A 227188-nucleotide genomic window follows, 5' to 3' on the forward strand; every position below is an offset into this window, starting at 1 on the left:
GCCCCCGTCAGGGCACCTTGAGACCCCTCTCAGAGGCGGGCTACCATGCTCCAGAACCAAGTGGCGACCACTCCAAAAGCAAGTGGCGCGCTACAACCGCCAAGGGGGCGCTGCCCCCTTGGAACCCCCGCCGGGGGGACCAGGGGCCCCCCCGGACCCCCGCCGTGACTTAAAAACCCGCCAGGGGGATAAACCCCCTGGCGGGTTTTTGACTCATGGTGGGGTCTGGGGAGGCCCCCGGCCTCCCCAGCGGGGTTCCAAGGGGCGGCGCCCCTTGGCCGCGCCAGCGGGTCCCCGGTGGTTGGCGGGGTCAGCCCATGTAGGCGCCGGCGGTGCCGATGATGGTGGTGGCGATGCCCAGGGTGAAGTTGATGGTGATCAGGGTTTTCATGCGCTGGTGTTCGTTGGTGGCGGCGGCGGGTTGGCCGTTTTCCAGGGCTTTCATGAAGCGGCGCATGGGGCCGGCCTGGATCAGGGCGAACAGGATGGTCATCAGGCCGGCCAGGGTCATCATCAGGTGGACGTGTCCGGGGGCGGCGTAGAGGCCGCCGTAGAGTTTTTCGATGATGTACCAGCCGGTGCCCCACAGGATGGCGATGGCGCCCCACACCCAGGCGAAGAAGCGGGGCAGGGTGCCGTGCCACAGGAACAGGCGGTCATCGGGGCTGATCTCGGCCAGACCGGGTTTCAGGGCGATCAGGGCGAAGAACATGCCGCCGACCCAGACCAGGGTGGCCAGCACGTGCAGGGAGATGGCGGTGGCGTACATGCTTGGGCTCCGTCTTGGGTCCGGGGGCGACCGGTTCAGTATAGCAGCAGCTTGGCGCGGCGTCGGCTCTTGAGGCGGTGCGCCGCGCGCCCCACCTTGGGCGGACCATGTCCGATCCCGACAACCTGACCATCCGTGTCCTGTCCTCGCTGTCGGCGGTTGCGGCCGCCGACTGGGATGCCTGCGCCGGGGCCGACAATCCGTTTGTCAGCCATGCCTTCCTGAAGGCGTTGGAGGACTCGGGCTCGGTCGGCGCCGAGGCCGGTTGGCGGCCCCAGCATCTGGTGCTCGAGGACCCGGCCGGAGGGATGCTCGGGGCGGCGCCGCTGTACCTGAAAAGCCATTCCTTCGGCGAATACGTCTTCGACTGGGGCTGGGCCGATGCCTGGGAGCGCGCCGGCGGGCGCTATTATCCCAAGCTTCAGGGGGCGGTGCCCTTTTCGCCGGTGACCGGGCCGCGCCTGCTGGTCCGCCCGGGGGCGCGGGCGGCGTTTCACCGCCAGGCCCTGGCCGCCGGCATGGTGGAACTGGCCGGGCGGCTTGAGGTCAGTTCGCTGCACCTCACCTTCTGCACCGGGGAGGAGGCCGAGGAGTTGGCGCCGCTGGGCTTCATCCACCGCCTGGGCCAGCAGTTCCACTGGCGCAACGAGGGCTATGGCAGCTTCGACGATTTCCTGGCCGAGTTGGCCTCGCGCAAGCGCAAGGCGATCCGCAAGGAGCGCCAGACGGCCAACAGCCACGGCCTGACCATCCGCACCCTGAGTGGCGAGGACATCAAGCCGCGCCACTGGGACGCCTTTCACCGCTTCTATCTGGCCACCACCGACAAGAAATGGGGCGAGCCCTACCTCAGTCGCGATTTCTTCCATCGCCTGGGCCAGACCCTGGGCGACCAGGTGGTGCTGGTGATGGGTTTTGACGGCGACGGGCCCGAGGCCCCGGCGGTCTGCGGGGCGCTGAACCTGCGGGGCGGCGACAGCCTGTTCGGGCGCAACTGGGGGACCCTGGCCGAGTTGCCCTGCCTGCACTTCGAGGTCTGCTACTACCGGGCCATCGAGTACGCCATCGACCACGGCCTGACCTGGGTCGAGGCCGGGGCCCAGGGCGGCCACAAGGTGCAGCGCGGCTATCTGCCTCGGGCCACCCATTCGCTGCACTGGATCGCCCACCCCGGGTTCCGCGAAGCGGTGGCCGATTTCGTCGAGCAGGAGCGCCAAGCGGTGCACGCCGAGATCCACATCCGCACCACCGCCGGCCCCTTCCGCCAGGGGCGCTGACGCGCCCCGGTTTTTCCATCAGGCGGCGCTGACGCGCCCCGGTTCCTTCCATCAGGCGGCGCTGATGCGCCCTTAGTGATCCTCTTCCATGACGATGTAGCCGCAGGGGCATTCGGTGGCGCACATGCCGCAGCCCTTGCAGTACTCGTAGTCGAAGACGTAGTGGCTGCCGTCCTGGGCCTGCTCGATGGTCTTGATGACGGCGTTGTCCGGGCAATAGGTCCAGCAGTTGTCGCAGGCCAGGCAACTGCCGCAGGACAGGCAGCGGTTGGCCTCGGCGCGGGCCTCGGCGTCGGGCAGGGGGCCTTCGATCTCGTCGCTGTCGGTGCGCTGCTCGACCGGCAGCACCGGTGGTTCGCGGCGCGGCGCCGGCTCGTAGTAGGCCATGTTGAGGTGGTCGTAGGGCAGGGTGGGGCGGCGCTGGTGCACCGGCTCCTGGCCGGCCAGGAACAGATCGATGGCCTCGGCCGCCTTGCGCCCGTCGCCGATGGCCCCGGCGGCGGTGCCCCGGTCGCCCCGCGCGTCGCCGCCGACGAACAGGTCCGGGTGGCCGGGCAGGCGGCCCCACTCGTCGGCCGGGCGGAAATAGGGCGCCCCGCCGAGCAGGGCTTCGAAGCCGGTGGGGTCGACGTTCTCGCCAATCGCCGGGATCACCATGTCGGCGTGCAGGATGGTTTCGGTGCCCTCGAAGGCAACGCGCGACTTGCGTCCGCTGGCCCCGGGCAGCTTGCGCAGGCTGACCATCTCGATGCCCATCAGCTTGGAGCCACGCATCAGAAGGCGCTGGATGGTGCGATGGGGGTGGAAGATGATGCCTTCCTCGATCGCCTCGTGCAGTTCGCGCGGCACCACGTTGAGGATGTCGCCGGGCTCGGTGTCCGGGCCGGGCAGGCCGGAGGCGGTGACCAGATGGACCTCGGCCACGCCGGCCCGCTTCATCACCCGGGCCAGATCGACCGCGGTGTTGCCGCCGCCGTGGATGATCACCGAGGCCGGGGTGGGCACCTTGCCGTGGGCGATGAACTCCTTCAGCAGTTCCAGGGCCGGGCGGTGGTCGGTGGGTACCTGGCCGCCGACGCTCCAGTTCTTGGCCAGCCCGATGCCCGGCGCCAGGAAGACGGCGCGGTGTTCCTGGCGCAGGCGGGCCAGATCGGCCTCGTCGCCGAGCCGGGTGTGCGGCTTGAAGGTGATGCCGAGGTCGAGAATCCGGCCGATCTCGGCGTCCAGCACATCGCGCGGCAGGCGGGTCATGGGGATCGCCGAGCGCAACAGGCCGCCCGGTTCGGGCAAGGCGTCGATCAGGGTCACCTTGTGGCCGCGCCGGGCCAATTGGTAGGCACACGACAGGCCGCCCGGCCCGGCCCCGACCACGGCCACCGCCGCCGGCTCGGCCACCCCCTGGGCGCCGGGGAAGGACCAGTTGTTGAGGATCGCCTGATCGCCCAGCCAGCGCTCCAGGGCGTGGATGGCGATGGGGCTGTCGTAGTGGGTCCGGTTGCAGGCGGTCTCGCAGGGGTGCGGGCAGATGCGCCCGGTCACCGCCGGCAGGGGGTTGATGTGGGCGATGGTTTCCCAGGCCTCGCGCGGGTGGCCTTCCTGGAAGCGGGCCAACCACTCCTGGGCGTCCTCGCCGGCCGGGCAGGCGCCGTGGCAGGGTGCGGCCCAGTGCTTGTGGACCGGGCGCATGGTGCGCCAGTCGCCGGTCTTGAAGGCGAGCGAGGTTCCCGGCTCGGCATAGGCCCCACGGGTGAGCACCGGCATGATCGGGAGTCTCCTTCAGGTGTGAACGCGAAACGGGGTGGCGGGCGGATCGGGTCGGGGTGGCGGGTGAGCCGGGTCGGGGTGGCGGGTGGGCCGGGTCGGGGTGGCGGGTGAGCCAACTCAGGCGATCAGGCCGCCCCGGCGCACGGTGTCGGCGCCCTCGGTGTCGAGCGGGTCGGGCTCCTCGCCGAGCAGGTGGTAGGTGGCGATGTTGTGGTCGGCCAGGGCCTGCAGGTGTTCGCGCTCCTGGCGGGCCCGGTGGTCGTTCCCGAACAGGTGGCGGAAGCGGTTCTGGAGCTTGAGGTAGTCGCTGACCGGGCGGGGCTGGCGGATGGGCATCACCCCGGCCAGCTCGTTGCGCTCCAGCTCGACCACCGGGAACAGGCCGGTCTGCACGGCGAGGCGGGCGATCTCGATGGTCTTGGCGCCGTCGTGCCCCCAGCCCAGCGGGCAGGGGACGTGGAGCAGAAGGAAGGTCGGCCCCTCGATCTCGATGGCCCGGCGCACCTTGCGCCGAAGGTCGGCCGCGTAGGCCACCGAGGCCGAGGCGGCATAGGGCACATGGTGGGCGGCGATGATCTGCAACAGGTCCTTTTTCAGGTGCCGCTTGCCCATGCGCTGGCTGCCCGCCGGGCTGGTCGTGGTGGCGGCGGCGTGCGGGGTGCTGGAGGACCGCTGGATGCCGGTGTTCATGTAGGCTTCGTTGTCGAAGCACACGTAAAGCACGTTGTGGGTCCGCTCGAGCATGCCCGACAGGGCCTGGAAGCCGATGTCGAAGGTCGAGCCGTCGCCGCCGAAGGCCATCACCTTGGTCCGGTGGCCGCGTGCCTTCAAGGCCGCCTCCATGCCCGAGGCGACGGCGGCGGCGTTCTCGAACAGCGAGTGGATCCACGGCACCCGCCACGCCGACTGGGGCCACGGGGTGGTGAACACCTCCAGGCAGCCGGTGGCGTTGGCCACCATCACGTCGGGCCCGGCGGCTTCCATGACCAGCCGGGCGCCCAGGGCCTCGCCGCAGCCCTGGCAGGCCCGGTGGCCGGCCTCCAGGCCGCGGAAGCGGGGCTGGCGGCGGCGCAGTTCGGCCAGCTCGCCGCCCAGGGCCTGGGCATCGACCCCGGGGGCGGTCCCCACCCCGGCCGCCACCTTGCGCGACGGGGTTTCGGCCGGCGCGGCGGACTTGCCTTTGGCGCCACCAGATTTGGCGTCACCAGCTTTGGCGGTCTTCGCCTTGGCCGGCTTGCTGGCCGCCTTGGAGGGCGCTTTCTTGGCCGTTTCAGGGGTTTTCGCCATGGCGATGCGGTCTCTTTCGACGGACGGAATCAACGATCCTCGGCGGGCAGCTTGTCGAGCTCCACGTCGAAGATGCGGAACGGCTCCGGGGTCGTGCCCCGGGTGGCGGCGATCAGCTCGGGCAGCAACTCCACCGGCACGTCGCGGCCACCCAGGCCGACCGCGAAGTTGTGGATGCGCGGCCGCTTCTTGAGGTGGGCCAGGGCGGCGGTGACCTCGGTGCCGACGATGCCGCCAAGGCCCGGCGAGAAGGCGCGCTCCAGCACGATCAGGTCGTCCACGCCGTCGACCGCCTCGATCAGCGCCTCGGTCGGGAAGGGGCGGAAGCAGCGCAACTGGATGATCTTCACCGGCGTCTTGGCCAGCCCGTCGTTGAGCCCCTGGCGCAGGGTGGAGACCACCGAGCCCAGGGCCAGCACGGCGGTCTTGGCGCCCTTGGGTCCGTGGGTCTTGAGCAGCCCGCCCGCCGCGCGGCCGATGGCCTTCTCGTAGGCCGCGTCGATCTCCTCGATCACCGGCAGGGCCTTCTGCATGGCCCGGTGGTGGCTGTGGCGGACCTCGGTGAACCAGCCCGGGTCGACCAGGGTGCCGAAGCTTTTCGGCGCCTTGGGGTCGAGCCTGCGGGCGAAGTCGAACTCGGGCAGGAAGCGGTCGACCTTGGTCTGGCTGGGCAGGTCGATGGGCTCCAGGGTGTGGGTCAGCACGAACCCGTCGACGCAAACCATCACCGGCAGCTCGGTTGCCTCGGCGATGCGGAAGGCCTGGATGGTGCTGTCGACCCCTTCCTGGTTGTCGGCGCAGTAAAGCTGGATGCAGCCGCTGTCGCGAATGGCCATGCTGTCGGCCTGATCGTTCCAGATGTTGAGCGGCGCCCCGACGCTGCGGTTGGCGCAGGTGATGACCGCCGGAATGCGCAACCCGGCCATGTTGTAGAGCACCTCGCTCATCAGCATGATGCCTTGCGAGCTGGAGGCGGTGTAGGCCCGCGCCCCGGCCGCCGCCGCGCCGAGCACCACCGAGGCGGCCGAGAACTCGCTTTCCACGCTGACCAGCTCGCAGCCCATCTCGCCGTCGGCGACCAGCTTGGAGATGTTCTCCACGATGTGGGTCTGCGGGGTGATGGGGTAGGCGGCAACCACCCCCGGCCGGCACAGGGCGACCGCCCGGGCCAGGGCCTGGCTGCCTTCAAGCGCTTTCAGCACGGCGTGCCTCCTTGGTCGGCTGTTCCAGCACCAGACGGTTGGCCCAGGCCCCTTCGGGCACCGCCTCGGCGGCGCGGGCGACCAGTTTCTCGTTGCGGCGCAGAACTTCGCCCGAGAAACGCTCGCCCAGGGCCTTGGACAGGGCGCTCAACGGGAACAGCCCGGTAACGGTGAGGAAGGCGGCCAAAAGGGCCACGTTGGGGGTCGGGCGGCCGAGGTATTCCAGGGCCAGGGCGGTGGCCGGCAGGCTGAGGATGTCGAGGCCATGGCGGGCCGACAGGGTGGCCGCGTCCTCTGGTGCGTTGACCAGCACCCCGCCGCCCTTCAGCAGTCCGGCGGCGGTGCCCGGGATGTGCAGCAGGCTGTCGTCCTGAACGATCAGGGCGGCCGGATTGCGCACCTGCGAGCGGGCCAGGATGGGCCCCGGGGCGATGCGCACGAAGGCGGTCACCGGGGCGCCCCGACGCTCCGCCCCGAAGCTGGGGAAGGCCTGGCAGTGGGCGCCCTCGGCGAAGGCGGCGCTGGCCAGCAGATAGGCGGCGACCACGTTGCCCTGGCCGCCCCGGCCATGGATGCGGATCTCGATCACGTTACCTCCCCAGGTCTGGCACACAACGGGACCGGTGATGGTTCACACACACCCTGATCGCCTGACGGGAGTCTTGTCGCTCCCTGTGGTCCCACAACAGGGTATGGGGATGGCCCGCCGGCCGGACAAGGGGGCGGCGGTGGCTTACTTCTTCAGAGGGCCGGCCGACCGGGTGTCTCAGCGAATGCCGAGCACGGTGCGCACCTTCTCGTCGGTGATGGCGCGCACCAGCCGGGAAAAGCGCATCAGCACCTTGCGCAACACCGGGTCGGCGGCCGCCAGGCGGGTCTGGAAGTCGTCCTTGGGAATGATGCGGATGCAGGTTTCGGTCAGGCAGCGGGCGGTGGCGCTGCGCGGCATGTTGTCGATCAGCGCCATCTCGCCGATCACCTGGCCGATGGGGACGCTGGCGATGACCACCGTCGAGCCCTTCAGGTTGCGGGTCAGCTCGACCACCCCGGCCTCGACGATGAAAGCCGCATCGCCCGGGTCGCCTTCATGGAACAGGATGGTCCCGGCGGGAACGACCCGCGCCTCCAGTTCCGTTTCCACCGTCGCTTCCTCCACCGTCGCGTCGCTCACGGGGGGGGCCCTCCCTTGCCGTTCCCAGCCCCCTGGTGCTGCTCCGGTAACCAGTTGGCGGTGTTGCGTGTACCGGATTGGGGCCGGTCCATTGTGCGGACCCGGCGGCGACTGCGCAACCCCCGGGGACTCGGCCTCGAATCGCGGCTGGTGGATCGGGTGCCCCGACAGCGACAGCGGATCGTCGCCCCCGGCTCCCGGGCAAGAGAGACTTGACCGGGGTCGTGAAAGGGGAAACCCTGGCCCGGAAAGGGGCATGCCGGGTGACCGGGCCGCCTGCTTGGCGCCGGCGTTGGTGGGGGATCGAGTGATCGAGGTGCATTCCAACCCGGGCGGGGGTGCCCAGGGCGGCGGCAACGACGAACTTGGGCGGATTCCGCTGTTCGCCGGGCTGGCCCCGGCCGAGCGCGCGGCCATTGCCCGCCAGTGCCGCTGGCGCCGCTTCGCCGCCGGCGAGCAGATCATCGACCGCCAAAGCGAAAGCCGCGACGTGTTCTTCGTCGTTTCCGGGCGGGTGCGGGTGATCATCTATTCGGTGGCCGGGCGCGAGGTCACCCTGGACGACCTGCTGGCCGGCGACTTTTTCGGCGAGTTGGCGGCCATCGACGGCAATCCGCGCTCGGCCAGCGTGATGGCGCTGGAGGAAACCCGGCTGGCGGTGGTCGGCGGTTCCACCTTCCTTGATCTGGTGCTCGGCCGGCCAGCCCTGGCCCTGGCGGTGATGGCCCGCATGGTCGGCATCATCCGCAATTCCACCGACCGCATCATGGATCTGTCGACCCTGGGCGCCAACAACCGGGTGCATGGCGAGCTTCTGCGCCTGGCCCGGCTGGGCGATGGCGGCGAGGGGCCGCCGGTGATCCGCCCCATCCCGGTGCACAGCGATCTGGCCAGCCGCGTCTCGACAACCCGCGAGACGGTGGCCCGGGTGCTGAACGACCTGGCCCGGCGCGACATCGTGCGGCGCGAGCGCGATGCCCTGGTGATCGTCGATGCCGCCCGCCTGCACAAGATGGTCGAGGACGTGCGCGGTGATTGATCCTCGTCTGGGGCTTATTCAAGAGGGGGATCAGGATATGTGCCGGGCGTTTGACTTGCCGGCCGCTTTCTCCCATGATGTGGAGCATCGCTGCCGGCCCGTCCGGTAAATTCAGACATCTGTCCGCCAATTCCGGGCTCGGCAAGAGTTCTTTCCCAGGGTGACCGAAAGATGGCCAAGACCATTCTGATCGTTGAAGACAACGAGCTGAATATGAAGCTTTTCAACGATCTGTTGAAAGCCCATGGGTACGAGACCCTGCAAACCCGTGATGGCCGCGAGGTCATGGACATCGCCCGCCAGAATCGTCCCGACCTGATCCTGATGGACATTCAGCTGCCCGAGATTTCCGGCCTGGAGATCACCCGCATGCTGAAGGAGGACGACGACCTGAAGTCGATCCCCATCGTCGCCGTGACCGCCTTCGCCATGAAGGGCGACGAGGAAAAGATTCGCCAGGGCGGCTGCGAGGGCTACATCGCCAAGCCCATCTCGGTGGCCAACTTCCTGCAAACAGTGGCCAGCTTTCTGGAATAGTCCGCCAGTTTCCTGATATCAGTCTCCGCCAGTCGCCTCCTTGGCTTGGCGAGGGCAGACGAAAAAGGCCGCCCTGGAAAGGGCGGCCTTTTTGTCAGGCGGTAGGCGGCGTTGCCGCTACTTCATCTTGGTCTCGCGGAAGACCACGTGCTTGCGGGCCACCGGGTCGTACTTGCGGAACTCCATCTTCTGGGTATGGGTCCGCGGGTTCTTCTTGGCGATGTAGAAGAATCCGGTGCCGGCGGTGCTCTCCAGCTTGATCTGGATGGTGTTGGGCTTGGCCATGGCGGTTTGAACCGTTCGCTCGTCTTTAGGGGATGCGCCGCCCGTTCCCGACCGGCTCGGTCCGGGGAAGGGAGCGCGTGAAAGGCGATAAGGAAGGGCGCACAATACGCGCCCGCCGCCGGCTGTCAAGGGCCGATCACACCGGGACCCATCGCCGGACCCCATCGCCGGGACCCATCGCACCGCCGGGCGGTGGCGGCGCGCCCTTGGCGGTGCTTGGCCTTGTGGTCTGCCGGCCGGGCGGGCATTGTAGGGGGCGCATGCCCGCGTGGTTCGGCTGGCGAGGTACGGCGGAACGGCGCGGACCCCGCGAACGCCGCGCGCCCCGGGCGGTGCGCCACCGATCCCGGGATGGTGCCCCGGCCCCCTGACAGAAAGCGCAACCGCGACCCGCCATGGCCCAGGCTCCCCAGGCCCAAACCCCGCCGCCGCAACAGTCGCCCCCGCAGGCGGCGCAGCAACCGGCTCAGGCTCAGGCACAGGCGCCCTCGGCCCCGCGCGGCCCGGAGGCGGCGACCAAGGGTCCGGTGACCCTGCGCGACCGCTATCTGATCCATCCCGACAAGCCGCTGCCCGGGCTCGACATGCCCCATGCCAAGGCCTACGTCTGCGAGGACAAGCGCGACGCGGCGCGCAAGCTTTATGCCCTGATCTGCCAGCGCAACCTGACGCCCCGCATCAGTCTGATGCGGGCCATGCGCGGGGCTGGCGGCAACGACATCCTGACCCTGCACGAGTGGGGCGGGGTACCCTGGCCGGGCGGTGGCCGGGTCATCGGGCTGGTCTACGACCAGCCGATGGGCGGGCGGGTGATGAACGGCCTTGATGACACCTTCGAGCTGATCAACGACCGCGAATTCACCAAGCGCGTCTTGAAGCCGCTGACCAGCGCCCTGACCGAGATCGCCGTGATGGGCGTGTCGCACCGGGCGATCCGGGTCGACAACCTCTATTTCATGGACAAGGAGCGCCAGCATCTGGTGCTCGGCGACTGCTGCTCGGTGCCCCCGGCCTACGACCAGCCGGCCATCTACGAGCCCATCGCCTCGGCCATGTGCAACCCGGAGGGGCGGGGCCCGGGCTCGGTGCGCGACGACTGCTATGCCCTGGGGGTGACCCTGCTGGTCCTGCTGCTGGGCCGCAGCCCGGTGCGCAACATGTCCCATCAGGAGATGATCCGGGGCAAGGTGCTGCTCGGCAGCTACGCCACCCTGATTGGCGACAACCGCGTGCCGCTGCCGCTGATCGAGGTGTTGCGCGGCCTGCTCAGCGACGACGAGTCGGACCGCTGGGGGGTGGAGAAGCTGGAGCTGTGGTTCAATGGCCGGCGCACCACGCCGCTCATGCCGCGGCCCCAGAAGCGCGCCCAGCGCTCCCTCAAGGTCGGCAAGTACGAGTGCTACTCGCTGCCCGAGGTCGGGCTGGCGCTCAGCGAACTGTGGACGGACGCCTTGCCGATCCTGCTCGAAGGGCGGCTGGAGACCTGGCTCAGGCGCGGCCTGGAGGACATCCATCGGGCCGATCTGGTGGGCAGCGCCATGGCCCAGCACGCCGCCGGCACCAAGACCCAGACCACCGATGCCCTGCTGTCGTACATGTCGGCCCTGCTGCTGCCCGGGGCGCCGCTGCGCCACGGCAAGCTGACCCTGATGCCGGAGGGCTTCGGCACGGCGCTGGCGGTGACCATGTCCAACAAGGGCGACACGGCGCCCTTCATCGACATGATCAAGGGCGAGGTGGTGCGCCGTTTCCTGGCCGCCCAGGAGACCTACGACGCCACCTCGAGCCAGCTTGAGAGCCGTTTCCGCGAGCTTGAGAACTATCTGCGCCAGGCCGGCGCCGGCAACGGCATCGAGCGCTGCCTGTACGAGATGAGCGACGACCAGGCCTGCCTGTCGCCCTTCTTCGAACACGATTTCGTCTACGAGATCCGCGAGCTTCTGCCGGCGCTGGACAACGCGGCGCGGCGCGCCGACAGCAAGACCTGGCCGGTCGACCGCCACGTGGCGGCCTTCGTGGCGGCCCGCTACGGCCGCGACACCCATGCCCAGATCAGCGCCCTCAACGACCCCGACCCGGCGCTGGCCACCCTGTCCATGCTCTCCGTCCTGGCCGTCCTGCAATGGCGCCTGGGGCCGGAGCAGTTGCCCGGCCTGCTCAGTTGGCTGGGCAACCTGATGGGCCCGGTGCTGGAGAGCTACCACAGCCGCGAACGGCGCCGGAAGCTGGAGAAGGACATCCCCCGGGTGGTCCGCAAGGGCAGCCTGACCGAGCTGTTCAACCTGCTCGACAACCGCGAGGAGCGGGCCCGCGACGAGGAGGAGTTCGCCATCGCCCGGGCTGAGTACCAGGGGTTGGCGCGGCGCATCAACGACATCGAGCAGGGCCGCATCGGGCGCGACGAGCGGGCCACCCGCAACGGTCAGCAGGCGGCCGCGTTGATCGGCTTTTCCATCACCCTGATCACGGTTACCCTCAGCCTGTTGGCCCACATGTTCTAGTCACCGTGGTCCCGGGCGCTCCCGGGTCGCTCTCAATTTCCTTGTCCCCCAGTTCCCTTGTCCCCCAGTTCCCTTGTATCCAGGTATGTCGCCCCGATGGCCGCCAAGCCCGCCCCCAAGAAAGCTCCCAAGGCTCCCGCCAAGCCGGCCGCCGGCAAATCCAAGGGCGGCGGGCTGGGCATGCGGCTGGCCTTTGTGCTGATCATCGCGGTGATGTTCCTGTTCTTCATGCCGACCGTGGTGCTGCTGGCCTTCGCCATGCTGCCGACCATGGTGGCGGTGGTCGTCGACCGCTCGCCGGACAAGCTGTCGGCCTTCACCATCGGCGGCTTCAACTTCGCCGGGGTGGCGCCCTACCTGCTCGACCTGTGGTTCGGCGAGCACAACGTCACCGTGGCGCTGGATACGCTGAGCGACCTGGTGGCGCTGATCGTCATCTATGGGGCGTCGGCCCTGGGCTGGGTGCTGCACTTCAGCGCCCCGGCGGTGGTCGGCACCTACATGGCGCTGACCTCGACCCAGCGGCTGGCCCGCTTCAAGGCCGAGCAGAAGCAATTGGTCGAGCTGTGGGGGCCGGAGGTGACCACCTTGCCCAAGCCGCCCAAGAAGAAGGGGCGCCCGGCTGGCTGAGGCGGGGCGGCTTACCGGCAGCCGCCGTGCTTGCCCTGCAGGGTCTGGCCGTAGAAGGCCTGGACCTGGGCCAGGGGCACGTTGTCCTTGGCCGCGATGTCGCGGTAGGTGGCCATGCGCTTGGCGTTGACGTCGGCGATCAGGCCATCCACCCCGGGCCCGCCGGCGGCCTTGTGGATCAACCCGTCGCGCCCCTCGCAGACCATGCCCTGGGCCCGGGCCTGATCGAGGCCGACGGCAAAGGCTGGGTCGCTGGCCAGCAGCAAGGCGGCCAGGGCGGCCCCGGCAAGCAGGGGGAGGCGGCGGCGGGAAAGACGGCGGCTGGGCATGGCGGTGGGCCTCGCTCGGGCGGGGATCAGAAGATTTCGGGGTTCTCTTGGAGAACCTGCTCCACGTCGCGTTCAAGCCGGACGCGCACGTCCTGCTCGATCTTGATGTTCATGTTGATGACGATCGGCTTGTCCGGCGCCTCCACCTTGACCGTCGGCGAGCAGGCCGGGCCGACCAGCAGGGCCGCCATCAGAAGACCGGCCAGCAGGGCCGGGCGGCGGGGCGATGAAGGCGGCCGGGAAGGCAAGGCGGCGGTCATGGTCGGTCAGGCTCCGGACACGGGCGGGACGACGCAGCATAGCGCCGACCCGTTCTCGATGGAACCGATGATGGGCCGCGATCATGGCGAGACTGGGGCGGCACCTGGGGCGGCACCTGGGGCGGCAACCGGCTCGGACTCCGGGGCCACGGGCGGCGTGCCTTCTCCCAGCGCCCGGCGCACCCGTTCGGTGGCGTCGTAGCTGGCGAAGCCGCCGCGCGCGATGTCGATCAACTCGCCCTCCACGCTCAGGTTGTATTCGAAGGGATAGCCGTCATAAAGATCCGGGTTGGCCCCGTTGACGTGCAACGCCACCCGACTGTTCCGGCCCACCCCGCCGGCCACCTCCAGGCCCAGGCTTTGATAGTGGAAGTTGTCCAGGGCGCGGGCCAGCAGAGCCAGGCTTTCGCCGCGCAGGGCCAGCGGGTTGGGGCCGTCGGGGCGGTAGCGCAGGATACCCGGCTCCGTCGCCTTGAGGTGCGAGGGAGCGAGGTAGACATCGCCCCGCTCGAGTCGCAAATGCAACTGGCCGGTCAGCGCACCGCTGGCGATCAACCCGTCGAGCTGGCTCAACCGGCTGAGCTCGCCGAGGTCCACCGAGACGACGTCCAGATCGACCGCCCCGGCCGACAGATCGAGCGGAATGGTGGTCGGCTCGGCCAGGGTCAGGCTGCCCCCGGCCAGCCCCACGGTGGCTCCCTCCAGGGCCAGCCGGGGCGGGCTCCCCGGGCTGTCCGGGGCGGCCAGATGGAAGGTCAGCCGGGCCTCGGGCAGGGGAATGCCGGCCTCGATGACCTGCGCGGTGACCATCTGCCCGGGCGGCGTGGTGGGCGGCAGCAGACCGTCCAGCGAGACCGCGCCATCGACCCCGGAGAGGGCCAGGAAACCGCGCCGCACCTCGACATCGGCCAGGGTGACGATGAGGTCGGGCACCAAGTCAAGACCGTCCTCGCCCAGGCCACCGCGGAGGGTGCCGCTAAGCCCCAGGGTGCCGCTCAGGGCCGAGACATAGCGCGGAATCAGGGTATGCAAATCGGGGGCCGGGAACTGCCCCGGCTGGCGGCCCAGGGGCAGTGGCGGGACCTCCAGATCAAGCTCGAAGGCGCCCCCCAGATCGACCACCGTGCCGGCGACGCGGGCCAACGGCTGGTCGGTGGCATCGGCCAGCGTCAGGTCGATCCGGTCCGCCTGGCCGGCGCGGCGCTCGGCCGACAGGGTGATGTGGTAGGGTCGGCGCGGGCTGCGCTGGTTGGCGCTGTCGGCCAGCCCGGGCGGTTCCAGGGGCAGGCGGGGCAGACGGCCGGCCAGCCGGAGGTCCAGGCCCCGCGCATCGCCGCTGGCTTCCAGGGCCAGCGCCTCGGCGGCCAGCATCGGGTGGGCGACGGCCAGCCCGTCGCCCGAGACCTGCCAGCCCTTTGGTCGCCAGTCCACATCAAGGCCGGCGCCGCCCAGGGTGATGGCGCCGGCCGGGTCGTCGAGCTTGAGGTCGAAGGCGCCCAGCGGCAGGCGGAGCCGATCCGGCGACAGCCGGGCCGGCCCGGCCAGGGCCACGGCGAAGGGGGCCAGACGCCGCGCGCCGGGCAGGGTCAGGGCGCCGCTCTCCAGCCGCGCCCGGGACAGGGTCAGGGCGTCGTCGGTGCCGCGCCCGCGCGCGGTGACGACCAGCGGCCCGCCGGCGATGTCGCCCCGGGTCAGCCCGGCGACCTCGCCGCGCAGGGCCTCCGCGATCATCTCCAGTGGGCCATCGGGATCGGCGCGGCCGACCTCGCCGCGCAGGGACAGGCGGGGGGCGGCGAGGACGATGTCCTCCAGGCGGGCGCTGTCGGCCGCCACCTCCAGGCGCTCCAGGCGCAGCCGGCCGGTGCCGGACGGAGTGACGTCGTTCAGGCCGGCGGCCAGGGTGAGACGGGGTTCGGTGATCCGGCCCCCGGCCAGATCGAGCCGGGTCAGGGCCAGATCGGCCGTGAGGTCGCCGCTCAGCCGGCCCTCGGCCCAGGCCGCCTCGGCCAGGGTCAGGGTGCCCCGGGGAAGGTCCGGGGCGACGGCGCCCGGGCTCAGGGCCACCTCGGCGCGGCCCAGGGCCCAGCGGCCGCCGGCCAGCATTCGGCCCGCCGCCCGGGCGGCGACCAGAGGGGCGCCGGCGCGGTCCACAAGGTCCAGCGACAGAGCCCCCTCGGCCCACGGGCCGTCATCGTCCAGCCCGGCGGCAAGCGGCTCGGTCAACCCCACCTCGACCCGCGCCACGCCATCGAGCAGGGGGCGCGCCGGGGCCGGCACCGGGACCCAGGCCCCGACCAGCCGCCGCCAGGGCAGGCCGCTGAGGGTCAGCCGGCTGTCCGGCGCGAGGTCGAGGCCCGGCTGCCCGGTCAACCGACCCTGGCCGGCCAGCACCGCCTCGGCCGACCAGTCGCCGGCCTTAAGGCGAACGGCGCCGTCTCCCTCGGCCCGCCAGCCGTCGGCGGCCGGGGAGACGGTCAGGCGGATCGGCGCCAGCTCCAGCGAGACGGCGGCCGGCGCTGGCAGTCCGGGCAGCGCCGTGGCCAGCCGGGCGGCCAGGGCGGGAGCCAGCGGCGCCACCGCCAGCCGGCCGGGCGCCATCTCTAGCCGCAGGGCGCCATCGACCATGGCCACCTTGAGGTCGAGCTGGCCGGACAGGGCGTCGCTGAGGCCGGGAACCGGCACCGCCTCGGCGGTCAGGGTCAACGCCGCCTGGGCGGTCAGATCGCCTGGGTCGGCCGGCGGCAGGACACGCCCGGCGAGCCGCGCCGTGGTCGCCACCCGGGCACTCAGGCCGGGGCCCCGGGCAGTGCCGGAAAGCTCAAGGGAAAGCGTCTCGGCGGTCTCCAGGCTGGCCGCAAGGTCGGCGCTGAAGGTGCCCCGGGGGGTGGTCAGGGTGGCGGCCAGGGCTTCCACCGCCCCCCGCGCCAGCGGCAACTCAGGCAGCACCGAATCACCGTCGCCGCCGCCCGGCCGCCACACCTCGCGCCCACCGACCGCCAGCCGGCTGCCATCCCAGTCGGCGGCCACGGTCACCGCCTTCAGATGTAGCGACTCGATGCGGCGCTCTTCCCAGGCCACCCACGGATCGAGCCGGACAATCCCTCCGTCCGCCGTGATCGCGCCGCCGAACAGGCTCAGGCGAGCCAGGCGCACCGTGGCCCGCCAGTCCTCGCCCTGGCGCCTCACCGTCACCGCCAGCCCGTCCAGCCCGGCCGGGCCCAGCCCCCGGGCCTCCAACTGGCGGACCACCGCCGGCGCGACCAGCCGCTCGAGCACGACCGGCCAGGCCGCCCACAGGCCCAACCCGCCCAGCAGGGGCAGGCCAACCACCACGGCGGCCACCAGAAGCATCAGGCGGGAACGGGTCAGGCGCACGGGTTCTCCCCGGATTGTCCGGTCAACGGGCGGACCGTTATACTAGAGCAGATCGCGCCCAATCTGAATCGCCAAGCAATTCAGATTGGGCGCGTGAATCTGCTCTCGATTCAATAATTTAGAGCACGGCCTCGCGTTTATCCGGGGTCACTTCATGACCCCGGATAAACGCGACGTGCTCTAGCCCACCTTGCCCCCAACGCTTAAGGAGACCCGTGCATCATGCTGCCGATACCGGTGGACAGCGGGTTCGATGTCGCCTTCCGCCTGATCGACAAGGCGATGGACGACGCCGAATACCTCCAGCCCCAGAAACTGCACCGCCTGCTGTTCCTGGCCCAGGCCTACTACGCGGTGGCCAACCGAGGGCGCCGCCTGATCCCCGGGGTCTTCGTCGCCGATCCCTCGGGACCGCTGGAACCGACCCTGTTCCGCGCCTTCGAAAACGGCCGCCCGCCCCTGGAACCCAAACCCCTGGCCGAACCGATCAGCCACTTCCTGGACAGCATCTGGCGCAAGTTCGGGGCCCACTCGGCCGACCACCTGACCCGCCTGCTGAAATCCCACCCCCCCTTCCAGGAAGCCGCCGCCCAAGGCCCGCGCAGCGAAATCACCCTGAAAGCCATGGTCCTCTTCTACGGCCGCAAACAAACCCCCGGCGGTACCCGCCCCGCCGGCGCCCCAGCCGTCGAAGACGTGGTCCGACCCCGCGTCATGCGCAGCCATACCGGCAAACCCGTCAACGTCACCCAATGGATGCCCAAATCCCACAAATCCACCAAATGACCCCACAGCGGCGGATGCCGGCGGGCAGGTGCCGCGCACCAAGGGGGCGCTGCCCCCTTGACCCCCGCCGGGGGGACCAGGGGCCCCCCCGGACCCCCGCCGCGACTTAAAGCCGTGAAGAGGGGGGTATCCGAGCGCACGCGCTCGGATACCCCCCTCTTCACGGCTTTGACTCATGGTGGGGTCTGGGGAGGCCTCCCGGCCTCCCCAGCGGGGTTCAAAGGGGCGGAGCCCCTTTGCTGCGCAGCAGCTTGCCTGCAGGCGCCCGCCGCTGTGGGGTCATTCGGTGGATTTGCGTTTCATGTGGGCGCGCAGTTCGGCGCAGTGGTCGGTATCGTCGAGGCGGGGGGTGAACCAGACCACGTCGAAGGGCAGGGTGGGGGTATTGAAGCGTTCGGCGTAGTGTTCGAGGGTGGGTTTGTCGGGGCTGACTTCGAGCAGGCCGATGCTGAAGGTGGCCAGATCGGGTCGGAACCGGCGGGCGTGGTAGGGCACGGCGACGTCGCTGCGCAGGTGGCCGGTGCCGGCGATCAGGACGCCTTGGCGGCTGGGGCTGTGTTCGCGGGCGGCGATGAGGGCCTCGGCCATGACGGCGTCGCGGGCGCGCTGGGTCTGGGCCATGGCGGGGATGGCTTTTTCGGGCATCAGGCCGCAGTGGCCGCGTCGCACGGCTTCGGCCAGATGTGCTGCCAGGTCGGCCGGCATGGGCTCGGTCAGGCCGAGGTTTTGGGCGCGGGCTTCGCCGAGGCCGGCGACGACGCCCTGGCGGGCGGTGGTGCGCAGTTGCTCGGCGGCGAGGTTGGCCGGCAGCAGGGGCAGGCGGGCCTCGAGGGCGGTGGCGAAGAGGGGGCGGTAGAGGGCGAACTCGGGCCAGCCGGTGTTGGCCCAGTCGAGCGCCTGGGCCAGGGCGTCGGGGCTTTCGGGCAGTGGGTCGGGCAGGGTCTGGTCGGGGCGGATCATTTCCACCGCCAGCCCGGGGTGGCGCCCGCGCTCGACCAGTTGGGCCAGCATCCAGGCTTGCAGGCGGTGGTGGTCGGGGTTGTCGTGGACCTCGCCGAGCAGGGCCAGATCGGCCGCCAGCAGGCGGCTGACCAGGGCCTCGGGCGAGATGGCGTGGCCTGCCGCCGGGTCCCAGATGGTGCCGACCAGCGGGTCGTCGGCATCCAGTTCGGTTTGCCAGTCGGTCCACGGGCCGGACAGGCGGCCGTCGAAGGGGTTGGCCTGGGCGGAGGGGGCCATGGATGAAGTCATCAGCCATCCCATGAGCAGGATCAGGGCCAGGGCGGGGCGCGGCAACACTGCGGGCATGGGGCCTCGTTTCAGGTGATTGGGTCGAATGCCCCCAAAGATCGTGTCAGCGATAGTAGATGGCAAGGTAGAGGCAGAGCAGCACCATCACCGCCACCGCCGCGTTGCCGACCCGCCAGGTGCGGGCCAGGGTGCCGGTCGGGCCGTGGCCGCGTTCCAGGGTGGTGAACAGGCGGGCCAGCAGGTGGCGGCCGGCCCCGGTCAGGCTGTCGTAAAGGGCGCCGATCAGGGCCAGGGCACGGCCGGCCAGCCAGGGGCCGGGGCGGCGGTACAGCCAGTCCCAGTCCAGGCTGAGGGTTTCGGTGCGCTTCATCAGCGGCAGCAGCACGAAGAAGGCCAGCCCGGCGAACAGCAGCAACTGCAACTGCTTGACCACATGGGCCGTGGTGTAGGGCACGTAGTCCACGGGGAAGGGCAGGATGGCGTACAGCGGCTGCGGGAACAGGCCCAGGCCCAGGCAGAAGGCCGAGAAGATGACCATCGCCACCTTCATGTTCAGCGGCGGGTCCTTGGGCCTCAGGCCGCGGTCCTTCTGGAAGAAGACGAACCACGGGAACTTGATGCCGGCGTGCAGGAAGACCCCGGCGCTGGCCGCTTCCAGGCCCATCCACACCCAGGCCATGTGCTGGTCGGCGGCGCCCTGGGCGATCATCGATTTGGAGATGAAGCCCGAGGTCAGCGGGAACGAGGAGATGGCCAGCGCCCCGATGATGCCGGCGGTGCAGGTCAGCGGCATGGAGCGGAACAGGCCGCCCAGCTCGGTGCACTTGGTGCGCCCGGTCATGTAGAACACCGAGCCGGCGCTCATCAACAGCAGGGCCTTGTAGATGATGTGGGTGAAGGCGTGGCTGGCCGCGCCATTGAGCGCCATTTCGGTGCCAATGCCCACGCCGCAGACCATGAAGCCGACCTGGTTGATGATCGAGTAGGCCAGGATGCGCCGCATGTCGTTTTCGAGCAGGGCGTAGATGATCCCGTAGAAGACCATGTACATGCCCACCCAGATTAGGATCTGGGTGCCCGGGAAGCCGGCGATCAGCACATAGACGGCGGTCTTGGTGGTGAAGGCCGAGAGGAACACGGTGCCGGAGAAGCTGGCCTCCGGGTAGGCGTCGGGCAGCCAGGCGGTGAGCGGCGGGGCGCCGGCGTTGATCAGCACGCCGATCAGGATCAGCCAGGTGGCGACGGTTTCCGGCTGCATGGCGGTGAAGGCGATGCTGCCGGTGTCCATGATGTGGCCGATGATGCCGGCCATCAGGATCACCCCGCCCAGCAGGTGGACCTGCAGGTAGCGCAGGCCGGCCCGGTAGGCGGCCGGGCGGGCGGCCGACCAGATCACGGTGGCCGAGGCGACGGCCATCACCTCCCAGAAGACGAACAGGCTGATCAGGTCGCCGGCGAAGGTGACGCCGATGGCGCCGCCGGCATAGACGTTGGCGGCGGCCAGCTCCCAGGTGCTTTTCTGCCGCAAGGCGAACAGGTTGCCGACCAGGGCCATGAGCGAAAAGACGGTGGCGAAGACCCGGGTCAGGTCGGTGGCCCGCAAGGGTTCCAGCACGTGCCCCAGGAAGGGCAGGGCGAGGTGGCTGCCCTCGGGGATCAGCCACACCCAGCCGAGGACCAGGGCCGGCCCGCCGACCAGCCACAGCGGGCGGGCCGGGCGCGGGATCAGCGGCAGCAGCAGGCCCAGCGCGATCAGGCCCAGGGCCGGGGGCAGGGGGAGGGCCACCTCAGGCGTCATAGTAGGTGTCCTTGCGCTTCAGGGCGTAGCCCAGGCCCTTGGCGAACAGCACCATGGCGACACAGCTGATGAACCCGTACCAGCCGTAGAAGCCGAAGGTGCCGTCGATGCCGAAATGCGGGTGGCCGTGGACGGTGAGGTCGAGCAGCACCAGCAGGGCGAGGCCGATCCCGCTGCCCCACCACAGGCGGCGGATGGTCGTCGGGCGGACCAGCCAGTGGCGCTCGGCTTCCGGGCGCTCGTGGTCGGGGGTGACGGTGGGCGGCGGCTGGCCGCACTCGGGCAGGGGGGTGGTTGCGGGCGTCTGGCTCATGGGGTGGCTCCGACCAGGGCCAGGGCGAGATCGAGCACCGGGCGCGGGAACAGGAACAGCAGCACCGTCAGGCCGGCGGTGGTGGTCAGCGCGGCGACGATCGGCCACGGGGCCTCGCCATGCGGCGGGTGGTGGGCGTCGTCCGGTGGTGGGGCGCGGAAGAAGGCGGCGTAGACGATGGGCAGGAAGTAGGCCGCGTTGAGCAGGGTGGAGAGCACGATCACCCCCACCGCGACCCACTGTTCGGTCGCCCAGGCGCCGCTCAGCATGAACCACTTGGAGAGGAAGCCGGCGGTTGGCGGCACCCCGACCATGGACAGCGCCCCGATGGCGAAGGCGCCCATGGTCCACGGCATGCGCCGGCCGATGCCGTCAAGCTGGCTGACCTGGGTCTTGTGGGCGGCGGTGTAGATCGAGCCGGCGGCGAAGAACAGGGTGATCTTGCCCACCGCGTGGGCGGCGATGTGCAGGGCCGCGCCAGCGACGCTCAAGGGGGCCAGGATGGCCGCCGCCAGGATCACGTAGGAGAGCTGGCTGATGGTCGAGTAGGCCAGCCGGCGCTTCAGGTTATCCTGTTTGAGGGCGATCAGCGAGGCGATCAGGATGGTCGCCCCGGCGGCATAAAGCAGCCAGTCGGCACTGGGCGAGGCGTTCAGCAGGTCGAGGCCGAAGATGTAGACGATCACCTTGACCACGCTGAACACGCCTGCCTTGACCACCGCCACGGCGTGCAGCAGGGCCGAGACCGGGGTCGGCGCGACCATCGCCGCCGGCAGCCAGCGGTGGATCGGCATCAAGGCGGCCTTGCCGATGCCGTACATGAACAGGAACAGCAAAAGCCCGACCTCGGGCTCGTCCACGTGGCCGGCCAGGATGCCGCCGGGGGTGAAGTCCATGCGCCCGGTGGCCTGCCACGTCCAGACGATGGCCAGCAGCAGAAAGCCGATCGAGGTGGACATCAGGATGCCCAGGTAGACCCGCCCCGCCTCGCGCGCCTCGGCCCCGCCCTTGTGGGTGACCAGGGGGTAGGTGGACAGGGTCAGCGCCTCGTAGAACAGGAACAGGGTGAACAGGTTGTCGGCCAGCGCGATGCCCATGGCGAAGCTGATGGCCAGCCCGAAGCAGACGTAGAAGCGGGTCTGGTGGGCCTCGTTGTTGCCCCGCATGTAGCCGATGGAATAGACGCTGTTGACGATCCACAGGCCACTGGCGACCAGGGCGAAGATCAGCCCCAGGGGCTCCACCGACAGGGCCAGCGGCACTCCGGGCATGACCGCAAGCTCGACCGGCGAGACGGTTCCGCCGCCCAGGCTGTGGGCCAACAGGCGCAAAACCTGCCAGAACAGCAGGCCGGCGGTGACCAAGGTCACCGTCTCGCGCTGGGTGGGCTTGCCGGCGCTGAGCGCGATGAGCAGGGCGCCGGCCAGCGGGGTGGCGACGATCAGCAGCAGCGGATGGATGATCATGCCCCGCCCTCCAGCAGGGTGCGGGTGGCGGTCTCGGCGATCCCCACCGGGCCCGAGGCGTCAAGGCCGAAGTAGATGCAGGCCAGGGCGACCAGCCACAGCGGCAGGCGCAGCGACAGCGGGGCCTCGGCGATTTCCGGGCCGCCCTCGGGGACGGGGCGGAAGTAGGCCGCCTCGATCATCTTCCAGACATAGACCACGGCGAGCAGCGAGGTGAACAGGATGAGGCCGGCGACCAGCCACAATTGCTGGGCCAGGGCGGCCTGGAGCAGCATCCACTTGGAGACGAAGCCGACCGTGCCCGGCACGCCGATCAGGCTCAGGCCGGCGATGACGAAGGCGGCCATGGTCCACGGCATGCGCTTGCCGGCCCCGGCCAGGGCCGCCATGTGGGCGCTGCCGGTGCGCCAGACCACGGCGCCGACGGCCAGGAACAGGGCGAACTTGATCAGCGCGTGGTTGAAGACGTGGATCAGCCCGGCGCTCAAGCCGGCCGGACTGGCCAGCCCGACGCCGAGCAGCATGTAGCCCACCTGGGCCACCGAGGAATAGGCCAGCAGGCGCTTGGCGTCCTCCTGGTAGATCGCCGACAGCGAGGCGACCACCACCCCGGCCAGGGCCAGCACGCAGATCAGGGTGCCGGCGCTCAGGCCCAGCGGCCCTTCGAGAACCAGCAGCCCGGTGCCCCCGAAGACGGTGAACACGAAGCGCACCAGCACATAGATCGACACCTTGGTGGCGGTCGCGGCAAGGAACGCGGTGACCACCGAGGGCGCATAGGCATAGGCGTTGGGCAGCCACAGGTGCAGCGGGAACAGGGCGGCCTTCAGCGACAGCCCGACGGCCAGGAAGGCGATCGCCATCTGCACCGTCGTGGTGTCCATCTGGGCCGGCACCAGGGTCGCCAGATCGGCCATGTTGAGGCTGCCCGTCATCATGTACAGAAGGCCGATGCCGATGACGTAGAAGGTGGCGCCGATGGTGCCCAGGATCAGGTAGTTGAAGGCGGCGGTGAAGGCCCGCCGGGTGCTGCCCAGACCAATCAGCGCGTAGGAGCTGAGCGAGCTGATCTCCAGGAACACGAAGACGTTGAACACGTCCCCGCTGATGCACATGCCAAGCAGGCCGGTCAGGCACAGCAGCATCAGGGAATAGAACAGGCTGGCCCGGGCGGGCGGGATCTCGCGCGCCACGCTGGCCCGGGCATAAAGCAGGCTCACCGCGCCGATGCCGGCGACCAGGACCAGCATGCCGGCGCTCAAAGTGTCGATGCGGTACTCGATGCCCCACGGCCCGGCCCAGCCGCCGACGGCATAGACGATCGGCCCGCTGTCCAGCACCCGGGCCAGCAGGCCGCCGGTGACGGCCAGGGTGGTCAGCCCGGCCAGGGCGGCAAGGCTCCAGGCCAGGGCGGGGCGGATCATCAGGGCGACCAGTGGCGCGGCAAGCAGCGGCACCACGATGGCCAGGGCCGGCAGGTTGTCGCCCAACAGGCTGAGCGAGGGGGTTGCGGCGTGGGCCGCGTGTTGGGCCGTGTGGGTGGCGCTTTCGGTGACGCCGTGGGCGGCGGCTTCGGCAACCTTCAACAACTGGCTCATCGGTCGTCCTCGCCGTGCTCGATGGCCAGGATCTCATCCTCCTCGATGGTCCCGTAGGCTTCCTTGATGCGCACCACCAGGGCCAGCCCGAGCGCCGTGGTCGCCACCCCGACCACGATGGCGGTCAGGATCAGCACGTGCGGCAGCGGGTTGGAGTAGGTCCGGCCCAGCGCCTGATCGAGGATCGGCGCGGTGCCGCCGTCGATCTTGCCCATCGAGATGTAGAGCATGAAGACCGAGGTCTGGAAGATGTTCAGGCCGATGATCTTCTTGACCAGATTGCCGCGGTCGATGACCACGTAAAGCCCGGTCATCATCAGCCCGATGACGATCCAGTAGTTGCCATGGGCCAACAGCGCCCCGCTTAAAGTCTCGATGCTCATCGGGGCCTACCGCTTGCGACCGGCGAAGGAGAGGAAGATCAGGCTCATGATGGCGAACACGGTCATCCCGACGCCCAGCTCGACCAGCAGGATGCCGTAATGCTGGCCGTGGTGCGGGTCGTGGGCCATCACCGAATAGTCGAGGAAGGCGCCGCCCAGCAGCATGTCGACCACGCCGACGCCGGCGTACAGCAGCACCCCGCTGGCGGCCAGGGCGCGCAGCACCGGCAGGGGCAGCACCTTTTCGGTCCGCGCCCGGCCGAACAGCAGGGCGTAGAGGATCACCGCGGCGGCGAAGATCACCCCGGCCTGGAACCCACCGCCCGGTCCGAAGTCGCCATGGAACTGCACATAAAGCGCGAACAACATGATGGGCGGAATGAAGAACTTGGCGGTAACCCGCAGAATCGAATGGCGTTTCATCGCCCGTCCTCCGCCTCCGGCCCGGGGTCCTCAAGGTCGCGCCGACGGTCCCGGCCGACCACCCCCAGCAGGATCAGCACCGCCATGCCGGCGGTGAAGATGACCGTCGTCTCGCCCAGGGTGTCGTAGCCGCGATAGGAGGCCAGCACCGAGGTCACCACGTTGGGCAGCCCCACCTCGCGCCCCGATTCCTCCAGGTAGCGGTTGGCCACATGCTTGTGGATCGGCGCCTGCCCGTCGCCGAAGGCCGGCATGTCGGCGGTGCCATAGAGCAACGCCGCTCCGGTCACCACCACGGCGACCAGGGCAAGCCGCGAGCGTCGCGACGGGGTCTGGCTGGTGCGGCCGATCAGGGCCAGGGTGCCGAGCGCCAGCACGGTGGAGACGCCGGCCCCCACGGCGGCCTCGGTGAAGGCCACGTCGACCGCGTCCAGCACCACGAACAGGGCGGCCGAGGTCAGGCTGTAGATGCCGCTCAGCATGACCACGGCGAACAGGTTGTTCAGCCGCACGATGGCCAGCGCGGTGACCATCAGAAAAACCAGCAGCACAAGGTCGATGAAGGCGGACATGGCGCTCAGTGCTGCTCCGGATCCAGGTGGTGGGTCACGCCCGGACGCGGCCGGCCGTTTTCAAGGTCGCCCTCGCCGAGCGGCTTGAGGCCCTCGGTGAAGGCGGCGTTGGCCAGCGCGTGGGTGGCCACCGGGCTGGTGAACAGCAGGAAGACGGCGATCAGCAGAAGCTTCACCGCGACCAGGGTGGGGCCGGCCTGCACGGCCATGCCGACCAGCATCAGATCGGCCCCCAGGGTGTCGATCATGCCGGCGGCGTGCAGGCGGGTGTAGAAGTCGGGCAGGCGCACGATGCCGATGCCGCCGATCAGGATGAAGGCCCCGCCGCCCAGGATCAGGGTCCAGCTCAGCACGTCCAGGACAAGGTCAAGCATTCGGCTTCCCCCTAGACGTCGCCGATGTCGCCACCGCCGGCGGTGTCGCCGAGGGTGGAGAACTTGAAGAACTTCAGCACCGCGATGGTCCCGATGAAATTGATCAGGGCATAGACCAGGGCGATGTCGAGGAATTCCGGCCGCCCGTCGAGGAACCCCAGCAGGCCGATCAGCAGCACGATCTTGGTGCCGAAGCTGTTGACCGCCAGAATGCGGTCCCACACCGTCGGCCCGACCAGGGCGCGGGCCAGGGTCATGGCCATGGTGACCAATACGGCAAGGGTTCCGGCGGTGAACATCTAGGGCGACCCTTCAGCTTTCCAGGGCAACGATGCGGCGGTCCATCTCGCCGGCCAGCAGGTCCTCGGCGGCGTCGCGGCTCAGGGCGTGGACGACGATCCGGTTGCCCTCCACCACCATCGACACGGTGCCCGGGGTCAGGGTGATGGCGTTGGCATAGATCACCTGACCCAGCTCGCTCTTCTCATGCGCCTCGACCTCGATCACCGACGGCGTGATGGGCATTTTCGGCGACAGGATCAGCCGCGCCACCGCGATGTTGGCCTTGGCGATCTCCCACAGCAGCCAGCTCCAGAAGAAGAGGATGCCGCGCCCGGTCAGGTGGATCGGGTGCCCCTCCTGGTCGAGCACCTCAAGGCGTCGGGCCAGCCACACCACCAAAGCCACCGAGCCCGCGCCGAAGGCCAGGATCAGCCACTCGGTATGTCCGGACAGCAACAGCCACAGGGCGGCCATGGTCAGGGCCAGGCTCAGGGTCTGGACAGGCACGGGCCAGGGCCCTCCATGCACGACACGGGAAAACGGGACAGTGCCGGCAAGGACCGGGCGGTGACCTCGGTCAGTGCCGTGCGGGCGGCCCCGAATGGGAAGAAACATCCGGGCGGTTCTACTGTCCCCGCAACTTTCTGTCCAGAGGGGCGCGTCCGGGCGGGGCACGGCGACCCCCCATTTGCCGTTGTCCGCCCGGGGCGCCTTGGGTAGGCTGCCCCGGCCCATCCCACCAGACATCCAGAGCCCCCCCGACATGACCATCCACCTCCACGTCGGCGACCTGCCCGGCGATCTCGATCTCGGCGACCTGCTGGCCGTCGATACGGAAACCATGGGTCTCAACCCACACCGCGACCGCCTGTGCGTGGTCCAGATCTCGGCCGGCGACGGCGACGCCCACCTGGTCCACTTCCCGACTCCCGACTTCGCCGCCCCCAACCTGCGCCGGGCGCTGAACGGCAAGGGACTGATCTTCCACTACGCCCGCTTCGATCTGATGATGCTGATCCAGAACCTGGACCTCGATCCCGGCCCGGTGTTCTGCACCAAACTCGCCTCGCGCCTGTGCCGCACCAATACCGACCGCCACGGCCTGCGCGACCTGTGCCGCGACCTGATCGGCGTCGAGGTCAGCAAGGAACAGCAAACCTCCGACTGGGGCGCCCCCAGCCTGACCCCGGAACAACAGGCCTACGCGGCAAACGACGTGCTCCACCTGCACGCCCTGAAAGAAAAACTGGAACACCTGCTGAGCCGCGAAAATCGCGCCGAGCTGGCCGACAACTGCTTCAAATTCCTCCCCACCCGAGCCAGACTCGACCTCGCCGGCTGGCTCGACCAGGACATCTTCGCCCACTCGTAACACCCCAACCCCAGGGCGACCCCACCCACCGCCCGGGAGTGTCGGAAACGCAAAGGGGCGCCGCCCCTTTGAACCCCGCTGGGGAGGCCGGGGGCCTCCCCAGACCCCACCATGAGTCAAAGCCGTGAAGAGGGCGGTATCCGAGCGCGCGCGCTCGGATACCCCCCTCTTCACGGCTTTAAGTCGCGGCGGGGGTCCGGGGGGACCCCTGGTCCCCCCGGCGGGGGTTCCAAGGGGGCAGCGCCCCCTTGGCATTGCCGGCACCCCGGGCGGTGGGTGGGTCCGTCCTGGGGTTGGGGGTGTTGCTAGTCGGCGAAGGGGTCGTGGACGAGGATGGTATCGTCGCGTTGGGGGCTGGTGGAGAGCAGGGCGACCGGGGCTTCGATCAGTTCTTCCAGGCGGCGCACGTATTTCACGGCGGCGGCCGGCAGGTCGGCCCAGGAGCGGGCGCCCTGGGTGCTTTCCTGCCATCCGGGGATGGTTTCGTAGATCGGTTCGACCCGCGCCTGGGCGCCCATGCCGGCCGGGAAGTGGTCGAGGGTGTCGCCGTCCAGTCGGTATCCGGTGCAGATTTTCAATTCGTCGAAGCCGTCGAGCACGTCGAGTTTGGTCAGCGCGATGCCGTCGATGCCGCCGACCTTCACCGCCTGGCGGACCATCACGGCGTCGAACCAGCCGCAGCGTCGGGCGCGGCCGGTAACGGTGCCGAATTCGCGGCCCCGCTCACCCAGGCGTTGGCCGATGGCGTCTTCCAGTTCGGTGGGGAAGGGGCCGGAGCCGACGCGGGTGGTGTAGGCCTTGGTGATGCCCAGCACGTACTGGATGGCGCCGGGGCCGATGCCGCTGCCCACGGCGGCCTGTCCGGCCAGGGTGTTGGAGCTGGTGACGAAGGGATAGGTGCCGTGATCGACGTCGAGCATGGTCCCTTGCGCGCCCTCGAACAGGATGCGCTTGCCGGCCCGGCGGGCGGCGTCCAGGTCGCGCCACACCGGGGCGGCGTAGGGCAAAAGGCGCGGGGCCAGTTCCTGCAGGGGGGCCATCACCTCCTCGGCGGTCAGCTCGTCCGAGCCCAGGCCGCGGCGCAGGGGATTGTGGTGGGCAAGCAGGCGTTCGACCTTGGCCGGCAGGGTATCGGGCTCGGCCAGATCGCAGACCCGGATGGCGCGGCGCGCCACCTTGTCCTCGTAGGCCGGGCCGATGCCGCGTCCGGTGGTGCCGATGCGGGCCGGTCCGGCGGCCACTTCGCGGGCCTGATCCAGGTTGCGGTGGATGGGCAGGATCAGGCTGGCGTTGTCGGCCAGACGCAGCACCTCGGGGGTGATGGTCACGCCCTGGGTGGCGATGCGGTCGATCTCGTCGAGCAGGGCCCAGGGATCGACCACCACGCCGTTGCCGATCAGGCTTTTCTTGCCCCGCACCACGCCCGAGGGAAGCAGGGAGAGCTTGTAGGTCTTGTCGCCGACGACCAGGGTATGGCCGGCGTTGTGGCCGCCTTGATAGCGCACCACCATGTCGGCCCGCTCGGACAGCCAGTCGACCACCTTGCCCTTGCCCTCGTCGCCCCACTGGGCGCCCACGACGGCCACGTTGGACATGACAAACCTCGCCTTGATGCAGAAAAGAAAAGGGAGTGCTAAAGGGCGACCGGGTGGTCACCCTCCAGCACATGATCGCAGCCCAGGCGCCGGGCCTCGGCCTTCAGGTCGGCGGCGCCGTCGAGGGCGCCCAGGGTGACGAAGCCCTGGCCGTGCAGGCGCCGGCGCAGGGCCGGGTCGGTGGCCGCCGGGACCAGCACTCGGGGGCGGGCCGGCGGCTCGGGCAGCAGTTCGGTGATGGCGTCCATGGACAGGGTCATGCCGGTCGCCGGCTCGCCCGAGGTGGCCGGGATGCCCAGCGGGGCGGGCGGCTCCAGGGTGGCCCGGTAGCGGCCGCCACGGGCCAGCTCGCCGCGTCCGCCATCGGCGAAGACGGTGAAGGCAACCCCGCTGTGGTACTCGAAGCCCCGGCTTTCCGTGGGATCGACGGTCAGGCGCAGGGTCGGGTCCTGGGCGTTCAGGCAATCGAGCACGGCGAGCAGGCGGTCGCGCAGGGTGGCCGCCTCGGCCGGCAGGTCGAGTCCGGCCAGGGCGGCGACGGCCCGTTCGGCCGGCCCCAGGGCTTCCATCAGGCCGCCGAGCAGGGCGCCGTGCGGCCCGGCCAGGGCGGCCACGGTGCCGGCGTCCTTGTGGTCCAGGGCCAGGATCAGGCTTTCGGTGGTGGCGTCATCGAGCCCCAGGCCCCGGCACACGGCGGGGACCAGGGTGGGCAGCGACAGATCGACCGAGACGCCGCCGATGCCCAGGTGCTCCAGCGCCCCGGCGGCGAGCATGATGACCTCGGCGTCGGCGGCCGGGGTGTCGGTGCCGATCAGCTCGATGCCGGCCTGGGTGAACTGGCGGCGCGGCCGAAGCTGGGTGCCTTTGACGCGCAGCACCTGCCCGGCGTAGGCCAGCCTGAGGGGGCGGGGTTCGCCGTTGAGGCGGGTGGCGGCGATGCGGGCCGCCTGGATGGTCATGTCGGCGCGCAGGCCCATCATGCGCTGCGACAGCGGGTCCATGACCCGGAAGGTGGCCGGCCCGGTGGCGGCGCCCGGGCCGCCGAGCAGGGTTTCCTCGAACTCGATCAGCGGCGGCTTGATGCGCCGATAACCGTTGGCGGCGACGAAGCCGACCGCCGCCTCGACCGCGCGCCCCTCGATCTCGGCGCGGGGCGGCACCAGGTCTTCCAGTCCGGTTGGCAGCAGGGCCTTGTCGGCAAGCGTGGTCATCGGCGGGGCGGGCGCTGACAGGAGAAAGAGGGAAAGGGAGGCGCCAAAAAGGCGCGCCGCTGTTCCTAACCCGTCGCGGCGGGCGGCGCAAAGGGTTTCGGGCTCAGCGGTAGAGGGCCTCGATGCGCGGCCCATGCGCGGCGCGGATGGCGTGGCGGCGGATTTTCATGGTCGGGGTCAGCAATCCGTTGTCGACCGAGAAGGGGTCGCCGATGATCGCGAAGCGGCGCACCTTCTCGATGCTCTGCAGGCGTCCGTTGGCCCGTTTGACGGCCGCCTCGAGGCCGGCCCGCACGGTGGGGTCGGCGGCCACTTCCTCGGGGTCCTCGGGGAGGTCGTCGCCAAACAGCTCGGCCAGCCAGCCGGGATCGGGCACCAGCAGGGCGACCAGATGCGGCCGGCGGTCGCCGTCGACCATCGCCTGGCCGATCTCGCGTTCCAGGGTGAGCGCCGATTCGACCCGCTGCGGGGCGATGTTGTCGCCGCCCGAGTTGACGATGATGTCCTTCTTGCGGTCGGTGATGGCCAGATGGCCGTCGGCCTCCAGGCGGCCGATGTCGCCGGTGTGCACCCAGCCCTCGGCGTCCAGCGCGGCCCGGGTGGCCTCGGGGTTGTTCCAGTAGCCCTGCATGACCAGCTCGCCGGCGACCAGGATTTCCCCGTCCTCGGCAATGCGCACCCGGGTGTCGACCAGCGGCGGGCCGACCGCGTCCAGGCGCACCCGGCCGGGCGGGTTGACGCTGACCACCGGCCCGGTCTCGGTCTGCCCGTAGCCCTGCAACAGGCGCATCCCGAGGGCGGTGAAGAATTCGCCGACTTCCGGGGTGAGCGGGGCGCCGCCGCTGACCAGGGCCTTCAGGCGGCCGCCGAAGCGGGCCGCCACCTTGGCCCGCACCAGCCGGTCGAGCAGTCGGTCAAGGGGGATCAGGTAGGGCGGCAGCGGCCCGGCGAGGCGCCGCCGGCCCAGGGCCAGGGCCAGTTGGAACAGCCAACGTTTCACCCGGCCCTGCTGGGCCATCGCCGACAGGGTGCGCTGGCGCAGCAATTCATACAGCCGGGGCACGGCGGTCATGATGGTGGGGCGCACCTCCAGCATGTTGCCGGCCAGTTTCTCGACGCTTTCGGCGTAATGGATGTGGGCCGCCACCGACATCGGGAAGAACTGGCCGGCGGTGTGCTCGTAGGCGTGCGACAGGGGCAGGAAGGAGAGGAAGATTTCGTCGTCCAGGCCCAGGTCATTGAGCACCTGCTGGGCTCCGTGGCAGTTGTGCAGGATGGCGCCGTGGCTGGTCATCACTCCCTTGGGGGCCCCGCCGGTGCCCGAGGTGTAGATGATGCAGGCGGTGTCGGTGCGTTTCAGCCCGGCCTCGCTGGCCGGCCTGGGCTGCCCTTCGCCGGCCTTGAGCACGGCCTCCCAGGACAGGGCGCGCACCCCCTCTGGAGGCGTGTCGTCGACCGGTTCGATGAGGATCACCGTGCGGCAGGCGGTGGCCCGGGGCAGGGCGGCGAGCAACCGGGCCCCCAGGGCGGCGGTCGAGGCGATGGCGATCTCGGCCCCGCTGTCGCTCAGCAGGTGGACCAGATCGTCCACCGTGTGGGTGACATAGGCCGGGGTGGTGATGCCGCCGGCGCTCATGATGGCGAGATCGGCGATCAGCCATTCCGGGCGGTTTTCCGACAGCAAAAGGACGCGCTGGCCGGGCCGCGCTCCCTGCGCCACCAGCCCGGCGGCCAGATGGTCCACCTGCTCGGCCACCGCGCCCCAGCTCTGGGCCTGCCAGCGGCCCTGGCGGCGTTGGCTGATCAGCGGGCGCTCGGGGTGGCGCGCCACCTGGCGGCGGAACAGGTCGAGCAGGCTGTCGCAGGCGCGGCAGTCGACGGCGTGTTCCGGCAGCGCGGCGGGGGGGGTGGCGGTCATGCGCGGGCTCCTGGATGGATAGGGGACCGGTCGGGGCATCCCGTCCGACCTAATTTATGGTTTATCCCGGCCGCCGGCCATAGGCTGGCGCCGGGACAACGTACGGCCGGCTTGTGAGGCGCCGGCCCGGCCCCCATATCAGCCGCCGACCCGAACCGGAACCACATCAGGACCCGACCCGCAATGCCAGGCTTTTCCCCCGTCCCCCTCCGCGAAACCGCCGAGACCGCCGCCGTGGCCGGTGCGGGCGGGCTGCCCGAATGGGACCTTTCGGACCTCTATCCGGCCCCGGATTCGCCGCAACTGGCGGCCGACTTCCAGCGCGCCGCCGAGGAAGCCGAGGCCTTCGCCGAGGCCTATCAGGGGCGCATCGCGGCGCTCTCCGGGGTCGCCTTCGGGCAGGCCCTGGTTGCCTACGAAACCCTGTCGGAACGCCTGCAACGGATTATGAGCTACGCCCAGTTGGTGCACGCGGCCAGCGTCTCCGACCCGGCGGTGGGGCGCTTCTATCAGGACGCCCAGGAACGGGCGACCGACATTTCCAGCCGCATCCTGTTCTTCACCCTGGAAATCAACCGGCTGGAGGACGTGGACCTGGCGGCCAAGCTGGTCGATTCGGTGGCCGCCCGCTACCGGCCGTGGCTTGAGGACCTGCGCCTGTTCAAGGAGCACCAGCTCTCCGACGATCAGGAGCGGCTGCTGCACGAAAAGGCGGTCAGCGGGCGCAACGCCTGGATCCGCCTGTTCGACGAGACCATGGCCGATTTGCGCATCCCGCTCGATGGCGGCGAGCCGGCCACCCTGACCGAGGCGCTGGACCGCCTGTCCGACCCCGAGCCGGCCCAGCGGCGGGCCGCCGGCAAGGCCATCGGCGAGACCCTGGCCGAGCGCGGCCGGCTGTTCGCCCTGGTCACCAACACCCTGGCCAAGGACAAGGAGATCGAGGACCGCTGGCGCAACTACGCCCACCCGATGGCCTCGCGCAACCTGTCCAATCTGGTCGAGGACGAGGTGGTGGATGCCCTGCTTTCGGCGGTCCAGGACAGCTATGGCCGGCTGTCGCACCGCTATTACGCCATCAAGGCCGGCTGGATGGGCCAGGGCGGCAGGCTCGACTGGTGGGACCGCAACGCCCCGCTGCCCGACGACGATGACCGCCGCTTTTCCTGGGACGAGGCGCGCGACACCGTGCTTTCGGCCTATCACGCCTTCTCGCCCGATCTGGCGGCGATCGGCCGGCGCTTCTTCGACAACGCCTGGATCGATGCCCCGGCGCGGGCCGGCAAGGCGGGCGGGGCCTTCGCCCATCCCACGGTGCCCGGGGCCCATCCCTACCTGCTGCTCAACTACATGGGCCGCACCCGCGACGTGATGACCCTGGCCCACGAGCTGGGCCACGGGGTGCATCAGGTGCTGGCCGCCGGGCAGGGCGCGTTGATGGCCGACACCCCGCTGACCCTGGCCGAGACGGCCAGCGTGTTCGGCGAGATGATGACCTTCCGCGCCATGCTCGATCAGGCCACCGACCCCAGGCAGCGGCGCACCATGCTGGCCGGCAAGGTCGAGGACATGCTGAACACGGTGGTCCGTCAGGTCGCCTTCTGCCAGTTCGAGAAGCGGGTCCACGAGGCGCGTCGCGGCGGCGAGGTCGAGGTGGGCCGGTTGTGCGACATCTGGATGCAGGTGCAGGAGGAAAGCCTCGGCCCGGCCTTGCGTTTCGACAATGACTACCGCTTTTTCTGGGCTTATATCCCGCACTTCATCCACTCGCCGTTCTATGTCTACGCCTATGCCTTCGGCGATTGTCTGGTGAACAGCCTGTACGACGTTTATCAGCGCGGCGAGGTGTCCGGGTTCCAGGACAAGTACATGGACATGCTGCGCGCCGGCGGCACCCTGCGCCATGGCGCGCTGCTCGCCCCCTTCGGCCTGGATGCCGCCGATCCGGACTTCTGGAAGCGCGGCCTGACGGTTCTGGAGGGCTTCATCGACGAACTGGAAGAGGTTGCCTGAGCAAGCGCCATGGCCGATCCCGCGAACACCTCCCGCCCGCCCCGCGACAGCGAGCGCAACAGCCTCGGCGGACGCTTCAAGCGCTATGCCCAGGTGGGCACCAGCATGTCCGGCGTTGCCGCGCGCATGGCCGGCGAGCGCTACCTTGGCCTGAAGGGCGACAAGTCGCGCCAGGCCGGCGAGCTGAAGGCGGCGCTGGGCGGCCTCAAGGGGCCTTTGATGAAGGTGGCCCAGATCCTCTCCACCATCCCCGACGCGGTGCCCGAGGAGTACGCCGCCGAGCTGGGCCAGCTTCAGGCCAACGCGCCGCACATGGGCTGGCCCTTCGTCAAGCGCCGCATGAGCGCCGAGCTGGGCCCCGACTGGGAGCGCCGCTTCGAAAGCTTCGAGCGCGAGGCCGCCGCCGCCGCCTCGCTGGGGCAGGTGCACCGGGCGGTCGCCGTCGATGGGCGCCGGCTGGCCTTGAAGCTCCAGTATCCGGACATGGCCTCGGTGGTCGAGGCGGACCTCAAGCAGCTCAAGCTGATCTTCTCGTTGCAGCGGCGCTACGACCCCAGCATCGACAGCTCCGACCTGCACGGCGAGATCGCCGACCGCCTGCGCGAGGAGTTGGACTACGACCGCGAGGCGCGCAACATGCGCCTGTATCGCTACATGCTGCGCGAGGAAGGCGGCGTGCACCTGCCCGAGCCGGTGCCCGAGCTGTCCACCCGCCGCCTGCTGGCCATGACCTGGCTCGACGGCACGCCGCTGCTCGACCAGAAGGGCGCCCCGCAGGAACAGCGCAACGCCCTGGCCCACAGCATGTTCCGGGCCTGGTACGTGCCCTTCTACAATTACGGGGTGATCCACGGCGATCCGCACCTCGGCAATTATCAGGTGCGGGCCGACGGGACCTCGATCAACCTTCTGGACTTCGGGGCGATCCGCGTCTTCCGGCCCACCTTCGTCCACGGGGTGCTGGAGCTTTACCACGCGCTGAACGATGACGACCGCGACCGGGCCGTGCATGCCTACGAAAGCTGGGGCTTCACCAACCTGACCCACGAGGTGGTCGATGTCCTGAACCTGTGGGCCGGCTTCCTCTACGCGCCGCTGCTCGAGGACCGGCCGCGCCTGATCAACGAGACCCACGGCGGCACCTACGGCCGCGAGGTGGCGCGCCAGGTCCACCAGCGCCTGCGCGAGGTGGGCGGGGTGCGCATCCCGCGCGAGTTCGTGCTGATGGACCGCGCCGCCTTGGGGCTGGGCAGCGTCTTTTTGCACCTGTCGGCCAACATCAACTGGCACCAGATGTTCTGGGAGCTGGTCAAGGACTTCGATGTCGAGGTGCTGGCCCAACGCCAGGCCGAGGCGCTGGCCCAGGCCGGCCTGACCACCGACGCCGACCACCACACCGTACGCCGCGACTAGAGCCGAGAGCGAAAAATCGGAACCACTTGGTGGTTCCCGATTTTTCGCTCAGATCGGCTCTACACCTGAAATCGAGAGCAGATCGCGCCCAATCTGAATCGCTTGGCGATTCAGATTGGGCGCGATCTGCTCTAGGCGACGCCGGCCCGGGCCGGGTAATCGCCCCCGGCCCTGTGCGAAAAACGCTTTGAATCCGCCGAGTCGCGTGATTCAATGGCGGCATGTGGAAGGCATTTTCATGGCTCCTGGTCGGGGGTCTGCTGGCCGGTTGCGCCAGCCCCCCGCCACCCCCCGCCACGTCGACGGCCAAGGCGCCGCCGGCGCCCGTCGCCGTGCCGGGGCCGGTTGCCTCGCCGCTCAGGCCGTTCCATCACGACGGCGGTTTCCTGCAATGCGTCCCCTACGCCCGCGAGGTGTCCGGGGTGCGCATCTTCGGCGATGCCTGGACCTGGTGGGACAAGGCCGAAGGCGCCTACCCCCGGGGCAGCCAGCCCCGGGTCGGCGCGGTGCTGGCCTTCGGCAAGTCGCGGGTGCTCAGGCTGGGCCACGTGGCGGTGGTGTCGCGGCTGGTCGGCGCGCGGGAGCTGACGGTCACCCACGCCAACTGGGGCTCGACCAAGGCGACCCGGGGGGTGATCCACCACGACCAGCCGGTGATCGACGTCAGCCCGGACAACGACTGGACCCGGGTTCGCCTGATGAACACCGCCGGCGGGTTCGGCAAGGTCTATCCGGCGCTGGGCTTCATCTACCCCGACGATATCTACCCCGACGAGGCCCAGCAGGCGGCCCGCTGATTCCTGCCCGCCACCTGCTTCAGCCGCCGCGGATCTGGGCCAGGAAGGCATCCATCCGCGCCTTCAGGGTGGTCGCGTTCTGCGACAGTTCCTTGGCCGCCGAAAGCACCTGGGTGGCGGCGGTGCCGGCCTCGCCGGCGGCCTGGGTGACCCCGTGGATGTTGCCGGTCACCTCGCCGGTACCGGCCGAGGCCTGCTCCACGTTGCGGGCGATTTCCCCGGTGGCGGCGTTCTGCTCCTCGACCGCGCTGGCGATGGACTGGCTGATCTCGCTGACCTGCCGGACCACCTCGCCGATCGACTTGATGGCGGCCACCGCCTCCCGGGTCTGGCCCTGCACGGTGCTGATCTGCTGGCCGATCTCCTCGGTCGCCTTGGCGGTCTGGGTGGCCAGGGTCTTGACCTCGCTGGCGACCACCGCGAAGCCCTTGCCGGCCTCGCCGGCGCGCGCCGCCTCGATCGTGGCGTTGAGGGCCAGAAGGTTGGTCTGGTTGGCGATGTCGGTGATCAGGTCGACCACCTCGCCGATGCGGTTGGCGGACTCGGCCAGCCCGGCCACCTGACGGTCGGTTTCGTGGACCCGCTCCAGGGCGGTGTTTGCCACCTGGCTGGCCTGTGAGACCTGGCGGCTGATCTCGCCGATGGAGGAGGAGAGTTCCTCGGCCGCCGAGGCCACGGTCTGCACGTTGGCCGAGGCTTCCTCGGCGGCGGCGGCGACGGTGGTTGCCTGATGGCTGGTCTGGTCGGCGATGGCGGTCATCGACTGGGCGGTGGCCTCCATCTCGTTGGCGGCCGAGGAGACGGCGCCGACCACGCCCCCCACGTCGCGCTCGAAGTCATCGGCCATTTTCAGCATCAACCGCTTGCGGTCGGCTTCGGCCTTGGTCTTTTCAGCCTCCTGCTGCTGTTTCAGCTCTTCCATCTGCGCGAAGTTGTCGCGGAAGACGAGCATGGCGGCGGCCATGTCGCCGATCTCGTCGCCGCGGTTCTGGGCCGGGATTTCCGTGTTGAGGTCGCCGCCGGCCAGCTTGTGCATGGCCCCGGTCATGCGGGCCAGGGGGCGGGTCAGGCCGCGGGCGAAAATCCAGCCGAGCAGGCCGAGTACCGCCAGCACGGCGCTGGCGGCAAGGATCAGGTAGGTGCGCATGGCGACCACCGGCTCGAGCACCTCGGCCACGTCCACCTCGCCGATGACCGCCCAGGTGACCCCCTGGAACTCCACCGTGCCGAACGCCGAAACCACCTCGACCCCCCGGTAGTCGCGCACCTCGCGCACCCCATTCTCCCCCTTGAGGGCGGCGCGGACGCTCTCGGTGTCCACCTCGCGCTGCAGGATGGTGGTCTCGCCCTGCTTGGCGAAGCGGGAGTCGCTGCGCATCAGTTTGTCCGGGCCGACCAGATACATCTCGCCGCTGTCGCCCAGGCCGGCGGTGATCTGCATGGTGCGGTTGATCTCGCCGATGGGCATCTGGAAGACCAGCGCGCCCTGGGTGCTTCCGTCGGGGCCTTTCAGCGGGGCGGCGATGAAGCTGGCCGGCGCGCCGTTGCTGGGCGCGTAAGGAGAGAAATCGGTGAAGGCGGTGGGCTGGCCATCCTCGACCACGCGGCGCCAGACCCGGGCCAGATCCGTGTCCTGCCATTCCCCTTCGGCCAGGTTGGTGGCGTAGTCCAGCTCCTTGAAGACGCTGTAGACCACGTCGCCGGCGGCATTGATGAGGAACACGTCGTAATAGCCCCGGGCCTGCTGAAGCCTGCGGAACCACGGGTGGAGGCGCCCGTGGAGGCGATCATAGGCCGAGCCGGTGTCGGCCGCGTCGAGCTTGTCCTTCTCCCCGGTCGGGTGGGGATTGTTGCTGATGTAGGCGGCCTGAAGGGCGACCTGGGGATTTTCCAGTTGCTGAAAGGCGGCGTTGAACGAGATCAGGCTGCTGCCCACCTGCGGGCTGGCGGCGATGACCTCCAGATCCTGGACGATGCTGTCCAGATAGGTGTCGATGGCGGCGGTGCGCCCTTCCTTGAGGGCCAGCAGCTTCTGCTCGGCGCTGGCCAGCAACTCGTTGGCGCTTCTCACGTAGGCCAGAGCGCCGGTGATCAGGACGGCGGCCAGGACGGCCCCGACGATCACTGCTGGCAGTTTGACCGATATGCGCAGGCGCATGATCCCCTCCCTTGGCCTTCTCTCGGATGCGAGGCTCCAACAAAAATGCGTCCCTGAATAATAGTCAATCTCCATCCCTATCTCAAGTTTAAGGCGATGGAGGCGATGGGATGTCTTTAAAATACTGATGTTTGTCGAGGTGTGGCAGTAGTAAGGGCAAAAAAGGAGCAATTGATAGGTGTGGTGATTATTTGGGCAGGGTGGCGCCGCCCGAGGCGCCAAACACCCCCTGGAGGGTAGGCCGCAAAGCTGCCATATTGCCGCCCTACCGTGACGGCCATCGGCGCCTTCGAAGGCCAGCCGGCCGCCGGAACGGGATCTCTCGTCACTCAACGGAGCACTGCGAAAAGGGCCATGGCCGGTCATTCAAAATTCAAGAACATCATGTATCGCAAGGGCGCCCAGGATGCCCGTCGGGCCAAGCTGTTCACCAAGCTGGCCAAGGAAATCCAGGTGTCGGCCAAGGAGGGGGGCGACGATCCCTCGTCCAACCCGCGCCTGCGTGCCGCGCTCGCCGAGGCGCGCAAGAACTCCATGCCCAAGGACAACATCGAGCGCGCCCTGAAGCGGGCCACCGGCGGCGACGCCACCGAGTACGAGGCGGTGCGCTACGAGGGCATGGGCCCGGGCAACGTGGCGGTGATCGTCGAGGCGCTGACCGACAACCGCAACCGCACGGCGGCCGAGGTGCGCTCGACCTTCACCAAGTTCGGCGGCGCCCTGAGCACGGTGGCCTTCAACTTCGAGCGGGTCGGCTACATCCATTACCCGGCCGAGGCGGGCGACGCCGAGGCGGTGCTGGAGGCGGCCATCCTGGCCGGGGCCAGCGACGTGGAATCGGGCGACGAGGGGCACGACGTCTATACCGAGCCGGACGACTTCTCGGCCGTGCGCGCCGCCCTGGAGGAAAGCCTGGGCGAGCCCGACACGGCGCGCCTTGACTGGCGCGCCCTGAACACCATCGAGGTGGGCGAGGAGCAGGCGCCGAGCCTGCTGAAGTTCATCGACCTGCTGGAAGACAGCGACGACGTGCAGCGGGTGTGCGCCAACTACGACATTGCCGACGACGTCCTGGAACGCCTTCAGGACTGATCGCCGGGCGACGCCCAACGAAGGGAGACAGCGATCTTGGCGGTGCGCATCCTGGGCCTGGACCCGGGGCTTCGGGTTACCGGCTGGGGCCTGATCGAGGCCGAGGGCAACCGTCTGGCGCATCGCGGCGCCGGGGTGCTGCGCATTGCCGAGGCCGCACCCATGGCGGCCCGGCTGGCCGACCTGTTCGAACAGGTGAGCGACCTGATCGACGGTCAGGCGCCGCACGAGGTGGCCATCGAGGAAGTGTTCGTCAATCGTAACCCCACCTCGACCCTGAAGCTGGGCCAGGCCCGTGGCGTGGTGCTGCTGGCCCCGGCGCGGGCCGGGCTGCCGGTGTTCGAGTACGCCCCCAACCTGATCAAGAAGTCGGTGGTCGGCACCGGCCACGCGGCCAAGGAGCAGGTGGCGATGATGGTCTCGACCCTGCTGCCCGAGGCGCGGCGCGACGTGCCGGCGGATGCCACCGATGCCCTGGCGGTGGCCATCTGCCACGCCCACCATCGCGGCGCCGCCGGGCGCGCGGCGGCGGGAGGCGGCCGATGATCGCCCGTCTGGCCGGCCGGCTGTTCGCCGTCGAGAGCGACGGCGCGGTGATCGACGTCGGCGGCGTCGGCTACCGGGTGTTCGCCTCCGGCCGCACCCTGGCCCGGCTGCCCGACCCGGGCGGCGCCGTCGCCCTGATGACCGAACTGGACGTGGGGCAGGACCATTTGCGCCTCTATGGCTTTGCCGATGCCGCCGAGCGCGACTGGTTCCACCGCCTGACCACCGTGCAGGGGGTGGGCAGCCGGGTGGCGCTGGCCATCCTCTCGGTGCTCGAGCCCGATGCCCTGGCCCAGGCCCTGGCCGCCGGCGACAAGGCGCCGCTGACCCGGGCCAGCGGGGTCGGCCCCAAGCTGGCCGGGCGCATCGTCGCCGAGTTGAAGGACACCGCCGCCGGGTTGCTGGCCGGGCTGGCCGGCGCCGCGCCGGGGGCGGTCGCGCCGCCGGTTGGAGGGGCCGCCGAAAGCGGGGTGGAAGGCGCCATCTCGGCGCTGGCCAACCTGGGCTATGGTCGGGCCGAGGCGGCCGGCGCCGTCGCCCGGGCGGCGGCCGAGCTGGGTGAGCGGGCCGAGGAAGGCCTGCTCATCGCCCGCGCCCTGAAGACCCTGGGCAAGGGGCGCGCCTGATGTCCCGTCCCGTCGCCCCGCCCGACAGTGAACCCCGGCTGGTCGCCCCGGCGCCGCAAACCGGCGACGCCGATGCGGCGCTGAGGCCGCAGACCCTGGCCGAGTTCATCGGCCAGCCGGCGGTGTGCACCAACCTGGAGGTTTTCGTCGGCGCCGCCCGGGGCCGTGGCGAGGCGCTCGACCATGTGCTGCTGCACGGGCCCCCGGGCCTGGGCAAGACGACGCTGGCCCAGATCGTCGCCCGCGAGCTGGGGGTGGGCTTTCGCGCCACCTCCGGGCCGATGATCGCGCGGGCCGGCGATCTGGCCGCCATCCTGACCAACCTGGAGCCGCGCGACGTCCTCTTCATCGACGAGATCCACCGCCTCGCCGCCCCGGTCGAAGAGGTCCTCTACCCGGCCATGGAGGACTTCCAGCTCGACCTGATCATCGGCCAGGGGCCGGCGGCGCGCAGCGTGCGGATCGACCTTGCGCCCTTCACCCTGGTCGGCGCGACCACCCGTTCGGGCCTGCTCACCCGCCCCTTGCGGGACCGCTTCGGCATTCCGCTGCGGCTTGACTTCTATGCTCCGGAAGACCTGGTGACCATCGTCCGCCGGGGGGCCCGGCTGCTCGACCTGGAGCTGACCGAGGACGGCGCAATGGAAATTGCCCGCCGCTCGCGCGGCACCCCCCGGGTGGCCGGCCGGCTGTTGCGCCGGGTGCGCGACTTCGCCACCGTGGCCAAGCGCAGCCCGGTCGACAAGCTGGTCGCCGACGCCGCCCTGGCCCGCCTCGACGTGGACGCCCGGGGGCTCGATGCCATGGACCGGCGCTATCTCGGCTGTCTGGCCGCCAGCTACGCCGGCGGTCCGGCCGGGGTGGAGACCCTGGCCGCCGCCCTGTCGGAAGAACGCGACACCCTGGAGGAAGTCATCGAACCGTTTCTCATCCAACAGGGGTTGCTCCAGCGCACCCCGCGCGGCCGCGTGCTGACCGCGCCCGGCTGGCGCCACCTGGGCCTCGCCCCGCCGGCCGGGGCGCAACCCGAGCTGCCCGGCACGGCGCCGCAAGGGGAGGGGGCATGAGCGCCATGACACCCCCCTCCGGCCGCTTCGAGGGCCCCTTGCATGTGCTGCCGGTGCGTGTCTATTACGAGGACACCGACGCCGCCGGCATCGTCTACTACGCCAACTACCTGCGCTTCATCGAGCGGGCGCGGACCGAGATGATGCGCCGTTTCGGCCTGGACCACACCGCCATGGCCGGCCAGGATGGCATCGCCTTCGCGGTGCGCCGGATCGAGGGCGACTACCTCAGCCCGGCGCGGCTCGACGACGCCCTGGACATCCACTCCGAGGTGCGGGCCATCAAGGGGGCCAGCCTGATCATGGCCCAGGCGGTGGTCCGCCCGGGGCCGGACGGGCCGGCCACCCTGGCCCGCTTTTCGCTGACCCTGGCCTGCATGACCCTGGCCGACGGCCGCCCGGCCCGCCTGCCGGCGGACCTCAGGCGGCGACTGCGGGACTTCGCGGCCGCCGCGCCGCTCACCCAACCGAACACTTGAAAGACAACGGGAAAGACGCACGACGATGGAACAGGCAGCGGTGGAAACAATCGCCATGGGCGCCCAGAGCGCCACCGACCTGTCGATGTGGGCCCTGTTCCTGCAGGCCGACCTGGTGGTCAAGGCGGTGATGATCCTGCTCATCCTCGCCTCCTTCTGGAGCTGGGCGATCATTTTCGACAAGGTGCTGCGCATCAAGCGGCTGTTCCGGCGGGCCGAGCAGTTCGAGGAGAGCTTCTGGTCCGGCGGCTCGCTGGAGGACCTTTACGACCGCCTGAACGGCCGGCCGCTCGACCCGATGACCGCCATCTTCGCCGCCGCCATGCGCGAGTGGCGGCGCTCCTCCAGCCATGGCGGCGATGGCAAGGCGGTGCGGGCCGGGCTGGCGGCGCGTCTCGACCGGGTGATGACCATCACCCTGGGCCGCGAGATGGAAGCCCTGGAACGCTCCATGAGCTTCCTGGCCTCGACCGGCTCGGTGGCCCCCTTCGTTGGCCTGTTCGGCACGGTGTGGGGGATCATGAACAGCTTCCACGCCATTGGGATGTCGAAGGACACCAGCCTCGCCACCGTCGCCCCGGGCATCGCCGAGGCCCTCTTCGCCACCGCCCTGGGGCTGGTCGCCGCCATCCCGGCGGTGGTTGCCTACAACAAGATCAGCAACGATCTGGACCGCTACGCCAAGCGCCTGGAGGCCTTCGCCGGCGAGTTCGGGGCCATCCTGTCGCGCCAGTTGGAAGAGAGAGGCTAACGCCATGGGTGGCTTCGTCACCAAGGGCCGGGTCGGGCACCGCCGGGCCTACCAGCCGATGGCCGAGATCAACGTCACGCCGATGGTCGACGTGATGCTGGTCCTCTTGGTCATCTTCATGGTCACCGCGCCGCTGCTGACCACCGGGGTCGAGGTCAACCGTCCGCAGGCCAGGACCCCGGCCCTGGGCCACGACGACAAGGCGCTGACCGTGTCGATCCGCGCCGACGGCTCGATCTTCGTGCAGGAGCGCGCGGTCGAGCTGGAACAGGTGGGGCCGCTGCTCAACGCCATCCTTCAGGAAAACCCGGAGGCCCGGGTCTACGTCAGCGGCGATCAGGCCAACAGCTATGGTCGGGTGATGGCGGTGATGGGGGCGATCTATCAGGCCGGCATCGCTCAGGTGGCGTTGATCACCGATCCGCCCGGCTCGCGGCCGGAAGGCCAGTAGGGCGGTCAGGGAGGACCATCGATGACCCAGGGTGTGCTCCTGTCGGCGGCGCTCCACCTGTTGGTGGTGCTTTTCGCGCTGGTCGGGATGCCCCATTTCATCGACCCGCTGCCGCCGCGCGACCAGCCGATCGTGGTCGAGATGGTGGAGCTGGCCGAGATCACCCAGGCCCCGCCGCCGGCCCCCGAGCCCAAGCCCGAGGAAAAGCCCGAGCCGCCGGCCCCCGAGCCGCCGCAGCCCCAGCCCACGCCGCCCCCGGAACCCGCGCCCGAACCCGAGCCGGAACCGGTGCCCCCGGAGCCCGAACCCGAACCGGAGCCGCCGCCACCCGAGCCGGAACCGGCGCCCCCGGAGCCGGAACCCGAGCCGCAGCCTGAACCGGAACCTGAGCCGGAGCCCGAACCGGCGCCGCCGCCGCGCCCCAAGAGCAAGCCCGCGCCGCCGCCCAAGCCGGAACCCGAGCCCAAGGCGGAGAAGAAGCCGGCGCCGCCGGAAGACCCGCTGGCCTCGCTGCTCGCCTCGGTGGAGGAACTGGAGGACAAGGTGGAGCGCCGCGCCGACACCGCGCAGCCGCGCCAGCAGGGGGCTGCCGCGCCAAGCCTCAATCGCAGCCCGCTCGCCGCCGACAAGCCGACGATGAGCGAGATTGACGCCATCCGGGCCCACGTGCAGCGCCACTGGAACATCCCGGCCGGGGCGCGCGACGCCACCGAGATGAGCGTCGAGCTGGAGATCAAGGTGCTGCCCAATGGCGAGGTGCTCGATGTCACGGTGGTCGACCGGGCCCGCATGGCTGGCGATCCGTTCTTCCGCTCGGTCGCCGAAAGCGCCGTGCGCGCGGTGCGCCGGGCCAGCCCGCTGCCCATTCCGCGCGACCGCTACGAAAGCTTCCGCCGCGACTTCACCATGACCTTCTCGCCGCGCGACAGACTGCGTTGAAAGGGGGGGGGCGCCTTGACAGCCCGCCCACCCCGGCCGACCTTGCCCCCGTGGCTCCTCTGAACAGGGGCCTGGCAGGCCGAAGCCAACCGATACCGGGAAGCACCAACCCAACCGCCAAGGAGTTTCGACTTCATGCCACGCAAGCCGACCTCTCTCGTCGCCGCCGGGCGACGCCTTGCCCTGGTCGGGCTGGGGCTGCTCGTTGTCTCGGCCTTTGCCCTGCCGGTGGCCCCGGCCCGGGCCCAGGTGCACATCGACATCACCGCCGGCAAGGTGGAGCCGATGCCCATCGCCATCGTCGATTTCGCCGGCGACCCCGGCGGCGCGGGGGCCGACTCCCGGATCGCCCCGGTGGCTGACGTGGTGCGCGCCGACCTGGAACGGTCCGGCCTGTTCCAGGCCATCGACCCGGCGGCCTTCGTCCAGGACCTGCCCAGCCTCGACACCCCGCCGCGCTTCGCCGACTGGCGGGTGCTCAACGCCCAGGCCCTGGTCCAGGGCGCGGTGGAGCGCCAGCCGGATGGCCGGCTGCGCGTCGCCTTCCGGCTGTGGGACGTGTTCGGCGGCCAGCAGATGGTGGGCAAGGTCTACCTGACCCAGCCCGACAACTGGCGCCGCGTCGCCCACATCATCGCCGACGAGATCTATCAGCGGATCACCGGCGAGGACGGCTATTTCGACACCCGCATCGTCTATGTGGCGGAAAGCGGTCCGCTGACCGACCGCACCAAGCGCCTCGCCATCATGGACCAGGACGGGGCCAACCATAAGTTCCTGACCGACGGTCGGGCCATGGTGCTGACCCCGCGCTTCTCGCCCACCGCCCAGGAGATCACCTATCTGTCGTACAACGACGGGGTGCCCCGGGTGTATCTTCTGAACATCGACACCGGGCGGCGCGAGCTTTTGGGCGACTTTCCGGGCATGACCTTCGCCCCCCGGTTCTCGCCCGATGGCGACAAGGTGATCATGTCGATGGCCCGGGCCGGCAACTCCGAGATCTACGAGATGGACCTGAGGACCCGGCGCACGGTGCGCCTGACCGACCATCCGGCGATCGACACCTCGCCCTCCTATGCCCCGGACGGGCGGCGGGTGACCTTCAACTCCGACCGTTCCGGTGGCCAGCAGATCTATGTCATGAACGCCGATGGCTCGGACGTGCGGCGGATCAGCTTCGGCGACGGGCGCTACGCCACCCCGGTGTGGTCGCCGCGCGGTGACCTGATCGCCTTCACCAAGATGCTGGGCGGCACCTTCTACATCGGCGTGATGCGCCCGGATGGCTCCGGCGAGCGCCTGCTCGCCTCGGGCTTCCTGGTCGAGGCGCCGACCTGGGCCCCCAACGGCCGGGTTTTGATGTACTTCGAGCAGACCCCCTCGCGCGGCAACAGCAAGGGTGCCTATTTGTTGCGTTCAGTCGATCTGACCGGCCACAACGACCGCGCCGTGTCCACCCCTCAGGAAGGGTCCGACCCGGCCTGGTCGCCGCTGCTGCCGTAGAGCAAATCCTTGCGTGATCTGGACCGGATCGCGGCGGCGGTTTTCTTCAATATCAGGACTTTAGGGCATGTTGCGTGAGTTGAGAATCACGCAACATGCCCCCGCCGCCCGGTCCTGGCGCAGGGCTGACCGACCCGCCCCCGGGGTGTGCGGTCCGGCGTGACCGGGCCGCAACAGGGCAGGGGAAAGCCGCCCAAACCGTGACCTTCGGCACCAACAAGGACTGTACGCAAAGCCCCTTTTTCGCTAAGTACCTAAGGACCGGAGTCTGGCTCCCGGCTGGAGGACTGCCGAGGCGCGCCACTGGTGTTACCCAGTGCCGCCCTGGTGTTGTCCAAGTGCCGCCCCGGTTCCAACGCCGAGCGGCTCCAACGCCGAATGGCCAGTCCTGTTCTTCTGAACGTGTCGCCCGTGACCTGGGTTCGCCGTTGCCCCCAGGGGCCCGCCAACGCAAGGGAATGAAATTATGAAACTGCGTTTCGTCAGCGTCGTTGCCGCCGCCACCCTGCTCGCCGCCTGCTCCACCGGGCCGGAAGAGGGCACCGAGACCACCACCGGCGGCACCCAGCAGCCGACCCAGACCCAGCAGACCACCACCCAGCAGCCGGCCCAGCCGAGCGGCCCGGTGGCCGGTTCGGTCGAGGAGTTCGTGCAGCGGGTGGGCAGCACCGTCTACTTCGATCTCGACCAGTCGAGCCTGAAGCCCGATGGCATGGCTACCTTGCGCGCCCAGGCCGAGTGGCTGAAGCGCTATCCGGGCTTCACCATCCGCGTCGAAGGCAATTGCGACGAGCGCGGCACCCGCGAGTACAACCTGGCGCTCGGCGAGCGCCGCGCCAACTCGGCCCGCGAGTATCTGATCGCCCAGGGTGTCGATCCCAACCGCGTCGAGACCGTCTCCTACGGCAAGGAGCGTCCGGTCTGCGTGGAAAGCACCGAATCGTGCTGGGCCCGCAATCGCAACGCCACCAGCGCCCTGCGCTGAGCCGGGGGACGTTCCCCTGGCCGGGGAACGGACCAACCGGGAGCGGAACAACCGGGGCGGCCGGCCAAGGTCGGCCGCCCCGATTTTCATGAAAACGCCGCATTTGGCGTCCATTCTACCCGGCCGTCACCCTGCCGGGCGCGGTGAGCCCGGTGTGCGCCCCTGAACGGGGTGGCCAAACCGCGTTGGAGTGTCTTCTGGTGCGCAGTCTGTTGGTCTTCTGTCTGCTCGTCGCCCTGGCTCCGGTCGCCCCGCTGCCGGCGGCGGCGCAGAGCGTCAACGCCCTGGTCGATCGGCTTGATCGGCTGGAGCGTGACCTGACGGTGCTCCAGCGGCAGGTCTACCGGGGCGAGACGCCGTCCAGCACCGCCGGCGCCCCGGCGCCGGCCAGGGACGCGGTCGATGGCGACGCGCTCGGCCGCCTGCAGACCCGGATGGATCAACTCGAACGACTGGTTCGCGAGCTGACCGGGCAGGTGGAGCGTCTGGACCATGAGAACCGCCAACTCGACCAGCGCCTGACCCGCCTCCAGGAAGACCTGGAGTTCCGCCTGAAGGCCCTGGAACAGGGCGCCGTGCCGGGCGCCGCCGCCTCGGCCCCGGGGGAGGGCGGGGAGGGTACCCCCGCCGGCGGTCCGCAGCCGGTGACCGGGCCCGAAGCCCGGGCCGCCGGGCCGGGCACGTTGGGCGCCTTGCCCGCCGAGCCGGGCACGCTGGGCACCCTGCCCGCCGAGCCGGGCACGCCGGGCGCCATGCCGGCCGATCAGGCGACCGCCGCCGGGCTGCCCCAGGGCACGCCGCGCGAGCAGTACGACCACGCCTTTTCGGTCCTCCAGGGCGGGGACTACGCCGCCGCCGAGCAGGCCATGGGCGCCTTCCTCGAGGCCAATCCCGACGACCCCCTGGCCGGCAACGCCCAGTACTGGTTGGGCGAGACCCACTACGTGCGCGGCGATTTCGAAGCCGCCGCGGTGTCCTTCGCCAAGGGCTTCAAGACCTATCCCGATTCGCCCAAGGCGCCGGACAACCTGCTCAAGCTGGGTCTGTCCATGGCCCAGTTGGGGCGCACCGATCAGGCCTGCGCCGCCTTCATCCAGGTGCCGCGCCGCTTCCCCGGGGCCTCGCCGTCGATCCTGCGGCGCGCCGAGGCCGAGCGCCAGCGCCTGGGGTGCTCCTGACCCCGGAACCACCGCCATCGCTTGACCTGCCCGCCGCCTTCGCGGCGGCAATGGGGCGCCTTGGCCCGTTCGAGCCGGCGCCCCGACTGGCCGTCGCCGTCTCCGGCGGGGCCGACAGTCTGGCCCTGACCCTGCTCGCCGAGGCCTGGGCCCGGGCACGGGGCGGGGCCGTGCTGGCCCTGACCGTCGATCATCGCCTGCGTCCCGGCTCGACCGACGAGGCGGCCTGGGTGGCGGCGCGTCTGGCCGAACGCGGGATCGCCCATCGCACCCTGACCTGGGAGGGTGGGACCTGGGAGGGCGGGACTTGGGAGGGCGAGACTTGGGAGGGCGGGCGCGGCGGGCTTCAGGAACGGGCCCGCGCGGCCCGTCTGGGGTTGCTGGAAGAGGCCTGCCGCGAGGCCGGCATCCTGCACCTGCTGCTCGGCCATCAGACCGACGATCAGGCCGAGACGGTGGCCCTGCGCCACGCCGTGGCCGACTCCCCGGGCGACGGCGCGGCCGGCATCAGCGCGCTGCGCGAGCTGGCCGCCTGTCGCCTGTTGCGCCCGCTGCTGGCCGTGCCCCGGGCCGCTTTGGCCGCGTGGCTGGCCGGGCAGGGGCTTCAGGGGTGCGACGATCCCAGCAACCACGACCGCCGCTTCGCCCGGGTGCGGGTGCGCGCGGCCCGGGCCGCCGGGGCGACGCCGCCGGGCACCGATCCCGACGCCATCGCCGCCGCCGGCCGGGCGCGCGTCGCCGCCGAGGCGGCCTTGGCCTCCCTGGCCCCGGCGGTTGCCTTCCATCCAGCCGGCTTTGCCTGCCTCAATCCGGCGCCACTGGACCGGGCCGACCGGGACGGCCGGCGTCGTCTGCTCGGTCGCCTGCTGTGTGCCGTGGGGGGGCGGGAGCATCCGCCCCCCCGGGCCGCCCTGGACGCCCTGGCCGGAGCGTTGGCCGGGCCCGCTTTCCGGGGGCGCTGTCTGGGCCGCTGCCGTCTCGCCCGACTGGGCGACGGCCGGGTGCTGGTCGCCCGCGAGGCCCGCCACCTGCCGCCGCCGCTGGCCCTCGATGGCTTGGCCGGGCCGGCGTCGTGGGACGGCCGCTGGCGGGTCGAGGGGGCCGTTCCGGGCAACCTGACCCTGGGCGCCCTGGGCGAGGATCGCCCGGCCGCCGCGCGGGCCGCCCTGGCCGCCGTGCCCGGTCCGGCCCGGCCGACCCTGGCGGCGCTGCGGGCCGGTGGCACCGTGGTTGCCGTGGTTGGTCTGTGGCGGGCCCTTGACGCGCCCCCCCTGGCGGTGGTGACTCCCTCTCCCATGCGGCGCCTGTTCGACGCGCCGTTTGTACTTGCGGGGCCGTTGGCTCATATTATCTAAGCTTCATCGCTTCGACACCGCCGGCGGGGCGCCGTCCCGCCGGCACAAGGCCGGCCCGGCCTCGGGCCTCGGCCACCATCTGGAAAGGTTCCGACCTTGAATCTCAGCAAGAACCTGCTCCTCTGGTTCGTCATTGCCATCCTGCTCATGGCGCTGTTCCAGGTTTTCGTTTCGCCGCAGCAGGATACGTCGCGCACCCAACTGCCCTTCTCGGAGTTCATGACCCGGGTCGACCAGGGCGAGGTGCGACAGGTGACCATCAAGGGCAACGACGTCACCGGCGAGTTGGCCAGCGGCGAGCCGTTCGCCACCTACGCCCCGGACAACACCGACATGGTGCCCAAGCTGCGCGACCAGGGGGTGACCATCGAGGCCAAGCCGTCCGACGAGGACGTGCCCACCTTCTGGAGCGTGGTGGTCAGCTGGTTCCCCTTCCTGCTGCTGATCGCCGTGTGGATCTTCTTCATGCGCCAGATGCAGGGCGGCGGCCGGGGCGCCATGGGCTTCGGCAAGAGCCGGGCCAAGCTTTTGACCGAGCGCACCGGGCGCGTCACCTTCGACGACGTGGCCGGCATCGACGAGGCCAAGCAGGAGCTGGAGGAGATCGTCGAGTTCCTGCGCGATCCCCAGAAGTTCACCCGTCTGGGCGGCAAGATCCCCAAGGGCGTGCTGCTGGTCGGCCCGCCGGGCACCGGTAAGACGCTGCTCGCCCGGGCCATCGCCGGCGAGGCCAACGTGCCCTTCTTCACCATCTCGGGCTCGGACTTCGTCGAGATGTTCGTCGGCGTCGGCGCCAGCCGGGTGCGCGACATGTTCGAGCAGGGCAAGAAGAACGCCCCCTGCCTGATCTTCATCGACGAGATCGACGCCGTCGGCCGCCATCGCGGGGCCGGCCTGGGCGGCGGCAACGACGAGCGCGAGCAGACCCTGAACCAGCTGCTGGTCGAGATGGACGGCTTCGAGTCCAACGAGGGCGTCATCCTGATCGCCGCCACCAACCGGCCCGACGTGCTCGATCCGGCGCTGCTGCGCCCGGGCCGCTTCGACCGGCAGGTGGTGGTGCCCAACCCGGACATCCTGGGCCGCGAGAAGATCCTCAAGGTGCACATGCGCAAGAGCCCGCTGGGCCCCGACGTGGACCCGCGCACCATCGCCCGGGGCACCCCCGGCTTCTCCGGCGCCGACCTCGCCAATCTGGTCAACGAGGCCGCCCTGCTGGCCGCCCGCAAGGGCAAGCGGGTGGTCACCATGACCGAGTTCGAGGAGGCCAAGGACAAGGTGATGATGGGCTCGGAGCGCCGCTCCATGGTGATGACCGAGGACGAGAAGAAGCTGACCGCCTATCACGAGGCCGGCCACGCCCTGGTCATGCTCCACGCCGAGGGGCACGAGCCGCTGCACAAGGTGACCATCATCCCGCGCGGCCGGGCCCTGGGCGTCACCATGGCGCTGCCCGAGCGCGACCGCCTGAGCATGAACCTGACCGAGCTCAAGGCCCAGTTGGCCAGCCTGTTCGGCGGCCGGGTGGCCGAGGAGATGATCTTCGGCAAGGCCAAGGTGACCACCGGCGCCTCCAACGACATCAAGCAGGCGACCAACATCGCCCGGCGCATGGTGATGGAGTTCGGCTTCTCGGAAGTCCTCGGGCCGCTGCGCTACATGGACAACCAGGAGGAGGTCTTCCTCGGCCACTCGGTGACCCAGCACCAGAACATCTCCGAGGAGACGGCGCGCAAGATCGACGAGGAAATCCGCCGTCTGGTCGAGGAGGGCGAGACGACCGCCCGGCAGGTCCTGGAAGAGCACCGCGAGGGCCTGGAGATCATCGGTCAGGCGCTGCTCGAGTACGAGACGCTGAGCCGCGACGAGGTGGACGCCCTGCTCAGGGGCGAGGAAATCCGCCGCGAGTCCGGTCCCTCGTCACGCAACGACCGGGACAAGGGGCGGCGTGCCTCGGTCCCCAGCGCCGGTGGTCGCCGGCCCGGCATGGGCGGCGGCCTGGGTCCGGAGCCGACCGGCGCCTGATCCGGCCCGGTTCCCCCTCTACCCTGATCGACGGCCGGGCGGGTCTGCCGCCCGGCCGTCGCCTGTTGGGTCCCCAGTTGTGATCGCGTTCCAATAAGGCATGCCCCGATGACCTCCGCCGCCCTCCCGACGACCGCCCCCTTGACTCATGGCCCGCTGCCCCGGGGTCTGGCCGAAACGCTGGGCCAGTCCCTGGGCGATGATCCCGCCGCCCTGGAGGGCCGGCTCTATGTGGCGCCTTCCGGGCTGCTGCGCGGGGCGCCGGCCGCGGCGGCGGTGGCCGCCGGGCGGGCCCGCTGGCTGGTCGGCGGGCCGCTGGCCTTCTCGGGCTGCGACGTTTTCCTGAGGACGGGCGCGGAGGCGGGGAGCGGGATCAAGGTGAGCCACGGCGGGCTGCCCGAACTGGCCGCCTGGGCCCGCGCCGAGGGGCCGGCGGTGGGGCGCTTCCTGGCCGATCGGTTGTCCGCCTTCCAGCAGGTGCCGGCGCCGCTTGACGGGATGGCGCTCGACCGGCCGCTGGTCATGGGCATCCTCAACGTCACCCCGGACAGCTTTTCCGATGGCGGCGACCATGCCACCGCCGAGGCCGCCATCGCCCACGGCCGGGCCATGCTGGCGGCCGGGGCGGATCTCATCGACGTGGGCGGCGAATCGACCCGCCCCGGCGCCGAGACGGTGCCGCCGGAAGCGGAGACGGCGCGCGTCGTGCCGGTGGTGCGCGCCCTGGCCGAGGCCGGCGCGGTGGTCTCCATCGACAGCCGCAACGCCGCCACCATGGGCGCGGCGCTGGAGGCCGGGGCGGCCCTGGTCAACGACGTCACCGCCCTGACCCACGATCCGCTGGCCCTGCCGCTGGTGGCGGAACACCGGGCGCCGGTGGTGCTGATGCACATCCAGGGCCGGCCGCAGACCATGCAGGCCGACCCGCGCTATGCCTGCGCCCCGCTCGATGTGTACGACTGGCTGGCCGGGCGCCTCGCCGCCTGCGCCGAGGCTGGCATTCCGGCCGAGCGGCTGCTGCTCGACCCCGGCATCGGCTTCGGCAAGACGGTGGCCCACAACATGGAACTGCTCTCCCATCTCGGGCTGTTGCTGGGCCTGGGGGCGGGGCTGCTGCTCGGGGTGTCGCGCAAGAGCTTCATCGCCCGTCTCGACCCGGCCGAGCCGCCGCCCAAGGCGCGCCTCGCCGGCTCGCTCACCGCCGCCCTGGCCGGGCTTGACCAGGGGGCGCGGATTCTGCGAGTCCACGACGTGGCCGAGACGGCGCAGGCGGTGGCGGTCTGGCGGGGGCTCAACGAGGCTGCGTGAGGGTCGCCACAACAGGGTCGTCACGGCGCCACATTTTGCGCTACCATACCCGGATATCCACCAAGGATTGGAGCTGGACGAGTTCATGAGCGCGCGCAAGCTGTTCGGCACCGATGGGGTGCGGGGCACCGCCAACCAGGAACCGATGACCGCCGAGACCGCCATGCGGCTGGGCATGGCGGCCGGTCATTACTTCACCCGAGGCGAGCACCGCCACACCGTGGTCATCGCCAAGGATACCCGGCTCTCCGGCTACCTGATCGAGCCCGCGCTGACCGCCGGTTTCATCGCCATGGGCATGGACGTCGCCCTGGTCGGGCCGCTGCCGACCCCGGCGGTGGCCATGCTGACCCGCTCCATGCGGGCCGACCTGGGGGTGATGATCTCGGCCTCGCACAACCCCTATCAGGACAACGGCATCAAGCTGTTCGGGCCGGACGGCTACAAGCTGTCCGACGCCGTGGAGGCGGAGATCGAGCGGCTGTTCCACAACGGGCTGGCCGCCCACCACGCCCCACCCCACAAGCTGGGCCGGGCGCGCCGGCTGGAAGACGCCTCCGGGCGCTACATCGAGCACGCCAAGGCCACCTTCCCGCGCGGCCTGCGTCTGGACGATCTGAAGATTGTCGTTGATTGCGCCAACGGGGCGGCCTATCGCACCGCGCCCCAGGTGCTGTGGGAGTTGGGGGCCGAGGTGGTGCCGGTGGCGGTGGCTCCGGACGGCTTCAACATCAACCGCGACTGCGGCTCGTTGCACCCTGAGCTGATGGCCGAGGAAGTGCTTCGCCACGGCGCCGACCTGGGCCTCGCCCTGGATGGCGACGCCGACCGGGTGGTGCTGTGCGACGAGGCCGGCCGCGTGGTCGATGGCGACCAGGTGCTGGGCCTGATCGCCGCCGCCTGGAAGCGCGACGGGCGCCTCAAGGGGCCGGGCATCGTGGCCACCGTGATGAGCAACCTGGGCCTGGAGCGCTTCCTGCTGAGCCACGGGCTGGAGCTGGTGCGCACCAAGGTGGGCGACCGCTACGTGGTCGAGGAGATGCGCGCCGGCGGCTTCAACGTGGGCGGCGAGCAGTCGGGCCACGTGGTTCTGGGCGACCACGCCACCACCGGCGACGGGCTGGTGGCCGCCCTTCAGGTGCTGGCCGAGGTGGTCCGCGCCGGCGGCCCGGCCAGCGCCGTCATGCGCCAGGTGGAAACCCTGCCCCAGGTGCTGAAGAACGTGCGCCTGGAGGCCGGGGTGGACGCCGCCGGGGTGCTCGCCGGCGCCCCGGTGGGGGCGGCCATCCGCGATGCCGAGGCACGGCTCAACGGCTGCGGCCGGCTGCTGGTCCGCAAGTCGGGCACCGAGCCCTTGATCCGCGTCATGGCCGAGGGCGAGGATGAAGGGCTGCTGGGCAGCGTGGTGGATGATCTGTGCGGCGCCATCCGCGCCGGGGCGGGGGCGCCGTGAAGGGACGTGTGCTGATTGTTGCCGGCTCCGATTCCGGGGGCGGCGCCGGCATCCAGGCCGACATCAAGGCGGTCACCTGCCTGCGCGCCTACGCCATGACCGCCATCACCGCCCTGACCGCGCAGAACACCGAAGGGGTGTTCGGGGTCCACGCCGTGCCGTTGGACTTCGTCCGTCAGCAAATCCATCTGGTGCTGGACGATCTGGGCGCCGACGTGGTGAAGACCGGCATGCTGGCCACCGCCGAGGTCATCACCGCCGTGGCCGAGGCACTGGCCGAGGCCGATCCCGAGGGCCGACTGCCCCTGGTGGTCGATCCGGTGATGGTCGCCAAGGGGGGGCACCGGCTGCTCGCCGAGGAGGCCGTCGAGGCCATGCGCAGCGTGCTTTTGCCCCGGGCCACGGTGATCACCCCCAACCTGCCGGAGGCCGAGGCGCTGCTCGGCGGCGGCACCATCGACACCGTCGAGCGCATGGAAGAGGCGGCCCGTGAACTGAAGGCCCTGGGGCCCGACGCGGTGCTGCTGAAGGGCGGCCATCTGGTTGGCGAGGGGCCGCTGGTCGATCTCCTGATTGATGCCGAGGGTGGGTTGCACCGCTTCGAGGGGCCGCGTCTGGCCACCACCTCGACCCACGGCACGGGGTGCACGCTGGCCTCGGCCCTGGCGGCCAGTCTGGCCCAGGGCCTGGACCTGGCCCGCGCCACCGGCCGCGCCCGCGCCTACGTCGCCCAGGCCATCGCCACCGCCCCCGGCTTCGGCCGCGGCCACGGCCCCCTCAACCACGCCCATACGGTGGGGCGGTTCGGAGGGGTGTAAGCCAGCGGCGTCGGGGAGGGCGACGCTGTCGATGAGGGGCGCCCCGGGGAACAGGGGTGAAGCTGGAACGGAAAGTTGAACGTTCAACCGAAACTGAGTTGAACGGTTTTCAGATGTTCCCTTTCTTCCCCACCAAGGGCGCCCTTCAGTGCCTTGATTTCAAGGGATATCTCTGGTGAGCCCGACAGGATTCGAACCTGTGACCGCCTGATTAAAAGTCAGATGCTCTACCAACTGAGCTACGGGCCCGACGCGGGAGGCGCACCCTATAGCAAAACGGGGCGCGGGAAAACCGCCTTTTTGACCCGCTTCCGCCGCTGCAAAGGGGGGCTACGCGGTTTCCTGACCGCTCCTCAGCCACTCGAACAGCAGGCGCACGCCAAAGCCCGGGGCGCCGCCGTCGTCCAGCCAGGGGACCGGGCGCGGGGAGGGGGCGTCCTCGGCCTCCGGGTCGGTGCCGCAGCCGACGCCGGCGATGTCAAGGTGCGCCCAGGGCACATCCTCGGGCACGAAGCGCGACAGGAAGGCGGCGGCGTGCAGGGCGTCGGGCAGCAGGCCGCCGGCCGGCGCGCATTGGCGAATGTCGGCGATCGGCGACTGAAGCTCCTCCACCTCGTCCTCGGGCAGGGGGAGGCGCCACAGATCCTCGGCGGTGGCCTCGCCGTGGGCCGACAAAGCGGCGGCCAGATCGTCGTGGCGGCTGAACAGGCCGCCCTTGTGGCGGCCCAGCGTCGCCACCACCGAGCCGGTCAGGGTGGCCAGATCGATCACCGCCCGGGGTTTCAGGGTCCGGATGCCCCAGCCCAGGGCATCGGCCAGGACGAGGCGACCCTCGGCGTCGGTGTCGATCACCTCGACGGTGGTGCCACTCACCGAGGTCAGCACGTCGCCGGGACGAAAGGCGCTGCCCGAGGGCATGTTTTCGGCCAGCGCCAGCAGCCCGACCACCGGCACGTCAAGCCTGGCCCCGGCCACCGCGCGCAGGGTGCCGAGCACGGTGGCGGCGCCGGCCATGTCGTCCTTCATGGTCGCCATGCCGCCGGCCGGCTTGATGGACAGGCCGCCGCTGTCGAAGCACAGTCCCTTGCCGACCAGCATCACGGGCGGCCGTGGGTCGTCCGGACGCGGGCGCCAGGAGAGCACCGCCAGGGCCGGCGGCCGAGCGCTGCCCTGGCCGACGGCGGCCAGCAGGCCAAGCCCGGCCGCCGCCACCGCCGGGCCCTCGATCACCTCGAGCCCGACGCCCATTTCGGTCAGCCGGCGGGCCTGATCGACCATCGCCGCCGGGTCCATCAGGTTGGCCGGCAGATCGGTCAGGCGGCGGGCCAGCAGCACTCCGGCGGCGACTTCCTTGAGGCTCTCCCAAAGTTCGGCCGCGACCCGGGGGAAGGGGGTGAGCAGGGTGGCCCGGGTGATCGGCACCGGGGCCATGTCGCCCGCCTCGCGCGGGCGCGAGGCCAGATCGACCCGCCCGGCGGCCCGCAAGGCCAGGCCGAGGGCGAAGCGCGCCGCCCCCTCGGCATCCAGGCCCAGGTCGACCACCACCCGGTTTTCCGGCCGCCCGGCCAGCGCCCCGGCGGCGACGCCGCCCAGGGCCAGGGCCTGACGGGGACCGGGGGTGGGGGCCTGGGTGGCCGGCTGGCCGAGACCGAGCAGGATCACCCGCCCGGCGCCGCTGGCCCCGCCGGCCGGGGCCGGCACCTCCAGGCTTTGGCCGATCTTGCCGCGGAACGCCTTGGTCTTCTTGACGGCCCGCTGCAACTGGCCCCGGGCATCGAAGGCCCGGGCCATGGTGGTCAGCTTGCGGTCGCGGCCCACCCCGAGAATCAGGGCGGCTCCATCGGCGTCGCCCCGGCGGGCGAACTCGACCTCGATCACGGCGCGGCCCCCCTTGCCACCACGGCGCCCCCCCCGGCCCGCCTCAGCTTTCCCAGGTTTCGCTGACCAGCCGGTCGAGCAGGCGCACCCCGAAGCCGGTGCCGCCCTTGGGCACGGTGGGGGAATCCTTCTTCGACCAGGTGACGCCGGCGATGTCCAGGTGGGCCCAGGGGGTGTCGTTCTTGATGAAGCGCTTCAGGAACTGGGCGGCGGTGATGCTGCCGGCCTCGCGACCGCCGACGTTCTTCATGTCGGCGATCTCGGACTTGAGCTGCTTGTCGTAGGCGGCGTCCAGCGGCAGGCGCCACAGTTTTTCGCCGCTGGCCAGCCCGGCCTCGGCAAGCGCCCCGGCCAGGGTGTCGTCGTTGCTGAACAGGCCGGCGTGCTCGCTGCCCAGGCTGATGATGATGGCCCCGGTCAGGGTGGCCAGATCGATGATCGCCTTGGGGTTGAAGGTGTCCTGCACGTAGGTCAGGGCGTCGGCCAGGACGAGGCGGCCCTCGGCGTCGGTGTTGATGACCTCGATGGTCTGCCCGGACAGCGAGGTGACCACGTCGCCCGGCCGCTGGGCGGTGCCCGAAGGCATGTTCTCGACCAGCCCCAGGATGCCCACGGCGTTCAGCTTGGCCTTGCGCAGGGCCAGGGTCTTCATCAGGCCGGTGACCACGGCGGCCCCGCCCATGTCCCACTTCATGTCCTCCATGCCGCCGGCCGGCTTGATGGAGATGCCGCCGGAATCGAAGCACACGCCCTTGCCGACGAAGGCCACCGGATCGGCCTTCTTCTTGCCGCCGGCCCATTCCAGGGTGACCAGCCGGCTGTCCTGGGCGCTGCCCTGGCCGACGCCGAGCAGGGCGCCCATGCCCAGGCGGGCCATCTCCTTCTCGTCGAGCACCTTGACGGTCAGGCCGACCGCTTCCAGTTCCTGGGCCCGCTTGGCGAACTCTTCCGGGCTCAGGATGTTGGCCGGCTCGCTGACCAGATCGCGGGCCAGGATGACGCCCTCGGCCAGTGCCTCGCGGGCGGCCCAGGCGGTCTTGGCCGGGCGGGCGGCGTCGGTCAGGATGGTGATCTTCTTGACCCGGGGCTTGTCCTCCTTCTTCTCGGAGGTCCGGTAGCGGTCGAAGCGGTAGGCCGCCAGCCGCGCCCCGAAGGCCACCTCGGCCGCCGCCTCGGCCGGGGCCACCGGCAGGCCGGCCAGATCATCGACCACGATGGCGACGCTCTCGGCACCCACCGCGGCCAGCCGGCCATAGGCCGTGCCGCCCAGGTTCTGGCAGTGCACGGCGGTCAATTCGGCCGCCGGGCCGAGGCCGAGCAGCAGGACATGGCTCAGCTTGGTTCCGGCCGGCGCCGGCAGGACCAGGGTCTGGTCGCGCTTGCCGGTGAACAGGCCGCCCTTGATGGCGCGGGTCAGGGCGCCTTCGGTCAGCGCGTCCAGCTCCTCGGCCAGCGGGGTCAGGGTGCCGCCGTCCAGCACGCCAACGGCCAGGGCGCCGGTTTCCGGCAGGGCGCGTTTGGAAAAACCAAGCTTCATCGAAAGAACTCCTTGCGCATACAGCAATCGGATGGGGTCGAGCGCTTACCATATTTGGTCGATCGTGGATCGATGCCAGCGTGTTGGGAACCTTATCCCCCAGTTTGTTCCCCAGCTTAGCCCATCGACGCGGGCGATTTTAAGCCCCCATCTGGGGCGGGGGAGGGAGAGGGGGCGCGGGGGCGCTCAGACGGGGGGGGGCTGGTGGCGCTCCGCCGAGAGCAGGAAGACCACGCCGCCGGGCAGGCTGACGGCGGTCATCAGCAGGCCCCACAGGATCGACAGCGCCACCGCCGGCCCGGCGGCCACCCCGACGGTGGCCAGGGCGACCACCATGGCGCCTTCGCGCACCCCCCAGCCGGCGATCGAGATGGGCACGGTCATGGCCAGGATGACCGGCGGGATGAGCACCAGGGCGTCGCCCGCCGCCAGCTCGATGTCCAGCCCCCGGGCCAGGGCCCAGGCCGACAGGCTGAGCAGCAGGTGGCCGAGGGCGGCGATCAGCAGCACCGGCACCGCCCGCCCGGCCTTGAGGAACAACAGCCGGGCGTCGCGGGCCACCGCCTGAAGGCCACGCACCAGCCGCCAGCGGCGCCAGTCGGTGGGCAGGCGGTCGAGCTGGGTCAGCAGGGCGATGCCGAGCAGTCCGGCCACGGCAAGGGCGGGGAAGACATAAAGCACCGGGTCACCGGCCAGACGGTCGAACAGCAGCGGCTCGAGCGCGGTGACCAGCAGCAACAGGGCGAACACCGTGGCCACCCGCTCCAGCAGCACCGAGTTCACCGCCCGGTCCAGCGACAGGCCGGCCTGCCGCACCTTCCACATGCGCACCGCGTCGCCGCCCACGGCGCCGGGCAGGCAGACGTTGAAGAACACGCCGATGACATAGAGGCGCAGGGTGGTCAGGAAATCCAGGCCACCGTCCAGGGCCAGCAGGACCAGCCGCCAGCGCACGGAGCCCAGCACGATCTGCGCCAGCACCAGCCCGGCGGCGGCGGCCAGCCACGCCGGATCGACCCCGGCGATGCGGCTCAACGCGCTCTCAAGGTCGACGCGCGACAGGACCAGGGCGATCAGGCCAAGGGAGAGGCCGCCTTTCAGCAGCCAGGGAAGCCAGCGGGGCACGGGATACGGCCTTTCCAGGCGAGCGGGGAGCGGAATGGGGATGACCGTCTGGGCAAAACCCTTTCCCCGGCCGCCTGTCAAGGAATAAGGCGTCGCCGGGGGCGGTCAGTTTCGTCCCTGGCCCAGCAGATCCTTCAACTCGGCCACCTCGGCGCGCAGGGCGCGGAGCTCGACCAGGGCCGCCTCGGCCGGGTGCAGCTCGCCGCTGCGCGCCGCCGCCGCCTCGTCCTCCTGCTGGTGCACCGTCTGGGTGGCGTCGACGATGATGCCGATGAACAGGTTGAGGATGGCGAAGCTGGTCACCACGATGAACGGCACGAAGAACATCCAGGCCAGCGGGTAGACGTCCATCACCGGGCGCACGATGCCCATCGACCAGCTTTCCAGGGTCATCACCTGGAACAGGGTGTACATGCTGGCCCCGATGGAGCCGAACCAGTCGGGAAAGGTGGCTCCGAACAGCTTGGTCGCCAGCACCGCCCCGACATAGAAGAACAGCAGGATGATGGCGCCGACGCTGAGTAGTCCGGGCACCGCCTGCAACAGCGCCCCGACCACCCGGCGCATCTGCGGCACCACCGACAGCAGGCGCAGCACCCTTAAGATGCGCAGGGCGCGCAGCACGGCCAGCGGCCCGGCCGCCGGCAGCAGGGCGAAGCCGACGATCACGAAATCGAAGACGTTCCAACCGTTGCGGAAGAACCCGAAGCGGCGCCAGGCCAGCTTGGCGGCGATCTCGGCCACGAAGACGGCAAGCACCAGACGGTCGAAGGCGTACAGCCACAGGCCGGCCCGCTCGACCACCCAGGGCACCGTCTCCAGGCCCAGGGAGACGGCGTTGGCGATGATCAGGGCGGTGATCGTGCGCTGCGCCGGGGCGCTCTCGGCAAAGCGGCCGAGGCGGGCGGCCCAGCCGGTATCGGAGGCAGAGGGGCTCATGACGGTGGCGCCTTATCCGTGCCCTGTTCTGTTCATGCTCAAGCTCAGTCCATGCCCAGGGCGGCCTGATAGACCGCCAGCAGCTCTTCTTCCTCGCGCCGCTCGTGGTCTTCCTTTTTCCGCAAGCTGACGATCTTGCGGATGATCTTGGTGTCGAAGCCGTTGCCCTTGGCCTCGGCATAGACGTCCTTGATGTCGGCCATCAGGTTTTTCTTCTCTTCCTCCAGCCGCTCGATGCGCTCGACCAGACTGCGCAACTGGTCGCCCGCCACGCCGCCGACGTTGGTCGGGCGGGCCACCTGCCCATCCACGGGTTCATCGAAGGTGGGGGAGTCGTCGGACATGGGTTCCTCCTGGCGCCGCCGGGGGCGCGGGCAAGACAAAACGGGGGAAAGGCAAAAGCCCGGGGGCAGAGTCTCGCCAGGGCGGACGCGGGAGCCGGGCTGGTGGCCTTGTCGGCCCTCTTGCCCTATGTTGAAAGGCGGGTCAACGCGAAACCGACGAGCCCGAGACCGCCCGTGCCAACCACGCCCCTGCAAAACCTTTCCGTCCTTTTGGTCGAGGACAACCTCTATATCCGCGACATCCTCGAGCAGACGTTGCGCCACCTGGGATTCGAGAAGATCGTCCTGGCCCGCAACGGCGAGGACGCGGTGAAGCTCCTGAAGCTGTTGAACCACTCGGGCAACCCGGGGGCCGGCGTGCTGAACGTGGACCTGATCATGTCCGATCTGGTCATGTCGCCGATCAACGGCGTGCTGCTGTTGAAATGGATCCGCCAGCAGAAGGACAGCCCCAACCGCTTCGTGCCCTTCATCATGGTCTCCGGGGCGGCCGACCGGGAGTACGTCGAGGCGGCCCGCGACCTGGGCACCACCGAGTTCCTGGCCAAGCCGTTCTCGGTCAACTCGGTGTACGAGCGCATCCAGTGGGTGATCGACCATCCGCGCCCGTTCATCGCCTGCCAGAGCTACTTCGGCCCGGATCGCCGGCGGCGTCACCTGCCGACGCCGGAAGGGCTGCCCGACCGTCGCCGCCAGGGCGACGACCACATCACCCAGGTCTACTCGGCCGACAACGTGAAACGGCCCAGGAATCCGTCCGATGTCTGGGTGTTCCGGCTGCCCAACACACTGAAGGAAAAGCTGGGCGGCAACCTTCGGGCCGCCTTCGCCCTGCCCCGGGAACTGCTGGAGGAGGCCGAGCAGCAGCTTGAGCGCTCCGCCCTCGATTTCCACGAGTGGGCGGTCAACTACCTCAGCCGGCTGGCCGATCTGGTCGAGCAGACGCGCCGCTTTCCGGCCCACCGGCGCCAGGATCTGGACGAGATCAATCTGGTCGCCCACGAGTTGCGCGGCCAGGGCGGCACCTTCGGCTATCCCCTGATCACCGTGTTCGCCAAGTCGCTGTACGAGGCGACCCGGTCGGGCTGTTCGGAGCACGACAGCCACCTGGGCGTCGTCGAGGCGCACATCGACGCCATGCGGGCCGTGATCCGCGACCGCATCGCCGGCGACGGCGGCGAGGTCGGCCGCGAGCTGCTGCGTACCCTGACCCAGGCCATCGCCCGCCACGACGAGGCAGGGCGCAAGCCCGGCCGCCCCTGATCCGGCGCCGCCCGGGGGTGGCGCCGGTTCGCAGGTGGAAACCGGCGCCACCCCCCGGGGCGCGGCGTCGGCGTGGGAGAGGGAGATCAGGCTTCCGGCTTGCGGAAGTGCAGGATGCCCCAGGCCAGATGCCCGGCCTCGCCAGCCTTCACCCAGTTGTCGAGGCCGACCAGCATGCGGTCCAGATAGCCGCGGCTGCACACCCGGGCCAGCTCGTTGTACTGCTCGCGCAGCACCTCGGCGACGCGGCCGTAGTGGCGCGGCAGGTGGTGGCCAAGATCGGTCACCGACACCGGCGCGAACCCGACGCGCCTGGCCGCCTCGGTGTAGAAGCCGATGGAACCCAGGTTTTCCAGATGGATGCGGTCATAGACCGGCTTCAGCACCCCGGGTTCCACGTGGTCGATCTCCATCGGGTCGGTGAAGATCAGGTGGCCGCCGGGCTTCAGCACCCGGAACGCCTCTTCCAGCACCAGCTCGCGGTCGCCGGCGTGCAGGATGGCATCCTGCGACCACACCACGTCGAAGCGCCCGGAGGGCTCCGGCACGTCCTCGAAGCTGCCGTGGACCACGGTGATCCTGTCGTCCAGGCCCTGTTCGGCGCTCAGGCGGCGGTTCTTCCCGTTCTGGGTTTCGGAGATGTTGAGGCAGTGCACCCGGCAGCCCCGGGTGGCGGCCAGACGGCGCGCCGCGCCGCCGTAACCGGCCCCGATGTCGAGCACCCGGCTCTCCGGTCCCAACTCGACCTGCTCGGCCATGGTATCGACCGTGCGCCGGCTGGCGTCCTTGATGGTTTCGCCCGGGGTGTTCTCGTACAGGCCGATGTGAATGTCCTCGCCACCCCAGATATGGTAGTAGAAATTGTCCGCATCGCCGCTGTCGTAATAGGTTTCGGCCACCGAGGCGATCTGCTTCAGGTCGCGGGCGCCGCGCTCCGGATCGTAACTCTTGGCGGCGACGTGGATGAAGAAGTCCGGGTCGTCCTCCTGGTAGGTTTCCTGGAAGTCGCCGAAGGTGCGGATGTGCTGGAAGCCGGCCTCGGTGAGCAGGCGGCGCATGTAGTTCTTGCGCAGCGGGAACATGTTGAGCTTGTACTCCGACCCGTCGGGGAAGGAGTAGCGGAAGCGGGCCAGCCCGTCGTCCATGTGCTCGGGCTCGGCCACCACCCGGTCGCCGCAGTAGTAGAACTTGTGGTGGCTGCTGTAACCGTGGTCGAGGATGGCGTCGTAGTTGCGCTGGTCGATGATCAGCACGCCGTCATGCTTCAGCGCGGCATAGAACTCGGCCAGGGCGCGGCGCCGGTCCTGTTCGTCGAACAGGTGGGTGAAGCTGTTGCCCAGGCAGATGATGGCGTCGTACTTGCCGTGCAGGTCCTTGTTCAGGAAGCGCCAGTCGGCCTGACAGGTGCGCAGGATGATGTGGTGGTCCTTGGCGTTCTCGAAGGCCCGCGCAAGCATGGCCGCCGAGCCATCGACCGAGGTGACGTCGAAGCCGGCGCGGATCAGCTGCACCGAGTGGAAGCCGGTGCCGCAGGCGGCGTCCAGGATGCGGGTCTTGCCGCGCGCCTTCAGCACGTCGATGAAGAAGCGGCCCTCGCTTTCGGCCCGGGCCTCCCAGTCGATCAACTCGTCCCACTTCTCGACGAAGGTGTGGACGTACTCGGCGCGGTAGTGGTCGCTGTCGCGCACCGCGGTGGGATCCTCGCCGTAGTCCTGATGCTCGGTGACCAGATCGGTGTTGCGCTCGCGAAAATCGATCTTTTCCATGGTGGTTTTCCCCCTTGTCATTCGGCGGCGCTGCTGGTGCCGGCATCGGCGGCCAGCCCGGCGGCGCGGTCGGTTTCCTCCCACGGCAGGCCGGCCCGCCCGAAGTGGCCGTAGGCGGCGGTCTGGCGGTAGATCGGCCGCAGCAGGTCGAGCATGGCGATGATGCCCTTGGGCCGAAGATCGAAGTGCTCGCGCACCAGCGCCTCGATGCGGGCCTCGGGCAGGGCGGCGGTGCCGAAGGTGTCGACCCGGATCGACACCGGGCGGGCGACGCCGATGGCGTAGGCCAGTTGCAACTCGCAGCGCTCGGCCAGCCCGGCGGCGACGATGTTCTTGGCCACGTAGCGCGCCGCATAGGCCGCCGAACGGTCGACCTTCGAGGGGTCCTTGCCGGAGAAGGCGCCGCCACCATGGCGGCCCATGCCGCCGTAGGTGTCGACGATGATCTTGCGCCCGGTCAGGCCGCAGTCGCCGACCGGCCCGCCGATGACGAAGCGTCCGGTGGGGTTGATGTGATAGGCGGTGTCGGCGGACAGGAAGGAGGTCGGCAGGCAGGGGCGGACGATTTCCTCGATCACCGCCTCGCGCAGGGTTTCATGGCTCACCTCCTCGTCGTGCTGGGTGGACAGCACCACGGCATCGATGCCGGCTGGTCGGCTGCCCTCGTAGCGCACGCTGACCTGGCTTTTCACGTCCGGGCGCAGCCAGGGCAGGGTGCCGGCCTGGCGCACCTCGGCCTGGCGGGCGGTCAGGCGGTGGGCCAACTGGATGGGCAGGGGCATCAGTTCCTCGGTTTCGCGGCAGGCGAAGCCGAACATCAGGCCCTGGTCGCCGGCCCCCTGTTCCAGGTCCAGGCCGTCGCCCTCGTTGACCCCCTGGGCGATGTCCGGCGACTGCTTGTCGAGCGCCACCAGCACGGCGCAGGAGCGGCCATCATAGCCATGGCGCGGATCGTCGTAGCCGATGTCGAGGATGGTCTGGCGGGCCACCTCGGCATGGTCGACCTGGGCCCGGGTGGTGATCTCGCCCGACAGGATGCACATGCCGGTGTTGACCATGGTCTCGCAGGCGACGCGGGCCAGCGGGTCCTGGCTCAGGATGGCGTCGAGAATGGCGTCGGAAATGCTGTCGGCCAGCTTGTCCGGATGACCGGCCCCCACGGATTCGGAAGTGAACAGATAGCTTTCGGTCACGTTTGTCCCTTTCTCCTGGTCGCGCCGGGGCGCGCGCCGGCGGCCGACTGTCGAGGTCGGTCGGGCACGGGGAACCCGGTCCTGTTGATCCGTCGGTCGCGAGCCTTGTGGAACGATCAGGCGCTCAAGGGGTGACCCCCGACGCCCGCGGTGACGATGCGCACCTGCGTTCGCGGCGTGCCGTCAGGGAAGCGGCACGCGAGGATGGATTGAACCCACGCCGAACTTGCCGACCCTCCGCTCCTGGCGGTGCCGGCTGGGGTGGGGAGAGGTTGGTGAAAAATGGCCTGTATGACAGGCGGGCCGATGCGGCCTGTTCCCCCCCTTGACCCGGCAGATGATACATCATGGGTCGCCTGATGTTCAAGGGGACCTGCCGTGATGCGTGTGTGGCAGAGGGCCGCCACCTATTGGCTGCGGTCGCCGCTTCACTTGGGGGCGGGCAAGAAGCGGGAAAAGGCTTGAAATCCAGGCTTCTCGACGGCGGGGCAGGATTCCCCGAAGAGACCCGGAGATGGGGCTCGAAGCCCGCCAATCGCCCCCGCCGTCGCGTTCGGGGCACAGATTGTGGTGATTAAAGATTCATGATTCCGGGCCGCGAAGGGGGCGGCGGCCTTACCCGGCGTGTTTCTTGCGCAGGTGGGTGTGCAGGGCGTCGAGGTGCTGCAAAATGACGCGGGACAACTCGTCCAATTCCTCCAGCCGCGACAGGGCGCCGTCCAGGTCGCCGGCCTCGAAGTCGCGCAGCGTTGCCTTGCCCAGGTCGTGGAAGCGCTGGTGCGGCTGGGCCAGGGCGCGGAAGGCGGGGTCGTTGGTGACCGCCGGATCCTTCTGGCTGTCGTACCAGCGGCCGAGGCGGCAGGAATGGCAGTCGGACAGGCCCTCGGCCGTGGCGTTGGCGCGGCCGACCAGGGTTTCCATAATGTTGCGCTTGTAGGCGGCGTGGTCGGCCTTGGCCACCTGCACCACCTTGGCCTCGATGCCGAGCGCCATGGTGGTGTCCACCTCGCGGTTGATGACCTTCCCGGCCCGGTCCATGGCGTCGCACACCGAGCCCACCGCGGTGACGCTGTTCTCGGCCATGGCGGCCACCTTGTGGACGCTTTCCGAAACCTCGGCCGAGGCCGCCGACTGCTGTTGCAGGATGCCGGCGATGTCCTCCATGCGCTGGGTCACCAGATCGACCTGACCGCCGATGCGGCGCATGGTCTCGCCGGCCTCGCCGATCACCGCGCGGCCCTGGTCGACGGCCTGGGCGCCGGTCTGCATGGACTCGACGATGGCCTCCATTTCCTGGCGCAGGTTGTTGATCCGGGTGCGGATGTCCTCGGTCGCCTTGGCGGTCTGGTTGGCCAGGGTCTTCACCTCGCCGGCGACCACCGCGAAGCCCTTGCCGGCCTCGCCGGCGCGGGCCGCCTCGATGGTGGCGTTCAGCGCCAGAAGGTTGGTCTGCTGGGCGATCGCCTCGATCTGCGCGACGATGGCGCCGATCTGGGCGCTGGCATCGGCCAGGGTGTCGACCCGGGCGGCGGCGGTGGAGACGGCCTTGGCGATCTCCTCCATGCTGGCCTCGGCCCGCCCGGCGGCGCCCATGCCCTCGCGGGCGATGGCGGAGACCTCGCTGGCCTCGCCGGCGGCGGCCTCGGAACTGCTGGCGATCTCGCGCACCCCGACGACCATTTCCTCGGCCGCCGTGGCGATTGCCTGGCTGGCCCGCCCGACCTCGCCCACGTCGCGGTTCAGGCTGGCCAGGGCGCTCATCGCCTCGGTGGTTTCGATGGCCACCTGAACCAGGCCGCGCAGTCCTTCCGAACCCCGCTTCTCCAGCCCGACGGCCAGTTTCTTGAGGGCGCGGCCGACCTCTTCCTGGCCCGCCGGGACGGCCGTGTAGCGGCCCTCAAGCAGCGGATTGACGCTGTCGGAAAGGTCGAGGGTGGGGGGAGGATCAATCTCGACGGGTGACTGGGCGGGGTCGGATTTCCTGAAAAAGCGCATCACCCACCTGTTGAAACATCTAGGTCAAAAGATGTTTCATCGTACATCAGCCAATGAGCGGTGGAAAGACTCCGCCGCTCATTTTTTGGTCAGTGCCCAGAAAAAAAACCTGGCTGGTTGCGTTTTTCCTGAACTGTTCAATCCAGAGCGGATCGTGCCAAATGTGAATCGCGGAGCGCTTCAGGTTTCGCACGATCTGCCCTGGGATCTGGATGCAGGGCCGATCTGAGCGAAAAATCGGGAACCACCAAGTGGTTCCGATTTTTCGCTCTCGGCTCTGGCGCCGATAAGGCGGCGATCAATCAGTTGAACGTCAGGGGCCGCGCCATCAGGACATGCGGCATGGCGTTCAGGCTTTCGATCACCGGCGCCGACACCGGGCCATCCACCTGGACCAGACAGATCGCCTGCCCGCCCACCGTCTGGCGGCCGAGGTGGAACGAGGCGATGTTGATGCCGGCCTCGGCCAGGGCGCTGCCCAGGCGGCCGATGATGCCCGGGGTGTCCTCGTTGACCATGTAGATCATGTTGGGGGCCAACTCGGCCTCGACCGGGATGTCGTTGATGCGCACCAGACGCGGCAAGGTGCCGCCGAACAGCGAGCCTTCGACGCTCCGGGTCTGGCGCTCGGTGATCACCTCCAGGCGGATCAGGCTGTGGTAGTTCTCGCAGCTTTCGCTCTTGGTCTGCTTGACCTCGATGTCGCGGCTCTTGGCGATCACCGGGGCGTTGACCATGTTCACCGAATCGAGCAGCGGCGACAGCAGGCCCTGCAGGATGACGGCGGTCAGCGGCGTGGTGTTGAGGTTGGCCACGTCGCCCTGGTACTCGATGCGCACGCCCTTGAGGCTGGTCTCGGTGATCTGCCCGGCGAAGCTGCCGAGCTGCTCGCACAGCTTCATGTAGGGCCTGAGGCGCGGCGCGTCCTCGGCGCTCAGGGCCGGCATGTTGAGCGCGTTGGTGACGGCGCCGGAGGTCAGGAAGTCGCTGATCTGCTCGGCCACCTGGATGGCCACGTTCTCCTGGGCCTCGCTGGTCGAGGCGCCGAGGTGCGGCGTGCAGACCACGTTGGCCATGCCGAACAGCGGGTTGTCCTTGGCCGGCTCCTCGGCGAACACGTCCAGCGCCGCGCCGGCCACATGGCCGCTTTCCAGGGCCGCCTTCAAGGCCGCCTCGTCGACCAGACCGCCGCGGGCGCAGTTGACGATGCGCACCCCGGGCTTCATGCGCGAGATGGCGTCGGCATCCAGGATGCCCCGGGTCTTGTCGGTCAGCGGGGTGTGCAGGGTGATGATGTCGGCGCGCCCGATCAGCTCGTCCAGCTCCACCTTCTCGACCCCCAGGTCGACGGCGCGTTCGGCCGACAGGAAGGGATCGAAGGCGATCACCCGCATGCGCAGGCCGACGGCGCGCTCGGCGACGATCGAGCCGATGTTGCCGCAGCCGATGACGCCCAGCACCTTGCCGGTCAGCTCGACCCCCATGAAGCGGCTCTTCTCCCACTTGCCGGCGTGGGTCGAGGCGTTGGCCTCGGGGATCTGCCGGGCCAGGGCAAACATCATGGCAATGGCATGCTCGGCGGTGGTGATGGCGTTGCCGTAGGGGGTGTTCATCACCACCACGCCGCGCTGGGTGGCCTCGGGGACATCGACGTTGTCGACCCCGATGCCGGCCCGACCGACCACCTTCAGGCGGTGCGCCTTTTCCAGCACCTGGGCGGTGACCTTGGTCGCCGAACGGATGGCCAGGCCGTCGTAGGCCCCGATCACTTCCAGCAACTCTTCCGGCGTAAGGCCGGTCTTGACGTCCACATCAACGCCGCGCTCCTTGAACACGGCAACGGCGGAGGGGCTGAGCTTGTCGCTCACCAGCACCTTGGGCATGGCGACGGATCCTTGCAGTCAGGCGGAAAAAGGGAAGGGGGCGCCCCCGGGTCGGGAGGCGCCCCCGGATCAGGCGGCGAACTCGGCGCGCACGGTGGCGTGGGCCCAGTCGAGCCAGGCGGTGAGGGCCTGAAGGTCGGCCGCCTCGACGGTGGCACCGCCCCACAGCCTGAGGCCCGGCGGGGCGTCGCGGTAGGCGCCGATGTCGTAGGCCACGCCCTCGGCATCGAGCAGGGCGACCATGCGCTTGGCGGCCTTGGCCTGATCCTCGTCCGAAAGGGCGGTGAACCAGCCCGACACCACCTTGAGGCAGATCGAGGTGGAGGAGCGAACCGCCGGATCGGTGGCCAGGAAGTCGACCCAGTCGGTGGCCGCCACCCAATCGGCGATCACCTTGAGGTTGGCCTGGCTGCGCCCGATCAGGGCGGACAGGCCGCCCAGGCCCTGGGCCCAGTCGAGGGCGTCGCGGATGTCTTCCACGGCCAGCATGGAGGGGGTGTTGATGGTCTCGCCCTTGAACACCCCCTCGATCAGCTTGCCCCCCTTGGTCAGGCGGAAGATCTTGGGCAGCGGGCGGTCGGGGGTGAAGCTCTCCAGGCGGGCGACGGCGCGCGGCGAAAGGATCAGGATGCCGTGCTGGGCCTCGCCACCGAGCACCTTCTGCCAGGAGTAGGTGACCACGTCGAGCTTGTCCCAGGGCAGCTCCATGGCGAAGGCGGCCGAGGTGGCGTCGCAGATGGTCAGGCCTTCGCGGTCGGCGGCGATCCAGTCGCCGTCCGGCACGCAGACGCCCGAGGTGGTGCCATTCCAGGTGAACACCACGTCGCGCGAGAAATCCACCTGGGCGAGGTCGGGCAGGTCGCCGTAGCCGGCTTCCAGCTTGCGCACGTCGGCCAGCTTGAGCTGCTTGACCACGTCGGTGACCCAGCCCGAGCCGAAGCTTTCCCAGGCCAGCATGTCCACCCCGCGCGGCCCAAGCAGGGACCACAGGGCCATTTCCACCGCCCCGGTGTCGGAGGCGGCGACGATGCCGATGCGGTAGTCGTCGGGCAGGCCGAGCAGGGCGCGGCTCTTGTCCAGCACCTCGGCGATGCGCGCCTTGGCCGGCTTGGCGCGGTGCGAGCGGCCGGTGAGGGCCGGCTCGAGCACCGCCGGGGTCCACCCCGGGCGCTTGGCGCAGGGGCCGGAGGAAAAGTTGGGATTGGCCGGCCGGGTGGTCGGCTTGCTGCTTTCTGTCATGGAATATGTCTCCCTTCCTTGCAGAAGGGTCGCGGCCCGTTGGGGGACCGTGGCCCGCTCCGTTCTTAGGGCCCCACCCGGGGCGGGTCAACGGCCAAACCGGAAGATGACCGGCTTTTCATCCGGCGGGCCCACGGGTGGGGAGGGCGCTGGTGGTGGCGGTGGTGTAGGCCTCCACCGGCCGGGTCAGGCCGGGCAGATCCAGGCTGGCCACCGGCCGGGTGGGGATCTCCGGGGGCAGGGCGTCGGCCAACTGGCGGCTCATCAGAAGGCCCGGGCGGGGGGCGCGGGCGGCGTCCTGCAGGCGGGCGGCGACGTTCACCGTCAGGCCGGTGACGGTGAACTCCAGGCGCTCCGGGGCGCCCATGTAGCCGGCCACCACCGGCCCCTTGTGCAGGCCCAGGCCAAGGGTGAGGGCGGGCCGGCCGAGCGCCGCGCCGCGGGCGTTGAAGGCGGCCATGCGGGAGTCGATCTCAAGCGCCGCCTCGACCGCGCAGGTGGCCAGACAGCTCCGCCCGGCCAGCCCGAACACCGCCATCATGCCGTCGCCGATGAACTTGTCGACCATGCCCTCATGGGCCTGCACGGCGGCCACCAGCTCGGCGAAGCAGCCGTTCAGAAGGCCGGTCAGAACCTCCGGCTCCAGGCTTTCCGAAAGGGCGGTGAAGCCCCGGATGTCGGCCATCAGCACGGCCACCTCGCGGCGTTCGCCGCCCTGGCTCAGGGCGCCCTCGGCGGTGCCCTCGCGGGCCAGGAAGGCCGCCGCCACCTCCGGGTTGACGAAGCGGCCGAAGGCCTCGCGGATGCGCTCGCGCTGGGCCAGGCCGGCGGCCATGCGGTTGAGGCCGGCGGCGACCTGCCCCAGCTCGTCGGGCCGGCTGGTGTCGAGGCGCAGATCGAAGCGGCCGGCGCCGACCTCGGACAGGCCGCCGAGCAGGTTGGCGCAGTCGCGTTTCAGGGCGCGCCCGTAAAGCCCGGCCACCAGCAGCGCCGCGACGGCGAAGACCAGGGCCAGGAAAAGCACCTCGAGGGCCACCCGGAGCGAGGTCAGGCCATCGAAATGAAAACGCCAGGCCATCAGCACCATGACCACGCCGGGGACCACGGTGAACAGGGCGTAGCCCTCCATCAGCCGCTGTGCGATGCGCTCCAGTGGGGTTGCCCGGGGGGCGTCGCCGGTGGCGGCGCGGCGCCGGAACAGGGCTTCCAGCACCAGATAATCGGCCTGGGCCAGAATGCCGGCGCCCAGCGCCCAGTAGCCGCTGCCCAGCTTGAAGAAGGTGTGCCAGGGGTAGCCGGGGTAGGCGATGTAGTAGAGCATCATGCCGACCAGCCCGGTGATCCCCCAGCCGATCACCGACAGCCACCAGCCATGGCGGGCGATCCACTGGCCGGGCGCGGGCCGGGCATGGACCCGCCACAGGGTTTCGCGCAGCACCACCTGGAAGGCGAAGGCCAGCAGCAGCCCGGCGAGCAGCCGGGCCGGCGGCAGGCCGCTGATGAAGGGGCAAACCACCTGCCCGTAGAAGGCCAGAAAGGCGACCGCCAGCAGGGGCACCAGATGCAGGGTGATCCGCCAGCCGAGCGGGACGTGGTCAAGGCTGGGCGCCAAGGGGGGCGCCAAGGGGGAAGCCGAGGGGGAAGCCAAGGGGAGCGGGGCGGGTGAGGCCGACATGGGCTGACCCTGGAAGTGGTTTCGGTGAGCGGTCACCATGACCCCGGGTTGTCGGCGGGGCAAGTCACATCGCCGCGCGCGGGCCGGCCCTGGAAACGCCAACGGCCGGCGGAGAGGTCTCCGCCGGCCGTCATCGGGTGCCCGCGATGGGGCGGGGTCAGTTGGTGCCGACGCTCATCGACTGCTGGCCGGCGGCGGTCGGGCCTTCCTCGGCCACCCCGGGATCGTTCCACTCGCCATCGTCGATCAGGGTCATGGCCGGCAGGTTCTGCAGGCTGCTCGCGGTGCCGTTGTCGATCTCCGACTGGCGGCGCTGGCGATACAGGGCGCGGATGGCGGCGTAGTAGTCGACCGAGGACTTGCGCACCTCGTCCAGCTTGGGCTGGGCGTCGGACGCGCTGAGCACGCCGGAGGCCACCGAGCGGCCGGTGCGCACATCGCTGTGGGCGAGATAGGTGAAGGGGTCGAAGTAGCCGTCGACAAAGCGGCCGACCATGTCGCGCGGGTTGGTCGGGCCGATCAGCGGCAGGACCAGATAGATTTCGTCGCCCACCCCGTAGGTGCCCAGGGTCTGGCCGAAGTCTTCCTTGTGGGGCGGCAGGCCGAAGTGGGCATCGGCCATGTCGAACAGGCCCAGGATGCCGAACGAGCTGTTGATCAAAAAGCGCTGGAAGGTGACGAAGGCGCGGTCCCATTCCTGCTGCAGCAGGTCGTTGGCCAGGGTCACCGGGGCGGCGGCGTTGTCGAACACGCTGGACACCCGGTCCTTGACCCAGGGCGGGGTCAGGGCGTCGTAGTTGCGCGTCACCGGCTGCAGGAAGAACAGGGCGAACTCGTTGATGCCGAACATGGTCTTGTTGAACGGCTCAAGCGGGTCGTGGGCGTAGTCCGGGGTGTCCTCCAGCGCCGCCAGCTGCGGCGCGTCGGTGGCCACCGAGGGATCGGCGGCCAGCTGCACGGCGGTGGTCTGGGGCACCGACGGGGCGCTGAGGCGGGCCAGCGTGGCCGGGGCATCGGGGTTGGCGGTCACATCGGCGCAGGCCCCAAGGCCCAGGCCGACCACCAGCACCACGGCAAGCCGGCTCAGACGGCCAGCGGCCGATCCCGTGTCAAGGTGGGTCAAGAAACGCATCGCCCAATCCACTCCCGTCCCTGGACGTCAATCACTTCAGAAGAACCGCCGACGCGGCGGGGCCCATTCTGCCCTCGTGCATCGGCGGCACAATCTTCCCGAGGCGGTGACCAAGGTCAACCCCGGTCAGGTTTCAACCCCGGTTAGCTCTCAACCCCGGTCAAGTTCGGGGAGATCGCCAAGGCTCCAGGCGCTTCCCACGGGGTTCCAGTCGGCTCCTCGAGTGCGCCGGCCATACCCGAGTGAACATCTCGCAAAGCGCGGGCGTTGTCCATATATCGATGCGCCAGGGTGCCCCCGTCCGAGGGCGGCGCCGGGGCCGGCGTGGCGCCATGGAAAGGGCCTGATCGCGCTGCCCAGGCCCCTGACATCCCCGAGGATTCCGCGCCCTTTCCGAAGGCCGGCGCGGTTGGCCATTGACCCCGGCGGGTGGCTCGGCCACAAGGTCGCCCGATTCGGACGATACCGTGGCCAAGGCGGTTTGTCGCCGGGTATGGCAATTTTGACACAGGGGTGCCGCCCTGACGGGGGCCTCCGACACAAAACCGAAAGCGGACTCGTATGTACCTTTTGCGTGTAATGATGGGGGCGGTGCTGGTTTTTGGGTTGGTCAACGCCCCCCTGGCGGCGGCCGATCCGGTTGCTTCCCCAAAGCCGGCTTCTTCGGCGGATGTTGCTTCGCCGGATACCGGGCCGGCCGACGCGGTCTTGACCGGCCAGCGGATGATCGCGGTGGTCGAGAACCTGCATCAGGCGCTGCTGGCGGCCGGTCGGGCCCACCCGACCGACACCGCCGCGCGGGCCGCCGCCCTGGCTCCGGAACTGGCCCGGGCCTACGATTTCGAGGCCATGCTGCGGCTGATCGCCGGGACCCATTGGACCACCGCCACGCCGCGGGCCCGGGCGGCGGCGGCGGCCGCCTTCGCCGACTACAGCGCGGCGCTCTATGCCAGCCGCTTCGAGGGTGGCGAGGGGGTGCGCTTCAAGACCCAGGGCGCCTTCCAGGGGCCGCGCGGCACGGTGGTGGTGCGCACCCATCTGCTGGCCCCGGGGATCGAGCCGGTGTCGCTGGACTACGTCCTGCGCCCTGGCGCCGGGGAGGGTGCCCCGGCGATCCAGGACGTGCTGGTCGATGGCGGTATCAGCGAGGTGGCGACCCGCCGCTCGGAATTCGACAGGAGCCTGAAGGAAGGCGGCCTGGAGACCCTGGCCGAGGCCCTCAAGGCCCAGACCCGGGCCTTGCTGGACGCCGCGCCGCCCGCCCAGGCCGCCACGCCGGCCGAGTAGGGCGCCCGTCAGCGCCGCCCGAGCAGGGCCAGCAGGGCCGGCAGCACGCCCAGGGTGGCGACCAGCAGCATGGCGATGACGAGGCTCAGCAACTGGCCCATGCTGGCCGTGCCGGCGTGCGGCGACAGGGCAATGGCGCCGAAGGAGCCCAGCGTGGTCAGGGCTGAGAAGACCACGGCGCGGGGCGTCGAGCCCTCGGCCAGATGGCCGGCCCCGTCGCGCCGCGCCCGGCTGACCAGATGGATCGCCCCGGCCACCCCGAGCCCGAACAGCAGCGGCAGGACGATCACGTTGGCGAAGTTGAAGGCCAGCCCCAGCGGCGCCATGGCGCCCACCGCGTAAAGCCCGGCCAGCCCCACCGGGACGAAGACCAGCAGGGTGTCCTTCAGGCTGCGCAGGACCACCAGCAGCATCAGGCCGAGGCCGAGGAAGGTGATCAGCCCGGCCTCGAACAGGGCGCCGATCACCGCGCGGCCCGACTCGTGGATCGACACCGGAGCCCCGGTGGCCTCCGGCGCCACTTCGCGCACGGACTCAACAAACTGTGCCAATGCCTTGGGATCGCGGAGATCGTCGCGCGGGCTGACGCTGACCAGGGCGCGCCCGTCAGGGGCCACGAAGCGGGCCTTCAGGTCCGCCGGCAGATCACCCAGGCCGAACGCCTGGGCTTCCAGCGCCGTCTTCAGGCCGTCGATCTGGGCCGGCAGGGTACCCAGCAGACGTTGACGGATGACCTGGAGCGCCGCCGCGTCATCGCCCAGCGCCCGCAGGGCGTCGTGCAGGCGGTGGGCCGGTCCGGCCAGCTCGCCACCGGTGGCGGCCAGCGCCGCCTTCAACTCGGCCAGGGCGGCGCGGCTGGCCTCCGGCGTCGGCGGGGCGGCCTCGCCCGGTGGCAGGCTGAGCGCCGGCAGCAGGATGAAGGCCAGCCGGTCGAGCACCGCCAGCTTGGCGTCCTGGTCGGTTGGCACCTGATCGGCCAGGGTGGTCGCCTCGGCCACCTCGGGCAGGTCGCCGAGCCGGCCGGCCAGGGCCTGGGCGGCGGGCAGGTCCCCGGCCAGCACCGAGATGCGGTACAGATCGCGGCCGTCGGCGGCCAGATCCTTGAGGGTGCGCACCGAGGGGGCGTTCTGGTCCTTCAGGTTCAGGGGATCGAAGTCGAAGCGCACTCCCGGCGCCACGGCGGCGGCGGCGACGGCCAGCCCCAGGGCGCCCCCCAGCACCACATGCGGCCGGGCCATCAGGCGTTTCTGCACGCCCTGGCCCAGGCGGCCGGCCGGGTCGGCGGCGGCCCGGGGGGCGATGGCCGGGGGTAGCAGGCGGCTGATCGCCGGGACCAGGGTCAGGTTGGCGACCAGGGCGATGATCATGCCGCCGCCGGCGATCAGGCCCAACTCGGCGAAACCCAGGTAGTCGGTGGGCAGGAAGGAGAGAAAGCCCAGCGCCGCCGCCAGGGCGCTGAGCAGCAGAGCCGGGCCGACCTCGCGCCCGGCCACCGCCAGCCCCTCGGCGTGGGCGGCGGCCTCGGCCCGGGCCTGCCGGTAGCGCAACGCGAAATGGATGCCGAAATCCACCGACAGGCCAAGGAACAGCACCGCGAAGGCGACCGACATCATGTTCAGCCGGCCCACCGCCAGCAGGCCGTAGGCAGCGGTCCACACCAGCCCCATCAACAGGGCGGCGAGCACCGCCACGAACAGGCGCGGGCTTTTCAGGCCCCACACCAGCAGCCCGACGACCAGGGTCAGGGAGACCACGCCGGCCCACCCCATGCCCTGCTCGACGCTGGCCAACTCCTCGCTCTCCAGGGCCACCGAGCCGGTCAGGCGGACCCGGATGCCGGCGCTGTCGTCCAGGCCCAGATCGGCGGCGGCGGCCAGCACCCCGTCCATCGGCCGGCGGCCCGGCGACAGGGTGTCGAAGTCGAGGCGCGGGTTGAGGACCAGGGTGCGCCGCCCGGGCGTGCCGGGCTCGGCGCCGCGCATCAGGTTCTGCCACGACAGGGCGCCGGGACGGCCGGCGGCGGCGTCCTCAAGGCTGTGGGCCATGGCGTCCAGGGTGGGGGCGAGGTCGAGGCCGCTCTGCGGGCCATGGGCCAGGGCCTGGGTCAGCAACTCCGACAGGCTGACCAGATCGGGCCGGGTCGCCAGCCGGGCCAGGAACGGCTGGGCCCGGATCAGGCTGTCGGCCAACCCTTCGAGGTCCTCACGGTCGGCGTAGAGCAGGCCGTTCCGGCGGAAGAAGGCCATGCCTTGCGGATCGAACACCGGGCCGAACAGGGCCGGGTTCTCGGCCAGCCGCTGGCCCAGCCGGGTGGCGGCGCTCTCGGCCGCCTCCGGGGTGGGGGCGTCGATGACCACCACCAGGGTGTTGTCGAGGACCGGGAAGGCCTCGGCCTTTTCCCGCTGCCGCTGCTGGAAGGGCAGGTCGGGATCGATCATCGCCGAGGTGTCGGTGTCGATGGCGAAGCGCTCGGCCACCGTCCAGCCGGCGGCCAGGGTCAGCAGCACGGCCAGGGTCAGCACCCAGCCGGCCCGCCGCGAGGCAAAGCCCACCCAGCGGGCGATCAGATCGGCGACGGTCATGGATGGCTTTCCGGCCAGGGCAGCGGCGCCGCCCCCGGGGCGGGGCGGCGCCGTTCTGTCGAGGGAAGGGGAGCTACTGGGCCTCGACAACCAGGGCGATGCCCTGCCCGCCGCCGATGCACATGGTGACCAGCCCCCAGCGGCCGCCGCTGCGCTTCAGCTCGTAAAGGCACTTCACGGTGAGGATGGCGCCGGTCGCCCCGATGGGGTGGCCCAGCGCCACCGCGCCGCCGTTGATGTTGGTCTTCTCGGCTGGGAAGTCGAGCGCCCGGGCCACCGCGCAGGCCTGGGCGGCGAAGGCCTCGTTGCTTTCGATGACGTCGAGATCGCCGACCGAGATGCCGGCCCGCTCCAGGGCCTGGGGCACCGCCTCGATGGGGCCGAGGCCCATCACCTCGGGGGCCACGCCACCCAGGCCCCAGCCGGCCAGCCGGCCCATCGGGGCGATGCCGCGCCGCTCGGCCTCGCTGCGCTCCATCAGAACCAGGGCGGCGGCGCCGTCGTTGATGCCCGAGGCGTTGCCGGCAGTCACCGTGCCGTCCTTCTGGAACACCGTCTTCAGCTTGGCCATGCCCTCGGGCGAGGCGTCGGCGCGCACGTGCTCGTCGGTGTCGACGATGGTGGCGCCCTTGCGGGTCTTGATCTCGATGGGCAGGATCTGCTCCTTGAAGCGCCCTTCGGCGATCGCCTTGGCGGCCCGCTTGTGGCTTTCCACGGCCAGGGCGTCCTGATCCTCGCGGCTGATCGAGCGCTCGCGGGCGATGTTCTCGGCGGTCACCCCCATGTGGCCGTGGCCGAAGGGATCGGTCAGCGCGCCGACCATCATGTCGAGCGCCGCGCCGTCGCCCATGCGCTGGCCCCAGCGCAGCCCGGGCAGGGCGTAGAGGCCGCGGCTCATCACCTCGGCGCCGCCGGCCACCGCCACCTGACCGTCGCCCAGCAGCAGCATCTGGGCGGCGCTCAGGATGGCCTGGGCGCCCGAGCCGCACAGCCGGTTCAGGGTCAGCGCCGGGACCCGGCTGGGCAGGCCGGCGTCCAGCGCCGCCACCCGCGACAGGTACATGTCGCGCGGCTCGGTGTGCAGCACGTTGCCCATCACCACCTGATGCACGTCCTCGCCGGCCAGCCCGGCGCGGCGCACCGCCTCGGCGATCACCTGGGCGCCCAGGGCGGTGGGCGGCTGATCCTTCAGGCCGCCGCCGTAGTCGCCAATGGCGGTGCGCACACCGCTGACAAAAAGAACCTCGCGGGTCATGGGCTTGGTCTCCGTCGGAAAGAGGGTGGGCAGGGCCGTTCAGCCCCGGCGATGGACCCAGTGTTCGGGCATCCGCCCGTCAAGGCAACAGGCAATTGTTGGTCAGCGCTTGGGCAGCCAGTCGGTCAGGCGGGCCACCGCCTGTTCCATGTCGGCCGTCTGGCCGGCGAAGGAGAAACGCACGAAGCGATGCCCGCGGGCGCCGTCGAAGTCCAGCCCCGGGGTGGCGGCGACCCCGGTCTCGGCCAGCATGCGCTGGCAGAAGGCAACGCTGTCGTCGGTCAGGTGGGCCACCTCGGTGTAGATGTAGAAGGCCCCGTCGGCCGGCGCCATGGCCCCGAAACCGGCCTTCGGCAGGCCCTCCAGCAGCACCTTTCGGTTGGCCGCGTAGCGTTTGACGTTGGCCTCGAGGTAGTCGGTTTCCTCGAAGATCAGCTCGCCCGCCTTCTGCGACAGGGTGGGCGGCGAGATGAACAGGTTCTGGGCCAGGCATTCCACCGGCCGCACCATGTCCTCGGGCAGGACCAGCCAGCCCAGGCGCCAGCCGGTCATGCAGAAGTACTTGGAGAAGCTGTTGACCACCACCGCGTCGTCGGCCCGCCCGGCGGCGGTCGGGGCCCGCACCCCGTCGTAGGTGATGCCGTGGTAGATCTCGTCGCTGATCAGGCGCACGCCGTTGGCCTCGCACCAGCCGATCAGGGCCTCGAACTCGGCCGGCGGGATGACCGTGCCGGTGGGATTGGCCGGACTGGCGACGATCAGTCCGTCCAGCCGCGCCCCCAGGTTCTCCAACACCTCGACGGTCGGCTGGTAGCGGGTCTCGGGGCCGACCGGGATGGCCACCGGCTCCACCCCCAGGGCGGTCAGGATGTGGCGGTAGGCGGGATAGCCGGGGGCGGCCAGACCGACCTTGTCGCCCGGCTCGAAGGCGGCCAGGAAGGCCAGCACGAAACCGCCCGAGGAGCCGGCGGTGGCGAAGATGCGCTCGGGATCGACCGCCACCCCCTGGGTTTCCTGGTAGTGCCGGGCGATGCGCCGGCGCAGCCCGGGCAGGCCGCGCGCCACCGTGTAGCCCATGGCCTGGCCGGCGCCTTCCTCGGCCAGACGGGCCAGCAGGGGCGCCGGCACGCCGGTCGCCGGCTGGCCGACCTCCAGGTGCAGCACCGATTCGCCGGCCGCCTCGCGCTGGGCGGCGGCCTGCATGACATCCATCACGATGAACGGGGGGATGCGCCCCCGACGGGCGATCTTGAGACTCATGGGTTCCTTTGTTTCCTTGGTGTGTCCGTCCCGTTATGGGTCGACCCCGGGGCCGGCCCGTGTCCGTCCCCTGATGGGCCGACCCCCAGGGGCCGGCCCGTGTCCGTCCCGTGATGGGCCGACCCCCAAGGGCCGGCCCATTGGCTTGGGCGGCCTCAATCGTCGGCCAGCAGCAGCCGGCCCAGGCTGTTGCCCCGGGGGTCGCTGCCGACCCGGCAGCTTTCCGGGTGCGACGAGATGCTTTTCGGGCAGCGGGCCAGATTGACCAAAGCCGGCGCCGATTCCGAGGTCCAGCCCACGGTCTGCGCGCCACTGACCAGCTTGGTGTCACCGCGCAGGGCGGCCAGGGCCAGCGCGCCGACGCCGGCGCTGGGGTCGCTGCCGTGGGCCCCGGCGATGGCCAGCCGGAACTCGTTGCTGTTCTCGTTCACCGCCAGCCCCAGGGCCATCGGCGGGGTTTCGCCGTCGCCCGGCCAGGGGGCGGGCAGGAAGCCGAAGCCGGGCAGGCCGCGGCCGATGCCGAAGGGCGCGTTCAGGGTCAGCGTGCAGGCCACCGCATCGCCCCGGGAATCGACGGCGATCAGCGAGGTGGTGCCGACCAGGGCGGTGCCGCCGCGTTCCTCGGCCAGACGGCGGGCGGTGGCCGCCAGTTGGCTCACCGCGTCGTCGGCGTCGGTGTCGTCGGACAGCCGCGGCCACAGGTCTGCCAGGGCGTGGCCGGCATAGGGCGCCGGCGGCAGGTGCAGGGTGGCATACCCTTCCTCGACCGTCGTGGTGTCGTGCCAGGTGGGGCGGTAGTCGCGCAGGTCGGCGAGGTTCAGCTTCAGGCCGGCCCGCCCGGCGGCGGCGGCCAGATCGCGGGCCAGGGCGCCGTTGTAGAAGTCGCCGACACCGCGCCCGCGCACCCGCCCGAACAGCGAGGCCAGCTCCAGGTTGGCCGCCGAGCCGCCGACCGCGCGCGGCTCGCCCCGGCCCTCGAACAGGTTGGCGGTGGCGGGATCGTCGGCCAGCCCGGCCGGCGCCGCCTTGAGGTCGCTGGCCAGGGCGCGCGAGATGGGGGAGCCGAAGCGGGCCGCCCGCTCCGGGCCGATGAGCAGGCTTTCGAAGCGCAGTCGGCCGTGGCGGGCGTGCAGGGCGAACAGGCCGCGCAACAGACCGGGCACCGCCACCGCCTGACCGGGGCCGCCCTCGGCCAGGGCCTGGGTCGGCGCGCCGGGCAGGAAGTCCAGGGCCTGGACCCGTTCCGCCTCGCCATCGTAGACCAGACACAGCCCGCCACCACCGATGCCGGCCGAGCCGGGATAGCTGACCGCCAGGTTGAGGGCCATGGCGACCGCCGCGTCGGCGGCGCTGCCGCCGGCCGACAGCACGCCTTCCGAGGCGATCACCGCCCCCGGTTCATCGGCCACGATCATGCCGGCGAAGGCGCTTTCATAGTTCAACTGGCCGACCGCCGGTTCCTCCAGGCCACAGGCGGCGGGCAGCAACAGCGCCATCAGCAGCGCGCCGAGCCGGGGCAGGGGACGCCGGGCGGCGCGTTGACGCCCGCCGCCGGGCGCCCTAACTTGCCGGGGTGACGGGCTCCGGGGCGCCACCTGGGCGGCATCCAGCCGGGGTCCGGCGGCAAAGGGGGTCGGCGTGCGGCTCATCCACGGTCTCGGCACCGGTATTCTCCTGATCCTGGGGCGTCGCGGCGGACTGCGCGGTCTGCCCTGCGGCCTGGTTGTGTTGGGCCTGGCCGTGGCCGGCCTGTTGGGCGGGCCTTTGGCCGCCCGGCCGGCCGGGGCGGAAACCACCATCATCCGCGACGCGGAGGTGGAAGGTATCATCCGCGATTGGACCGTGCCACTGTTCCGCGCCGCCGGACTGGCCCCGGAAACCCTGCGCCTGCGCATCATCGCCGACGACCAACTGAACGCCTTCACCACCGGCCAGGGGCGCCTGTTCCTGAACACCGGGACCCTGGCCGCCGCCGAGACACCGGACGAGATCATCGGCGTCATCGCCCACGAGGTGGGCCACATGGCCGGCGGCGACGTGATCAAGCTGAAGGATCAGATCGAGCAGGCCCAGGTGACCTCGCTGATCACGGCGCTGCTGGGCGCGGCGGCCGGCGCCGCCACCGGGCGCGGCGACGTGGCTAGCGGCATCATGCTGGGCGGGCAGGGCGTCGCCATGGGCCAGTTCTTCGGCTTCAGCCGCACCCAGGAGGCGATGGCCGATTCCTTTGCCCTGCGGGTGCTCGACGACACCGGGCAATCGGCGCAGGGCCTTTTGACCTTCTTCGAACGCCTGGGCGACCAGGACCTGCTGCCGACCTCGTCCCAGGCCCTGTGGGCCCGCACCCATCCGCTGACCGGCGACCGCATCGCCGCCGTGCGCCACCATGTGGAGACGACCAGCGCCGAGGTGCGCCCGGCCGGCCCGGACGAACAGGCGCGGCACGCCCGGATGGTCGCCAAGCTGACCTCGTTCCTGAAAAGCTTCGGGCTGACCATGCGTCAGTACCCGCCGGAAGACACCTCGCTGCCGGCGCGCTACGCCCGGGCCATCGCCTACTATCGGCACAACGACCTCAAGGAGGCGTTGGTCGAGATCGACGGCCTGCTGGCCGATCACCCGGACGACCCCTACTTCCACGAGCTGAAGGGCCAGATGCTGTTCGAGAACGGCCGCCTGGAACCGGCCGTGGCCAGCTATCGGCGGGCCGTGGAGCTGGCGCCGGGGCGCACCCTGATCATCCTCGGCCTGGCCCACGCCCTGGTCGAAAGCGGCCGGCCGGAGGATCTGGCCGAGGCCCAGGAGGTGCTTTCCCCGGCGGTCAGCCACGAGACCGACAATCCCTTTGCCTGGTGGCTGGTCGCCAACGCCTATGGCAAGGACGGCAAGATCCCCATGGCCGCCTATGCCGAGGCCGAGCGGGCGATCCTGCTCGGCAAGCCCGAAGAGGCCCTGTACCACGTGCGTAGGGCGATGTCGGAAACCGAGAAGGGCACCCCCTTCTGGTTCCGCCTGGAAGACGCCGAGGCCGAGGCCGAGAACCTCAAGGAAAAGATGGCCCGCCAGCGCTGATGAGCACTCTGCCCCCGATTGGTCTGATCACCGGATTGTCCATGGAACGCCGGGCCCTGAAACGCCTGCGCGGCCAGGGCGTTGTCGTCACCTGCTCGGGCATCGGCCCGCGCCGCGCCCGGGCCGCCGCCGAGCGCCTGCTGGCCGAGGGGGCGACGGCGCTGATCAGTGCCGGCACCGCCGGCGGACTGACCGACACCACCGCCCCCGGGCATCTGATGGTGCCCGCCGCCGTGGTTTCCACCGAGGGGGTGCGCCTGGATGCCGATGCCGAGTGGCACGCCGCCGTGCTGGACGCGCTGGCCCCCCTCGACCCCGACCCGGGGCGCCTGCTGGGTAGTGATCTGCCGATTCTCACCGAGGCCGAGAAGCGCCGTCTGGGGCGGGAGATGGACTGTCTGGCCGTGGACATGGAAAGCCACGCCGTGGGCGCCGTCGCGGCCCAGGCCGGGGTGCCCTTCCTGGCCCTGAGGGTGGTCACCGACACGGTGGATCGCCAGCTTCCCGCCGCCTTGGGCCAGGCCTTCACCCGCCAGGGCGAGTTGCGCCCGGGTGGGCTGTTGCTCGGCCTGGCCCGGCGGCCCTGGGAACTGGGTCAGATGGGGCGGCTGAAAAAGGACGCCGACGCCGCCATGGCCACCCTGCGCCACCTCGCCCGGCTGCCGCTGCCCCGGCCGGCGGCACCGCCTACCGACCCGGGCCGAGCAGGCTGACCTTCAGCGCCTTGAGGGGGTTGCCGACCGTGTCGTCGACGGCGGTCGGCTCGTAGCCACAGTGCATCATGCAGTTGTCGCACTTGGGGTTGTTGCCGGTGCCCCAGGCTTCCCAGTCGGTGTTCTCCATCAGCTCCTGGAAGGTCGGCACGTGGCCTTCGCCGATCAGGTAGCAGGGTTGCTGCCAGCCGAACACGTTGCGCGTCGGGTTGCCCCAGGGGGTGCACTGGTAGGGCTGGTTGCCGGCCAGGAAGTCGAGGAACAGCGAGGACTGGCTGAACCGCCAGCCGCGCCCCTTGCCCATCCGGAACAGCTTGCGGAACAGGGCCTTGGTGCGCTCGCGGCCGAGGAACATGGATTGCTCCGGGGCGTCCTCGTAGGCGAAGCCGGGCGACACGGTCACCCCTTCCACCTTCAGGTCGTGGCAGACGAAGTCGAGGAAGGCGCTCAGGCGTTCCACATCGGCGTTGTCGAACACCGTGCAGTTGACGGTGACCCGGAAGCCCTTGGCCCGGGCGGCGCGGATGGCCGACACGGCGCGGTCGAAGACGCCTTCCTGGTCGACCGCCTGGTCGTGGTGTTCGCGGTCGCCGTCCAGGTGGACCGAGAAGGTCAGGTAGGGGCTGGGCGTGAAGCGCTCCAGCCGCTTCTCCAGCAGCAGGGCGTTGGTGCACAGGTAGACAAAGCGGCGCTGCGCGATCAGCCCGGCCACGATGTCCTCGATGTCCTTGTGCAGCAACGGCTCGCCGCCGGGGATGGAGACGATGGGCGCGCCGCAGGAGCGGGCCGCCTCCAGGCACTCCTCGACCGACAGGCGCTGGTTCAGGATGTGGTCCGGGTGGGCGATCTTGCCGCAGCCCTGACAGGCCAGGTTGCAGCGGAACAGGGGTTCCAGCATCAGCACCAGGGGGTAGCGCCGCTGCCCGCCAAGCTTCTTCCTGAGAATGTAGGCGCCAACGCGGAACTGCTGGATGAGGGGTACGGCCATGGCGGTATCGGGGAAGTCCTAGAGGGGGAGTCGGAAATAGGGCAAGCACATTAGAGCATTTGGCCCCGGAGGGAAACCGGCCGATCCCGGGCTGAGGATGGGGCGGTGATTCGGCGGCGTTCGGGCCCCGGTTGCGGCGCCGACGCCATGCAACGCTTCCTGCCAGTGATCGGCTTTTTAGGAATGATTTGAGGCAATTGAAAATTCTGGGTTTTTTGTTTCCCGGGCAGGGCCCGCCAGGGCGCATAATTGATCTGGACCTGATACGGCGGTAGGTTTTTCGGCAAGGGTCGGTTCGTGCACGGGTCCGTCAATCCGGCCATAGCCTCGGGTGCAAGGTGATGCCTCAGTATGCTGTCCTGGGTGTGGTGCACCAGGGGCCCGTTTTCAGGTATGTGCGGGCGCTGGATCACGAGCGTGGGGCGCGCGTCATCCTCAAGGCGGCCAACACCGACGACCCGAAGGCGGCCAACGACACGGCATGGCCGGCGGTTCTGGAGCAGGAATTCGGGGTTCTGTCGCTGGGTGGCGGGCAACGTATCCTGCGGCCGGTTTCGCTCGACCTGTTCAACGGCGGACGGGCCATCCGCTTCGCCGATGCCCCCGGCGTCGTCCTTTCCGAGGCCCTGAAGGGCGGCCCGGTTCCCTGGCGCCGGGCCCTGGCCTGGGCGGCCGACATCGCCGATGCGCTGCAGGACCTGCACGACGGCTGGATCGTCCATCGCACCATCAACCCGGCAAGTTTCCTCTGGAACCCGGAAACCGATCAGCTGCGCCTGATGGACGCGGCGTGGGCGGTGAAACGCGATCCCGGCATGCCGTACAGTGTCGACTCCGAGGGGCTGGTGGGGGCGCTGGCCTACCTGTCGCCGGAACAGACCGGGCGCACCGGCTCGCCGATCGACCACCGCGGCGATCTGTATTCCCTGGGCGCCTTGCTGTTCGAGGCGCTGACCGGCGAGGTGCCGTTTCCGGCGGCCGAGCCGATGGAGGTGATCCACGCCCATCTGACCCGCCCCGTCCCCGATGCGAGCGCCCGCAACCCCGATGTTCCGCCGCCGGTGGCGGCGGTGGTCGCCCGCCTGCTGGCCAAGGACCCCGGGGAGCGCTACCAGAGCGCCTTCGGCCTGCGGGTCGATGTGGAGAGCCTGCTGGCCCAGGGGCGGGCCGGCGCGCCCCTCGACACGGTGTCCCTGCATGCCGTGGACCCGCCCAGCAACCTCAAGGCGCCGCAGCGGCTGCACGGGCGCAACCGCGAAGTCGCGGCCCTGCGGGCGGCCCATGGCCGGGCCCGGCAGGGCGCCTTCGAGATGGTCATGGTGGGCGGGGAGTCGGGCTGCGGCAAGACCCGGCTGGTGCAGGAGCTGGAACGCGCGGTGGCGGCGGCGGGCGAGCGGTTCGTGGCGGTCAAGCTGGACCCCTCCGCCAGCGCCATGCCCCATCTGCCGCTCAGCGCGGCGCTGGGGCAACTGGTCGCCGACCTGCTGGCCCGGGGCGAGGGGGCGGTCGAGGCCTTCCGCGACGCCCTGCCGGAGCACCTGGAGGAGAACGCCGCCTTGGCGGTGGAGCTGGTTCCCGGGCTTGGCGGCGTGCTGCGGCCGGCCGCTTCGGCGCCGGCCGTTCCCACCCAGGAGGCCCAGAGCCGCGCCCTGCACATCCTGCGGGATCTGATCGACGCCTTCACCGCCCAGGGGCGGGCGCTGGTGCTGTTTTTCGACGACCTGCAATGGGCCGACGCCGCCTCGTTGCAGGCCCTGGCCGCCCTGGGCCGCGACCGGGAGCTGCACGACCTGCTCATCCTCGGGGCCTATCGCGACAACGAGGTGGGGGAGGGGCATCCGCTGCGCGAGACCCTGGCCACCCTGCGCGAGGCCCCGGTGGCGGTGTCCGAGTTCCACCTCTCAAGGCTCGATGGCGGGGCGGTGGCTGCCCTGGTGGCCGACTGCCTGCACCGGCCGGTCGAGGACGTCGCCGACCTGGCCCAGGTCTGCGCCGCCAAGACCCTGGGCAATCCGTTCTTCCTGAGCCAGTTCCTGCACACCCTGGTCCGCGGCGGCTGTCTGGCTTTCGATCACCGGCGGGGCCGCTGGGAGTGGCAGCCCGAGGCCGTCGGCCGGATGGCCGCCGCCGACAACGTGGCCGGCCTGATGGTCGAGCGGCTGCACACCCTGCCGGCGGCGACCCAACGGGTCCTGGTGCTGAACGCCTGCGCCGATGCCGCCGTCGATCTGGCCACCCTGGCCGCCCTGTGCGACCAGCCGCTGGCCCAGACGGCGCGGGCCATGGCCCATGCGGTGGATGCCGGGCTGGTGCAGGTCAGCGGACCGCACGGCGGCGACGGGACGCCGGGTCGCCCCTCGGCGGACCACCCGCAGGCCACCTGCCGCTTCGTCCATGACCGCATCCAGGAAGCGGCGCTGGCCCTGCTGCGTCCCGACGAGCGGCCCGCCGTCCACCTGCGCATCGGGCGCACCCTGCGTGACACCCTGGATGCCGGCGGGCTCGAGGAGCGCCTCTTCCAGGTGATCTATCACTTCCAGTGGGCGCGTGCGCTGCTGGACGATCCGGCGGAGCGTCTGGCGGTGGCCGGGCTGGCCCTGGCCGCCAGCCGCAAGGCCGCCGCCACCGGGGGCTTCGGGCCGATGCTCGACCATGCGCGGCTGGGGCTGGCGCTGCTGCCGCCGCAGCCCTGGGCCGCCGCCTACGAGTTGACCCTGGGCCTGCATGGGCAGTGCGTGGCCGGGGCCTTCATCACCCACCAGCACGATTACCTCGCAGCCATGACCCAGGCGGTGCTGGATCACGCCGCCACGCCCTTGGACAAGACCCTGGTCGTCGAATACCAGGTCCTCAAGGCCAACGCCGACGGCGCCATGGCCGAGTCCATCGACCTCGGTCTGGCCTTTCTGGAAGAGTTGGGGGTGTCCTTCCCGCGCCATCCGACGGGCGAGGACATCGGCGCCGGACTGGCCCAGGTCCAGGCGGTGCTGGCCGGGCGCGGCGCCGAGGATCTGGCCGACCTGCCCGAGATGACCGACCCCGTCGCCCACGCCTTCATGCGTCTGTGCAACGCCATGGCCGGCCCGACCTACAATGCGGAACCGGCCCTGTTCCTGTGCATGGTGTTCAAGCAGGTGGAATGGTTCGTCCGCTACGGCAACTGCGCCGACGCGGTGGCCGGCTATTCCACCTATGCCATGGCCTTGTGCGTGGTGCCCCGCCAATACCGCGAGGGACAGGCCTTCGGCGAGTTGGCCTTCCGGCTGGCCGAACGCTACAAGGCCGGGCATCTCAAGGGGCGGCTGCACCTCAACGTCTATCTGTTCGTCCATCACTGGCGCCACCACCTGGGCGAAACCCTGGCCCCCCTGATGGAGGGCTACCGTCAGGCATACAGCCATGGCGACTTGCTGTACGCCTCCCTGAACTCGGTGGTCTACTGCCACCACACATGGTGGATCGGCACCCGACTGCCCGAGGTCGAGGCCATCATGGCCGAGCGTCACGCGGTGATCCAGGACGCCTACGGCCACCACGAGGTCGCCCGCTGGACCCGCCTGTTCCGGCAGACCGTCCGCAACCTGCGCGCCGACACCCCGGACCCGGTGGCGCTTGAGGGCGACATCTTCGACGAGCGGGTCGGCGCGCCGGCCGCCGACGAGCCCGACCAGACGTTTGTGCTGCTCTATCACCTGTGCAAGCTGATCCTGGCCGTGACCTTCGAGGACCGGGCGCGCATTTCCCGCCATCTGGCGGCGGGCCTCGACTTCCTGCCGGCCTGCAACGGCATCGTCATCGTGCCGGTGTTCCAGTTCTTCGGCTTCCTCGGCCGGGTGCTGCTGCTGCGCCATCCCGAGGCCCCGCCGACCCCGCAGGCGGCCCGGGACATCCGCGCCGCCCTCGAGGTCCAGGCCGAGGAGATGCGCCAGTGGGCCGAGCACGGGCCGATGAATTTCGCCCACAAACATGCCCTCATGGCCGCCCTGCTGGCCTGGCTCGACGGCGACCTTGACGGCGCCCTGGGTCACTTCGAGGCCGCCATCGACGGCGCCCGGCGCCATGGCTACCTGTGGGATCAGGCGATCATCCAGGAATGGCTGGGCCGGGTCTGCCGGGAGCAGGACCGTCCCCAACTGGGGGCCATGACCCTGCGCGAGGCGTTGCGCGGCTACGCGACCTGGGGGGGCGGGGCCAAGGTCGCCCAAATGGTCGCCCGTCACGGCGCCCTGCTGAGCGGCAGTGGGCTTGCCCCGGGGGGCGACGGCGGTGGCGAGGCCGACAGCGCCGAGGCGATTACCCACCAGGAGCTGGATCTGGGGGCGGTGCTGAAGGCCTCCCAGGCGATTGGCGCCGAAATCGTGCTGGGGCGCCTGCTCGACCGCATGATGCAGACCGTGTTGGAAACCGCCGGAGCTGATCGCGGCGTGCTGCTCAGGGTCGGGGCCGGTGGCGGGCTCAGGCTGTGGGCCGAGAAACGGGTGGGCGAGCCGACCCGGGTGCTGCCCGAGGCCAGCGATCCGGCGACCGAGCAATTGCTGCCCCTGGCCCTGGTCAACCGGGTGCTGGCCTCGGGCCAGACGATGATCGTTCCCGGCACCGCGTCGGACGGGCGGGGCGACCTTGATCTGTCCCTGGAGCGCCACGCCATCCGCTCCGCCCTGTGCCTGCCGATCCGCGTGCGGGATCAGGCCATCGTGCTGCTGTACCTGGAAAACCGGGTGACGCCCAACGTCTTCACCCACCAACGGGTCAGGGTGCTCGACCTGCTCGCCGGTCAGATCGCGGTGTCGTTGGAGAATGCTCGGCTGTACGAGGAGCTCGAGGCGCGGGTGGCCGAACGGACCCGGGAGTTGCAGGACAAGATGTCGGAGTTGTCCGAAGCCTACGAATCGGTCAGCAAGATCCAGGTCGAGCTGGAGGCCCAGGCGGTCGAGCTGATGCGGGCCAACGACATCACCGAGGCGGCCAACCGGGAACTGGTGGAGAAGAACGCCCTCATCCAGCGCATGGCCTCCACCGACGCCCTGACCGGCCTGTGCAACCGGCGCCATTTCGATCACACCCTGGCCAAGGAGCTGGAGCGCGCCAGGCGCTATGGCAAGGCCCTCAGCATGGCGATTGTCGATATCGACCATTTCAAGCGGTTCAACGACCGCCATGGCCATGCCTGTGGCGACCGGGTGCTGGAAACGGTGGCCGGGGTGTTGACGGCGCGGGTCCGAACCGCCGACACGGTGGCCAGGTGGGGGGGCGAGGAATTCTGCGTCCTGATGCCGGAAACCGATCTGGAGGGGGCGCTGAGGCTGATGGAGGACATCCGCGCGGCGATTGCCGCGACCAGCCTGCCCGATGTCGCGGACTCCCTGACCGCCAGTGTGGGGGTGGCGACGCTGGACCCGATCGAGGATCAGGACGGCCTGTTTCAGCGGGTCGACGCGGCGCTTTATGTCGCCAAGGAAAAGGGACGCAACCAGGTCCGGTTGCACCGCCAGGACCGCATCGTGTGATCCCGCCCGGTGGGGTGGCCGGGCCGCTTCACCCCCAACGCAAAACCCCGCCAAGTCATTGACTTGACGGGGTTTTGAATGGCGCGCCCGAGAAGATTCGAACTCCTAACCTTCTGATCCGTAGTCAGATGCTCTATCCAGTTGAGCTACGGGCGCCTGGTGCGGCGGGCGGTGCGTCGCCGCCGACCGGAGGGCGGTTACTTAAAGGATGGGCGGCGCCCTGACAAGAGCAAACTGCACTCTTTTTTTCGCGGGCCAACGGCACGCCAGTGGATCGGGGCGGGGCGGCGGGGTGGCGCGGCCACGGGCGCGGGGTGGCGCGGCCACGGGTGGGGGGCGGGGCGGCCACGGGTGGGGGGCGGGGCGACCAAATGCCGCTTGTCGGGTCGCGGGCCTTTGAGTACACTCGGCGGCGCGCCCAAAGGGGGAGCTTTTCGCCTGTTTTGAAGGGGGTCCGCGCCGCATGACGGGGCCATGCCCGGGAACGCACCCACGCACTGCCCTTGAAACGGGCACGGGTGCCGACAAGGTGGGGTGGTCTTTCGATGGTGGGATCGTCACCTGATTGACGTCACCTGATTCACGGCGTGTGATTGACGGCGCGTCGGCTGAGGGGGCTTCGGGTCGGTCGCCACGGGTGGTTCCGCCGGCCATCCTGGTCAAGGCCGGAGGCGGCACCGCGCCGCGCCGGTCACGCTTGGATGCCGGTCGCTCGGATGCCGGTCGCCCGGTCGGGATGACGTGTCGGGATGGTGCGGGCGACGAGGCAGGGCAAAGGGGCTTTCCCGGACAGGCGATGGACTTCGGGCGGCCGGGGCGCCGGCGCCGCCCTTTCCCACGGGTGGGAAAGGACAGGCGTTGCGCCCGGGCGGCCATTCGGCGTATGCCTCGGGGGAACGGGGGCGAGACGGGCGGTTTGTTGGGCGGGTTCACCGGAAACAAGTTCACCGGAAGCAAGTTCACCGGAAATCAAGTTCACTGGGATCAAGTTCACCAGGATCAGGAGCAGGAGGTTCGCCTCTGCCGTGTGCGACGGCTCAAGGGTTGCTCCCGCTCTTACCGGCCGGCGCCCGGCGGTGTCGGCCAGGAACCAAAGAAGGTGTGTTCGATGGCGCTGTCGATGAAACGTAGTCTGGTTGTCAGCCTTGTGGCGGCCCTGTCCGGGTGCTCGTTCGCTTCCGAGGCTCTCTTCCCCTCCACCGTCGAGAGCGAGGGCGGGGCCGAGGGCACCGCCCAACCGGCCGGCCAGTCCGCGTCCCAGGGGGGGACCCAAGGCGCAGCCCAGGCAAGCGCCAGCGGTGGCGCGGGGGCCTATGGCGCCGCCCCGCCGCCGCAGTTGGGCAGCACCACCTTTGATCCGCCGCCCATCTCCACCGGTCCGGCCACCGGCACCTTCGTCGGCCAGAAGGTGGTCACCCTGCGCAACGAGCTGAGCCAGCTTCAGGGCACCATCAGCCAGCGCAACGGGGCCCTGCAGGCCATCCGCGGCCAGACCGAGCAGGACAGCCGCGCCTATCACGAGGCGGTGGCGACCATCAACGCCCGCCTGCAGGTGGGCACCACCCCGGGCAACCCGGTGCTGGTCGAGCGTTGGCGGCAGGCCCAGGACAGCCTGGGCCGGCTGGAGCAGGACACCGCCCGGATGAACGATCTGGCCACCCAGGTGGCCTCGGATTCGGCGATGGCCGCCTACCTGCTGGACAGCGTGCGGGCGGCCCGCAACCTGACCGGCGCGGTGGAGGAAGACCACCGCCAACTGCGGGTGCTGGAGGACGAGACCAACCAGACCGTGGTCCTCATCGAGCGCCTGCTCGGCGAGCTGTCGCGCGATGTCGGCCGCCAGCGCCAGTACATCGCCAGCGAGAAGAGCAACCTCAACACCCTGGCGGTGGCGGTGAAGAACGGCAGCCTGTACGGCAACAGTCTGGCCAATCAGGCGGCCAGCGCCACCCTGCAGCCGACCCGGGCGCCGCAGACCACCTCCGGGCTGGCCGGCCTGCCCATGGCCGGGGTCAGCGGCCAGCGGCCGCTGGTGGTGATCCGCTTCGACCAGCCCAACGTGAACTACGAGGACGCCCTTTATCAGGCGGTCAGTCAGGCCACCCAGCGCTATCCGCAGGCCGACTACGAGCTGGTCGCCGTCAGCCCGGCCCAGGGCACCCCGGGCCAGCAGGCGCTGTCGGCCAATCAGGCCCGGCGCAGCGCCGAGAACGTGCTGCGCTCGCTGAGCAACATGGGGCTGTCGCCGGATCGGGTGCGCCTGACCGCCATGCGCTCGCGTCAGGCGGCGGCCAACGAGGTGCACCTCTACGTGCGCTGATTGCCGCCCGGCACCGTCGCCGGCCCGACCTGCCTTGCGGGCTCGGGAGAGTTCGTGGGTCGCTGCCGGCGGCGGGACGGCCTGCCAACGGGCGACGGACCGCCACGCGACGGTGTTCCTGATCGGGCTTTGTCGTTGCGCCGCGTTTTCGGCCTGAAGCCCGCACGGCGCCCGCATTGGCGGCTGACCGGCGAGACGCGCCGACACCGATCCGCCCCGACCGCCCCGAGCAGGGCCGGCCTGCTCCCCCGCCGGGCCGACCGACCGGATCACCGGGCGGGTGACAGGTCCGCACCGGGGCCCTTTCATCGGATCTTGAGCAGTCGCGACCCGTCGCGGCCAGTCTCCCCGTCGCGGCCAAGCTCCGTGGTGGCCAAGCTCCGTGGTGGCCAAACAGGGGCACGAAGCGCCCTGGATGATTGCCATGCCATGCGCCAGCGCCATCAAACGGGCGCGCTCCGCGAGCCGGGGGCGTGAGGTCCGCCAATCTGTCGGAACGCAATGCGCGCCAAGGCCTTGCGCCCGATGATGGGCTGCCGAGGGCGCCCGGGGCGTGTGATCCGCCCGCAAGCCGTCCTCGCGATCCGCTTGGGATCACTCGGAATTGGCCAAGGCCCAGACCCGCAGTGCGGGGGCGCGGTGCGGCGCCGGGCTGCCTGACACGAACGGCCAAGGCCGGCCCCGGAGCTGCTCCGGGGCCGGCCAGCGCGGTGTGGGAATGTCCCTCCGGCTCAGACCACCGGATAGTCGGCGGCGTGGCTGGCCGCGTGTTCCAGGATGTTGGCTTCCAACTCGAAGGCATCGCCGCTGGGCTGGTGGAAGTGGGCGGCGGTCATGCCCCCCAGCACCACATGGCCGGCGCCGTAGTCCTGTTCGGCCAGCACCAGGCTTTGCTGTTCGCTCAGGCCGACGATCAGCGCGCTCAGGTCGCCGTCCTGATCGAGGATGCCGTCGTGGCTGAAGTAAGTGCCGCTGTAGGTGCTTGCCAGCCCGTCGCCGATCAGGTCCTGGCCGGCCTCGGTCAAACGGACGTCGTATTCGTAGAACTCGTAGGCGAGTTGCGCCCCGAACCCGAGGTCGAGCGGGCTTTCGCCATACCAGCGCCCGGCGTTGAGCAGCAGGGTGCCGCCGGACTCGACGTAGGTTTCCATCTCGTCCCGGAATTGCTCGACAAAGCTGTCGAACCAAGCCGTCTGGCCATTGCCGCCGTCGATCCACAGGAAGTCGTAGCCCATGTTGAAGACGTTCTCGCCGTTCCGGGCCTGATAGACCTGATCCCAGTTGCCCTGTCCGAAGGCGGTGTTCATCGAGGCGTCGTAGCTGTACTGCTGGCTCCACGGGGCGGCGTCGCCGAAAACCAGCGCGGCGTTGAACTCGCCGTCGATGAAGGCGCCGCTGCCGACGATCTCGGGCTCGGCTTCCTCGACCGGCGTGGTGTCGGTGAATTCGTCGGCGGTGGCGGCGGGGCCGGCCAAGCCCAGGTCAAGATCGCCGCCCAGGTCGGACTGGTCCAGCCCGTCGCCCAGGCTGCCCGGATCATAGGCCCCGAAGGCGGCGCCGCCGCCCCCGCCACCGGCACCGCCGCCGGCCGCCGTGGCGATGGCATCGGCATCAAAGCCGGGAATGGCGGCGATGGCGTCCTCGACCGTGACCACGGTTCCGTCGGCCAGGCTGAGGGCCGGCGGCAGGCCGCTGTCGGCGAGCACGAAGAAGTCCTCGAGCACCACCTCGCCCTGATCGCTGGACACCACCAGACTGGGACCTTCCTGGCTGAAGGCGACGTCGGCGGTGGGGAAGGCATAGGTGGTGCCGAGGCTGGCCGGGACGACGCTGCGCAGGCCGGCGCCCGGCAGGGCGACGCCCTGGCTGACGTTGAGCCCGCCGTCGGCGATGGCTTCCAGATTGGCCGGGCTGGCCTGGGCGAGCTGCTGGAGCGGTGAGCTGCTGGCCGGGCTGTCGCCGGTTGGCGAGGGGGAGGTGAGGGAGGTCGCGGTCATGGTCTCGAAGTCCTGTCGCAAATGGCTGCATCGAAGCATCTGGTCCATCCGGCGCGGCCCTGGCTTGACCCGGCTGTCCATGTGTCGATTATGCGATCAGGCTTGTGGGCGCATCATCCCTCATTTGGGGTATAGCCCACAATTTGGATATGGACGAATGGCTGGCTCGGCGCACTGCCGGCTTGGATCGCAAGCCGCCCGAAGGTTGGGCGTGGCTCGCCTCGGGGGCAAAAGGCCAATCTGATTAAGGTGTTTAGAGGCTTTTTTTAGGGCTGCGGGGCCCTGCTTCCCCGGAAGGGATCGCGCCAAGGTGTCGCTGGATGGTGTGTGCGCTTTATAATAAAGGTGGGGCAACCCTGAATTGCCCAAATCCAGACCAGCGTCCCATTTGGCGATCTGGGATAATTCCTGGGGCAGGCTCTCCTGGCCTTCCGACGCCGCCTGTCAGGTCGCGGGCGGGCCTGCCCGGCGCGATCCTTGCGCGCCGTCGGTCAGCCGCCCTCGGTGCCGCTGATCACCACCTTCAGGGTTTCGCGGCGGATCATGCTGCGCAGGGCCTCCTCGGTCTGCTCGATGGGGCGGCGGGCGCTGATCAGCACGTCGGCCGGGAAGGCCGGGTCGGCGAGCATGTCCAGGGCCCGCCGGATGGTCTCCGGGCGGTGGTGATAGACCCCTTTCAGGGTCAGCTCGCTGTAGTGGACGAGGTGGGTGTCCAGCTCGATGCTGGTCCCCTGGGCGCAGCCGCCGAAGAAGTTGACCAGCCCGCCTGGGCGCACGCTGCTCACCGCCTCGACCCAGACCTGGGGCGCGCCGGTGGCGTCCACGGCGACCCAGGCGCCGGCCCCGCCGCTGGTGGCGGCGCGCACCTTCTCGGCCTGACCGGCCTCGCGTCCGATGAGCACGGTGCCCACCGCGCCCATGGCGCGCCCGGCCTCGAGACGCGGCGGGTTGGGGTCGGCCAGGATCGGCCGATGGCCGCCCACCGCCAGGGCGCCGATGAACAGAAGGCCGATCGGCCCGCCGCCGAAGACCACCGCCTCGACCGGGCCGGAGCGGGCATAACGGTCCATCTCGCAGGCATCCAGGCCGTGCAGCACGCAGGCCAGGGGTTCGGTCAGGGCGGCCCGTTCCATGGCCATGCCGTCGGGCACACGGTGGGTGTTGCGTTCGACGAAGCGGGCCGGGACCAGGATGTATTCGGCGAAGGCGCCGTTCAGGTAGTGCAGGTCCTGGCACAGGTTTTCCCGGCCCACCTTGCAATAGCTGCATTCCAGGCAGGGCGCGGAGTTGCCGACCACCACCCGGTCGCCTTCGGTCAAGATGGTGACGCCGCTGCCGGTCATGGCCACGGTGCCGGCCATCTCGTGCCCGAACAGGGTGGGCACCTTCAACATGCGCGGATGCCCGCCGCGCCGGAACACCTTGACGTCGGTGCCGCAGGTGGTCGCCGCGTCGACCCGCAGCACCACCTCGCCGGGGCCGGGGCGGGGGATCGGCAACTCCCGCACCTCGACCTGTTCCGGCCCCAGCAGCAGGGCGCCTTTCATGGTCTCCGCCATCAGTCCCGATCCTTCCCGTTGCTGGGCGTGTAGAGCACCTTCAGCGCCTTGCGCTGGCGCACCAGCTCGACCCCCTCGGCAAAGCGGTCCAGCGGCAGGCGATGGGTGACCAGCGGCGTGGGGTCCAGGGCGCCGCTGCGGAGCAGGTCGAAAACCTCCCGCTGCTCGCCGAGGGCGCCGGAATAGGCGCCGACGATGCGCCGTTCGAACTTGAACAGGTCGTTGATCGGGAAGTCGGCCGGCTCGTCCGGTCCGGCGTGGGCGAACAGCACCACCGTGCCGCCCTGGCGGCTGAGGGTGAGGGCGGCGCGCAGGGGGCCGGCGCCGCCCACCGTGTCGAACACCGCGTCGGCGCCCAGGCCCTCGGAAAGCTCGCCCACCGCCGCCTGCGCCGCCTCGCCGGGCGGCGCGGCCGCCGCCGCTCCCAGGCTGACCGCCAGTTCCATGCGCTCGGCGACCGGATCGACCACCAGCACCTTGGTGCCGGGCAGGGCGGCGCGGATTATCAGAAGGTGCAACAGGCCCATGCTGCCGCCGCCCTGGACCACCGCCAGGCCGCCCTCCCGCGGCAGCTCGCCCTTGTGGACGCTGCGCAGCACGCAGGCCCCGGGTTCCAGGAACACGGCGGCCTCGTCGGAAACATGGTCGGGGAGCTTCTGGGCCGCCTGGGCGGTGGCCCGGGGACGGACCAGGATGCGGTCGGCGAAACCGCCCGGGAACAGCAGGTTCTCGCGGAAGGTGTCGCACATGGTTTCGGCACCACGCCGGCACAGCGCGCATTCCCCGCACGGCACGTGGTGCGGCACGGCGACCCGGTCGCCCGGGGCGAAGCCCTCGACCCCCGGCCCGATGGCCGCGACCTCGCCAACGATCTCGTGGCCGAGCACCGTGCCCGGCGCGGCGGCCCCGGTGACAAGCTTGAACATGTCGGTGCCGCAGAACCCGACCACCCGGAGATCAAGCAGCAGTTCGCCGGGGCCGGGGGCTGGTGTGTCGAACGGCTGGAGCGTCGTTTGCTCGCCGCCGAGGCAGGTCACGGCGTTCGCGTGCGTCATGGGTGTTCTTCCCCGCGTGGACAGGCCGGCGGCTTCCAGGCCGAAGGAGAAAGGCGGCGCCTGGTCGTCGAATGTCCTGGTCGTCGAATGTCCTGGTCGCCGATTTTCCACCCTGGCTGGCGTCAACATCAATCGGCGCCACCACCAGAAAGCAGAGCAATTTCACATGCCAGACCCGAAACGTCTGGCGACCGGATTTTGCAGGACCTGCTCTAGCGCGTCTTCCCCACGGGCTCAAGGAGTTTGCCCGGGGGAGGTCGGCCCGGGGCCCGGCGAAATCAACCGAGTGCGAGCTCCGGCATCCAGGGCTTTTGTGGCGTGGGGCTTGGCTGGGGGTTATCCAGGTTGTCATTCCCTCATGGTTGAAGCACTATGAAATCTGGCACACTGGAGAAGATCCAGAGCGGACCGCGACGAATGATTTGCGGCAATATCAAGAATCTAGGCCATGTTCGGTAATTCAAAATCCACGGAATATGGTCCAATGCTCAGCTGGTAGTCGACAAATGCCAGAAAATCGCTTTATGGACGACGATGGGCCATTCACGTTCGCGGATGACAACGTGGAAGCCTCATCAAAAGAAAGCAAGTCATGGTCTATCCTCGTCGTCGATGATGAGGGCGATGTCCATGACGCCACGCGCATTGCCTTGCGTGGTCTGCTCATCGAAGGGCGGAAGCTTCGGCTCTTTCATGCGTTCTCGGCGGAGGAAGCCTACCAGATTCTGGCCGATGAAGCCGACATCGCGGTCGTTCTGCTCGACGTGGTGATGGAAACCGAGGATGCGGGGCTTCAGCTTGTCCGCCGGATTCGCAACGACCTGGGAAACAGCTCGGTTCGCATCGTCCTGCGGACCGGCCAGCCGGGGTACGCGCCGGAAATCGACACCATCCGCACGTATGACATCAACGATTACAAGACCAAGTCCGAGCTGACCCGCATTCGTCTGTTCACCACCCTGGCGGTGGCGTTGCGCTCCTATCACCAGATCCATCAACTGGAGATGAGCCGCAGGGGGCTTGAACTGATCATTGCCGCCAGCACCGGTCTTGGCAAACTGCGGGCCTTGCGACTGTACGCGGAAGGCGTCGTTACGCAGTTGTGCTCCCTGCTGGGTCTGGCGCCGGAAGGCTTGGTGTGCGCCGCCTCCAGGATCGATGGCGAGCCGGCGCGGGTGATCGCGGCCGCCGGCCGATACCGGGACCTGATCCAATGTCCCCTGGACGACCTGCCCGACGACGACGCGCGCGCCATTCTGCACGCCTGTCTGGACAAGCGGCAGCACGTTCTCGGCGGCGGCATATGCCTTTATTTCGGCGTAAGTGACATGTCCGGGATTGCAGCATTCGTGGATACCCGGGAGGAAATCGACCCGGTCAACAGGAACCTGATCGACGTTTTCTGTGCCAATGCCACCGTTGGATTCGAGAACGTTCTCCTTCAGGAGCGTCTTTATGACTACGCGTACACCGACCAGCTTCTCAATGTCCCGAACCGGAAGGGACTGATTGATATTGTCGACCGGCAGACCGGCGATGGGGAGATGGTCCTTGCGCTGATCGACCTGGACGACTTCGCCGAGATGAATACGGTGCTTGATCATCATTTCGGCGATCAGGTTCTGAGCGTCGTGGCCAGGCGCCTGGCCAGTATTTTTGGTCCGCCCGCCGTCCTGGCGCGGGTCGGCGGCGATACGTTCGGCCTGCTTGGATCGGCGGAGTTGGTCACGCCCAACCGGATCGAGGCCGTCTTCGCCGCTCCCTTTGACCTGAACGGCGAGATGCTGCGGGTGTCGGCCACCAGCAGCCTGATCAAGGTCGACCATCAGGTGAGCGCCAACGTGCTCAAGGATGCCAGCATTGCCTTGAAGCAGGCCAAGATCCTCAAGCGCGGGCGGGCAACGCTGTTTTCAGAGGACCTCAGCGCGAGGGCGCGGGAACGCATCCACATGCTGACCGATTTGCGGGCCGCGTTTTCCGCGGAACGCCTGTTCCTGGCCTACCAGCCGCAGGTCGATCTGCCGAGCGGCAAGGTCCTGGGCGCCGAAGCCCTGCTGCGCTGGAAGACGGAGGATGGCCGCTCCATCCCCCCCGACCAGTTCATCCCGCTGGCCGAGCAGTCCGGCTTGACGGTGCCGATCGGCGAGTGGGTTCTGCGCACGGCCTGCCATCAGTTGAAGCGCCTTACGGAGGGCGGTCACGCCAACTTCCGCATGGCCATCAATGTCTCCCACACCCAGTTCCGCGAGCCGAGCTTTGTCCCCGCCCTTGGCTGGGCGCTGCAGGACTGCCGGGTCGATCCCAGCCAGCTTGAACTGGAGCTGACCGAATCGGTGGCCATCGGCCATATCGAGTCCACCTCGGCCAAGATCCAGGAAATCCGCAACATGGGCATCACGGTGGCGATGGACGACTTTGGCACCGGCTATTCGTCGCTGAGCGTCCTCAAACAGCTCAACGTCGACCGCCTGAAGGTCGACCGCAGCTTCGTCATGGAGATCGGCGAGGATGGCGATGCCACGGGCATCGCCGAACTGGTCATCGCCCTGGGCCGGCAGTTGCGTCTGGTGACCATTGCCGAGGGCGTCGAGAGCGAGGAACAGCGGCGACAACTGCTGAAAATGGGATGTCACGAAGGGCAGGGCTATCTGTTCGGACGCCCCATGCCGGCAAAAGAGTTCGAGGCCTGGATGGCGGCACAGGGATAGCGGCTGCCGGACAATTCGGCATGCCGGCCCGCGCTCCGGCCTTGCCGGGGGCCTGCCGGGCGCCGACGACCGACTGGCAGAGGAGAGAGCAACCGTGAACGCCCGGTTGGGTCCGGACAGCGGCGATGCGTTGGTGTACTGGATCGGCCGGGATGGCCGCATCCTCGACATCAGCGAGCCGGTGTGCGCGTTCCTCGGGTATCCCCGCGACCAGCTTGTCACCTTGTCCATCTGGGATATCAACCGGGCCTTTCCCGCCGAGCGGTGGCTGGATCATTGGGCCTCCTTGCAGGAGGCCCGCCAGTTCCGCTTTCAAGGTGCGCATTGGCGACGGGACGGGTCACGCTGCGAGGTGGAGGTTGTCGCCCATTGGGTCGACCTCGGCGGGCCGCCGCACATCTGCGCCGTCGTCACCCCCCTGACGGAAGGCCGGAAAGACTACGTAACCTTGCGCGATAGCGAGGCGCGTCTGGCGCTGGCCCTTGATGTTTCCGGGCAGGCCCCGTGGGAGCTCGACCTGATCACCGGTCAGGCCATGCTCGGCCAGGCGCATGCCGCCCTGTTGGGGCGCGGTCCCACGGAACGGCTCGCGGACCGCGAGACGTGGCTGGGCTGGGTGCATCCGGCGGATCAAAACCAGATCGTCCGCCTGTTCGAGCAGGCCGTTTCCGGCCAGATCAAGGAGTTGAAGGTCGATTTCCGGATGCGGCACGCGGCCGGCCATTGGGTCTGGCTCCGAACCATCGCGCGCGTGGTGCAGTGGGACGAGATGGGCCGCCCCTCGCGGATGCTGGGCACCCATCTGGACATCACCGCCAGCAAGCGGGCCGAAGAGGCGCTGCAACTGACCCAGGCCTCCATCGACCGGGCGTCCATCGCCATCGCGTGGCACGACCGTGAGGGCCGGATCATCTACATCAATGAGAAAGGGTGCCGCTCGCTCGGCTACCCGCGGGACGAGTTGATCGGCTGCCGCGTCGACAAGTTCGACCCCGAGTTTCCCATCGAGGACCACGACGCCGCGTGGGAGCGCCTGAAAAGAAAAGGCCTTCATGTCTTTGAGTCGCGACACGTCACCAAGGACGGGCGCAGCTTTCCGGTCGAGATAACGGCCACCCACATCGCAACCGATGAGAAGGAATTCAGCCTGTCGTTCGTCCGCGACATCAGCGAGCGGAAAGCGGCGGAGCAGTCCCTTCGCTCCTCGGAGGCGTTCCTCGACAGCATCATCAAGCAAAACCCCATGCCCTTGATCATTTTCGATGGGAAGGGCGATGTGGTGCGCCACAACCAGGCCGCCATCGAGCTGTTCCGGGCGACGGGCGCGCCCGAGCGTCTTGAGGACTACAACCTGTTCGAGGACGACCGGGTCCGTGGGGGCGGCCACCTCGAGGAGCTTCCGAAGGTCCTCTCGGAAGGCCGGACCATCCGCTTCCAGAACCGTTTCGAGTTGCGGCAGGCAAACGGCAACCCGGTGCTGGAGCTGGATACAACCCTCTTCCCGATCCGCAATGCCAACGGCGACATCACGCACTTCGCCCTGACGCATGTCGACATCACGGAGCTCAAGGCGGCCGAGGCCAGGCTGCGCTATCACCTGGATTCGGAACAGGCGCTGGCCGACATTTCCGCCCTGATGATCAAGCCCGGGTGGGACGACCTTGACGCCCGCCTGAACTGGATGCTCGAACGCATCGGCGAGCTGACCCAGGCGGATCGGACGTTCCTGTTCGCGATCACCGCCGATGGGCTGACCGCGACCAACACGCATGAATGGTGCGCGCCCGGCATCACGCCGCAGATTCTGGATCTCCAGGATATCCGGACCGCGGACCATTCACCTTTCTTCGAAAGCCTGCGCGATGGCCAGGCGGTCACGGCCCGGGCCGATGACCCGGACTACCCGCTGCGCTTCAAGCCCAGGCTGCCCGAGCCCGGGCTGCATTCCCTGATCTGCATTCCCGTGGTTGGCGGCAACCGTCTTCTCGGCTTCCTGGGTCTGGAGGCCATCAAGCGGCAACGTGCCTGGTCGCAGATCGATGTCCGGTTCCTGCGTCTGGTGGCGGAGATCGTCGCCCACACCCAGCAGCACCTTCAATCCTACCGGGCCCAGGGCGAGCATACCTGGTTCCTGGAGAGCCTGGATCGCATTTCCCGGATCCTCACCCGCTCCCGGCGCGATGCCAACATCATGACCGACCTCACCCGGGAGATTCGCGACATCTTCCAGGCGGACCGGGCCTACCTGCTGCACCCCTGCGATCCCGACGCCGAAACCGTCGAGGTCACCGTGGAGGCGGCCCGGACCGAGTATTCCGGAACCTTGCCAGAGACCCGGGTCATCGAGCCGAACGCCACGCTGCGGGCCGTCTTTCGGCAGGCGTTGGCCAGCAAGGGCCCGGTGCTGACCGGCTTCGAGCCGGACTCCGAGGACTTCCGGCAGTACGGGACGCGCAGCCGCATGGCCATCGCCCTGCGTCCCGAGGCGCATCAACCCTGGCAACTCGGTCTCCACCAGTGCGATGCACCGCGCGACTGGACCGGCAACGAGCAACGGCTGTTCCAGACCATCGCCGAGCGGATCGGGGACGCGCTTTCGGGCCACCTTCTGCTGCGGCAACTCACGGAAAGCGAAGGGCGCTACCGCGCCGTGTTCGACAACACCCTCGACGCGGTCATCATCCACGACGCCGAGGGTCATATCATGGCCGTCAACAAGTCCATGCTGGACATCTTCGGTCTCGATGCACAGGACATCGCCACCTGCACCGTTGCCGACCTTTGCGGTCCGGGACCCTACCAGGAAAGCCGCCTGCGATTACACCTGTGGAACGGCGTGATGACCGGCGACATGGCGCGCTTCGAGATGGTCTGCCGGCGTCCCAAGGACGGTCAGGTGTTTCCGGTCGAGGTCATCCTGCGGGCCATTCCTTTCGGCGACCGGCAGGCCATCCTGGCCAATGTCCGCGACATCACCGAGCGCACGCGGGCCGAGGAAGCCCTGCGGCAGAGCGAGGAGCGCTTCGCGAAAGCGTTCCGGGCCAACCCGGCGGCCATGCTGATCTCGACCATCGAGGAAGGCCGCATCATCGACGTCAATGATCGCTGGCAGAGCCTGTTCGGCGGCACGCGCCAGGAACTGATCGGCCGAACCACCACCGAGGTCGGCGTCTGGCAGCGTTCCGATGTGCGCGCCGAGGCGATCGAGCAGTTTCGCCGCGATGGCCAGGTCCGTGATGTTCCGATGGTCTTCTTCACCCGCGCCGGCGTGCCCCTGGACATCCTCTGGTCCGCCGAAACCATCACCGTTGGCGATGAGAAGGTGTTCCTGTCCCTGGTCAATGACCTCACGGAGCAGAAGCGCGCGGAACACGCCCTGCGCGAAAGCGAGGCCCGCCTGAGTGCCGCCATCGAAAGTATCCCTTTCGACTTCTTCCTGCTCGACATCAACGGCCAGTACGTTTTGCAGAACACCGCGTCGCGGCGGCGATGGGGCGATGTCGTCGGCCGGGATGCGGCCACCGCGACCGTCCACCAGGGACAGGACGCGTCGTGGGGGGCGAAGCTGGACGCGGTGCGGGGCGGGGAGATCGTTGACGCGGAACTCGAGGTCAACGTGGACGGCGAAGAGCTCTTCTTTCGGAACGTGCTGGCGCCGGTCAAGGATGGAGACGGCGTCCGCGGCATTGTCGAACTGACCATGGACATCACCGCGCGCAAACGCACGGAAAGCGAGCTCGAAAGCTACAGGAGCCATCTCGAGGAACTGGTGTCGGAACGCACCGCCGCCCTGCAACAGGCCATGAGCCAGCTGATGCAGGCCGAGAAGCTCGCCGCGCTGGGCAATCTGGTCGCCGGTCTGGCTCACGAGCTGAACACGCCGCTGGGCAACGCCCGCATGGTGGCCAGCACGCTGGCCGAGCACATCAACGATCTGGCTGGCGCCATCGAGCGTGGGGCGCTCAGTCGGGCACAGCTGATGGCCTTTCTGGAGACCGGTCTTGAGTCCGTCGATCTGCTCGAACGCAACACCGTGCGCGCGGCCGACCTGATCAGCCATGTCAAGGAGGTCGCCATCGACCAGACCAGTGTCCGCCGCCGCGTTTTCAACCTGCTGCACACCACCGAGGAGGTCCTGTCCACGCTGAGTCCGACGCTGAAGCGCACCGAGCACCGGATCGAGATCGACATTCCCCCGAACCTGGAAATGGACAGCTACCCGGGTCCCTTGGAGCAGATCATCACCAACCTCGTCTCGAACTCCCTGACGCACGGTTTCGCCGGCATTCAGTCGGGGCTGATCCGGATCGAGGCGCATGCCCTTGATGACGAATTCATCCGCTTCTCCCATGCCGATGACGGCGTCGGCATTCCGCCCGATGTGCGGACCCGGGTGTTCGACCCCTTCTTCACCACGCGGCTCGGCCAGGGTGGCAGCGGGCTCGGCCTTTACATCGTCTACAGTCTGGTGACCGGTGCGCTCGGCGGCCAGATCACGGTCACCAGCGGCGAGGGGCAGACCGGCACGCTCTTCACCCTGACCCTGCCCCGCCGCGCCCCGGAGCGTCAGTCCTCCCAAGCCAGAACTGCCCAGGACGTGTTTTGATGGGGTGACCCGCCAGGAATGGCCCGTATCCATTTCCTTCAACACGCGGTCCGTTCTCCCCCGGGCGCTCCGCTTTCCGAAGGGGGCCAGGCTATTGTGGCTGCGGCTGGAGGCGTCTCAAACGCTCCCCTGTCAGATCGTCGGGAACGGGCCCGCTGCCAGCGCGACCGTGGTTACGCCGCGAGCTGCTCTCGATTCAAGATGTAGAGCCGAGAGCGAAAACCGGAACGAAGAGTTGAACGTTCAACTGAAATGGAGTTGAACGGCCGGCGAATGTTCTATCTTCACTCCCAACGCAAAACCCCGCCAAGTCACTGACTTGGCGGGGTTTTAATTGGTGGGCGCACAAGGACTCGAACCTTGGACCCGCTGATTAAGAGTCAGCTGCTCTACCAACTGAGCTATGCGCCCCCGATGGGGAGGTTTCCCGGTCGCCCAGGGCCAGAAAAGAGGCCCGTCGCGGCGGGGAGGGCCGGATATAGCAAAGCGTCCGGCGGGTGTCGAGGGCTTTTTGTCGAGGGCTTTTTCATGGGCTGGTGGGGGTAAGTCCGTCGGCAGCCGTTTGGGGCGGTACTCCGGCGGGTGGCCGCCCCATGGGCCGTCCTTCAGGCTCAGTGGCGGGCCAGATAGGCGCGGCACAGCTCGGCGCTGCCGGCGGTGTAGGCAGCGCCCAACTGGCGGGCCAGGGGGGCCTCCTGGTGCGAGCCGATCCAGGCCACCAGCAGCAGGCGGCGCAGCAGCACGAAGCTGGGGATTTCGCCCACTTCGTCGTCGCTCAGCGGGCGCACTTGGCGGTAGCCGCGCACCCAGGCGGCGAGCAGCTCGGGCACCTCCGGGTGGTGCTCGAAAAAGCTCACCGTGGTGGCGGCGTCATAGAGGTGCCAGGTGAAGCCGCAGTCGTCGAAGTCGAGCACGGTCAGCCGGGGCCCGGCGACCAGCAGGTTGGCCAGCCTGAGGTCGGCGTGGCACAGGCTGAAGTGTTCCGCCGCACGCCCCAGGCTGTCGAGGCGGCGGGCCAGGCGTTCGATGGTCCGGCCGAACAGGCGTTCGGTCTCGCCGTCCATGCCGATACCCTGGCGCCAGTCCCCCCACAGCGGGCGATCCCCCAGGGTGGTGTCGAGGTCCCAGGTCTGCCGGGTGAAGTCGGCCGGCGGGGTCCATCCGGCGACCTGACGATGCAGCCGGGCGGCCACGGCGCCCAGTTCGACGAAATGGTGCTTCAGTTCGGGCGAGTCTTCCCGGGGTTCCTCGCCCGGCTCCCAGGCGAACAGCACCGCCTGGCGGGCGCCGTGCCCGGCCGTGCCCGGCCAGCTCTGGATCAGGGCGCCGTCGCGGCCGGCGAGGGGGCGTGGGGGGTGGACATCGCCCTCGGTCTGGATGGCCCGCACCCAGGCCAGCTCGGAGCGGATGGCCGCCGGGTCCTGATACCCCGGGCGGTGCAGGCGCAGCGCCCCGCGCGGCTGCCCCCGGCCATCGTCCAGGCGATAGGTGGCGTTCTCCGACAGGTTGATCAGTGTGGCCCGGGTGTCGGTGGGCAGGTCCCAGGTGGCGATGGCCCAATCGGCGACCGGGGCGGAGGGAGGGGGCGTGGGAGTGTCGTTCATGGCGCGGCAGCATGGCCACTGGCGCGCCGATGTCAATCGGCTTCAGGGGCGGCTTCGGGCGGCGGCTTCAGGCAAGACAAACCCCCGGCCGGAGGTGGATCTCCGACCGGGGGTGTGTGATGCCGGTGGGAACGGCTCAGGCCAGGATGGAGACGCCGCCGCTGCGCGGAGGGGTCTGTTCCTCATCGTTGCCCTCGCCGTCCTCGGGCGTCGGGCCCGGCAGGTAGGGTTCGGGCTCATCGGTGACCAGTGGCGCGGTTTCCCGCTGCTGGCTTTCGACCAACTCCTCGTAGGCGCTGGGGCCGTCCTCCTGGTTCGGCAGGGGCGCCTCGGGCGGCGCTGGCAGCGGTTCTTCCTGGCTCTGCTCGGCCGGATCGCGGATCACCCCGGCGGCGACCAGTTCCTCGTAGGTCTGCCGCTCGCTCACCACCTCGTCATAGAAGCGGCCCTGCTCCTGCTCGCCGCCGGCCTCGCCGGGCAGCGGGAAAGCGGGTTCCTGGTCGGCGGCGCCATCCTCGGCCTGTTCCTCGCCGGGCAGGGGGTAGCTTGCCTCCTTGCCGATCACCACCTCGCCGGTGGTCGGATCGACTTCGGTGGTGCCGCGCTTGTGGTAGGCAAGCCCGCCGTAGGAGTTGCTGTCGTCGCGGGCCCGGATGGCGTGCTTGAGTTCCACCTGATCGACCCGGCCGTCGGTGTTCATGTCAAAGCGCGCCTTGAGATCGGGCGTGCCGATCAACTCGGCGGCGGTCGGGGTCAGGATCACCCGGTCGCGGGCTTCCTGGCGGCGCACCTCTTTCTGCCGTTCGCCGGCGTCGCGTTGCAGGCTGTCCTGGACGGTGGCCGGACCCTTGTTGCTGGTCGCCGCCGGCTTGTTCTGCTGGCGCGCCTGTTCGGCCGCGCGCAGGGTGTCGGCCGGCGTGTCCTGGCGCTGGCTGGATTGCTGCTGGTTCTGGTCGCGGCTGCGCCGGCTTTCCTGACGCGCGCTTTCGTCGGCGCCTTGGACCACGGCGGGGTCGCGCCAGTTGGGGGTGGCTTCGGTCCGGGCGAGGTCGGCCGTCTGCTGGCCCTGGGGGGCCTGCTGGGCATCCCGGTTGTTGACGGTTGCGGCAACGTGGGCCGCGCTGGTGGCGGCGCCGAAGCCAACTTGGTCACTCATCCCTAGGTCTCCTTCTGGACCGGAGGTTGAGACGTTCAGCGAATCGGCGACGCGGGGACGTGATTCCTGTCGCGCTTCCCGCTGGTGCTGGCTGGCTTCCGACCCGGGGCCCAGGGCAAGGCATCCGAGGCCGGGCGGGCCGCGCTTCCAGGAGCAACGCGCCGGAAGAACCGGCAACCACCGCAGTCAACGTGCTTCCGGTGTGAAAAGGGGTGCCAGGTCTGGGTTGATCCCCGGGCACCAGCCCTGAGCAAGCGTCGCTTCAGAGGGGCGGGCGCTGCTCTCCTAAGGGGTCGCCAGACTACAGACACCGGCGGATTTCATGCCGGGTGACGTTGCAGCCTACTTCGACAGTCCGGGCTCGGCCACCAGAGCCGCAGGATCGTCATTCCCGATCCAGTTGGCGCGTGTCACCATGCCCAAGGCGCATTCTACGCCCACCGCCAGTTTACTGGAGGGGTGGGGGGGTCGTCAATCGGCAGCCGAGGCGGAGAATGTCCTGATTGCCCCCTCTATGTGATCGCGCCGCGGTCGGCTGACAACCCTTGGCGCTTGTTCCGATGCGGTGAAACGGTCAAGATCGTGCGAACCTTATGCGCAAGAGTGCTTTACCGGAGCGGATGCTCCCCACCGCAACATCCCGAGATCGACATCCTGAACCTGATTCGACGCAACAGCACACGGCAAGGGGGCCTGATGGGTAGGTGTTGGTTCTTGGCTGGGTATCGGCCGGCGCCCCGCCGTCAGCCGACGGGCGCCCGTCGGAGCCGGTTTGGCCGGCTGTCGGTGTGGTTCCTGATCGCCGGGCTGGTGGGCGGGACGCTCTCCGAGGTGCGTGCGGAGTCGGGATTTCTCGGCATGCAGGTGCAGCCGACCCTGCCGGCCATGCGAACCGCGCTGGGCGTGGACGAGGCGTCGCCACGGAAGGTCCCGGCCGGTGTCCTGGTGATCGATCTGCTGCCCTGGGGCCCCGCCGGCCTGGGCGGCGTGCGGCGTGGCGATCTGGTGCACGCCCTGAATGACCAGCCGGTCGACGGTCTGGAGCGGATCGTTGCCTTGGCGGATGCCACCACGCCCGGCCAGACGGTTGATCTGATGGTGACGCGTCAGGGCGAGGTCCATCGCCTCGGTCTTGCCTTGACCTCCTGGCCACCCGGATGGCGGGGGGTGGCGGAGGCGGTCGCCGAAGATCCGCGCCTCGGTCTTGCCGTCAGTAATCTCGACGATGCCCTGCGGCACCGCCTGACCGTGCGCTGGGGGGCGCGCGGGGTGATGGTCAGCGAGCTTGTGCCGGGGCGTCCGGCGGCCCGGGCCGGGCTGGCCAAGGGCATGATCATCCAGCGCGTGGCGGGCCATCTGATCGTTGACGCGGCCAGTCTGTGGCGGCGTCTGGACAGCCACCAGGGGGATGGCTGGGCCCCCCTGCTGGTTCAGGATGGCGGCGGCTTCCACCTGCTGGCCCTGCCCCTGAGCCGTCAGGCGCCGGCCGGCCCGCGGCCCCTGTTCCAGGCCCTGGGCCTGCGGTTGGGCGAATTGCCGGGGTTGGGCCTGCTGGTGGTCGACGTGACGAGCGGAACGGCGCTGGCCCCGAGCGTGCCACGCGGCGCGATCATCGTCGGCATCGATGGCGTGCCACCGACCGTGGCGGCACTTCAGCAGGCTGACCGGCCGTTGACCCTGACCCTGAAAGTGGACGGAGAGGCGCGCGAGGTGCGCCTCGATCCGGCCGCCGCGCCGTTGCCACCCTCGGCCGAGCGGCGGGATCTGCCCGGGGTCGGTCTGGTGGTCGCCAACCGGAGCGACGCGGTGATAACCAGCCTGGGCTTGCGCTGGGGGGTGGCCGGGGTGGCGGTGCAGGGGGTGGCGGCCCAGGGGCCGGCCTCCGGTCGCCTGCTGCCCGGCGATACGGTGGTCGCCGTCAACCAGCATCCGGTGGTGACGGTGGCGGCGCTGGCCGACCGGCTGGACGCGGCGCGGGCGGCCGGGGGAGCCGAGGTGCTGCTGCTGGTCGAGAACGTCTACGGCTACCGTCACGTGGTGCTGCCCCTGGGGCGCGGCGACGGTCCGCCCCTGGCGCCCCTGCTGCAACTGGAGTAGGGGCCAAGAGGCTTGGCCAGGGAGCCTAAGCGATAGCCTAAAAGAGACCGCGCAGCAGCCACACCGCGCCGACCCCGGCCAGCATGGTCAGCGGCAGGTTGCGGGTCAACATGGCGACCAGCAGGGCAGCCCCGGCGGCCAGCCACTCGGGCGGGCCGCCCTGGGCCAGGCTGGTCGCCACCAGGGCGCTCAGCAGGCAGCCGGGCAGGGCGGTGAAGGCCCGCGCCCAGCGGCCCTCGCGGGGCAGTCGGGCGCCGATCAGGTATCCCCCCAGGCGCAGGGCGAAGGTGCCGCCGGCCAGACCGGCGATGAGCAGCCAGGGGGCGGTGCCCGCCGGGTCAGCCATGGCGCCGCACCCCGGCCAGCGCCGCGCCGCCCAGGCCGCCGGCCAGCAGGGCCCAGGCCGGGGCAAGGCCGGCCCCGCCGATCAGCCCCAGGGTGAGGGCGGCCGAGGCGACCCACGGCAAAAGGTCCGGACGGCCGCGCCACAGGCCGCGCAGGATGGCGATGAAGGCGGCGATGAAGGCGAAGTCCATGCCGATGGCGCGCGGCTCGGGCAGGGCCCGGGCGAAGGTCACCCCGGCCACGGTGCTGAGCAGCCACACCGCCAGCAGGCAGGCTCCGCCGCCGACCAGATACCAGTAGCCGACGGCCCGCCCGCGCGCCTGGGCGCCGTGCATCAGGGCCCAGTTCTCGTCGGCCGCCAGATGCAGGGCGAGCAGCTTCTGGCTCCACGGCCGGCCGGCCAGCTCGTGGCGCAGCGAGGCGGTGATGAGCAGCAGGCGCAGGTTCAGGCCCAGGCCGGCGAGCAGGGCCGCCCCGGCGCCGGCCCCGGCCACCAGCCGCTCGACGGCGACGATCTGCGAGGCCCCGGCGAACACCGTGGCGCCCATCAGGCCGGTTTGAAGCTCCGCCATGCCGGCCTGGGCGGCGAGCAGCCCGAAGGCCAGCCCGTAGGTGGCCACGCCGATGGCCAGCGGGATGATTTCCCGCACGCCGAGCAGGAATTCGCGGCGCGGCGGCAGGGGCGATGGGGCGGTCATGGTGGGTCCTTGGTGGCGGTGACGGTGGCATCATGCCGTGCCCCCGGTGTTCCGTCAAATCGAACGATGGTCTATCATGTCGAACGATCCTGCTCCGCACCCGCCCCGCCGCGATGCCCCCCGTGTTTCCGAAAAAGGACCGGCCCATGACCCCCAACGCCCTGATCGCCCGGGCCCTGCGCCGCGAGCGTCAGCACGCCGGGCTCAGCCTGTCGGCCCTGGCCGCCCGCGCCGGGCTGGCCAAGTCGACCCTGTCGCAACTGGAGGCCGGCCAGGGCAACCCCAGTGTGGAGACCCTGTGGGCCCTGGCCACGGCGCTCGGCGTGCCGTTCAGCCAGTTGTTCCAGTCCCCGAACCCCGAGGCGGCCTTGATCCGGGCCGGCGAGGGAACCCCCCTGAGCGCCCAGGCAACGCCCTTCGCGGCCACCCTGCTGGCCGCCGGCGGGCCGGGCCGGCGGCGCGACCTCTATCGTCTCGATCTGGCCGGCGCGGCGCGGCGCCAGGCCGAGCCGCATCCGGCGGGGACCGTGGAGCACGCCGTGGTCTGCCAGGGGCGGGTGCGTCTGGGGCCGCTGGAGGCGCTGGAGGAGTTGGCGCGCGGCGACTACTACCGCTACGCGGCCGACAGGGTGCATCTTTATCAGGGCCTGAGCGACGACTCGGTGGTCCTGCTGGTCATGGAAAGCCCGGCCTGAGGCGACCCACCGGCGAGACGGCTCAGCGGCCGCGCACCTTGTTGAGCAGCTCTTCCAGGGTCATCGGCACCTCGACCACGCCGTCATCGGCGCGGGCCTGGGCCGAGCGTTCCAGGTCGGCCACCGCGCGCCGCACCTGGGCCTCCGACAGCGCCCACTCATCGCCGGAGAGGAACACCACCACCTCGTCGCGGAAGGCCCGATGGAGGGCCAGGGCGCGGGCATCGTCGCCCAGCGCGTCGGCCAGCAGGGCCAGGGCCAGTTGCCCGGGGCCGTTGCCCTGGTAGCCCCACTCGAAGCCCTCGGCGGCCAGCGACAGAAGGTCGAGGCGTGGCTCCAGCGGCTGACCGTCGACGGTGACCAGGGTGCCTTCCGGGCCACGCCATCCCTGGTAGGTCTTCATGGCGGGTCCTCCTGGCTTGGCGGACTGTCCAGGCTGGCGATCACGGCGTCCGGATCGTCGGCGCTCAGCCGGTGGGAGAAGGCGCCGCCCAGGAGGCGGGCGTTGGGGCCGTGCCGGCAGTGGCCGAAGCAGGGGCTTTCCTCGACCACCACCTCGTCGCGGCCCAGCTCGGCGAGGCGCCGGCGCAGCCGTTTCAACAGCTTCTCACTGCCCCGCCCGGCGCACGAGGGGCGGTCGGCGCCGAAGCGCCGGTTGGTGCAGACCAGCAGGGTGGGCGGCGGGCTCATCGGGCGGTCGCCGCGGCCGGGTGGGCCAGGGCCGCGTTGATCACCCGCAGGATGACCGGATGCAGGGCGTGGTCGGCCAACGCGCCCAGGTCCACCCACCGCGCCTGCCGGGCGTCCGAGCCGGCGACCGGCAGGGCGGCCGGGTCGCGCGGGCGGGCCAAATGGTCGAGGATGGTGAAATGGCAGCCCACCCCGCCATCGGCATGGCGCTCGATCCAGTCGACCACCTCGACCAGTGGACCCACCTCGACCTCAAGGCCGGTTTCCTCGGCCACCTCGCGGGCCACCGCCTGGGCCACCGTTTCGCCCAGCTCCTGCAGGCCGCCGGGCAGGCTCCAGGTGCCCTCGGCCGGCGCCTTGCCGCGCTCGATCAGCAGCACCCGCCCGGCCGACAGGACCACGGCGCCGACGCCGATTTGCGGCAGGCGACGGTCGGGATCGGTGGCTTCGGGCATGGGCGGGAAAATCCCTAGCGTGACAGGGGTCGCTTGGCGGCGGGGGGCATCCGGCGTTATATCATGCCCCGCCGTGATCCGTCCCGTGCCCGGAGATGCCGCCCATGACACCCGCCGAGCCGCCGCATGACCACCATCCCCACGGACCGCCCGGGCTGTCCTTCGGGGGTCGCCTCAGGGCCTATTTCCTGGCCGGCATCCTGATCACCGCGCCGTTGGCCATCACCTTCGGCGCCGCCTGGTTCGTGGTCGACTTCTTCGACCGCACGGTGGCCGAGGCCATCCCGCTCAAATACAACCCCAACACCTACCTGCCGTTCTCCATCCCCGGCCTGGGCCTGATGGTGGTGATGGTCGGGCTGACCCTGACCGGGGCGCTGACCGCCGGTCTGGTCGGCCGCCTGATCGTGCGCACCAGCGAGCGGGTGCTCGACCGCATGCCGGTCATCCGCAACGTCTACAGCGCGGTGAAGCAGATCTTCGAGACGGTGCTGGCCCAGAAGTCCACCGCCTTCCGCCAGGTGGTGCTGATCGAGTATCCGCGGCGCGGTATCTGGGCCATCGGCTTCGTCTCCGGCACCACCGAGGGCGAGGTGCAGAACCTGACCGAGGACCAGACGGTCAATGTCTTCCTGCCGACCACCCCCAACCCGACCTCCGGCTTCCTTCTGTTCGTGCCGCGCAAGGACATGGTGGTGCTGAACATGTCGGTCGAGGAGGGGATCAAGATGGTGGTCTCCGGCGGCATCGTCACCCCGCCCGACCGCCGCCCCGAGCACCTGCGCAACCAGCCGGTGCTGGGCAGCGATCAGCCCTGACGGCGGCGCGCCCGGTCGGCCGGCGCGACCTCGTCGCGGAAGCCGGCCGGGGTGCGTCCGGTGTGCTGGCGGAAGACGCGCGTCAGGTGGCTCTGGCTGGAAAAACCGCAGGCCAGGGCGATTTCGGCGATGGGCTGGTCGCCGCCCAGCAGAAGGCGGGCCCGGGCAATGCGCCGCCGGGCAATCCAGGCGTGGGGCGACAGGCCGCGCGACAGGCGGAACATGCGCTGGAAATGGAACTCCGACAGGTTGGCCACGCCGGCCAGATCGGCCAGCCGGATGGGATCGCCGAGGTGTGCCTCGATCCACCCGTCGAGGCGCCGCAGAAGGTGCCCCGGCAGGCCGCCGCGCAGGGCCACCGGGCGGCTGGCAAGCTGGCCGACCAGCTCGGTCATGGCGCCGTCGGCCAAAAGGAGGTCGCCGCCCTCGGCCGCCCGGGCCAGGGTGGCCAGCGCCGAGGCCAGCCCGGGGTGCTGGACGAAGGTGGCCTCGGCCAGATCGAGCCGGCGGGCATCGCACTCGTGGGTCAGGGCGAAGCTGGCCCTGAGCTCGTCATCCGGCAGGTACAGATGGACGAAGCGGAACGGCGTGGTGATGCGCCAGGATGAGCGGTGCCCCTCCGGCATCACGCAAACGGCGCCCGGCCAGCCCCGAAGGCCGCCGGCGTCCAGCCGCTGGGTGCCGGTACCGTCCTTCAGGTAGAGGCTGAAGGTGTGGCCCCGGGGGGCGTCGTAGCTCACCCGGGCGTCGCGGTTCTCCCAGATGGCCACCGCCCGGCCGGCGCCCAGGTCGAGCCTGGCGGCGACGCGGGCCGCCGGCGCGCGGCCGAGAAAGTCGGGAACGGTTTGGCTCATGACTCCTTGTATCCCGCCGCCGGCGGTCGGGAAAGCGCCGGGCGCCGAATTGCGCAAGATGGTGCAAGGCAGGAGTCGGCGGGTGGGCTAGGGAAGAGGCCCCCTTTGTGGAGGCTCGCCGATGAGCGGTTCCCTGCTGTTTGTCCTCACCGTGCTCATCTGGGGCACCACCTGGATCGCCATCGCGGTGCAGGTGGAGAGCGCCCCGGTGGTGGTTTCCGTGTTCCACCGCTTCGCCCTGGCCGCCCTGCTGATGGTCGCCGGGCTGGCCCTGGCGGGGCGGCTGAAGGTGCCGGCGGTGTGGTCCTTCGTGGTGGTTCAGGGGCTGTGCCTGTTCTGCCTCAACTTCATCGGGCTCTATACCGCGACCACGTTGATCCCGTCGGGTCTGGTCGCGGTCATCTTCTCGCTGGCCTCGATCTTCAACGCGCTCAATGCCCGGCTGTTCTTCGGGGATCGGATCGGCGCCCGCTCGCTGCTCGCCGGTCTGATCGGGTCGGGCGGCCTGGCCCTGCTGTTCTGGCGCGACGTGGTGGTGAGCCTCGATCCGGCAACCCTGCGCGGCGTCGCCTGGGCGGCGCTGGGCACGCTGTTCTTCTCCTGGGGCAACATGGCCTCGCGGCGCAACGGCGCGCTTGGCATCACCCCGCTCACCGCCAACGCCTGGGGCATGGGGATCGGGGCCCTGGCCCTGCTGGGGGTTTGTCTGGCCGGCGGTCAGCCGCTGACAGTGCCGACGGTGCCCGACTACTGGCTGGCGACCGGCTATCTGGCGGCCATCGGCTCGGTGGTCGGGTTCACCACCTATCTTGTCCTGGTGGCGCGGGTCGGCCCGGTCCGGGCGGGCTATGCGACGGTCCTCTTTCCGGTCGTCGCCTTGCTGCTGTCGACTCTGTTCGAGGGCTATGTCTGGACCCCCACCGCCCTGGCCGGGGTGGTGGTGATCAGTCTGGGCAACGCGGTGATGTTCTGGCGCCGGGGCTGAGGGGGCGCTCAGGACCGCCCGGCGAGCACCCCCAGGACCTCGTCGGCCAGGGCGGAGACTTCCTCGGCCGCGCGGTCGCGGGGGGCGCTTTCCAGCACGCCCAGGCCCTCCATCATGCTGTGGGCGAAGGCCACCCGGCTGCCCAGCATGGCCCCAGCCAGCGGCATCTCCTTCTCGGCCAGATCGGCCAGCACGCGGTCGCGCAGGGTGCCCCGGGCCGGCATGCGGTTGGCCACCAGCCGGGCCGCGCGGCGCTCACTGCGCGCTGCCTCAAGGGTGGGGGCGGTGGCCCACAGGTCCATCGGGCTGGGTTGCAGGGGGATCAGCACCAGGTCGGCGGCCCGGATGGCGGCCCGGGCCTCGGTCTCGGCATGGGGCGGGGTGTCGATCAGGATCAGGTCGGCCCCCCGGCGCAGGCGATCAAGCTCGGTGCCGACCCGCCAGCCGGCGACCGCCGACAGGGCCAGACCGCCGGCGGCCTCGCCCAGGCGTTGGCGGCGCACGGCGAACCACGCGGCGAGGCTGCCCTGGGGGTCGATGTCGAGCAGCGCCACCCGGCGCCGGCCATCGGCCGCCAGGGCGACCGCCAACTGGGCGACCAGCGTGGTCTTGCCGGCCCCGCCCTTCTGCTGGGCCACCGTCACCACCGCCATGATTCGCCTCCCCGCCGTTGTTCTGGGCCGTTGTTCTGGGCCTGATCCTATCACGCCGGGTTGGTCAGGCCACTGCCCCGGATTGGCCAGAAGGGACCGGGGAACGGGCTCAGGGCTGGCTGGCCGGATCGCGCGGGTGGGGCGGCAGATCGCGCTCGGCGCGGCGCTGGCGGATGTGGGCCCAGATGGCGGCGCGGGTTTGGGCGTCGCCGTCACGCCAGGCGCCGATCTCCGACCCGCTGCGTTGGCAGCCCTTGCACAGACGATCCGTGGGGTCGAGTTCGCAGACGCCGATGCAGGGCGAGGGCAGGGTGATCAGGGCGGCGCTGTCGGTCATGATGCTCCGAGAGCTTGAAAAGGAGGCGGGTCGGCGGGGTTGCGTGGTCCCCCGGCCGGCCGCTAAGGTGCGCATCCGAAAGGTCCTTTTCAAGGACGCTCGGTTCTTTGGGAGTTCCCGCGGCCCATGGCACAGCGCGCCACCAACCTTTTCAGCCTGGCCCGCCAGGCGTTGTCGCACCACCGCAACTGGCCCCGTCTGTGGGCCGCCGCCGAGCCCAGGCGGCACTATCAGGCGATCATCATCGGGGCCGGCGGGCATGGTCTGGCGACCGCCTACTATCTGGTCCGCGAGCACGGCCTGAGCGACGTGGCGGTGATCGAGCGTGGCTGGGTGGGCGGCGGCAACACCGGCCGCAACACCACCATCGTGCGCTCCAACTATCTGTGGGATGAAAGCGCCCACCTCTACGAGCACTCCCTGAAGCTGTGGGAGGGCCTGACCCGCGAGCTGGACTACAACGTGATGTTCAGCCAGCGCGGGGTGCTCAATCTGGCCCACACCGTGCACGATGTGCGCGAGGCCAAACGCCGGGTCAACGCCAACCGGCTGAACGGCATCGACGCCGAGTTTCTTGATCGCGACGGGGTCAAGGCGGTCTGCCCGGGGCTTGATGTCAGCCCGACGCGGCGGTTTCCCATCCTCGGGGCGACCTGGCAGAAGCGCGGCGGGGTGGCCCGGCACGACGCGGTGGCCTGGGGCTTTGCCCGCGCCGCCAGCCGGCTCGGCGTGGACGTCATCGAGAACTGCCCGGTCGAGGGCTTCCTGATCGACAACGGGGTGTGCAAGGGGGTGCGCACCGGCAAGGGCGAGATCACCGCCGACAAGGTGGGCATCGTGGTTGCCGGGCAGTCCTCGGTGCTGGCCGGGATGGCCGGCTTCCGCCTGCCGGTGACCAGCCACCCCCTGCAGGCCATGGTCAGCGAGCCGATCAAGCCGGTGGTGCCCTGTGTCGTCATGTCGGGGCAGGTGCATGCCTACGTCAGCCAGTCGGACAAGGGTGAGTTGGTCCTTGGGGCCGGCATCGACCGGCGCAACGGCTACGGCCAGCGGGGCAGCTTCCCGGTGCTGGAGCAGGAGGCGGCGGCCCTCCTTGAGTTGTTCCCCGCCTTCAGCCGTCTGCGCCTGATGCGCAGTTGGGGCGGCACGGTGGATACCTGCCCCGATGCCTCGCCGATCATCGGCAGGACCCCCATCGACAACCTGTTCATCAACTGCGGCTGGGGCACCGGCGGCTTCAAGAGCACCCCGGGCTCGGGCTGGGTGTTTGCCCACACCCTGGCCACCGGCCAGCCCCACCCGCTGAACGCCCCGTTCTCGCTGGACCGCTTCACCAGCGGGGCGCTGATCGACGAACACGGCGCCGCCGGAGTCGCCCACTGACGCCGCCGGCGTCTCGCCCACTGACGCCGCCGGCGTCTTGCCCACTGACGCCGCCGGCGTCTCGTCCACTGACCCAGGAACCCCTCCCATGCTGCGTATTTCCTGCCCCTGGTGCGGCCCGCGCGATGAGACCGAGTTCGGCTACGGCGGACAGGCCCACCTGAAGCGGCCCGACAATCCCGAGGCGCTGGATGATGCCGCCTGGGCCGAGTTCCTGTTCCTGCGCGACAACCCGGAAGGCCCGTTCGTTGAGCGCTGGGTGCACAGCCACGGCTGCCGGCGCTGGTTCAACGCCGTGCGCGACACCAAGACCGACCGCGTCATCGCCACCTACCGCCCCGACGAGACGCCGCCCGAGGCGGCCAAAATGGTCCTCAAGGGCCAGGAGGGCGGCCGATGAGCACCGATCTGTTCCGCATCCCCCCCGAGTTGGCCAGCCCGCTGGAGGACATCGACCGCGCCCATCCGGTGGCCTTCCGCTTCGACGGCAAGCGCCTTCGCGGGCGGGCCGGCGACACCCTGGCCTCGGCGCTGCTCGCCAACGGGGTGCATCTGGTCGGCCGGGGCATCAAGTACCACCGTCCCCGGGGCATCGTGGCGGCCGGGGCCGAGGAGCCCAACGCCCTGGTCCAGGTGGGCCAGGGAACGCGCGGCGAGCCCAACCTGAAGGCCACCCAGGTGGCGCTCTTCGACAACCTGAGCGCCGCGCCGGTGAACGTCTGGCCGTCGCTGAAGTTCGACGCCCTGGCCGCCAACGAGCTGCTGTCGCCGCTGATGGTCGCCGGCTTCTACTACAAGACCTTCAAGGAAGGCCCGGCAAGCTGGTGGGACCGCGTCTATGAACCGCTGATCCGCCGCGCCGCCGGCTGGGGCAAGGCGCCGCCGGGGCCCGACCCGGACACCTACGAGCACACCCATGCCCATTGCGACGTGCTCGTCATCGGCGCCGGCCCGGCCGGGCTCAGCGCCGCCAAGGCCGCCGCCGAGAGCGGGGCGCGGGTGATGGTGCTGGAGGATGACGCCCGCCCGGGTGGCCATCTGCTGGCCCGGCCGCGCCGCGTCGACGGCAGGCCCGGCCACCAGTGGGCCGCCGAGACGGCGGCCGCCCTGGCCGCCCATCCCGAGGTGCGGCTGCTCACCCGGACCACCGCGTTGGGAGTCTACGCCACCGCCCATGTCACCGCCGTGGAGCGGCTGACCGACCACCTGGGCCCGGGCGCCCCGGGGCCGCGCCAGCGGCTGTGGCACATCCGGGCCGGGCGCATCGTGCTGGCCAGCGGGGCCCACGAGCGGCCCCTGGTCTTCGCCGACAACGACCGCCCCGGGATCATGCTGGCCGGCGCGGTCGGCACCTATGTCCACCGTTACGGGGTGCTCCCCGGGCGCCGGGCGGTGATCCTGACCAACAACGACAGCGCCTACGAGACGGCGCTGGCCCTGCTCGATGGTGGCGGCTCGGTGGTGGCGGTGCTCGACACCCGGCGCGAGCCCTCGGGGCCCCTGGTCGAGGCGGTGCGGGCGCGCGGCGTGCCGATCCGCGCCGGCTACGGCATCACCGGCACCACCGGACGCGGCCGGGTGAAGCGGGTGTGGATTTCCCCGCTCGCCGAGGACCTCTCGCCGCGCATCGCCGAAACTACCCTGGACTGCGATCTGGTGGCGGTCTCCGGCGGCTTCTCGCCGGTGGTTCATCTGTGGAGCCAGGGCCAGGGCAAGTTGGCCTGGGACGACCGTCAGGCCTGCTTCGTGCCCGACCCGGCCCGCCCGGCGGTGGAGCCGATCAGCGTCGCCGGCGCCGCCAACGGCTGTTTCGAGCTGGCCGAGATCCTGGCCCAGGGCGCCAACGCCGGGGCCGAGGCGGCGCGCGCCGCCGGGTTCACCGCCAAGGCGACCACCCCCCCGGGGGTCGAGGCGCCGCCGGCCACCCCGCCGGCCCCGATCTGGCTGGTGCCCTCCGACAAGCCGCCCGGCGAGGGGGTGGGCAAGCACTTCGTCGATCTCCAGAACGACACCACGGCGGCCGACATCGCCCTGGCGGCGCGCGAGGGCATGACCTCGGTCGAGCTGATGAAGCGCTACACCCTGGCCGGCTTCGGCACCGACCAGGGCAAGACCGGCAACATCAATGCCTTGGCGATTCTGGCTCACGAACTGGGCAAGCCCATTCCCGAGGTCGGCACGACCACCTTCCGGCCGCCCTACACGCCGCTCACCTTCGGCGCCATGGCCGGGCGTCAGGTGGGGGCGCTGTTCGCGCCGGAGCGCGTCACCCCGATGCACGACCGCCACCGGGCCCGGGGCGCGGTGTTCGAGGACGTCGGCCCGTGGAAGCGGGCCCGCTACTATCCCGAAGGCGGCGAGGACATGGACGCCGCCGTGGCCCGCGAATGCCGGGCGGCGCGACAGGCGGTGGCGGTGCTCGATGCCTCGACCCTGGGCAAGATCGAGGTGGAAGGGCCGGATGCCGCCGCCTTCCTCGACCGGGTCTACACCAACACCCTGTCCACCCTGGGCGTGGGACGCATCCGCTATGGCCTGATGCTGAACGACGACGGGCGGCTGATGGACGACGGCACGGTGACCCGTCTGGGCGAGGATCGCTACCTTCTGACCACCACCACCGGCGGCGCGGCCACCGTGATGGACTGGCTGGAGGAGCTGCACCAGACCGAATGGCCGGAGCTTGACCTGCACCTGACCTCGGTCACCGACCGCTGGGCGGTGGCCCAGGTGGCCGGCCCCAAGGCGCGCGATCTGCTGGCCGAGCTGGCCCCCGACATGGACCTGTCGGCCCAGGCGCTGCCCTTCATGCGCTTCGTCGAGGGCACGGTGGCCGGGCTGCCGGCCCGGGTCTTCCGGATCAGCTTCACCGGCGAGCTGAGCTTCGAGGTGGCGGTGCCGTGGTCGGTCGGTGGGGCGCTGTGGGACGCCCTGTTCAAGGCCGGCGGGAAACACGGCCTGACCCCCTTCGGCACCGAGGCGATGCATGTCTTGAGGGCCGAGAAGGGCTTCATCATCGTCGGCCAGGAAACCGACGGCTCGGTGACGCCGCTCGACCTGGGGCTGGACTGGGCCCTGGGCAAAAAGAAGGGTGATTACATCGGGCGCCGCTCGCTGGCCCGGGCCGATCTGGCCCGCGACGACCGCAAGCACCTGGTCGGCCTGCTCACCGAGGACCCGGGCGAGGTGCTGGAGGAGGGGGCGCAACTGGTCGATGACCCCGATCAGGCGCCGCCCATGACCATGGTCGGCCACGTCACCTCGAGCTACATGAGCCCCACCCTGGAGCGCTCCATCGCCCTGGCCCTGGTGGCGCGCGGCCGCCAGCGGATGGGCCAGACGGTGCATGCGCCGCTGGCCGATGGGCGGGTGGTCAAGGCGACCATCGTCGACCCGGTGTTCTACGACAAGGAAGGGAAGCGCCGCGATGGCTGACCAGAAGAAGCCGGCCAGCAAACGCCAAGCCGGTAAATCGCAGGCCGGGGGCGGCGCCAAGGGCACGGGCAGCCGCAAGACCGGCACCGCCAGCAAGCCGGCCGCCAAGGCTCCGGCCAAGCGGGCCGCCGCCGACAGCCCAACGGCCAAGGCGGGGGGCGCCAAGCCGGCCGCGAGTAAACCGGCCGCAAGCAAACCGGCGCCTGCCCAAGCCGGTCCGGCCAAGGCGGCCCCGGCCAAGTCAAGCCCGGCGGAGTCTCCCAAGGTCGCCGCCACGCCGGTCCCGACCCTGCCGGCGGCGCTTCGGGAAAGCCCGCTGTCGGCCCTGGCCGGCGACATCGCCGCCGCCGGCGGTCCGACGGTCAAGCTGGCCGAGGTCCCGTTTCCGGCCCTGGTCGGGGTGCGCGGCAAGCCCACCGACACGGCCTTCCTGTCGGCGGTGAGGAAAGCCCTGGGCGCTGATCTGCCGACCACCCCCAACACCACCGCCGCCTTCAAGGACGGGGTGACGGCGGTCTGGCTGGCGCCCGACGAGTGGCTGCTGATCGGCCCCGACGGCGCCCAGGCGGCGTTGCTCGAAGCCCTCGGGCCGGCCCTGGCCGGGGTCAAGGCGGCGACCCAGGTGCTCGACCTGACCGACGCCCAGGTCTGCCTGGACCTCACCGGGCCGCAGGCGGCCGACGTGCTGGCCAAGGGCTGTGGCCTGGACCTGCATCCCCGGGTCTTCGCCCCGGGCGCCGCCGCCCGGACCCTGCTCGCCCAGGCCCCGGTGCTGCTGATCGCGCTTGACGGTGCGCCCGGCGGCTTCCGCCTGCTGACCCGGGCCAGCCTGGGGCGCTATCTGGCCCACTGGCTGCTCGATGCCATGCAACACCTGCCCGAGGCAGCCTGAGCGGCGGCTCTCCAAGGTCCTGTTCGGCTGCGCAATGAAGCTTATTTTACAATGCGTTGCCGGGGCTATCGTGGGGCATAACTTCAGGTTATAGGTTGACTCTCCGCCCTGTCGACGGAGACCGGCATGACCTTGAGCCAGGCCCAGATACGCGCCTTCAACGCGGTGGTTCACCACGGCGGCTTCACCGCCGCCGCCACCGCCCTGGAAATCAGCCAGCCGGCGGTGACGGCGCAGGTGCGTCAGTTGGAAGAGGCCTATGGGGTCAGCCTGTTTGAGCGCCTGGGGCGCGAGGTGCGCCTGACCGCCGTCGGCGAACAGCTCTACCGTCTGACCGGCCAGGTGGCCGACCTGGAGGAGGCCGCCGACAGCCTGCTGAAAGGCCAGGAGGTGCTGGCCGGGCAGGTTGTGAAGATTTCCACCGCCACCCCCCAGCTCTGCATGCCCCTGGTCGCCGCCTTCGCGGCGCGCCATCCCCGCACCAAGATGGAAGTGACCCTGGGCAACAGTGGCGAGGCGGTGGCCCGTCTGCTGGACAGTGCCGCCGATGTGGCCATCGCCCCGGTGCTGCATCAGGATGAGCGGCTGTCCAGTCTCATCCTCGACCATCAGCACCTGTGCGTGGTCATGCCGATCGAGCACAGGCTGGCCCTGGCCTCGCGGGTGACCCTGGAGATGGTCACCGCCCACCCGCTGATCCAGCGCCTGGGGCCCTCGGCGACCCAGCGGCTGGTCGACAAGGTGCTGAAGGGGCGGGGCTTACGAACCCGCACCTCGCTGTGGCTGAGCACCCGGGAGGCGGTCTACGAGGCGGTTGCCGCCGGCCTGGGGCTGGCCCTGGTGCTGCACCGCGACTGCCCGCCGGACAGCCGCCTGTACCTCAGGCGGCTGGCTGATGTGGAGGAAACGGTCACCGAGCGTCTGGTCTGGGTGACGCGGCGCGCCCGGCTGCCCGGCGTGCGGGCCTTCATCCGTCTGGCCGAGGAAGAAACCGCGCTGGCCGGCGGCCTGTCGCCGGCCGCCGATCCGACCAGGGCGGACCCTCCCTCCCTGGTCAGCCGGACCGGCTGAGGCGGAGGTCTCTCGCCCCGGCTGTCACCACAACGTCGCGGCCGGTCTTACGACACCGCATCCTCTGTCTTACGACACCGCGGCCTGCTTCTGCTGGCGGTCGCGCTGGCGGGTGGTCCAGTCGCGGACCTGGCGTTCCATGGTCTGGAAGGCGTCGCGCAGGGCGATCAGGATGTCCTCGTTGACGTTCACGTCCTTGGGGTCGCGCTTGACCACCAGCTCGTCGCCGGGCACCGAGATGAAAATGCTGATGTGGTAGGGCTCCCCCTTCTTGTGCAGGTGCGAGGTATTCTTGTGGTGCACCTCGATGACCACCCGGCAGCCAGTGATGCGGTCACTGAACTGCTCCAGCTTGGCCACCTTCTCGCGCACGCGCTCTTCGATGGCGTCCGACTTGTCGAGGCCATGAAAGGCGATCTGCAAGGGGATCTGCATAAGTCTCTCCATCGTGCGGGGGGCGGGTCGATGCGGCGTGGCCGGGAGCGGCCGTTTGCCGTGTCGCGATCCGAACGGACAACCCGCCGGTCCTCGGTCAAAAACATCATCGGGCCGGTGCTGCCGCGCCCCGGTGGCCCGATCCTTGGGACGCGAAATATCAGTGTAACCCTCGATTCCGGGTGATGCAAAGGAACTTGGTGGGCCGGCGGGGGCTTGTCATCGGGCCGTTCAGGGGCCATATGTGCCGCCGTTTTTCGCCACCCCCCGACCCACGTCGAGACGAAAGGACCCAGCCCGGCCATGAGCAGCACCACCCCGGAGGCCCCCGAGGATCTGCGCTTCGAAGCCGAAGTGACCCGCATCCTGGATATCGTGGTCAACGCCCTTTATTCGGAGAAGGAGATCTTCCTGCGCGAGCTGATCTCCAACGCCTCCGACGCCTGCGACCGGCTGCGCTACCAGGCCCTGACCGAGCCCCACCTGACCGAGGGCGACGCCGACTTTCGGGTCGAGCTTGAAATCGACAAGGCGGCCCGCACCCTGACCGTGCGCGACAACGGCATTGGCATGAACCGCGATGATTTGATCGCCAACCTGGGCACCATCGCGCGCTCCGGCACCGGCGAGTTCCTGAAGCGGCTGAGCGGCGATTCCAAGGCCGACATCAGCCTGATCGGCCAGTTCGGCGTGGGCTTCTACTCGGCCTTCATGGTCGCCGGCCGGATCGAGGTGCTGACCAGGAAGGCCGGCGAGGATCAGGCCTGGCAGTGGGCCAGCCAGGGCGACGGGCGCTTCACCGTCGGCCCGGCCGGCAAGCCGGCGCGCGGCACCGAGATCACGCTGCACCTGAAAGAGGGCGAGGACGAGTTCCTGGAAGCCCAGCGCCTGCGCCACATCGTCAAGACCTACAGCGACCATATCGCCATTCCGGTGGTCCTGAAAGCCGCCGCCGAACCGCCCAGGGAGGGCGAGGACGCGCCCACCGACGAGACCCTCAACACCGCCTCGGCCCTGTGGACCCGGCCCAAGAGCGAGATCACCGAGGAGCAGTACAAGGAGTTCTATCACCACGTCGCCCACGGCTTCGACGACCCCTGGCACACCCTGCACCTGAAGGCGGAAGGGGCGATCGAGTACACGGCGCTGCTCTTCGTGCCGGGCACCAAGCCGTTCGATCTGTTCCAGCCGGAGCGCAAGCCGCACGTCAAGCTGTACGTCAACCGGGTGTTCATCACCGACGACTGCGAAGGCCTGCTGCCGCCCTACCTGCGCTTCATGCGCGGCGTGGTCGACAGCCCCGACCTGCCGCTGAACATCAGCCGCGAGATGCTGCAGAACAATCCGGTGCTGGCCAAGATCCGCACCGGGTTGGTCGGGCGCATCCTCTCCGACCTCAAGAAGCGGGCCGAGGACAAGGAGGCCTACGCCACCTTCTGGGCCGCCTTCGGCGCGGTGCTCAAGGAGGGCCTCTACGAGGACTTCGCCAAGCGCGACGAGATTCTCGACCTGTGCCGTTTCCGCACCACCAACGGGTCCGGGCTGGCCAGTCTGGCCGAGGTGGCCGGGCGCCTGAAGGAAGGCCAGAAGGCCATCTACTACCTGACCGGCGACGACCCCGAGGCGCTGATGCAGAGCCCGCAGATCGAGGGCTTCAAGGCCAAGGGCATCGAGGTGCTGCTGCTCACCGACCCGATCGACGAGTTCTGGGTCAGCTCGGTCGGGACCTATAAGGAGCATCCCATCAAGTCGGTCGCCCAGGCCGGCAAGGACCTCTCGGAGATCAAGGGCGAGGCGGCCGACGAGGCCGAGGAGAAGGCCGAGGAAGCGCCCGAGGACAAGATCGCCGGTCTCATCGGGGTGATGAAGACGGCCCTCGGCGAGGCGGTGAAGGAGGTCCGCGCCTCCGAGCGGCTGCGCGAAAGCCCGGTCTGCCTGAGCAGCGACATGGACGGCATGAGCCTGCACCTGCAACGCCTGCTCAAGGCCCACAATGCCGACGCCCCGGAGACCCCGCGGGTGCTCGAGATCAACCCCCGCCACCCGATCATCAAGGCCCTGGCCGAGCGCGCCGAGGCCACCGCCAACGACGCCGAGGTGGGCGAGGTGGCCCACCTGCTGCTCGATCAGGCGCGCATCGTCGAGGGGGAGGCGGTGCCCGACCCGGCGGCCTTCGCTCGGCGCCTGTCCAAGGCCCTGGAGCAGGGCCTGCTGGGCTGATCGCCCCACCGCGCGCCGGCGCCGGGCGGCGGAAAACAAGGAAAAGGCCCGGTCGCGCCGACCGGGCCTTTTTTGCGCAAGCCGTCAGGGGGGATGCCCTAAACGTCGTCGAGGTCCAGCGTCAGGCCGCGCTGGCGGGCGCAGGCGATCAGGGTGTTGCGCAACAGCACGGCGATGGTCATCGGGCCGACGCCGCCGGGCACCGGGGTGATGGCGCCGACCACCGGCAGGGCGCTCTCGTAGTCCACGTCGCCGACCAGCCGGGTCTTGCCCGGCTCGGCGTCCGGGCGGTCGTCGGGGATGCGGTTGATGCCGACATCGATCACCGTCGCCCCGGGCTTGAGCCACTCGGCGCCGACCATGCGCGGACGGCCCACGGCGGCGACCAGGATGTCGGCGCGGCGGGCCACCGCCGGCAGGTCGCGGGTCCGCGAATGGGCCACGGTGACGGTGGCGTTGGCCCCCAGCAGCAACTGGGCCATCGGTTTGCCGACGATGTTGGAACGTCCCAGGACCACGGCCTCCAGGCCGTCCAGCTTGCCCAGGCGGTCCTTCAGCAGCATCAGGCAGCCGAGCGGCGTGCACGGCACCAGGGCCTCCATGCCACTGGCCAGCCGGCCGGCGTTGACCGGGTGGAAGCCGTCCACGTCCTTGGCCGGGTCGATGGCCAGCAGGATGCGCTCGGCCCGGATGTGGCCGGGCAGGGGAAGCTGGACCAGGATGCCATGCACCGCCGGGTCCTGGTTCAGACGCTCGACCAGGGCCAGCAGGTCGGCCTCGGTGGTCGCCTCGGGCAGGGTGTGGTGGAACGAGGCCATGCCCGCTTCCTCGGCCTGCTTGCGCTTGTTGCGTACATAGACCTGGCTCGCCGGGTCCTCGCCGACCAGCACCACGGCAAGGCCGGGGCGCACGCCGTGCCGGCGTTCCAGGTCGGCCGTGGCGGCGCCGACCCGGGTTCGCAAGGCGGCGGCGAAGGCCTTGCCATCGATGCGCTTGCCGGTGTCGTCCGGGGTGTCGGCCTGGCTCATCGGCGGTCCTTTCCAAGCAGGGGGGGCAGGCGGCGCATCAACTCCTCTGGCGCGCCGGCCAGATGCAGGGTCTTCAGGCGGTCGCTCTGCCCGGCGGTGATGGTGATCGCCGACTTGGGCAGATCAAGGCTCTTGGCCAGCAGGCGGACCAGGGCGGCGTTGGCGGCGCCATCGGCCGGCGGCGCGGTGACGCTGCATTTCAGCAGGGCCCGGCCGTCGGCGTCGGCGGCGATGGCGCCCAGGGCGTTGCGCGAGGCCCGCGGGGCCAGCTTGACGCGCAGCCGGACGCCGTCCCCGGCCGGGCTGATCGGCAGATCGTCCACCAGAGGTCGTCTTACATCATCGCGTAGTGGATGTTGGCCAGGATGCCGCGCACGAAGACGATGGCCAGCAGCAGCACGATGGGCGACAGGTCCACCCCGCCCATGACCGGCACCACCCGGCGGATCGGCCGGAGCAGCGGCTCGGTGATGCGCCACAGCACGTTGCCCACGCTGGCCACGAACTGGTTGCGCGGGTTGATCACGTTGAAGGCGACCAGCCAGCTCAGGATGGCCGAGATGATCACCGCCCACATCAGAAGGTTCAGGGCGATGTCGAGCACCATGAAAAGCGGGCCGACGACGATGTCCATGGGGAAGCCTCCGCGAAGGGAAAACCGGGTCAGGCGAGAAGCCCCGCAACTTACGGCGCGGTGCCCGGGCTGGCAAGAGCCGGCCGGGGGGCAGAAGGGGGGTGCCGCCGGCCTTGACAGGGGCACGGCCGGTGAGCAATATCCCCCTCCCGCGCCGCCCCGGGGAAGGGGCGGCGTTGCCATGGGGCTGTAGCTCAGTTGGGAGAGCGCATCGTTCGCAATGATGAGGTCAGGGGTTCGATTCCCCTCAGCTCCACCAGATTTCCGGGAAAACCCCTCGCCGCGACCCGGCGAGGGGTTTTGCTTTGAGGGCCACCCCCCTGGCGCCCCCCTGGCGCCCCCCTGGCGCCCCCCTGGCGCCGACGCCCCCAGCGCCCTATCCTTGGCCCCATGAGCGCCGCCCCGACCACCGCCCCGTTGTTGCTGCCCGATGTGGCCCGGCCCCCCGCCGGGCCGCCGGCGCCGTTTCGGCTGGCCAGCGACTACCAGCCGGCCGGCGACCAGCCCGCCGCCATCGCCGAGCTGACCGCCGGGGTGGCCGAGAACACGCGCGATCAGGTGCTGCTCGGCGTCACCGGCTCGGGCAAGACCTTCACCATGGCGCACGTCATCGCCAACAGCGGCCGGCCGACCCTGATCATGGCCCCCAACAAGACGCTGGCGGCCCAGCTTTACGGCGAGATGAAGTCCTTCTTCCCCGACAACGCGGTGGAGTACTTCGTTTCCTTCTACGACTACTACCAGCCCGAGGCCTACATCCCGCGCTCGGACACCTACATCGAGAAGGACTCGGCGATCAACGAGCAGATCGACCGCATGCGCCACGCCGCCACGCGCTCGCTGCTGGAGCGCCGCGACACCATCATCGTCGCCTCGGTCAGCTGCATCTACGGCATCGGCGCCGTGGAGAGCTACGCCCGCATGACCATCGCCTTGGAGGTCGGCCAGGAGATCGACCGCAAGGTCCTGTTGAAGGGGCTGGTGGAACTGCAATACGCCCGCAACGACAACAATTTCGTGCGCGGCGCCTTCCGGGTGCGCGGCGACGTGGTGGAAATCTTCCCGGCCCACCTGGAGGACCGCGCCTGGCGGGTCAGCCTGTTCGGCGACGAGATCGAGCGCATCGACGAGTTCGACCCGCTGACCGGCGAGCGCACCCTGTCCTACCGCCAGATCACCCTTTACCCGAACAGCCACTACGTCACCCCCAAGCCCGCCCTGTCCCAGGCCATCAAGGACATCAAGGTCGAACTTAAGGCAAGGCTTGAAGATCTTCAGGCCAACGGCCGCCTGCTCGAGGCACAGCGCCTGGAGGAGCGCACCCGCTTCGATCTGGAGATGCTGGAGACCACCGGCTTCTGCAAGGGCATCGAGAACTACTCGCGCTACCTGACCGGCCGTCGCCCCGGCGAGGCGCCGCCCACCCTGTTCGAGTACCTGCCCGAGGACGCCCTTTTGATCGTCGACGAGAGCCACGTCGCGGTGCCGCAGATCGGCGGCATGTTCAAGGGCGACTACAACCGCAAGAGCACCCTGGCCGAGTTCGGCTTCCGCCTGCCCTCGTGCGTCGACAACCGCCCCTTGCGGTTCGAGGAATGGGAGGCCATGCGCCCCTTGAGCGTCTTCGTCTCGGCCACCCCCGGCGACTGGGAGATGGAGCGCACCCAGGGCGTGTTCGCCGAGCAGGTGATCCGCCCCACCGGTCTGATCGACCCGGTATGCATCGTGCGCCCGGTCGAGCATCAGGTCGACGACCTGCTGGCCGAGGCCCGCGACTGCGCCGCCAAGGGGCAGCGGGTGCTGGTCACCGTGCTCACCAAGCGGATGGCCGAGGATTTGACCGAGTACCTGGGCGAGCACGGCCTGAAGGTGCGCTACATGCATTCGGACATCGACACCCTGGAGCGCATCGAGATCATCCGCGACCTGAGGACCGGGGTGTTCGACGTGCTGGTCGGCATCAACCTGTTGCGCGAGGGGCTGGATATTCCCGAATGCGCCCTGGTCGCCATCCTCGATGCCGACAAGGAGGGCTTCCTGCGCTCCAAGACCTCGCTGGTCCAGACCATCGGCCGCGCCGCCCGCAACATCGATGGCCGGGTCCTGCTCTACGCCGACCGGATGACCGAAAGCCTGACCTACGCCATCGACGAGACCAACCGCCGGCGCGAGAAACAGCAGGCCTACAACGCCGCCAACGGCATCACCCCGCAAAGCATCAAGGGCCGCATCGCCGACATCCTGGGCGAGGTGGCCGAGCACGACTACGTCACCGTTTCCATCGGTGGCGGCGCGGACGACCCGGCCCATCTGGTCGGGCACAACCTGCGGGCCCACGTGGCCGAGCTGGAAAAGCGCATGAAGGCGGCCGCCGCCGACCTGGAGTTCGAGGAGGCGGCCCGCCTGCGCGACGAGATCCGACGCCTGGAATCGCGCGAACTGGAACTGCCGGCCGGCGAGGCCGGGCGCGCCTGGGGGGCCACCGCCGGGTCGGTGGCGGCCGGCAAGGGGCGGCGCGGCAAGCACGACAAGGGGGCGCGGAAGCGGCGCTGAGGCGGCGGCTGGGGCTGGTGGGTTGCTTTTGTCCTGGTATAATAATGCCCGCACCGTTTGAAGGGTTCGTGCACCTCTCCTGCCGTCAGGTTTTCCGCCTTGCCGCCGTCCGCCCCTTCGCCGACTCCTCGGCAACCCCGCCAGGATCGGCGCCTGATCTGGTTCAGCGCCCTGGTCGTGCTGCTGATGGTGACGGTCACCGCCGCCGGTTCGTTGATCGCCCTGCGCGGGGGGCGGGTGATCGGGCAGGCCGAGCAGGCCTGGTCGACGGTTGCCGAGCACACCGACCGCAAGCTGATCCTTTACGCCGACATCCGGGCCGCCTTCGGCTACGGCGGGTTCATCCATGCCTTCAAGAACCTGATCCTGCGCGGCGACCTGATGTACTACTTCACGGCGGCGCACCACATGCATCGCCTGGACCAGAACATCCACCTTTACCGCGCGCTGCCGCTGACCGAGGCCGAGACGGCCGCGCTGGACACCCTGGAAAGCACCGTCGAGCGCTATCGGGGCATGCTCGACGTGGCCTATGACCAGACCCGCGCCGGAACCCTGGGCACCCTGCTTGACCCCCTGGTCACGGTGGATGACGCGGCGGCGGTGGCGGCGCTCGATGATCTGGCCCGGGTGATCGCCGGCGAGATGGCCGCCACCCGGATCTCGGTCGGCCGCACCCTGACCCTGGGCCAGCGCCTGTTCGGCAGCCTGCCCTGGCTGATCCCCCTGAGCCTGATCGCCGTGGTGTTGACCGGGGCGTTGGTGCTTCGCCTCAACCGGGTGGTCCGTCAGGCTGAACGCCAAAGCGCTGAGTTGGCGGACAGTGAACAGCGCCTGATGACGGTCATCGAGGGCTCGATCCAGGGGCTGCTGATCCACGACGGTGACCTCAGGCCGCTGTTCGTCAATCGCTCGCTGGCCCGCATGTACGGCTATGAGTCGGCCGCCGAACTGCTGGCCGAACCAACGCTTGAACACCTGATCGCGCCGGGTCAACGCGATCAGGCACGACAGGCGCGCCAAAGCCTGCTGAACGGGGAGGTCGACGAGCTTTCCCTGCGTCTGGAAACCAGCAAACGCAGCGGCGACCTGGTCATCATCGATGCCGCCGTGCGCCTGGTGCCTTGGAACGGCGCCTGGGCAGTGCAGGCGACGATGATCGACGTCACCGCCCAGGAGTTGCATCACCAGGAACTTGAGTCGAGCCGCGCCACCATGGAGGCCCACGCCACCGAGCTGGCCGGTCTGGCCGACTCGCTGGAGTTGGCCCGCCTGGAGGCCGAGGCCCAGCGCCAGTTCCAGCACCGCCTGCTTGATACCCTGCCCAGTCCCGTCTTCTATCAGGACCCCGACGGGCGCCTGAAGCTGGTCAACCAGGCCTTCGAGGAGGCTTTCCTCGGCGACGCCATCAATCAGCCCGGTGAGCTGGGTGAACGACGGCTGGTCGATCTCCTGTCGGACGATCTGAAGACGGTGGCCATCAAGACCGACTGCCGGCTGATCGCTGCCGGTGACGACCGGGTGGTCAGCTTTGGCGGGGAAACCCTGTTCGCCGACGGCCAGATGCACCACGTGGTGGTGCGTCAGGCCCTGGTCCGCGATGCCTTCGGCACCCCCTGCGGCATCATCGGGGTGATTTCCGACATCACCGGGCAGAAGCGTCTGGAGAACGAGTTGCGCCGCATGGCCACCACCGATTTCCTGACCGGGGCCTGCAACCGGCGCCGCTTCCTTGAGATCGCCGGCCTTGAGATCGAACGGGCGCGGCGCCATGGCCGCCCCTTGAGCGTGCTGACCATGGACATCGACCACTTCAAGCAGATCAACGACACCCATGGCCACGCCACCGGCGATCTGGCCCTCAAGGCCTTCGTGGCGGCCTGCGAGGAGACCCTGCGCGGCGGCGATGCGCTGGGCCGCATGGGGGGCGAGGAGTTCGCCGCCCTGCTGCCGGAAACCGATGCCGCCGGTGCCCTGGTCCTGGGCGAGCGGCTGCGCGCCGCGGTTTCGAGGATCGACTTGAGGGGCGCCGACCGCCGCCCGGTGCCGATGACCGTCAGCATCGGGCAGGCAACGCTGAACCCGGCCGAGCCGAACCTCGACGCGCTGCTGGCCGAGGCCGACCGCGCGCTCTATCGGGCCAAGCAGGACGGCCGCGACCGGGTGGTCGGGGCCCTGGCCAGCTAGGACCGAGAGCGAAAAATCGGGAACCACTTGGGGGTTCCCGATTTTCTCGTTTAGATCGGCTCTACACCTAAAATCTAGAGCAGATCGTGCGAAATCTGAAGCGCTCCGCGATTCACATTTCGCACGATCTGCTCTAGCCGGCCAGGGCCAGGACCAAACCGGCCACCAGCGGCATGGAGAGCGCCGCCAGCAGGGTCTGGGCCGAGATCAGGCGCGCCGTCAGCGGCCCGTTGCCGCCCATCTGGCGGGCCAGGATGTAGGCCGAGGCGGCGCAGGGCAGGCCGCCATAGATGGCGACGGCGACCAGCGCCTCGCCCCGAAGTCCCAGGATCAGGGCCAGGAGCAGCGCGATCAGCGGGCTGAGGATCAGCTTCAGGGTCGCCGACAGGCCCAGGGCGGGCAGCAGCGCGGAGTCCGGGCGAGGTTCCTCGGGGGCCACCGCCAGCCCGGCGCCGACCGCCATCAGGCCCAGCGGCAGGGCGGCCCGGCCGATCACCTCCAGCGTTGGCCCGATCACCGGCGGCAGGCCCAGCCCGGACACGTTGAGGGCAATGCCGACGATACAGGCCAGGATCAGCGGGTTGGTGACGATGCCGACCAGGGTGCGGCGCAGGGCGGCCCGGCGGTCGCCGCCCGGGCCGGGTCGGGTGAGCGACAGCACGGCGACGCACAGCACGTTGACCATGGGCACCACCACCGCCACGCAGAGGGCGGTCAGGGTAATGCCGGCGGGGCCCAGCAGGCCCCCGGCGGCGGCCAGCCCGACAAAGGTGTTGGGCCGGATGGCAGCCTGGAACAGCGCCCCCCGGGCCGGTCCGTCGAGCCGTCGGCCGGGCAGCGGCGGTTCCCCCCAGCGGCGGCCCAGAATCCAGGCCAGGGCGGCGATGGCCAGGGTGGTCAGGGCGACCGCCAGGCCGACCCGCTGCCACGGCAGGCCGGCCAGATCGGCCCCGGCCAGGTTGGAGATCAGCAGGGCCGGGAAGGTCACGATGTAGGTCAGCCGCTCCATGGGCGACCACAGGGCGGCCTCGACCAGGGCGGCCTTGCGCAACACGAAGCCGAGCAGAATGACCAGGAAGACCGGCGCGATGGCCAGGGTGATGTTCGCCATGGCGGCGATCCTACACCGTGTCGTGGGGATTTGTCGCGGCCTCTGGTGGTTCCGCCGTGGGGCCGGCACAAACTGCCGGGCGGCGCCGGATGGGGCGGCAAGGATGGCCGGGTCGGGCCTTCCGCGCCAGTCCTAACCCATTGATCCGAAAGGGTGGTGGGGGCTGGCATGGGGTTTGCTGCCCGCTCTGGCGGATAACCTTGTCCCGTTCAGTCGGAGCCCACCGCCATGACCATCTGGGGTGCCTTTGCCAACGCCTCCATGGGGATGCAGGCCCAGAGCCACGCCCTGGGGCAGATCAGCACCAACGTGGCCAACATGAACACCACCGGCTACAAGAAGACCGAGACCCACTTCCAGACGGTGCTCTCGGAAAGCACCGGGGGTGGTCGGTTCGACATCTACTCGGCGCAGACCAAGGACTATCGCCGGGTCAGCTACCAGGGGCAGATCCTGGCCACCAACAGCGCCAAGGACGTGGCCCTCAACGGGCGCGGCATGCTGGTCGTCAACGACGCCTTCGACGGCAGCGGACAGACCTACTACACCCGCGACGGGGCCTTCTACGAACAGGAAATCGACGGCGATTCCTACCTGATGCAGGGCAACGGCCTGTACGTCATGGGCTGGAGCGCCGACGCCGACGGGGTGATCGACGCCACCGGCAACCTGGGGGCCATCCGCACCAACACCTTCGATCAGTTGCCCGGCCAGGCGACCTCCAACGTGCGCCTGCAGGCCAACATCGATTCCGGGGCGACCAAGGCCCAGAACTTCAGCTTCGGGGTCTACGACGACCAGGGCAACGAACAGTCGCTCACCCTGACCTGGACCCCAACCCCCGACGTGCCCAACGAATGGACGCTGGAGTTCAGCGCCGCCAACGGCACGGTCAGCGCGCCGACGGCACCGAGCCTGCCGGTGCTCACCTTCGACGGCAACGCCCAGTTGCCCGACACGACCGCCCCGGTGACGGTGTCCATCACCTGGGCCGGGGGCGGGTCCAGTTCCATCGCGGTGGATCTGGACGACATGACCCAGTACTCGGGCAAGACGGTCATCGACGTCATCGAATCGGACGGCTACGCCACCGGTCTGCTGCGCCAGACCCGGTTCGACAACGACGGCGTGCTGTACGGCATCTACAGCAACAACCAGGCCATTCCCATCGCCCAGTTGGCGGCCGCCAACTTCACCAATCCGGACGGCCTGGAAGCGACCAACGGCAACATGTTCCTGGAAAGCGAATGGTCGGGCGAGGCCGAGCTGTTCCAGCCCGGCGGCACCGGCCGGCTGGCCTCCATCGAGCCGGCCTCGCTGGAGCAGTCGAACGTCGATCTGGCCGACGAGTTCAGCCGCATGATCCTGACCCAGAACGCCTATTCGTCGAACGCCACGGTGTTCCGGACGAGCGACGAAATGGTCCAGGAAGCGGCCCAGCTGAAGCGATAGAGCAAATCCCGAGCGATCCGGAGCTGATCGGCCAAACCGGATTGCGACGACGATTTGCTTCAATATCAAGAGTCTGGAGCGTGTTGGGTGATTCACAAATCACGCAACACGCTCTTAAGGATTCGCCGCCGGGACTACGCCGGAATCACCAGGGCGTGGCGCTTCTTGCCGGCCGACAGCTTGATCTGGCCGGCCGCGTCCAGGTCCTCGATGGTGATCGGCCGGTTGGCGTCCTCGATCAGGGCGCCGTTCAGGCGCCCGCCGCCGCCGGCGATCAGCCGCCGGGCCTCCTTGTTCGAGCCGGCCAGTCCGGCGGTGACCATCAGCGCATAGGCCGGGATGCCGGCGCCCAGTTCGGCGCGCGGCACCGGCACGGTGGGCAGGGCCTCGCCGCTGCCCCCCTGCTCGAAGGTGGTTTCGGCGGTGTGGCGCGCCTCGGCGGCCGCCTCGGCGCCGTGGCACAGGGTGGTGGCGTGGTCGGCCAGCAGCTTCTTGGCCTGATTGATCTCGGCCCCGGGCAGGCTTTCCAGGCGGCCGATCTCGTCCTCCGGCAGGTCGGTGAACAGGCGCAGGAAGCGGCCCACGTCGGCGTCCTCGGTGTTGCGCCAGTACTGCCAGTAGTCGTAGGGCGAAAGGCTCTCGGGGTTCAGCCAGACGGCGCCCTGGGCGGTCTTGCCCATCTTGGCGCCCGAGGCGGTGGTGAGCAGCGGCGAGGTGACGCCGAACAGCTCCAACCCCTGGGTGCGGCGCCCCAGCTCGACCCCGTTGACGATGTTCCCCCACTGGTCCGAGCCGCCCATCTGCACCGAGCAGCCATGGCGCCGGGCCAGCTCGACGAAGTCGTAGGCCTGGAGGATCATGTAGTTGAACTCAAGGAAGGTCAGCGGCTGTTCGCGCTCCAGGCGCAGGCGTACCGAGTCGAAGCTGAGCATGCGGTTGATGGTGAAATGGCGGCCGTAATCGCGCAGGAAGGGGATGTAGGCCAGCTCGTCCAGCCAGTCGGCGTTGTTGACCATGATCGCGTCGGTTGGGCCGTCGCCGAAGGTCAGGAAACGCTCGAAGACCCGCCGGATGCCGGCCATGTTGCGCTCGATGGTGGCGTCGTCGAGCAGCGGCCGGCTGTCGTCGCGGAACGACGGGTCGCCGATGCGGGTGGTGCCGCCGCCCATCAGCACGATGGGCTTCTGCCCGCACTGCTGCCAGTGGCGCAGCAGCATGATCTGGATCAGGCTGCCGACGTGCAGGCTTTCGGCCGTGCAATCGAAGCCGATGTAGGCGATCAGCGGTGCCCGCTGGCCCTTTTCCACCTCGACCAGACGGGCGTCCAGGGCGGTCAGGTCGGTCCCCTGATTGAGATAGCCGCGCTCGACCAGGCGTCCGAGGAAGGCGGAGGCGGGGGTGAAGGCGGGCTCGGTCATCGGGGCGGTCCGTTGGGCTGGGGGGATTCGGAGCAGGGGAGGTAGCACAGCCGCCGGGCGGCGGCAACGTTGTGGGCCTTGCGGGGGCTTGACCGGCCGGGGAGGGCGCGCCAAGCAGGAAGGCCGTGCCCGTTCCATCTTCCCTTTCGCGGAGCCCCCGCCATGCCCCCATGCCCGCCGCTGAAAGCCCTCGGCCTGATGAGCGGCACCTCGCTCGACGGGGTCGATGCCGCCATCGTTGAAACCGACGGGACACGGGTGCTGGCCCTCGGCCCCAGCCTGACCCAACCCTATCCGGCCGATCTGGCCGACGACCTGCGGGCCGCCCTGGGCAGCGGCCCGCCCGATGACTCCCTGGCCGATGTGGAGCGCCGGCTGACCCTGTTCCAGGCGGCGGTGGCGAGCGGGCTGATCGATCAGGCCGGGCCGGTCGAGGTGGTCGGTTTCCACGGCCAGACCGTCAACCACCGCCCGCAGGACGGCTGGACCTGGCAGTTGGGCGATGGCGCCCTGATGGCCGCCCGCCTGGGGGTGCCGGTGGTCAGTCGCTTCCGCGACGCCGACGTGGCCGCCGGCGGCGAGGGGGCGCCGCTGGCCCCGGCCTGGCATCGCGCCCTGGCGGCTGACCTGGAACGCCCGCTGGCGGTGCTCAATCTGGGCGGGGTGGGCAACGTCACCTGGATCGGCCCCGGCGACGACGACCTGATCGCCTTCGACACCGGGCCGGGCAACGCGCTGCTCGACGACTGGGTGCGCGCCGCCACCGGGCAGCCGTGCGACCGGGATGGCGCCCTGGCCCGCGCCGGGCGGGTCGAGGGGGCCGTGCTGGGGGCGCTGATGGATCACCCCTATTTCGCCCGCCCGTGGCCCAAGTCGCTGGACCGCAACGCCTTTTCCCTGGCGCCCTTGGCGGGGATGGAGCTTGCCGACGGGGCCGCCACCCTGGCCGCCTTCACCGCCCAGGCGGTGGCCCGGGCGGTGCTCCTGTTGCCTCAGGCGCCACGGCGCTGGCTGATCACTGGCGGCGGGCGGCACAACCCGGCCCTGATGGCCGAGCTGGCGGCGCGGCTGGCCGTGCCGGTCGAGCCGGTGGAGGTGGTGGGCTGGGATGGCGACGCCCTGGAGGCCCAGGCCTTCGCCTATCTGGCGGCGCGCGCGCTGGCCGGGCTGGCGCTGTCCTTTCCCGGCACCACCGGGGTGGCCCGGCCGCTGCCCGGGGGGCGGATCAGCCGGCCGCCGCCGGGCTGAGGTCGTCGGCCAGGGCCTGATCGAGATAGGCGTCGATGCGCCCGGTCAGGATCTCCATGTGCTCGGCGAAGAAGTGGTTGGCGCCCTCGATCACGCTGTAGTCCACGGCGATGTTCTTCTGGCTGGCCAGCTTGGCGGCCAGCTTGGCGACCGCCGCCTCGGGCACCAGGGTGTCGCGGTCGCCGTGGATGATCAGCCCCGAGGACGGGCAGGGGGCGAGGAAGCTGAAGTCGTGCTGGCTGGCCGGCGGGGCGATCGAAATGAAGCCGTTGATCTCCGGGCGGCGCATCAGGAGCTGCATGCCGATCCAGGCCCCGAACGAGAAGCCGGCGATCCAGCAGGCGCTGGCGTTGGGGTTGATGGTCTGCATCCAGTCGAGCGCCGAGGCGGCGTCGGACAACTCGCCCTGGCCCTGGTCGTAGCTGCCCTGGGAGCGTCCCACCCCCCGGAAATTGAAGCGCAGCACCGAGAAACCCCGGCGCACGAACAGGTGGTACAGGTTGTAGGCCACCTTGTTGTTCATGGTGCCGCCGCGGTTGGGATCCGGGTGCAGGATCAGGGCGAGCGGGGCGTTGTCGGTGGGGCCGTGATGATAGCGGCCTTCCAGGCGGCCTTCCGGGCCGTTGAAAATCACTTCGGGCATGATGCGGTGGCGGGCTTTCGTTTTCTGGGTCGAAGCTGGTGCGGGTCGAAACTGGTGCGGGTCGAAACGGGTGTTTTGGGGGTCCGTGGCGAGGTGGCTTCCGAGGGCGGTTTGCTCTTTCAATTCAACCGGTCAATTCAACCGGGAGTGTCCGACCGAATGGGTCAGTTTTATTGACCCCCCGAGGCGGACCCCGTATAGTCGCTTCCGCCCGCGCCCGCCAGTCGGGCCGTGATCGCCTGGGGCGTCCGTAAGGTTTCCGGAAGGGGTTCCGGCAGACCTTGTGGACACGACAGCCCAGGTTGGACACGCCAGTCCAGGGGTGGGCCGTGACCGTTGAAGGGCGGCTCCCGAACCGCCACGGAACCGGACGTCAAGCGCCGGACACGGTGCGGAGCGGGGGACCTCCGGATCAGGGCCCGGCCCATGGTCCGGGGCCCTTCGGACCCGGCCAGACCTTTCCAGGTAGGCGCCGTATCGGCGGCCCTGGCGGGGTGTGGCCGAGAGGTGAAGAAGCCCGGTGACGACGGGGCGCGGCAGTGTAGCACAGGTCGGCCTATCATGTTCAAGCGCCTGAACGAAGACATCCGCACCATCCTCGACCACGACCCGGCGGCCCGGACGTGGCTCGAGGTGCTTTTGTGTTATCCCGGGTTGCACGCCATCATCTATCACCGTCTGGCCCATGGGCTGTGGCGGCGCGGTTTCCGGCTGGCCGCCCGCCTGGTGGCGCACATCGGCAAGATGCTGACCGCGGTCGAGATTCACCCGGCGGCGCGGGTCGGCCGGCGGGTCTTCATCGACCACGCCACCGGCGTGGTGATCGGCGAGACAGCCGTGGTGGGTGACGATGTCACCCTCTATCAGGGGGTCACCCTGGGTGGCACCTCGCTCGACAAGGGCAAGCGCCACCCGACCCTTGAGAACGGGGTGATCGTCGGCTCCGGGGCGCAGATCCTGGGCCCGCACGTGATCGGCGAGGGGGCCCGGGTGGGCGCCAACGCGGTGGTCCTGGCCGATGTGCCGGCGGGCATGACGGTGGTCGGCATCCCGGCCCGGGTGGTCATGCGCAAGAAGGCCAGCGACGAGGACTTCTGCGCCTATGGCACGCCGGTGGAGGGGATCAAGGACCCGGTGGCCCGCACCGTGCGCACCCTGCACCATCAGATGCGCGAGATGCTGGAACGCATCGACCATCTGGAGTCGCGGCTTGCCACCTACGAGGACCCGGCCGCCAGGGCGGGCGACGAGGCCCCCCAGCGGCCCCGCCTGATGGCCACCGGAACCTCGGACGCCCCCCGCCACGCGGCGGGGGAACGATGAGATACGGCGTTCACGCAAACGGGGCCCAAGACCCCGACGTTCAGCAAAACGGGGCGGCAGACCCCGGAGAACACGAAACCACGCGGCTGCTTTCCATGGGCCGGGACGCACTGAAGGGATATCAATCAGCCACCCAACAGCCGGCTAGGGAGGAACTGCCGTGAGGTTGAGCACCAAGGGACGTTACGCGGTGATGGCCATGGCCGATCTGGCCCATGCCTCGGTCAATCGCCCGGTCGCCCTGGCCGACATTGCCCAGCGCCAGGAGATTTCGCTGTCCTACCTGGAACAACTGTTCGGCAAGCTGCGCAAGGGCGGGCTGGTGCGCAGTGTGCGCGGCCCCGGCGGCGGCTACCTGCTGTCGCGCGATGCCGGCGAGATGCGCATTTCCGACATCATCCTGGCGGTCGACGAACCGATCCAGACCACCCGCTGTTCCCCCGGCTCGCCGGCCGGCTGCCACAACAACAAGGGCCGCTGCCTGACCCACGACCTGTGGGAGGAGTTGGGCAATCAGATCTATCTCTATCTCAGCTCGGTCACCCTGGATGACGTGTGCAAGCGCAAGGTGCTGGGCACCAGCGGCATCGTCGATCACGCCCCCGGCGACGTGCCGGAAGGGCTGGGCGGCTGTGGCGGCGGCGTGGATGACGGCGCGGCGGTGAACTGAACCGGCCCGCCGGGGCGGGTTCCCGATGGGGGGCTCAGCCGCCGCGCAGGGTTCGGGTGGCGCTGTCGCGGTCGAACAGATAAAGCAGTACCCGCAAGGCCTTGCCGCGCGGTCCTTCAAGCTGTGGGTCAACTTCCACCAGATAGCTGGCCTCGCGCCGGGCCTGATCGAGCAGGGCGGTGTCCCGGCCCAGGTCGGCCAGCCGGAAGGCCGGCAGGCCGCTCTGGCGGGTGCCCAGCACCTCGCCGCCGCCGCGCAGGGCAAGGTCGGTTTCGGCGATCTCGAAGCCGTCGTCGCTGCGGCGCAGGGTTTCCAGACGCACCCGGCCGCTGTCGGTCAGGCTGTCGCCGTAGACCAGAAGGCAGGTGGCGGCCCGCTTGCCGCGCCCGACCCGGCCGCGCAACTGGTGCAACTGGGCCAGCCCGAAGCGCTCCGCCTGCTCGACCACCATCACCGTGGCGGTGGGCACGTTGACCCCGACCTCGATCACCGTGGTGGCGACCAGCACGTCGAGTCCGTCGCCGGCGAAGTCGGCCATCACCCGGTCCTTGTCCTCGCCCTTCATCTGGCCGTGGACCAGCCCGACCCGAAGCCCGCTGCGCGCCTTGAGGTCGGCCGCCCGCTGCTCGACGGCGGCGGTGCCGGAAAGCCCGTCGCCGTCGATCGCCGGACACACCCAATAGACCTTGTCGCCGCGATTGACCGCCCGGCCGATGGCGGCGACCACCTCGCCCAGGCGGCGGGCGCCGATGATCCGGGTATCCACCTTCTGGCGCCCGGGCGGCTTCTCGTCGAGTCTTGAAACATCCATGTCGCCGTAGGCGGTCAGGGTCAGGGTGCGCGGGATGGGGGTGGCGGTCATCACCAGCACGTCGGGATGATGGCCGCTGGCCGCCGTCCCCTTGGCCGACAACTGAACCCGTTGATGGACCCCGAAGCGGTGCTGCTCGTCGATCACCGCCAACCCCAGGTCGCGGAAGGTGACCCCGGGCTGGAACAGGGCGTGGGTGCCCAGGATGATGTCGATGTCGCCGGCCGCCAGGGCGGCCAGGGTGGCCTCGCGGTCGGCCGCCGTGGCCCGCCCGGTGAGCAGCCCCAGACGCACCCCGGCCGCCTTGGCCAGCGGCTCCAGGGTGGCCAGATGCTGGCGGGCCAGGATCTCGGTCGGCGCCATCAGGGCGCCCTGGGTGCCGCAGGCCACCGCCCGCACCAGGGCCAGGAAGGCGACCACCGTCTTGCCGCTGCCCACGTCGCCCTGAAGCAGGCGCAACATGCGCTCCGGGCTGGCCATGTCGGCGGCGATCTCGGCACCCACCCGCTGCTGGGCCGAGGTCAGCGGGAAGGGCAGGGCGGCCAGCACCTTGTCCACCGCCGCGTCGCCGCCCGCGAGGGCGCGCCCGGCCCGGCGGCGCAGGTTGCGCCGGACCAGCATCAGGGCCAGTTGGTTGGCCAGAAGCTCGTCATAGGCCAGCCGCTGGCGGGCCGGGGTGGTGGGCTCCAGGTCTTCGGGCACGACCGGGGCATGGACCGCCCGCACCGCCGCCTCCCAGGCCGGCCAGCCGAGGCGTTCCCGGCTTGTCGGATCGAGCCACTCGGGCAGCTCCGGGCAGCGTTTCAGGGCCCCGGCCAGGGCCTTGCCCAGCACTTTCGGGGTAATTCCACCGCCCAGGCCATAGATCGGCTCGATGCGGCGCACGCTGTCGGCCTGGTCGGGCGCCACGATGTGGTCGGGGTGGGTCATCTGGGCCCGCCCCTGATAGACATCGACCCGCCCGCTGACCACCACCTGGCGGCCCACCGGCAGGGTCTCGGTGATCCATTTGCGCGACGCCCGGAAGAACACCAGATCGAGGCTCGCGGTGTCGTCGGCCACCTTCACCCGCCACGGGCTGCGCGGGCTGTTGGGGGCCGGCGAATGATGGCTTTCCACCTTCACCTCGACGGTCACCACGGTCCCCGGCACGGCGTCGGTCAGGGCCGGCGACAGGCGCCGGTCGACCACCCCGTGCGGCAGGTGCCACAGAAGGTCGCGCACCGTCTCCCCGGTCAGACGGACAAAGGCCGGCTTCAGGCGTGGCCCCACCCCGGGCAGGGAGTCGATGGGGGCGAACAGGGGGTTGAGGACCTCGGGGCGCATGGATGGGGAACCGGGCGTGTGATCGGGGCTGGCCTGGAGGCGCTCCAGGTTTTATATCTCAGCGCCCCGGGGCCGGCCAGCCGCCCCCGCACCTCTTTATCCAACCGCCACTGCCCGATGCCCGACGCCGATCCCGACACCCGCCGCCGCCGTCTGCGTTACCGCGCCCTGCACCGGGGCAGCCGCGAGGCCGACCTGCTGATCGGCGGCTTCGTCACCGCCCACCTGGACAGCCTCGGCGCGGCCGAACTGGACACGCTGGAAACCCTGCTCGACGAGCTGGACGCCGACATCCTGGACTGGGTGCTCGGCCACCGCTCGCCGCCGGCCCATCTGGACACCCCCCTGTTCGCCCGCCTGAAGGCGCATCGGGTGACCCGGTGAGCGGTCTTGACGCCGCCCATCTGCTGAGCCGCGCCGCCGCCCCCGGGCGGCAGACCCTGGCCGGATTGCCGGTCGGGCATGACGTGGCGGTGCTCGCCGCCCTGGCCCGCGCCGCGAAGGCGGGCCAGGACATCCTGGTGCTGGTGCGCGATGACGTGCGTCTGGCGGCGCTCTCCGACGGGTTGGCGGTGGTCGCCCCGGAGGTCCCGGTGCTGCCCTTCCCGGCCTGGGACTGCCTGCCCTACGACCGCGCCGGGCCGCATCCGGAGATCGTCGCCAGCCGGCTCGACACCCTGGCCCGGCTGGCCCGCCCGGCCGGCGACGGCCCGGCCCGGCTGGTCATCGCCACCGTCAACGCGGCCCTGCAACGGGTGCCGCGCCGCGACCTGATGGCCACCCTGGGGCAGGTGCTGAAGGTGGGCGACACGGTGGCGGTGGACGATCTGCTGGCCCGTCTGACCGATGCCGGCTATCTGCGCACCGATCAGGTCATGGAGCCGGGCGAGGTGGCGGTGCGCGGCGGCCTGATCGACCTTTTCCCGCCCGGTGCGGAAAGCCCGGTGCGGCTCGACCTGTTCGGCGACGAGATCGAAAGCATCCGCCGCTTCGACGCCGTCTCCCAGCGGACCAGCGGCAAGCTCACGGAAATCCACCTCGGCCCGTCCAGCGAGGTGATGCTCGACAAGGCGGCGATATCGCGCTTCCGCTCGGCCTACCGCGAGCTGTTCGGCGGCGCCCTGGCCGGCGATCCGCTCTACGAGGCGCTGAGCGAAGGGGCCCGCCCGCCCGGCCTGGAACACTGGCTGCCGCTGTTTCACGACGGCCTCGACACCCTGTTCGACTATGTGCCACCAGAGCGCCCGGTGATCCTCGACCATCAGGCCGAGGAGGTGCGCGACAGCCGTCTGGAGCAGATCGCCGAGTATCATCAGGCCCGGCTCGACGCCCTGGCCCAGAAGCTGGACCCGGAGCGCCCCTACCGCCCGGTACCGCCGGACCGCCTGTTCCTCGATGCCGCCGAATGGAACCGGGTGCTGGCCACCCGGCCGGTACTGATCGCCTCGCCCTTCGGGGCCACCGACCTGGGCGACGCGGCGCTGGATGCCGGCGGCCGCCCGGGGCGCGACTTCGCCGACATCCGGGCGCGGCCCGACGACAACCTGTTCGAGGCGGTGCTCGACCACCTGAAGCGGCTGGGCCGCGATGGGTATGCGGTGGTCCTGACCGCCGCCAGCAAGCCGGGGCGCCATCGTCTGGCCACCCTGCTGGCCGACCACGGGGCCGAGGCGGCGCCCAAGGTGGACGATTGGCCGGCCGCCCTGGTTGCCGCCGAGGATGGGGCCTGGCCGGTGGTGGTGGCGCCTTTCGCCCGGGGCTTCGTGGCCCACGGGCTGGCCGTCATCACCGAGCAGGACATCCTGGGCGACCGGCTGGCCCGCCAGCCGCGCCGCAAGCGCCAGGCCGAGCGCTTCATCGCCGATGTCTCGACCCTCTCGGAAGGCGATCTGGTGGTCCATGTGGATCATGGCATCGGCTGCTACGAAGGGCTGGAGACGGTGCGCGCCGGCGGCGCGCCGCACGATTGTCTGCGCCTGCGCTACGACGGCGGGGACAAGCTGTTCGTGCCGGTGGAGAACATCGAGACCTTGTCGCGCTACGGCTCCGAACAGGCCGGGGCGCAGCTCGACAAGCTGGGCGGGGTGGCCTGGCAGGCCCGCAAGGCGCGCCTCAAGCAGCGCATCCGCGAGATGGCCGACGAGCTGATCCGCATCGCCGCCGCCCGCCATCTGCGCCCGGGGCAGCGCCTCAGCCCGCCGGAGGGACTGTACGAGGAATTCGCCGCCCGCTTCCCGTTCGAGGAAACCGACGATCAGTTGAAGGCCATTTCCGATACCTTGTCGGACATGGCCTCGGGCCAGCCCATGGACCGCCTGATCTGCGGCGACGTCGGCTTCGGCAAGACCGAGGTCGCCCTGCGCGCCGCCTTCGTGGCCGCCTTCTCGGGGGCCCAGGTGGCGGTGGTGGTGCCGACCACGCTGCTCGCCCGGCAGCATTTCCGCACCTTCCAGGAGCGCTTCGCCGGCCTGCCGGTGAGGGTGGCCCAGGTGTCGCGCATGGTCGGCGCGCGCGAGGTGAAGAAGGTCAAGGAGGGGCTGGCCGAGGGGACCATCGACATCGTCATCGGCACCCACGCCCTGCTCGCCGACAGCGTGCGCTTCAAGCGCCTGGGACTGGTGGTGGTCGACGAGGAGCAGCACTTCGGCGTCGCCCACAAGGAGCGCCTGAAGCGCCTGAAGGCCGACCTGCACGTGCTCACCCTGACCGCCACCCCCATTCCCCGCACCCTGCAAATGGCCCTGACCGGGGTGCGCGAGCTGTCGATCATCGCCACCCCGCCGGTCGATCGGCTGGCGGTGCGCACCTTCATCTCGCCGTTCGATCCGGTGGTGGTGCGCGAGGCCATCCTGCGCGAGCGCAACCGGAGCGGCCAGACTTTCGTCGTCTGCCCGCGGGTCGCCGACATCCCCAAGGTGGCCGAGCGGCTGGAAAAGCTGATCCCCGAGGTGCGCCTTGCCATCGCCCACGGCCAGTTGACGCCAAGCCGTCTGGAAACCGTCATGGCCGCCTTCACCGAGGGCGAGGCCGACGTGTTGCTGGCCACCAACATCATCGAGTCGGGCCTGGACATGCCTGGGGTGAACACCATCCTGGTCTACCGCGCCGATATGTTCGGGCTGGCCCAGCTTTACCAGTTGCGGGGCCGGGTGGGGCGTGGCAAGGCGCGCGGCTACGCCTATCTGACCGTGCCCCCGGACCGCAAGCTGAGCGGCACCGCCGAGCGCCGGCTTCAGGTGATGCAGACCCTGGACAGCCTGGGCGCCGGCTTCTCGCTGGCCAGCCACGATCTGGACATCCGGGGCGCCGGCAACCTTCTGGGCGACGAGCAGTCCGGCCACATCAAGGAGGTCGGCATCGAGCTTTACCAGCACCTGCTGGAAGAGGCGGTGGCCGCCGCCCGCCGGGGCGAGGGCATGGAGGTGGAGGAGGAGACCTTCTCGCCGCAGATCGGCCTGGGGGCGCCGGTGCTGATTCCGGAAACCTACGTGCCCGACCTGTCGCTGCGGCTGTCCCTGTACCGCCGGCTGGCCGACCTCACCGAGGAGGCGGAAATCGAGGACCTTGCCGGCGAGTTGGAAGATCGCTTCGGCCCCCGGCCGCCGGAGGTCGACAACCTGCTGGCCGTGGTTGGCCTGAAGGCCCTGTGCCGCAAGGCCAACGTGGAGAAGGTCGAGGCCGGGCCCAAGGGCGCCGTGCTGACCTTCCGCGAGCGGCGCTTCCCCAACCCGGCCGGGCTGGTCGCCTACATCTCGCAGCAGGCGGGCAGCGTGAAGGTGCGGCCCGACCATTCCCTGGTGGTGATGCGCCTGTGGGAAAGCCCGGCCGACCGCCTGGCCGGCGCCCGCCGGGTGCTGGAAACCCTGGCCCGCGTGGCCGCGGAGGGCTGAGCCAAAGGGGCGCTGCCCCTTTGAACCCCGCTGGGGGACCCAGGGGGTCCCCCAGACCCCCGCCATGAGTCAAAACCACCCGGAGGGGGGCAAGCCCCCCTCCGGGTGGTTTTAAGTCGTGGAGGGGTCCGGGGAAGCCCTGCTTCCCCGGCGGGGGTCAAGGGGGCGGCGCCCCCTTGCCAGCCCTACCGCTGGCCACTGGCCGGGGTGTAGACCGGGGTGCCGACCAGTTGGCGCGAGGACACGTAGGGGTCCGGCCGTTCGAAGCAGGTGACGTCGCCGAGCGATCGGTAGCAGTACATTTCCTGCGGCGGCGGCGGGGTGTAGCGGTCGTGCTCGATGCAGTAGGGCCCGCCGTAGTAGGCGCGCACGGTCGAGCAGTCCTTGCCCCGGTAGAACGACATGGCGTGGTCGCCCATGGTCTTGTCGGTGTTGATCAGCGACACCGTGTCCCAGGCCAGCAGGGTGGGTGTCATGCCACCATCGACGCAACCGGCCAGCGGCGTCATCAGGGCCAGGGCGCAGGCGATCCGGGGCAACAGGGACGGCGGGGACATGGAGGGCATCCGCAAGGCAGGGGAAGGGCCGGCAGTCCGGGTCAGGCTGATCATCGCCGGCGGCGGTAAACAAACGCTTACCAATCCAGGCGGGCCAATCCAGGCGGGTGCACGGCTTGACGGGCCGGTTCGCGGCCCCGACCTATAGTCATCCGCTTGCCGACCGGCGAGCCTTCCGTTGCCTCTTGCGAAGGAGAACCCGAATGGCGGTCGAAACCCCGATCTGCGACTTCGGCTGGCCGGCGCCGGATTTCTCGTTGCCCGGTGTCGATGGCGAAACCCACACCCTTCAGTCGGTGCGCGGCAGCCGTGGCACCCTGATCGTCTTCATCTGCAACCACTGCCCCTACGTGAAGGCGGTGATCGACCGGCTGGTGCGCGACGCCGGGGAGTTGCAGGAGCTGGGCATCGGGGTGGCGGCGATCAGCGCCAACGATGTGGACCAGTACCCGGAAGATTCCTTCGACAACATGAAGGAATTCGCCCGCCAGCGCGGCTTCACCTTCCCCTATCTGTACGACGCGACGCAGCAGGTGGCGCGCGCCTACGGGGCCGTCTGCACGCCCGATTTCTTCGGCTTCGACAAGGACCTGGGGCTCCAGTACCGGGGCCGCCTGGATGCCTCGCGCAAGGAGGCCGGGCCGCCCGACCTCAGGCGCGAGTTGTTCGAGGCCATGCAGCAGGTGGCGGAAACCGGCGAGGGGCCGCCCGATCAGGTGGCTTCCATGGGCTGTTCCATCAAGTGGAAGGCGGCCTGAAGATACGGCCATGGCGGCCGCTGCCGCAAATTACCTTGGGCAGGGCGGCTGCCGCCGCAAATCACCTTGAGCATGGCGGCTGCCGCCGCACATTGCCTTGCCCGGGCGGCGACGATATGGTGAGGCCCGGATTTCCCACGCCCCGCAAGGAGCCCCCGCCCGTGAGCAAAGCGCCGAAAGGCAAGGCCGCGAAAAACGCCCCGCCGGCCCCCGCCGACGATCCCCGTGACGCCGCCCAGGAAGCCCTGTTCCGCGAGGTCGACGAGGACCTGCGGCACGACCAACTGCACCGCCTGTGGCAGCGCTACGGCCGCCATGCCATTGGCGCGGCGGTGCTGCTGGTGGTCGGGGTGGCCGGCTGGCAGGGCTATTCGGCCTACGAGCGCAACCAGGCCATCGCCCAGGCCGAGGCCTACGAGGCCGGGCTCGAGGCGCTGCCCGGCGACCCGGCCCTGGCGGCGACCCGCTTCGCCGAATTGGAGGGGCAGGGCGGTTCGGGCTATCCCGAACTGGCTGACCTGCAACGCGCGGCGGCGCTGATCGAGGCCGGCGACCGGCAGGCCGCCCTCGGCGTCTACCGCGATCTGGCCGACGACGATGCGGCCGATCCGGCGCTGCGCGATCTGGCCCAGGTGCTGCTGGTCCTGCATCAGGTGGACGATGGCCCGCCGGAGGCCCTCTCGGCCCAGCTCGACCCCCTGACCGACCCGGCCGGCGCGTGGCGCCACAGCGCGCTGGAACTTCAGGCCCTGCTCAAGCTGAAAGCCGGAGAGCCCGAGGAAGCGGCCCGCCGCTTCGCCGATCTGACCCGCGACAGCGAAACCCCGAGCGGCGTGCGCGAGCGGGCCCGGGCCCTGCTCGATGCCCTGGGCGGCGACCCCGATGCCGGCGCCACGCCGGCCGGGGACGACGCCCCGGCCGACCAGGGGTAGGGCCGATGGCTGGCTTGCACCTTTCCAACTTGCGCGTGCTGCCGCTGCTCGCCCTGTTGCTGCTCGGTGGCTGCGAGAGTCTGGGCATCGATGATTGGCTGGGCGGCGACGAGGCGCCACCGCTGCCCGGCAAGCGCATCTCGGTGCTGGCCCATGAGCAACAGTTGAATCCCGCCGCCTCGGCCGACGAGCCGATCCTGCTGCCGCCGCCCGAGCCCAACGGGACGTGGCCGCAGGCCGGCGGGCTGGCCCATCACGCCATGCATCACATGGTTTTGCCGGATCAGCTCCACGAAGCATGGTCGCGCGACATCGGCGAGGGCAGCGGCAAGCGCGAGCGCCTGCTCGCCCAACCGGTGGTGGCCGACGGCCGGGTCTTCGCCATCGACGCCGAGGCAGTGGTCAGCGCCTATGACACCGCCTCCGGCGAGCGGCTGTGGGAAGTCGATCTGCCCGACGAGTACGAGGAAGACGGCGCCGTTCTGGGTGGCGGTCTGGCCTACGAGAATGGCCGCCTGTTCGTCACCACCGGCTTTGCGGCGGTGATGGCGCTGGACGCCGCCACCGGCCAGGGGCTGTGGAAGCAGACCGTGGGCGCACCCATGCGCGCCGCGCCAACGGTCAACGGCGGCCGCCTGTTCCTGTTGACGGTGGACAACAAGACCCTGGCCCTGGCGGCCAGCGACGGCCGCCTGTTGTGGACCCACGCCGGGCCGCCGGAAGGCACCGCCTTCCTGGGCGGCGCCGCGCCGGCGGTCGATGCCGGGGTGGTGGTCTCGGCCTACTCGACCGGCGAGTTGGTCGCCCTTCGGGTCGATACCGGGGCCGAGCTGTGGTCCGATCAGGTGGTCGCCCTCAGGCGCACCGACGCCGCGGCCAGTCTGGCCGACATCGCCGCCTGGCCGGTGATCGACCAGGGCAAGGTCTTCGCGGTTGGCCATTCGGGGCTGATGGTGGCCATCGATCTGCGCACCGGGCGCCGCCTGTGGGAGGTCGAGGTGGCTGGCCTGCAGCCCCCCTGGGTGGCCGGCAACTACCTGTTCGTGCTGACCATCGAGGCGGAACTGGTGGCCATCGACGGGCGCGACGGCCGGGTGCTGTGGATCCGCCCCTTGCAGCAGTGGGACGACCCCGAGGACCGCACCGGACGGCTGGTCTGGTCGGGGCCGCTGCTGGGGGGTGATCGCCTGATCGTCGCCGCCTCGCACGGCTGGGCCTATGCGGTTTCACCCTACACCGGGGCCCTTTTGGGGCGCCAGAAGATGCCGGCCGGGGTGACCATTCCCCCGGCAGTGGCCGGCGGCACCTTGTACTTCCTGACCGACGACGCCGACCTCGTCGCCTATCGCTGAGCGTGGCGTCATGACCCTGACCGTGGCCATCATTGGCCGCCCCAATGTGGGCAAATCGACCCTCTTCAACCGGCTGGCCGGGCGCCGGCTGGCCATCGTTCATGACCTGCCCGGGGTCACCCGCGACATCCGCGAGGCGCCGGCCAGTCTGGCCGGGGTGCCCTTCCGGCTGCTCGACACGGCCGGCCTGGAGGATGCCAGCGACGACAGCCTGCCCGGGCGCATGCGCCGCCAGACCGAGGCCGCCCTGGCCGGCTGCGACGTCGCCCTGATGCTGATCGACGCCCGCGCCGGGGTGACGCCGCTCGACGCCCAGTTCGCCGACCTTCTGCGCAAGGGGCCGACGCCGGTCATCCTGGTCGCCAACAAGTGCGAGGGCAACGCCGGGCGGCCGGGCCTTTATGAGTCCTATTCCATGGGCCTCGGCGACCCGGTCCCCGTCTCGGCCGAGCACGGCGAGGGACTGGGCGACCTGTTCGACGCCTTGAGGCCCCACTTCGAGGCCGCCGGGGTGCTCGATGCCGACGGCCGCCTGACCGAGGCCGCCGAGAGCATCACCGCCGAGGCAGCCGGCGATCTCGACCCGGAATGGGACGAGGAGGAACTGGAAAGCCTCGAGGTCGATCTCGAGGAAGACGAAATCGCCCCGGTGATCGACCCCGAACGGCCGATCCAGTTGGCCATCGTCGGGCGCCCCAACACCGGCAAGTCGACCCTGGTCAACAGCCTGCTTGGCCGCGAGCGCATGCTGACCGGGCCCGAGGCCGGGGTGACCCGGGACGCCATCGAGGTCGACTGGAGCTTCGAGGGACGCCGCTTCCGGCTGGTCGACACCGCCGGGCTGCGCCGCAAGGCGCGCATCGAGGACCCGGTCGAGAAGCTCTCCGCCGCCGACACCCTGAACGCCATCCGTCTGGCCGAGGTGGTGGTGCTTCTGCTCGACGGCTCGCAAGGGGTGGGCGGGGTGCTCGACAAGCAGGAGCTGACCATCGCCCGCCGGGTCATCGAGGAAGGCCGGGCCCTGGTCATCGCGGTCAACAAGTGGGACATCGCCGATGATCGGGAAACCGTCCTCCGGCGCCTGTCCGACCGTCTGGAAACCTCGCTGACCCAGGTCAAGGGCATCCCCACGGTCAGTGTCTCGGCGCTCACCGGCAAGGGGCTGGACAAGCTGATGCGCCGGGTGCTGGACATCCATGCCCAGTGGAACCGCCGCCTGCCCACGGGGCGCCTGAACCGCTGGCTGGAGGGCATGTTGTCGCACCATCCGCCGCCCATGGGGCGGCTCGGGCGCCGGGTGCGGCTGCGCTTCATCACCCAGCCCAAGGCGCGCCCGCCCACCTTCGCCCTGTTCACCTCGCGGCCCGAGGACCTACCCGATTCCTACAGCCGCTTCCTGATCAACGGCCTGCGCGAGGATTTCGGGCTGGTCGGCGTGCCCATCCGGCTGTGGCTGCGCCGCCGTCGCAACCCCTACGCGGACGGCGGACGGTGAGGCGACGGCTGCGCGCCCTGGCCCTGGTGGCGCTGCCGGCCCTCATGCTGGCCGCATCGCCGCTGTTGGCCGAGGCGCCGAGCTATCCCCTCTACACCCCCAAGCGCGGCATCAAGGGCAGCGACGACCGCCTGATGCTGGAGGCCGCCGACTACCCGTTCAGCGCCATCGGGCGGGTCAACAACAGCCAGGGGTCCCACTGCACCGGCGCCCTGATCGGCCCGGCCACCGTGCTGACCGCGGCCCACTGCGTCTACAACACGCGCACCCGCGACTGGATGCCGGCCGAGGCCCTGAAGTTCGTCGCCGGCTACCAGCGCGGGGAATGGCTGACCTTCAGCCCGGCCACCAGGGTCACGGTGGCCCCCGACTACCGGCCGCCCGACCCGGCCGGGCCGCCGCGCGGGGTGGACAACAGCGCGCATGACTGGGCGGTGCTGACCCTGGCCGAGCCGATCGGCCAGCAGGTCGGCTGGCTGGGCGTGCTGGCCCTTAAGGCCACCACCAACTTCGCCCAGCCGCCGGTGATGGTCCAGGTGGGCTACAGCGCCGACCGCCGACACGTGCAGACGGCCCATGTCGGCTGCCCGGTGGACGGTTTCATCAAGGAAGGTCTGCTGATCCATCAGTGCGACGCCACCCGGGGCGATTCCGGCTCGCCGATCCTGGTCTGGAACGGCCAGGGGCCGCAGGTGGCGGCAATCCATGTCAGTACCTTGCGCTGGCACGACGACTCGGGCGGTGGGGTGCGCGGCGGGGCCGTCCCTGGCAGCCGCTTCTTCGCCGCCGCCCGTAAGGCCGGGGCCACCGAGCGCGGCGATCAGGCCGGCGGGCGGGCGCCCGAGGCGACCATCCGCCAGTGGCTGACGGAACTGGGCTACGCCCCCGGCCCGATGGGAGACTCGGAAAGTCTGGCGCGGGAGGTCAGCCGCTTCGCCGGCCGGCACCCGGGGGCCACCACCACCCCCTCGGCGACCCTGCTCGGGCCGCTGGCCCGGGCCCTGGCCAAGGCGCGGGACGACGACTGAGCGGGGGCTCAACGAGCCGGCTGACGCACCCCGGCGGCCTTGTTGAGGCGGCGGATGAGCAGCCCCAGGCCGGGCAGACGGCCGTGGAAATGCTGGCTGGCGTCCCAGTGGTCGATGTGGGCGGTGACCTGCCCCTGATCGTTCAGGTGAACCTCGCTCATGCCGGTGATGGCCCAGTGGCCGAGCACCGGAATGCGCCCCTCGAAGGTCCAGCGGATCAGGCCCAGATCGCCATCCAGCGCCTTGTGGGTGACCGTGAAGCGCGGCTCGCGCACGGTCTTCAGGGTGTGCGCGACCAGGGCCCGCAGGGCCGCCTTGCCCCTGAGGTCGTTGAACGGATCGACGAAGCGCACATCGTCGCTGACCAGCGCGTCGGCCCCCTCGGGCGCGACCTCGGGGAAGCGGGTGAAGAAGGCGCACCAGGCCTCGAGGCCGGCGCGGCGGCGCGCCTCGGCGCTGTCGGGTTGGCTCATCTTTTCACGATTCCCTTGCGGACCAGGAACAGGAACCAGCGCCGGGGCAGCACCTGGGCGATGGCGAAGACGGCCAGCATGGGCCACGGGAAGACGATCTCGAAGCGCCCCTTGTCCAAGCCGTCGACGATGTGCCGCGCCGCCGCCTCGGCCTCGATCAGGAAGGGCATGGGGAAGTCGTTGCGGTCGGTCAGCGGCGTCTTCACGAAACCCGGGTTGATCACCGACAGGCCGACCCCATCGGCCGCCAGCTCCGGGGCGAGGCTTTCGGCGAGCGCGATCACGGCGGCCTTGCTGGGGGCGTAGGCGGCCGCCGTGGGCAGGCCGCGATAGCCGGCCACCGAGGCGACCAGCCCGATGCGTCCCCGTCCGCGCTTGCGCATGGCGGCCATCACCGGGGCCAGCGAGTTGGCCGTGCCTTGGTAGTTGAGGCCCATCACCCGGGCCGCCACGGCGGGGTCGTAGTCGGCGGCGCCCATCGGCTGGTGGGTGCCGGCGTTGAGGATGGCCAGCTCGATCGGGCCGTGCGCCTCCTCGATGCCGGCCACTGCCCGGGCGCAGGCCTCGGGGTCGGTGACGTCGAGCCGCCAGGGCACCACGTTCGGGGTCTCGGCGGCCAGTTTTTCGAGCCCCTCGGCGCCGCGTGCCGAGGCGATCACGGTCCAGCCCTGGGCGGCCAGCCGTCGGGCGACGGCGCGGCCGATGCCGGTGCTGGCGCCGGTGATCCAGGCCAGGGAGGGGCGGTGTTGGGTCAAGGTCGGGCCTCCGGGGGTTCGGGGGGCAGGGGGGGATCAGGGGGCAGGGTGGCCAGACTGTCCGGGCGACAGGACTGGCAGACATAGTCGATGCGCGAGCCGTCGCGGGCCGAGAAGCTCATGCCCAGCCAGCGACCGGCCCGGTCGTAGAACACCTTGGCGGCGAAATCGCCCTCGTAGCGCCATGCCTCGGCGGGGCAGGTGGTGCCACCACAGGGGACGCTGGCCTCGCCGAGGCGGGTCAGGGTGATCTCGGCGCGCTTGCCGTTCAGGGTGTTGATCAGCGCCGGCGGGGAGTCGGCGACCACCTGGGGGTTCCAGTGGTTGGTCGGATAGGCCGGGTCGCCGGCCCGCCAGACGCCGTTCGGGCCGCGCACCTCCAGTTGGCCGTCGCTGTCGCGGCGGGCCTCCACCTGGCGGAGGTCGCCGTCGTCGTCGGTGCGGCTCATCATCTCGATCAACTGGCCGTCGCGCCACAGGGCGTTGGACACATACTGGAAGCGGTACAGGGTCAGGCCGAACACCCCGACGTCGATGTCGGTTTCCGCCTTTACCCGAAGGCCGCCATCCTCGACCCGGCTGAAGTGAACCACATGGCGGCCGATGGGGGTTCCTTCGCGCACCACCTGATAGACGGCGCGATCACCATAGGTGCCCAGCGGATCGCGGGCGGCGGCCAGTTGCGGCTCGGCGGCGGCGGGCAAGGCGGGCAGCAGAAGGGCGGCCGCCAGAAGGATCGGGATGGGGCGCATGGTGGTGTCGGCTCCGTTGGAAGACGGGCGAGAGGTGGGGCTTGTGAGCGTATACGCAAGGGGGCGGGCGGTGGATCATCTCCCGAGTCGACCGCCCGGCGGAGCGGCCCGCCGGCGCGCCAGACCACATCGGCGGCATTTTCTGCACATCATATGGGCAATCTGCGCAATCTCATTTCAGATGCCAATTTTCAGGGCAGGTATGTTTCGGTTGGCGTTGCCGGCACCGATCCCCTGTCCTACCTTAGCGGGGTGGCCGCCCGTGAGCGGATCGTGCCAAACCTGGAAATCGCGCCGCGTTTCAGACTTGGCAGGTCAGGCCGTTCCACCCGAAATGGGTGGGTCAAGGGCGGGAAACCGGGACCCATGACGTGGTTCGATTGATCGCCCCCGGCTTTGCGGCCGTGCCGAAATCATCCACTGGCCCTGCTTGAACGGCATTCCGAATATGGATCAGAAGACCCCCGACAGTCGGCCCCAGTTGCCCAGGTCGTCCAATTTGCCCAGGTCGTCCAATTTGCCCAGGTCGTCCAATTTGTCCAGTTCATCCGGTTCACCCAGTGCTCCCATGACGCTGGCCGCCGACAGTCATGAAATGACCTCCGCGCCGCTGATCTGCATCTACGAGATCAGCAAGATCCTGACCTCGTCGCGCAGCCTGGATGCCTCGCTGCACGACGTGCTGAACCTGTTGTCGTCGTACCTCGAGATGCGGCGCGGCACCGTGGTGCTGGCGGCGGAAGGGGGCGACGCGCCCCGGGTGGTGGCGGTCTCCGGCCTGTCCATGGAGGCGGTCGGGCGCGGCGAGTTGCGCTATCCGCTGGAGGCGGCGCGCCAGGTGATCGATCAGGCGTTGCCCATGGTGGTGCCCGACATCGCCCAGGACCCCATGTTCGAGGGCAGCGACCTGGCCCTGGGCGTGCTCGACGAGGAAGAGGCCATGGCCTTCCTGGCCGTGCCCCTGAAGGCGGCCGAGAAGACCCTGGGCTGCCTGTCGGTGGCCCGCACGCGCCGCCCCGGCGGGCGCTACCGCTTTGGCAGCGACCTGCAGTTCCTCAGCATGGTCGGCAACCTGATCAGCCAGGCCCTGCATCTGCACCAGCGCATCGCCGAGGACCGCAAGGCCCTGATGGCCGAAACGGCGCGCCGCGAGAAGACCCTGAAGGCCCGGGCCAGCCGGCCGGTCGATGCGGTTCCGGCGCCCGAGGAGATCATCGGCCAGAGCCCGGCCATGGTCGAGGTGATGGGGCAGGTGGCCGAGGTGGCCGGCACCGCCACCACCGTCCTGATCCGTGGCGAAAGCGGCACCGGCAAGGAGCTGATCGCACGCGCCATCCACAACCAGAGCCCCCGGGTCGGGCGGCCCTTCATCCGCGTCAACTGCGCCGCGCTGCCCGAGACGCTGCTGGAAAGCGAGCTGTTCGGCCACGAGAAGGGCGCCTTCACCGGCGCCACCCAGGAGCGCAAGGGGCGTTTCGAGCAGGCCCACGGCGGCACCCTGTTCCTCGACGAGATCGGCGAGATCACCCCGGCCTTCCAGGCCAAGCTTCTGCGCGTGCTGCAGGAGCGGGAGTTCGAGCGGGTCGGTGGCAACAAGACCCTGAAGGTGGACGTGCGTCTGGTCTGCGCCACCAACCGCAACCTGGAAGAAGCGGTGGCCGAGGGCTCGTTCCGGGCTGACCTCTACTACCGCATCAACGTCATTCCCATCTTCATGCCGGCCCTGCGCGACCGGGGCGGCGACATCCGCCTGATCGCCCGCGCCCTGCTCGAACGCTTCAATGTCGAGAACGGGGAATCCCTGGCTTTCGGCGAGGATGCCCTGAGCACCCTGGAGCGCTGCTACTTCCCGGGCAACGTGCGCGAGCTGGAAAACTGTGTGCACCGGGTGGCCACCCTGGCCAAGGGCGAGACCATCGGGGCCGAGGATCTGGCCTGCACCAGCGGGGCCTGCCTGTCCTCCATGCTGTGGCCCCGTCTGCCCGAGGGGCCGGCCGACCTGCTTCCCCAGCCGACCTGCCCATCACCCTGCCAGTCGGCTGCCCACCCGCCTTCCCATCCGCCCTCCCACCCGACCCCCCACCCGACCCCCCACTCGGGAGCACCGATGGCCCCGCCGGCCATGCCCCGCCAGCCCAAGCAGGTGGGGCCGACAACTCCGGCCGCCGATCCGGCGGTGGAAAGCGGCGCGGCGCTCGATCCGGACAGCCGCGAGGGCCTGATTGCCGCCATGGAGCGGGCCGGCTGGGTGCAGGCCAAGGCAGCCCGCCTGCTTGGCCTGACGCCGCGCCAGATCGGATACGCCCTGCGCAAGCACAACATCGAGATCAAGCGGCTGTAGTCCAGCGACGGCCGGCTGCCTCCTGTCGGACGGCAACTGTCGGACGACAACTGGCGGCCGACAACTGGCGCCCGACAACGGAGGCCCGCGGCTGTGGGAATATGTCGGGAAGCGACCATGGGTGTCGGGGATGCGACATCGCAAATGGGCGACAAGCTGTTGAAATAGAAAGTTTTTAAATCTGGCACGGGGCTTGCTGATTGGTCGGGGACCCTTCCTCGATGGCCCAGGGAGTTGCCCCGTGTCCGACATCTCGCCCCGCCGCCTGTCGCTGGCCAGCCTGACCACGTCGGCCAAGGCGCGTCCCAGCCAGCCCAGCAACCCGGAAACCCGGGATCACCCCTGCTACAGTGCCGAGGCGCACCACCACTTCGCCCGCCTGCATCTGGCCGTGGCGCCGGGGTGCAACATCCAGTGCAACTACTGCAACCGCAAATACGACTGCGCCAACGAAAGCCGCCCCGGCGTGGTCTCCGAACGCCTGACCCCGGAGCAGGGTCTGCGCAAGGCGGTGGCGGTGGCCAACCGGGTGCCGGAACTGTCGGTGCTCGGCATCGCCGGGCCGGGCGACGCCCTGCACGACTGGCGGCGCACCTTCCGCACCCTGGAGCTGATCAGGCAGGAGCTGCCCCATCTCACCCTGTGTCTGGCCACCAACGGCCTCAGCCTGCCGGATCATGTGGACGGGCTGATCGAGCTGGGGGTCAAGCACGTCACCATCACCATCAACGCCATCGACCCCGAGGTGGGCGCCGCCATCCACCCCTGGGTGGCCTTCGGCGGACGCCGCCACAGCGGGCGGGCCGGGGCCGAGATCCTGATCGAGCGCCAGTTGGCCGGGCTTGATGCCCTGGTTGCCCAGGGGGCGCTGGTCAAGGTCAACTCGGTGCTGGTGCCGGGGATCAACGATCAGCACCTGAGCGCCGTCAACGCCGAGGTGCGCGGGCGCGGCGCCTTCCTGCACAACGTCATGCCGCTGATCAGCGACCCGGCCCATGGCACCCACTTCGGGCTGACCGGCCAGCGCGGCCCGACCAACGCCGAGTTGGCCGAGGTGCGCGATCGTCTGGGCGAGGACGCCCGGCTGATGCGCCATTGCCGCCAGTGCCGGGCCGACGCGGTGGGCCGTCTGGGCGAGGACCGGGGGGCCGAGTTCGCCCTCGACAGCCTGCCCGAGACGCCGGAAACCTTCGACCCGTCGCCGGCCGAGGCGTACCGCGCGGTGGTCGCCGAGGAGCGCGCCGAGCAGAGCGCCGCCGCCGCCGATGCCGACCGCCAGGTGGCCAAGGTGGCTGCCCTGGCCGACGGCGTGCCGCGCACGGTGGCCGTCTGCACGCGCGGCGGCGGGCGGGTCAACCAGCACTTCGGTCACGCCCGCGAGTTCCACATCTACCGCGTCGACGGCGACGGGGTGCGCTTCAAGGGCCTGACCCGGGCCGACAACTACTGCCTGGGCGGCTCCGGCGACGGCGACGCCTGGCCGGGGATTCTCGGTGCCCTTCAGGGGGTGGACGTGGTGCTGTGCGGGCGGATCGGTGAGCGGCCGCGCGCCGTGCTGGCCGAAAACGGCATTGCCGCCGACGACAGCCGGGCCTATCACCACATCGAGGCGGCCATCACCGCCTGGTATGTGGAGCAGGCCGAAGCCCTGTCCTCCCAGGCCGTCCGTCCGGCCTGATCCTGTCCCATCCAAGCTAACGGAGAGCGAAGCCCATCATGGCCTATCAGATCCTGGTTGACGAGTGCACCGTCTGCGGTGCCTGCGAGTTCGAATGCCCCAACGGCGCCATCTCGATGAAGGGCGACAGCTACGTCATCGACGCCGCGGCTTGCAACGAGTGCGAGGGCGTCTCCGACGTGCCGCAGTGCGAAACCGCCTGCCCGGTGCCCGGCGTCATCGTCCCCGCCTGAGTGATCGGAAACCCCACCCCATGGACGACATCGAAATCTACCAGCCGCCGGCCTTCGAGTACGGGACCCGGGTGCGGGCCCTGACCCAGATCCGCAACGACGGCACCTTTCCCGGTGCTGATCGCGGGCAGGTGCTGGTCGAGGCCGGCGAGGAAGGGTACGTGCGTTCGCTCGGCACCTTCCTGCAGACGGCCTATGTCTATGGGGTGGACTTCATCGACAGCGGCCGGGTGGTCGGCATGCGGGCCCACGAACTGGCCGCCGTCGACCCCGCCCAACCCGAGGAGACCCCCGCTTCATGAAAGTGACCCTGCGCAAGACTGCCAAGGGCTATGAGATCTACGTCCCCAAGAAGGACCTGGAAGAGCCCGTGGTGGCCATGGAAAACGAGGCGCCGTGGGGCGGTTGGATCGAGATCGGCAACGGCTGGCGCTTCCAGATGCCCGAGATGCCGGCCGACACCCCGCTGCCGCTGACCGTCGAGGCCCGCCGCCTGAGCGCCGACTGAACGCCGACTGGAAACCTCGCGCCAAGGCCGGGAGCCTGGCCCCCTGACCTGTTACGGCCGACGTGATCGCACGTCGGCCGTATGTGCTTTGGCCGCCGCCAAAAAAGGCCGGCCAGATTGGTGGGGGCCAGTTCGTCGAAGCCGGCTCCCCCCAAGGGTCGCCATCACCGCGATCATGGGAAAGCCCATCGTCCTGGCAAACGCACGCGTCAAGGCCGGGCGTGCCTGGATGCCAAGACACGCTTGATCAACACGGATAATCTAGCCTGGAAGACCATCCAGTTTCGGAATGTCTTCCAGGCCCTCGTACCACGCCGCTCTGCTTGCAAAACAGATATGCGCGCTTGGTGGGGTGTCGATCACCCCATCAATACTCCCGGCCGGGACGACCAGCAGGCTGCCTTCTGATTGAACACTCGGAAGAGCGGACCCGCATTTTATGCAAAAGCTTTTCTGGTGTCGGGTCTCCGGAAGCCGATAGGTCTGGATACTGTCAATGCCAGACAGCCAATCAACCGTGGCTGTCGATGAAAACAAATTTGCCGCATGCGCGGACCCCGTGTCTTTTCGACAGCGCTTGCAGTGGCAAAGAAAAAACCCCTCAAAATCACCTGAGATCTGAAATTTAACGGTGCCACATAAACAGGAACCGGATGTGATTGGGGTCATGACGGCATGCTCATGATTTTTTGGATGCGGAATCGTGATGGTGATTGGCGCCTGCCAGAACAATGGGTCCCGAGCTTAATAGTCATAGCTCCAGTTGATGCCCACCTCACCGCTGGCGTCGGCGCCGGCCTTGGTCTCCACCGACAGGGTGTCGGTCAACTCGACCTCCACGGTGGCCTCGCTGCTCGTGGCGTCGGCTCCCTGGGCGACCCCCACATAGACGCTGTCCGACAGGTAGGTGCCGGCCTCCACGGTGGGGCCGTCGGCGCCGCCGCCGACCGACAGGCGGTCCAGGCCCAGCGCTCCCCTCAGGCCGCCGATCACATCCAGGCCGCCGCCGGTGCCGTCGTCGGTCAGCTCCGAAATGGCGGTCGCCACCTGGATCGCCTCGGCCTGCGACAACTGGCTGACTTTCTTGCCGAACAGGATGCGCGCCAGCACCTCGTCCTGGGGCAGGGGCGGGTTGGCGGTCAGCGCCAGATCGAAGTCCGAGGCCGGGCCGGAGACCGCCACGATGCCGGTGAAACTGCCCGCCGGATGCTCGGCCCGCACGTCGAGCAGCGGGTCGATGGGCTGGCCGCCGTGGAACTCGATCAACCCCTTGGCCAGCTCGAAGCGTTTGCCGGCCAGCACGAACTCGCCGCGCACCACGTTGATGGCGCCGGTCACCCGGGGTGCGGCGGCGCTGCCGGTGACGTGCAGGTCGCCGGCCCATTCCGACTCCAGCCCCCGCCCGCGCACCATGATCCGGCGCGGCAGGTGGACCCGCACATCGAGCCCGATGCCCGGGTCCTGGCTGGCGGCGGCCGTCCGCGCCGGGGCGCTGTCGCGGCGGTCCGGGTGGTTGACCTCGATCACGTCCAGCTCTGGCGGGCTGCCGGCCGGCGGGGCGATCAGCCGCACCTCGACCGGGGTGACGGTCAGATCGCCGGTCACCTGACCATCGGTGGGGGCCCCCCCGAAGGCCACATGGCCGGCCACGGTGGCCTCGATCTCGTCGCGGCGGATCAGGGTGGCCTGATCCAGGGTGACCTTGGCATCGATGGCCGGCGCGCCGCCCTCGGGCAGATCGACCCGGCCGGTCAGGGCCAGGCGACCATCGCCGCCATCCTGGGCGTTGCCCTCCAGGGTGAACTGGCGGCCGGCGCGGGCGGCCAGGGTGAAGGCGCCGTTGGTCAGCACGGTGCCGGTCATCAGGTTCTCGTAGGCGAACTCGCTCAGCGTCACCTGCCCCGAGGGGCGCGGTTGGCCGACCGAGCCATCCACCGACAGGTTCACATCAACCGCGCCGGACATCCGGTGCTCGGGCAGCGGGACCAGGGCGGTCAGCGCCTGAAGGGGGCCCTGCCAACGGGCGGTGGCGGCCAGCGGCCCGTCGCCCGGCACCGAAAGGGCCGGGGCGCGGCCGCTCAGCGGCAGGGCAAAGGTGGCGGCCAGCGGTTCCTCGCCCAGGCCGCCGAGATCGGCCCGCCCGGACAGGCGCTGCCCGTTCCAGGTGGCCTCGCCGGTCAGGCCCAGGCTGGGGCTGTTGTCGATCTCGGCCAGGGTGACGCTGTCGGCGGAAATGCTGGCCCGGGCGCTTGTGGGTTCCACGTGGGCCTGGGCGTTGAGGGTGCCGCCGGCCAGCCGGTTGAGGCCGGCCAGCCGGTCGACCCAGGCCAGATCGAGGCCGGACAGGGCCACATCGGCCCGCGTTTCCTGGTCGCCGAGCGCGGCATCCAGGGTCAGGCGGGCCGGGCCCAGGCCCAGGTCGAGGCCGCTGACCGTGGTTTCGCCGCCATCCAGGGTCACCGTCGCCGGGCCGTTCAGGGCCAGCGCCGCCTGGGCCAGATCGCCGGAAAGGTCGGACAGCACGAGGCGGGTCGGCGGGCCGGCCAACTCGGCCCGACCCCCGGCCTTCAGGCTGGCCAGCCGGCGGCCGTCGGCGGCCACGTCGGTCAGCCCCAGGGTCCAGGCCAGATCGGCCAGACTGCCGCTGGCCCCGGCGCGGACCGCCTGCCAGCCCACCCCCGGGCCTTGGCCGGGCCCCAGGGCCAGCTCGGCGTTCAGGCTGGGGGTGGCGAACAGGCTGGCGGCCCGGGCGTCGAGGCGCAGGTCGTTCACGCTCACCCCATCGTCGGGCAGGGCGAGGTCGCCGGCCAGGGTCAGTTCGGCGGTCTGGCCGTTGTCCGGCGACAGGGTGAGGTCGAGATCGAGGCGGCCACCGCCCCGGCGGCCGGCCAGCGGCGCCAGGGCGGCCATGTCGAGGCCCCCGTCGAGGCGGCCGGAAAGGCGCGGCCCGGACAGGTCGGCGGCCACGTTCCCGGCCAGACGACTGCCGGCGCCTTCAAGGATGAAGTCATTCATGTCAAGCTTCTGGCCAGCGAACCTTATGTCGCTCGACAGGTTGACCGCTTGCCCCCGGGGCGCCGCGCGGGCTTCCAGCCGGGCCTCGATGGCGGCGCCGAGGACCGCCGACAGGTCAAGTCGGGGATCGCCCAGCGGCGTCCCGGCCAGGGCCACCCGCTGGCCGCTCAGGTTGGCGGCGATGGCCGGTTCGGCCAGCGGCCCCTGGGCCATCAGGTCGAGGCCAAGGGCGCCGGCCATCTCCATCCCCAGGCCGGGGCCGAGCGGGGCGAGGGCGGGAATCTTGAGCCCGAGCGCCCCATCAACTCGGGAAAAGCCATTGTCCAGGGTCACCGCCCCGTGGCCGGAGAGCCCGGCGGCGGCCAGTTTCAGGCCCTCCAGGCGGGCCGTTCCGGTGGCAAGGTCGGCGCTCACCCGGCTGGTCAGGTGGGGGGTCGGGCCGAGCAGTGCCGGGCCCGGGGCGGGCAGGCCGCGCACCCCCTGGCCCCACAGGGTGAGGTCGGCCGTGGCCCCCTCCAGGCTGGCCTCAAGGTGCGACAGGTCGGCGTCCAGCCGGCCGGCCAGGGGCAGCCCGGTCAGCCCTTTCAGGGCCGCCAGATCGACCACCGCCGCGCCCAGACGGCCGCGCGCCGTCAGGCTGGCGAGGTCCACCTCGAGGTGGCCGCCAGCGGCCACGGCGCCGCTGCCGATCCTGAGATTGTCCACGGTCAGGCCCTGGGCGGCGTCATCGAGGGCGAGGTCGGCGGTCAGGGCGGTTTGCGGGCCGAGCAGGCCGTCCAGCGAGGGCAGGCCGTGCGGTCCCTGGGCCCTCAAGTCCAGGGCGCCGGCCAGCAACGGTCCGCCGCCGCTGTTCAGGGTGCCGTCGAAGGCCAGGTGCAGCGGCCCGGCGCCGATGCCGCCGCCGGCCGCCCGGGCGGCGCCGAGGTTCACGGACAGCGGGGCCCCCTGGGCCGGGTCGCCGGACAACCCGGCCTCCAGCACCACTTGGCGCAGCTCCACGGCATCCCCCAGGCCCAGCGGGGCGGCGTCGGCCAGTCGGGCGCCGAGACGGGCCGACAGGCCGCCGCCCTCGGCCAGCGCGGCATCGGCATCGACCGCCAGTCCGTCGCCGGCCACGGCCAGCGAGGCCAAAAGGTCGCCGCCGGCCAGCCCCGCCGACAGCCCCAGATCGATGGGGTTGGCGAGCAGCGGCGGACCGAGGGCGGCCAGTTCCGGTCCCGGAACGATACGCCCATCAAGGCCGATCTCGGGCCCCTCGGCCCAGGCGGCGGAGAGGTCGGCGGCCAGGGCGGCAAAGCCCTCCGCCGAGGCTTCCAGGCGCCCCCGCCAGTCGGCCGCCGGGCCGCTGCCCTTCAGCGACAGGGCCAGCGCCGGGGCGCCGGGCAGGCCGGACAGCCGCGCCGCCAGACCGCCGGCCGGGCCGCTGAAGGCCAGATCAAGGTCGAGCCGGCTGGCGTCGGCCGGCAGGGCCAGATCGGCGCTCAGCGAATCCCCCGGGGCGTCGGTGCGCCGGACCATCAGATGACCGCGCAGCACGCCGGCGCCGTCCACGCTCAGGTGCCCCTCGGCGCCCAGGACGAGGGCCAGCCCGGCCACCGCCTCGCCCAGTTCCAGACGGTCGATGGCCAGCCTGTCCAGGCGCAGGGTGAGGGGCGGCGGTGACGGCGGGCCGGCCGGCAGGTCGACCGGCTCGGGCTCGGCCGACGGCGGCGCCGGCGCGAAGGCGGGCAGGCGGTGCAGGCGCGGCTGGTCGGCGGCCAGGGTGGCCACATGCAGGCGGCCGCCGAGCAGGGCCAGCGGTCGCCAGGCCAGGGTCAGGCCGTCGGCCTCGAACCACGGGCCGTCGGCATCGGCCAGGGCGATGTCGCGCAGGGTGAAATCGATCGGCAGCAGGCCGTCCACGGCGCCGATGCGAATGGACGACAGGGCCGGATCGTCGACCGCCGCCACCACCTGGTCCATCACCCAGTCGCGCCCGGCCCGGGTGTTGAGGCCGGCCATGACCAGGACGAGGATGAGCACCAGCAGGCCAGCCAGCCCGGCCACGGCGACGCCGCCGGCGAGCAGCAGGCGCCGTCCCCGGCGCTCGGCCTTCAGCGGCGCCAGTTTTTTCAGCCCTTCCAGGCTGCGCAGGAAATTTGGCGGCGAGGCCATGTCAGAATGCCTGACCCAGGCTGATGTAGATCTGATAGGCGTCGTCGATGTCCTTGCGGCGGTCCAGCGGCATCGCCACGTCGAGCCGCAAGGGGCCGATCGGGGTGTAGTAGCGGGCCCCCAGGCCGGCCCCCCAGTACCACGTCTCGTCGAACGGCGGGGTGGCTTCGTCGCTCAGGGCGCCGCCTTCGAGGAAGGGCACGATGCCGATCGATTCGGTGATCTTGATGCGCATTTCCAGGCCCACCTCGGCCAGCCCGCGGCCGCCGGTGGGGTCGTTCTCCCGGTCGAGCGGCCCGATCAGCTGGTGGCCGTAACCGCGCACCGAGCCGCCGCCGCCCGCGTAGAGTCGTTTCGAATGCGGAACACCCCGGGTCGAGGCGCCGACGATGCTGCCCAGCCGGCTGCGCGCCGCGGCGACGAAGCGGCCGTTCTCGTCCAGCCGCTGGTAGATCGAGCCCGACACGCTGCCCACGACAAAGGCGGTGGGGCCATCCAGGAAGCCGGCATAGGGGGTGGCCTCGATTTCCAGCCGCGACCCCTCGGTCGGGTCGAGCAGGCTGTCGGTGGTGTCGCGTTTCAGCCGCGCTGGCAGGCCGGCGAGGTAGGTCATCTCGGAGATGCCGTCCTTGCCGGTGGTGTCGGTAATATCCAGCGACACCCCCAGGGCGCCGCTCCAGGTATCGTTGAAGCGACGCTCGACCCCCAGGGAGCTGCCCAGGCGGGTTTCCCGATAGGCCTCGTAGTCGACCCGCTCCAGGGTGAGGCCGGCCAGCAGGTCCTGGTCCTGGGCCAGCAGCCAGGGTTTGCGCAGGTTGAGGTCGATGCCCTGGCGGGCCAGGGCGGCGGTGCCGGTGATGCGGAAGGTCTCGCCCCAGCCGAACAGGTTGCGGTCCTCCCAGTAGGCCTTCACCCCCGGCCCCTGGCTGGAGGAATAGCTGGCCCCGGTGCCGATGGTGCGCTGCTTGGCCTCCTTGACGGCGCCGGTGATGGCCACCCGGCCGTCCGGCCCGGGCTGGCCGACCGCCACCTGGACCGAATCGAACAGCCCGCTTTCCCGCAGGCGGCGGCGCCAGGTGTCGACCCGGCGCTGGTCATAGGTCATGCCCTCGCGCCAGGGGGCGAGGATGCGCAGGAAGTCGGGCGCGGTGCGTTCGAGGCCGCGCACCCTGAGCTGCCCGAAGCCGGCCTGCCCGGCCGGGTGCAGCACCAGACGGACCATCATCTCGCGCCGGGCGTGATCGACCCGGACCGTGCGCTGGCCGGCCTCGGCGTGGGGGTAGCCGGCGTTCCGGGCCATTTCGACCAGCGCCGCCTCGGCATCGAGCACCGTCTGGGCCAGGGCCGGGCGGCCGCTGACCAGCCCCACCTCGGCGGCGTTGGCGGGCAGGCCCTGGGGCACCCCCAGGGCGCCGCCATCGGGCGTCTCGTAGACCACGTCGGCGCCGGCCAGGAAATAGCGTGGCCCCGGGGTGACGGCGATGCTGACCTGATGTTTGTCCTCGCCCTCGGGCGTGATGTCGAGGGCCAACTCGGCGGCGTAATAGCCCTGGGCGCGCAGCACCTTGTCGAGGGTTTCGAGATCGCCCTCGGCGCGCCGCCGCAGCCCGGCCAGGGTGGCCGGAGGCTTGTCCTGCATGGCCTTCAGGGTGGAACTGCCGACCAGGGCGCTTTCCAGCCCCTCCACCTCGCTTTCACCGCTCAGGGAGATGCGGGTTTCATAGTCGGCGTCGGCCGCCGCCGGAGCGGCGACGGACAACAACAGACCCACCGCGAGGCAGGCCAGCCAGAGGGAAGGGCGAAGGGGGATTGCCACGGGCGCGCCGACTCTGTTGCTCGGGAACTCACACCCCCCGACTGTAGGCAGGCGCACCCCGGGACACAAGCACCCCGGGGTGAAACCGGGCCCGGCGCGCGGGGCCGGCGCTCAGAAGCCGATCAGCGGCTGGGTCAGGCGGCCGACCAGCCCGGAGAAGCGGGTCGGTTGCTCGTTGGCGATCAGGCACAGGCAGGGGTGGTTGCCCTCGGCCACCGGCTGGTGCGGGGTGTCCGGCTCCAACTCGGCCACGTCGCCGGTCTGGTAGAGGGCGCGTTCGTCATGGAAGGCGCCGTCCAGCACGCAGGTCAGCTCCAGGCCGCCGTGGTCGTGGTGGGGCAGGGTGGTGCCGGGGGCGATGCTGAGCAGGCGCGCCGTGCCGCCGCCCCGGGTGCGCCGCATGACCGACAACTGACGCACCCCCGGGGCGAGCCAGCGCCAACCCAGGGAACGCCGCGCCTGGGCCGCCCAGGAGGGGCCATGCAGGGCATTCATCTGACGGGCCAGCGGGGCCGGCATCCAGGCCGGGGCGTTACCGTCGGTGGCCGGCGGCGGGGGCGGTTCCGGCTCGTCGAGGCGGGCCATCATGCGGCTCAGGGCATCATCGGCCAGCGGCGCCGGTTGGCTGGAATCGAGCAGGGCGCCGCCGATCATCTCGCCCTCGGCGACCAGGGCCCGGCAGGCCGGGCAACTGACCAGATGGCAGGAGACGACCAGGGCCAGCCCCTCGTCCAGGGCGCCGGCGGCAAAGGCCATCAGGGTGGCTTCGCTGGGGTGGTGGCGGGTGTCGGTCATGGTGGCGTTTCCGAAAAGTGAGGCAACGACAAGGATCAGGCGCCGGTTGGCGGGGGGTCGGGCAGGGTCTCCTCGGCCAACGTATCCTTGCCAAACGTATCCTTGCCCAACCCTTGGCGGATGCGTTTCATGGCCAGCCTCAGGCGCGACTTGACGGTGCCCAGGGGCACATCCAGGTGGTCGGCGATGGCGCCGTGGGCCATCTCCTGGAAGAACGACAGGTGCACCACCTGGGCCTGTTCCGGCGGCAGGGTGGCGATGGCCCGGCGCACCTGCTCGGCCTGCCGGGTCTGGTCCAGCCGCTCGTCGGGCAGCGGGGTCTCGTCCACCGGGTCGGGCAGGTTGTCCTCCCAGGGCAGCGAGGCCGCCGGGCCGCCCCGGCCGTCGCGCCGCAACAGGTCGATGCGCCGGTTGCGGGCGATGGTGAACAGCCAAGTCGCCGCCTCGGCCCGCTGGGGGTCGAACAGATGGGCCTTGCGCCAGACCATCAGCATGGCTTCCTGCACCACATCCTCCGCCTGGTTGGGCTGGGCTCCCAGCCGCATCAGGTAGCTTTTCAGGCGTGGCCCGAAATGGGCGAACAGCCGGGCGAAGGCGGCGCGGTCACGCCGCTGCCCGACGGCCACCAAAAGGGCCGACCAGTCGCTTCCGGCATCACCGGCCGGGTCAGGCTGGCTCACGTCTCAAGCCTCCCCTACGCTGCGGGTGTGCGGGTGGATCACCCCGCACACTGGGGTTGGACGAATTTTCCTCACCGTTTGGTTCATATCCCCACGCTCGATGTTACCATTGCGCTCCACCAGGGTCCGTTCGCGGCCCATTTAACGCCTTTTGCCCGGGGTGGCGCAATCGGGGGGAGTGATCCAGCCGGCGCCAATGGGCGTAGGGATTGTCAGGGATCGCGGCGACGCGGCGGCTCGACCGCGCGCCGGCCAGACAGAGGGACGAAAGACAAGGGATGAGTCACATCAGCGCACACCCGGGGGGCGGCCTGGACATTGCCGTGGTCGGCTCGGGGATCGGCGGGCTGTCCGCCGCCTGGCTTCTGTCGCAAGGCCATCGGGTGACCCTGTACGAGGCCGAGCCCCGCCTCGGCGGCCACACCAACACGGTCGAGGTGCCCGACGGCCGCGACCCGGCGAAAAGCTTCGCCGTGGATACCGGGTTCATCGTCTACAACATGCGCAGCTATCCCAATCTGGTCGCCCTGTTCGACCATCTGGGGGTGGAGACCACCGCCACCGACATGAGCTTCGCCGTGTCGCTCAACGGCGGTGGGCTGGAGTACAAGGGCGGCGACAGCCTGCTCGATCTGTTCGCCCAGCCGACCAACGCCCTGAAACCCCGCTTCTGGCGCATGATCGTCGACCTGCTGCGCTTCTACCGCGAGGCGCCCAAGCTTCTGGAAAGTGATCCCCAGGGTACCCTGTCGCTGGGCGACTACCTGAAGCGGGAAAACTACTCGGCCGCCTTTGTCGAGGACCACCTGCTGCCCATGGGGGCGGCCATCTGGTCGTGCCCGATGGAGGAAATGGCCCGCCACCCGGCGGTCGCCTTCATCCGTTTCTGCGACAATCACGGGCTGCTTCAGGTCAACAACCGGCCGGTCTGGCGCACCGTGGTCGGCGGGGCGCGCAACTATGTCGAGCGGTTGACCGGCGATCTGGCGGCGGTGCGCGTCGGGGCCGCCATCCAGGCCATCCGGCGTGATGATGAGGGCGTCACCCTGACCGACGCCAAGGGCCACCAGGCCCGCCACGACCACGTGGTGATCGCCGCCCATGGCGATCAGGCGCTGGCCATGCTGGCCGATCCCAGCGACGCGGAAACCCGGCTGCTCGGCCACTTCGCCTACCAGCCCAACGTGGCCTACCTGCATCGGGATGTCTCGCTGATGCCCAAGCGCCGCCGGGCCTGGGCGAGCTGGGTCTATCTGGGCGAGGTGAGTGGGAACGCAAGCGGCCTGAACAAGCGCGATCTGGCGGTCAGCTACTGGATGAACTCGCTGCAGCCGCTGCCCGATCCGACGCCGCTGATGGTGACGCTTAATCCGCCCTCTCCGCCGGCCGCCGACAAGACCTTGCAAACCTTCAATTATGCCCATCCGTTGCTGGATGGCCCGGCGGTCGCCGCCCAATCGGAGTTGTGGCGCCTTCAGGGGGCACGGCGGACCTGGTTCTGCGGCGCCTGGTTCGGGGCCGGTTTCCACGAGGACGGCCTGCAATCGGGCCTCGCGGTGGCCGAGGCGCTGGGCGGCCGGCCCCGCCCGTGGACGGTGGACAACCCCTCAGGACGCATCCATCTGGCTCCCCATGGCACCATGAGCGCCACCCCCCTTGCCGCGGAGACCACCCCATGAACGACGCCCCCCTGGTCAGCGGCCTGTACGAGGCCAAGGTGATGCACCGCCGCCTGAAGCCGGCCCGCCATCGCCTGGACTACCGCATGGTCACCTTTCTGCTCGACCTCGACGAGCTGCCCGAACTGGACCGCCGGATGCGCCTGTTCGGCTTCGATCGCCCCGGTGTGGTCAGCTTCAGGAGCGCCGATCAGGCCGACGGCCAGACCCCCTTGCGGGAATGGATCGAGGCCCGGCTGGACGAGGTGGGCCTGGGCATCGACGGCGGGCCGGTGCGCATCCTGTGCCTGCCCCGGGTCATGGGCTACGCCTTCAATCCCTTGAGTGTGTGGTTCTGCTACCACCGTGACGGCACCCTGAAAGCCCTTCTGCACGAGGTCCACAACACCTTCGGCGAGCGCCACGCCTACCTGATCCCGGCCCCGGAGCCCGATGCCAAGGGGATCATCCGCCAAAGCTGCGACAAGGATTTCTTCGTCTCGCCGTTCATGGACATGCAGATGCGCTACCACTTCCGCATCCGCCCGCCGACCGGGGCCGAGGGCGAGACGGTGGTGGTGGCCATCCACCAGACCGACCCCGAGGGGCCGATCCTCCATGCCTCGCTGGTCGGCGAGCGCCAGCCGCTGACCGACCGCACCCTGGCCCTGGCCCTGCTGCGCCATCCCCTGGTCACCTTGAAGGTGATCGCCGGCATCCACTGGGAGGCCCTGCACCTGTGGCGCAAGGGCCTGAAACTGCGCGACCGCCCCAAGCCGCCCCCCCTGATCACCGTGGTCGGCCCGGCTGGCGCCGGCTGACCCGCGCTCGTTCCGTTCTCCTCTCCCTTTAGACCAGTCGAAGAGCGTAGCTGCCATGACCGAGACTTCCTCCCGTTCGTTGACCGCGCCCTCCCTGGAAGCCGCCGCGCTCGAGGCCGCCCTGCCGCCCGAGTTGACCGATGGCGGGCTCACAGGCCGCCTGCTGGGTGGTCTGTTGCGCCGCTGGCGGGTCGGTTCCCTGAGTGTCACCACCCCCGGCGGCCGCACCCTGAGCGTGCGCGGCGCGGTGCATCCACAGCGGCACGCCCATCTCGACATCCACCGCTGGCGGGCCATCCGCCGGCTGGTTCTGGGCGGCGACCTGGGGCTGGCCGAGGCCTACATCGATGGCGACTGGTCGAGCCCCGATCTGGCCGGCATGCTGACCCTGGGGCTGGCCAACCGCAACGCCCTGGACGGCGCCCTGGAGCCGCCGGCGCCCTTGCGCCTGTGGCGGCTGATCCGCCATCGCCTGAACGCCAACTCGAAGACCGGCAGCCGGCGCAACATCGCCGCCCACTACGACCTGGGCAACGACTTCTACCGCCCCTGGCTGGACGCCGGGATGCAGTATTCCTCGGCCTTGTATCGCCACCAGGAGGACGACCTGGAAACCGCCCAGGCGGCCAAGCTGGCCGAGATCCGGCGCCGTCTCGATGTCTCTCCCGGGGCCAAGGTGCTGGAAATCGGTTGCGGCTGGGGGGCGGTGGCCGAGGCGCTGACCCGCGACGGCGCCGAGGTGGTCGGCCTGACCCTTTCGAGGGAGCAGTTGGCCTTCGCCCGCCAGCGCCTTGAGCGGGCCGGACTGGCCGGACGGGCCGACTTGAGGCTTCAGGACTACCGGGACGCGGACGGCCAGTACGACGCCATCGTGTCCATCGAAATGATCGAGGCAGTGGGCGAGGAACACTGGCCGACCTACTTCCGGGTCCTGGCCGAGCGCCTGAAACCCGGGGCCAGCGCCCTGATCCAGGCGATCACCATCCGCGACGACGAGTTCGAGGCCTATCGCTCCAGCCCCGATTTCATCCAGCGCCACGTCTTCCCCGGCGGCATGTTGCCCAGCCCCGGCATCCTCAAGGCCCAGGCCGAGGCGGCCGGGCTGGGCGTGGCGGAGCCCTTGCTGTTCGGCCCCTCCTACGCCCGCACCCTGGCCGACTGGGACCGCCGCTTCCAGGCCGCCTGGCCCAAGCTCGACGGCCTGGCCCCGCGCAACGGGCGCGGCCGGCCGTTGGACACCGCTTTCAAGCGGCTGTGGGAGTACTATTTCGCTTACTGCATCGCCGGCTTCAGCGAAGGCACCATCGACGTCGGCCTGTGGCGTTTCACCCGACCGGCCGACTGATGAGCTTAAGCCGCCGCGCCCTAATCGCCTATGCCCTGCCGGCGGCGCCGCTGGCCCTGCCGACCATTCCGGTGCTGGTCATGCTGCCGGCGCTGTATGGTCAGAACCTGGGGGTGGCGGTGGGCGCCATCGGCGGCGCCCTGCTGCTGGCCCGGGTGCTCGACGCGCTGAGCGATCCCGTCGCCGGCTTCCTGAGCGACCGCCTGACCACCCGTTTCGGCCGCCGCAAGCCGTGGATGGCCCTGGGTGGGATCATCGCCGGCATCGCCCTGGTCCACCTGCTGGACCCGCCGGCGGGGGCTGGGGCCGGGCATCTCGCCCTGTGGGCCAGCCTGCTGTTCATCGGCTGGACCCTGGTCCAGGTGCCCTATCTGGCCTGGGGGGCGGAGATGGCGACCACGGCGCGCGACCGCACCCGGGTGACGGCGGCCCGCGAGACCCTGACCCTGGTCGGCATGGTCGCCGCCGCCGCCTTGCCGGTGGCGGTGGAAAGCTATGGCCTGGACCGCCCCGCCGCCCTGGCCGTTACCGCCTGGGTGGCGGTGGGGGCGGGGGCACTGGCCCTGGGAGGGCTGCTTTTTGCCGCCCGCGAGCCGGCACCGGCCAGCCATGCCACCCCGCTGGCCCTGTCGCCACGCCGGGTCTTCGGCCGCCTGCTCGCCGACCGACCGTTCCGCCTGCTGCTCGCCGCCTGGATGGTCAACGGGCTGGCGACCGGCATTCCGGCCAGCCTGTTCTCGCTGTACGTGAGCCATGTGCTGGCTGCCGACGGGCTGACCAACGCCTGGCTGGTGCTGCTCTACTTCGCCTGCGGGGTGCTCGGGATGCCGCTGTGGGTGGCCTTGAGCCACCGCCGGGGCGCGGGCTTTGCCTGGATCGCCGCCATGCTGCTGGCTGCCGCCGCCTTTGTCTGGGCGCCCCTGCTGGGGCCCGGCGACGTGGCCCCGTTCATCGGCGTCTGCGTCGTCACCGGGCTGGCCCTGGGGGCCGATCTGGCCCTGCCGCCGGCCATGCAGGCCGAGGTCATCCAGCGCGCCGCCGAGGCCGACCCCGGCGGCACCCGGGCGGCCAGCGCCTTTGCCCTGTGGAACCTGGGCACCAAGCTCAGCCTGGGGCTGGCCGCCGGAATCGCGCTGGGCGGGGTGGGGCTGTTCGGCTTCAACGCCGAGGCGGCCGACAACCCGCCCCGGGCGCTGCTCGCCCTGGCGGTGATCTACGCCGGCGCCCCCATCGTACTGAAGGGCATCACCGCCCTTTTGGTCCGCCGTTTCGCGCGGGCCATGGGGTGATCCCAGAGAACCTTCCAACCGACACGCGGAGAGCCGCTTGCCATGAGACGTCTGCCTGGGGCCCGTCCGGCCCGCAGCCTGCTTGCCCTCATCCTCCTCATTCCCTTTATCGCGGGGTGCAGCGACATGAAGATCGAAGACTTCAGGAACGGAACCCCGAAGCTCGAGCTGGCCGACTACTTCGCCGGCCAAACCGTGGCCCACGGCCTGTTCGAGGACCGCTTCGGCACCATCCGCCGCCAGTTCACCGTGGACATCCAGGGTGAAATGGACGGCGACACCCTGGTCCTGACCGAGGACTTCCAGTACGCCGACGGCGAGACCGACCAGCGCATCTGGCGGATCACCAAGACCGGCGAGAACACCTACGAAGGCCGGGCCGGCGACATCATCGGGGTGGCCCAGGGCCGGGCCATGGGCAATGCCCTGAACTGGCAATACGACCTGGATCTGCCGGTCGGCGACTCCACCTGGCGGGTGCACTTCAACGACTGGATGCTGTTGCAGCCCGGCGGGGTGATGCTGAACCGGGCCAAGGTCAGCAAGTGGGGCTTCGAGATCGGCTCGGTGACGCTGTCGTTCCACAAGCCGGCCGAGGCTGACCAGTCCACGGCGCCGAACGCCGCGGACTGATCGCGGGGCCCGCTTCAGGACCTTCTTCAGAACCCTGGAGTCCGAAGGTCACGCCGCAGCCGGTTCGTCACGCCGACCGGCTGCGGCACCCTTGGGGCCGATCAGCCGAAGATCACCCCGGGCAGCCAGGTGGCCAACTCCGGGAAGGCGGCCAGGATGCCAAGGCCAATCAACTGGATGATCACGAAGGGCAGCACACCACGATAGATGTGCATGGTGCTGATCGCCCTCGGCGCCACCCCGCGCAGATAGAACAGGGCAAAGCCGAAGGGCGGGGTGAGGAAGCTGGTCTGCAGGTTCATCGCCATCATCACCCCCAGCCACACCGGGTCGACGTCCATCTTGAGCAGGATCGGCCCGACGATGGGCACCACCACGAAGACGATCTCGATGAAGTCGAGGAAGAAGCCCAGCACGAACATCACCACCATGACCAGCAGCATGGCGGCGAAAGTGCCGCCGGGCAGGCTGGTCAGGAACTCGTGCACCATGTCGTCGCCGCCGAAGCCCCGAAAGACCAGCGAGAACAATCCGGCGCCGACGATGATGATGAAGACCATCGAGGAAATCTGGGTGGTCGCCCGGTTGACCTCGACCAGCACCCCGGCCCGGTGCACCCGCAGCAGGCTGACCAACAGGCCCCAGGCCAGCCCCAGGCAGGCCAGCCCGGCCACGACGATGGCGACCATGTCGCCGGTCGGGATTTCCTGGCGCAGGACCCGCAGATCGAAGATGCGGATGAGGACCAGCATCAAGGCCAGCGAGGCGAAGGCGGTGATGGTCGGCCACGGCTTCTGGCCCGGCTCGGCGAGGCGCACCCCGGCCAGCAGGATGGAGCCGACGGCCCCCACCGCCGCCGCCTCGGTGGGAGTGGCCACGCCGGTCAGGATCGAGCCCAGCACGGCGACGATCAGCACCACCGGCGGGATCAGCGCCTTGCTGATCATCGCCGCGGTTTCGCCGAAGGACAGATGGCCGGTTTCCTCGGCCGGGATGGGCGGCGCGGCCTTGGGGCGGAAGATGGCCACCCCGATGACGTAAAGGATGTACAGGCCGACCAGCCCCAGGCCGGGGATCAGGGCCCCGGCGAACAGGTCGCCGACGCTGACCGGCTCGGGCGACCAGTTGCCCAACGCCCGCTGGGCATCGGTATAGGCGTTGGAAATCTGGTCGCCGAGCAGGACCAGGACGATCGACGGCGGGATGATCTGCCCCAGGGTGCCCGAGGCGCAGATGGTGCCGCAGGTCAGCGACGGCGAATAGCCCCGGCGCAGCATGGTCGGCAGGCTGAGCAGGCCCATGGTGACCACGGTGGCGCCGACAATGCCGGTGGAGGCGGCGAGCAGCGCCCCCACCACGCACACCGAAATGCCCAGGCCGCCGCGCAGCGGGCCGAACAGCCGGCCCATGTTCTCCAGCAACTCCTCGGCCACCTTGGAGCGCTCGAGCATCACCCCCATGAACACGAACAGCGGCACCGCGATCAGCACCTCGTTGGTCATGGTGCCGAAGATGCGCTGCGGCATGGCGGCCACGAAGGCCATGTCGAAAACGCCGAGGAACCAGCCAACGATGCCGAACAGAAAGGCCGAGCCACCCAGGGTGAAGGCCACCGGGAAGCCCAGCAGCAGGAAGCCGCAGGTGCCGGCGAACATCAACAGGGCCATCACCTCGGCGAGCAGGGAGGGGCTCATCGGTCGTCCTCCCCGTCGTCGTTGCCGTCGTCGTCGCCGGTCACCGAGGGCACCGTCACCCCGGCCAGCCGGAGGCCGGCGCGCGCGACCATCGACAGGGCCTGCAAAACGACCAACCCGGCGAACACCAGGATCACCGTTTTCAACAGGAATACCGCCTGGATGCCGCTGGTTTCCTTCGACCCCTCGAAGACCCGCCAGCTATTGGCCACATAGGGGTAGCTGACCCAGGCGATGAGGGCGCAGAAGGGAATGAGGAAGGCCAGCGCGCCGAACAGGTCCACCATCGCCTTGAAGCGCGGCGAGGCGGTTCGATAGAACACGTCGACCCGGACGTGACCCTCGGTCAAAAGGGTGAAGCCGGCGCCGACCATGAAGATCAGGCCGTGCATGTAGACGATGGACTCCTGGGCCCAGATGAAGCCCAGGCCGAAGATGTAGCGCAGCACGACCACGGCGAACTGGACCAGGACCATGATCAGGGCCAACCAGGCGACGGTGCGGCCAATCCAGAGGTTGGTCCGGTCAACGGCAAGCGCGAAGCGGGAAAGGGGGGTCACGGGGGCCGTCCTTCACAGGCGGATCAGGCGGGAAAGGCTTCGTGAAACGGGAACAGGCCCCGGAGCGTCACGGGCTCCGGGGCCGTTCCGGCCAAGGCCTGGGGGCCTCAGCCGCCGTAGTTGAAGGGCAGCAGGCGGGCGTTCCAGTAGGCCTGGTCGGCCAGCTTGGACCAGCTGATGGCCATCTTGCGGAACTTCACGAAGCTGTCGTAGACGCGCCCGGTCATGGCGTCGCCGGCGGCGGCCTCGGCGACCACCTCGCCCGAGGCCTGGCCGATCGCCTTCATGACGTCGTCGGAGAACTTGCGCAGCTCAACCCCGTGCTGGTTGATCAGGGTGTTCAGCGCATCACCGTTGCGGGCCGTGAACTCGGCCAGGGTGAAGTTGTTCTCGGCGATCATGGCGTCCTCGACCAGGGCCTTCTCGTCGGCGCTGAAGCTGTTCCAGACGTCGAGGTTGATGCCGCAGGACAGGCCGGTGCCGGGCTCGTGGAAGCCGGGGTAGTAGTAGAACTTGGCCACCTTGTAGAAGCCGAAGGCCAGATCGTTCCACGGGCCGACCCACTCGGTGGCATCGATGGCGCCCGACTGCAGGGCCGGGAAGATCTCGCCGCCGGGCAGGCTGACGGCGGCGGCACCGATCCGGCGCAGCACCTCGCCCCCCAGGCCGGGCATCCGGATCTTCAAGCCCTTGTAGTCTTCCAGGCTGTTGATTTCCTTGTTGAACCAACCGCCCATCTGGACCCCGGTGTTGCCCGACAGGAAGGGCTTCAGCTTGAAGTCGGCGGCCAACTCGTCCCACAGCTCCTGACCCCCGCCGTAGTAGACCCAGGCGTTCAGCTCGGTGGCGGTCAGGCCGAAGGGCACGGCGGCGAAGAAGTTGAAGGCCTTCGACTTGCCCTGCCAGTAGTACTCGGCCCCGTGGTAGAGGTCGGCGGTGCCGTTGGAAACGGCGTCGAAGGACTCAAAAGGCGGCACCAGCTCGCCGGCGGCGAACACCTTCACGGTCAGCTTGCCGCCGCTGGCGTCGGTGATCCGCTTGGCCACGCGCTCGGCGCCGGTGCCCAGGCCGGGGAAGTTCTTCGGCCAGGTGGTGACCATCTTCAACTCGCGCATGCCCTGGGCGATGGCCGGAGCGGGGAAGGCGCTGGCCGCGGCCACCGCGCCGGCACCGGCGAAAGCGCTGCCCTTCAGGAAATCACGACGTTTCATCCTCTACCTCCCGGGTCGGTCATGGTTTTGTTTGGAACGCAATCAGATGGACCCCATCACGGCCCGGGCCGTCCGGGCCGATTATGAGTGAAGGGAAAGCATAGAGCCTTTCAGTCCGGAATCAACAAATGCCTTGGCCCATGAAGGGCTTGACCATGCCGGCGGAGGCATCCTCCAGGTTCTGGCGCGAGCTTCGGGTGAGATGGTCCGCTTCGTTGAGGGAGCTCCGTTCGGCCGTCGCGTCGAGCCGGCCCCAGCCGACCGCCGGCCGGTAGGCCTCAAGCGGCTGGAAGCGCTCCTTGTAGGACATCTTCGGGCTCTGGGCGATCCAGAAGCCCAGGTAGACGTAGGGCAGGCCCAGGGCCCGGGCGTGCTCGATCAGCCACAGCACGGTGTGGGTGCCCAGGCTGCGCTCGGTCTGCTCCGGGTCGTAGAAGCTGTAGACGGCGGACAGTCCGTCGTCCATGTGGTCGGCCAGACAGACCGCGATCAGCCGTTCGGCCGGATCGCGGAACTCGTAGAGGCAGGTCTCGATGGGGCTGTCCTCGATCATCGAGCGGTATTCGTAGTAGCCCATCAGGGCCATGTCGCTGCCGGCGTGGCGCCGCCGCTGGTACTCGGTGAACAGCCGGTAGTGCTCGGCCTGGGCGCGCGCCGGCAGGCGGCGCACGGTCAAATCGGCGTTGCGCTTGAAGGTGCGGGCAAGGGTGCGCCGGCGGGCGAACGCATCGACCACCACGCGCACCGGGACGCAGGCCCGGCAGGTCGGGCAGGCCGGGGCATAGGCAATGCCGTGGCTGCGCCGGAAGCCGGCCCGGGAAAGCTGGTTGTGCAGCGGCTCGGCCTGGGTGCCGGTCAGCTCGGTCAGCACCTTGCGCTCCAGCCGTCCGGGCAGGTACGGGCAAGGCATGGGCGCGGTGCTGAAAAAGAACCGCGGCCGGGCCGGTTGGCGTTGATCCATGGCTGCGAACGGTCTCCCCGAAGACCACCCCGGCGACCGGCGTTGGCTTGCCGCCAAGCTTGGAGCCTGTTTTGTTGAAAACGGGCCGGGGACGGGTCTTGCGTGATCTATCCCTGCTCGGTCCTGTCTAACACAGGGTGAGGGGGCCCGGCACCCCTAAAAGTGGGCTGACTGGAATGGTTCCACACAGCCTATTCCAGGATGCTGGGCATGGGACCTTCGTCCGGGGCGGCGCTGGCGGCGGTCGGCGGGGGATCGCGCAGCAGGATGATGCTCACCCGCCGGTTGCGGGGATCGTTGGGGTTGTCGGGGAACAGCGGGTCGTTGGCGGCCTGCCCGCCGACCCGGTTGATCCGGCCGTCCTCGACCCCGCTTTCGACCAGCACGCGCCGGCTGGCCAGGGCCCGGTCGGCCGACAGCTCCCAGTTGGAATAGCCACCGGGGGCGCCAAATCCCGCCGAGTCGGTGTGTCCGGAGATGGCCAGGTTCTTGTTCAGGTTGGAGACGATGCGCCCGACGATCTCCAGCAGCTTGCGGGTGTGCGGGTACATCGCCGCGCTGCCCGGCGGGAACATCGACTTGCCGTCCTGGTCGACGATCTGGATGCGCAGGCCTTCCGGGGTGTTGTCGATCAGCAGCGACTCTTGAAGCTCCTGAAGGTCCGGGGCGCTCTGCATGGCCTGACGCAGGGTCTCGGCGGCTTCCTCGAACTGCTCCTGCTCGCGCTTGGCGGCGGCCTCGGCGGCGGCCATGGCGAGGTCTTCCTCGCTCGGCTCCACCTGATCCTCCCCCGGCGCCTCGTTGGGATCGGTGACATCGGCCCCGCCCTGGCCGATGGACGGCGGCGGCAGCGACATCGGGATGGCCGGCGAGGAGCTGTCGGACGAGGCGGCGCCTTCCCCGACCACCTGACCGCCCAGCATGCCGCCGGCCCCACTGGTCGAGCTGGAAAGCGCGGTCGGCGCGAAATAGTCCGAAATGCCCTGGAGCTGTTCCTCGGTCACCGAGTTGAGCAGCCACAAGAGCAGGAAGAAGGCCATCATGGCGGTCACGAAGTCGGCGTAGGCCACCTTCCAGGCGCCGCCATGGTGGGCGTGGCCGCCCTTCTTGACCCGCTTGATGATGGTGACGCCACCCTCGGCGCCATGGGCTTCGCCGTTTTCTTCCTCGGCCATGGCAGCCTCTCCCGTCCAGTCCTCAGTCGGCGGTCAGGTTGGTCACCGTCTCTTCCACTTCCTGGAAGGAGGGGCGCACCGTGCCGGGCAGGATCTTGCGGGCGAACTCGATGGAAACCTGGGGCGCGTAGCCCTGCATGTGGGCCAGGAGGGCGGCTTTGATGCAGCGCAGGTATTCGGTTTCGGCGTCGTAGGCGACGGCGATTGCCCGCGCGAAGGGGGCGAAGAAGGCGTAGGAGAACAGCACGCCCGAGAAGGTGCCGACCAGGGCGGCGCCGATCAGGTGGCCCAGCACTTCCGGCGGCTCGGTGATGGCGCCCATGGTGTGGATGATGCCCAGCACGGCAGCCACGATACCCAGCGCCGGCATGGCGTCGGCCACGGTGCTGACGGCCTCCGCCACGGCGTGGTGTTCCTTGTGGTGGGCCTCGATTTCCTCGTCGATGATGGCTTCCATTTCGTGGGCGTTGTTGGTGCCCAGGGTGAGAAGCCTGAGGTAATCGCACAGGAAGGTCAGGGTGTGGTGGTCCTTGGCGAAGCCCGGGAACTTCTGGAACAGCGGGCTTTCGTCGGGCTTTTCCACATGGCTTTCAAGGGCCAGGTCGCCCTTGGTCTTGGCCAGCTTGAACAGCGAGTAGAGGCACGACAGAAGCTCGAGATAGCTTTTCTTGTTGTGCCTGGGGCCCTTCATCATCGGGCCGATGGCCTTCATGGTGCCCTTGATCACCGAGGTCGGCGAGCCAATGATGAAGCTGCCGATGGCCGCGCCGAAGATGATGACGAACTCGAAGGGCTGCCACAGGACGTCAAGGTGGCCGCCGGCCCCCAGGTAGCCGCCGATCACCGAGGCGATGACGACCAGCATGCCAATGATGATCAGCATCGGGCGGCCTCCCCGTCACGGCCAGCCGGCAACCAAGGCCGGCCGGCGGCCTCGACACATCGCTGTGAAGGAAAGGCGCGCACCGAAACTGCAACTCCCGAAAAGGGCGACCCGCGCGGCCCCACCCAAAGGGGGAAGGGCACCCCCCACTTAGACAACCCCTGGCCCGAAAAATCAACCGTATCGGCATCACCGGGGGGCACGGATGGGCCCCCCGGGTCGGCCGATCATCCTCAGCCCATGTTGAGGATGATGGTCTTCTTGTGGGTGTAGTGCTCCAGCATGGCTTCCAGCGAGGCTTCCTTGCCGACCCCGCTGCTCTTGATGCCGCCGTAGGACAGGTTGGCCTGCACCACCAGGTTCTGGTTGACCTGCACGAAGCCGGCCTCCAGCCGGTGGCTGGCGTCGAGCGCCGTCTTCAGGTCGCGGGTCCAGATGGTGGCGGCCAGGCCGTACTCGCTGTCGTTGGCCCGGGCCAGGGCGTCCTCATAGTCGGTGAAGCGGAAGATGCAGGTGACTGGGCCGAAGATTTCCTCGCGCGCCGGGGGGGCGTCGGGGGCGATGTCGGTGAAGATCACCGGCTGCACGAACAGACCCTTCTTCAGGGCCGGATCGTCGGGCAGCTTGGCGCAGCGGTTGGCCGTGCCGCCGGCCTTCTCGCCGGCCTCGATGTAGGCCTTCACCTTCTCCAACTGCTGCGGGCTGATGATGGTGCCGATGTCGGTCTTCTCGTCCAGCGGGTCGCCCATCACCATGTCGTTGACCGCCGCCTTCAGGCGCGCGACGAAGGCATCGTGGATGTCGGCGTGGACGAAGATGCGGCTGGCCGCGGTGCAGCTCTGCCCCTGGCGGGTGAAGCGCATGCCGCCCAGGGCGCCGGCGATGGCCTTGTCCATGTCGGCGTCGGCCATGACGATCATCGGGCTCTTGCCGCCCAACTCCAGGGTCACCGGGATCAGCTTGTCGGCCGCGGTGCGGGTGACGATGCGCCCGGTCTCCACCGAGCCGGTGAAGGTCACCTTGCCGACATCCGGGTGGGCGACCAGCGGACCGCCACACTCCGGCCCGTAGCCCGACAGGATGTTGAGGATGCCGGCCGGCAGAACCTGGTTCATGATCTGCACCACGCGCAGCACGGTCAGCGGCGCTTCCTCGGCCGACTTGACCACCACCGCGTTGCCGGCCACCAGGGCCGGGGCGATCTTCAGCGCCATCAGCAGCATCGGCACGTTCCAGGGGATGATGGCGCCGACCACGCCGATCGGCTGGCGGATGGTCATGGTCAGCATGTCGGGGCGGAAGGGCACGGTCTCGCCCTTCAACTCCGAGGCCAGGCCGCCGTAGAACAGGAACATGTCGGCCAGCACCGAGGCCTCGACCCGGCTTTCCGTGCGCAGCGCCTTGCCGGTTTCCAGGGCGATCAGCCGGCCCAGTTCCTCGACATGATCGGACAGCCGGCGGCCGCACTCGGTGATCAGCTTGCCGCGCTCGCGGGCGGGCAGGGCGGCCCACTCCTTCTGGGCCCTTTTGGCGGCCTTGACGGCGGCATCGACGTCGTCGGCGTCACCCTCGGCGGCGCTGCCGATGACGCTGCCGGTGGCCGGGTTGACCACGTTGAACACCGCCCCCGAGGCGGCCGGCCTGAGCGCGCCATCGATCATGTGCCGGCCGGAAATCTCGTCGGCCAGGGCATAGGGGTCGGTGTTGGGGGTAATGGACATGGATCGGCCTCTCGTGGATGGGGTGGCGGAAGTGCTTGGTGGGCGGACGTTTCGTCCCGTTGGGGGCGGGTGTGTTTCCAGCCTGTTGTTGGGGTTATTGCGCCGCCTCTTCTGGCAAGGTGGCGAGGAAGGCGGCGAACACGTCGCCCTGGACGGTGACATGGGCCCGCATGGCCTTTTCGGCGTCCTCGGCCCGCCCTTCGAGGATCGCCATCACCACCGAGCGGTGCTCGGCCAGCGAACTGTCGATGCGATCCTCGCGGGCATACAGCTGGTAGCGCCGGTAGGGGGCGGTCTGGTTGCGCAGCGACACCGCCATGCCGGCCAGATAGGCGTTGTGGGCCCCGGCATAGATGATGTCGTGAAACACCTTGTTGGCCTCGTAGTAGGCTTCGCGGTTGGCCTGGGTGTGCTCCACGGCGCAGGCCGCCAGGGCCTGTTCCAGCGCCGCGTGTTCGTCGGGGCCCATGCGCTGGGCGGCGAGGCGGGCGCACAGGGCTTCCAGTTCGGCCATCACCTCGAACATCTCGGCCAGCCGGTCGACGGTGATCACCCGCACCACGGCGCCCAGGCGCGGCCGCACCTCGACCAGCCCGGAGGACGACAACTGGCGCAGCGCCTCGCGCACCGGGGTGCGCGACACATTGAAACGGCGGGCCAGCGAGATTTCGTCCAGGCGGTCGCCGGGTTTCAGCCGGCCCTGGAAGATCTCTTCCTCCAGGGACCGGCGCAGGCGTTCGGCCCGGGTCGGGCGGCTGCGCGCCGGGCGCCCCGGGCCGGCCCCGGACTTCGCCGCCTCGCCGCCCGTTTCCCGGGCAGCCGCGACGGCCGGCGTGGTGGCGGGTACCACGGCATCGGAGGCGTCGGCTGGGGGTGGGGGGGTGCGGGCACTCACGGGCGGTCGGATCAGCCTGCTCATGAAGAAGGGACGGGCCGCCGAAGCGCCTTGGGGCCGACGGAAAGGCCGAGCCCGGCACCTGGGCATCTTTCTTGTATACAATAGCCGACAGGGACGCGCCAAGGCGCTTTGTCGCACCGAGTCCCGCGCTGCGTTTGCACGCCGCGCGACGTCAGCCCGCGCCAAAGGGTGGAACAACTCCGGTTTTCCTCGCCTCGACCCTTGTCAGCGCCCGAGACCTGGCGCACCATGCCGGGAGGGTCCGCGCCCCCAACCCGCCGAGGTGGCGCCGGGCCATGCCCAATCCCGACAGTCCGCCCATGGACAGCGAGCCATGGACAGCGAGCCAGGGAGTGCCGTCATGGTGACCAGTCCCGACAGCCAATCCGCCCCCTTCAGCCAGCGCTGGGTCAAGGTGCTGCGCCCCGAGGGATTCCGCGACATGGCCTATACCCAGTGGGGCGACCCCCACGGCAAACGGGTCTGCCTGTGCGTTCACGGGCTGACCCGCAACGGGCGCGACTTCGACGACCTCGCCGCCGCCCTGTCCGGCGACCCCGAGGTGCCGCGCCGGGTCCTCTGCCCGGATGTCCTGGGGCGCGGCAAGAGCGACTGGCTGGTCGATTCGACGGGCTACGATCTGGCCGCCTACGCCGCCGACATGGCCACCCTGATCGCCCGCTCCGGGGCCGAGGAGGTGGATTGGGTGGGCACTTCCATGGGCGGCCTGATCGGCATGCTGATCGCCGCCAGCCCGGGCACGCCGATCCGCCGTCTGGTGCTCAACGACGTCGGGGCCTTCATCCCCAAGGCGGCGCTGGAGCGCATTTCCGAGTACGTCAGCCGGCCGCCGGTGTTCGACGACCTGAAGGACCTGGAGGCCTACCTGCGCGACATCCACCGCAGCTTCGGCCCGCTGTCCGACGCCGCCTGGGCGCGGGTCGCCGAGCACTCCCACCGGATCGATGAGAACGGGCGCATCGCCATGCACTACGACCGCCGCATCGCCGCCTCGATCGCCCAGCTGGAGACCCTGGAGGATGTCGACCTGTGGCCGGTCTGGGAGGCCATCCGGGTGCCGACCCTGGTCGTGCGCGGCGCCGAAAGCGACCTTCTGACCGCCGCCACGGCGCAGCGCATGACCCACAGCGGTCCCCAGGCCAAACTGCTGGAAATCCCCGGTGTCGGGCACGCCCCGTGGCTGGCCTCGGCGGACCAGATCCAGCCCATCGTCGACTTCCTGGCCTGAGCCCCCTCGGGGCCTCAGCCGCCGGCCGTGCCGGCCACGTCCTGGATGAACTGCCAGGCGACACGGCCCGAGCGCGAGCCCCGGGTGATCGCCCATTCGTTGGCCTGGCGGTGCAGGGTGTCGCGGTCGATGCCAAGCTTGAGGTCGTCGGCGTAGGCGTCGACGATGTCAAGGAAGGTGGCCTGATCGATGTTGTGGAAGCCCAGCCACAGCCCGAAGCGGTCGGACAGGCTGACCTTCTCCTCCACCGCCTCGCCGGCGTGCAGGGCGGTCGAGCGCTCGTTCTCGATCATCTCGCGCGACAGCAGGTGGCGGCGGTTGGAGGTGGCGTAGAACAGCACGTTCTCCGGCCGTCCCTCGATGCCGCCCTCAAGGATCGCCTTGAGCGACTTGTAGCTGGTGTCGTCGGCGTCGAACGACAGATCGTCGCAGAACACCACGAAACGCCGCCGGCTGGCCTTTAGCACCTTCAACAGGCGGGGCAGGGCGGGAATGTCCTCGCGGTGGATCTCGACCAGGGCCAGGGCGCCCGGCCGCTGCTCCGGGCGCTCGGCGTTGAGGCTGGCGTGCACCGCCTTGACCAGCGAGCTCTTGCCGGTGCCGCGCGCCCCCCACAGCAGGGCGTTGTTGGCCGGCCGCCCCGCGACGAAGCGCCGGGTGTTGTCGAGCAGGCGGACCCGCTGCGCCTCGATCCCCTTGAGCAGGGCGAGGTCGACCCGGTTGACCTCGGCCACCGGGTCGAGCCGGCCGCTGTCGGCCTGCCAGACGAAGGCGTCGGCGGCCTCGAGGTCGTTGGTCGGCGGCGGCGGCGGGGCCAGACGCTCCAACGCCTCGGCGATGCGGGTCAGGACAGGGAGCAGGGGGGTGGGATCGGGCATGGCTCTGTCACGGCTCGGAGTGGTGGGGGTGGTCGGGGCGGCGACGGTAGCCGGGCCGGATTGCGTTTGCAACTGACGCCAAGGTCGCTATAGTCCGCCCCACTTTTCCCACACGCCATTTCCCATCCAAACTCGGCGAGGTTAGAGACATGCTGGTTTCCGCGGCCCACGCCCAGGCCGCCGGTGCCGCTCCGGCGGCCGGCGGGCTTGAGGCGTTCATTCCCCTGATCCTGATCTTCATCGTCTTCTACTTCCTGCTGATCCGCCCGCAGCAGAAAAAGATGAAGCAGCACAAGGAGATGTTGTCCCAGGTTCGGCGCGGCGACAAGATCGTCACCAACGGCGGCCTGATCGGCAAGGTGGTCAAGGCGGCCGATGACGAGCTTGAGGTGGAGATCGCCGAGAACGTCAAGGTCAAGGTGGTGCGCGAGATGATCGCCACCGTGGTCTCCAAGACCGAGCCCGTGGCCGGCGACAAGTCCGGCGACAAGCCGGCCGAAGGCGGCAAGGCCGAGGGGCTGAAGGGCATGCTGTCGGGCAAGAAGTAGGCCGGGGCGCCCCCTCCTGCTTAGGCCCGGCTCTGAACAACCCAGGTCAATGATATGAAAACGCTCGATTTCCCACTCTGGAAGGTCGTCCTCGTTCTGGCGGTGACAGGGCTTGGGGTGGTCTTCGCCCTGCCCAACCTGATGCCCCGCTCGACCCTTGATGCGGCGCCCGCGTGGTGGCAGCCGGTGAACCTGGGGCTCGACCTGCAGGGCGGCTCCTACCTGCTGCTCGAGGTGGAGATCGGCTCGGTGGTCGAGGAGCAGCTCGAGGCGGCGGTGGAAGGCCTGCGGGCCGGCCTCGGCCGCGAGCGCATCCAGGCCGGCGACGAGCGCATCATGTACCGCGACCTGGGGGTGCGCGACGGGGTGGTCTCGGTGCGCATCATCGAGCCGGCCCAACTGCCGGCGGCGCGCCAGGTGATCGAGGAGATCGATCCGGCGCTCGAGGTGGAAGAGGGGGCCGAGGGCCGCTTCACCCTGACCATGCGCCCCGAGGCGATCGAGGAACGGCGCAGCCAGGTGGTCGATCAGTCGATCGAGATCGTCCGCCGACGCATCGACGAGTTGGGCACCCGCGAGCCGACCATCCAGCGCCAGGGCGATTCCCGGATCATCGTCGAGGTCCCGGGCATCGACGATCCGGCCCAGTTGAAACGCACCCTGGGCAAGACCGCCAAGATGGCCTTCCATCTGCTCGACCCCAACGTCGGGCCGGCCGATCTGGCGGCCGGGCGGGTGCCCCCGGGCACCATGCTGCTGCCGGCCGCCAATCCGGAGCCGGGGCGCCCCTTCCAGTACGCCGTGCGGCGCAAGGTGGAGGTTTCGGGCGACCATCTGGTGGACAGCCAGCCGACCTTCCAGGACAACCTGCCGGTCGTCTCGTTCCGCTTCGACACCGCCGGCGGCCGGCGCTTCTGCACCACCACCCAGCAGAACGTGGGGCGCAATCTGGCCATCGTGCTGGACGACGAGGTGATCAGCGCGCCCGAGATCAAGGGCGCCATCTGCGGCGGCAACGGGGTGATCGAGGGCGGCTTCACCGTGCAGTCGGCCAACCAGTTGGCCCTGCTGCTGCGCGCCGGCGCCCTGCCGGCGCCGCTGACCATCCTTGAGGAGCGCACCGTGGGCCCCGGGCTGGGCGAGGATTCGATCCGCGCCGGCGCCTTCGCCAGCGCCCTGGGGCTGCTGCTGGTGGTGGTCTTCATGCTTGGCGCCTACGGCATGTTCGGCGCCTTCGCCACCCTGGCCCTGGCCGGCAACCTGTCGATCCTGCTTGGCGTGCTGTCCGGTCTGGGGGCCACCCTGACCCTGCCCGGCATCGCCGGCATCGTGCTTACCGTGGGCATGGCGGTCGATGCCAACGTGCTGATCTTCGAGCGCATGAAGGAGGAGATGCGCGGCGGGCGCAGCGTGATGAGCGCCGTCGACGCCGGCTTCCGACATGCCTTCAAGGCGATCATCGACGCCAACATCACCACCCTGGTGGCGGCCCTGCTGCTGTTCCAGTTCGGCAGCGGCCCGGTGCGCGGCTTCGCGGTGACCCTGGGGGTCGGCGTGCTGACCTCGATGTTCACCGCCATCATGCTGACCCGTCTGATGGTCGTGGTGTGGCTGAAGCGGCGCAAGCCGAAGATCCTGCCCATCGGCTGAGCCCCTTTTTCGAACCGAGCGTAAGCGAGACCCTGACCCATGTGGCGCGGCTTCAACATTCTGCCCCATGACACCAAGCTGGACTTCGTCGGCAAGCGGCGCATCGCCGCCATTGCCTCGGCGATCTTTCTGCTCGCCTCGGTGGGCTCCCTGTTCACGCAGGGGCTGAACCTGGGGGTGGACTTCGCCGGCGGCCTGCTGCTGGAGGTGCGCACCGAAGGCCCGGCCGACGTCGGCCAACTGCGCGACAAGCTGGGTGGCCTGGGCCTGGGCGACGTGGCGATCAGCAGCGTTGGCGACAGCGGGCGCGACGTGCTGATCCGGGTCGCCCGCCAGGGCGGCGGCGACGGCGCCCAGACGGCGGCGCTCGAGCTGGTCCGCCAGGCCCTGGGCGAGGAGGTGGAGTACCGCCGCACCGAGCTGGTCGGCCCCAAGGTGGGCGACGAGCTGAAGGAAGACGGGGCGATGGCCATCGGCTTCGCCCTGCTGGCCATCGCCGCCTACATCTGGTTCCGCTTCGAATGGCAGTTCGCCCTGGGCGCCCTGATCGCCTTGATTCACGACGTCATCGCCACCCTGGGCCTGTTCTCGCTGCTGCAGGTCGAGTTCAACCTGACCACCGTCGCCGCGCTGCTGACCATCGCCGGCTATTCGGTCAATGACACCGTCATCGTCTACGACCGGGTGCGCGAGGAATTGCGCCGCTACAAGGCGATGGATCTGCCCGATCTGGTCAACATGGCCATGAACCGGGTGCTGTCGCGCACCATCCTGACCTCCGGCACCACCCTGCTCGCCGTGCTCGCCATCTTCATTTTCGGCGGCGACGTGTTGCGCGGCTTCGCCTTCGCCCTGATCTGGGGGGTGGTCGTCGGCACCTATTCGTCGATCTATGTGGCGACGCCGCTGCTCATCCAGTTCAACCTGCGGCGCGGCACCGACGAGGAAGAGGAAGGCGACGTGCCGGCCCGCTTCACCGACAGCGGGCGGGCCGGAAGCTCGGCCGCGCCAGGGGATTTCGGGGCCGGCATGGATGCCAACAAGCCGGCCCAGAAGCTGGCCGCCGAACGCCTCGCCCAGGCCAAGGAGCAGGCCCGCGCCGAGGGTAAGGCACCGCCCCCCAAGGACCGTGGCAAGGGGCGGCGCTGACCCGACACCAAAAAGGGGTCGACCGATGGAGATCACCCCCGTTGCCCCGAGCGGCCGGCAGGTCATCCAGGCCTATGGTGACGGCGGCTTCCGCATCGCCGGCACCGACCACGTGGGCTCGGTGGTGGTGCTGGCCGAGCGCACCCTGGCCTGGCCGGTGATCGCCCCCGATGCCATTCGGGCGGCCGAGCTGGTCTCCCTTCTGAAAACCGGCCTTCTGAAAACCGGCGGTGTGCTGGATGTGCTGTTGCTTGGCACCGGGCCGCGTCTGGTCCGCCCGGCGCCCGGGGTGACCGCCGAGCTCAAGGCGGCCCTGGGCTGTGGCCTGGAGGTGATGGACAGCGCCGCGGCGGCGCGCACCTTCAATGTGCTGCTGGGCGAGGGGCGGCCGGCCGCCGCCGCCCTGATCGCGGTCTGATCCCGCCACCCTGCTTCTGAAAACCGGTCTGGGCCGGAAAATCGGTCCTGGAACGTGAAACAGCCGCCGAAGCGCTGGGCTTCGGCGGCTGCTCGGGCGGGCCCGCGGGCGGGCTCGCCGCGGCGTGGCGCCTGCCCCCCGGCGGCGCCGCGCCTTTGCTTTCTGGACCATCCCCGTCATCGACCGTTCGCGCGGTCTTGTCGCGGGGGCTTCCTCCCTGTTCGACCCGAGCCGGGTTTCCCTGCCCGGTAAGCTACGCATTCATGGCAAGTCTGTCACGCATTTTTTGCAGGGCTTTGTTACCACACGCGGAGTGGCTCCAAGCCTTTGTTAACCTGGGGTTTGGCAGACTGCTCCGGCACGCTGGCGAGCCGGGAGCCCCCTCCATGCCCATGATGCGACATCCGTTGAGTGCCCTGACGACGTCGAGTCTGGCCACGTCGATGAGTCTTGCCACGCTGCTACTGGGGGCGCCCCCGGTGCTGGCCGAGCCGCCGGTCTTCCAGCCCGACGCCGAGACCTGCCGGGTGCTGCGGGCCCGCTTTCCGGAAACGGCAACCGTCCCCGCCGAGACGGTGCCCGACGCCACCTACCGGCCGGGGGTGGATGCCTACGGGCGCGCGGTGGTGCCGGCCGAGGGGCCGGGCGGCGCCGACCCGCTGACCGAGTCCCTGAGCGGCCCCTTGCGCTTTCCCCTGACCGTCGATCCGCTGGCCTGGCAGGCGGCGCTGGGGGCGACCATTCCGCCGGGGCTCGAGGGGCAATTGGCCCTCGGCACCCTGGTTCTCGACCCCACCGACGGGGCGCTGACCCTGAACGGGGAGCCGCTCAACGCGGCGGCCCGGCAGCGCCTGTTGGCCGCCTGCCGCAAGGGGGACGCGCCCGGGCCCGAGTAGGGGCCGGGACCGATGGGCGTCGTTGCCAGCCGGGGCGCACTCCCGTACAGTGCGGCCACCGCCCGGCGGGCCTTCCGCCGGCGTCTCCCATGCCGAGTCGGCCAATTCCCGGCCGCACTTTCCCAGCTCCCAGAGGACCCCGCCCCATGCGCCGCTCGCGCTACTTCCTGCCCACCCTGAAGGAAACCCCGGCCGAGGCCCAGATCGTCTCGCACCGCCTGATGTTGCGCGCCGGGCTGGTTCGCCAGCACGCCGCCGGCATCTACAACTGGCTGCCCATGGGCTATCGGGTGCTCGACAACATCAAGCGCATCGTCGAGCAGGAGCAGGACCGCACCGGGGCCATCGAGATCCTGATGCCGACCATCCAAAGCGCCGAGTTCTGGAAGGAAAGCGGCCGCTACGAGGACTATGGCCGCGAGATGCTGCGCATCACCGACCGCCACGAGCGCGAGATGCTCTACGGCCCGACCAACGAGGAGGCGGTGACCGACATCGTTCGCCAGACGGTGAAGAGCTACAAGGACCTGCCGCTCAACCTCTACCACATCCAGTGGAAGTTCCGCGACGAGGTGCGCCCGCGCTTCGGCGTCATGCGCGGCCGCGAGTTCCTGATGAAGGACGGCTACTCCTTCGACCTCGACGAAGAGGCCGGGCGGCGCGCCTACCACAAGATGTTCGTCAGCTACCTCAAGACCTTCCAGCGCCTGGGCCTGAAGGCCATCCCGATGCGCGCCGAAACCGGGCCGATCGGCGGCAACCTGTCGCACGAGTTCCTGATCCTGGCCGAGACCGGCGAAAGCCAGGTCTTCTGTCACCGCTCGCTGCTGGAAAAGAGCATCCCCGAGGACGTCGACTACGACGCCGACCTGGAACCGGTGGTCGCCGACTGGACCGGCGTCTATGCCGCCACCGACGAGATGCACGACGCGGCCAAGGAGGCCGAGCTGGGTGACGATCTGATCACCGCCCGGGGCATCGAGGTGGGGCACATCTTCTTCTTCAACACCAAGTACTCGGCCCCCATGAAGGCCGAGGTGGTGGGCCCCGACGGCGCCACCGGACCGCTCTACATGGGCAGCTATGGGATCGGGGTGTCGCGTCTGGTCGGGGCCATCATCGAGGCCAGCCACGACGAGGCCGGCATCATCTGGCCGGAGAGCGTGGCCCCGTTCCGGGTCGGGCTGATCAACCTCAAGGTCGGCGACGCCGCCACCGACAACGCCGCCGGGGACCTCTACCGGCGCCTTCAGGCGGCCGGGGTGACGGTGCTCTATGACGACCGCGACGAGCGGGCCGGCGTGAAGTTCGCCGACATGGACCTGATCGGCCTGCCCTGGCAGGTCATCGTCGGGCCCAAGGGGGTGGCGGCCGGTCAGGTGGAGGTCAAGAACCGCCGCACCGGCGAGCGCGAGGAAATGCCGCTGGCCGGCGTCGTCGCCCGCTTCGCCAGCAGCCACTAGCAGAACAGCGCGGGGAACAGACGCCATGTTCGGCCCCTTCGAGCGGATGATGGCCCTGCGCTACCTGAGGGCCCGGCGCAAGGAGGGGTTCGTCTCGGTGATCGCCGGTTTCTCGCTGCTCGGCATCGGGCTGGGGGTGGCCACGCTGATCATCGTGATGAGCGTCATGAACGGCTTCCGGCAGGACATGCTGGGCCGCATCCTGGGTCTGAACGGTCACATCAACGTCCCCGGTCCGATCGCCGACTACGACCCGCTGCGCCAGCGCATCGCCGAGATCGACGGGGTCAAGCTGGTCATCCCGGCGATCCAGCGCCAGGTCATGGCGACCGGCGGCGGCGAGGCCACCGGGGCGCTGGTCCATGGCATGGCGGTCGAGGACATGGCGGCCCGCGACCTGATCGCCGACAACATCGTGGCCGGCAGCCTGGAACACCTGAAGGCCGACCCGGAAAGCGTGCTGATCGGCCAGCGGCTGGCCCGCAAGCTGCGCCTGGGCATCGATTCGCCGATCACCCTGATCTCGCCCAAGGGCACGGTCACCGCCTTTGGCACGGTGCCGCGCATGAAGGCCTACCGGGTGGGGGCGATCTTCAACGTCGGCATGTACGAGTACGACAGCAGCTTCATCTACCTGCCGCTGGACTCGGCGCGCACCTACTTCCGGTTCGCGCCCGACACGGTCGGCCATCTGGAGGTGGTGAGCGACAACCCCATGCACATCGAACGGCTGGCCGAGGCCATCGCCCAGGTCGCCGGGCAGCGGGTGTTCACCTGGAAGGATTCCAACTTCAGCTTTTTCAACGCGCTCAAGGTGGAGCGCAACGTGATGTTCCTGATCCTGACGCTGATCATCCTGGTCGCCGCCTTCAACATCATCTCCGGGCTGATCATGCTGGTGAAGGACAAGGGGCGCGACATCGCCATCCTGCGCACCATGGGGGCGGGACGGGGCGCGGTGATGCGCATCTTCTTCCTGGCCGGGGCCTCGGTGGGGCTGATCGGCACCGCCTTCGGGGTGACCCTCGGCCTGCTGTTCTGCAACAACATCGAGGCCATCCGCCAGTTCCTGCAATCGGTCACCGGGGCCGAGCTGTTCTCGGCCGAGATCTACTTCCTGTCGCGCATGCCGGCCGAGGTCGACCCGGCCGAGGTGGTGATGGTGGTCGGCATGTCGCTCGGCCTGTCGCTGCTCGCCACCCTCTATCCGGCGTGGCGGGCGGCCCGGCTCGATCCGGTGGAGGCCCTGCGCTATGAGTGAGACGGCGCGTGAGACGGCGCGTGAGGCGGCGCTTGCGCTTTCCGGTGTTCGCCGACGCTTCCGCCAGGGCGAGGCCTGGCTGGAGGTGCTGAAGGGCGCCGATCTCAGCGTCGCCCCGGGCGAGATGGTGGCCCTGGTCGCCCCCTCCGGGGCCGGCAAGTCGACCCTGTTGCAGATCGCCGGGCTGCTGGAAAAACCCGACGCGGGGACGGTCAGCCTGGGCGGACGCGACCTGTCGCGGGCCGGCGACGCGGCGCGCACCGCGGTGCGGCGCAGCGACCTGGGGTTCGTCTACCAGTACCACCACCTGCTGCCCGAGTTCTCGGCCCGGGAGAACGTGGTCATTCCGCAGATGATCGCCGGGGTCGGCCGGGGGCAGGCGGCGGCGCGGGCCGGCGACCTGCTGGGCCGGCTGGGGCTGGGCGAGCGCCTGGATCATCGCCCGGGACAGCTTTCCGGCGGCGAGCAGCAGCGCACCGCCATTGCCCGCGCGCTGGCCAACCGGCCGCGCCTGCTGCTGGCCGACGAGCCGACCGGCAACCTCGATCCGGGCACCGCCGACACGGTGTTCACCCTGCTGGTCGAACTGGTCCGGGCCGAGGGGCTGGCTGCCCTGGTCGCCACCCACAACCCCGATCTGGCGGCGCGCATGGACCGCACGGTGCGGCTCAGCGACGGCCGGCTGGTCGCCGCCTGATCTTTCAGCCGCCCTTTGCCATTCCGCCGCGCCGCGTGGCATTCTTTCTTCCATGACCGACGGCTTCGTTCACCTCAGGGTTCACACCGCCTATTCCCTGTCCGAGGGCGCCATCCCCGTGAAGGCGCTGCCCGACCTGTGTGCCAAGGCCGGCATGCCGGCGGTCGGGCTGACCGACACCCGCAACCTGTTCGGCGCGCTGGAAGCCTCCACGGCGCTGTCCAAGGCCGGCATCCAGCCCATTGTCGGCTGCCAGATGGCGCTCGCCCGGCCGGCCCCCGCCGAGCCCAGCCGCGAGCCGCTGCGCCCGGCCGAGCCCGAGTACGTGGTCCTGCTCGCCCAGACCCCGACCGGCTACCGCAACCTTCTGTCGCTGGTCTCGACCAGTTTTCTCGACAGCCCGCCGGGCGCCCTGGCCAGCATCGCCATGGACACCCTGGCCGCCCGCGCCGAGGGGCTGATCGTGCTGTCGGGCGGCATCGACGGGCCGGTGGCGCGGCGCCTGCTGGAGGGCCGCCCGGACGAGGCCCGCCAGATGCTTCAAACCCTGGCCACGGCCTTCCCCGGGCGGACCTATGTGGAGATCCAGCGCCACGGCCTAGCCGACCAGGACCGTGTCGAGCCGGCTCTGATCGAGTTGGCCTACGCCCTCGACCTGCCGCTGGTCGCCACCAACGACTGCCACTTCCCGGACCCCACGCTGCACGAGGCGGCCGACGCCTTGCTGTGCATGTCCCAGAAGGCGACCATCAACACCGCCGAGCGCCGCCGCCTGACCCCCGAGCACTGGTTCAAGCCGCCCCAGGCGATGCGCGAGCTGTTCGCCGATCTGCCGGAGGCGGTGGACAACACCCTGGTCATCGCCCGGCGCTGCGCCGTCATGGCCGAGGTGAAGAAGCCCATCCTGCCCACCTACACCAAGCTGGGCGAGCGCAGCGTCGAGGAGGCGTTGGGCGAAATGGCCCGGGCCGGGCTGGAGCGGCGGCTGTGGCGCCATGTCTACCGCGAGGGGATGACCGACCAGGACCGCGCCCAGGCGGCCAAGCCCTACCGCGAGCGGCTGGAACACGAGCTGACGATCATCGGCGGCATGGGCTTTCCGGGCTATTTCCTGATCGTCGCCGACTTCATCCAGTGGGCCAAGGACCACGACATCCCGGTCGGGCCGGGGCGCGGCTCGGGGGCCGGCTCGGTGGTCGCCTGGGCGCTGACCATCACCGACCTCGACCCGATCCGCTTCACCCTGCTGTTCGAGCGCTTCCTCAACCCGGAGCGGGTGTCCATGCCCGACTTCGACATCGACTTCTGCCAGCACCGGCGGGAAGAGGTGATCCGCTACGTGCAAAAGGAGTACGGCACCGACCGGGTGGCCCAGATCATCACCTTCGGGAAACTCCAGGCCCGCGCCGTGGTGCGCTCGGTGGGCCGGGTGCTGGAAATGCCGCTGGGCTATGTGGATCGCATCTGCAAGATGATCCCCAACAACCCGGCCAACCCGGTCACCCTGAAGCAGGCGGTGGACGGCGAGCCGCAGCTTCAGGAGTTGCGCGACGGCGACCCCGACGTGGCCCGCCTGCTGGGCATCGGGATGCAGCTCGAGGGGCTCTACTCCCACGCCTCGACCCACGCCGCCGGGGTGGTCATCGGCGACCGGCCGCTGGACGAGCTGGTGCCGCTCTACCGCGATCCCAACGCCGAGACCCCGGTCACCCAGTTCAACATGAAGTGGGTCGAGCAGGCCGGTCTGGTGAAGTTCGACTTCCTCGGCCTCAAGACCCTGACCGTGCTCAAGACGGCGGTCGACCTGCTGGCCGAGCAGGAGATCGAGATCGACCTGTCGGCCCTGCCGCTGGACGACCGCAAGACCTTCGACATGCTGAGCCGGGGCGAGACGGCCGGGGTGTTCCAGTTGGAAAGCGCCGGCATGCGCGACGTGCTGAAGGGCATGAAGCCGGACACCCTGGAGGACATCATCGCCGTGGTGGCGCTCTACCGCCCCGGACCGATGGACAACATCCCCAGCTACATCCGCCGCAAGCACGGCGAGGAGCCGGTCCACTACCTGCATCCCAGTCTGGAGACGGTGCTCAAGGAAACCTACGGCATCATGATCTATCAGGAGCAGGTGATGCAGGCGGCCCAGGTGATGGCCGGCTACAGCCTGGGCAACGCCGACCTTCTGCGCCGCGCCATGGGCAAGAAGATCCAGGCGGAGATGGACAAGCAGCGCCAGACCTTCGTGGAAGGCGCCACGGCGCGCGGCATTCCGTCCAGCCAGGCCAGCCAGGTGTTCGACACCATCGCCAAGTTCGCCGGTTACGGCTTCAACAAAAGCCACGCCGCCGCCTATGCCCTGGTCGCCTACCAGACCGGCTACATGAAGGCCAACCACCCGGTCGCCTTCATGGCCGCGACCATGACTTTTGATAAGCACAACACCGACAAGCTGGGGGCCTTCAAGGGCGAACTGAAGCGCCTGGGGATTCCCCTGTTGCCGCCCGACGTGAACGTCTCCGGGGTGGATTTCCGCCCTGAGAAGATGGCCGACGGCAGCGATGGCCCCTGGGCCATCCGCTATGCCCTGTCGGCGGTGCGCAACGTCGGCACGGCGGCCATGGAGGCCCTGGTCGCCGAACGCGAGGCCAACGGCCCGTTCGCCGACCTGACCGACTTCGCCCAACGCATGGACGCCCGGCAGGTCAACCGGCGGCTTCTGGAAAGTCTCATCAAGGCGGGCGCCCTGGACAGCCTGAACGCCAACCGGGCGCAGACCTTCGAGGCCATCGAGAGCATCCTGCGCCACGCCCAGAGCGCCGCCGAGGAGCGGGCCAGCAACCAGGTCAACCTGTTCGGCGGGGGTGACGAGGCGCCGCGCATGGTGCTGCCCAAGGTGGTCGACTGGAACCGCCAGGAAAAGCCCGAGAAGGAGTGCGAGGCGATCGGCTTCTTCCTCTCGGCCCACCCGCTGGACGAGTTCGGCGAGCGGCTGGAACGGCTGGATGTGATCCCCTTCGGCGACCTCAAGAGCCGCTTCGCCAAGGGGCGCACCGGCGGCGGGGCGGTGCGGCTGGCCGGCATCGTCACCGCGGTGCGCATCCAGCGCTCGAAGAAGAACAACAACCGCTATGCCTTCGTCACCCTGTCCGACACCTCCGGCATCTACGAGGTGACCCTGTTCTCCGAGGTGCTGGCCAGTGCCGGCGAGCTGATCTCGGTGGGCCGCCGGGTGCTGCTGTCGGCCGCCGCCGAGCCGCGGCCCGACGACCCCGACGATCTGCGCCTGACCGTGCAGGCGGTGCGCGCGCTCGACGAGGCGATGGCCAAGGCGGCGACCAAGATCCGCGTGCGCCTGGAAACGCCGGAGGCCATCGAGCCTCTGAAGGTGGCGCTGGGTCCGGTCCGCCAGGGGGGCGGGGCCCGGGTGGTGCTGGTGCCAAGCTCGCCGCGCTTTGACATGGAGCTCACCCTGGAGGGCACCTACAGCCCGCCACCCGGTGCCCTGGACACCCTGCGCGTCACCCCGGGGGTGCTCGAGGTGGCGGAGTTCTGAGGGGGAGGGGGCTTGGTCGGCCCGCCGCGCCGACTGGAAACGGCTTGATTTCCCCCCCGCCAGGGAGTAGAACCCGGCCCCATCGCGACTCTCCGCCGTCTCCGTGTTGTCACAGGGCGCGGGCTGGGGGCGCGAAATCCACACGCGGGGCTCGACCAGCCGGGCCGCGACGCTTGGATCTCCGGTCAAAGCCGGAGCCGGGCGGCGGTCCTTCCGGTGTTGGTGTCCCTTCACGGCGCGTCTTTCAGGGCGGGCCGGGGCAGCGACCACACCCCGCGGCGGTCAACCGGAAAAGCAAGGAAGTTCCACGACCATGACCCTGCCCACCTTCACCATGCGCCAGATGATCGAGTCTGGCTGCCACTTCGGCCACAACACCCGGCGCTGGAACCCCCGCATGCAGGAGTACCTGTTCGGGGTGCGCGACGGCGTGCACATCATCGACCTGCAGCAGACCGTGCCGATGATGCACCGCGCCATGGAAGCGGTGCGCGACGTCACCGCCGCCGGCGGCCGGGTGCTGTTCATCGGCACCAAGCGTCAGGCCCAGGACATCGTCGCCGAGGCGGCCACCCGCTGCGGTCAGTACTACGTCAACCACCGCTGGCTGGGCGGCATGTTGACCAACTGGAAGACCATCAATCACTCCATCCGCCGCCTGCGCGAGCTGGAGGAGACCTTCTCCAGCGAGGGCGGTCTGGCCGGCCTGACCAAGAAGGAACAGCTCAACCTCTCGCGCGAGAAGGAAAAGTTGGACCGCACCCTGGGCGGCATCAAGGAGATGGGCGGCCTGCCCGACATCCTGTTCGTGATCGACGTGGTGCGCGAGAACCTGGCCGTGAACGAAGCCCGCAAGCTGGGCATTCCGGTGATTGCGGTGCTCGATTCCAACGCCGATCCGTCGGGCATCGCCTTCCCCATCCCGGGCAACGACGACGCCATCCGCGCCATCAAGCTGTATTGCGAGCTGATGGCCGGCGCCGTGCTCGAGGGCATCCAGGCCGAGATGACCGCCGCCGGCGTTGATCTGGGCGAGCAGACCGCCCCCGAGGAACCGGCGCTGGCCGCCGAGGAAGCCCCGGCCGAGGCCGCGCCGGCCGCCGAGCAGGCCCCGGCGGCCTCCTGATAGGCCCTGTTTCCTGATCGCCCGGCCCGGGTTTCGCCGGGTCGGGCGCCATCAATCTGTCACCCCCCGGCGCCGCCCGACCGTGGCAGCATGGGGCGAGGTTTCATCGGGGCCCGGCCGACCCTTCCGGCGCCGGGCCCAAACGAGAGGGTTGTTGACGTTATGGCCGAAATCACTGCCGGAATGGTCAAGGCGCTGCGCGAGAAGAGTGGCGCCGGCATGATGGACTGCAAGAAGGCGCTGGCCGAGACCGACGGCGACATCGACGCCGCCGTTGACTGGCTGCGCAAGAAGGGCCTCGCCGCCGCCGCCAAGAAGGCCGGCCGGGTCGCCGCCGAGGGGCTGGTCGCGGTCAGCACCGAGGGCCCCAAGGGGGTGGTCGTCGAGGTCAACGCCGAGACCGACTTCGTGGCCCGCAACGAGCAGTTCCAGGGCTTTGTCGAGCAGGTGGCCGGGGTGGCCCTGGCCACCGGCGGCGACTTCGCGGCGCTGTCGGCCGCCGACATGCCGGGCACCGGCAAGAGCGTCGCCGACGCGGTGCCGGACATGGTGGCCACCATCGGCGAGAACATCCAGCTGCGCCGCTCGGCCGGCCTTGCCGTCGGGCAGGGCGTGGTCGCCGGCTACGTGCACAACGCCACCAAGCCGGGCCTGGGCAAGATCGGCGTGCTGGTCGCCCTGGAAAGCGCCGGTGATGCCGCCGCGCTGGCCGATCTGGGCAAGCAGCTGGCCATGCACGTGGCCGCCGCCAACCCCCTGTTCCTGAACCGGGAGTCGGTGGACACCGCGGCCCTTGACCGCGAGCGCGACGTGCTGGCCGATCAGGCCCGCGCCTCCGGCAAGCCCGAGGAGATCATCGAGAAGATGGTCGAGGGCCGCCTGCGCAAGTACTACGAGGAAGTCTGCCTGCTCGATCAGGGCTTCGTCATGGACCCCGACAAGAAGATCGCCAAGGTGGTCGAGGAAGCCGCCGGCGCCGCCGGGGCCCCGGTCGCCCTGACCGGCTTCGTGCGCTTCGCCCTGGGCGAGGGCGTGGAGAAGAAGGAAGAGGACTTCGCCGCCGAGGTGGCCAAGGCCGCCGGCGGCGCCTGATCCTCTCGCCGACACCTTCGGGAAAGGGCGGTGGCCGGGCCTCGGCGCCGCCCTTTTCCTTGAGCCCAGGTTGCCCCACGCCCCCCCCCCCAGGTTTGTCCGCGGGTTTGCCCGCGGGCTTGTCCCCACCCGGACTGTTGAAAAAGCAGGGGCGACAGCCGGCGGGGTTGGTGTATGATCCGCCGACCCGTGCCGAGGGTGCCCGCGAATTGTCCCGCCGGCGCCACCATCCGGCCACCCTGATTTGGCACAACCGGGGTTGGGCCGCCCGGGCGACGCCCCGTTGACCGACTCCGAATTTGCTCCCCGTCTGATCGAGAAGTGGTTCCATGTCCGCCGAGAGTCCCTATCGCCGCGTCCTGCTCAAACTCTCCGGCGAGGGATTGATGGGAACGGCCGGCTACGGCATCGATCCCGAGCGCATCCGGGAGGTGGCCGAGGACGTGGCGCTGCTGGTCGAGGGCGGGCACGAGGTCTGTCTGGTCATCGGCGGCGGCAACATCTTCCGTGGCGTCAAGGGCGCCGCCGAGGGGATGGACCGCACCAGCGCCGACTACATGGGCATGCTGGCCACGGTGATGAACGCCCTGGCCGTGCAAAGCGCGCTCGAGGCCCAGGGCCTGCATACCCGGGTCCAGTCGGCCATTCCCATGGACGCCGTCTGCGAGCCCTACATCCGCCGTCGGGCCATCCGCCACCTGGAGAAGGGGCGGGTGGTGATCTTCGCCGCCGGCACCGGCAATCCCTTCTTCACCACCGACACCGCCGCCGCCCTGCGGGCGGTGGAAATGAATTGCGACGCCCTGTTGAAGGCGACCCAGGTGGACGGGGTCTATGCCGCCGACCCCAAGACCAATCCCGACGCCGAGCGCTTCGAGCGTCTGAGCTATACCGAGGTTCTGGCCCGCGACCTGAAGGTGATGGACGCCGCGGCCATTGCCCTGGCCCGCGAGAACCGCATCCCGATCCTGGTCTTCGCCCTCGGCTCGACGGGCGGGGCGCGGGCGGTGGTCGAGGGCCGGGGCCGCTTCACCCTTGTCTCTGAGGAGAGCTGATCGTCATGTCCACCCCGGAAGATTTTCCCGCCCTCAAGAAGGACATCAAGCACCGCATGGACCAGGCGGCCGAGGTGCTGCGCAAGGAGTTCGCCGGCCTGCGCACCGGGCGGGCCCATGCCAGCCTGCTCGACCCGGTCACCGTCGAGGCCTACGGCCAGCCCATGCCGCTCAACCAGGTGGCCACCATCGGCGTCCCCGAGCCGCGCATGCTGACCGCCACGGTGTGGGACAAGGGCATGGTGAAGGCGGTGGAAAAGGCCATCCGCGACAGTGGGTTGGGGCTCAACCCGGCGGTCGACGGCACGACCCTGCGCATTCCCATCCCGGCCCTCAACGAAGAGCGCCGCCAGGAGCTGACCAAGGTCGCCGGCAAGTACACCGAGGAGGCCCGGGTGGCCATCCGCAACGTGCGCCGGCACGGCATGGACAGCCTGAAGAAGATGGAAAAGGACGGCCACATCTCGGAAGACGAGCACCACCGTCACGCCGACGAGGTGCAGAAGCTGACCGACCAGTCGATCAAGCACCTGGACGAGATGCTGGCCCACAAGGAACAGGAGATCATGCAGGTCTGATGGTGTCCGAGGCGCTCATCCGGCACGGCGACGGCTCCATGCCGCCCCGCCACGTGGCCATCATCATGGACGGCAACGGACGCTGGGCCGAGGCCCGCGGACTGTCCCGCACGGCCGGTCACCGGCGCGGCGTGGAGGCGGTGCGCGAGGCCGTGGAGGGGGCCGCCGAGTTGGGCATCGCCCATCTCACCCTGTTCGGCTTCAGTTCCGAGAACTGGCGCCGCCCGTCCGGCGAGGTGAGCGACCTGATGGGCCTGCTTCGTCTGTATCTGAAGAAGGAAATCAAGGCCCTGGACAAGAACGGGGTGCGCCTGTCGGTGATCGGTGAGCGCGACCGTCTGGCCCCGGACATCCAGCAACTGATAGCCGACAGCGAGGCCCTGACCCGGGCCAACACCCGGCTCGGCCTGACCATTGCCCTGAGCTACGGCGGACGCCAGGAAATCGCCCGGGCGGCCCGCGAACTGGCCCACGAGGTGGCGGCCGGGCGGCTCGACCCGGCGGTGATCGACGAGGCCCTGCTGGAAAGCCGCCTGTGGACCGCCGAGTTGCCCGACCCCGACCTGTTGATCCGCACCAGCGGCGAACAGCGCATCAGCAACTTCCTTTTGTGGCAGTCGGCCTATGCCGAGCTGGTCTTCGTCGAGGCGCTGTGGCCCGACTTCACCCGCCAGCATCTGGCCCAGGCCGTGGCGGCGTTCGCCCAGCGCGAACGGCGCTTCGGCGGCGTGGCCGGGTAGGGGGTCGGCCGCGGTGTTCAGAACCCGCCTTCTGTCAGCTCTTGTCCTGGTGCCGGTGGCCCTGGGCGCGGTGTGGCTGGGCCCACCGTGGTTCGATCTGCTGTGGGCCCTGGTCGCCGCGCTGATGGCCTGGGAGTGGCAGAAGCTGGTCATGGGCCGTTTCGACAGCGCCGGCATGGTGCTGGCCGGGGTGGCCGCGGCGGCGACGCTGGCGGTCGGGCTGGATGTCCGGCTGGCCGCCCTGGTGGTCGCCCTGGGGCCGCTCCTGGTCCACCTGCTGACCGGGCGCGGCAAGGCGCCGTGGATGGGGCTGGGCGCCCTTTATCTGGCCCTGCCGGCGGCGGCTCTGGTATGGTCGCGCCAGATCGGCGGGGCCGAGCCGATCTTCTGGTTGCTGGCCGTGGTGTGGGCCACCGATGTGGGGGCCTATGCCGCCGGCCGGGGCATCGGCGGACCCAAACTGGCCCCCCGGGTCAGCCCCAACAAGACCTGGGCCGGGCTGCTCGGCGGCATGCTGACGGCGGCCGGGGCGGGGGCCGGGGTGGCGCTCGGACTGGGCGCCGAGCGCTGGGTCGAGGCGGCGGCGCTGGGTGGCCTGCTGGCGGTGCTGGCCCAGGGCGGGGACCTCTTCGAGTCCTTCGTCAAGCGGCGCTTCGGGGTGAAGGATTCCAGTGCGCTGATCCCTGGCCATGGCGGTCTGCTGGACCGTTTCGACGGTCTGCTCGCGGCGGCCCCGGTGGTCGCCGGGTTGATCTGGCTGAAGGGGCCTGGATTGGGCATCTGGCCATAAGTTTCTGTGTTTTTATCGGGAGCGGCAGGACATGACTGAGGCAGACGGGCGGCATGGGTTGACCGTGCTTGGGGCCACCGGCTCCATCGGCACCAGCACCCTGGATCTGGTGCGGCGCAACCCGGACACCTTCAAGGTGGTCGCCCTGACCGCTCACAGCCGCATCCTGGAGCTGGCCGAGGCGGCCCGCGAGTTCAACGCCGAACTGGCGGTGACCAGCGACCCGGCGCGCTATCAGGACCTGAAAGCGGCGCTGGAGGGCAGCGGCATCGAGGTCGCCGCCGGCCCCGAGGCGGTGGTCGAGGCGGCCCGCCGCCCCAGCGCGCGCACCGTCATGGCGGCCATTGTCGGCGCCGCCGGCCTCGCCCCGACCCTGGCCGCCGTCGCCCGTGGGGCCCGCGTCGCCCTGGCCAACAAGGAATGTCTGGTCTGCGCCGGCGACCTGATGACCGCCGCCGTGGCCGACAGCGGCGCCGTGCTGCTGCCGGTGGACAGCGAGCACAACGCCATCTTCCAGGTTTTCGACGACGAGCGGCGCGAGGGCATCGAGAAGATCATCCTCACCGCCTCGGGCGGCCCCTTCCGGCGCACCGCGCTGGAGGACATGCGCGCCGTCACCCCGGAGCAGGCGGTGGCCCATCCCAACTGGTCGATGGGGGCCAAGATCTCGGTCGATTCCGCCTCCATGATGAACAAGGGCCTGGAGCTGATCGAGGCCCACCACCTGTTCGCCATGCCGGAATCCCGGATCGACATCCTGGTCCATCCGCAGTCGGTGATCCACTCCATGGTCGCCTACGTGGACGGCTCGGTGCTGGCCCAACTCGGCTGCCCGGACATGCGCACGCCGATCGCCTACGCCCTGGCCTGGCCGGCCCGCATGAAGGCCCCGGTGGAACGCCTGGACCTCGGCAAGATCGCCACCTTGAGCTTCGAGGCGCCCGATCTGGTGCGCTTCCCGGCCCTGCGGCTGGCCCGCGAGGCCTTGCGCCAGGGCGGGGGCGCACCTACCATTCTGAATGCCGCCAACGAAGTGGCGGTGGCCGCCTTCCTGGGGCGCCGGATCGGTTTCCTCGACATCGCCGCGGTGGTCGATGCCACCCTGGCGCGCCTCGACCCCAAGGCACCGGCCAGCATCGACGAGGTTATCGGGCTCGACGCGGCGGCGCGACGCACCGCCGAGGACCTGCTGGGCTCGGTGGTCGCCGCCCAGTAGATCCGCCCCGACCCTTTTACCGGATGCCCTGAATGATCGAGTTTCTTGCCGACAACACCGCCACCGTGGTCGCGTTCCTGGTCGGCCTGACCATTGTCGTCTTCGTCCACGAGATGGGTCACTTCTGGGTGGCCCGGCGCAACGGCGTGCGGGTCGAGGTGTTCTCGATCGGCTTCGGGCCCGAGCTGTTCGGCTTCAACGACCGCCACGGCACCCGCTGGAAGTTCGCGGCCGTGCCGCTGGGCGGCTACGTCAAGATGTTCGGCGACGAGGACGCCAGCAGCAAGCCGGATGCCGAGGCGGCCGAGGAGATGTCGGACGAGGATAAGGCGGTCGCCTTCCCGTTCAAGTCCCTGGGCCAGAAGGCGGCCATCGTGTTCGCCGGCCCGGCGGCGAATTTCATTTTTGCCGTAATCGTTTACGCCTTTGTCTTCATGTCGTTTGGTCAGCCGGCCACGCCGCCGGTGATCGGCTCGGTGGTGAGCGGCAGCGCCGCCGCCGAGGCCGGAATCCAGGCCGGCGACCGCATCCTGGCCATCGATGGCGAGCCCATCGAGCGCTACGAGGAGGTGCAGGCCGTCGCCCTGCTGGTCGACGGCACGCCGCTTGATATCCGCTTCGAGCGCGGCGGCATCGAGCGCACCATCACCGTCACCCCGACCCGGCTGGAGACTATCGACGACCAGGGCACGGTGCGCGACGGCTACACCCTGGGCGTCAATCCGCCCTATCCGACGCTGATCCACACGATCAGCCCGGACAGCCCGGCCGAACGGGCCGGCCTTGAGCCGGAGGATCGGATCGTCGCCGCGCAAGGGGTGCCGGTGCAGGTGTTCGCCGATTTCCGCGAGGTCCTGGAGGGTTTCGACCCGGCCCAGGGGCCGCTGCGGCTGACCATCGAGCGCGGCGACCAGCGCTTCGAGCGGACCCTCGACCCGGTCATCGAGACCTATGACGAGAACGGCCCGACCGAGAGCGTCGCCCGCATCGGCGTGACCTTCAGCCTGGGCGACCGCACCCATATCGCCTATGGCCCCTTCGAGGCGGCATGGCGGGGTGTCGGCGAGACGGTGCGGGTGGTCGAGCACACCTTCACCGCGCTCGGCCAGATGATCGCCGGCGACCGCGGCACCGAGGACCTGGGCGGACCGATCCGCATCGCCCAGTTCTTCGGTCAGGCGGCCGAGGCCGGGGTGGTCACCTTCCTTCTGTCGATTGCCCTGCTGTCGGTCAATCTGGGGCTGATCAACCTGTTCCCGATCCCTGTTCTCGACGGCGGCCATCTGCTAATGTACGGAATCGAGGCGGTTATGGGGCGCCCCCTGGGGGAGGCGGCCCAGGAAATCAGTTTTCGCATCGGCCTTGCGGTGGTATTGGGACTGATGGTCTTCGCCACCTGGAACGACATCGTCCAACTGGTGGGCGGCTGAGGCTGGCACTTGCCAGGGTGGCGGCGTTTTCTTGCAGGGGATTGGGCATCTTGCGACCCACGGGGCGGTCAGGCGGCACGATGACGGAAAGGCGCACCCGGGCTTGGGAAATCTGGGCCCGGCGGGCGCTGGTGTGGTGTCTGGCGCCGACCCTGGCCCTGGGCAGCCTGCCGGCGCTGGCCGAGGCGGGCCTCCCCGCCGCCGCGTCGGCGCCGCAATTGGCCCAGGTTTTTGGCCAGTCGGGCGGCCAGTCGGGCGGCATCGTCGATCAGGTGGTGATCGAGGGTAACCAGCGCATCGAGGCGGAGACCGTCCGCTCCTACATGGTCATCCAGGCCGGCGACCCGTTCGATGCCGAGCGCGTCAACCGTTCCCTCAAGAGCCTGTTCCGCACCGGCCTGTTCGCCGACGTGGCGATCGGCCGCCAGGGCAACGATCTGGTGGTGCGGGTGGTCGAAAACCCGATCATCAACCGCATCGCCTTCGAGGGCAACAAGCGCATCGATGACGAGGAGTTGTCCGGCGAGGTGCAGCTCCGGCCCCGCGTCGTCTACACGCGGACCAAGGTGCAGGACGACGTCAAGCGCATCCTCGACCTCTACCGCCGGCGCGGCCGTTTCGCGGTGATCGTCGATCCCAAGATCATCCAGCTTGACCAGAACCGGGTCGATCTGGCCTTCGAGATCAACGAGGGCCCGCCCACCTACGTGCGCCGCATCACCTTTGTCGGCAACCAGCACTACAGCGATTCCAGCCTGCGCGAGGAACTGGCGACCAAGGAAGAGCGCTGGTACCGCTTCCTGTCGGCCAACGACACCTACGACCCGGACCGCCTGACCTACGACCGCGAACTGCTGCGCCGCTTCTACCTGCGCAAGGGCTATGCCGACTTCCGGGTGCGCTCGGCGGTGGCCGAGCTGACCCCGGACCGCGACAGCTTCTTCATCACCATCGCGGTGGACGAGGGCGAGCGCTACACCTTCGGCGAACTGGCGGTCGAGGTCGCGCTGCCCGACCTGACGGCCGAGACCCTGATGCCCCACGTGGTGCCGGAAAGCGGCGGCTGGTACAACGCCGACGAGGTGGAAGAGACCATCCAGGCGCTGACCGAGGAAGTGGGCAACCTGGGCTACGCCTTCGTCGACGTGCGCCCCCGGGTGCGCCGCGACCGCGAGAGCCGGCGCATCGACGTCACCTTCGACGTCCAGGAAGGGCCGCGCGTGTTCGTCGAGCGGATCGACATCACCGGCAACGTGCGCACCCTGGACGAGGTCATCCGCCGCGAGTTCCGTCTGGTCGAGGGCGACGCCTTCAACGCCGCCAAGCTGCGCCGCTCGCGCGAGCGCATCCGGGCGCTGGGCTTCTTCGACAAGGTCGAGGTGAACAACGTGCCCTCGGAAGAGGCGCCCGACCGCACGGTGATCCAGGTCGACGTGGAAGAGCGCTCGACCGGCGAGCTGTCGCTCGGCGTCGGCTGGTCGACCCTGGCCGGGGCGCTGTTCAACATCGGCCTGCGCGAGCGCAACCTGCTGGGCCGCGGCCAGGACCTGAAGGCCAACCTGGAAATCGGCCAGTACCAGCAGAACATCGACCTCGGTTTCACCGAGCCGTACTTCCTGGACCGCCCGCTGTCCGCCGGTTTCGATCTCTACATGACCGAAACCGACGTTCAGGAAGAGGCCTCGCACGATCGCGCGGTGATCGGCGGCCGGCTGCGCATGGGGTGGCAGTACAACGAGGCCCTGAGCCACGCCGTGGCCTATACCCTGGAGCAGACCGAGGTCGAGAACATCGCCTCCGATGCCTCCCGCTACATCAAGGACCAGGCTGGGGAATCGATGCTGTCGCAGGTCAGCCACACGCTGACCTACGACAAGCGCGACAGCATCGTCGAGCCGACCGAGGGCTATCTGATCGCCTTCTCCAACGATTTCGCGGGCCTGGGCGGCGACGAGCAGTTCGTGCGCACCATCGTTTCCGGGCAGCAGTACTTCCCCCTCACCGACGACTGGATCCTGGCCCTCAAGGCCATGGCCGGCACCATCAACGCCTGGGGCGACGAGGATACCAAGATCCACCGCCGCTTCACCCTGGGCGGCAGCAATCTGCGCGGCTTCGCGGTGGCCGGGGCCAGCCCGCGCGACACCGGCACCAACGACGTGGTCGGCGGCAACTGGATCGGCACCGCCACCGCCGAGGTGCGCTTCCCCCTCGGGCTGCCCGAGGAACTGGGGCTGCTCGGCAAGGGCTTCGTCGACGTCGGGGCCATCGGGGCACCCGACGAGAGCAGCAAGGCCGGCCTGTCCTACGCCACCACGCCCCGGGTGGCGGCCGGTGTGGGCCTGATCTGGCGCTCGCCCATGGGCCCGCTCAGCATGGATTTCGCCTATCCTCTGGTGAAAGAGGATTTCGACGAGACCGAGTACTTCCGCTTCAACTTCGGCACCAGATTCTAGGGTTTCAACATGACTTTGATGGTCCCCGCGTCGTCCCGTCCGGGGCGTCGGACGTCCGTTTCCCGCGCTCTTGTGGCGGCGCTGATCGCGTTGCCGCTGCTCCTGGCTGCCCAGGGCGCCACCGCCCAGCAGGCCAGCCAGCCCCCCGGGCCGGTGGTCGGCGTGCTCGACATGCAGCGGGTCCTGCGCGAGGCCGGCGCCGCCAAGCAGGCGCGGGCCGACCGCGAGCGCTATGCCAGCCAGTACAAGGCCGAGGTCAGCGAGCAGGAAAAGAGCCTGCGCGCCGCCGACCAGGAGTTGGCCCGCCAGCGCACCGTGCTGGCCCCGGAGGCCTTCAACGAGAAGCGCAAGGAGTTCCAGCAGCGTCTGGCCCAGTTCCAGCGTGACGTCCAGGCCCGCCGCCGCAACCTGGAGCGCGCCATGGCCGAGGCGATGAGCGAGATCCAGCGGGCCGTGGTCACCGCCACCGACGAGGCGGCCACCCAGCGGGGGGTCAATCTGGTGCTCTACCGCTCGCAGGTGTTCATGTTTTCCGACCAGATGGACCTTACCCCGACGGTGCTGGAAAAGGTGAACCGCCAGCTTCCCTCGGTGGCCTTCCCCGATCCGGCAACCATGGCCCCGGGCGGCAACTGAGCCGCCGATGCCCGATCCCCGGTTTTTCCCTCCCGGCCCGCCGCTGAGCCTGGGCGAACTGGCCGCGCTGGCCGGCTGCGAGGCGCCGCCGGCCGAGGTGGCCGAGCGCCGGTTCGGCTCGGTGGCGCCGCTCGATCAGGCCGGTCCGGATGACCTGTCGTTCCTCGACAATGCCAAGTACCGCGCCGCCCTGGCCACCACCCGGGCCGGCGCCGTGGTGCTCAAGGCCGAGGAGGCGGAGCGCCTTCCGCAAGGCTGCGTGGGGCTGGTCGCCGCCGATCCCTACCGCGCCTATGCCCGCATGGCGGCGGCCCTGTTCCCGCCGCCCGCGCCGCACCCCGGGGTCGATGCCTCGGCGGTGGTCGATCCCACGGCCCGCCTGGGCGAGGGGGTCGAGGTCGGCCCGCTGGCGGTGATCGGTCCCGAGGTGGAGATCGGCCCGCACAGCCGCATCGGCGCCGGGACGGTGATCGCCCGGGGCGTTGTCATCGGCGCCGCCTGCCGCATCGGGCCGCAGGTCACCCTGATGGCCTGCCGGCTGGGCGACAAGGTGGTGCTGCATCCGGGCGTGCGCATTGGCCAGGACGGCTTCGGCTTCGCCATGTCGGCCGAGGGACACCTGGCGGTGCCCCAGCTCGGCCGGGTGCTGGTCGGCGACGACGTGGAGATCGGCGCCAACACCACCATCGACCGGGGCAGCGGCCCCGACACGGTGATCGGTCCGGGGTGCAGGATTGATAATCTGGTCCAGATCGGGCACAACGTAAGCCTCGGGCGCGGCTGCGTGGTGGTCGCCCAGGTGGGCCTTTCTGGCAGCACCCGGGTCGGCGACTTTGCCGTGCTGGGGGGACAGGTGGGGGTGGCCGGGCATCTTTCCATCGGCGCCGGGGCCCAGGTCGCGGCGCAATCGGGCGTGATGGCGGACATCCCTCCCGGGGTGCGGGTGGGCGGTTTCCCCGCCCAGCCCCTGAAAGAAATGTGGCGCCAGATCGCGGTGCTGAAACGGCTGGCCCGGGGCTCCCGGGACAGCACCTGAAGGGCGTCCCCCACGCCGTGAAGCGGGGCGGGGGGGCGATGGTGGAGGGTCGCGTGGGCCGATGGGAGCCCGCCGGCCGCGCAGGATCGGGGTTCTAAGGCAATGGACGCAGCGACCGAGGCGGTCAACAAGGTCATCGACATCAACCGGATCATGCAGATGATCCCGCACCGCTACCCGATCCTGATGGTTGATCGGGTGATCGACGTGATGCCGGGGGCCTCGGCCGTGGGCATCAAGAACGTCAGCGCCAACGAGCCGTTCTTCCAGGGCCACTTTCCGCAGCGCCCGGTGATGCCCGGCGTGCTGATCGTCGAAGCCATGGCCCAGACCGCCGCCGTGCTGGTGGTCGAGACCCTGGGCCCGGACGCCGAGGGCAAGCTGGTCTATTTCATGAGCGTCGACAGCGCCCGCTTCCGCAAGCCGGTGGAGCCGGGCGACCGGCTTGAGCTGCACGTCAAGAAGGAACGCTCGCGCGGCTCGGTGTGGAAGTTCTCCGCCGAGGGCAAGGTCGGCGACACCCTGGTTGCCGAGGCCACCTACGCCGCCATGATCCTCGACAACTGATGCCCGACATTCATGCCACCGCCCTGGTCGACCCGGCGGCCGAGCTGGCCCCGGATGTGACCGTCGGTCCCTATTGCGTGGTTGGCCCCGAGGTCCGTCTGGCCGCCGGGGTGCGCCTGATGTCGCACGTGGTGGTCGAGGGCCGCACCTCGATCGGTCCGGGCTGCCACGTCTACCCGTTCGCCTCGATCGGCCACGCGCCCCAGGACCTGAAGTACCGGGGCGAGGACTCGCGCCTGGAAATCGGGGCGCACACCACCATCCGCGAGCATGTCACCATCAACCCGGGCACCGAGGGCGGCGGCATGCTGACCCGGGTCGGCGATCACTGCCTGCTGATGGTTGGCGCCCACGTGGCCCACGACTGTCAGGTGGCGGACCATGTCATCCTGGTCAACAACGCCACCCTGGCCGGGCATGTGGAGGTCGGCGAGTTCGCCATCGTCGGCGGCTTGTCGGCCGTGCACCAGTTCGTGCGCATCGGCAAGCATGCCATGATCGGCGGCATGTCGGGGGTGGAGAACGATGTCATCCCCTACGGCTCGGTGACCGGCAACCGGGCCCGCCTGTCGGGCCTCAACATCGTCGGTCTCAAGCGGCGCGGCTTCTCGCGCGACGACATTCACACCCTGCGCGCCGCCTACCGCATGCTGTTCGCCCAGGAAGGCACGTTGGCGGAGCGTCTGGAGGACGTGGCCAAGATGTTCGCCGACCACACGGCGGTGCGCGACATCGTGGACTTCATCCGCGTCGATTCCTCGCGCGCCGTCTGCCAGCCCTACCCGGAAGATGTCGCCTGAGGCGGTCGAGGTCGGCCTTGGCATCATCGCCGGCGGCGGTGTGCTGCCGGTGCAACTGGCCGAGGCCTGCCGCGCCCGGGGCCGGCCGCACACGGTGATTGCCCTCGAAGGCCAGGCCGATCCGACGGCCTACCCGGGCTCGCCGGTGGCGCGTCTGCGTCTGGGGGCGCTGGGCGCCGCGCTGGCCCGTTTCAAGGCCGACGGTATTGGCGAGGTGGTGATGGCCGGCCCGGTGCGCCGCCCCAGTCTGGCCGAACTGCGGCCCGACCTGGAAGGGGTGCGCTTCCTGGCCCGCCATGCCCTGAAGTTGAAGGCGCTGGGCGATGACGGCCTGCTCAGGGTGCTGATCGCCGAGTTCGAGGGGCGTGGCTTCAAGGTGGTCGGCGCCGCCCAGGTGCTGGCCGACCTGCTGGCCCCGCCCGGTGTCTGGACCACCCGCAAGCCCGACCCCCAGGACAGCGCCGACATCACCCGCGCCGCCGCCGTGCTCGATGCCCTGGGGCCGCTCGACGTGGGCCAGGCCTGCGTCGTCCAGCAGGGGCTGGTGCTCGGCGTCGAGGCCATCGAGGGGACCGCCGCCCTGCTCGAACGTTGCGCCGGACTGCGCCGGGCCGGCGGGGGCGGGGTGCTGGTCAAGCTGGCCAAGCCGGGTCAGGAGAGCCGCGTTGACCTGCCGACCATCGGTCCCGACACGGTGGCCCAGGCGGCCCGCGCCGGGCTGGCCGGGGTGGCGGTGGAGGCCGGCCGCGCCCTGGCCCTGGAGCGCCCCCGCCTGATCGCCGAGGCGGAGGCAGCCGGCCTGTTCCTGCTTGGCTGGGAACGACCATGACCAACCCACCCCCCGAGCCGCCACTCATTTTCGTGGTCGCCGGCGAGCCCTCCGGCGACTTCCTGGGGGCCCGTCTGATGGCGGCGCTGAAGGCCGAAACCGGTGGCCACGTCCGCTTTGCCGGGGTCGGCGGCGAGGCCATGGCGGCCGAGGGGTTGACCTCGCTGGTCGATCTTGCCGATCTCGCCGTGATGGGCTTTTTCGAGGTGTTGCCCAAGGCGCCGGTCATCCTGCGCCATCTCAAGCGGGTCGAGGCGGCGGCTCGCGCCGCCCGTCCGGCGGCCCTGGTGACCATCGATTCCTGGGGCTTCACCGGCCGCCTGCACGGCCGGCTGGCCGACGTCCCGTTCCCCCGGGTGCACTACGTGGCGCCCATGGTCTGGGCCTGGAAGGCCAAGCGGGCGGCCACCGTGGCCCAGCGGGTGGACCATCTGCTGACCCTGCTGCCCGACGAGGCCGAGGCTTTCACCCGGCACGGGTTGGCCGTCACCCAGGTCGGCCACCCGGTGGTCGAGGGCGGGGCCGGGCAGGGCGATGGCGCCGCCTTCCGCCAGAGCCATGGCATCCCCCTCGAGGCGCCGTTGCTGTGTCTGCTGCCGGGCAGCCGGCGCATGGAGGTGGGCCGCCTGCTGGACCCCTTCCGCGCCGCCACCGAACGGCTGGCCGCCAGTCGGCCGGGGCTTCAGGTGGTCATCCCCACCGTCGCCACGGTGGCTGATTCCCTGAAGCAGCGGGTTGCGGCGTGGCCGTGGCCGGTCCATGTGGTGAGCGGGGCCGAGGCTCGCCACGGGGCGTTCGCGGCATCGTTCGCGGCCATCGCCGCCTCTGGCACGGTGGCCCTGGAGTTGGCCCGCGCCGGGCTGCCGCACATCGTGGGCTACAAGGTGTCGCCGCCCAGCGCCTTCCTTTACCGGCGCCTGCGCCAGACCGAGTTGGTCAATCTGATCAACATCCTGCTGGGCCGGGTGGTGGTGCCCGAACTGTTGCAGGAGGCCTGCACCGGCCCCCGTCTGGCCGCTGCCCTGGAGGCCCTGCTGGCCGACCCGGCGGCGCTGGCGGCGCAACGCCAGGGGGCCGACGCGGTGATGGCCCGCCTCGGCGGCGCGGGGGCTCCACCCAGCCGACGCGCCGCCCGCGCCGTGCTTCAGTTGATCAACGCCAAGGAGACCGCATGAGCTTCCGCCTTCTTCACACCATGCTGCGGGTGCGCGACCTCGAGGCCTCGCTGGATTTCTACCAGCGCCACCTGGGCATGCGCCTGCTGCGCCGCCAGGACTATCCGGGCGGCCGCTTCACCCTGGCCTTCGTCGGCTACGGCGAGGAAGCCGACAACACGGTGCTGGAACTGACCCACAACTGGGATCAGGACAAGCCCTATGAGCTGGGCGAGGGCTACGGGCACATCGCCATCGCCGTGCAGGACATTTACGGCCTGTGCGAGCGGCTGGCCGAGGCCGGCGTCTCGATCCCCCGGCCGCCCGGTCCGATGAAACACGGCAGCACCGTGATTGCCTTCCTCGAGGACCCGGACGGCTACAAGGTGGAGCTGATCGAGCGCGACTGAGCCCCGTAGGCGAGACAGCCGTCGTGGCGATGGTCCTGGCGATGGTCCTGGGGCAAAAGGACAAGGGTGCCAGGATCAGGTCTGGCGCAGGGAGAGGGTGGCCTCGGTTTCCGCCTCAAGCGCGGTGTCGATCAGGCAGCCCAGGACTTCCGGCTCCTGGGCCCCGGAGATGGCCAGCCCCTGGTTGAACACGAAGCAGGGCACGCCGTTGACCCCCAGGCGGTGGGCCCGGGCGTTTTCGCTGAACACCTGGGCCAACTCGGCCTCGCCGTCCAGCCCCTGGGCCAGGGGGGCGGGATCGAGCCCGACCTCCTCGGCCACCTTTAGCAGGCGTTGGCGGTCGCCCAGATCGACCCCTCGGGCGAAGTAGGCGGTGAACAGCGCCCCGACCAGGGAATCGCGCGGCGCCCCCTCCGGGGCCAGGCGGATCAGCCGGTGGGCCAGCACGGTATTGGGGGTGCGCTCGATGGCCGCCAGATCGATCTCCAGGCCGGCGCCGTGGGCCGCAGCGCTGACCGCCGATTCCATGCGTTCGACGCGGCTCGGGTTGCCGAACTTGCGGGCCAGATAGTCGTGGCGCGAGATGCCCTCGGCGGGCATGTCCGGGTTGAGCAGGAAGGGCCGCCAGGCGCGCCGGGGCGTGATGCCGGGGCGGTGCGCCAGGGCCTGGTCCAGGCGCCGGCAGCCGACGTAGCACCACGGGCAGCAGATGTCGAAAACGATATCCACATCCATCGGCTGGGCCTCCGGGGTGGCCTGGAGCCAGAGCACCTCGCGGCCAGTCGGGGCAGGGGCCGCCGCATGGCCGCGAGGTTGCGCTCTAAACCCATGATTTGAGGGCGTTGCGCAAAACCGGTTCATGGACGCCCACGAGTCCATCCGGGCGCGGAACGCCCCGGAACCGGACGGGGTCAATTGTTCTCGTTGTCGGCCTGGTCGTCGCCTTCCAGCACCACCGGGTTCTCGCCCAGCGGATCGTTTTCCACCATCTCGGCGACGCGGTCGAAGGTTTCGGCGTTGTTGGTCATTTGATCGCTCAGGGAATTGTTGGCCTGGCCGATGCTGCGAAAGAACGTGGCCGCGCTGCGCAGCAGTTTGGCCGCCAGTTCCGCATTGGTCGCCATGGGGGATCCTTCCGTTGGGCTAAAAGGGGCCGTTGGGCTAAAAGGTGCCGTTGGGCTAAAAGGTGCGCGATTGACCGGGCAGCCGGCCTCGACTTGAGGCGATGCTACAAGCTGGCGGCGGCGAGACCAACCCCCCTTTGGCGGAAGAAGGCTCAGTCGTCGCCGCGACGGACCAGGAACCACGTGCCGGCCAGCCCGCCGACGATCAGGCAGCCCAGGCCAAGCAGCCAGAAGCCGAGGGGGTGGCCGTCGCCCGGAATGCCCCCCACGTTGGCCCCGAACAGGGCGGCCAGCAGATTGAGTGGCAGGAAGACGGCGGCCAGCCGGGTCAGCCACAGGCCGCTGGTCGCCACCGCCTCGGCCTGGCGGTCGCGCAACTGGTCCAGGATCAGGCCGCTGTGTTCGCGCTGGGTGTCCAGGGTGGCGGCCAGTCGCTCGGTGGCGTGGGCGATCTCGATGGCCCGTTCCGGCGCGGTCCCGGGGAACCAGGGGGGCGGGGCGGCGGCCAGCTCGTCCAGGGCCTCGGCCTGCGGGCGGACGAAGCGGTGCAGCCAGATGACCTGGCGCTTGAGGGCGACCAGGTCGCCGCGCAGGGGGGCGGGGGCGGTGTCCAGGGCGCTGTCTTCCAGGTCTTCCAGACGTTCGGAGATGGCGCGCACCACGGGTTTCAGGTTGTCGGCCAGGGCGCCGGCCAGGGCCAGCGCCACCTCGACCGGGGCGGCGGGGCCGCGTCCGCCGATCAGCCGCTCGTGGACCTGATCGACCGCCAGCACGCGGCGCAGGCTGACCGAGATCAGCCGCTCGGGCGACATCCACAGCCGCAGCGAGACCATGTCGTCCGGGTCCTGGCCCGGGTTGTGATTGGCGCCGCGCAGGATGAGGATGGCGCCGTCATCGAAAGTGTGGAAACGCGGGCTGGTGTCGTCGGCCATCAGGGCGGCGACGACCAGGGGGTCCAGGTCGGGTTGGGTGGACAGCCAGTCGGTGCAGGCATGCCAGTCCAGATGGATCCATGACCTGCCGCCGGCCGGGCCTGGCGCCACGCCCCCCTTGCCATCCAGGGCAAGGGCGAAGTGGATCCCGCTGGTGGTTTCGGCGGGAGAGGGAGGAGGGGAGGCCGCAGGCATTAAATAGACCGTCTAAATGGACACTCTGATGGCATGTTTTAACTGAGCATGATCTCGGTCACCGCCACGGTGGACAGGTCGCGCAGCTTGAAATTGCGCGGGTCGTCCAGATCGAGCAGGTTGCCGAGGCGGGCGAAGGTGCCAGGGATCAGGGTCGATTCGCCCTGCTGGTGGCGATTGATGCCGAAGCGGATCTCGCGCCGTTCCTCGTGCGACAGTTTGTTCAGGAGGTTCTTGGTGCACCAGATGGCGCCGCCCTGGGCAAAGTCGGACAGTCTGGAGGCGCGGTTGATGGTGTCGCCAAGGGCGGCGAATTCCAGGTGGGTTGGCGTCTGATAGGCGCCGAACCACTCCTGGCCTTCATCAAGCCCGATGTTCAGCACCAGATCGTTGTTCCAGTTCTTGCGGGCCCGCCAGGAGATGTCCACCTTGCGGATCACCTCGCGCATTTCCTGGGCGCAGCGGATGGCGTTGTCCACGTAGTTGCTGTCCGGCTGCGGGAAGAAATAGTACAACATGCCATCGCCGACATGCTTGCCGTGGGTGGCGTGGTACTTGCGCAACAAGGGCTCCATGGCCCGCCAGATGCCGTTGACCATCTCGAAATATTCTTCCGGCGGCAACTCGACGCAGATGCGTGACGAATCCTCGAGGTCGGCCACCACCACCGCCAAGGGGGTCAGGTAGGGGCGGCGTCGGCGCAACAGCTCGCGGATCACCTGATCGCGGCGCCCCAGCAGGCCCAGCCACTGGTCGCTGGGATCGCGCGCCGGCACGTAGACGAAAAAAATGCCTTCCCGGAAGAAGGCGGCATAGATGCGAAACCAGCGCGGCTCCTCGTCGGCCACCGCCAGATTGACGTCGGTGTGGGCCAGCCCGCTGCGGTTGGCCGCCCCGACCCGGTTATAGGCCTCGAACACCAAACCGGCGTTGCGCTTGGACAGATGGGCGCAGAGGGTGTAGACAATCGATTGCGGCAGCCGGCTCTTGGCGCAGGACAGGTGGAAGCGAACCAGTTCCTCCCAGTCCTCGGCGCCGGGCAGGTCGGAGCGCCGGTCGAGCAGGCCGAACAGTCCACGCTCGGTGATGTCCGAGGGCATGTCGCTGGCCGGGCGCTGCAACAGTTGATGCTCGGCCGCCGGATTCCACCACTCCAATTCCAACCGGTTGTTGATCATGTAGGCCGGGTGTTCGATGGCATCCAGATCAAGCCCGCCCCAGCCGGCGGCGCCGGGGGGCGACGTCCGTGGCTTGGCCGGGCCGGCGGCGGGGGGCGGCGGCGCGGCGACCTCGGGAGCGGGAGGGGGCGTTTGTGGGCCGGCGTCGGGCCGCGCCACTTCCTGCACGATGCTGTCCAGGGTGCGGCCCTGGCTTTTCAGCGCCTGGACCCGCCGCACGGTCTCGATGGCGGTCTTGGGGAAGAAGCCCAGGCGCCGGGTTCGCCCGCTGCCGGTCAGCACCTTGACAGCCGGCTGCGGCAGCAGGCCGAGGGCGACATAGTTGTTGAGGGTGGCGCGGGAGATGCCGGTCGCCGCCATCAGGTCCTTGCTGCTGACCTCGGGAGGTGCCGAAACCGGCGTGGATGGTGCGGCGTGGGCCGTGGCGGCCAAGGAACCTGCGGGTGAGGGGGGCATGGCGTGCCTCCGTCGGCGGGCGGCCCGGGCAATGGAAGGTCGCGGCCGGGAACGGGGCCGAATGTACAAGACAATTCATAGACAGTCAAAGGGAAACGTGCATGTTTTTCCGTTCCTTGCGCCATGTCCACGAAGCGATGCGATGCGACTGTGTGTCCAAGACGGCATCAATTGTCCATGTTTCAGTGGTGTGACACGGCAACCGTCTGGACTGTCTAGGCGCAGGAAGAATCAACCCTCTCCAATCTGGACAATCTCGCGTGACGCACCGTGCGCCGGCCGGTTTGCAGGTCCGCCGGGCGTGGTATAGTCCCCTCCATGATGCTTCGCCTGCCACCACCGCGCCCGATGATGATCCTGCTGCCGTTGCTGCTGGCGACCGGCTGCACGCCCTATTACCGGTCGGCCGACGATGGCGCCTCGGCCGGCCAGGTGGCGGCACCGGCGGCCCGCGCCGCCAGCCTTCAGCGCACCGCACGGCTTTCCGGTGGCGGCACGGTCACGGTCGGCCCCGGCGACACCCTTTATGGGTTGGCCGGGGCCCATGACGTGCCCTCGCGGGCGCTGATCGAGGCCAACCGCCTCGATCCGCCCTATCTGCTGACGGTGGGGCAGCGGCTGGAACTGCCCCGGCTGCGGCTCTACCGGGTGCAGGCTGGCGACACCCTGTTCGCCATCGCCCGCGACTTCGGGGTGGAGATGCACGCCCTGGCCCGCCTGAACGACATCACGCCGCCTTACGTGATCCGCGTCGGCCGCGACCTGATCCTCTCCGACCGGGCCGCCGGCAGCGTCGCCGGCGCGGCCGCCGCGCCCGAGCCGGTGGCCAGCACCTCCCTGCCGCCGCCCGCCACCACCCCGGACAATCCCCCCGCCCAGAGACCGGCCGAGCCCGCCTTCGCGGCCCCCTCCGATCCGGTGGCCGCCGCCACCCCGCCGCCGCCGCCACCCCGCCAGGGCGGGCGTTTCCTGTGGCCCATCGAGGGCGGCGAGGTGATCTCGCGCTTCGGCTCGGTGGGGGGGGGGCTGTTCAACGACGGCATCAACATCGCCGCCCCGGCCGGCACGCCGATCCGCGCGATCGAGAACGCGACCGTGGTCTACGCCGGCAACGAGTTGAAAGGGTTCGGCAATCTGGTGCTGCTGAAGCACGCCGACGGGTGGATGAGCGCCTACGCCCACGCCCGGCAGGTGCTGGTCGCCAAGGGGGCGACGGTGCAGCGCGGCGAGATCATCGCCCGGGTCGGGCAGAGCGGCAACGTGGACACCCCGCAGCTTCATTTCGAGCTGCGCCAGGGCTCGCGCCCGGTGGATCCGGAAAGCAGGCTGGCCGCCGCCCGGGGATAGTCTCCCGGGGCGGCGTTGTTCCTGGCAAGGCTGGGTCCCGTTGAGCGGCCGTGCTCAGCCGGTCTTCAGGCGCTGCGCCACGTCCAGCGCGAAGTAGGTCAGCACGGCGTCGGCGCCGGCCCGCTTGAAGGCCATCAGCGACTCCATGGCGGCGGCCTCGCCGTCCAGCCAGCCGTTGTCGGCGGCGGCGCGGATCATGGCGTATTCGCCGCTCACCTGATAGGCGGTGGTGGGCAGGCCGAAGGTTTCCTTCACCCGCCGGATGATGTCGAGATAGGGCAGGCCGGGCTTGACCATCAGCATGTCGGCTCCCTCGGCGACGTCCAGCGCGCATTCGCGCAGCGCCTCGTCGGAGTTGGCCGGGTTCATCTGATAGGTCTTCTTGTCGCCCTTGAGCGCGCCGCCCGAGCCGATCGCGTCACGGAACGGACCGTAGAAGGCCGAGGCGTACTTGGCGGCATAGGAGATCAGCCGCACGTGCTGGAAGCCGGCCTCGTCCAGGCCCTGGCGGATGGCCCCGATGCGGCCGTCCATCATGTCCGAGGGGCCGAGCAGGTCGCAGCCGGCCCGGGCCTGGTTGACCGCCTGGCGGATCAGCATTTCCACCGTCAGGTCGTTGGCCACGTAGCCATCGACCACCACGCCGTCGTGGCCGTCGGAGTTGAACGGGTCGAGCGCCACGTCGCACATGATGCCGATCTGCGGGTGCGCCGCCTTGATCTCGCGCACCGCCCGGCAGACCAGGTTGTCGGGGTTGCTGGCCTCGCGACCGTCAGGCGTCTTCAGGGCCGGATCGATGGAGGGGAACAGGGAAATGGCTGGAATGCCAAGCTCGACGGCCCGGCCGACCGCCTCGCTCAGCCGGTCGACGCTGAAGCGGCGGACCCCGGGCATGGAGGCCACCTCCTGGGTCTGATCGGTGCCCTCCACCACGAACACCGGCCAGATCAGGTCGTTCACGGTCAGGGTGTTCTCGGCGACCAGGCGGCGGGTCCAGTCGTCATGGCGGTTGCGGCGCAGCCGGGTGGCCGGATAACGGCCGGGGAAGGCGGCGAAGTTGCTGTGGGTGCCCAAGGCCTTGGCTCTTTCGTGCTGGAGGGGTCGAGGTGACAGGGGGGCCCCGCCGGGGTCCGTCGGCACCTTACCCAAGCGCCGCCGGCTCGACAAGGCGGGCCGACGGCCCTGGAACGGACCACGGGGAAATTGTATACAACGCTTGGCAAGCGGCTCGGCGGGCGGCTAAACTCGCCGTCACCGAGGGCCGCCCGGCGGCCTTCTCCACAATCCGAAGGCACCCTGAGATGGATTTCGAACTCACCGAGGATCAGCGCCTGATCCAGGACATGGCCAGCCAGTTCGCCCAGGGCGAGATGGCTCCCGAGGCGGCTCGCTGGGATGCCGGGAAGATCTTCCCCGAGGACGTGCTGCGCCACGCCGCCGAGCTGGGCTTCGCCGGCATCTATGTGGGCGAGGACGTGGGCGGCACCGGCCTGGGCCGCATCGAGGCGGCCTTGATCTTCGAGGAGCTGGCCAGCGCCTGCCCCTCCACCGCGGCCTACATCTCGATCCACAACATGGCCGCCTGGATGATCGACCGCTTCGGCAACCCGGAGCAACGCCAGGCCTTTCTGCCTTCGCTGTGCACCATGGCGCACTTCGCCAGCTATTGCCTGACCGAGCCGGGCGCGGGATCGGACGCCGCCGCCCTCAAGACCCGGGCCGTGCGCGATGGCGACCACTACGTGCTGAATGGTTCCAAGGCCTTCATCTCGGGGGGCGGGCGCAGCGACATCTACGTGGTCATGTGCCGCACCGGCGAGGACGGGCCCAAGGGCATCTCGACCCTGGTCGTGCCCAAGGACGCGCCGGGGCTGTCGTTCGGCCGCCAGGAGGAGAAGATGGGCTGGAACAGCCAGCCCACCGCCGCCGTGATCTTCGAGGATTGCCGGGTGCCGGTGGCCAACCGCCTGGGCGAGGAGGGGGACGGCTTCAGGATCGCCATGATGGGGCTGGATGGCGGGCGCCTGAACATCGGCGCCTGCTCGCTGGGCGGGGCGCGGACGGCGCTGCATGCGGCGCGCGACCACCTGGGCGAGCGCAGGCAGTTCGGCAAGCCGCTGGCCGCCTTCCAGGCCCTGCAGTTCAAGATCGCCGACATGGTGACCGAGCTGGAGGCGGCCCGCCTGCTGTTGCACAAGGCGGCCCTTAAGCTGGATGCCAAAAGCCCCGATGCCACCCAGTACTGCGCCATGGCCAAGCGACTGGCCACCGACACCGGCTTTGCCGTCTGCAACGACGCGCTGCAACTGTTCGGCGGCTACGGCTATGTGCGCGAATATCCCATCGAGCGGCTGTTGCGCGACCTTCGGGTTCACCAGATCCTGGAAGGCACCAACGAGATCATGCGCCTGATCGTCGCCCGCCGGGTGCTCGAGGCGGGCTGACCGGGTGGGGTCGGCCACCACCCCAAGCGAGGTGGCGCGGCCGTCCGGGCCGATGGTACAACCAGGGGCGGGATTCCCCCAGGCTCCAGATGGGAGGCACAAGGCGGTCAATGAGTGACGCGGAAGTCGAATTCTCGGTCAGCAACGGTGTCGGGCGCATCCATCTCAACCGACCGAAGGCGCTGAACGCCCTGACCCTGTCCAAGATCCGCCTGATCGCCCCGCAACTGGACGCCTGGGCGGCCGACGACGCGGTGCACGCGGTGGCCATCACCGGCGAGGGCACCAAGGCGTTCTGCGCCGGCGGCGACATCCGGGCCATCCACGACGCCATCCGGGGCGGCGACAGCGCCTTCCTGGCCGCCTTCTTTGCCGAGGAATACCGCCTCAACCGGCGCATCAAGACCTATCCCAAGCCCTACGTGGCGATCATGGATGGCATCACCATGGGCGGCGGGGTCGGGGTTTCGGTGCACGGCACCTATCGGGTGGCCACCGAAAACACCGTGTTCGCCATGCCGGAGACCGGCATCGGCTTCTTTCCCGACGTCGGCGGCACCTACTTCCTGCCCCGCTGTCCGGGGGCGCTGGGCACCTTCCTGGGCCTGAGCGGGGCGCGGCTCAACGCCGCCGACGCGCTCTATGCCGGGGTGGTCACCCACCACGTGCCGAGCCACGCCATCCCCTCGCTGTTGCAGGCCCTGGGCGAGGCGGAGCGCGATCTGTCGGACGTCGGCGACTATCACTCGGCGATGACCACGGTGCTCGACATGTACCACGAGGACCCCGGCCACTCGGCCCTGGAAGAGCGCCAGGAGATGATCGACCGCTGCTTCGGGCAGGCCAGCGTCGAGGAGATCCTCGACGCCCTGAAGGATGAGGACGCGGTGTGGGCGGCCGAGCAGTACGCCGTCCTGGCCGAGAAGTCGCCGATGGCCCTCAAGGTGGCCTGCCGCCAGTTGCAGGTTGGCCGCCACGTGGACTTCGACCGCGCCATGCAGATCGAATACCGGCTGTCGCAGCGCTTCTGTCAGGGACACGACTTTCCGGAAGGCATCCGGGCCACCATCATCGAGCGCGGCACCACCCCGGAGTGGTCGCCGGCCGGGCTCGACACGGTCGACGCGGCGGCCGTGGATGGCTGCTTCGCCCCCTTGCCGGAAGGCGATCTGGCCTTCGACTGAACGGCTGAGGCGAACCGGCAACCGGGCCGGCAAGCGGTCCGGCCGACCAATCACCAACCATACAAATCACCGAACACACATCTGGGAGGGGTTCCGTCATGAGCACCATCGCCTTCATCGGTCTCGGCAACATGGGCGGGCCGATGGCCGCCAATCTGCTCAAGGCCGGCCACGCGGTGCGCGGCTTCGACTTGTCGCGCGAGGCCGGCGACCGGCTGGTCGGGCAGGGGGGCACGATGGCCGCCACCGTGGCCGAGGCGGTGCATGGCGCCGAGGTGGTGGTGAGCATGCTGCCGGCCGGCCAACATGTGCGCGAGGTCTACAGCGGCGAGGGCGGGGTGATCGGCGCGGCGGCGCCGGGCGCCCTGTTCATCGACTGTTCGACCATCGACGTGGACAGCGCCCGCGCCGTCGCCGAGGCGGCCGAGACAGCCGGCTTCGCCATGCTCGACGCGCCGGTGTCGGGCGGTGTCGGGGGGGCCGAGGCGGGCACCCTGACCTTCATGGTCGGCGGTCCGCAAGCGGCGCTGGAGCGGGCCCGCCCCTTGCTCGAGGTGATGGGCAAGGCGGTGGTTCATGCCGGCGGCCCGGGCAACGGTCAGGCCGCCAAGATCTGCAACAACATGATCCTCGGCATCTCGATGATCGCGGTGGGCGAGGCGTTCACCCTGGCCCGCCGGCTGGGGCTGTCCGATCAGGCGCTGTTCGACATTTCCAGCAAGGCGTCGGGCCAGTGCTGGTCGCTGACCACCTATTGCCCGGTCCCCGGCCCGGTGCCCACCTCGCCGGCCAACCGCGACTATCAGCCCGGGTTCTCGGCGGCGATGATGCTGAAGGATCTGAAGCTGGCGCAAGAGGCGGCGGCGCGGGCCGGCGCGGCGACGCCGCTCGGCGCCTCGGCGGAATCGCTGTATGCGCTGTTCGTCAACGCCGGACAGGGCGGCAAGGATTTCTCCGGCATCATCCGCATGCTGGATGGCGAGAGCTGACCGGGCGGGCGATGAGCCGGCACCCAGGGTATTCGCCGACCGGGCGGCAGGTCCTCTTCGAGTTCGTCTACCAGGGGGCCTACGTGAAGGTGTCGGCCATCGACCCCGAAACCGGCACCGAGGTGTCGATCGTCGGCGACCCGACGCGCGGCAGGGAGGCGCTGAAGTGGGTCGCCGCCAACAAGTTGGCCTATGTGTTGAAGCGCGGTGGCGCAAAGGGGGGCGGCGCGACGCGTTGACCTCGCGGCGGCCGCGCCATCGCTTTATCCCTGATCGGAGGACCCCTTGCCGGCCTTGCCCAGACCGATGCGGCGCGCGAAGTCGGCCCGCTGGCGGGCGTAGCTGGGAGCGACCATGGGATAGTCGGCCGGCAGCCCCCACTTGGCCCGGTACTCGTCGGGCGACAGACCATAGGTGGTGCGCAGGTAACGCTTCAGCATTTTCAGCTTCTTGCCGTCCTCCAGACAGACCAGATAGTCGTCGGTCACCGAGCGCTTGACGGGTACGGCCGGCTGGGGCGGCGGCGCCTCGGCGGCCTGACGGACCTCGTTCAGGGTGCTGAAAACCTGTCGGATCAGGCCGGGAATCTCGGCCCCGGGCACCGGGTTGTGGCTCAGGTAGGCTTCGACCAGGGTGCCGGTCAGGCGGATCAGATCAGCCCGCCCGGTGGTTGGCGGGTGGTCGTCGTGGGCGGCATTGGAAATTGTATTACTCATTCCTGTGTCCATTATTTTTGATGGGTGTGTACAACCGAGACAATCGGTAAATACACTTATCAGCGGGTGTAGCATTCATTGCACGGTCCGCTGGCAAGGTCAATTGAAACCGGCAGCCAGCCACAACCGAAGGCGGTTCTTTCTACTGGGGTGTTTTGTGCATGCACCCATTGGCTGCGTTCTGGGATGGCGCGCGGCGCGACCGGGGCAGCCGATGGCGGGGTGGGCCGTGGGGTGCTCCATTGGCAAAGCGCCCCGACATATGGTAACACCGTGACCGCCTGCCGCCGCATGTGGCGGCCCCCCGCGGACAACGACCGAGCGTGAGCGATCCTTGACCATGAGCGCGCCCACTCCCTTTCCCGCCCAGACCCTGGCCCTGGCTGGTGACCACGGCGGGGTCGAGTTGAAAGCCGCCCTGGCCGCCTGGGCCAGCGAGCGCGGTTTGAAGGTGTTGGACTTGGGCACCGAGGGACCGGAGTCGGTCGACTATCCGGTGTTCGCCGACCGTCTGGCCGAGGCCCTGGCCGAGGGTCGGGCCGAAGCCGGGGTGCTGGTCTGTGGCACCGGCATCGGCATCAGCATCGCCGCCAACCGGCACCGCCATGTGCGCGCCGCGCTGATCCACGACGCCCTGGGGGCCCGCCTGTGCCGCGAGCACAACGATGCCAACGTGATCTGCTTCGGTGGCCGGACCACCGGCGTGGAAACCGCCCGCGACTGTCTGAAGGTGTTTCTTGAAACCGCCTTTGAGGGGGGGCGGCACACCCGGCGCGTCGCCATGTTCAGTGATTGAGTTCAGTGCTTGAGTTCGGTGACTGAGTTCGGTGACTGAGCTCAGCGCCCCATTCCAGCGACCCAGCTCAACAACCGGGCGCGCCGCCCGAACCGCCGCTTGCCCATCCCCACAACCTCATCCCTCTAGGATCGGACCCTTTCCGTGAACGACTTCTTCACCGCCGACCTCGCCACCCGTGACCCCGCCATCGCCGCCGCCGTGGGCCAGGAGCTGACCCGCCAGCAGGACCAGATCGAACTGATCGCCTCGGAGAACATCGTCTCGCGCGCCGTGCTCGAGGCAGCCGGCACGGTGCTCACCAACAAGTACGCCGAGGGTTATCCCGGCAAGCGCTACTACGGCGGCTGCGACGAGGTGGACATCGCCGAGAAGCTGGCCATCGAACGGGCCTGCAAGCTGTTCGACTGCACCTTCGCCAATGTCCAGCCGCACTCCGGGGCGCAGGCCAACGGCGCCGTCATGCTGGCTCTGGTCAAGCCGGGCGACACCGTGATGGGCATGTCGCTGGCCGCCGGCGGCCACCTGACCCACGGCGCCCCGCCGGCGTTGTCCGGCAAGTGGTTCAACGCCGTGCAGTACGGCGTGCGGCGCGAGGATGCGCGCATCGACATGGACGAGGTGGCCCGGCTTGCCGAGGAGCACAAGCCGAAGCTGATCATCTGCGGCGGCTCGGCCTATCCCCGGGTGATCGACTTCGCCGCCTTCCGCGAGATCGCCGACCGGGTCGGCGCCTATCTGATGGTCGACATGGCCCACTTCGCCGGGCTGGTCGCCGCCGGGGTCCACCCCAGCCCGCTGCCCCATGCCCATGTGGTCACCACCACCACCCACAAGACCCTGCGCGGCCCGCGCGGCGGCATGGTGCTGTCCAACCACCCCGACATCGGCAAGAAGATCAATTCGGCCGTCTTCCCGGGCCTGCAGGGCGGCCCGCTGATGCACATCATCGCCGCCAAGGCGGTGGCTTTCGGCGAGGCTCTGTCCGACGACTTCAAGACCTACGCCCGGCAGGTGGCCGACAACGCCACGGCTTTGGCCGCCAGCCTGGTCGAGGGCGGGCTCGACATCGTCTCCGGTGGCACCGACACCCACCTGATGCTGGTCGACCTGCGGCCCAAGGGGGTGACCGGCAACATCGCCCAGGAAAGCCTGGAGCGGGCCGGCATGACCTGCAACAAGAACGGCATTCCCTTCGACCCGGAAAAGCCGACGGTGACCTCCGGCGTGCGGCTGGGCACCCCGGCCGGCACCACGCGCGGCTTCGGCACCGCCGAGTTCGCGCAAGTGGGACGGATGATCGTCGAGGTGCTGGACGGTCTGGCCGCCAACGGCCCGGATGGCAACGGCGCCGTGGAGCAGGCGGTGCGCGGCCGGGTGGTCGAGTTGTGCCGCCGCTTCCCCATCTATCCGGGGCTTTGAGAACCTTCATTCCGACACCGTAACGAGGCCCCGGGGCGGGGCGCAAGGGGAGGGAGCCGGGCATGCGCTGTCCGTTCTGTGGTCACGAGGATACCCAGGTGAAGGACTCCCGTCCCACCGAGGATAACGCCGCCATCCGTCGGCGGCGTTATTGCCCGAAGTGCCAGTCCCGCTTCACCACCTTCGAACGGGTCCAGTTGCGTGATCTGGTGGTGGTCAAGAAGAACGGCAAACGCTCGCCCTTCGACCGCGACAAGCTGACCCGCTCGATTGCCATCGCCTGCCGCAAGCGGCCCATCGAGCCGGAGCGGATCGAGCATGTTGTCAATGGTATACAGCGCCGTCTTGAAAGCTCGGGTGAGAGCGAAATCCCGTCCTCCATGATCGGCGAGCTGGTCATGGAGGTGCTGCACGGGCTCGATCCGGTGGCCTATGTGCGCTTCGCCTCGGTCTACAAGAACTTCCGCGAGGTGCAGGACTTCGGCACCTTCGTCGAAACCCTGGGCGGCGACGGCGAGCCCTAGGCTCTCCGTCCCGACAACCCCCGCCAACCTCGAATGACCCCGGAAACCGACCGCGCCCACATGGTTGCCGCCCTCGGGCTGGCTGCCCGGGGGCTCGGTCGGGTGGCGCCCAACCCGGCGGTCGGCTGTGTGCTGGTCGACCCCGCCGGGCGGGTGGTCGGGCGCGGCTGGACCCAGCCCGGCGGCCGCCCCCACGCCGAGACCGAGGCCCTGGCCCGGGCCGGCGAACGGGCCCGGGGGGCCACCGCCTACGTCACCCTGGAGCCGTGCAGCCACCACGGCAAGACCCCGCCCTGCGCCGATGCCCTGATCGCCGCCGGGGTGGCCCGGGTGGTGGTTGCCTGCGCCGATCCCGATCCCCGGGTCTGTGGGCGCGGGCTGGCCCGCCTGAGGGAAGCCGGCATCGAGGTGGTCGAAGGCCTGCTGGCCGAGGAGGCATGGCACCTCAATCGCGGCTTTTTCCTGCGCCTGCAGGCCGCCCGGCCGCTGGTCACCCTGAAGCTGGCCACCTCGCTGGATGGCCGCATCGCCCTGCACGACGGCACCAGCCAGTGGATCACCGGCCCCGAGGCACGGGCCGACGGCCACCGCCTGCGGGCCACCCACGACGCGGTGCTGGTCGGCAGCGGCACCGCCCTGGCCGACGACCCGGCGCTGACCTGCCGGCTGCCCGGCGCCGCCGAGCCGGGGCCGGTGCGGGTGGTCGCCGATGGCCGCCTGCGCCTGTCCAGGGACAGCCGTCTGGCGCGCACCGCCCGGGAAGGGCCGACCTGGGTGGTCACCACGCCGGCCGCCGACCCGGCCCACCGGGCCCACCTGGAGGCGGCCGGGGTGCGCCTGCTTGAGGTGGCGCCGGACGGCAGCGGCTCGCCGGCACCGGCGGCCCTGTTGTCGGCCCTGGCCGGGGCCGGGTTGACCCGTGTGCTGGTCGAGGGCGGGGGGCGGCTGGCCGCCGCCTTCCTGATCGACGATCTGGTCGATGATCTGATGATCTACCGGGCCCCCCGGGTGCTGGGCGGCGATGCCCGGCCGGCGGTCGCCGCGCTGGGCCTGGCCGGGGCGGCCGGGCTGGCCGCCGCGCCCGGCTTTCGGCTTGTCGCCCGGCGCCGCTTGGGCGAGGATGAGGCGACCCTGTTGACCCGCCCGGCGCGGCGCCCCACCTGAGCCGGGGCAACGCCCTTCATTCCAAGAAAAACAAGGCTTTCCATCCCTATGTTCACCGGCATCATCACCGACATCGGCAGCGTGCGCGAGATCCGCACCGACGGCGAGACCCGCTTCACCATCGCCTCGTCCTACCCCACCGCCGAGATTCCCCTCGGCGCTTCCATCGCCCATGACGGCTGCTGCCTGACGGTGATCGAGACCGGCCCCGACTGGCACGCCGTCGAGGCCTCGGCCGAAACCCTGTCCAAGACCAACCTGGGTCACTGGCAGGTCGGCACCCGGGTCAACCTGGAGCGTGCCCTGGCCATGGGCGACGAGTTGGGCGGGCACATCGTTTCCGGCCACGTCGATGGTCTGGCCCGGGTGGTCGACCGCCGGCCGGACGGGGAATCGGTGCGCTTTTCCTTCGAGGTCCCGGCCGATCTGGCGCCTTTCGTGGCGCCCAAGGGCTCGGTGGCGCTGAACGGCGTGTCGCTGACCGTCAACGAGGTCGAGGGCAACGGCGACGGCACCCGTTTTGGCATCAACATCATCCCGCACACCCTTGAGGCCACCACCTTTGGCGGGCTTCAGGTGGGGGCGCAGGTGAATATGGAAATCGATATGCTGGCACGCTATGTTGCGCGCCTTCTGGAGTGCCGCGAGGCCGGCTGAGCCAACGCGCCCCGTCATCCGGCCCCGTTATTCGCCCCCGTTATCCGTCATCGAAAGACTGTCGTCCCCATGGCCGAGCCGCTTTCCGTTTCCCGGGCTTCTCCCGCCGAGGTCGCCGCCCACGCCGGCTTCGGCGAGTATCTGTCCTCGGTCGAGGAGATCATCGAGGACGCCCGCAACGGCCGCATGTTCATCCTGGTTGATGACGAGGACCGGGAGAACGAGGGGGATCTGGTCATCCCGGCCCAGATGGCGACCCCGGAGGCGATCAACTTCATGGCCCGCTTCGGGCGCGGCCTGATCTGTCTGGCCCTGACCCCGAAGCGCTGCCACGAGCTGGAGCTGCCGCTGATGCCGCAGCACAACCAGTCGCGGCTGTCCACCGCCTTCACCATCAGCATCGAGGCGCGGGAAGGGGTGACCACCGGCATTTCCGCCTCGGACCGGGCGCGCACCATCGCCGTGGCCATTGATCCGGACAAACAGCGCCGCGATCTGGCCACCCCGGGCCATGTCTTTCCGCTGATGGCCCGCGAAGGGGGCGTGCTGGCCCGCGCCGGCCACACCGAGGCGGCGGTCGACGTGGCCCGCATGGCCGGGCTCAACCCGGCCGGGGTGATCTGCGAGATCATGAACGACGACGGCTCCATGGCCCGCATGCCGGATCTGGTCCGCTTCGCCCAGCACCATGGCCTGAAGATCGCCACCATCGCCGATTTGATCGCCCACCGCCGGCGCACCGAGACCCTGGTCAGCCGGGAGCTGGAAACCGCTTTCCGCTCGACCCACGGCGGCGACTGGCGGATGATGATCTACACCAACACCGTGCAGCACGCCGAGCACATCGCCCTGGTCAAGGGCGACCCCACCGAGGGGCCGGCGATGGTTCGCGTGCATGCCGTCAACGTGCTCGACGACGTGCTGGGTGCCTGCGACGGCGATGGCCCCTGTGGCACCGACCTGCGCGGCGCCATGCAGGCCATCGCCGAGCACGGGCGGGGCGCCGTGGTGCTGATCCGCGAACCCTCGCCGACGGCGCTCAGCGACCGCATCCGGGCCCAACTGGCCGGCGAGGGCGAGGGGCCGAAACTGATCGACTATGGCGTCGGGGCGCAAATCCTGCTGGACCTCGGGGTTCGGGACATGATCCTCTTGACCAACCACGCCAAGCACATCATCGGCCTGGAGGGGTACGGCCTGACCGTGGTCGAACAGCGACCCATCGGCCGGATGGCCTGACCGACCCGCCGGGGCGGCGGGGCGGCGGCTGGTTCGCGCCGCGACCTCCTCCCGGCGCGACAACCTCAATCAGGGGCAAGACACATCATGGCCAACGGACCCCGCGTTCTGATCGTTGAATCGCGTTTCTACGAGGACATCTCCGACCATCTGGCAGCCGGCGCGGTGAACGCCCTGAGCGAGGCCGGGGTCGGCTACAAGCGGGTTTTCGTGCCGGGAATCATGGAGATTCCGCCGGTCATCCGCTATGCCA

The 227188-nt window shown here is 69.9% G+C and carries 191 protein-coding genes, 4 tRNA genes and 1 pseudogene (1 of these 196 cut by a window edge); 106 read left to right on the plus strand and 90 right to left on the minus strand.

Annotated elements, in window-relative coordinates:
- Positions 1-310 precede the first annotated feature (310 nt).
- Complete coding sequence (locus BLR95_RS05195) at positions 311-769, minus strand: CopD family protein (RefSeq protein WP_092616554.1); 459 nt, start codon at positions 767-769, stop codon at positions 311-313.
- A 107-nt stretch (positions 770-876) separates the two neighbouring features.
- Between BLR95_RS05195 and BLR95_RS05200 the strand changes: the two genes are divergently transcribed.
- Positions 877-2046: a GNAT family N-acetyltransferase gene (locus BLR95_RS05200; RefSeq protein ID WP_092616557.1), complete on the plus strand. Its 1170-nt coding sequence runs from the start codon at positions 877-879 to the stop codon at positions 2044-2046.
- A gap of 72 nt (positions 2047-2118) precedes the next feature.
- Here the strand turns inward: BLR95_RS05200 and BLR95_RS05205 are convergent, their stop codons facing one another.
- The 5 genes from BLR95_RS05205 to BLR95_RS15705 form a co-directional block, all read right to left on the minus strand.
- A complete protein-coding gene (locus BLR95_RS05205; RefSeq protein WP_092616560.1) occupies positions 2119-3807 on the minus strand; it encodes an FAD-dependent oxidoreductase in 1689 nt (562 codons plus the stop codon).
- A gap of 120 nt (positions 3808-3927) precedes the next feature.
- On the minus strand, positions 3928-5097 hold the full coding sequence (locus BLR95_RS05210; protein ID WP_092616563.1) for a thiamine pyrophosphate-dependent enzyme: 1170 nt from the start codon (positions 5095-5097) through the stop codon (positions 3928-3930).
- A 29-nt stretch (positions 5098-5126) separates the two neighbouring features.
- Entirely contained in the window at positions 5127-6299 is a 1173-nt protein-coding gene (locus tag BLR95_RS05215) for a pyruvate ferredoxin oxidoreductase (protein WP_092616566.1), read from the minus strand.
- Entirely contained in the window at positions 6283-6888 is a 606-nt protein-coding gene (locus BLR95_RS05220; protein ID WP_092616569.1) for a 2-oxoacid:acceptor oxidoreductase family protein, read from the minus strand. Before BLR95_RS05220 ends, BLR95_RS05215 begins: the two co-directional genes overlap by 17 nt.
- A gap of 177 nt (positions 6889-7065) precedes the next feature.
- On the minus strand, positions 7066-7470 hold the full coding sequence (locus tag BLR95_RS15705) for a cyclic nucleotide-binding domain-containing protein (protein ID WP_176787634.1): 405 nt from the start codon (positions 7468-7470) through the stop codon (positions 7066-7068).
- A gap of 307 nt (positions 7471-7777) precedes the next feature.
- On the opposite strand from BLR95_RS15705, the gene BLR95_RS05230 reads away from it, so the two are divergent.
- Together BLR95_RS05230 and BLR95_RS05235 are read left to right on the plus strand one after the other, a co-directional pair.
- Positions 7778-8509: a Crp/Fnr family transcriptional regulator gene (locus BLR95_RS05230; RefSeq protein ID WP_245689278.1), complete on the plus strand. Its 732-nt coding sequence runs from the start codon at positions 7778-7780 to the stop codon at positions 8507-8509.
- Between the two features lie 171 nt (positions 8510-8680).
- On the plus strand, positions 8681-9046 hold the full coding sequence (locus BLR95_RS05235; protein ID WP_092616575.1) for a response regulator: 366 nt from the start codon (positions 8681-8683) through the stop codon (positions 9044-9046).
- 117 nt (positions 9047-9163) lie between these two features.
- Here the strand turns inward: BLR95_RS05235 and rpmG are convergent, their stop codons facing one another.
- Positions 9164-9331 (minus strand): 50S ribosomal protein L33, encoded by a 168-nt coding sequence (gene rpmG / locus BLR95_RS05240; RefSeq protein WP_092616578.1) that lies wholly within the window; start codon positions 9329-9331, stop codon positions 9164-9166.
- A gap of 395 nt (positions 9332-9726) precedes the next feature.
- Here rpmG and BLR95_RS05245 point away from each other — a divergent pair, with 395 nt between their 5' ends.
- Together BLR95_RS05245 and BLR95_RS05250 are read left to right on the plus strand one after the other, a co-directional pair.
- Positions 9727-11832, plus strand: coding sequence for a protein kinase family protein (locus BLR95_RS05245; protein ID WP_143130937.1), 2106 nt, complete (start codon positions 9727-9729; stop codon positions 11830-11832).
- Positions 11833-11928: 96 nt separating this feature from the next.
- The gene (locus BLR95_RS05250; protein WP_092616583.1) at positions 11929-12462 is read left to right on the plus strand and encodes a hypothetical protein; all 534 of its coding nucleotides are present in this window, start codon (positions 11929-11931) and stop codon (positions 12460-12462) included.
- Between the two features lie 11 nt (positions 12463-12473).
- Here the strand turns inward: BLR95_RS05250 and BLR95_RS05255 are convergent, their stop codons facing one another.
- The 3 genes from BLR95_RS05255 to BLR95_RS05265 form a co-directional block, all read right to left on the minus strand.
- Entirely contained in the window at positions 12474-12791 is a 318-nt protein-coding gene (locus BLR95_RS05255; RefSeq protein ID WP_092616586.1) for a DUF1318 domain-containing protein, read from the minus strand.
- Positions 12792-12817: 26 nt separating this feature from the next.
- On the minus strand, positions 12818-13051 hold the full coding sequence (locus BLR95_RS05260) for a YnbE family lipoprotein (protein ID WP_092616589.1): 234 nt from the start codon (positions 13049-13051) through the stop codon (positions 12818-12820).
- An 81-nt stretch (positions 13052-13132) separates the two neighbouring features.
- Entirely contained in the window at positions 13133-16426 is a 3294-nt protein-coding gene (locus BLR95_RS05265; RefSeq protein ID WP_092616592.1) for an intermembrane phospholipid transport protein YdbH family protein, read from the minus strand.
- 222 nt (positions 16427-16648) lie between these two features.
- On the opposite strand from BLR95_RS05265, the gene BLR95_RS05270 reads away from it, so the two are divergent.
- Positions 16649-17212 carry a Panacea domain-containing protein gene (locus BLR95_RS05270; RefSeq protein ID WP_176787636.1) on the plus strand — a complete coding sequence of 188 codons (564 nt, stop codon included), beginning with the start codon at positions 16649-16651 and terminating at the stop codon, positions 17210-17212.
- 279 nt (positions 17213-17491) lie between these two features.
- Here the strand turns inward: BLR95_RS05270 and BLR95_RS05275 are convergent, their stop codons facing one another.
- From BLR95_RS05275 to BLR95_RS15710, 11 genes are read right to left on the minus strand one after another with little or no spacing between them, the layout of a single operon-like run.
- Positions 17492-18520 carry a ChaN family lipoprotein gene (locus BLR95_RS05275; protein WP_092616595.1) on the minus strand — a complete coding sequence of 343 codons (1029 nt, stop codon included), beginning with the start codon at positions 18518-18520 and terminating at the stop codon, positions 17492-17494.
- Between the two features lie 46 nt (positions 18521-18566).
- The gene (locus BLR95_RS05280; RefSeq protein ID WP_245689280.1) at positions 18567-20261 is read right to left on the minus strand and encodes a Na(+)/H(+) antiporter subunit D; all 1695 of its coding nucleotides are present in this window, start codon (positions 20259-20261) and stop codon (positions 18567-18569) included.
- The gene (locus tag BLR95_RS05285; protein ID WP_245689281.1) at positions 20251-20574 is read right to left on the minus strand and encodes a hypothetical protein; all 324 of its coding nucleotides are present in this window, start codon (positions 20572-20574) and stop codon (positions 20251-20253) included. The genes BLR95_RS05280 and BLR95_RS05285 overlap by 11 nt, the downstream gene beginning before the upstream one ends.
- Complete coding sequence (locus BLR95_RS05290) at positions 20571-22040, minus strand: monovalent cation/H+ antiporter subunit D family protein (RefSeq protein ID WP_092616598.1); 1470 nt, start codon at positions 22038-22040, stop codon at positions 20571-20573. The genes BLR95_RS05285 and BLR95_RS05290 overlap by 4 nt, the downstream gene beginning before the upstream one ends.
- Complete coding sequence (locus tag BLR95_RS05295; RefSeq protein WP_176787638.1) at positions 22037-23638, minus strand: monovalent cation/H+ antiporter subunit D family protein; 1602 nt, start codon at positions 23636-23638, stop codon at positions 22037-22039. The genes BLR95_RS05290 and BLR95_RS05295 overlap by 4 nt, the downstream gene beginning before the upstream one ends.
- Entirely contained in the window at positions 23635-24021 is a 387-nt protein-coding gene (locus tag BLR95_RS05300) for a cation:proton antiporter subunit C (RefSeq protein WP_092616601.1), read from the minus strand. The genes BLR95_RS05295 and BLR95_RS05300 overlap by 4 nt, the downstream gene beginning before the upstream one ends.
- Positions 24022-24027: 6 nt before the next feature.
- Positions 24028-24444 carry a Na(+)/H(+) antiporter subunit B gene (locus tag BLR95_RS05305; RefSeq protein ID WP_092616604.1) on the minus strand — a complete coding sequence of 139 codons (417 nt, stop codon included), beginning with the start codon at positions 24442-24444 and terminating at the stop codon, positions 24028-24030.
- Positions 24441-25016 carry a DUF4040 domain-containing protein gene (locus tag BLR95_RS05310; RefSeq protein WP_092616607.1) on the minus strand — a complete coding sequence of 192 codons (576 nt, stop codon included), beginning with the start codon at positions 25014-25016 and terminating at the stop codon, positions 24441-24443. Before BLR95_RS05310 ends, BLR95_RS05305 begins: the two co-directional genes overlap by 4 nt.
- A gap of 5 nt (positions 25017-25021) precedes the next feature.
- Positions 25022-25390 carry a monovalent cation/H(+) antiporter subunit G gene (gene mnhG, locus BLR95_RS05315; protein WP_092616610.1) on the minus strand — a complete coding sequence of 123 codons (369 nt, stop codon included), beginning with the start codon at positions 25388-25390 and terminating at the stop codon, positions 25022-25024.
- Between the two features lie 11 nt (positions 25391-25401).
- Positions 25402-25689: an MrpF/PhaF family protein gene (locus tag BLR95_RS05320; RefSeq protein WP_092616613.1), complete on the minus strand. Its 288-nt coding sequence runs from the start codon at positions 25687-25689 to the stop codon at positions 25402-25404.
- Between the two features lie 13 nt (positions 25690-25702).
- Entirely contained in the window at positions 25703-26179 is a 477-nt protein-coding gene (locus BLR95_RS15710) for a Na+/H+ antiporter subunit E (RefSeq protein WP_176787640.1), read from the minus strand.
- A 256-nt stretch (positions 26180-26435) separates the two neighbouring features.
- On the opposite strand from BLR95_RS15710, the gene BLR95_RS05330 reads away from it, so the two are divergent.
- On the plus strand, positions 26436-27044 hold the full coding sequence (locus tag BLR95_RS05330; RefSeq protein ID WP_092616616.1) for a ribonuclease D: 609 nt from the start codon (positions 26436-26438) through the stop codon (positions 27042-27044).
- A gap of 305 nt (positions 27045-27349) precedes the next feature.
- Here the strand turns inward: BLR95_RS05330 and BLR95_RS05335 are convergent, their stop codons facing one another.
- The 3 genes from BLR95_RS05335 to BLR95_RS05345 form a co-directional block, all read right to left on the minus strand.
- Entirely contained in the window at positions 27350-28639 is a 1290-nt protein-coding gene (locus tag BLR95_RS05335; RefSeq protein ID WP_092616619.1) for an adenylosuccinate synthase, read from the minus strand.
- A gap of 38 nt (positions 28640-28677) precedes the next feature.
- The gene (locus BLR95_RS05340; RefSeq protein WP_092616621.1) at positions 28678-29850 is read right to left on the minus strand and encodes an ATP phosphoribosyltransferase regulatory subunit; all 1173 of its coding nucleotides are present in this window, start codon (positions 29848-29850) and stop codon (positions 28678-28680) included.
- Between the two features lie 103 nt (positions 29851-29953).
- Positions 29954-31768 (minus strand): AMP-dependent synthetase/ligase, encoded by a 1815-nt coding sequence (locus BLR95_RS05345; RefSeq protein ID WP_092616624.1) that lies wholly within the window; start codon positions 31766-31768, stop codon positions 29954-29956.
- A gap of 183 nt (positions 31769-31951) precedes the next feature.
- Between BLR95_RS05345 and BLR95_RS05350 the strand changes: the two genes are divergently transcribed.
- The 3 genes from BLR95_RS05350 (at position 31952) to BLR95_RS05360 (ending at position 35991) form a co-directional block, all read left to right on the plus strand.
- Positions 31952-33781 (plus strand): M3 family oligoendopeptidase, encoded by a 1830-nt coding sequence (locus BLR95_RS05350; protein ID WP_092616627.1) that lies wholly within the window; start codon positions 31952-31954, stop codon positions 33779-33781.
- 9 nt (positions 33782-33790) lie between these two features.
- Positions 33791-35194 carry an ABC1 kinase family protein gene (locus BLR95_RS05355; RefSeq protein ID WP_092616630.1) on the plus strand — a complete coding sequence of 468 codons (1404 nt, stop codon included), beginning with the start codon at positions 33791-33793 and terminating at the stop codon, positions 35192-35194.
- Between the two features lie 332 nt (positions 35195-35526).
- Positions 35527-35991: a CHAP domain-containing protein gene (locus BLR95_RS05360; protein ID WP_245689282.1), complete on the plus strand. Its 465-nt coding sequence runs from the start codon at positions 35527-35529 to the stop codon at positions 35989-35991.
- A gap of 19 nt (positions 35992-36010) precedes the next feature.
- Here BLR95_RS05360 and BLR95_RS05365 read toward each other — a convergent pair whose 3' ends face one another.
- Positions 36011-38149: a methyl-accepting chemotaxis protein gene (locus BLR95_RS05365; RefSeq protein WP_092616636.1), complete on the minus strand. Its 2139-nt coding sequence runs from the start codon at positions 38147-38149 to the stop codon at positions 36011-36013.
- A gap of 354 nt (positions 38150-38503) precedes the next feature.
- Here BLR95_RS05365 and BLR95_RS05370 point away from each other — a divergent pair, with 354 nt between their 5' ends.
- The 16 genes from BLR95_RS05370 to thiD all read left to right on the plus strand — a co-directional run bounded on the left by BLR95_RS05370 (position 38504) and on the right by thiD (position 54728).
- The gene (locus BLR95_RS05370; protein ID WP_092616639.1) at positions 38504-39241 is read left to right on the plus strand and encodes a YebC/PmpR family DNA-binding transcriptional regulator; all 738 of its coding nucleotides are present in this window, start codon (positions 38504-38506) and stop codon (positions 39239-39241) included.
- 42 nt (positions 39242-39283) lie between these two features.
- Positions 39284-39787, plus strand: coding sequence for a crossover junction endodeoxyribonuclease RuvC (gene ruvC / locus BLR95_RS05375; RefSeq protein ID WP_092617410.1), 504 nt, complete (start codon positions 39284-39286; stop codon positions 39785-39787).
- Positions 39784-40413, plus strand: a complete 630-nt coding sequence (ruvA, locus tag BLR95_RS05380; RefSeq protein WP_092616642.1) for a Holliday junction branch migration protein RuvA — start codon at positions 39784-39786, stop codon at positions 40411-40413. The genes ruvC and ruvA overlap by 4 nt, the downstream gene beginning before the upstream one ends.
- On the plus strand, positions 40413-41480 hold the full coding sequence (ruvB, locus tag BLR95_RS05385; protein ID WP_092616645.1) for a Holliday junction branch migration DNA helicase RuvB: 1068 nt from the start codon (positions 40413-40415) through the stop codon (positions 41478-41480). Before ruvA ends, ruvB begins: the two co-directional genes overlap by 1 nt.
- The gene (ybgC, locus tag BLR95_RS05390) at positions 41477-41959 is read left to right on the plus strand and encodes a tol-pal system-associated acyl-CoA thioesterase (RefSeq protein WP_092616648.1); all 483 of its coding nucleotides are present in this window, start codon (positions 41477-41479) and stop codon (positions 41957-41959) included. Before ruvB ends, ybgC begins: the two co-directional genes overlap by 4 nt.
- A 25-nt stretch (positions 41960-41984) precedes the next feature.
- Positions 41985-42710, plus strand: a complete 726-nt coding sequence (gene tolQ / locus BLR95_RS05395) for a protein TolQ (RefSeq protein ID WP_176787642.1) — start codon at positions 41985-41987, stop codon at positions 42708-42710.
- 4 nt (positions 42711-42714) lie between these two features.
- Positions 42715-43161 carry a protein TolR gene (tolR, locus tag BLR95_RS05400; RefSeq protein WP_092616650.1) on the plus strand — a complete coding sequence of 149 codons (447 nt, stop codon included), beginning with the start codon at positions 42715-42717 and terminating at the stop codon, positions 43159-43161.
- 21 nt (positions 43162-43182) lie between these two features.
- Positions 43183-44100 carry a TonB family protein gene (locus BLR95_RS05405; protein ID WP_092616653.1) on the plus strand — a complete coding sequence of 306 codons (918 nt, stop codon included), beginning with the start codon at positions 43183-43185 and terminating at the stop codon, positions 44098-44100.
- A gap of 135 nt (positions 44101-44235) precedes the next feature.
- Positions 44236-45606 (plus strand): Tol-Pal system beta propeller repeat protein TolB, encoded by a 1371-nt coding sequence (gene tolB / locus BLR95_RS05410; RefSeq protein WP_092616656.1) that lies wholly within the window; start codon positions 44236-44238, stop codon positions 45604-45606.
- A gap of 466 nt (positions 45607-46072) precedes the next feature.
- Positions 46073-46591, plus strand: a complete 519-nt coding sequence (pal, locus tag BLR95_RS05415) for a peptidoglycan-associated lipoprotein Pal (protein ID WP_092616660.1) — start codon at positions 46073-46075, stop codon at positions 46589-46591.
- A 200-nt stretch (positions 46592-46791) separates the two neighbouring features.
- A complete protein-coding gene (gene ybgF, locus BLR95_RS05420) occupies positions 46792-47769 on the plus strand; it encodes a tol-pal system protein YbgF (protein ID WP_092616662.1) in 978 nt (325 codons plus the stop codon).
- On the plus strand, positions 47760-49124 hold the full coding sequence (gene tilS / locus BLR95_RS05425) for a tRNA lysidine(34) synthetase TilS (RefSeq protein ID WP_143130938.1): 1365 nt from the start codon (positions 47760-47762) through the stop codon (positions 49122-49124). Before ybgF ends, tilS begins: the two co-directional genes overlap by 10 nt.
- 96 nt (positions 49125-49220) lie before the next feature.
- Positions 49221-51149: an ATP-dependent zinc metalloprotease FtsH gene (ftsH, locus tag BLR95_RS05430; RefSeq protein ID WP_092616668.1), complete on the plus strand. Its 1929-nt coding sequence runs from the start codon at positions 49221-49223 to the stop codon at positions 51147-51149.
- A gap of 108 nt (positions 51150-51257) precedes the next feature.
- Entirely contained in the window at positions 51258-52457 is a 1200-nt protein-coding gene (gene folP / locus BLR95_RS05435) for a dihydropteroate synthase (RefSeq protein WP_092616671.1), read from the plus strand.
- Between the two features lie 85 nt (positions 52458-52542).
- Complete coding sequence (gene glmM / locus BLR95_RS05440) at positions 52543-53910, plus strand: phosphoglucosamine mutase (RefSeq protein ID WP_092617416.1); 1368 nt, start codon at positions 52543-52545, stop codon at positions 53908-53910.
- Positions 53907-54728, plus strand: coding sequence for a bifunctional hydroxymethylpyrimidine kinase/phosphomethylpyrimidine kinase (thiD, locus tag BLR95_RS05445; protein ID WP_092617419.1), 822 nt, complete (start codon positions 53907-53909; stop codon positions 54726-54728). The genes glmM and thiD overlap by 4 nt, the downstream gene beginning before the upstream one ends.
- A 173-nt stretch (positions 54729-54901) precedes the next feature.
- Here the strand turns inward: thiD and BLR95_RS05450 are convergent.
- The 6 genes from BLR95_RS05450 to BLR95_RS15715 form a co-directional block, all read right to left on the minus strand.
- Positions 54902-54977, minus strand: a tRNA-Lys gene (locus tag BLR95_RS05450).
- 81 nt (positions 54978-55058) lie between these two features.
- On the minus strand, positions 55059-56606 hold the full coding sequence (locus BLR95_RS05455) for a leucyl aminopeptidase family protein (protein ID WP_092616674.1): 1548 nt from the start codon (positions 56604-56606) through the stop codon (positions 55059-55061).
- 43 nt (positions 56607-56649) lie between these two features.
- Complete coding sequence (locus tag BLR95_RS05460; protein ID WP_092616677.1) at positions 56650-58143, minus strand: leucyl aminopeptidase; 1494 nt, start codon at positions 58141-58143, stop codon at positions 56650-56652.
- A gap of 186 nt (positions 58144-58329) precedes the next feature.
- On the minus strand, positions 58330-59268 hold the full coding sequence (locus BLR95_RS05465; protein ID WP_092616680.1) for a lysylphosphatidylglycerol synthase transmembrane domain-containing protein: 939 nt from the start codon (positions 59266-59268) through the stop codon (positions 58330-58332).
- 105 nt (positions 59269-59373) lie between these two features.
- Entirely contained in the window at positions 59374-60207 is an 834-nt protein-coding gene (locus BLR95_RS05470; RefSeq protein ID WP_092616683.1) for an ion transporter, read from the minus strand.
- 44 nt (positions 60208-60251) lie between these two features.
- Positions 60252-60551 (minus strand): DUF2312 domain-containing protein, encoded by a 300-nt coding sequence (locus tag BLR95_RS15715; protein WP_176787644.1) that lies wholly within the window; start codon positions 60549-60551, stop codon positions 60252-60254.
- 174 nt (positions 60552-60725) lie between these two features.
- Here BLR95_RS15715 and BLR95_RS05475 point away from each other — a divergent pair, with 174 nt between their 5' ends.
- A complete protein-coding gene (locus BLR95_RS05475; RefSeq protein ID WP_176787646.1) occupies positions 60726-61814 on the plus strand; it encodes a response regulator in 1089 nt (362 codons plus the stop codon).
- Between the two features lie 86 nt (positions 61815-61900).
- Here the strand turns inward: BLR95_RS05475 and BLR95_RS05480 are convergent, their stop codons facing one another.
- The 7 genes from BLR95_RS05480 to BLR95_RS05510 all read right to left on the minus strand — a co-directional run bounded on the left by BLR95_RS05480 (position 61901) and on the right by BLR95_RS05510 (position 72697).
- Positions 61901-63580 (minus strand): glycine/sarcosine N-methyltransferase, encoded by a 1680-nt coding sequence (locus tag BLR95_RS05480; RefSeq protein WP_092616688.1) that lies wholly within the window; start codon positions 63578-63580, stop codon positions 61901-61903.
- 17 nt (positions 63581-63597) lie between these two features.
- Complete coding sequence (gene metK, locus BLR95_RS05485) at positions 63598-64773, minus strand: methionine adenosyltransferase (RefSeq protein ID WP_092616691.1); 1176 nt, start codon at positions 64771-64773, stop codon at positions 63598-63600.
- A gap of 615 nt (positions 64774-65388) precedes the next feature.
- Positions 65389-66768, minus strand: a complete 1380-nt coding sequence (locus tag BLR95_RS05490; protein WP_092616694.1) for a methyl-accepting chemotaxis protein — start codon at positions 66766-66768, stop codon at positions 65389-65391.
- A gap of 302 nt (positions 66769-67070) precedes the next feature.
- Entirely contained in the window at positions 67071-68651 is a 1581-nt protein-coding gene (gene serA, locus BLR95_RS05495; RefSeq protein ID WP_092616696.1) for a phosphoglycerate dehydrogenase, read from the minus strand.
- 69 nt (positions 68652-68720) lie between these two features.
- Positions 68721-69890, minus strand: a complete 1170-nt coding sequence (locus tag BLR95_RS05500) for a phosphoserine transaminase (RefSeq protein WP_092616699.1) — start codon at positions 69888-69890, stop codon at positions 68721-68723.
- A 118-nt stretch (positions 69891-70008) separates the two neighbouring features.
- The gene (locus tag BLR95_RS05505) at positions 70009-71502 is read right to left on the minus strand and encodes an adenylate/guanylate cyclase domain-containing protein (protein ID WP_176787648.1); all 1494 of its coding nucleotides are present in this window, start codon (positions 71500-71502) and stop codon (positions 70009-70011) included.
- A 220-nt stretch (positions 71503-71722) separates the two neighbouring features.
- Entirely contained in the window at positions 71723-72697 is a 975-nt protein-coding gene (locus BLR95_RS05510) for an MlaA family lipoprotein (RefSeq protein ID WP_092616705.1), read from the minus strand.
- A 708-nt stretch (positions 72698-73405) separates the two neighbouring features.
- Here BLR95_RS05510 and BLR95_RS05515 point away from each other — a divergent pair.
- Positions 73406-73984: an ABC transporter substrate-binding protein gene (locus tag BLR95_RS05515; protein ID WP_176787650.1), complete on the plus strand. Its 579-nt coding sequence runs from the start codon at positions 73406-73408 to the stop codon at positions 73982-73984.
- An 8-nt stretch (positions 73985-73992) separates the two neighbouring features.
- On the opposite strand, the gene BLR95_RS05520 is transcribed toward BLR95_RS05515, so the two are convergent.
- The 4 genes from BLR95_RS05520 to BLR95_RS05535 form a co-directional block, all read right to left on the minus strand.
- Positions 73993-76566: an MMPL family transporter gene (locus BLR95_RS05520; RefSeq protein ID WP_092616711.1), complete on the minus strand. Its 2574-nt coding sequence runs from the start codon at positions 76564-76566 to the stop codon at positions 73993-73995.
- A 73-nt stretch (positions 76567-76639) separates the two neighbouring features.
- The gene (gene bktB, locus BLR95_RS05525) at positions 76640-77821 is read right to left on the minus strand and encodes a beta-ketothiolase BktB (RefSeq protein WP_092616714.1); all 1182 of its coding nucleotides are present in this window, start codon (positions 77819-77821) and stop codon (positions 76640-76642) included.
- Between the two features lie 102 nt (positions 77822-77923).
- Positions 77924-79081 (minus strand): pyridoxal phosphate-dependent aminotransferase, encoded by a 1158-nt coding sequence (locus tag BLR95_RS05530; protein ID WP_092616717.1) that lies wholly within the window; start codon positions 79079-79081, stop codon positions 77924-77926.
- 155 nt (positions 79082-79236) lie between these two features.
- Positions 79237-80730 (minus strand): gamma-glutamyltransferase, encoded by a 1494-nt coding sequence (locus BLR95_RS05535; protein WP_176787652.1) that lies wholly within the window; start codon positions 80728-80730, stop codon positions 79237-79239.
- On the opposite strand from BLR95_RS05535, the gene BLR95_RS05540 reads away from it, so the two are divergent.
- The gene (locus tag BLR95_RS05540; protein WP_245689284.1) at positions 80720-82153 is read left to right on the plus strand and encodes a M48 family metalloprotease; all 1434 of its coding nucleotides are present in this window, start codon (positions 80720-80722) and stop codon (positions 82151-82153) included. The two genes, BLR95_RS05535 and BLR95_RS05540, sit on opposite strands and share 11 nt — an antisense overlap.
- Positions 82153-82866: a phosphorylase family protein gene (locus tag BLR95_RS05545; protein ID WP_092616720.1), complete on the plus strand. Its 714-nt coding sequence runs from the start codon at positions 82153-82155 to the stop codon at positions 82864-82866. The genes BLR95_RS05540 and BLR95_RS05545 overlap by 1 nt, the downstream gene beginning before the upstream one ends.
- Here the strand turns inward: BLR95_RS05545 and hpnH are convergent.
- Positions 82841-83854, minus strand: coding sequence for an adenosyl-hopene transferase HpnH (hpnH, locus tag BLR95_RS05550; RefSeq protein WP_092616723.1), 1014 nt, complete (start codon positions 83852-83854; stop codon positions 82841-82843). The genes BLR95_RS05545 and hpnH overlap by 26 nt on opposite strands.
- 341 nt (positions 83855-84195) lie before the next feature.
- On the opposite strand from hpnH, the gene BLR95_RS16205 reads away from it, so the two are divergent.
- Entirely contained in the window at positions 84196-89361 is a 5166-nt protein-coding gene (locus BLR95_RS16205; RefSeq protein WP_092616726.1) for a diguanylate cyclase, read from the plus strand.
- Between the two features lie 79 nt (positions 89362-89440).
- Here the strand turns inward: BLR95_RS16205 and BLR95_RS05560 are convergent.
- A tRNA-Arg gene (locus BLR95_RS05560) sits at positions 89441-89517 on the minus strand.
- 952 nt (positions 89518-90469) lie between these two features.
- On the opposite strand from BLR95_RS05560, the gene BLR95_RS05565 reads away from it, so the two are divergent.
- Positions 90470-91681: a hypothetical protein gene (locus tag BLR95_RS05565; protein ID WP_092616729.1), complete on the plus strand. Its 1212-nt coding sequence runs from the start codon at positions 90470-90472 to the stop codon at positions 91679-91681.
- 731 nt (positions 91682-92412) lie between these two features.
- On the opposite strand, the gene BLR95_RS05570 is transcribed toward BLR95_RS05565, so the two are convergent.
- From BLR95_RS05570 to BLR95_RS05580, 3 genes are all read right to left on the minus strand, one after another.
- Complete coding sequence (locus tag BLR95_RS05570) at positions 92413-93678, minus strand: hypothetical protein (protein WP_143130939.1); 1266 nt, start codon at positions 93676-93678, stop codon at positions 92413-92415.
- 491 nt (positions 93679-94169) lie between these two features.
- On the minus strand, positions 94170-95237 hold the full coding sequence (locus tag BLR95_RS05575; protein ID WP_092616735.1) for a zinc-dependent alcohol dehydrogenase: 1068 nt from the start codon (positions 95235-95237) through the stop codon (positions 94170-94172).
- On the minus strand, positions 95237-96292 hold the full coding sequence (locus BLR95_RS05580; RefSeq protein ID WP_176787654.1) for a zinc-dependent alcohol dehydrogenase: 1056 nt from the start codon (positions 96290-96292) through the stop codon (positions 95237-95239). The genes BLR95_RS05575 and BLR95_RS05580 overlap by 1 nt, the downstream gene beginning before the upstream one ends.
- A gap of 524 nt (positions 96293-96816) precedes the next feature.
- On the opposite strand from BLR95_RS05580, the gene BLR95_RS05585 reads away from it, so the two are divergent.
- A complete protein-coding gene (locus tag BLR95_RS05585; RefSeq protein ID WP_218119495.1) occupies positions 96817-99000 on the plus strand; it encodes a GGDEF/EAL domain-containing response regulator in 2184 nt (727 codons plus the stop codon).
- Positions 99001-99094: 94 nt separating this feature from the next.
- Complete coding sequence (locus BLR95_RS05590; protein WP_092616744.1) at positions 99095-103606, plus strand: PAS domain S-box protein; 4512 nt, start codon at positions 99095-99097, stop codon at positions 103604-103606.
- Between the two features lie 335 nt (positions 103607-103941).
- Here BLR95_RS05590 and BLR95_RS05595 read toward each other — a convergent pair.
- The 3 genes from BLR95_RS05595 to BLR95_RS05605 form a co-directional block, all read right to left on the minus strand.
- Positions 103942-104017: transfer RNA gene (locus BLR95_RS05595), tRNA-Lys, on the minus strand.
- A gap of 200 nt (positions 104018-104217) precedes the next feature.
- Complete coding sequence (locus BLR95_RS05600) at positions 104218-105210, minus strand: phosphotransferase enzyme family protein (RefSeq protein ID WP_092616747.1); 993 nt, start codon at positions 105208-105210, stop codon at positions 104218-104220.
- A 136-nt stretch (positions 105211-105346) separates the two neighbouring features.
- Positions 105347-106366 carry a hypothetical protein gene (locus BLR95_RS05605; protein ID WP_092616750.1) on the minus strand — a complete coding sequence of 340 codons (1020 nt, stop codon included), beginning with the start codon at positions 106364-106366 and terminating at the stop codon, positions 105347-105349.
- An 858-nt stretch (positions 106367-107224) separates the two neighbouring features.
- Here BLR95_RS05605 and BLR95_RS05610 point away from each other — a divergent pair.
- Positions 107225-108463, plus strand: a complete 1239-nt coding sequence (locus BLR95_RS05610) for a Do family serine endopeptidase (RefSeq protein ID WP_176787656.1) — start codon at positions 107225-107227, stop codon at positions 108461-108463.
- A gap of 37 nt (positions 108464-108500) precedes the next feature.
- Here the strand turns inward: BLR95_RS05610 and BLR95_RS05615 are convergent, their stop codons facing one another.
- Both BLR95_RS05615 and BLR95_RS05620 read right to left on the minus strand, forming a co-directional pair.
- The gene (locus tag BLR95_RS05615; RefSeq protein ID WP_092616756.1) at positions 108501-108809 is read right to left on the minus strand and encodes an AzlD family protein; all 309 of its coding nucleotides are present in this window, start codon (positions 108807-108809) and stop codon (positions 108501-108503) included.
- Positions 108802-109506 (minus strand): AzlC family ABC transporter permease, encoded by a 705-nt coding sequence (locus BLR95_RS05620; RefSeq protein ID WP_092616759.1) that lies wholly within the window; start codon positions 109504-109506, stop codon positions 108802-108804. Before BLR95_RS05620 ends, BLR95_RS05615 begins: the two co-directional genes overlap by 8 nt.
- Before the next feature lie 146 nt (positions 109507-109652).
- Between BLR95_RS05620 and BLR95_RS05625 the strand changes: the two genes are divergently transcribed.
- Positions 109653-110201 (plus strand): helix-turn-helix domain-containing protein, encoded by a 549-nt coding sequence (locus BLR95_RS05625; protein ID WP_092616762.1) that lies wholly within the window; start codon positions 109653-109655, stop codon positions 110199-110201.
- 22 nt (positions 110202-110223) lie between these two features.
- On the opposite strand, the gene BLR95_RS05630 is transcribed toward BLR95_RS05625, so the two are convergent.
- Genes BLR95_RS05630 through BLR95_RS05640 form a run of 3 tightly spaced genes read right to left on the minus strand, consistent with a single transcriptional unit; the run spans position 110224 to position 111346 of the window.
- Complete coding sequence (locus tag BLR95_RS05630; RefSeq protein WP_176787658.1) at positions 110224-110604, minus strand: DUF6166 domain-containing protein; 381 nt, start codon at positions 110602-110604, stop codon at positions 110224-110226.
- On the minus strand, positions 110601-110891 hold the full coding sequence (locus BLR95_RS05635; RefSeq protein ID WP_092616764.1) for a (2Fe-2S) ferredoxin domain-containing protein: 291 nt from the start codon (positions 110889-110891) through the stop codon (positions 110601-110603). Before BLR95_RS05635 ends, BLR95_RS05630 begins: the two co-directional genes overlap by 4 nt.
- On the minus strand, positions 110888-111346 hold the full coding sequence (locus BLR95_RS05640; protein ID WP_092616767.1) for an NUDIX hydrolase: 459 nt from the start codon (positions 111344-111346) through the stop codon (positions 110888-110890). Before BLR95_RS05640 ends, BLR95_RS05635 begins: the two co-directional genes overlap by 4 nt.
- A gap of 104 nt (positions 111347-111450) precedes the next feature.
- Between BLR95_RS05640 and BLR95_RS05645 the strand changes: the two genes are divergently transcribed.
- On the plus strand, positions 111451-112164 hold the full coding sequence (locus tag BLR95_RS05645; RefSeq protein ID WP_245689286.1) for a DUF502 domain-containing protein: 714 nt from the start codon (positions 111451-111453) through the stop codon (positions 112162-112164).
- Here BLR95_RS05645 and BLR95_RS05650 read toward each other — a convergent pair.
- Positions 112155-113018: a helix-turn-helix transcriptional regulator gene (locus tag BLR95_RS05650; RefSeq protein ID WP_092616773.1), complete on the minus strand. Its 864-nt coding sequence runs from the start codon at positions 113016-113018 to the stop codon at positions 112155-112157. The genes BLR95_RS05645 and BLR95_RS05650 overlap by 10 nt on opposite strands.
- Positions 113019-113139: 121 nt before the next feature.
- On the opposite strand from BLR95_RS05650, the gene BLR95_RS05655 reads away from it, so the two are divergent.
- The gene (locus tag BLR95_RS05655) at positions 113140-114003 is read left to right on the plus strand and encodes a DMT family transporter (RefSeq protein ID WP_092616776.1); all 864 of its coding nucleotides are present in this window, start codon (positions 113140-113142) and stop codon (positions 114001-114003) included.
- Positions 114004-114011: 8 nt separating this feature from the next.
- Here BLR95_RS05655 and parA read toward each other — a convergent pair whose 3' ends face one another.
- Positions 114012-114656 (minus strand): ParA family partition ATPase, encoded by a 645-nt coding sequence (gene parA, locus BLR95_RS05660; protein ID WP_092616779.1) that lies wholly within the window; start codon positions 114654-114656, stop codon positions 114012-114014.
- Between the two features lie 109 nt (positions 114657-114765).
- Complete coding sequence (locus BLR95_RS05665; RefSeq protein ID WP_092616782.1) at positions 114766-114993, minus strand: DUF1289 domain-containing protein; 228 nt, start codon at positions 114991-114993, stop codon at positions 114766-114768.
- Between the two features lie 126 nt (positions 114994-115119).
- On the opposite strand from BLR95_RS05665, the gene BLR95_RS05670 reads away from it, so the two are divergent.
- The 5 genes from BLR95_RS05670 to BLR95_RS05690 all read left to right on the plus strand — a co-directional run bounded on the left by BLR95_RS05670 (position 115120) and on the right by BLR95_RS05690 (position 121774).
- Positions 115120-116376 carry a sarcosine oxidase subunit beta family protein gene (locus BLR95_RS05670; RefSeq protein ID WP_092616785.1) on the plus strand — a complete coding sequence of 419 codons (1257 nt, stop codon included), beginning with the start codon at positions 115120-115122 and terminating at the stop codon, positions 116374-116376.
- Between the two features lie 88 nt (positions 116377-116464).
- The gene (locus BLR95_RS05675) at positions 116465-116776 is read left to right on the plus strand and encodes a sarcosine oxidase subunit delta (RefSeq protein ID WP_092616788.1); all 312 of its coding nucleotides are present in this window, start codon (positions 116465-116467) and stop codon (positions 116774-116776) included.
- The gene (locus BLR95_RS05680) at positions 116773-119811 is read left to right on the plus strand and encodes a sarcosine oxidase subunit alpha family protein (protein WP_092616791.1); all 3039 of its coding nucleotides are present in this window, start codon (positions 116773-116775) and stop codon (positions 119809-119811) included. The genes BLR95_RS05675 and BLR95_RS05680 overlap by 4 nt, the downstream gene beginning before the upstream one ends.
- Positions 119804-120703, plus strand: coding sequence for a sarcosine oxidase subunit gamma (locus tag BLR95_RS05685; protein ID WP_143130941.1), 900 nt, complete (start codon positions 119804-119806; stop codon positions 120701-120703). The genes BLR95_RS05680 and BLR95_RS05685 overlap by 8 nt, the downstream gene beginning before the upstream one ends.
- A 126-nt stretch (positions 120704-120829) precedes the next feature.
- A complete protein-coding gene (locus BLR95_RS05690; RefSeq protein ID WP_092616797.1) occupies positions 120830-121774 on the plus strand; it encodes a LysR substrate-binding domain-containing protein in 945 nt (314 codons plus the stop codon).
- Positions 121775-121843: 69 nt separating this feature from the next.
- Here BLR95_RS05690 and BLR95_RS05695 read toward each other — a convergent pair whose 3' ends face one another.
- Positions 121844-122209, minus strand: a complete 366-nt coding sequence (locus BLR95_RS05695) for an HPF/RaiA family ribosome-associated protein (protein WP_092616799.1) — start codon at positions 122207-122209, stop codon at positions 121844-121846.
- Positions 122210-122512: 303 nt separating this feature from the next.
- Here BLR95_RS05695 and htpG point away from each other — a divergent pair, with 303 nt between their 5' ends.
- The gene (gene htpG / locus BLR95_RS05700) at positions 122513-124429 is read left to right on the plus strand and encodes a molecular chaperone HtpG (RefSeq protein WP_092616801.1); all 1917 of its coding nucleotides are present in this window, start codon (positions 122513-122515) and stop codon (positions 124427-124429) included.
- Between the two features lie 98 nt (positions 124430-124527).
- On the opposite strand, the gene folD is transcribed toward htpG, so the two are convergent.
- Genes folD through BLR95_RS05715 form a run of 3 tightly spaced genes read right to left on the minus strand, consistent with a single transcriptional unit; the run spans position 124528 to position 126091 of the window.
- Complete coding sequence (folD, locus tag BLR95_RS05705; protein ID WP_092616803.1) at positions 124528-125457, minus strand: bifunctional methylenetetrahydrofolate dehydrogenase/methenyltetrahydrofolate cyclohydrolase FolD; 930 nt, start codon at positions 125455-125457, stop codon at positions 124528-124530.
- Positions 125454-125780 (minus strand): DUF167 domain-containing protein, encoded by a 327-nt coding sequence (locus tag BLR95_RS05710; RefSeq protein WP_245689288.1) that lies wholly within the window; start codon positions 125778-125780, stop codon positions 125454-125456. Before BLR95_RS05710 ends, folD begins: the two co-directional genes overlap by 4 nt.
- Positions 125781-125791: 11 nt before the next feature.
- Complete coding sequence (locus BLR95_RS05715) at positions 125792-126091, minus strand: YggT family protein (protein WP_092616805.1); 300 nt, start codon at positions 126089-126091, stop codon at positions 125792-125794.
- A gap of 183 nt (positions 126092-126274) precedes the next feature.
- On the opposite strand from BLR95_RS05715, the gene BLR95_RS05720 reads away from it, so the two are divergent.
- The 3 genes from BLR95_RS05720 to BLR95_RS05730 all read left to right on the plus strand — a co-directional run bounded on the left by BLR95_RS05720 (position 126275) and on the right by BLR95_RS05730 (position 130831).
- A tRNA-Ala gene (locus BLR95_RS05720) sits at positions 126275-126350 on the plus strand.
- A 131-nt stretch (positions 126351-126481) separates the two neighbouring features.
- On the plus strand, positions 126482-128644 hold the full coding sequence (uvrB, locus tag BLR95_RS05725) for an excinuclease ABC subunit UvrB (RefSeq protein WP_092616807.1): 2163 nt from the start codon (positions 126482-126484) through the stop codon (positions 128642-128644).
- A 99-nt stretch (positions 128645-128743) separates the two neighbouring features.
- Positions 128744-130831 (plus strand): sensor domain-containing diguanylate cyclase, encoded by a 2088-nt coding sequence (locus BLR95_RS05730; protein ID WP_143130942.1) that lies wholly within the window; start codon positions 128744-128746, stop codon positions 130829-130831.
- Between the two features lie 133 nt (positions 130832-130964).
- On the opposite strand, the gene BLR95_RS05735 is transcribed toward BLR95_RS05730, so the two are convergent.
- Complete coding sequence (locus BLR95_RS05735) at positions 130965-131942, minus strand: AEC family transporter (RefSeq protein WP_092616811.1); 978 nt, start codon at positions 131940-131942, stop codon at positions 130965-130967.
- 228 nt (positions 131943-132170) lie between these two features.
- Between BLR95_RS05735 and BLR95_RS05740 the strand changes: the two genes are divergently transcribed.
- Positions 132171-133394 carry a flagellar hook protein FlgE gene (locus BLR95_RS05740; protein ID WP_092616813.1) on the plus strand — a complete coding sequence of 408 codons (1224 nt, stop codon included), beginning with the start codon at positions 132171-132173 and terminating at the stop codon, positions 133392-133394.
- A gap of 134 nt (positions 133395-133528) precedes the next feature.
- Here the strand turns inward: BLR95_RS05740 and tyrS are convergent, their stop codons facing one another.
- Positions 133529-134812: a tyrosine--tRNA ligase gene (tyrS, locus tag BLR95_RS05745; RefSeq protein WP_092616815.1), complete on the minus strand. Its 1284-nt coding sequence runs from the start codon at positions 134810-134812 to the stop codon at positions 133529-133531.
- Between the two features lie 162 nt (positions 134813-134974).
- On the opposite strand from tyrS, the gene BLR95_RS05750 reads away from it, so the two are divergent.
- A complete protein-coding gene (locus tag BLR95_RS05750) occupies positions 134975-136060 on the plus strand; it encodes an anhydro-N-acetylmuramic acid kinase (protein ID WP_092616817.1) in 1086 nt (361 codons plus the stop codon).
- On the opposite strand, the gene BLR95_RS05755 is transcribed toward BLR95_RS05750, so the two are convergent.
- Positions 136038-136703 (minus strand): alpha/beta hydrolase, encoded by a 666-nt coding sequence (locus BLR95_RS05755; RefSeq protein WP_092616819.1) that lies wholly within the window; start codon positions 136701-136703, stop codon positions 136038-136040. The genes BLR95_RS05750 and BLR95_RS05755 overlap by 23 nt on opposite strands.
- A 561-nt stretch (positions 136704-137264) precedes the next feature.
- On the opposite strand from BLR95_RS05755, the gene cysE reads away from it, so the two are divergent.
- Both cysE and BLR95_RS05765 read left to right on the plus strand, forming a co-directional pair.
- The gene (gene cysE, locus BLR95_RS05760) at positions 137265-138026 is read left to right on the plus strand and encodes a serine O-acetyltransferase (protein WP_176787660.1); all 762 of its coding nucleotides are present in this window, start codon (positions 137265-137267) and stop codon (positions 138024-138026) included.
- 160 nt (positions 138027-138186) lie between these two features.
- Positions 138187-138696 carry an Rrf2 family transcriptional regulator gene (locus BLR95_RS05765; protein ID WP_092616821.1) on the plus strand — a complete coding sequence of 170 codons (510 nt, stop codon included), beginning with the start codon at positions 138187-138189 and terminating at the stop codon, positions 138694-138696.
- A 34-nt stretch (positions 138697-138730) separates the two neighbouring features.
- On the opposite strand, the gene recG is transcribed toward BLR95_RS05765, so the two are convergent.
- Positions 138731-140833 carry an ATP-dependent DNA helicase RecG gene (gene recG / locus BLR95_RS05770; protein WP_092616823.1) on the minus strand — a complete coding sequence of 701 codons (2103 nt, stop codon included), beginning with the start codon at positions 140831-140833 and terminating at the stop codon, positions 138731-138733.
- Between the two features lie 117 nt (positions 140834-140950).
- Between recG and BLR95_RS05775 the strand changes: the two genes are divergently transcribed.
- Positions 140951-141217 carry an FAD assembly factor SdhE gene (locus BLR95_RS05775; protein ID WP_092616825.1) on the plus strand — a complete coding sequence of 89 codons (267 nt, stop codon included), beginning with the start codon at positions 140951-140953 and terminating at the stop codon, positions 141215-141217.
- Positions 141214-144723, plus strand: coding sequence for a transcription-repair coupling factor (gene mfd, locus BLR95_RS05780; protein ID WP_245689290.1), 3510 nt, complete (start codon positions 141214-141216; stop codon positions 144721-144723). Before BLR95_RS05775 ends, mfd begins: the two co-directional genes overlap by 4 nt.
- Before the next feature lie 185 nt (positions 144724-144908).
- Here the strand turns inward: mfd and BLR95_RS05785 are convergent, their stop codons facing one another.
- Positions 144909-145280 carry a hypothetical protein gene (locus BLR95_RS05785; protein WP_092616827.1) on the minus strand — a complete coding sequence of 124 codons (372 nt, stop codon included), beginning with the start codon at positions 145278-145280 and terminating at the stop codon, positions 144909-144911.
- Positions 145281-145483: 203 nt separating this feature from the next.
- Here BLR95_RS05785 and BLR95_RS05790 point away from each other — a divergent pair, with 203 nt between their 5' ends.
- The 5 genes from BLR95_RS05790 (at position 145484) to BLR95_RS05810 (ending at position 150845) form a co-directional block, all read left to right on the plus strand.
- Positions 145484-146038, plus strand: coding sequence for a thioredoxin family protein (locus BLR95_RS05790; protein WP_092616829.1), 555 nt, complete (start codon positions 145484-145486; stop codon positions 146036-146038).
- Between the two features lie 161 nt (positions 146039-146199).
- Positions 146200-146970: a tetratricopeptide repeat protein gene (locus BLR95_RS05795; RefSeq protein WP_176787662.1), complete on the plus strand. Its 771-nt coding sequence runs from the start codon at positions 146200-146202 to the stop codon at positions 146968-146970.
- A gap of 5 nt (positions 146971-146975) precedes the next feature.
- Positions 146976-148322, plus strand: coding sequence for an outer membrane protein assembly factor BamB family protein (locus tag BLR95_RS05800; protein ID WP_092616833.1), 1347 nt, complete (start codon positions 146976-146978; stop codon positions 148320-148322).
- Between the two features lie 10 nt (positions 148323-148332).
- Complete coding sequence (der, locus tag BLR95_RS05805; protein ID WP_092616835.1) at positions 148333-149817, plus strand: ribosome biogenesis GTPase Der; 1485 nt, start codon at positions 148333-148335, stop codon at positions 149815-149817.
- Positions 149814-150845, plus strand: a complete 1032-nt coding sequence (locus BLR95_RS05810) for a trypsin-like serine peptidase (RefSeq protein WP_092616837.1) — start codon at positions 149814-149816, stop codon at positions 150843-150845. Before der ends, BLR95_RS05810 begins: the two co-directional genes overlap by 4 nt.
- An 8-nt stretch (positions 150846-150853) precedes the next feature.
- Here BLR95_RS05810 and BLR95_RS05815 read toward each other — a convergent pair whose 3' ends face one another.
- Genes BLR95_RS05815 through BLR95_RS05825 form a run of 3 tightly spaced genes read right to left on the minus strand, consistent with a single transcriptional unit; the run spans position 150854 to position 152825 of the window.
- Positions 150854-151318 (minus strand): nuclear transport factor 2 family protein, encoded by a 465-nt coding sequence (locus BLR95_RS05815; RefSeq protein ID WP_092616839.1) that lies wholly within the window; start codon positions 151316-151318, stop codon positions 150854-150856.
- Positions 151315-152073, minus strand: a complete 759-nt coding sequence (locus tag BLR95_RS05820) for an SDR family NAD(P)-dependent oxidoreductase (protein WP_092616841.1) — start codon at positions 152071-152073, stop codon at positions 151315-151317. The genes BLR95_RS05815 and BLR95_RS05820 overlap by 4 nt, the downstream gene beginning before the upstream one ends.
- Complete coding sequence (locus BLR95_RS05825) at positions 152070-152825, minus strand: DUF6134 family protein (RefSeq protein WP_092616843.1); 756 nt, start codon at positions 152823-152825, stop codon at positions 152070-152072. The genes BLR95_RS05820 and BLR95_RS05825 overlap by 4 nt, the downstream gene beginning before the upstream one ends.
- Positions 152826-153420: 595 nt before the next feature.
- On the opposite strand from BLR95_RS05825, the gene nifA reads away from it, so the two are divergent.
- From nifA to nifT, 5 genes are all read left to right on the plus strand, one after another.
- A complete protein-coding gene (nifA, locus tag BLR95_RS05830; protein ID WP_245689292.1) occupies positions 153421-155166 on the plus strand; it encodes a nif-specific transcriptional activator NifA in 1746 nt (581 codons plus the stop codon).
- A gap of 241 nt (positions 155167-155407) precedes the next feature.
- Positions 155408-156844 (plus strand): nitrogenase cofactor biosynthesis protein NifB, encoded by a 1437-nt coding sequence (gene nifB / locus BLR95_RS05835; protein WP_245689294.1) that lies wholly within the window; start codon positions 155408-155410, stop codon positions 156842-156844.
- Between the two features lie 38 nt (positions 156845-156882).
- Complete coding sequence (locus BLR95_RS05840) at positions 156883-157077, plus strand: 4Fe-4S binding protein (RefSeq protein WP_092616847.1); 195 nt, start codon at positions 156883-156885, stop codon at positions 157075-157077.
- Between the two features lie 20 nt (positions 157078-157097).
- Entirely contained in the window at positions 157098-157379 is a 282-nt protein-coding gene (locus BLR95_RS05845; RefSeq protein ID WP_092616849.1) for a nitrogen fixation protein NifZ, read from the plus strand.
- Positions 157376-157585 carry a putative nitrogen fixation protein NifT gene (nifT, locus tag BLR95_RS05850; protein WP_092616851.1) on the plus strand — a complete coding sequence of 70 codons (210 nt, stop codon included), beginning with the start codon at positions 157376-157378 and terminating at the stop codon, positions 157583-157585. The genes BLR95_RS05845 and nifT overlap by 4 nt, the downstream gene beginning before the upstream one ends.
- A 261-nt stretch (positions 157586-157846) precedes the next feature.
- Here the strand turns inward: nifT and BLR95_RS05855 are convergent, their stop codons facing one another.
- From BLR95_RS05855 to BLR95_RS05875, 5 genes are all read right to left on the minus strand, one after another.
- Entirely contained in the window at positions 157847-158254 is a 408-nt protein-coding gene (locus BLR95_RS05855; protein ID WP_092616853.1) for a GFA family protein, read from the minus strand.
- A gap of 75 nt (positions 158255-158329) precedes the next feature.
- Entirely contained in the window at positions 158330-162754 is a 4425-nt protein-coding gene (locus BLR95_RS05860; protein WP_092616855.1) for a translocation/assembly module TamB domain-containing protein, read from the minus strand.
- A 1-nt stretch (position 162755) separates the two neighbouring features.
- The gene (locus BLR95_RS05865) at positions 162756-164513 is read right to left on the minus strand and encodes an autotransporter assembly complex protein TamA (RefSeq protein ID WP_218119496.1); all 1758 of its coding nucleotides are present in this window, start codon (positions 164511-164513) and stop codon (positions 162756-162758) included.
- A 168-nt stretch (positions 164514-164681) separates the two neighbouring features.
- Positions 164682-165365, minus strand: a complete 684-nt coding sequence (locus BLR95_RS05870) for a ChrR family anti-sigma-E factor (protein WP_092616859.1) — start codon at positions 165363-165365, stop codon at positions 164682-164684.
- A gap of 35 nt (positions 165366-165400) precedes the next feature.
- Entirely contained in the window at positions 165401-166045 is a 645-nt protein-coding gene (locus BLR95_RS05875; protein WP_092616861.1) for a sigma-70 family RNA polymerase sigma factor, read from the minus strand.
- 278 nt (positions 166046-166323) lie between these two features.
- On the opposite strand from BLR95_RS05875, the gene BLR95_RS05880 reads away from it, so the two are divergent.
- The 5 genes from BLR95_RS05880 to BLR95_RS05900 all read left to right on the plus strand — a co-directional run bounded on the left by BLR95_RS05880 (position 166324) and on the right by BLR95_RS05900 (position 171791).
- Complete coding sequence (locus BLR95_RS05880; protein ID WP_092616863.1) at positions 166324-167724, plus strand: NAD(P)/FAD-dependent oxidoreductase; 1401 nt, start codon at positions 166324-166326, stop codon at positions 167722-167724.
- A complete protein-coding gene (locus BLR95_RS05885) occupies positions 167721-168524 on the plus strand; it encodes a DUF1365 domain-containing protein (RefSeq protein WP_092616865.1) in 804 nt (267 codons plus the stop codon). The genes BLR95_RS05880 and BLR95_RS05885 overlap by 4 nt, the downstream gene beginning before the upstream one ends.
- A 55-nt stretch (positions 168525-168579) precedes the next feature.
- Complete coding sequence (locus BLR95_RS05890; RefSeq protein ID WP_092616867.1) at positions 168580-169869, plus strand: SAM-dependent methyltransferase; 1290 nt, start codon at positions 168580-168582, stop codon at positions 169867-169869.
- On the plus strand, positions 169869-171158 hold the full coding sequence (locus BLR95_RS05895) for an MFS transporter (protein ID WP_092616869.1): 1290 nt from the start codon (positions 169869-169871) through the stop codon (positions 171156-171158). The genes BLR95_RS05890 and BLR95_RS05895 overlap by 1 nt, the downstream gene beginning before the upstream one ends.
- 126 nt (positions 171159-171284) lie before the next feature.
- Complete coding sequence (locus BLR95_RS05900) at positions 171285-171791, plus strand: DUF3833 domain-containing protein (protein ID WP_245689296.1); 507 nt, start codon at positions 171285-171287, stop codon at positions 171789-171791.
- A 101-nt stretch (positions 171792-171892) separates the two neighbouring features.
- Here BLR95_RS05900 and BLR95_RS05905 read toward each other — a convergent pair whose 3' ends face one another.
- The 8 genes and pseudogenes from BLR95_RS05905 to BLR95_RS05940 form a co-directional block, all read right to left on the minus strand.
- Entirely contained in the window at positions 171893-173485 is a 1593-nt protein-coding gene (locus tag BLR95_RS05905; protein WP_092616873.1) for a TRAP transporter large permease, read from the minus strand.
- Positions 173482-174045, minus strand: a complete 564-nt coding sequence (locus tag BLR95_RS05910; RefSeq protein WP_245689298.1) for a TRAP transporter small permease subunit — start codon at positions 174043-174045, stop codon at positions 173482-173484. Before BLR95_RS05910 ends, BLR95_RS05905 begins: the two co-directional genes overlap by 4 nt.
- Positions 174046-174152: 107 nt before the next feature.
- Positions 174153-175256: a TRAP transporter substrate-binding protein gene (locus BLR95_RS05915; protein ID WP_092616875.1), complete on the minus strand. Its 1104-nt coding sequence runs from the start codon at positions 175254-175256 to the stop codon at positions 174153-174155.
- A gap of 238 nt (positions 175257-175494) precedes the next feature.
- Positions 175495-176217 (minus strand): annotated as a pseudogene (locus BLR95_RS05920) (arginyltransferase); the annotation flags it as partial.
- 191 nt (positions 176218-176408) lie between these two features.
- Positions 176409-177392 (minus strand): flagellar motor protein MotB, encoded by a 984-nt coding sequence (locus tag BLR95_RS05925; RefSeq protein ID WP_092616879.1) that lies wholly within the window; start codon positions 177390-177392, stop codon positions 176409-176411.
- Between the two features lie 22 nt (positions 177393-177414).
- A complete protein-coding gene (motA, locus tag BLR95_RS05930; RefSeq protein ID WP_092616881.1) occupies positions 177415-178275 on the minus strand; it encodes a flagellar motor stator protein MotA in 861 nt (286 codons plus the stop codon).
- Between the two features lie 233 nt (positions 178276-178508).
- Positions 178509-179996: an aldehyde dehydrogenase family protein gene (locus BLR95_RS05935; protein WP_092616883.1), complete on the minus strand. Its 1488-nt coding sequence runs from the start codon at positions 179994-179996 to the stop codon at positions 178509-178511.
- A gap of 94 nt (positions 179997-180090) precedes the next feature.
- Positions 180091-180891: a GntR family transcriptional regulator gene (locus BLR95_RS05940; protein WP_245689302.1), complete on the minus strand. Its 801-nt coding sequence runs from the start codon at positions 180889-180891 to the stop codon at positions 180091-180093.
- 364 nt (positions 180892-181255) lie between these two features.
- Between BLR95_RS05940 and BLR95_RS05945 the strand changes: the two genes are divergently transcribed.
- A complete protein-coding gene (locus tag BLR95_RS05945; protein ID WP_092616886.1) occupies positions 181256-182143 on the plus strand; it encodes an alpha/beta fold hydrolase in 888 nt (295 codons plus the stop codon).
- A 14-nt stretch (positions 182144-182157) separates the two neighbouring features.
- Here the strand turns inward: BLR95_RS05945 and BLR95_RS05950 are convergent, their stop codons facing one another.
- The gene (locus BLR95_RS05950; protein WP_092616888.1) at positions 182158-183021 is read right to left on the minus strand and encodes an ATP-binding protein; all 864 of its coding nucleotides are present in this window, start codon (positions 183019-183021) and stop codon (positions 182158-182160) included.
- Between the two features lie 149 nt (positions 183022-183170).
- Between BLR95_RS05950 and yajC the strand changes: the two genes are divergently transcribed.
- The 25 genes from yajC (at position 183171) to gloA (ending at position 210568) form a co-directional block, all read left to right on the plus strand.
- A complete protein-coding gene (gene yajC, locus BLR95_RS05955; RefSeq protein WP_092616890.1) occupies positions 183171-183569 on the plus strand; it encodes a preprotein translocase subunit YajC in 399 nt (132 codons plus the stop codon).
- Positions 183570-183623: 54 nt separating this feature from the next.
- On the plus strand, positions 183624-185219 hold the full coding sequence (gene secD / locus BLR95_RS05960; RefSeq protein ID WP_092616892.1) for a protein translocase subunit SecD: 1596 nt from the start codon (positions 183624-183626) through the stop codon (positions 185217-185219).
- A gap of 39 nt (positions 185220-185258) precedes the next feature.
- Positions 185259-186368 carry a protein translocase subunit SecF gene (secF, locus tag BLR95_RS05965; RefSeq protein WP_092616894.1) on the plus strand — a complete coding sequence of 370 codons (1110 nt, stop codon included), beginning with the start codon at positions 185259-185261 and terminating at the stop codon, positions 186366-186368.
- A 25-nt stretch (positions 186369-186393) separates the two neighbouring features.
- Positions 186394-186786: an Mth938-like domain-containing protein gene (locus tag BLR95_RS05970; RefSeq protein ID WP_092616897.1), complete on the plus strand. Its 393-nt coding sequence runs from the start codon at positions 186394-186396 to the stop codon at positions 186784-186786.
- Between the two features lie 386 nt (positions 186787-187172).
- Positions 187173-187682: a hypothetical protein gene (locus BLR95_RS05975; RefSeq protein WP_143130944.1), complete on the plus strand. Its 510-nt coding sequence runs from the start codon at positions 187173-187175 to the stop codon at positions 187680-187682.
- Positions 187683-187828: 146 nt separating this feature from the next.
- Positions 187829-189145, plus strand: coding sequence for a proline--tRNA ligase (proS, locus tag BLR95_RS05980; protein WP_092616902.1), 1317 nt, complete (start codon positions 187829-187831; stop codon positions 189143-189145).
- A gap of 25 nt (positions 189146-189170) precedes the next feature.
- Entirely contained in the window at positions 189171-190406 is a 1236-nt protein-coding gene (locus BLR95_RS05985; RefSeq protein WP_092616905.1) for a lipoprotein-releasing ABC transporter permease subunit, read from the plus strand.
- A complete protein-coding gene (locus BLR95_RS05990; protein ID WP_092616908.1) occupies positions 190399-191103 on the plus strand; it encodes an ABC transporter ATP-binding protein in 705 nt (234 codons plus the stop codon). Before BLR95_RS05985 ends, BLR95_RS05990 begins: the two co-directional genes overlap by 8 nt.
- Before the next feature lie 52 nt (positions 191104-191155).
- Complete coding sequence (dnaE, locus tag BLR95_RS05995; RefSeq protein WP_092616912.1) at positions 191156-194653, plus strand: DNA polymerase III subunit alpha; 3498 nt, start codon at positions 191156-191158, stop codon at positions 194651-194653.
- Between the two features lie 313 nt (positions 194654-194966).
- Positions 194967-195779: a 30S ribosomal protein S2 gene (rpsB, locus tag BLR95_RS06000; protein ID WP_092616915.1), complete on the plus strand. Its 813-nt coding sequence runs from the start codon at positions 194967-194969 to the stop codon at positions 195777-195779.
- 162 nt (positions 195780-195941) lie between these two features.
- The gene (tsf, locus tag BLR95_RS06005) at positions 195942-196871 is read left to right on the plus strand and encodes a translation elongation factor Ts (RefSeq protein WP_092616918.1); all 930 of its coding nucleotides are present in this window, start codon (positions 195942-195944) and stop codon (positions 196869-196871) included.
- A 329-nt stretch (positions 196872-197200) separates the two neighbouring features.
- Entirely contained in the window at positions 197201-197926 is a 726-nt protein-coding gene (pyrH, locus tag BLR95_RS06010) for a UMP kinase (RefSeq protein WP_092616921.1), read from the plus strand.
- A 5-nt stretch (positions 197927-197931) separates the two neighbouring features.
- Positions 197932-198504 (plus strand): ribosome recycling factor, encoded by a 573-nt coding sequence (gene frr, locus BLR95_RS06015; RefSeq protein ID WP_092616924.1) that lies wholly within the window; start codon positions 197932-197934, stop codon positions 198502-198504.
- Complete coding sequence (locus BLR95_RS06020) at positions 198504-199244, plus strand: isoprenyl transferase (protein ID WP_092616926.1); 741 nt, start codon at positions 198504-198506, stop codon at positions 199242-199244. Before frr ends, BLR95_RS06020 begins: the two co-directional genes overlap by 1 nt.
- Before the next feature lie 13 nt (positions 199245-199257).
- The gene (locus tag BLR95_RS06025; protein WP_092616929.1) at positions 199258-200034 is read left to right on the plus strand and encodes a phosphatidate cytidylyltransferase; all 777 of its coding nucleotides are present in this window, start codon (positions 199258-199260) and stop codon (positions 200032-200034) included.
- A gap of 31 nt (positions 200035-200065) precedes the next feature.
- Positions 200066-201250, plus strand: coding sequence for a 1-deoxy-D-xylulose-5-phosphate reductoisomerase (locus tag BLR95_RS06030; protein ID WP_092616932.1), 1185 nt, complete (start codon positions 200066-200068; stop codon positions 201248-201250).
- A 32-nt stretch (positions 201251-201282) separates the two neighbouring features.
- A complete protein-coding gene (gene rseP / locus BLR95_RS06035; RefSeq protein ID WP_092616935.1) occupies positions 201283-202680 on the plus strand; it encodes an RIP metalloprotease RseP in 1398 nt (465 codons plus the stop codon).
- 80 nt (positions 202681-202760) lie between these two features.
- A complete protein-coding gene (gene bamA / locus BLR95_RS06040) occupies positions 202761-205136 on the plus strand; it encodes an outer membrane protein assembly factor BamA (protein ID WP_092616939.1) in 2376 nt (791 codons plus the stop codon).
- 90 nt (positions 205137-205226) lie between these two features.
- Positions 205227-205772 (plus strand): OmpH/Skp family outer membrane protein, encoded by a 546-nt coding sequence (locus BLR95_RS06045; RefSeq protein WP_176787666.1) that lies wholly within the window; start codon positions 205227-205229, stop codon positions 205770-205772.
- Between the two features lie 7 nt (positions 205773-205779).
- Positions 205780-206808 carry a UDP-3-O-(3-hydroxymyristoyl)glucosamine N-acyltransferase gene (gene lpxD / locus BLR95_RS06050; RefSeq protein WP_092616945.1) on the plus strand — a complete coding sequence of 343 codons (1029 nt, stop codon included), beginning with the start codon at positions 205780-205782 and terminating at the stop codon, positions 206806-206808.
- Between the two features lie 102 nt (positions 206809-206910).
- Positions 206911-207375 (plus strand): 3-hydroxyacyl-ACP dehydratase FabZ, encoded by a 465-nt coding sequence (gene fabZ / locus BLR95_RS06055; RefSeq protein WP_092616948.1) that lies wholly within the window; start codon positions 206911-206913, stop codon positions 207373-207375.
- A complete protein-coding gene (lpxA, locus tag BLR95_RS06060) occupies positions 207375-208175 on the plus strand; it encodes an acyl-ACP--UDP-N-acetylglucosamine O-acyltransferase (protein ID WP_092616951.1) in 801 nt (266 codons plus the stop codon). Before fabZ ends, lpxA begins: the two co-directional genes overlap by 1 nt.
- The gene (locus tag BLR95_RS06065) at positions 208165-209004 is read left to right on the plus strand and encodes an LpxI family protein (RefSeq protein WP_092616954.1); all 840 of its coding nucleotides are present in this window, start codon (positions 208165-208167) and stop codon (positions 209002-209004) included. Before lpxA ends, BLR95_RS06065 begins: the two co-directional genes overlap by 11 nt.
- Positions 209001-210179, plus strand: a complete 1179-nt coding sequence (lpxB, locus tag BLR95_RS06070) for a lipid-A-disaccharide synthase (protein ID WP_092616957.1) — start codon at positions 209001-209003, stop codon at positions 210177-210179. The genes BLR95_RS06065 and lpxB overlap by 4 nt, the downstream gene beginning before the upstream one ends.
- Positions 210176-210568 carry a lactoylglutathione lyase gene (gloA, locus tag BLR95_RS06075; RefSeq protein ID WP_092616959.1) on the plus strand — a complete coding sequence of 131 codons (393 nt, stop codon included), beginning with the start codon at positions 210176-210178 and terminating at the stop codon, positions 210566-210568. The genes lpxB and gloA overlap by 4 nt, the downstream gene beginning before the upstream one ends.
- A 75-nt stretch (positions 210569-210643) precedes the next feature.
- Here the strand turns inward: gloA and BLR95_RS06080 are convergent, their stop codons facing one another.
- The 4 genes from BLR95_RS06080 to BLR95_RS06095 all read right to left on the minus strand — a co-directional run bounded on the left by BLR95_RS06080 (position 210644) and on the right by BLR95_RS06095 (position 214453).
- Complete coding sequence (locus BLR95_RS06080; protein ID WP_092616962.1) at positions 210644-211303, minus strand: DsbA family oxidoreductase; 660 nt, start codon at positions 211301-211303, stop codon at positions 210644-210646.
- A gap of 176 nt (positions 211304-211479) precedes the next feature.
- On the minus strand, positions 211480-211692 hold the full coding sequence (locus tag BLR95_RS06085) for a hypothetical protein (RefSeq protein WP_092616965.1): 213 nt from the start codon (positions 211690-211692) through the stop codon (positions 211480-211482).
- Positions 211693-211844: 152 nt separating this feature from the next.
- The gene (locus tag BLR95_RS06090; protein WP_092616968.1) at positions 211845-212819 is read right to left on the minus strand and encodes a CorA family divalent cation transporter; all 975 of its coding nucleotides are present in this window, start codon (positions 212817-212819) and stop codon (positions 211845-211847) included.
- A 38-nt stretch (positions 212820-212857) separates the two neighbouring features.
- Complete coding sequence (locus BLR95_RS06095; RefSeq protein WP_092616971.1) at positions 212858-214453, minus strand: adenylate/guanylate cyclase domain-containing protein; 1596 nt, start codon at positions 214451-214453, stop codon at positions 212858-212860.
- 318 nt (positions 214454-214771) lie between these two features.
- Between BLR95_RS06095 and BLR95_RS06100 the strand changes: the two genes are divergently transcribed.
- Positions 214772-215800 (plus strand): M23 family metallopeptidase, encoded by a 1029-nt coding sequence (locus BLR95_RS06100; RefSeq protein ID WP_245689304.1) that lies wholly within the window; start codon positions 214772-214774, stop codon positions 215798-215800.
- 54 nt (positions 215801-215854) lie between these two features.
- Here the strand turns inward: BLR95_RS06100 and hemB are convergent, their stop codons facing one another.
- Positions 215855-216874 carry a porphobilinogen synthase gene (hemB, locus tag BLR95_RS06105; protein ID WP_245689306.1) on the minus strand — a complete coding sequence of 340 codons (1020 nt, stop codon included), beginning with the start codon at positions 216872-216874 and terminating at the stop codon, positions 215855-215857.
- Between the two features lie 227 nt (positions 216875-217101).
- Between hemB and BLR95_RS06110 the strand changes: the two genes are divergently transcribed.
- The 4 genes from BLR95_RS06110 to BLR95_RS06125 all read left to right on the plus strand — a co-directional run bounded on the left by BLR95_RS06110 (position 217102) and on the right by BLR95_RS06125 (position 220656).
- Positions 217102-218244: an acyl-CoA dehydrogenase family protein gene (locus BLR95_RS06110; RefSeq protein ID WP_092616973.1), complete on the plus strand. Its 1143-nt coding sequence runs from the start codon at positions 217102-217104 to the stop codon at positions 218242-218244.
- 110 nt (positions 218245-218354) lie between these two features.
- A complete protein-coding gene (locus BLR95_RS06115; protein ID WP_092616976.1) occupies positions 218355-219428 on the plus strand; it encodes an enoyl-CoA hydratase/isomerase family protein in 1074 nt (357 codons plus the stop codon).
- A 98-nt stretch (positions 219429-219526) separates the two neighbouring features.
- Positions 219527-220417: a 3-hydroxyisobutyrate dehydrogenase gene (gene mmsB / locus BLR95_RS06120; RefSeq protein WP_092616979.1), complete on the plus strand. Its 891-nt coding sequence runs from the start codon at positions 219527-219529 to the stop codon at positions 220415-220417.
- An 11-nt stretch (positions 220418-220428) separates the two neighbouring features.
- Entirely contained in the window at positions 220429-220656 is a 228-nt protein-coding gene (locus BLR95_RS06125) for a DUF6898 family protein (protein WP_092616981.1), read from the plus strand.
- A 24-nt stretch (positions 220657-220680) separates the two neighbouring features.
- Here the strand turns inward: BLR95_RS06125 and BLR95_RS06130 are convergent, their stop codons facing one another.
- A complete protein-coding gene (locus BLR95_RS06130) occupies positions 220681-221133 on the minus strand; it encodes a Ros/MucR family transcriptional regulator (protein ID WP_092616984.1) in 453 nt (150 codons plus the stop codon).
- A 340-nt stretch (positions 221134-221473) separates the two neighbouring features.
- Between BLR95_RS06130 and rpiB the strand changes: the two genes are divergently transcribed.
- The 7 genes from rpiB to BLR95_RS06165 form a co-directional block, all read left to right on the plus strand.
- The gene (rpiB, locus tag BLR95_RS06135; protein ID WP_092616987.1) at positions 221474-221929 is read left to right on the plus strand and encodes a ribose 5-phosphate isomerase B; all 456 of its coding nucleotides are present in this window, start codon (positions 221474-221476) and stop codon (positions 221927-221929) included.
- Positions 221930-222073: 144 nt separating this feature from the next.
- Positions 222074-223351 carry a serine hydroxymethyltransferase gene (gene glyA, locus BLR95_RS06140; protein WP_092616990.1) on the plus strand — a complete coding sequence of 426 codons (1278 nt, stop codon included), beginning with the start codon at positions 222074-222076 and terminating at the stop codon, positions 223349-223351.
- Between the two features lie 62 nt (positions 223352-223413).
- Positions 223414-223875 (plus strand): transcriptional regulator NrdR, encoded by a 462-nt coding sequence (gene nrdR / locus BLR95_RS06145; protein WP_092616992.1) that lies wholly within the window; start codon positions 223414-223416, stop codon positions 223873-223875.
- 33 nt (positions 223876-223908) lie between these two features.
- On the plus strand, positions 223909-225039 hold the full coding sequence (gene ribD, locus BLR95_RS06150) for a bifunctional diaminohydroxyphosphoribosylaminopyrimidine deaminase/5-amino-6-(5-phosphoribosylamino)uracil reductase RibD (protein WP_176787668.1): 1131 nt from the start codon (positions 223909-223911) through the stop codon (positions 225037-225039).
- Positions 225040-225087: 48 nt separating this feature from the next.
- On the plus strand, positions 225088-225696 hold the full coding sequence (locus BLR95_RS06155) for a riboflavin synthase (protein WP_092616995.1): 609 nt from the start codon (positions 225088-225090) through the stop codon (positions 225694-225696).
- Between the two features lie 69 nt (positions 225697-225765).
- A complete protein-coding gene (gene ribB / locus BLR95_RS06160; protein ID WP_092616998.1) occupies positions 225766-226935 on the plus strand; it encodes a 3,4-dihydroxy-2-butanone-4-phosphate synthase in 1170 nt (389 codons plus the stop codon).
- Positions 226936-227022: 87 nt separating this feature from the next.
- On the plus strand, positions 227023-227188 hold the start of the coding sequence (locus tag BLR95_RS06165; protein WP_092617001.1) for a 6,7-dimethyl-8-ribityllumazine synthase. It continues 293 nt past the right edge of the window; only the first 166 of its 459 coding nucleotides appear in the window; it begins with the start codon at positions 227023-227025; the stop codon falls past the right edge of the window.

This window comes from Roseospirillum parvum, assembly GCF_900100455.1.
Lineage (GTDB): Bacteria > Pseudomonadota > Alphaproteobacteria > Rhodospirillales > Rhodospirillaceae > Roseospirillum > Roseospirillum parvum.

What these genes read in the sequence shown, in the direction of transcription:
- BLR95_RS05630 (WP_176787658.1), bottom strand. Translation starts at nt 110,604, where the DNA reads ATGAAGACCTACCAGGGATGGCGTGGCCCGGAAGGCACCCTGGTCACC.
- BLR95_RS05620 (WP_092616759.1), bottom strand. Translation starts at nt 109,506, where the DNA reads ATGACCGCCCCATCGCCCCTGCCGCCGCGCCGCGAATTCCTGCTCGGC.
- BLR95_RS06110 (WP_092616973.1), top strand. Translation starts at nt 217,102, where the DNA reads ATGGATTTCGAACTCACCGAGGATCAGCGCCTGATCCAGGACATGGCC.
- BLR95_RS05870 (WP_092616859.1), bottom strand. Translation starts at nt 165,365, where the DNA reads ATGACCGACACCCGCCACCACCCCAGCGAAGCCACCCTGATGGCCTTT.
- BLR95_RS05355 (WP_092616630.1), top strand. Translation starts at nt 33,791, where the DNA reads ATGGCCGATCCCGCGAACACCTCCCGCCCGCCCCGCGACAGCGAGCGC.
- nifT (WP_092616851.1), top strand. Translation starts at nt 157,376, where the DNA reads ATGAAAGTGACCCTGCGCAAGACTGCCAAGGGCTATGAGATCTACGTC.
- BLR95_RS05530 (WP_092616717.1), bottom strand. Translation starts at nt 79,081, where the DNA reads ATGAGTCTCAAGATCGCCCGTCGGGGGCGCATCCCCCCGTTCATCGTG.
- BLR95_RS05715 (WP_092616805.1), bottom strand. Translation starts at nt 126,091, where the DNA reads ATGGACATCGTCGTCGGCCCGCTTTTCATGGTGCTCGACATCGCCCTG.
- glmM (WP_092617416.1), top strand. Translation starts at nt 52,543, where the DNA reads ATGAGCGCGCGCAAGCTGTTCGGCACCGATGGGGTGCGGGGCACCGCC.
- BLR95_RS05675 (WP_092616788.1), top strand. Translation starts at nt 116,465, where the DNA reads ATGCTGCGTATTTCCTGCCCCTGGTGCGGCCCGCGCGATGAGACCGAG.
- BLR95_RS05985 (WP_092616905.1), top strand. Translation starts at nt 189,171, where the DNA reads ATGTTCGGCCCCTTCGAGCGGATGATGGCCCTGCGCTACCTGAGGGCC.
- BLR95_RS05740 (WP_092616813.1), top strand. Translation starts at nt 132,171, where the DNA reads ATGACCATCTGGGGTGCCTTTGCCAACGCCTCCATGGGGATGCAGGCC.
- BLR95_RS05520 (WP_092616711.1), bottom strand. Translation starts at nt 76,566, where the DNA reads ATGACCGTCGCCGATCTGATCGCCCGCTGGGTGGGCTTTGCCTCGCGG.
- BLR95_RS05815 (WP_092616839.1), bottom strand. Translation starts at nt 151,318, where the DNA reads ATGAGCCAACCCGACAGCGCCGAGGCGCGCCGCCGCGCCGGCCTCGAG.
- BLR95_RS05950 (WP_092616888.1), bottom strand. Translation starts at nt 183,021, where the DNA reads ATGCCCGATCCCACCCCCCTGCTCCCTGTCCTGACCCGCATCGCCGAG.
- nifA (WP_245689292.1), top strand. Translation starts at nt 153,421, where the DNA reads ATGACCTCCGCGCCGCTGATCTGCATCTACGAGATCAGCAAGATCCTG.
- BLR95_RS15715 (WP_176787644.1), bottom strand. Translation starts at nt 60,551, where the DNA reads ATGTCCGACGACTCCCCCACCTTCGATGAACCCGTGGATGGGCAGGTG.
- BLR95_RS05245 (WP_143130937.1), top strand. Translation starts at nt 9,727, where the DNA reads ATGGCCCAGGCTCCCCAGGCCCAAACCCCGCCGCCGCAACAGTCGCCC.
- BLR95_RS05490 (WP_092616694.1), bottom strand. Translation starts at nt 66,768, where the DNA reads ATGCGCTTTTTCAGGAAATCCGACCCCGCCCAGTCACCCGTCGAGATT.
- BLR95_RS05290 (WP_092616598.1), bottom strand. Translation starts at nt 22,040, where the DNA reads ATGATCATCCATCCGCTGCTGCTGATCGTCGCCACCCCGCTGGCCGGC.
- nrdR (WP_092616992.1), top strand. Translation starts at nt 223,414, where the DNA reads ATGCGCTGTCCGTTCTGTGGTCACGAGGATACCCAGGTGAAGGACTCC.
- BLR95_RS05800 (WP_092616833.1), top strand. Translation starts at nt 146,976, where the DNA reads ATGGCTGGCTTGCACCTTTCCAACTTGCGCGTGCTGCCGCTGCTCGCC.
- BLR95_RS05840 (WP_092616847.1), top strand. Translation starts at nt 156,883, where the DNA reads ATGGCCTATCAGATCCTGGTTGACGAGTGCACCGTCTGCGGTGCCTGC.
- ruvB (WP_092616645.1), top strand. Translation starts at nt 40,413, where the DNA reads ATGTCCCGTCCCGTCGCCCCGCCCGACAGTGAACCCCGGCTGGTCGCC.
- uvrB (WP_092616807.1), top strand. Translation starts at nt 126,482, where the DNA reads ATGAGCGCCGCCCCGACCACCGCCCCGTTGTTGCTGCCCGATGTGGCC.
- BLR95_RS05405 (WP_092616653.1), top strand. Translation starts at nt 43,183, where the DNA reads ATGACCCAGGGTGTGCTCCTGTCGGCGGCGCTCCACCTGTTGGTGGTG.
- BLR95_RS05645 (WP_245689286.1), top strand. Translation starts at nt 111,451, where the DNA reads ATGACACCCGCCGAGCCGCCGCATGACCACCATCCCCACGGACCGCCC.
- proS (WP_092616902.1), top strand. Translation starts at nt 187,829, where the DNA reads ATGCGCCGCTCGCGCTACTTCCTGCCCACCCTGAAGGAAACCCCGGCC.
- frr (WP_092616924.1), top strand. Translation starts at nt 197,932, where the DNA reads ATGTCCACCCCGGAAGATTTTCCCGCCCTCAAGAAGGACATCAAGCAC.
- BLR95_RS05970 (WP_092616897.1), top strand. Translation starts at nt 186,394, where the DNA reads ATGGAGATCACCCCCGTTGCCCCGAGCGGCCGGCAGGTCATCCAGGCC.
- tolR (WP_092616650.1), top strand. Translation starts at nt 42,715, where the DNA reads ATGGGTGGCTTCGTCACCAAGGGCCGGGTCGGGCACCGCCGGGCCTAC.
- BLR95_RS05345 (WP_092616624.1), bottom strand. Translation starts at nt 31,768, where the DNA reads ATGACCGCCACCCCCCCCGCCGCGCTGCCGGAACACGCCGTCGACTGC.
- BLR95_RS05680 (WP_092616791.1), top strand. Translation starts at nt 116,773, where the DNA reads ATGAGCACCGATCTGTTCCGCATCCCCCCCGAGTTGGCCAGCCCGCTG.
- recG (WP_092616823.1), bottom strand. Translation starts at nt 140,833, where the DNA reads ATGCGCCCCGAGGTCCTCAACCCCCTGTTCGCCCCCATCGACTCCCTG.
- BLR95_RS06090 (WP_092616968.1), bottom strand. Translation starts at nt 212,819, where the DNA reads ATGCCTGCGGCCTCCCCTCCTCCCTCTCCCGCCGAAACCACCAGCGGG.
- BLR95_RS06080 (WP_092616962.1), bottom strand. Translation starts at nt 211,303, where the DNA reads ATGGATGTGGATATCGTTTTCGACATCTGCTGCCCGTGGTGCTACGTC.
- BLR95_RS05750 (WP_092616817.1), top strand. Translation starts at nt 134,975, where the DNA reads ATGCCCCCATGCCCGCCGCTGAAAGCCCTCGGCCTGATGAGCGGCACC.
- serA (WP_092616696.1), bottom strand. Translation starts at nt 68,651, where the DNA reads ATGCCCAAGGTGCTGGTGAGCGACAAGCTCAGCCCCTCCGCCGTTGCC.
- BLR95_RS05575 (WP_092616735.1), bottom strand. Translation starts at nt 95,237, where the DNA reads ATGGCGGAGACCATGAAAGGCGCCCTGCTGCTGGGGCCGGAACAGGTC.
- BLR95_RS05845 (WP_092616849.1), top strand. Translation starts at nt 157,098, where the DNA reads ATGGACGACATCGAAATCTACCAGCCGCCGGCCTTCGAGTACGGGACC.
- mmsB (WP_092616979.1), top strand. Translation starts at nt 219,527, where the DNA reads ATGAGCACCATCGCCTTCATCGGTCTCGGCAACATGGGCGGGCCGATG.
- ruvA (WP_092616642.1), top strand. Translation starts at nt 39,784, where the DNA reads ATGATCGCCCGTCTGGCCGGCCGGCTGTTCGCCGTCGAGAGCGACGGC.
- BLR95_RS05195 (WP_092616554.1), bottom strand. Translation starts at nt 769, where the DNA reads ATGTACGCCACCGCCATCTCCCTGCACGTGCTGGCCACCCTGGTCTGG.
- fabZ (WP_092616948.1), top strand. Translation starts at nt 206,911, where the DNA reads ATGGACGCAGCGACCGAGGCGGTCAACAAGGTCATCGACATCAACCGG.
- BLR95_RS05975 (WP_143130944.1), top strand. Translation starts at nt 187,173, where the DNA reads ATGCCCATGATGCGACATCCGTTGAGTGCCCTGACGACGTCGAGTCTG.
- BLR95_RS05935 (WP_092616883.1), bottom strand. Translation starts at nt 179,996, where the DNA reads ATGTCCATTACCCCCAACACCGACCCCTATGCCCTGGCCGACGAGATT.
- BLR95_RS05365 (WP_092616636.1), bottom strand. Translation starts at nt 38,149, where the DNA reads ATGCGCCTGCGCATATCGGTCAAACTGCCAGCAGTGATCGTCGGGGCC.
- BLR95_RS05275 (WP_092616595.1), bottom strand. Translation starts at nt 18,520, where the DNA reads ATGCCCGCAGTGTTGCCGCGCCCCGCCCTGGCCCTGATCCTGCTCATG.
- BLR95_RS05890 (WP_092616867.1), top strand. Translation starts at nt 168,580, where the DNA reads ATGACCGAGACTTCCTCCCGTTCGTTGACCGCGCCCTCCCTGGAAGCC.
- BLR95_RS05335 (WP_092616619.1), bottom strand. Translation starts at nt 28,639, where the DNA reads ATGTCCAACGTGGCCGTCGTGGGCGCCCAGTGGGGCGACGAGGGCAAG.
- BLR95_RS05295 (WP_176787638.1), bottom strand. Translation starts at nt 23,638, where the DNA reads ATGAGCCAGTTGTTGAAGGTTGCCGAAGCCGCCGCCCACGGCGTCACC.
- BLR95_RS05655 (WP_092616776.1), top strand. Translation starts at nt 113,140, where the DNA reads ATGAGCGGTTCCCTGCTGTTTGTCCTCACCGTGCTCATCTGGGGCACC.
- BLR95_RS05535 (WP_176787652.1), bottom strand. Translation starts at nt 80,730, where the DNA reads ATGAGCCGCACGCCGACCCCCTTTGCCGCCGGACCCCGGCTGGATGCC.
- BLR95_RS05880 (WP_092616863.1), top strand. Translation starts at nt 166,324, where the DNA reads ATGAGTCACATCAGCGCACACCCGGGGGGCGGCCTGGACATTGCCGTG.
- BLR95_RS05905 (WP_092616873.1), bottom strand. Translation starts at nt 173,485, where the DNA reads ATGAGCCCCTCCCTGCTCGCCGAGGTGATGGCCCTGTTGATGTTCGCC.
- pyrH (WP_092616921.1), top strand. Translation starts at nt 197,201, where the DNA reads ATGTCCGCCGAGAGTCCCTATCGCCGCGTCCTGCTCAAACTCTCCGGC.
- BLR95_RS05370 (WP_092616639.1), top strand. Translation starts at nt 38,504, where the DNA reads ATGGCCGGTCATTCAAAATTCAAGAACATCATGTATCGCAAGGGCGCC.
- BLR95_RS05825 (WP_092616843.1), bottom strand. Translation starts at nt 152,825, where the DNA reads ATGCGCCCCATCCCGATCCTTCTGGCGGCCGCCCTTCTGCTGCCCGCC.
- lpxA (WP_092616951.1), top strand. Translation starts at nt 207,375, where the DNA reads ATGCCCGACATTCATGCCACCGCCCTGGTCGACCCGGCGGCCGAGCTG.
- ribB (WP_092616998.1), top strand. Translation starts at nt 225,766, where the DNA reads ATGGCCGAGCCGCTTTCCGTTTCCCGGGCTTCTCCCGCCGAGGTCGCC.
- BLR95_RS05635 (WP_092616764.1), bottom strand. Translation starts at nt 110,891, where the DNA reads ATGAGCCCGCCGCCCACCCTGCTGGTCTGCACCAACCGGCGCTTCGGC.
- BLR95_RS05695 (WP_092616799.1), bottom strand. Translation starts at nt 122,209, where the DNA reads ATGCAGATCCCCTTGCAGATCGCCTTTCATGGCCTCGACAAGTCGGAC.
- BLR95_RS05900 (WP_245689296.1), top strand. Translation starts at nt 171,285, where the DNA reads ATGAAGATCGAAGACTTCAGGAACGGAACCCCGAAGCTCGAGCTGGCC.
- BLR95_RS05775 (WP_092616825.1), top strand. Translation starts at nt 140,951, where the DNA reads ATGCCCGACGCCGATCCCGACACCCGCCGCCGCCGTCTGCGTTACCGC.
- BLR95_RS05600 (WP_092616747.1), bottom strand. Translation starts at nt 105,210, where the DNA reads ATGAACGACACTCCCACGCCCCCTCCCTCCGCCCCGGTCGCCGATTGG.
- htpG (WP_092616801.1), top strand. Translation starts at nt 122,513, where the DNA reads ATGAGCAGCACCACCCCGGAGGCCCCCGAGGATCTGCGCTTCGAAGCC.
- bamA (WP_092616939.1), top strand. Translation starts at nt 202,761, where the DNA reads ATGACGGAAAGGCGCACCCGGGCTTGGGAAATCTGGGCCCGGCGGGCG.
- BLR95_RS06130 (WP_092616984.1), bottom strand. Translation starts at nt 221,133, where the DNA reads ATGAGTAATACAATTTCCAATGCCGCCCACGACGACCACCCGCCAACC.
- gloA (WP_092616959.1), top strand. Translation starts at nt 210,176, where the DNA reads ATGAGCTTCCGCCTTCTTCACACCATGCTGCGGGTGCGCGACCTCGAG.
- ribD (WP_176787668.1), top strand. Translation starts at nt 223,909, where the DNA reads ATGACCCCGGAAACCGACCGCGCCCACATGGTTGCCGCCCTCGGGCTG.
- hpnH (WP_092616723.1), bottom strand. Translation starts at nt 83,854, where the DNA reads ATGGCCGTACCCCTCATCCAGCAGTTCCGCGTTGGCGCCTACATTCTC.
- dnaE (WP_092616912.1), top strand. Translation starts at nt 191,156, where the DNA reads ATGACCGACGGCTTCGTTCACCTCAGGGTTCACACCGCCTATTCCCTG.
- BLR95_RS05625 (WP_092616762.1), top strand. Translation starts at nt 109,653, where the DNA reads ATGACCCCCAACGCCCTGATCGCCCGGGCCCTGCGCCGCGAGCGTCAG.
- BLR95_RS05350 (WP_092616627.1), top strand. Translation starts at nt 31,952, where the DNA reads ATGCCAGGCTTTTCCCCCGTCCCCCTCCGCGAAACCGCCGAGACCGCC.
- BLR95_RS06030 (WP_092616932.1), top strand. Translation starts at nt 200,066, where the DNA reads ATGACTGAGGCAGACGGGCGGCATGGGTTGACCGTGCTTGGGGCCACC.
- ybgC (WP_092616648.1), top strand. Translation starts at nt 41,477, where the DNA reads ATGAGCGCCATGACACCCCCCTCCGGCCGCTTCGAGGGCCCCTTGCAT.
- motA (WP_092616881.1), bottom strand. Translation starts at nt 178,275, where the DNA reads ATGCTGATCATCATTGGCATGCTGGTCGTCATCGCCTCGGTGATCGGC.
- BLR95_RS05300 (WP_092616601.1), bottom strand. Translation starts at nt 24,021, where the DNA reads ATGAGCATCGAGACTTTAAGCGGGGCGCTGTTGGCCCATGGCAACTAC.
- BLR95_RS05945 (WP_092616886.1), top strand. Translation starts at nt 181,256, where the DNA reads ATGGTGACCAGTCCCGACAGCCAATCCGCCCCCTTCAGCCAGCGCTGG.
- BLR95_RS05280 (WP_245689280.1), bottom strand. Translation starts at nt 20,261, where the DNA reads ATGACGCCTGAGGTGGCCCTCCCCCTGCCCCCGGCCCTGGGCCTGATC.
- BLR95_RS05500 (WP_092616699.1), bottom strand. Translation starts at nt 69,890, where the DNA reads ATGACAGAAAGCAGCAAGCCGACCACCCGGCCGGCCAATCCCAACTTT.
- BLR95_RS05570 (WP_143130939.1), bottom strand. Translation starts at nt 93,678, where the DNA reads ATGACCGCGACCTCCCTCACCTCCCCCTCGCCAACCGGCGACAGCCCG.
- BLR95_RS05855 (WP_092616853.1), bottom strand. Translation starts at nt 158,254, where the DNA reads ATGACCCCAATCACATCCGGTTCCTGTTTATGTGGCACCGTTAAATTT.
- BLR95_RS05650 (WP_092616773.1), bottom strand. Translation starts at nt 113,018, where the DNA reads ATGAGCCAAACCGTTCCCGACTTTCTCGGCCGCGCGCCGGCGGCCCGC.
- BLR95_RS05270 (WP_176787636.1), top strand. Translation starts at nt 16,649, where the DNA reads ATGCTGCCGATACCGGTGGACAGCGGGTTCGATGTCGCCTTCCGCCTG.
- mnhG (WP_092616610.1), bottom strand. Translation starts at nt 25,390, where the DNA reads ATGCTTGACCTTGTCCTGGACGTGCTGAGCTGGACCCTGATCCTGGGC.
- BLR95_RS05735 (WP_092616811.1), bottom strand. Translation starts at nt 131,942, where the DNA reads ATGGCGAACATCACCCTGGCCATCGCGCCGGTCTTCCTGGTCATTCTG.
- BLR95_RS05340 (WP_092616621.1), bottom strand. Translation starts at nt 29,850, where the DNA reads ATGACCACGCTTGCCGACAAGGCCCTGCTGCCAACCGGACTGGAAGAC.
- BLR95_RS05260 (WP_092616589.1), bottom strand. Translation starts at nt 13,051, where the DNA reads ATGACCGCCGCCTTGCCTTCCCGGCCGCCTTCATCGCCCCGCCGCCCG.
- BLR95_RS05255 (WP_092616586.1), bottom strand. Translation starts at nt 12,791, where the DNA reads ATGCCCAGCCGCCGTCTTTCCCGCCGCCGCCTCCCCCTGCTTGCCGGG.
- BLR95_RS06065 (WP_092616954.1), top strand. Translation starts at nt 208,165, where the DNA reads ATGTCGCCTGAGGCGGTCGAGGTCGGCCTTGGCATCATCGCCGGCGGC.
- BLR95_RS05200 (WP_092616557.1), top strand. Translation starts at nt 877, where the DNA reads ATGTCCGATCCCGACAACCTGACCATCCGTGTCCTGTCCTCGCTGTCG.
- BLR95_RS05755 (WP_092616819.1), bottom strand. Translation starts at nt 136,703, where the DNA reads ATGCCCGAAGTGATTTTCAACGGCCCGGAAGGCCGCCTGGAAGGCCGC.
- BLR95_RS05510 (WP_092616705.1), bottom strand. Translation starts at nt 72,697, where the DNA reads ATGCGTTTCTTGACCCACCTTGACACGGGATCGGCCGCTGGCCGTCTG.
- rpsB (WP_092616915.1), top strand. Translation starts at nt 194,967, where the DNA reads ATGACCCTGCCCACCTTCACCATGCGCCAGATGATCGAGTCTGGCTGC.
- BLR95_RS05565 (WP_092616729.1), top strand. Translation starts at nt 90,470, where the DNA reads ATGGCGCTGTCGATGAAACGTAGTCTGGTTGTCAGCCTTGTGGCGGCC.
- rpiB (WP_092616987.1), top strand. Translation starts at nt 221,474, where the DNA reads ATGAGCGCGCCCACTCCCTTTCCCGCCCAGACCCTGGCCCTGGCTGGT.
- BLR95_RS05545 (WP_092616720.1), top strand. Translation starts at nt 82,153, where the DNA reads ATGAGCACTCTGCCCCCGATTGGTCTGATCACCGGATTGTCCATGGAA.
- BLR95_RS05915 (WP_092616875.1), bottom strand. Translation starts at nt 175,256, where the DNA reads ATGAAACGTCGTGATTTCCTGAAGGGCAGCGCTTTCGCCGGTGCCGGC.
- lpxB (WP_092616957.1), top strand. Translation starts at nt 209,001, where the DNA reads ATGACCAACCCACCCCCCGAGCCGCCACTCATTTTCGTGGTCGCCGGC.
- BLR95_RS05580 (WP_176787654.1), bottom strand. Translation starts at nt 96,292, where the DNA reads ATGACGCACGCGAACGCCGTGACCTGCCTCGGCGGCGAGCAAACGACG.
- tolQ (WP_176787642.1), top strand. Translation starts at nt 41,985, where the DNA reads ATGGAACAGGCAGCGGTGGAAACAATCGCCATGGGCGCCCAGAGCGCC.
- BLR95_RS05205 (WP_092616560.1), bottom strand. Translation starts at nt 3,807, where the DNA reads ATGCCGGTGCTCACCCGTGGGGCCTATGCCGAGCCGGGAACCTCGCTC.
- rseP (WP_092616935.1), top strand. Translation starts at nt 201,283, where the DNA reads ATGATCGAGTTTCTTGCCGACAACACCGCCACCGTGGTCGCGTTCCTG.
- BLR95_RS06125 (WP_092616981.1), top strand. Translation starts at nt 220,429, where the DNA reads ATGAGCCGGCACCCAGGGTATTCGCCGACCGGGCGGCAGGTCCTCTTC.
- BLR95_RS06085 (WP_092616965.1), bottom strand. Translation starts at nt 211,692, where the DNA reads ATGGCGACCAATGCGGAACTGGCGGCCAAACTGCTGCGCAGCGCGGCC.
- der (WP_092616835.1), top strand. Translation starts at nt 148,333, where the DNA reads ATGACCCTGACCGTGGCCATCATTGGCCGCCCCAATGTGGGCAAATCG.
- BLR95_RS05615 (WP_092616756.1), bottom strand. Translation starts at nt 108,809, where the DNA reads ATGGCTGACCCGGCGGGCACCGCCCCCTGGCTGCTCATCGCCGGTCTG.
- BLR95_RS05320 (WP_092616613.1), bottom strand. Translation starts at nt 25,689, where the DNA reads ATGTTCACCGCCGGAACCCTTGCCGTATTGGTCACCATGGCCATGACC.
- BLR95_RS05460 (WP_092616677.1), bottom strand. Translation starts at nt 58,143, where the DNA reads ATGAAGCTTGGTTTTTCCAAACGCGCCCTGCCGGAAACCGGCGCCCTG.
- bktB (WP_092616714.1), bottom strand. Translation starts at nt 77,821, where the DNA reads ATGACCCGCGAGGTTCTTTTTGTCAGCGGTGTGCGCACCGCCATTGGC.
- BLR95_RS05480 (WP_092616688.1), bottom strand. Translation starts at nt 63,580, where the DNA reads ATGGAAAAGATCGATTTTCGCGAGCGCAACACCGATCTGGTCACCGAG.
- BLR95_RS05235 (WP_092616575.1), top strand. Translation starts at nt 8,681, where the DNA reads ATGGCCAAGACCATTCTGATCGTTGAAGACAACGAGCTGAATATGAAG.
- parA (WP_092616779.1), bottom strand. Translation starts at nt 114,656, where the DNA reads ATGGCGGTGGTGACGGTGGCCCAGCAGAAGGGCGGGGCCGGCAAGACC.
- BLR95_RS05990 (WP_092616908.1), top strand. Translation starts at nt 190,399, where the DNA reads ATGAGTGAGACGGCGCGTGAGACGGCGCGTGAGGCGGCGCTTGCGCTT.
- rpmG (WP_092616578.1), bottom strand. Translation starts at nt 9,331, where the DNA reads ATGGCCAAGCCCAACACCATCCAGATCAAGCTGGAGAGCACCGCCGGC.
- BLR95_RS05665 (WP_092616782.1), bottom strand. Translation starts at nt 114,993, where the DNA reads ATGACCGACAGCGCCGCCCTGATCACCCTGCCCTCGCCCTGCATCGGC.
- secF (WP_092616894.1), top strand. Translation starts at nt 185,259, where the DNA reads ATGTGGCGCGGCTTCAACATTCTGCCCCATGACACCAAGCTGGACTTC.
- BLR95_RS06095 (WP_092616971.1), bottom strand. Translation starts at nt 214,453, where the DNA reads ATGCCCCCCTCACCCGCAGGTTCCTTGGCCGCCACGGCCCACGCCGCA.
- lpxD (WP_092616945.1), top strand. Translation starts at nt 205,780, where the DNA reads ATGCCCGATCCCCGGTTTTTCCCTCCCGGCCCGCCGCTGAGCCTGGGC.
- pal (WP_092616660.1), top strand. Translation starts at nt 46,073, where the DNA reads ATGAAACTGCGTTTCGTCAGCGTCGTTGCCGCCGCCACCCTGCTCGCC.
- BLR95_RS05470 (WP_092616683.1), bottom strand. Translation starts at nt 60,207, where the DNA reads ATGAGCCCCTCTGCCTCCGATACCGGCTGGGCCGCCCGCCTCGGCCGC.
- BLR95_RS05640 (WP_092616767.1), bottom strand. Translation starts at nt 111,346, where the DNA reads ATGCCCGAAGCCACCGATCCCGACCGTCGCCTGCCGCAAATCGGCGTC.
- BLR95_RS05860 (WP_092616855.1), bottom strand. Translation starts at nt 162,754, where the DNA reads ATGGCCTCGCCGCCAAATTTCCTGCGCAGCCTGGAAGGGCTGAAAAAA.
- BLR95_RS05785 (WP_092616827.1), bottom strand. Translation starts at nt 145,280, where the DNA reads ATGTCCCCGCCGTCCCTGTTGCCCCGGATCGCCTGCGCCCTGGCCCTG.
- BLR95_RS05285 (WP_245689281.1), bottom strand. Translation starts at nt 20,574, where the DNA reads ATGAGCCAGACGCCCGCAACCACCCCCCTGCCCGAGTGCGGCCAGCCG.
- cysE (WP_176787660.1), top strand. Translation starts at nt 137,265, where the DNA reads ATGTTCAAGCGCCTGAACGAAGACATCCGCACCATCCTCGACCACGAC.
- BLR95_RS05925 (WP_092616879.1), bottom strand. Translation starts at nt 177,392, where the DNA reads ATGGCCGAGGAAGAAAACGGCGAAGCCCATGGCGCCGAGGGTGGCGTC.
- BLR95_RS06115 (WP_092616976.1), top strand. Translation starts at nt 218,355, where the DNA reads ATGAGTGACGCGGAAGTCGAATTCTCGGTCAGCAACGGTGTCGGGCGC.
- BLR95_RS05610 (WP_176787656.1), top strand. Translation starts at nt 107,225, where the DNA reads ATGCAGGTGCAGCCGACCCTGCCGGCCATGCGAACCGCGCTGGGCGTG.
- tsf (WP_092616918.1), top strand. Translation starts at nt 195,942, where the DNA reads ATGGCCGAAATCACTGCCGGAATGGTCAAGGCGCTGCGCGAGAAGAGT.
- BLR95_RS06100 (WP_245689304.1), top strand. Translation starts at nt 214,772, where the DNA reads ATGATGCTTCGCCTGCCACCACCGCGCCCGATGATGATCCTGCTGCCG.
- BLR95_RS16205 (WP_092616726.1), top strand. Translation starts at nt 84,196, where the DNA reads ATGCCTCAGTATGCTGTCCTGGGTGTGGTGCACCAGGGGCCCGTTTTC.
- BLR95_RS05250 (WP_092616583.1), top strand. Translation starts at nt 11,929, where the DNA reads ATGGCCGCCAAGCCCGCCCCCAAGAAAGCTCCCAAGGCTCCCGCCAAG.
- BLR95_RS05895 (WP_092616869.1), top strand. Translation starts at nt 169,869, where the DNA reads ATGAGCTTAAGCCGCCGCGCCCTAATCGCCTATGCCCTGCCGGCGGCG.
- BLR95_RS05685 (WP_143130941.1), top strand. Translation starts at nt 119,804, where the DNA reads ATGGCTGACCAGAAGAAGCCGGCCAGCAAACGCCAAGCCGGTAAATCG.
- BLR95_RS05210 (WP_092616563.1), bottom strand. Translation starts at nt 5,097, where the DNA reads ATGGCGAAAACCCCTGAAACGGCCAAGAAAGCGCCCTCCAAGGCGGCC.
- BLR95_RS05605 (WP_092616750.1), bottom strand. Translation starts at nt 106,366, where the DNA reads ATGAGTGACCAAGTTGGCTTCGGCGCCGCCACCAGCGCGGCCCACGTT.
- BLR95_RS05690 (WP_092616797.1), top strand. Translation starts at nt 120,830, where the DNA reads ATGACCTTGAGCCAGGCCCAGATACGCGCCTTCAACGCGGTGGTTCAC.
- BLR95_RS05585 (WP_218119495.1), top strand. Translation starts at nt 96,817, where the DNA reads ATGGACGACGATGGGCCATTCACGTTCGCGGATGACAACGTGGAAGCC.
- BLR95_RS05885 (WP_092616865.1), top strand. Translation starts at nt 167,721, where the DNA reads ATGAACGACGCCCCCCTGGTCAGCGGCCTGTACGAGGCCAAGGTGATG.
- BLR95_RS06020 (WP_092616926.1), top strand. Translation starts at nt 198,504, where the DNA reads ATGGTGTCCGAGGCGCTCATCCGGCACGGCGACGGCTCCATGCCGCCC.
- tolB (WP_092616656.1), top strand. Translation starts at nt 44,236, where the DNA reads ATGCCACGCAAGCCGACCTCTCTCGTCGCCGCCGGGCGACGCCTTGCC.
- BLR95_RS05310 (WP_092616607.1), bottom strand. Translation starts at nt 25,016, where the DNA reads ATGTCCGCCTTCATCGACCTTGTGCTGCTGGTTTTTCTGATGGTCACC.
- BLR95_RS06155 (WP_092616995.1), top strand. Translation starts at nt 225,088, where the DNA reads ATGTTCACCGGCATCATCACCGACATCGGCAGCGTGCGCGAGATCCGC.
- BLR95_RS05670 (WP_092616785.1), top strand. Translation starts at nt 115,120, where the DNA reads ATGGCACAGCGCGCCACCAACCTTTTCAGCCTGGCCCGCCAGGCGTTG.
- BLR95_RS05305 (WP_092616604.1), bottom strand. Translation starts at nt 24,444, where the DNA reads ATGAAACGCCATTCGATTCTGCGGGTTACCGCCAAGTTCTTCATTCCG.
- yajC (WP_092616890.1), top strand. Translation starts at nt 183,171, where the DNA reads ATGCTGGTTTCCGCGGCCCACGCCCAGGCCGCCGGTGCCGCTCCGGCG.
- BLR95_RS05330 (WP_092616616.1), top strand. Translation starts at nt 26,436, where the DNA reads ATGACCATCCACCTCCACGTCGGCGACCTGCCCGGCGATCTCGATCTC.
- BLR95_RS05790 (WP_092616829.1), top strand. Translation starts at nt 145,484, where the DNA reads ATGGCGGTCGAAACCCCGATCTGCGACTTCGGCTGGCCGGCGCCGGAT.
- tyrS (WP_092616815.1), bottom strand. Translation starts at nt 134,812, where the DNA reads ATGACCGAGCCCGCCTTCACCCCCGCCTCCGCCTTCCTCGGACGCCTG.
- folD (WP_092616803.1), bottom strand. Translation starts at nt 125,457, where the DNA reads ATGAGCCAGGCCGACACCCCGGACGACACCGGCAAGCGCATCGATGGC.
- secD (WP_092616892.1), top strand. Translation starts at nt 183,624, where the DNA reads ATGAAAACGCTCGATTTCCCACTCTGGAAGGTCGTCCTCGTTCTGGCG.
- folP (WP_092616671.1), top strand. Translation starts at nt 51,258, where the DNA reads ATGACCTCCGCCGCCCTCCCGACGACCGCCCCCTTGACTCATGGCCCG.